Origin of the sequence: Rhodococcus sp. NCIMB 12038 (genome assembly GCF_002165735.1) — a bacterium.
Taxonomy (GTDB): Bacteria; Actinomycetota; Actinomycetes; order Mycobacteriales; family Mycobacteriaceae; genus Rhodococcus_F.
Genome location: NZ_NHML01000007.1, coordinates 1 through 230,686, shown reverse-complemented (window position 1 = coordinate 230,686; position 230,686 = coordinate 1). Strand labels below are relative to the sequence as shown.

The following is a 230,686-nucleotide window of genomic DNA, read 5'->3' as shown; positions in this document are numbered from 1 at the left end:
CTCCTCGCCGGCGGCCAGTACTGGGTTCACGACGTCCAACCCGAACGCCAGCGCCTCGCACTGACCCAGCCGCAGATCCACGAGGTGTACGACGCGCAGTCGCCCGCCGACCACGACACCGCCGTCGTCGACCTCGTCGGGCTGGGCAACAAGGACGCCACCGACACGGCCAGGACGCTGTCCTCGTACGACGGCATCGGGCGGGTCTGGGCGGTCCAGTACGACAACGGCGGCATCGACACCAAGGTGATCAGCGAACTGATCGCCGCCCGCGCCGCCGAGGAGGGGATCGACAACGTCGTCCTGTCCGGGCACAGCATGGGCGGCGTCGTCGCGCTGGAGGTGGCGCAACACATCTACGAGGACACCGACGCCAATCTCATCGGCGTCGTGCTCGACTGCACCCCGGTGGACCTGCACGCCGTCCGGGCCGGGAGCCGGGACAGCGGCGAGGACATGCTGCGGTGGATCGGCTGGCTCCCCGGCGCGCGGGAAAGCCGGACGATGCGCGTGCTGGTGGAGACCGCGGCCCGGCAGAGCAGGTTCCTCGACACGAAGTCGTACTGGTATCCGCACGTCGACGTCGACGAATTCCGCGAGGTCCTCGACGAGGTCCTCACCGAGAAGGTCCTGTCGGAGGACGTCGCGAGCAACGGGCTGATCGAATCGCAGTTCAAGACCATCGTCGCGTCCGGTGCCATCGACAACCTGAAGTCGCTGGCGGTGGAGTCGGACGACAAACCGCGACCGGGGATCGTCTTCGTGCGTCCCCGCGCGGGCTGGATGGACGGTGTGGTCGACGTCGACTACACGCAGAAGATTCTCGTCGAGCAGTCCGGCGGGACCGACGGCGCACTGCTGGTGGCCAAGCTCGACGGCACCGGCCACGCGAACCCGAATCAGCAACCGGTCGCGTACAACGAGGCGATCGTCAAGCGCATCCTGCCGTTCCTCCGCACCACGCTCGACGAGGTGTCGGTCACCAGCGACGCGGCGGGCGGACGGCGGTGACGTCCCGGCCGGGCGTCGTCGCCGTGCGGGACTCCCACGCCCGCGCCAAGAGGATCGCCAGTCCCAGGTACGCCCATCCCGCCAGCACGTCGACGACGTAGTGCTCGCCGCCGTAAACCAGCACGAACGCCATGGCGACCGGGTACGCGACCAGCAGCGCGCGCAACGACAGATTCCTCGCGAACGGCCACAACGCGACCGCGACCATCAGCGCGAACGCCGCGTGCAGCGACGGCAGCGCGGCGACCGGATTGCTCTGCGCCTCCAGCCACCGCGTGCTGACGTCCGTGGGGACGACACCGAATCCGAAACCCGCGACACGGCCCACGCTGCCGGAGATCACATCCCCCTCGGCGGCCAGCCACGGCGGGACCGACGGCAGCAGAATGTACGTGACGAGGCCGAGATACGACAGCAACAGCACCCGCCGCATGTACCCCGACCACACGTCGCGCGAGTATGCGTAGAAGACGGCCGCGACCACCCACGGCACGATGAAGTGGCTGGTGTAGACGATTCCGGTGAGCAGGGTCCACCACGGCAGCGCACCCGTCGGTGGCAGCAGATGCTGCTGCAACCAGACCGTGGGGACGGTGCCGCCGAAGAGCCAGCGCTCCACGGACACCAGTTCCTGCGCCCGCACCGGCATCCCGAGGTGGTGGGCGACCCCCCGGCTGAGGTCGTAGACGACGAGAGCGGCGATGAGCGGCAACCAATCCCACACGACACGCACATGGTCCCGCCACGGCCGGTCGATCGTGAACGCGATCAGTCCCACGACGATCCACGTCGCCTGGTAGATGCGGTCGGTGGGCAGCCCCAGCGTGAAGATCGTGACCACCAGCGCGAGCAGGTACGCGACCCAAACTGCTCGGCGACAACCCGTGAGCACTTGTCAACCGCCCGACGTTAACAAGTACTCACGGGGGCGGCATCACCGTGCCTGCCTGCCCCGGCGGCGAAGCGTGCGGCACCCTCGATCGTCCCGTTGGCCAGAGAGATTGCGCCGTGCCGGAATTCGTTGAGCAGCGCCTGATCTTCGGTGAGCCCGGACTGCTCGAGCAGCGACAACCGGTCCTGCCGCAGGCACACCTGGGGCAGGCCGGCGATCTCGGCGGCCAGTTGCCGGGCCGCGGTGAGAGCGTCGCCCGCCGCGACCTTCCGGTTGATCAGCCCGATGCTCAGGGCCTCGTCGGCGTCGACGGGCCGCCCGGTGAGGACGAGGTCCATCGCGCGACTCTCCCCGATGAGCCGCGGCAGGCGGACGGTTCCGCCGTCGATGAGCGGCACGCCCCAACGGCGGCAGAACACACCGAGGACGGCGTCCGCGCCTGCGACCCGCAGGTCGGCCCACAACGCGAGTTCGAGTCCGCCCGCCACCGCGTGCCCGTCGATCGCGGCGATCACCGGTTTCGACAACCGCATCCGGGAGATGCCCATCGGAGCGTCGCCGTCGGGCGCCACCCGATTCCCGGTTCCGGAACTGATGGCCTTGAGATCAGCTCCGGCGCAAAAGGTTCCGCCCTCGCCGTGCAGCACGGCGACGCACGCGTCCTCGTCCGCGTCGAAGGCACGGAAGGCGTCGGCAAGCGCCTCGGCGGTGGGCCGGTCGACAGCGTTGCGCACTTCGGGCCGGTTCAGGCTGATCGTCGTGACCGGGCCGTCCTTGCGGACGAATACCAAATCGGAAGTCATCGAGTGCGCCTTTCCTCGCTGGTGTGGCCGACGCTAGCACCCTTGACGGAAGAACGGAACGGGTGTTCACTTCTTTGTTATGGCCTATCGGCGCACCCCCGCGGTCCAGGAACGCCTGGACGCTCTCCGCACCACCCTCATCGACTCCGCGATCGGGCTGATCGCCCGCCACGGCTACGCCGGGTGCTCGATCTCCGCGGTCGCGGCCGGGGCCGGGGTCGGCACCGGCACCGTCTACCGGCACTTCTCGAACAAGGGCGAACTGTTCGCGGAGGTCTTCCGCATCGTCTGCAGCCGGGAGGTGAGCGCCGCCGTCGAATCCGGCAACGCGGCCCGGGCCGCCGAGGGCCGCTGCGTCGCCGCGGTGTCCGCCTCCGTCGGCACGTTCGCCGAACGCGCCCTGCGCGCACCCGTCCTGGCATACGCGCTGCTCGTCGAACCCGTCGACCCGCAGGTCGACACCGAACGTCTCCTGTTCCGTGAGTCGTTCCGGGACGCACTCGCCGTCGCGATCGCCGGCGCCGTCGAGGCCGGGGAAATCCCGGACCAGGACGCGTCGGTCACCGCCGCCTGCATCGTCGGAGCCATCGGCGAGGCACTGATCCTGCCCCTCGCCCGCGGCGCCGCCGACGCCGCGATCATCCCCGCCCTACTCACCTTCACCCTTCGATCCCTCGGGAGCCCGACATGAGTGCCACACACGAGGTCGTCAACCAGGTGCCGCCCCTGATCAACTTCGACGCCGCCGACTACGCACCGATTCTCGAAGCGCTGCAACGCGAAGGCGCACACGACGCGCTCGAGGAACTGCACGACGTCGGACGCCTCGCCGGGAGCGAGGAGGCGCAGCGCTGGGGCGACCTCGCCGAAGCGCACCCTCCCGTCCTGCGCACCCACGACCGCTACGGCAATCGCGTCGACGAGGTCGAGTACGACCCCGCCTACCACCAGCTGATGACCACCGCCGTCGAGATGGGCCTGCACGGCGCACCGTGGGCCGACCCGCACCCGCGGGCCCACCTGGTCCGGGCCGCGAAGATGGCGGTGTGGGGCCAGGTCGACGCCGGTCACGGCTGCCCGATCTCCATGACGTACGCCGTCGTTCCCGCCCTGCGACACGATCGGGCGCTCGCGGAACAGTACGAACCGTTGCTCACCGCACGGGTCTACGATCCCGCCCTGCACCCTCCCCTGACGAAGGCCGGCCTGATCGCCGGCATGTCGATGACGGAGAAGCAGGGCGGTTCCGACGTCCGCGCGGGCACTACCCGCGCCGTGCCGCAGTCCGACGGCAGCTATCTGCTGACCGGGCACAAGTGGTTCACGTCGGCGCCGATGTCCGACGTGTTCCTGGTGCTGGCCCAGGCGCCCGGCGGACTGTCGTGCTTCTTCCTGCCCAGGGTCCTGCCGGACGGCACCCGCAACCGAATGCACCTGCAGCGCCTCAAGGACAAGCTCGGCAACCACTCCAACGCCAGCAGCGAGGTCGAGTACGACGAGGCGGCGGCCTGGCTCGTCGGCGAGGAAGGTCGCGGGGTCCCGACGATCATCGAGATGGTCAACATGACCCGCCTCGACTGCACGATCGGCACGGCCACCGGCATGCGGGTCGGCACGGCGCAGGCCGCGCACCACGCCGTCCACCGCAGCGCGTTCGGCGCCCACCTGGTGGATCAGCCGCTGATGCGCAACGTGCTCGCCGACCTCGCCGTCGAGTCGGAGGCCGCCACGACCGTCGCGCTGTGGCTGGCCGCGCTCACCGACCGGGCGACCGCGGGCGACGAGCGCGCCAACACGCTCCGCCGCATCTCGCTGTCGGTCAGCAAGTATTTCGTCTGCAAGCGCGGGCCGATCCACGCCGCCGAGGCCCTGGAATGCCTGGGCGGCAACGGGTATGTGGAGGAATCCCGGATGCCGCGGCTGTACCGGGAGGCGCCGCTGCTGTCGGTGTGGGAGGGCTCCGGCAACGTCGCCGCCCTGGACACCCTGCGGGCGATGGCCAAACAGCCGGAGACCCTTCAGGTGTTCTTCGACGAACTCGACTCGACCGCGGGCGCCGACGCGCGACTCGACGCCGCCGTCGCGAAACTGAAGTCCAGTTTCGGCGACGTCGACACGCTCCAGCACCGGGCCCGCCGCGTCGTCGGCGACATGGCACTCGCCCTGCAGGGTTCGCTGCTCGTCCGGAACGGGCACCCCGCGGTCGCCGACGCGTTCTGTGTCAGCCGACTGTCCGGCGACTGGGGCACCGTGTTCGGGACGCTGCCGACGGGTGTCGACACCGCCTCCATCATCGATCGCGCCACCCCCAAGGTGGGAGCGTGACCGGGCACGACGATCACGCGGGCACCCGTCCGGCCGCCTGGCGCGACGGCTGGGACGAGGGCGCGGACTCCCTGTTCGCGGGTCGTGAACACGATCGAGTCGAGGACAGAACCGAGTACCGGACCCTCACCTACGAGGTGACCGGCCGCATCGCCCGGATCACGTTCGACCGGCCGGAGCACGGCAACGCGATCACCGCCGACACCCCGCTCGAACTCGCCGCGACCGTCGAACGGGCCGACCTCGATCCCCGCGTCCACGTGATCCTGCTGTCGGGCCGGGGGAAGGGATTCTGCGGCGGATACGACCTGGGCGTCTTCGCCGAGAACGGCGGCGGCAGCGACGACCCGGGCGTCACGACGGGCACCGTCCTCGATCCGATCGTGCAGGCGCGCAACCACAATCCGCTCGCCAACTGGGATCCGATGGCCGACTACGCCATGATGAGCCGGTTCAACCGCGGTTTCGCGAGCCTGCTGCACGCGAACAAGCCGACGGTCGCGAAGATCCACGGATTCTGCGTGGCGGGCGGCACCGACATCGCGCTGTACTGCGACCAGATCGTCGCCGCGGACGACACGAAGATCGGTTACCCGCCGACCCGGGTGTGGGGCGTGCCCGCCGCCGGCATGTGGGCGCACCGCCTCGGCGACCAGCGGGCGAAACGACTCCTCCTCACCGGCGACTGCATCACCGGACGGCAGGCCGCCGACTGGGGACTCGCCGTGGAGTCGGCGCCCGCGGACGAACTCGACCGCCGCACCGAGGACCTCGTCGAGCGGATCGCGCAGATGCCGATCAACCAGTTGATGATGGTCAAACTCGCGCTGAACAGCGCACTGCTCGCGCAGGGCGTCGCCAACTCGACGATGGTGAGCACCGTCTTCGACGGCGTGTCCCGGCACACCCGCGAGGGGTACGCGTTCCAATTGCGCTCGGCCACCGCCGGATTCCGGGAGGCCGTCCGCGAACGCGACGAGCCGTTCGGCGATCACAAGCAGTCCCGGCCGAGACCCTGATCTGCGACGCGTCTCACGGTTCGGTGCGCGCGGACGCGGCGGCGGCCCGTGCCATGAGCAGGTTGCGTTCACGCCGGGTGGGTGCGGTGGCCGCGGCGTCCTCGAGTGTCCGGGCTGCCTCCTCGTAGCGGCCGAGGCGTTCGAGAACTTCGCCTCGCACGGCGCCGTACAGATGGAGACGGGCCAGCCGGGGATCGTCCCCGACCGCGTCGAGGGCGGCCAGCGCCGCGTCCGGACCGTCCGAATGCAGCAGCGCCACCGCGCGATTGAGCTCCACCACGGGCGACGGCGCCACCTGCGCCAGCGCGTCGTACAGTGCGACGATCGCCTCCCAGTCGGTGTCCTCGAACCGAGACGCCCGGGCATGACACCCGGCGATCGCGGCCTGCAGCGAGTAGGGGCCGAGCGGGCGGCCCAGCGCGACGGCCCGCTCCAGCGCGGCGTTCCCGTGCTTCAGCAGGATACGGTCCCACCGCGACCGGTCCTGATCCTGCAACAGGATCGGCTCACCGCCCGGGCCAAGCCGGGCGGCGAACCGCGACGCCTGCAACTCGGTCAGCGCCACCAGTCCGTGCACCTCGGGCTCACCCGGCAGCAGTCCGGCGAGGACCCGGGCGAGCCGCATCGCCTCGGCGGCCAGATCACGTCGTATCCAGTTCTCACCCGACGTGGCCGAGTAGCCCTCGTTGAACACCAGATAGACCACCTCGAGCACCGCCGACAGTCGCGCCGGAAGTTCCTCGCGCGACGGCACCTCGAACGGCACCTTCGCCTCCGACAGCGTCCGCTTGGCCCTGCTGATCCGCTGCCCCATCGTCGCCGACGGCACCAGGAACGCCCGCGCGATCTCGTCCGTCCGCAGCCCGCCCACCAGCCGCAGTGTCAACGCCACCCGCGACTCCCGGGGAAGCACCGGATGACAGGCCACGAACACCAGCGCAAGCAGGTCGTCCTCCACACCCTCGACCGCGTCCGGCGCGGGCATCGCGCTCGGTTGCTGCGCCGACGGGTCGACGGCGATCTGCGTGTACTTCGACTGCTGCGACCGCTCACGGCGGATCCGATCGATCGCCTTGTGCTTGGCCGTCGCCGTCAGCCACGCACCCGGATTGTCCGGGACGCCGTCCCGCGGCCACTGCTCCAGCGCCAGCACGAACGCGTCCTGCGCGATCTCCTCGGCAGTGCCGACATCACGGACGAGACGGGTGAGGGACGCGATGAGCCGCGGCGACTCCATCCGCCACACCGCCTCGACCGTGCGCCGCGCGTCCATGTCAGCGGTCGGGGTGCTGCTCGCGGATCCGCGCCGCGAGCGCCTCTTCCCGCTCCCGCAATTCCGGCGTGAACTCGTCCCCGAAGTCGTCCGACTCGAAGATCGGCCGCACCTCGATCAGCTGTCGCATTCCGGTGCCGGGGTCGGCGGGGCACTTCTTCACCCACTCGATCGCCTCCTCGAGGGACCGCACCTCCCAGATCCAGAAGCCCGCGACGATCTCCTTCGACTCCGTGAACGGGCCGTCGACCACCGACGTCGTGCCGCCCTCGAACACCACTCGCGCCCCGGCGCTGGTCGGCTTCAGGCCCTGCCCGTCGAGCATGATCCCGGCGTTCACCAGGTCTTCGTTGTACGCGCTCATCGCGGCGAGCATCGCCTCCGTCGGGGCGATCTTGTCTTCGTCGGCTCCGGCACCCTCGATCATCACCATGACCCGCATGATTTCCTCCTCGATTGTGGTCGGTCCCGGCTTCTGCCTGGACTCACACGGTACGTCGAACGACGGGCTCCGATTTCGACATCAGCCGTGAGTACTTGTTAACCGCCGGCGGTTAACAAGTACTCACGGGGGCGATTGCAACACGATGCAACGCTTGCCGGTCAGCCTCGACCGGCGTGTGCTGTATGTCACATACCGAGCGAAGGAGAGGTACATGACACAGACGGTCCAGCCGGCCGAGGTGCAGACGACCCTGACCCCCCAGGAACGCGTCGACCTGTGGTTGGCGAGCTTCGAGTCCGCTCTCGCCGCGCGCGACGTCGATCGCGCCGCGGGCATGTTCGCCGTCGACAGTTTCTGGCGGGACCTGGTGGCGTTCACCTGGAACCTCAAGACCGTCGAGGGACGCGACGCCGTCGCCGCGATGCTGCACGCACGTCTCGACGACACCGACCCGACGAACTTCCGCACCACCGAGACCCCGGACGAGGCCGACGGCGTCACGTCTGCGTGGATCGAATTCGAGACGGCGACCGGACGGGGCAAGGGGCACCTGCGGCTGAAGGACGACGAGGCGTGGACGTTCCTCACCACCATGCAGGAGTTGAAGGGCCACGAGGAGCGCCGGGGACGGAACCGCGTCAAGGGGGCGGTCCACGGTTCCGGCGGTGACACCCAGAGTTGGGCGGAGAAGCGGGAGATCGAGGAGCGGGAACTCGGCTACACCCGGCAGCCGTACGTTCTCGTGATCGGCGGTGGCCAGGGCGGCATCGCGCTCGGCGCGCGGTTGCGCCAACTCGGCGTCCCCGCCATCGTCGTCGACAAGAACGAACGCCCCGGCGACCAGTGGCGCAATCGGTACAAGTCGCTGTGCCTGCACGACCCGGTCTGGTACGACCACCTGCCGTACATGCCGTTCCCGGACAACTGGCCGGTGTTCGCGCCGAAGGACAAGATCGGCGACTGGCTCGAGATGTACACGAAGGTGATGGAGATTCCGTACTGGGCGTCCACCACGTGCACGTCTGCGAAGTTCGACGAAGAGACGAAGGAGTGGACCGTCGTCCTCGACCGCGACGGCGAGGAGGTGGTGCTGCACCCGAAGCAGTTGGTGCTCGCCACCGGCATGTCGGGCAAACCGAACGTTCCGACGTTCCCCGGCCAGGACGTCTTCCGCGGCGAGCAGCACCATTCGAGCCGGCACCCCGGCCCGGACGCCTACGTGGGGAAGCGCGTCGTCGTCGTGGGAGCCAACAACTCGGCGCACGACATCTGCAAGGCGCTCTTCGAGACCGGCGCCGACGTGACGATGCTGCAACGGTCGTCCACGCACATCGTGAAGTCGGATTCGCTGATGGACCTCGGCCTCGGCGACCTCTACTCGGAGCGCGCGCTCGCGGCGGGCATGACGACGGAGAAGGCAGACCTCACGTTCGCGTCGCTGCCGTACAAGATCATGCACGAGTTCCAGATCCCGGTGTATCAGAAGATCGCCGAACGGGACAAAGACTTCTACGCGCGACTCGAAAAGGCCGGCTTCAAGCTCGATTTCGGTGACGACGGGTCCGGTCTGTTCATGAAGTACCTGCGCCGCGGTTCCGGCTACTACATCGACGTCGGCGCGTCCGAACTCGTCGCGGACGGCAGCATCCACCTGGTGTCCGGGCAGGTCGACCACCTCAGCGAGGACGCCGTGGTTCTCACCGACGGCACCGAGTTGCCTGCCGACCTCGTCGTCTACGCCACCGGCTACGGGTCGATGAACGGCTGGGCCGCCGACCTCATGGGCCAGGACGTGGCCGACAAGGTCGGAAAGTGCTGGGGTCTCGGCTCCGACACCACCAAGGATCCCGGGCCGTGGGAAGGCGAACAGCGCAACATGTGGAAGCCCACCCAGCAGGAAGCGCTGTGGTTCCACGGCGGCAACCTGCACCAGTCGCGGCACTACTCGCTGTACCTCGCCCTGCAACTCAAGGCGCGGCACGAGGAGATCCCAACACCGGTGTACGGGCTGCAGGAGGTGCATCACCTCAGCTGATCGGCGACGACGTATCGCGGGCGCCTCGCATCGTGCGGGGCGCCCGCATGCGCATTGTGTGCGCGACCAAAACCGGTGTGCGGCGGATCGTTACCTCGCCTCGAGAACCCCGGTCATCTGTTTGACGGTCTTGGCCGCGAGCACCTCGAACGCGAGGCGGGCGGCGGGGTCCGCGACGCGCGCCAGACCGGTGAATTCGAGATGCGCGCGGTAGGTGATCGACGTCGAGGCGTCGTCCACCTTCTCGAACGACAGGTCGTCCGACGTGATCGCGGTTCCGTTGCGACCCTCGAACACGACGTGATCGGGGTCGTCGCGGGTCATGCGGTAGGTGAGTTCGGTGGTGCGCCCGAAGAACGAGGACACGTTGTGCCATTCGGTGCCCACCGCCACCGGACCGGGGGTGGTCTGCTCGCACTTCTCGGTCCCGGGATCCCAGGCCGTGGTGTTCGCGAAGTCACGCAGGTACGCGACGACTTCCCCGAGCGGTGAGGCGACGGTGAACGTTCTGCTGACGTCGGCCACGCGGGCCTCCTATGCGCAGTCGCGGCAGATCAGCTGCCCGCCCTCTTCGGACGCGAGACGCGACCGATGATGGACGAGGAAGCAACTGCTGCAGGTGAATTCGTCGGCCCTCTTCGGGATGACGCGGACCGTGAGTTCCTCACCGGACAGGTCGGCGCCGGGCAGTTCGAAGGACTCCGCCGTGTCGGTCTCCTCGACGTCGACGACGGACGACTGCGAGTCGTTCCTCCGTGTCTTCAGTTCTTCGAGCGAGTCCGCGGCGAGTTCGTCGTCGACGGTAACCCGTGGTGCGTCGTAGTCGGTTGCCATGACTTCCTCCCTTTGGCTCATGTTCCCCGCGTCGTGAAATTCCACACTTGCGGGGCACGGTTGCTAGACAACGCACCGATCCCGCATTTTGTTCCCGGGCGGCCACAGCTAGCTCTGTGATTGCGGGATGCCCGTTCCGGGTACCACTCAATCAGCCGATCGGAAGGTGGTCTGTCGATGGCGAGTGCGCGCGACGAGCACGGCAATCCTGTGCCCGACCCGGAGCCGGTGCCGCCGTCACCGGGCCCACCTCCCGTGCCGCCGACGCCGACTCCGCCCCATCCGTTTCCGCCGGAGCCGGGTCCGGAACCCGCACCGCCCGAGCCGGGACCGCAGCCGGGTCCCCCGGGGCCGACGCCGCCTCCGGGGCCGCCGATTCCGGAGCCGACTCCCCCGTATCCGCCGCAGATGCACAGCCGCTGAGCAAGTCCCTGCAGGTCAGCGTGCTCGTCCGGCAGCGAAGACGGCGCCGAATGCTCGTCGAACCGGCCTGACCGTTCACTCCGACTCGTCTTCGAGGCGGGTGAGCGCGACCAGCGTCCGGACCCCGTGCACCATGGCGCGTTCGTCGAGGTTGAACCCCGGCTGGTGCAGCTCCTGGGGTGTGCCGGTGCCGTCCCACACGCCGAGCCTGGCCATCGCGCCCGGGACCTTCTCGAGGTACCAGGCGAAGTCCTCGCCGCCGCTGGACTGATGGGCCTCCCCCAGGTGGTCGAAGCCGACGACCGATTCGATCGCCTCCCGCAGGTCGGCGGTGCAGTCGGGATCGTTGACGACGGGCGGGACGCCTTGCCGGTAGGAGAGTTCGTACCGCACGTTGTACGGGGCGAGCAGGTGGCAGATCGCGTCCGTGACCAGCGGTTCGAGCAAGGCCCACGTCTCGCGGGACGCGCTGCGCAGAGTCCCGACCAGTTCACCCGACTCGGGCACGGAGTTCGCGACCTGCCCCGCGGCCACCTTGCCCCAGGTGAGGACCGTCGCGGTGCGGGCGTCGACGCGTCGGTCGAGCACGGACGCGAGCCCCGTCACCAGGACGGCGGCGGCGTGGATCAGATCCCCGGTCAGGTGCGGTCGCGCAGTGTGCCCACCCGCCGACCACAACCGCACGGTGACGGAGTCGTTGGACGACGTGATCGGCCCGGTCCGGGTGGCGAGCTTGCCGACTTCGAGATGCGGGTCGCAGTGCAGTGCGAAGATCTTCGCCACCCCGTCGAGTGCTCCCGCGGCGATCGTGTCGACGGAACCGCCGGGTGTCGTCTCCTCGGCGGGTTGGAAGATCAGCCGGACCCGGGTCGCCGGCGGGTGCCTGACGAGGACCGACGCCGCCCCCATCAGCATCGTGGTGTGTGCGTCGTGACCGCAGGCGTGCGACACCCCGGGGACCGTCGACTCGAACGGGAGACCCGTCGTCTCGGCGACCGGCAGTGCGTCGAGGTCGGCGCGCAGGGCGACGCATTCACCCGTCTCCGGCCCGAGGTCGCACCACAGGCCGGTGCCGCCGGGCAACATGACGGGTTCGAGTCCGAGACCGACGAGGTGGTTCCGCACGATTCCGGTGGTCCGGCGTTCCTCGAACGACAACTCCGGATGCGCGTGCAGATCCCGGCGCCACTCGATCAGCTTCTTCTCGTCGAGCTCCGTCGACTCCGTCCACGTCATGTCGGCGGTGTCGCCGCGATCCCAGAGCCTGGCGCTCCAATACCGTCGGGTCCGGCGAGCACCGATCGAGGTCGGGCCCGTCTGCGGCGGTGCGGGCGGGGCCTCTACCTCGGGGAGGTGCTCGGTGCGGCCCGCCGTCTCCGCGAGCAGCAGGTCGACGACGTCGGTGAGCCGGCCCCGGCGAGCGAGCGCGTGACGTTGCCTCGCGGCGGAACTCCCGTGCGCGGACGCCTCCGCGGACAGCTCCACCACGGTGTCCCAGTCGCCGGTCTGCTCGAGCTGCGGTCGCAGCGAGTTCACGAAGTCGCCGACGAGGTCCGACGCGGGACGCGCCTGCGGGAACCGCACGTCGACGAGGTCTCCCTCCAACCCCGACCGCGCCGCCCGCCACAGCGCAGCCCGCGTCAGGGTCGGGACCACCTCGACGCCCTTGGTCCCGGCGCGCAGACCCTCCACCTCGCGTTCGACGAGCGCCCGGAACAGGGCGGCGACGAGAATGACGGTGTCCAGCCGCGGGCAGCTGTCGCACACCCGCAATTCCAGCGTCGGAAGCTTCACCGACGGCCGGACGTCGAAATACGCCATGCCCGGGTCGCTGATCACCCCGCTCGCAACCAGGTCGTCGATCAGGGCGCTGTACTCGGCGGCCGAGGAGACGGGCGCGGCCGGACCGGTGCTGGGCCAGCGCAACCACAGAAGCGTCCGTGCGCTGGCATAGCCGGTGTCGGCACCGTCGGACCGGAACGGGGAACTCGCGCTGAGCGCCAGGAGGACGGGCATGTGCGGGGCGACGCGGTGCGCGACCTGCACGGCCTCGTCACGGTCGGGGAGGTCGACGTGAACCTGGGTGCCGCAGATCAGCTGCTCACGGGCGAGCATCTGGTAGTCCGCGAGCATCCGCCGGTAGCGCTGCGTCCCCGTCACGTGCATCTCGGCGGGCAGCGCCAACGGCATCGAACCCGCAGCCGCCACCCCGATCCCGAGTCCCTCGGCCGCGTCGATCAGCACCGTCCGGTGCCGCTCCAGATCGCTGCGCAGGCCGTCGAGGTCGGCATACACACCGCTGTTGACCTCGACGACGCACTGCTGGAGTTCGTCGACGTACACGTCGTCGGGAAGTCGTGCCAGCAATTCCGGCGCGCGGGTGGTCAGGCGCCGGGTCTTGCGATCGATGAGATGGAATTCCTCTTCGACCCCCACTTTCCGTGGGTCGCTGACGAGCACGATGGGCCTCTATTTCCCTGTGGCACCCTCGGAATGGTCGAAGAACGCCCAGGTGCCGTCCGGGGGATCGTTCACATCGTTGTTCGCCATGGTCGATGGGTTCCCCGCGGGTCGGGGTCTGAACCATCGGATCGATTATCCCGTCCCGTCACCCATCACCGCGCCCTCGCGCCGCGGGTCCGCGCCGCCGACCCACCCCGAGTCCTGACGCTGCAGCGCACTGAGCCCACTGGACTGCGGCGCGACCGACACCTGGTGACCCATCGCCCGCAGTTGCACGATCAACGGGTCGGCCGCGCCGTCGTTGACCGCGTCGATGTTCGGATGCTCTCCGCCGACACCGGTGACCGGTGTGTTGGCCGCCCCGAAGTCGACCGCCGACACGGCCTGCTGCGGGTTCAGGCCCCAATCCAGCATTCCCACGAGCGTTTTCACGACGAACTGGATGATCACCGAACCTCCCGGTGACCCGGTCGCGAACTGGACGTCGCCGCGTGAACCGTCGCTGCCGCGGTCGAAGACGAGCGTCGGCGCCATCGAACTCCGCGGCCGCTTACCCGGTTCGACGCGGTTGGCGAGGGGCGCGCCGTCGGGGCCGACCGGCTGGGTCGAGAAGTCGGTGAGCTGATTGTTGAGCACGAATCCGTCCGTCATGTGGAACGAGCCGAACGCCGATTCCACCGTCGTCGTCATCGATGCGACGTTGCCGTACTTGTCGGCGATCGAGATGTGGCTGGTGCCGTGTTCCTTGTCCTGCGGTTGCACGCCGAGCGGAACGGGCCCGAAGTTGCCGGGTTGCGCGGTGCCCATGCTCTTGCCCGGGTCGATGAGGCCGGCCCGCTGCTTCAGGTAGTCCTCGTTCAGCAGTGTGTCGAGGGAATTGCCGGGCAGCGGAACGAAATCGGAGTCCGCGACGTACTTGTCCCGGTCGGCGTACGCCAGTCGCTCGGCCTCGGAGATGAGGTGCACGGCCTCCGCAGTCGGCTTTCCGCCGTTGTCGTCGAGGTTCGTCGGCCCGTACTGCGACAGGTCGAAGTTCTCCAGGATGCCGAGCGTCGCCGCGACCGCGGTGCCACCGGACGAGGGGTTCGGCATGCCGCAGATCTCGTGGTCCCGGTACGGCGTGCACAGCGGTGTCCGCTTCTTCGCCTGATAGTTGGCGAGGTCGTCGAGAGTCATCTGGCCGGGGGTGCGGCCGCCCGACGCGGTCGCCGTCGCGTCGACGATGCCCTGCGCGATGGCCCCGGTGTAGAAGGCGTCCGCGCCGCCGGCGGCGATCGCTCCGAGCGTCTTGGCCATGGCCGGGTTCGTCAGCTTCGTCCCGGCCGGCTTCGGGCTGCCGTCGGGGTTCAGGAAATACGCCTTGGACGGCTCGTCGACGGCCAGGTCGGGCGCGGACTCGGCGATCTGCCCGGCCATCCGCGGGCTGATCTCGAGGCCCTGGTCGGCGAGGGAGATGGCCGGGTCGAACAGTTCCCGCCACGCGTCCCGCCCGTGGTCGCGGTGCGCCATCTCGAGCATCCGCACCACGCCGGGGACGCCGATGGACCGTCCGCTCGCGCGGGCGTCGGGCTTGGGCTCGGTGCGGTCGGTGTCGCTGATCCAGCGGAGGTAGTTCTCCGTCGCGGCCATCGGCGCGACCTCCCGCCCGTCGTACGCCTCGACACTGTTCTGCCCGGCGTCGTAATAGAGCAGGAACGCGCCGCCACCGATTCCGGAGGATTGCGGTTCGACGAGACCGAGAACGGTCTGGGCCACGATCAGCGCGTCGGCGGCCGTCCCGCCGTCCCGGAGTACCTCGCACGCGGCCTGCGTCGACACCGGATTGGCGGTGGAGACCGCGTACGACGCGGTGGTCACGGGCGTCATCCCGGAGCGGTACACGGTGGCGATCTCAGGGTTGGTCGCGAGATTCTGGGTGGTCGGCGCCGGGCCGGGAGGCGGCGGCGCCTTGGACACCGGGGTGCCGTTGGGGACGTCCGCGCACGTGGCCGCCGGATCGCTCTGCGGTTCCTCGTCAGACGAGCACGCAGCCAGCACCCCGACGCAGAGAGCCGCGGCCAACGAGGCCCGAAATACTGTTCCGATTCCCGTCACAGGACCCATCACCGAACCCTAACAGCGGAAATCCGGCGACAACCGGCTAAAGGCGAGGTCCGAAGCGCCGGGTGAGGATTCGGTAGCCGAGTTCGTGAAGGTGGTGGTGCTCGGGCCACCGGTCGCGGGTCCACGCCGGGTCGGTGTGGGCGGCGGTGATCGCGGCGGTCGTGGAGGCGTGCAGGTCGAACTCGAGGTCCCGGCGGAGTTCGGCGACGGCAGCCGGTTCCCGGGCGTCGCCGAGCCGGCCGATCGTCGCGGCCACCTGCTCGTCCGCGTCGCTCAGGATCCGCCGGTACGAACCGGGAAGCACGGTCCACAGCACCACCAGCGCCACCGCGACACCGAGCACGGTCTCGACGAGCCGGTCGCGGGAGACCGTCATCAGGTCCACGTGCGTGCCGCGACTGCCGAGAACCAGGGCGAGCGGGGTGATGAACACCATCGCCAGCCCGTAATTGCGGACGAGGAACGCCTCGATCCCCGCCATCAGGACTGCCACCACGAGCACCAGCACCGCCGCCGGCAGGTCGAGCGACGACAGCACGGCGAGCACGACCAGTCCGAGCACCGTTCCGAAGAACCGGTGCAGCCCGCGGTACGTCCCCAGCACCCGGTCCGGTCCCTGGTGCAGGATCATCGCCGCGGTGATCACCGCCCAGTCGGGCCTGCCGACACCGAACCCCAGCGCCAGGAGACCGGCCGCCGGGCACGCGACCAGCAGTCGCGCGACGATCGTCCAGGACCGGCCCCGCAGATGCGACGCCCGGCGGAGCCGGTAGCGGATCGACGGACGCGGCAGCGGAACCTGCGGCCGCAGGTCGTCGTCGTCCGAGGCATGGTCCGCGTCGACACCGTCCACGGTCGCCGCACACCGCAGATGCGCCGCACGCAACGTGCGGGTCAGCGGGTGATCACGGCCGACGAGGGCGGCGTCGTGGAGGCATTGCCAGGCGGTGTGCAGCGACCGCACCGCGTCCCGCCGGGAACCGGGCGACGACGGGTCGGAGAGTGCAGTGTCTACTGCGGCGACCGCGGTCGCGACCGCGGCACGCTCGGGGGTGCGGGGACGAAAAACCCGCCCCGACATCGACACGAGCAACGCCGACAACGCGCCGGCCGCCGCCCAGACGACCACCTCCGCCACGCCGACACCGAGCGCGGGCAGCGCGGACGCGATCTCCACGGTGAGCAGCGGAAGGAAGGCGCCCGGCGCGCCGAGTCGCAGTCCGTCCACGACGAAGGCGCAGACGGCGACGACCACGGTCATCGTGAGGACGAGCGCCATCCCCCACAGCGCGGACCCGCCCGACGCGGTCGCGTCGTGCACGAACCCGCCGACCGCCGCGCCCACCCCGGCCAGGAGCACCATCACGGCAGCGGCGATCGACACCACCCGCCACCGCACCCGGTATGCCCGGCCCTCGCCGTAGACGACGGCGAACGCCCCCAGGGTGGCGGTCGCCGCGACAGCCGAATGTCCGAGCGCGACCCCCGCCAGCGCGGGCAGGCCCACGGCCACGCCGGCGCGGACCACGCCCGGCCAGCGCCGGCCCAGCTTGGGCACTCCGAGAAGCAAAGACCGTGCCGGGGCCGGTGCAGGGATCGGCACACCGCTATCCCGCGATCCGGTTCCCTGATCCTGCGCACCTACCGACACGACCACTCACCCTACGAGCGGTCGTGTCACTCGAAACAGTCGATGAGGTGCATCTCACGTGCGGTGCGCGGCTCCGATCAGGTGTGTGGGCGGTGGAGCGGGCGTCCGTACTCGGCGGCGAGCAGGCCGAGGGCGGCGGCGCCGGCGAGCAATCCGAAGTCGCGCAGTGCGACGTCGTAGTAGCCGGACAGCGTGAGCAGGTTGACGATGATCCCGGCCAGCCAGGCGACGACGACCCAGGCGCCGATCCGCGGTGCCACGGCGACGAGGATTCCGGCGATCACTTCGATCACGCCGACGACGTACATGCCCTGTTGCGCGGTGCCCGGCAGGATGTCGTCGATCCACGGCGCCAGATATTGGGGCCAGTCGGTGAGCCAGTTCGTGAACTTGTCGAGCCCGAACAGGATCGGTGCCACCGTGAAGACCGTGCGCAGCACGAGAAAGGCCTGGTAGCCGGGTTCGGACAGGGTGTGCGAACCGTGGCTGACCTGGTGGGGTGTGTTGGTAGCCATGATGACTCCTTCTAAAAACTATGTTCTTTGACTATAGAATTCGGCGCGCAATTTAGTCAACGATTCTGAGTTTTACAATGGGCTCATGGATGCCACACCACGTTCGGACGTCTCGGCCGTCTCCGCCCTCGGCGAGCCGGTCCGCAGGCAGGTGTACGACCACGTGCGCACGCAGCCGTCCCCGGTCAGCCGCGACGACGTCGCCGAAGCGCTGGGTCTCGCCCGCTCGACGTCCGCGTTCCATCTCGAGAAACTGGCCGACGAGGGACTGCTGGCGGTCGAGTTCGCGCGGCGCGGCGGGCGCTCGGGACCGGGCGCGGGAAGGCCCGCCAAGCTGTACCGGCGGTCCGACCGCGAGTTCGCGGTGCACCTCCCCGAACGCACGTACGCGCTCGCCGGCGAGCTGTTCGCGCAGGCGATCGAAGACGCCGCCGCGACCGGCGCCTCTCCGCGCGACGCCCTGTCCGCGCGGGCGCACGACTTCGGTCGCGGCCTCGGCGCCGACCTCGGCTGCTCGGAGGACGACCTGGTTGCGGCGCTCGCGGACTGCGGTTACGAACCGCGGAGCAGCGACGGGACCATCGTGCTGGTCAACTGCCCGTTCCATGCGCTCGCCCGGCAGCACACCGACATGGTGTGCGGGATGAACCTCGCACTGCTGTCCGGGCTGCTCGACGGCGCGGGCTGCGAGGACCGCCACGCGACTCTGGCCCCGGCCGAGGGGTACTGCTGCGTGCGGATCGACTCCCCAGGTGAGTGACAAAGTGTCCCCCGGGACGCTTCGCCACTCACCTGGAGTGGTCGCTCACCTGGGATTGGTGCCGACGACGACGGTGGCGCCCACGTCTTCGGACGTCTCGATCCGGGTGGTGAGCCCGGCCTCCGCGAACGCCGCGGCGGTGAGCGGGGCCTGACTCGCGCTGGTCTCGATCAGCAGGTGACCGCCCGGCGCGAGCCAGTCGCGCGCCCCGGCGGTGACGCGCCGCTGGACGTCGAGTCCGTCGGCGCCGCCGTCGAGTGAGACCCGCGGTTCGTGGAACCGGGCCTCCGGCGGCATCAACCTGATCGCATCGGTCGGCACATAGGGGGCGTTGGCGACCAGTACGTCGATGCGTCCCCTCAGCGCGGTCGGCAACGGTGCGTACAGGTCGCCCTCGAACACCCGGGCCGGTTCGACGAGGTTGCGCCGCGCACACCGGACCGCGGCGGGGTCGATGTCGACCGCATACAACTCGATGCCGTCGAGAGTGTCGGAAAGCGCGGCGCCCACCGCCCCCGAACCGCAGCACAGGTCGACCACGACCGCGTGCGGGCACGCGAGGGCGGCGGCCTGCTCGACGAGGAACGCGGTGCGGCGCCGCGGCACGAACACCCGCGGATCGACCTCGATCCGGAGCCCGCAGAATTCGGCCCAGCCGAGGACGTGTTCGAGGGGGACGCCCGCGACGCGGCGGTCCAGCATCGAGGCGAGTTCGTCCGACGTGCGGGCGGCGGAGACGATCAGGCGCGCCTCGTCCTCGGCGAACACACAGCCGGCGGCGCGAAGCCTCGTGACGAGGACGAATTCGAGGGACGGGGAGAGAGACACTGGCATGGGAGAGCCTTTCGGAATGCCGATGGGCGCTCTCCCGGTCACCTTATGTCGGTACGACCGCGCGGTCGCGAAGTGAGAGCACCCGACCTGAACGAACGGACACGGTTCTCACCTCCTCGATACGGATCCTGCTGGGAGTCGCAACACTACCGACAGCGGTGGTCGCCGGGAAGCCGAACAGCCGGAATCGGCATACACCGGAGCGACGCTGGGTATCCCCTTGGCGTGCCGAGCTGACCAGGTAGATCGGTCGTCGGCGCGAAGCTCAGACCGCTCCATCCGCATCGTGTCGGCGGATACAATCGAGGTTTCCGCGCTACGTACGGCGGATCTCGGATAGGACCTCGTATGGCCGATCAGGCGAAGCTCCTCGACTATCTGAAACGAGTCACCGCGGACCTCTATCAGGCGCGGGAGAAGCTCCGTGAGGTCGAGGGCGTGAGCCGCGAACCGATCGCCGTCATCGGCATGGGCTGCCGGTTCCCCGGCGGTGTGCGTTCGCCGCGGGACCTGTGGCGGCTGGTCGAGTCGGGGTCCGACACCGTCGCCGGTTTCCCCGAGGACCGCGGCTGGGGCCTGGCGGATCTCTACGACCCGAAGGCCGAGCAGGCCGGCAAGACGTACACGGTGCAGGGCAGTTTCCTCGACGACCCCGCCGGGTTCGACCCCGAGGTCTTCGGCATCTCGCCGCGCGAGGCATTGGCGATGGACCCGCAGCAACGGCTTCTCCTGGAGACGAGCTGGGAGACGTTCGAGCACGCCGGCATCGACCCGCGGTCGGTGCACGGCCGGCAGGTCGGCGTCTTCACCGGGCTGTCCGGCATCGACTACGCGGCGCGGGCGGGCGGCATGCCGCCCGAGGATCTGGAGGGGTACTTCATCACCGGCAACGCGATGAGCGTCGCGTCCGGGCGGGTGGCCTACAGCTTCGGACTGAACGGTCCCGCGATCACGGTGGACACGGCGTGCTCGTCGTCGTTGGTGTCCATCCATCTCGCCATGCAGGCGCTACGCAGCGGCGAATGCGAACTGGCGCTGGCGGGCGGGGCTACGGTCATGGCGACCCCCGCGGTGTTCGTGGAGTTCAGCCGTCAGCGCGGACTGGCTCGCGACGGGCGGTGCAAGGCGTTCTCGGCCGCAGCGGACGGCACGGCGTGGGGTGAGGGCGCGGGGATGGTCGCGCTGGAACGGCTGTCCGACGCCGAACGCAAGGGTCGCCGGATCCTGGCCGTCATCCGGGGCAGCGCGGTGAACCAGGACGGCGCCAGCAACGGACTGACCGCGCCGAACCGGCAGGCGCAGGAGCGGGTGATCGCGCAGGCACTGGCGAATGCGGGGCTCGGACCCGGCGACGTCGACGTGGTCGAGGCGCACGGCACGGGCACGAAACTGGGTGACCCGATCGAGGCGTCCGCCCTCCTCGCCGGTTACGGCCGCGAGCGCCCCGCCGACCGGCCGTTGTGGCTCGGCTCGGTGAAGTCGAATCTCGGACACACCCAGGCTGCCGCGGGCGTCGCCGGGGTGATCAAGATGATCATGGCGATGCGGAACGGCGTCCTGCCGAAGACCCTGCACGTCGACCGGCCGACCCCGCACGTCGACTGGTCCGCCGGGGCGGTGTCGCTGCTCACCGAGAATCGGGAGTGGCCGGAATCCGACCGTCCCCGCCGGGCCGCGGTCTCGTCGTTCGGCATCAGCGGCACCAACGCCCACGTCGTGCTGGAGGAGGCGCCGCCGGTCGAGCCTTCGGACGCCGAACCGCCGCGTCCCCCTGACGAAGTCGTCGCCTGGTTCGTGTCGGGACACACCGAACCCGCACTGCGCGCCCAGGCCGAGCGGTTACGCGAATACGTCAGCGGCCACCCCGACCTGACACCCGCCGCGGTGGCCGGCGCCCTACTCGGTTCCCGCGCCACGTTCGACCACCGCGCCGCCGTGATCGGCGCACAACCCCACGCGCTGTTGAACGGCCTCGACGCCCTCAGCCGCGGCGCGCCCAGCGCCGACGTGGTCACCGGCGTGGCGCTGGAGGCCGGCGACCGGCCGGTGTTCGTCTTCCCCGGCCAGGGTTCGCAGTGGGTGGGCATGGCCACCGAACTGCTGGACACGTCACCGGTTTTCGCGGACACCGTGCGGGAATGCGCCGAAGCGCTGGCTCCGTACACGAACTTTTCACTGCTGGACGTGCTGCGCGACCGTGATCCCGCCGCGCTCGACCGGGTCGACGTGGTGCAACCGGCGCTGTTCGCGATGATGGTCGGGCTCACCGGGCTGTGGCGATCGCACGGCGTCGAACCCGCGGCGGTGGTCGGGCATTCACAGGGCGAGATCGCGGCCGCGTATGTCGCGGGGGCGCTGAGCCTGTCCGACGCGGCGCTCGTCGTGGCGGCCCGTAGCCGGGTGATCGGCGCGTCGGCCAAGCGGGGCGGCGGGATGGCGTCGGTGACGCTGCCCGCCGACCTCGTGCGGGAGAAGATTCAGCCCTGGGCCGGGGCCGTCGAGGTGGCGGCGATCAACGGTCCGTCCGCGACGGTGATATCAGGCCCCGTCGACGCCCTCGACCTGCTGATCGCACAGTTGCAGGGCGACGGTGTCCAAGCCAGGCGGATCGCGGTGGAATACGCGTCGCACTGTGCAGACGTGTCGGTGCTGCGGGAGCCGATTCTCGACGTCCTCGCGTCGATCACCCCACGCCGGTCGCGGATTCCGTTCTACTCGTCGGTGACCGGTGGCGTACTGGACGGCACCGCGCTGGACGCCGACTACTGGTACCGGAATCTGCGACGGACGGTCCGGTTCGAGCAGGCGACGAGATCGCTGGCCGCGGACGGGTACCGGTTGTTCGTCGAGTCGTGCAGCCACCCCGTCCTCACGGTGGCGTTGCAGGAAACCCTCGACGCGGCGGGCGTCGCCGGCCGCGCCGTCGGCACCATCCGCCGCGACCGCGCGGGGCTCCGGCAGTTCACCGCCGCGCTCGCCGAGGCGCAAGTCCACGGACTGCACGTCGAGTGGGACCGGGTTGGCTGGGCTCGGCACGACGACCGGCAGCAGTGGGTGGACCTCCCCACGTACGCCTTCCAGCATCGCCGCTACTGGCTGGAGAGCCCGGTCCCGCAGGGCGATTTCGCGTCCACCGGCATGGAGGCGGGCGGGCACCCGATGCTCGCCGCGTCGGTCGAACTCGGTGACGGTCGGGGCGCCGTGTTCACGGGACTGCTGTCGCCGCAACGCCTTCCCTGGCTGAGCGATCACGGCGTCGAGGGCACGGTCATCCTGCCGGGCACGGCTTTCGTGGAACTCGCCCTGCACGCGGGGAACCGCGTCGGGTGCGGGCGACTCGAGGAACTCGCCATCGAGGCGCCCCTGGTGATTCCCGCCGAGGGTGAGGTGGCGTTGCAGGTGAGCGTGCTCGCCGACGGCGAGGCGGGCCGTTCCACGGTGTCGGTGCACTCCCGGCCCGCGGATGCCGCGCCGGACACGCCGTGGACCCGGCACGCCACCGGCACGCTCACGGTGGCCGTGGACACCGCCGACGCCCTCGAACAGCAGTGGCCGCCCGCGGAGGCCACGCCGATCGACGTCCGCGGCCTGTACGACGTGCTCGACGACGCCGGCTACGAATACGGCCCGGCCTTCCGCGGTCTGAAGGCGGCGTGGCGCCGCGGCGACGACCTGTACGGCGAGGTGCGGCTGAGCGGGGAGGACCCGGCCGCCGCGGTCGCGGGGTACGGGATCCATCCGGCGGTGCTCGACGCGGCGCTGCACCTGATTGCGCTCGGAGCCGCGGACACCGGCATCCGGCTGCCGTTCGCCTGGGACAGGGTGCAACTGCACGCCGTGGGCGCCACCGCGCTGCGCGTACACGTCACCACGACCGGACCCGAGCGTTACCGGGTCTCCGCGTACGACGCGGCAGGCCGACCGGTGTTGACCGCCGAATCGCTGGCCCTGCGGCCGCTCGGTGAGGCGGGTGCGCCTGCCGCCCGGGTCCGCGACAGCCTCTACCGCGTGGAGTGGATGCCGGTGGGTGCGTCGAGCGCTTCTCCGGCGGATCTGATGCCGCTCGACGAGGCGCTCGCGGGCGGTGACCCCGACGGTCGCGTGCTGTGGCTCGACCGCGCACCGGGCGACGAGGCGGACGTACCGGCCCGGTCGCACGCCGCCGCGGAGTCGACGCTGCGGGCGGTCCGGGCCTGGCTCGGCGACGATCGGCTGGCCGAGACCCGCCTGCTGGTCACGACGCGCCTCGCGGTGGCGGTCCGCGACGACGAATCGGTCGACGACGTGTCCGCGGCGCCCGCGTGGGGGCTGATCGGCGCGGTGCAGAACGAGCATCCGGACCGCATCACCCTGGTGGATCTGGACGCGGCGGCCGGTGAACTCTCCGATCCCGCGCTGCTGTCGATGGCGCTGGCCTGCAACGAACCTCAACTGGCCGTCCGGGACGGGGTGCTGCTGGCGCCGATGCTCGCCGCGGTGACCCCCGCGACGGCCGCGCCCGACGAGGGTCCCGCCACGTTCGGCCCGGACGGCACCGTCCTGATCACCGGCGGCACCGGCACCATCGGCAGGCTGATCGCCCGGCACCTCGTCGCGCAGCACGGGGTGCGGCGGCTCGTGCTGACCGGCAGGCGCGTGCTCGACGCCGAGGCCGCGGACGAACTGCGGGCCGAGTTCGCCGAGTCGGGAACGGAGGTCGACGCTGTCGCCTGCGACGTGGCCGACCGCGACGCGGTGGCCGCGCTGCTCGCCGGCATTCCCGACCTGTCCGGCGTGATCCACGCAGCCGGCGTGCTCGAGGATGCCACCGCCGCCACCCTGAGCGCTGAGCAGTTGCACGCGGTTCTGCGCCCGAAGGTGGACGGCGGCTGGCATCTGCACGACCTCACGCGGGACCGCGACCTGTCCGCGTTCGTGCTGTTCTCCTCGGCGGCGGGCGTGCTCGGCGGCGCGGGACAGGCGAACTACGCAGCGGCGAACGTCTTCCTCGACGCGCTCGCACAGCACCGCCGTGCCCGCGGGCTGCCCGCGACGTCGATGGCCTGGGGGCTGTGGGACCGGCCCAGCGGGATGACGTCACATCTGAATGCGGCCGACCTGGACCGGTTGCAGCGCAACGGCATCGACACCATCAGCCCGGAGGCGGGGCTGGCGCTGTTCGACGCCGCACTCGCCGTGAACCGGCCGTTGATCGTGCCGGTCCGGCTGTCGACGCGAGCCTCCCGATCCGAGGGCGAGTCGCTGCCGCCGATACTGCGCCGAGTGCTCGGGGTCCGTCGTCGCCGCGCCGCTGCCGCCGATTCCCCGACCGGACTGGCCGAGGAGTTGCGGGCCCTGGACCCCGGGGAGCGCCACAGCCGCGTGCTCGACATCGTCACCACCCACGTGGCGGCCGTGCTGGGTCACGAAGGCAAGGAGGCGATCGACCCGGAACGTGCCTTCAAGCAACTCGGTTTCGACTCGCTGACCGCGGTGCAACTGCGCAATCAGCTGGCGACCGCCACCGGTGTGCGTCTGGCGGCGACGGTGGTGTTCGACCATCCCACCGCGGACGCGCTCACCCAGGAACTGGTGGCCCGCCTGCTCGGGGACGACACGGCTCCGCAGCCGGCAGGCCCGGCGCGGGCCCGGCGGGACGACGACCCGATCGTGATCGTCGGGATGGCGTGCCGCTACCCGGGCAAGGTGTACAGCCCGGAGGACCTGTGGCGACTCGTCCGCGACGGCCACAACGCGGTGGGCGAATATCCGCACAACCGGGGCTGGAATCTCGACGAGGTCTACGACCCCGACCCGAACCGGCCCGGCACCACGTACATGAGGGAGGGCGGGTTCCTCTACGACGCAGACGAATTCGACGCCGCGTTCTTCGGCATCAGCCCGCGCGAGGCGATCGCGATGGACCCGCAGCACCGGCTGCTCCTCGAAAGCGCGTGGGAAGCCCTGGAACAGGCCGGGATCCAGCCGACCGCGCCCGGGCTCACCGACACCGGTGTGTTCGTCGGGCTGATGGGCGGCGACTACGGCTTCCACCTGATGACCCAGCGCAACGTCGACGCCGAGGGTTATCTGATGACCGGCACCAGCAACAGCGTCGCGTCCGGCCGGATCTCCTACACGCTCGGCTTCACCGGCCCCGCGGTCACGGTGGACACGGCGTGCTCGTCGTCGCTGGTGGCCATGCATCTCGCGGCGCGCGCCCTGCGCGACGGTGAATGCACGCTGGCGCTCGCCGGCGGGGCGACGGTGATGGCCACACCCGGTGTGCTGGTGGAGTTCAGCCGCCAGCGCGGGCTCGCCTCGGACGGACGCTGCAAGCCGTTCTCCGACCGGGCCGACGGCACCGGCCTCAGCGAAGGCGCGGGAATGGTGGTGCTGGAACGGCTCAGCGACGCCCGCCGCAACGGGCACCGGGTGCTGGCGATCGTCCGTGGATCCGCGGTCAACCAGGACGGGGCGTCCAACGGATTGACCGCCCCGAACGGACCGTCCCAGGAACGCGTCATCCGCCAGGCGCTGGCCGACGCCGCGCTCGGCCCCACCGACATCGACGCCGTCGAGGCACACGGCACCGGCACCACGCTCGGCGACCCGATCGAGGCGCAGGCACTGCTCGCCGCGTACGGGCAGGGCCGGGAGGGCCGTCCGCTGTGGCTCGGTTCCGTCAAGTCGAACATCGGCCATTCGCAGGCGGCGGCGGGCGTCGCCGGCGTGATCAAGATGGTGATGGCGATGCGGCACGGGGTGCTGCCCCCGAGCCTGCACGGCGACGTCCCCACCCGGCATGTCGATTGGACCGCGGGCGAGGTGTCGCTGCTCGGTGAAGCGGTGGCCTGGCCGGAAACCGGGCGGCCCCGGCGGGCGGCCGTCTCGTCGTTCGGGATCAGCGGCACCAATTCGCACATGATCCTCGAACAGCCACCCGAGGACGCGGCACCGGAGGTCTCGCCGCCGTCGGCGTCGCCACTGGTGTGGGTGCTCTCCGGAAAGACCGGAGACGCTTTGCGCGCGCAGGCAACCCGGTTGGCGGAATTCCTCGACACGAACGAGACCGAACTCCCGGACCCGGCCGACCTCGCCTACTCGCTGGCCACCACCCGATCCGGTTTCACGCACCGCGCCGCGGTGATCGGGGAAACGCTGGACGACCTGCGCGACGGACTCGCCCGCATCGTCACGGAGCGTCCCGGCGGCAACGTCGTCACGGGGACGAGCGCCCGCGGCAAGACGGCGTTCATGTTCACCGGCCAGGGCGCGCAGCGCATCGGGATGGGCCGCGGCCTCTACGACGCCTACCCCGTGTTCGCGACGGCACTGGACGAGGTCTGCTCCGTCCTCGACGAGCATGTCGAAACCCCGGTACGGCAGGTGATCTGGGACGAGGACGACGGCGCGAAACTCGACAGCACCGAATACACCCAGCCGGCCCTGTTCGCGATCGAGGTCGCGCTGTACCGGCTGCTGCGGGAGTGGGGCATCACCCCCGACTACCTCATCGGCCATTCGATCGGCGAGATCACCGCGGCCCACGTCGCGGGCGTGTTCAGCCTGCCCGATGCGGCCGCCCTGGTCGGCGACCGCGGACGGTTGATGCAGTCCACCAAACCGGGTCGGATGATCGCCGTCCGGGCACGCGAGGAGGACATCCTGCCGCGGATCGATGGTCGTGTCGATCTCGCGGCCGTCAACGGCGCCGAATCCGTGGTTCTCGCCGGCGGCGAACGCGACGTGCACGCCGTCGCCGCCGAACTGTCCGCCGCCGGACTGAAGACCACGAGCCTGCGGGTGGAGCGGGCCTTCCACTCGACCCTGATGGATCCGATCCTCGACCAGTTCACCGCCGTCCTGTCGAAACTGTCGGCGCAGCAACCGAAGATCCCGGTCGTCTCCAACGTCACCGGACGCGTCGCCACCGCCGAGGAACTCGTGTCGCCGGACTACTGGACCCGGCACATCCGGCACACGGTGCGGTTCCACGACGGCGTGCGCGCCCTCGACGAACTCGGCGTCACCCGCCTCGTCGAGGTCGGTCCCGGCGCAACCCTGGCGGCACTCGCCGCCGAGGTCGTGCCGAACACGATCGCCACGCTTCCCGGGACCGACGACGAGGCGCACGGGATCATCGCGGCGGTCGCCGCCGCCTACGTGCAGGGCGCACCGGTCGACTGGGATCGGGTGCTGCCCGGCCGGCGCCGGGTAGCCTTGCCCACGTACGCATTCCAGCGCCGCTCCTACTGGCCGACGGCATCGGTCCGGAACACCGGCGATCCCACCGAACTGGGGCTGACCCCGTCCGATCATCCGCTGCTCGGTGCCGCGGTGACCCTCGACGACGACGCGACCCTGTTCACCGGACAACTGTCGCTACACCGGGACCCCTGGCTCGTGCCACCGTCGGTCGACGACGGCGACTCCCCGTCGGCGAGCGAGGCACAGACGGTGCTGCCCGCGGTGCCGGTCGAACTCGCGTTGCACGCGGCCCACCACGTCGGCCTCGACCACATCGACGAACTCACCCTGCACCACCCGCTCGTCCTCTCGACGTCGGGGCTGGCCTCGATCCGCGTCCTCGTGTCGCCGCCGGACACCACCGGGGCACGCACCGTCACCGTGTCGTCGAAGTCGGGCGACACCGACAGCCCGGACAGCTGGGTTCGGAACGCGTCGGCGGAAATCGACGACGTCGTCGGCTCGTCCGACGCAGTGCCGCAACAGGATCCGGGTGACACCGAAACCGAGGTGCGGCTCGGGGACGGTGTCGACGCGAGCGGGTTCGGCATCCACCCGGTGCTGCTGCAGGCCGCGATCGAACCCCTCCTCGGGTGGGACGGCTGGCCGCAGACCTGGTCGGGGATCCGTCTGCACAGCGTCGGTGCGGACGCGGTGACCGCCCGGTTCACACCCGGCGACGACGGATGGCATCGCATCACCGCCGTCGACCCCGCCGGTGAGCAGGTGCTGACCGTCGAGGCGCTGCGCGTGGCGCAGCGGACGGTCGACGGGGGCCGTCCGGCGCCGCTGCGACTGCACCGGACCGCCTGGATCCGAGTGGAGGCCGCGCCGTCCGGGCCGCGCGGACCGGTGGTCGTTCTCGGCTCCGACGGATTCGGCGACCCGGGTATCGGTTCGACGTTCCCGGGGTGTCCCGACCTGGAGTCGTTGCGGACCGCGATGGAATCCGGGCCGGACGAAGACGACCGGCGTCCGTGGACGGTGGTCGTCGGGTGCGCGACCGACGGCGACCACGGTCCGGACGCGACCCACGAACTGTGCGCGCGGGTGCTGCGACTGCTGCAGGACTGGCAGGACGACGAGACGTTCGCCGACAACCCGCTCGTGATCGTGACCCGCAACGCCATGGTCACCGACGACGGGCAGGACCACGACGCCCGTCCCGACCTCGCCGCCGCGGCGGTGTGGGGCCTGGTGGGCTCCGCGCAGAACGAGAACCCGGACCGGTTCGTGCTGATCGACCTCGACGACGCGTCGGACGCCGAGGCCGCGATCACGTCGGCACTGGCGAGCGGGGAACCGCAGGTGGCGGCCCGGAACGGCACGCTGTGCGCACCGCGGTTGCGGCGCATGCCCGCCGTCGACGAGCCGACGACGTTCGATCCCGGCGGCACCGTGCTCGTCACCGGCGGCACCGGGACGGTCGGGTCTCTGGTCGCCCACCACCTGGTGACCGAGCACGGAGCCCGGCATCTGTTGCTGACCAGCAGGCGCGGACCCGGCGCCGAGGGCAGCGACCGGTTGCGCCGCGAACTGAGCGATCTGGGTGCCGAGGTGAGCATCGTCGCCTGCGACGCCGCGGACGAGTCGGCGGTCGCCGGGTTGCTGGCGGGGATACCGTCCGAGCATCCCCTGACAGCGGTGATCCACGCGGCAGGCGTGATCGACGACGGCACCCTGGCGTCGCTGACACCCGAGCGACTCGACACGGTCCTGCGGCCGAAGGTCGACGCGGCCTGGAACCTGCACCGACTGACCGCGGACAGCGACCTGCGGGCGTTCGTCGTGTTCTCCTCGCTCGCCGGCGTCCTCGGCGCTCCCGGGCAGGCGAACTACGCGGCCGCGAACATGTTCCTCGACGCCCTCGCCCATCACCGGCACGCGCTCGGGCTGCCCGGGCTCTCCATCGCATGGGGTATGTGGGCGACCCCGAGCGCCATGACCGACAACCTCGGTGCCATCGACCTCGCCCGCGCCCGCCTCAGTGGGATGGTGCCGATGCCCGCAGCGGACGGCCTCGCCCTGTTCGACAGCGCGCTGGCCGCCGGTGCCCCCACCGTCGCCGCCGCGCGGTTCGACCACTCCGGTTCGGCCGCACCGTACGTTCCCCCGCCGCTGCGGGGCCTGATCCGGGAGTCGCGCCCGCACGCCGCCGGATCGGACTCGGTCGTGACCGGACCGAACGGGTCGGGGCCGTCGGACTGGTCGCAGCGACTCGCCGACCTGTCGATCCCCGAGCAGCGGCACCTGATGCTCGACCTGGTGCGGGGCGGGGCCGCCACCGTGCTCGGCTACGACGCGTCGGACTCGGTGGACCCCGACCAGGCGTTCAAGGAACTCGGCTTCGATTCACTCGCGGCCGTCGCGCTCCGCAACCATCTCGGTGCCGCCACGGGACTGCGGTTGCCGCCGACCATGGTGTTCGACCACCCGAGCCCGCGGGCCGTCGCCGAGTTCCTGCGCTCGGAACTCGTCCCGGATCCGATGTCGGTGGCGCTCGCCGACGTCGACCGGCTACGCGCCACCATCGCCGAACTCGGCGACGACGCCGAGGCGCGGTCGGCCATCGCGCAACGCCTCGGAAGCCTCCTCGCCGAGGTCGGAACGTCCGACGACGCGCATGCCGCCGCGGTCGACAAGATTCACGCCGCGACGAGTGAGGAGATCCTGGACCTGATCGACCGCGGTCTCTGACCGGGAACAGCGTGGGTGATCGCCGCCGGGAACACCGGCCCCGCAGGCGATACGATCGTCGCCGTCACAGGCCTCGAAAGGAATCACACGCCCCATGCGCCGCACCCTTGCTCTGACCGCCCTCACCGTCTGCTCCGCGGCACTCCTCACCGCCTGCGGTGGTGGCGACACCGACACCGCAGCATCCGAGACCACGTCCGCCTCGGCGTCCGTGGCGGCGCGGACGACCGCCGCCACAGCCCCCGGCAGCCGAGTCTTCGCGGTCGCCGACGACCCGCAGACGGCCGCCGACTATCTGGCCTACCTGCGCGCGAACAACCAGACCGTCACCGACGACGATCTGGCGGTCCATCAGGCCGGCGAGATCTGCACCGCCCTCGACGCGGGCAAGCCGCTCGACCAGGTGCGTGAGGAGTGGACGCCGATGCTCACCAACGACGGCGTCTACCCGTACATCATCGGCGCGATCACGCGGTACTGCCCGGACCACGAGAACGTCCTCAACTAGGCGCTTCGCGCCCGTGCGCCTTTCTGGTTGCTGCAGCTACCAGAAAGGCGCACGGGGAATTTATTTCCCCCGCGGGTGTTACACAGCATGAAGTAGTTGAACAATCAATTACCTGAGTACGAGGAGACACCCCATGCCAGCCGTGACGGTCGACAACATCCTTGCCCTGCCGCGTATCGACGCACCTGCTCCCGGCGCCGTCGACCGCCCGGTCCGTTCGCTCACCACCGCACCCGTCGGGTACGAGGGTGAAGGCTTCCCGGTGCGCCGCGCGTTCGCCGGCATCGACCTGTCGGCCCTCGACCCGTTCATCCACATGGACCAGATGGGCGAGGTCGACTACGCACCCGGTGAACCCAAGGGCACACCGTGGCATCCGCACCGCGGCTTCGAGACCGTCACCTACATGATCGACGGCATCATGGAGCACCAGGATTCCAACGGCGGCGGCGGCACCATCGGTGGCGGCGACACCCAGTGGATGACCGCGGGTGGCGGCATCTTGCACATCGAGACCCCGCCCGAGCACCTGGTGACGAGCGGCGGCCTGTTCCACGGCGTCCAGTTGTGGGTGAACCTGCCGCGCGACAACAAGATGGCCGCACCCCGCTACCAGGACATCACCGGAGCGAAGGTGGCCCTGCTGTCCTCGCCCGACGGCGGCGCCCTCGTTCGCGTCATCGCCGGTGACGTGGACGGTCACCACGGTCCCGGGTCCACCTACACGCCGATCAGCCTCGTCCACGCGACGGTCGCGCCGGGTGCGAGCCTGACGCTGCCGTGGAACCCCGAGTTCAACGCGCTCGCCTACGTCCTCGCGGGCGACGGACTCGTCGGCTCCGAGCGCCGGCCGATCCGCATGGGCCAGACCGCCGTCTTCGGGCGCGGTGACACCCTGACGATCGCCGCGGCGGACACGCAGGATTCGCGGACCAAGTCGTTCGAGGTGTTCATCCTCGGCGGCAAGCCGATCCGCGAGCCCGTCGCGATGGCCGGACCGTTCGTCATGAACACCAAGGCCGAGGTGCTGCAGGCGTTCGAGGACTTCCAGGCCGGCCGCCTGGGTTCCGTTCCCGCAGCGCACGAAACGCTCGCCTGACGGGTACGTGAGTGGCAAAGCGTGCGGGAGCACACTTTGCCACTCACGTGCCGGAAGTCCCAGCGCGACAGCCCGATCGGAAGCAACCGCTCAGGGGCGCCGGATCTTCGCGTCGATGCGGTGGATGCGCAGGTCGTGCGACGGGATCCGGAACGTCTCGACCACCCGGACCGTCGCGAGGGTGCGGCCGAGGAGTCCGGCGTCGAGGAGGTAGTCGACGGTGACGTCGTCGCCGTCGACCGTCCACACGCAGTCGCGGATCGACCGGATCACCCGGTACTGCGGACCGCCGGACAGGCTTCGGCGCAGGTGATTTCCGGAGAACGCCGTCTTCAGCCCCATCTCGTATCGCACGGCCCGGGGTTCGATGGGCACCGAGTTGCCGTCGTGGCTGAGCAACGCGTCCAGGTAGGCCCGGGCGACATCGACCTGTGTGTTCATCTCAGTAGTCGAACACTTCGGTCGCGGCGAGCACCAGCGTTTCCGCGTCGTCGCAGCTAGGTGCGGACGCCGCGACGGACGCCGTCAGCCGGTTGCCGATTTTGTCCCGTTCGCTCACCGGACTCGACGGCAGGTTCGTGTCGAACACGGACCCCGGATAGAAGTAGTAGTGGCATTCGATCGCGTCCCGGAAGTAGGTGAACGGCTTGCCGTCGAGTTCGACCGTTTCGGGGCCGCCGGCCTGCGACGGTTCCGGCGACAGCGCCAGTTGCACGGACGCCTCGGCACCGCCGCGAAGCGTCAGGTGGCATTCGAAGGGGCGGCTGCCGGGGGTGAACGTCTCGACCGACAGCTTCTCGACCACCCGGCACGGATCCTGTTGCGCAAGAGGAATATCCGACGGTCCAGACACCGGCGACCCCAGCCTGCCCACGACCGATCCGAGTACCGTCCGAGCCTCCGCGCAGTCGTCGCCGGCCGCGGAGTCGCCCGACCCGCCTGCCCCGTCGAGGTACGACACATGGCCCCAGCGGCCGGGGGCGGCGACGTCCGGGACCGGCGGCAGCGAGAAGTAGAGGGTGCACGTGCCCGGGAGTGCGCCGGCCGCGGGACGCACCTCGATTCCCGACGCCGCCTCCCCCGCGCCGGTGCGCTCCGTGGGTTCGCGTTCACCGACCGTCACCTCGACCCAGACGGGGTTGGCGGGGGTGCCGCGCGCAGGCACCAGTTCGGCGTGGCAGGTCGACAGGTCGCCGACGGGTCCGTACGCGGTGACCTGCCCGAACGCGGCGACCAGGTCTCGGTCGAGCAGTCCGCACGGTGCGAGGTCGCGGGCTGCGGCGGCGACGGCCAACTCCGCGCGGGTGTGCTCGCTGACCGGCACGCCGTAGATCGGCTCGCCTTCCCCCGCGACGCTCGGCGCCCCCGCGACGACGCCGGAACACGACACCAGCACCATCGCAAAAACGGCGGCCACCAGCGGTGATACCACCGTCGCGCTGCGGCCCACCGCTCTCTCCTCACTCGGACTTCGAACCCCGGCACGCGGACGACGGTGCCCGGAGTACAGTGCTGAGTATGCAGCGCGCACTCCTCCTTGGTTGCCGCGACGGGGTCTGATCCAGACTGGCTTCCCGTCGCGGGGTTTTTCGTGCGCCGGTCGACACAGCCGTTGGACTCCCGACAGTCCACATCGAACCTGGAGATCAATCCCATGTCCCCCGCTGACGCCTTTACCTCCGGATCGCGCACCATCACGCCGCCATCCAAGCCTGCTCCCTCCGATCAGCCGGAATGGAACACGCAGAAGAATTCGTCGATGCCGACGTTCCGCTACCGCTCCTTCTCCGAGGAAGTGGAGCCGGTGTCGCTGCCGGACCGCACGTGGCCCGACAAGATAATCGACCGCGCCCCGCAGTGGTGCGCCGTCGATCTCCGTGACGGCAACCAGGCACTGATCGACCCGATGAGCCCCGCCCGCAAGCGCCGCATGTTCGAACTGCTGGTGCGGATGGGGTACAAGGAGATCGAGGTCGGCTTCCCGTCGGCGAGCCAGACGGACTTCGACTTCGTCCGCGAGATCATCGAGGACGGCGCGATCCCGGACGACGTCACCATCCAGGTGCTCACGCAGTCCCGGCCGGAACTGATCAAGCGCACGTTCGAGGCCTGTGAGGGCGCGAACAAGGTGATCGTCCACTTCTACAACTCGACGTCCGTGCTGCAGCGCCGGGTGGTGTTCAAGGCCGACCGCGAGGTGATCAAGAAGATCGCGACCGACGCGGCGACCCTGGCCCTCGAAGAGGCGAAGAAGTACCCGGACACGCAGTGGCGCTGGGAGTACTCCCCCGAGTCGTACACCGGCACGGAACTGGCGTACGCCAAGGAGGTGTGCGATGCCGTCACCGAGGTGCTGCAGCCGACGCCGCAGAACCCGGTGATCCTGAACCTGCCCGCCACCGTCGAGATGGCGACGCCGAACGTGTACGCCGACTCCATCGAGTGGATGCACCGCAACCTGGCCCGCCGCGACTCGGTCATCCTGTCGCTGCACCCGCACAACGACCGCGGCACCGGTGTGGCCGCCGCCGAGCTGGGCTACCAGGCCGGGGCCGACCGCATCGAGGGCTGCCTGTTCGGTAACGGCGAGCGCACCGGCAACGTCTGCCTGGTCACGCTCGGGCTCAACATGTTCACCCGCGGCGTCGACCCGCAGATCGACTTCTCGAACATCGACGAGATCCGCCGCACCGTCGAGTACTGCAACCAGCTGCCCGTCCACGAGCGCCACCCGTACGGCGGCGACCTCGTGTACACCGCGTTCTCCGGCAGCCACCAGGACGCGATCAACAAGGGCCTCGACGCGATGAAGTTCGACGCCGATTCGCAGGACGCGGACGTCGACGACATCCTGTGGGCGGTCCCCTACCTGCCGATCGACCCGAAGGACGTGGGCCGCACGTACGAGGCCGTGATCCGCGTCAACTCGCAGTCCGGCAAGGGCGGCGTCGCGTACATCATGAAGGCCGATCACGGACTGGTGCTGCCGCGTCGCCTGCAGATCGAGTTCTCGCAGGCCGTCCAGCGGATCACCGACGGCGAGGGCGGCGAGGTGTCGCCCAAGGAGATGTGGGACGTCTTCCACGAGGAGTACCTGGCTCCGATCACGCCGCTCGAGCGGATGAAGCAGAAGGTCACCGCGGCCGAGGAGGACGGCGGCACCGACTCGATCACCGCGACGGTGAAGGTCAACGGCAAGGAGCACGAGATCTCGGGTTCGGGCAACGGCCCGCTCGCCGCGTTCGTCGACGCGCTCGCCACGATCGACTTCGACGTGCGGGTCCTCGACTACTCGGAGCACGCCATGTCGGCGGGCGACGACGCCCAGGCCGCCGCGTACGTCGAGTGCGCCGTGACCGCTCCCGACGGACGGAACACCGTGGTCTGGGGCGTCGGCATCGCGACGTCGATCACCACCGCGTCGCTGCGCGCCGTCGTCTCGGCGGTCAACCGGGCGCACTGACCGCTCCCGCACCACCGCTGCCGCAGGCGCGCATCACGCGCACCTGCGGCAGCGTCGTTTCCGGGCCTTGTTTCGGGGTGCGAAAGTGCCGCTCTCCGGGCACCGGGTGACTACCCTGGTAACGGAGTCCACACCGGACCCGAACCGCCTCGGACCCTTCGGGGGGCGTCGTGAATCTGGCATTTCAACAGCATCGTCCGGTCCGTCCGTATCCGGCCCGGCGTCGCCCCAAGGGCGCCTTCTTCTACAAGATGATCACCACGACGGACCCCAAGGACCTGGGGATTCTGTACCTGATCACGTCGTTCGCCTTTTTCATGGCCGGCGGTCTGATGGCGCTGCTGATCCGCGGCGAACTGGCCGTCCCGGGTCTGCAGTTCCTGTCGAACGAGCAGTACAACCAGTTGTTCACGATGCACGGCACGATCATGCTGCTGCTGTATGCGACGCCGATCGTGTTCGGGTTCGCCAACTACATCCTGCCGCTGCAGATCGGCGCGCCCGACGTGGCGTTCCCGCGTCTCAACGCGTTCAGTTACTGGGCGTTCCTGTTCGGCGGGACCATCGCGATCGCGGGGTTCGTCACCCCGGGCGGCGCCGCGGACTTCGGCTGGACGGCGTACTCGCCGCTGACGAGCACGCTGCACTCCCCGGGCGTCGGCGCCGACCTGTGGATCATGGGGCTGGCGCTGTCGGGCCTCGGCACCATCCTCGGTGGGGTCAACATGATCACCACCGTCATCTGCCTGCGGGCGCCGGGCATGATCATGTTCCGGATGCCGATCTTCACGTGGAACATCTTCGTCACCAGCATCCTCATCCTGGTGGCGTTCCCGATCCTCACCGCCGCGCTGATGGGCCTGTTCGTCGACCGGCATCTGGGCGGGCACCTGTACGACCCGGCGAACGGCGGCGTGCTGCTGTGGCAGCACCTGTTCTGGTTCTTCGGCCACCCCGAGGTGTACATCGTGGCGCTGCCGTTCTTCGGAATCGTCACGGAGGTCTTCCCGGTGTTCAGCCGCAAACCGGTGTTCGGGTACAGCGGGCTCGTCTACGCGACGATCGCCATCGGGGCGCTGTCGATCGCCGTGTGGGCGCATCACATGTACGCGACCGGCGCGGTGCTGCTGCCGTTCTTCTCGTTCATGACGTTCCTGATCGCGGTGCCCACCGGGGTGAAGATCTTCAACTGGGTCGGCACCATGTGGAAGGGTCAGCTGACGTTCGAGACCCCCATGCTGTTCTCGCTCGGCTTCCTCATCACGTTCATCTTCGGCGGCCTCACCGGCGTGATCCTCGCGAGCCCGCCCCTGGACTTCCACGTCACGGACAGCTACTTCGTGGTCGCCCACTTCCACTACGTGCTGTTCGGGACGATCGTGTTCGCCACGTACGCCGGCATCTACTTCTGGTTCCCGAAGATGACCGGGCGCATGCTCGACGAACGCCTCGGCAAGTGGCACTTCTGGACGACGTTCACCGGGTTCCACGGCACGTTCCTCGTCCAGCACTGGCTCGGAGCGGAGGGGATGCCGCGCCGCTACGCCGACTACCTGCCCTCGGACGGCTTCACCGTCCTCAACTCGGTGTCCACGGTGTTCGCGTTCGTCCTCGGCGCGTCGACGGTGCCGTTCGTCTGGAACGTCTTCAAGAGCTACCGGTACGGCGAGGTGGTGACGGTGGACGACCCGTGGGGTTTCGGCAACTCCCTGGAGTGGGCGACCAGCTGCCCGCCGCCGCGGCACAACTTCACCGAGTTGCCGCGCATCCGCTCCGAGCGGCCGGCGTTCGAACTGCACTATCCACACATGGTCGACCGGATGCACCGCGAGGCGCACGTGGGCCTGCGGGGCGCGGTGGCGCACGCGACCGAACCGGCCACCGTCGAACCGAAGGTGAACCCTCAGTAACTTCCGTGTGAAAGTTCCCGTCTGCGAGAACATCTCGAAAAACCGGACGAAACCGACTCCGTGACAACGGGTTGCAGATAGTTTGCCGAAGGACGCCCAGCTCGACGGAATTCCGGCCTTCTTACTCTCTCGTAGGGTCGACACGCAAGTCCTTGAAGACTTGACAAGCCGATCCGGGCCTCGCAGAAGTTACGCGCGGGTACATATTTTCGACGTTATGCTCGCATTCCCCGAGCATCGGCCCTGCAACGACGCAGGTTCGACGATCGCGTTCGGGGCGCCCCTGGAGGAAGTCAAGTGGGTTGTGCAGGGGTGCACGTGTCCGCGAAGGCGGCACCCAGTCCTCGGCGGACATGGCCTTGGCCATCGAAACACTCTGCGGATCAATGAGTTTTACGGAAACGGAGCGATAACAGATGTTCAAGCGAATAGCGATAGTGAACCGCGGCGAGGCGGCCGTCCGCCTGATTCGTGCGGTGCGCGAACTGAACGCCGAGCACAACTACGGCATCCGCACGATCGCCCTGCACACCGAGGCCGAGCGTCGCGCGATGTTCGTCCGGCAGGCCGACGAAGGTGTGTGCTTGCGCACAGTCAAGACCGGCACCGCCTACCTCGATCACGCCGAGCTGGCCCGCGCGCTGCGCGAGAGCAAGGCCGACGCCGTGTGGGTCGGCTGGGGCTTCGTCGCCGAGGATCCCGCGTTCGTCGAGGTCTGCGAGCAGCTCGGCATCACATTCATCGGCCCGCCCGCCGAAGCGATGCGCCTGCTGGGCGACAAGGTCGAGGCCAAGCTCCTCGCCGAGAAGGTAGAGGTCCCGGTCGCGCCGTGGAGCGGTGGCCCCGTCGCCACCCGCGCCGACGCCCGTCGTCACGCCCAGGCCATCGGCTACCCGCTCATCATCAAGGCCCGCTCCGGCGGCGGTGGCCGCGGTATCCGCAAGGTGTGGTCGGAAGACGAGCTCGAACTCGCGCTCGAACGCACCCAGGGTGAGGCCCAGCGGTCCTTCGGCGACCCCGTCGTGTTCATCGAACGGCTGGTCACCGACGCACGCCACGTAGAGGTACAGGTCATCGCCGACAACTTCGGCAACGTCTGGGCTCCCGGTGTGCGCGACTGCTCCATCCAGCGCAAGAACCAGAAGGTCATCGAGGAGTCCAGCTCCCCGCTCCTCACCGCCGAGCAGTCGAACCACCTGCGCACCGTCTCCGCCGAGCTCGTGCGCGCCGCCGGCTACCGCGGCGCCGGCACGGTCGAGTACCTGTACCAGCCCGAGCAGAAGACGTTCACGTTCCTCGAGGTCAACACCCGCCTGCAGGTGGAGCACCCCATCACCGAGGCCACCACGGGCATCGACCTGGTGAAGCTGCAGATCCTCGTCGCCAGCGGTGAGCCGCTCGTCGGCGACTGCCCGCCCGAATTCGGTCATGCCGTCGAGGCCCGCCTCAACGCGGAGGACGCCGCCAACGGCTTCGCTCCCGCACCCGGCGCCGTGCAGCTGCTCAAGTTCCCGCTCGGCAGCGGTCTCCGCGTCGACACCGGCATCGCCCAGGGCGACGTCATCCCGCCCGACTACGACTCGATGGTCGCCAAGGTCATCGCCTGGGGTCGCGACCGCTCCGAGGCCCTCGCGCGTCTGCGCACCGCGCTCCGCGAGACCACTGTCGTGCTGCAGGGCGGCACCACCACGAAGTCGTTCCTCCTCGAACTGCTCGACCGCGAAGAGGTCATCTCCGCGTCCGCGGACACCGGCTGGCTCGACCGCACCGGCGTCGGCAGCGTCACGACGCCCACCAAGGTGGCCGATGTCGCACTGATCGCCGCCGCCATCGACGTCTACGACGCCGAGGAGAAGCTCGAGCGCGAGGCGTTCCTCTCCTCCGCTCGCGGTGGACGCCCCCGCGCCGGTCACGCCATCGGCCGGAAGGTGGAGCTCAGCTACCAGGGTCAGGCCTACGGCCTCACCGTCACGCAGGTCGGCGCCCACAGCTACCGCGTCGACGGCGACAGCCCCGACGTCGAGGTCGAGGTCGACCGGCTCAGCGAATTCGAGAGCCGCCTCGTCGTCGGCACCCGCCGCCACCACGTGGTGTCGGTCGCCGGCCGCGCCCAGTACCTCGTCGAGGTCGACGGCATCAGCCACCAGATCAGCCAGGACGAGGCCGGCGTCGTCCGCGCACCCGCTCCCGCAGTCGTGGTCGCGGTGCCCGTGTCCGTCGGCGACGAGGTCGAGGTCGGCGACACGCTGGTCGTCCTCGAGAGCATGAAGATGGAGACCGCCGTCCGTGCGCCCGTCGCAGGCCGGGTCCGCGAAGTTCTCGCGATGGTCAACTCCCAGGTCGACGCCGGCACCGCACTGCTGCGCGTCGAGGAGACCGCGGAAGAGTCCACCGCTCCGAAGTCGCCGCGCGTCGAATTCGAGGTCGCCGTCCCCGCCTCGAAGGGCGACGTCCGCACCGACGCCCTCGAGCAGATCGACGCGCTCGCCGCGCTGCTCACCGGATACGACGTCAGCGCGAAGCGGGCAGGCGTGCTCCTCGCCGACTACGAGAAGCTGCGCTCCGAAATCGCGGGCGACGCGGATCTGGTGCAGGCGGAACTCGCCCTGCTGAACACGTTCGCGGACATCTGCGAGATCGGACGTAACCGTCCCACCGCAGCCGAGGAGGACGCTGACGAGCGCGTCCACAGCCCGCGCGAGCACTTCCACACCTACCTGCACACCCTCGACGTCGAACTCGAAGGCCTGCCGGAGTCGTTCACGACCCGGCTGTCGCGGGCGCTGCGTCACTACGACGTCACCGACCTCGAGCGCACCGGCGAGCTGGAGGAGGCGGTCTACCGCCTGTTCCTCGCGCAGCAGCGCATGGACAACCAGGTTCCCGTCATCGCCGCCCTGCTCGACCGGTGGCTGAACGAGGGCAACGCTCCCGGCCGCGCACCCAGCGGACTCGGCGAGGTCCTGGACCGGCTCATCACCGCCACCCAGGTCCGTTACCCGGTCATCGGCAACGTCGCCCGCAACGTGCGGTTCCGGTTCTTCGACGAGCCGCAGATCCGCAAGGCGCGCGAGCAGGTGTACGACGGTGTCCGCGGCAGCCTCGAGTACCTCGCCGAGAACCCCGCCGCCGGCGACTACCAGGAACGCCTCGAAGCCCTGGTCGCCACCCCGCAGTCGCTGACCGAGCTCCTCGGACAGCGGATCGCGCGCAAGAGCACGACCGTCGGCCCGCTGCTCGAGGTCGTCACCCGGCGTTACTACGACATCCGCACGCTCGAGGACGTCACGTCCTTCGAACGCAACGGACGCCGTTTCGTCACCGGCAACTTCGACCTGCTCGGCGAGCGCCTGAACCTGGTCTCCGCCGTCGCCGAGTACGCCGAACTGCCCGGTGCGCTCGACGAGATCGGTGCCGTCGCCTCGGAGAACCCCGAGAACCTCGTCCTCGACCTCTACCTGTCGTGGACCGCGCCGCCCGCCGACCCGGACACCATGTCCGAGGACCTGCGGAAGGCACTGACGGCGCTGCCGCTGGCCGCGACCTGCCGCCGCGTCACGGTGTCCGTCTTCGGCGGAACCGACGTCGACGTCCGCAAGTTCACCTACCGCCCGGACGCAGGCGTCCTCGCGGAGGAGAAGCTGATCCGGGACATGCACCCGCTCACCGGTCAGCGACTCGACCTCTGGCGCCTGAAGAACTTCGACGGCACCCGCCTCCCCGCGTCCGCCGAGACGTTCCTGTTCAACCTGGTCTCGCGCGACAACCCCACCGACGAACGCCTCATCGCGCTCGCCGAGGTCCGCGACATCACGCCCGTCCGCAACGAGGACGGCCAGGTCGTCGGTGTTCCCGCGGCCGAGCGTGTGCTGCAGTCGTGCCTCGACGGCATCCGCCGGGCGCAGGCCACGCGCGGCAGCAAGCGCAAGCTCGACGCCAACCGCGTCGTGCTGTACGTGTGGCCGAAGATCGACGTCCCCGTCGAGGATCTCGAGGCATTCGCCCGGGTCGCGGCACCGCTCACCGCGGGCGCAGGCCTCGAGGAGATCACCGTGATCGCCCGCCTCCAGGGCGAGCCCGGCACGGAGTCGCGGGAGAAGGCTCTGCGCTTCTCCTACCGCACCGGAGCAGGCGTGGTCGTCAAGGTCACCGAACCGCCGACCGAACCGCTGCAGCCGCTCGACGCGTACACGCAGAAGGTCCGCAGCTCCCGTGCCCGCGGCACCGTCTACCCGTACGAGCTGATCCCGCTGCTCACCGGCCGCGACGGCAGCTTCGTCGAGCACGACCTGGACGAGTCGGGCCAGTTGGTGCCCGTCGAGCGTCCGTACGGCCAGAACAAGGCCGGCCTCGTCGTCGGTCTGGTCACGGCCCGCACCGACCGGCACCCCGAGGGCATGACCCGCGTCGCGCTGTTCGGTGACCCGACGAAGGCTCTGGGCACCGTGGCGGAAGCCGAGTGCGCCCGCCTCGTCGCCGGTGTCGACCTGGCCGAGAAGCTGGGTGTTCCCGTCGAGTGGTTCGCGCTGTCGTCCGGCGCGACGATCTCCATGGACAGCGGCACGGAGAACATGGACTGGGTGTCGCGCGGTCTGCGTCGCCTCATCACGTTCACGCAGGACGGTGGCGAGGTCAACGTGATCGTGGCCGGCATCAACGTCGGTGCGCAGCCGTACTGGAACGCCGAAGCCACGATGCTGATGCACACCAAGGGCATTCTCGTCATGACGCCGGACAGCGCCATGGTGCTCACCGGCAAGAACTCGCTCGACTACTCGGGTGGCGTCTCGGCCGAGGACAACTTCGGTATCGGTGGTTACGACCGCGTGATGGGCCCCAACGGTGAGGCGCAGTACTGGGCGCCGAACCTGCCCGCCGCGTGCGAGATCCTGTTCGCGCACTACGACCACGCGTACGTCGTTGCCGGAGAACGCTTCCCGCGGCGGGCGCAGACCAGCGACCCGATCGGGCGCGACGTGCGGTCCTTCCCGCACATCCACCCGTCCAGCGACTTCACCACGGTCGGCGACATCTTCTCCGCGGAGACGAACCCGGAACGCAAAAAGCCGTTCGACATTCGCACGGTGATGCGTTCACTCGTCGACCAGGACCACACGGTGCTGGAGCGGTGGGCCGACATGGCCGACGCCGACACGTCCGTCGTGTTCGACGCCCACCTCGGCGGATACCCGGTGAGCGTCATCGGCATCGAGTCGCGCGCCATCGCCCGTAAGGGATGGTCGCCGGCCAACGGTCCCGACCAGTGGACCGCGGGCACGCTGTTCCCGCAGTCGTCGAAGAAGACGGCCCGGGCGATCAACGCCGCCAGCGGCAGCCGTCCGCTCGTGGTGCTGGCCAACCTGTCCGGATTCGACGGTTCCCCGGACTCGCTGCGACACATCCAGCTCGAGTACGGCGCCGAGATCGGCCGCGCCATCGTCAATTTCGACGGTCCGATCGTGTTCTGCGTCGTCTCCCGCTACCACGGTGGCGCGTTCGTGGTGTTCTCCGGAGCACTGAACGACAACATGGAGGTGCTGGCGGTCGAGGGCTCGTTCGCCTCGGTCCTCGGTGGTGCCCCCGCCGCGGCCGTCGTGTTCACCCGTGAGGTCAACTCGCGGGTGGCGGCGGACCCGTCGATCCGGGAGCTCGAGGCCAACCTGGCCGGCGCCCAGAACGACGCCCAGCAGGCTCACCTGCGGGTGGAACTGGCGGCCCAGCAGGCTGCGGTGCGCAACGAGAAGCTCGGTGAGGTCGCTGCCGAGTTCGAGGCCGTGCACAACATCCAGCGGGCACAGCGGGTCGGCTCCGTCGACGCCGTCATCCCCGCCGTGGAGCTGCGTCCGTACATCATCGGTGCGGTCGAGCGCGGCATGCGCCGGGCGGTCGAAGCCGGCAAGTAGTCCCCACCCGAACGGCCGCGGCAACCTACCGGTGTCGCGGCCGTTCGGCGTTTCGCGGGCGTGGCGTCAGGTCAGCCCGCATTTCACCTGTTTCGGATGACGCGGGCGCCCCGACCCGGTGCGATAGTCAGCGCAGAGTGAATTCGACTGTGAATGGAGCGCTGCTATGGACTCTTTCTGGGACTTTCTCTGGGTGATCATCGTCACCTTCGGCTTCGTGGCCTACCTGATCCTGTTGTTCTCCATCATCACCGACCTGTTCCGCGACCATAAGACGTCGGGCTGGGTGAAGGCGATCTGGATCGTCTTCCTGTTCTTCGTCCCACTGCTGACCGCGCTCGTGTACCTCATCACCCGGAGCAAGAGCATGGCCGAGCGCTCGATGGCGGCCGCGCAGGAGGCGAAGCAGGCGCAGGACAGCTACATCCGTTCCGTCGCGGGCAAATCCTCGGCCGAGCAGATCGCGGACGCGAAGGGCCTCCTCGATGCAGGCACCATCACGCAGGCGGAATACGAGACGCTGAAGGCGAAGGCGCTGAGCAGCTGAGTACTGGGCAGCTGAGCGCCCGCCCCGAAGAAGGCCCGCCTGCCCGGCGGGCCTTCTTCAGTTTCCGGCCCGCTGAGTCCCCGATCCGGCCCGTTCAGTCCGCGATCCGCTCCTTCACTCCACGATCCGGGCCGCGACGTCCCGGAACGCCTGCAGCACGGTGGCGACGGCGGGAACGTCGTCGGCCGCGGGTCTGCGCGCCAGTTCGTAGATGCGGGCCGCACGGACCCCGGCGAGGGGAAGCTGGACCACCGCGCGGCTGGTCACCGCGTGCCGGGCCAGCAGAGCCACGCCGTGACCGCCGGCGACGAGTTCCTCGATGACCCGGAAGTCGTTGATGCGCATCGCCACGTGCGGCTGCACACCGGTCGCGGCGGCCACCGACATCAGCACGTCGTCGACGGGAAACCCGCCGCGCACGCTGATCCACCTCTCGTCCGCCAACTGGTCCGGTCGGACCGCGTCCTGTCCGGCGAGTGGATGGCCGGGCGGCAGGATCAGGTCGATGGGCTCGCGCATCAGCGGCTCGGCCGTCACCCGCGGCGAAGACGTGTCGGGGGCCCGCTCGTCGCGATGGGTCAGCACCACGTCGTAATCGGCGAGCAGGGCGGGCACCGCGGCCGCCGGCAGGTCCTCGTCACGCGCCTGCACGTCCACCCCGCTGCCCGCGAGCGCGTCCAGCAGTCCGGGCAGCAGCAGTGCGGCACCGGACGGGAACAGCGCCACCCGTACCCGGCCGCGTGGCGAACCGCGGTAGGCGCTCATCTCGGCCGCCGCGCGGTCCAGGGCGGCCACGACGTCGTCGGCGCGGACGACGAGGGCCTGACCGGCATCGGTGAGCCGCAGCCGGCGGCCTGCCGGTTCGAGCAGCGTCACCCCGGCCTCCCGCGAGAGGATCTTGAGCTGCTGCGACACCGCCGACGGCGTCATCGACAACGCCTGCGCGGTCGCCGCCACCGTCCCGCGGTCCGCCAGCTCTCGGAGCACGCGCAACCGGGTCGCATCCATGTAGCAAAACTACATCGATGGTGCACTTTAATGCGCTTGTCCTGATTGTTTCCGTGCCCTCACGATGGAATGCATGACCTCCCGCGACCGGCTGCTCGGACTCACCGTCGTCGTCCTCTGGGGGCTCAACTTCCTCGCCATCCGCGCCGGCCTCGACCACTTCCCGCCGTTCTTCTTCGCGGCCCTGCGATTCTTCGTCATCGCGATCCCGGTGATCCTGTTCGTTCCCCGACCGCAGGTCCCGCTGAAGTGGCTGCTCGTGTACGGCGTCGGGTTCGGCGTCGGCCAGTTCGCGTTCCTGTTCTGGGCCATGCACGTCGGGATGCCGACCGGGCTCGCGTCGCTGGTGCTGCAGTCCTCCGCGCCGTTCACGGTGGTCCTCGGCGCGGCCGCGCTGCGGGAGCGGCTGCGGCCGGCGCAGGTGGGCGGACTGCTCGTCGCGATGGCCGGGATGACCGTCATCGGCTGGGACCGCACCCAGCACGCCGCGCTGCTGCCGGTGGCCCTGACCCTGCTCGCGGGACTGTCGTGGGCGCTGGGCAGCATCGGCAACCGCAAGGCCGCGTCGGACCAGCCGATGCGGCTGATGCTGTGGATGTGCGTCATTCCTCCGCTGCCGATGCTGGCGCTGTCGCTCGGGGTGGAGGGGCCGTCGGCCGGCTGGGACGCCCTGACGTCCTCGCTGCACGGCACCGGTCCGCTCGCGCTCGCGGGCCTCGCCTACATCGTGATCCTCGGCACGGTCGCGGGCTCCGGTCTGTGGACGGCACTGCTGAGCCGCTACCCCGCCGGAATGGTCGCGCCGTTCTCCCTTTTGGTCCCGATCGTCGGGATCGGGGCGTCCTGGCTGGTGCTGCGCGAGGAGCCGAGCGTCCTGTCGCTGATCGGCGGGGCCGTCGTCATCGCCGGTGCCGCCGCCACCCAGGTGAGCGCCAAAGCGCGTCCGAGCACACTTTCGCACTCACCTGCCCCCGCGCGAGTCGGCGTCTGACCGGACCCTGTGCAAAACTCGCGGAGTGAGTACTGGAACTGGGATCACCACGCGCGGGAAGGTCGCCCTGCGCGCAGCGGCCGCGGCCTCCTGGGCGTCGCAGAAGGCCGGGCGCGGCAAGGGCTCGATGATCGGCGGGCTGATCGCCCTCAAGATCGATCCGACCCTGATGGAACAGCTCGGCGCCCACCGGCGCACCGCGGTGATCACCGGCACCAACGGCAAGTCCACCACCACCCGGATGACCGCGGCGGCGCTCTCCACCCTCGGTGAGGTCGCGACGCAGGCGGACGGCGCCAACATGGACGCCGGCATCGTCGCCGCGCTCAGCACCCGCGTCCACGCGCCCCTCGCCGCCCTCGAGGTCGACGAACTGCACGTCCCGCACGTCAGCGACGCCGTCAACCCCGAAGCCCTCGTTCTGCTCAACCTCAGCCGCGACCAGCTCGACCGCGTCGGCGAGATCAACATGATCGAACGCAAACTTCGCGCCTGCGTCGCCGCGCACCCGGAGTCCGTCGTGATCGCCAACTGCGACGACGTCCTCGTCGCCTCCGTCGCCTACGACGCGAAGAACGTCGTCTGGGTCGCCGCGGGCGGCGGCTGGGCCAGCGACGCCGCCAGCTGTCCGCGCACCGGCGAACCCATCGTCTGGGAGGGCTCGCACTGGCGCAGCACCGGCTCCGACTTCGCGCGCCCGACGCCCGACTGGTGGCTGGACGACGAAAACCTGTACGGCCCCGACGGTCTGAAGATCCCGATGACGCTCGCCCTGCCCGGGCGCGCCAACCGCGGCAACGCCGCGCAGGCCGTCGCGGCAGCCGTCGCGATGGGTGCGAAGGCGGAGGACGCGGTCGCCGCCGCGGCCACCGTGCAGGAGGTCGCGGGCCGCTACAGCACCGTCGAGGTCGGATCGCACTCCGTGCACATGCTGCTCGCGAAGAACCCCGCCGGCTGGCAGGAAGCGCTGTCGATGATCGACCCCACCGTCGACGGACTCGTGATCGCCGTCAACGGGCAGGTTCCCGACGGCGAGGACCTGTCCTGGCTGTGGGACGTGCGGTTCGAGCACTTCGAGGGCGTCAAAGTGGTGGCAGCCGGCGAACGCGGCACCGACCTTGCCGTCCGCCTCACGTACGCCGGCGTCGAGCACACCCTCGACCCGAACCCGTTGCGGGCCATCGCGTCCTGCCCACCCGGACGCGTCGAGGTGCTCGCCAACTACACCGCGTTCCGCGACCTCAACACCGCCATCGCGAAGGAGGCGCGCAATGCCTGACTCGACCGTCCGCATCGGCCTGGTGCTGCCCGACGTGATGGGCACCTACGGCGACGGCGGCAACGCCCTGATCCTCCGGCAGCGGTTGCGGATGCGCGGCTACGACGCAGAGATCGTCGAGATCACGCTGAACGACCCGGTCCCGGAGTCGCTCGACGTGTACACGCTCGGCGGCGCCGAGGACTCGGCGCAACGCCTCGCCACCCGGCACCTCGCCAAGTACCCCGGCCTGCAGAAGGCCGCCGAACGCGGCGCCCCCGTCCTGGCGATCTGCGCCGCCATCCAGGTGCTCGGCAACTGGTACGAGACGTCGAGCGGCGAACGCGTCGACGGTGTGTCGATGCTCGACGTCACCACGTCCCCGCAGGCGACGCGGTCCATCGGCGAGGTGATCACCACCCCGCAGATCGACGGCTTGACGCAGCCGCTGACGGGCTTCGAAAACCACCGCGGCGGAACCACACTCGGCGCCGGCGCACGCGGGCTCGCCCGGGTCACGCACGGTGTCGGCAACGGCGTCGGAGACGGACTCGAAGGCGTCGTGCAGGGTTCCGTGATCGGCACGTACATGCACGGACCCGCGCTCGCCCGCAACCCCGAACTCGCCGACCTGCTGCTGAAGCGGGCACTGGGCGTCGACGAACTCGCCCCCCTCGACCTGCCCGAGGTCGACCAACTGCGCCGGGAGCGTCTGCGCGTCTAGGCACGTGAGTGACAAAGTGTGGTCCCGCACGCTTTCCCACTCACCTGGGCAGGTGAGTGGGAAAGAGTCCCCGGACACGCTTTTTCACTCACGTGGGCAGGCGGGACACCGGTGCGTCGTGTCGGCCCAGCCCTCCCGGACCAGCACGCGCCGCACCTCCTCGAACACCCCGCACGGGTCGCGGGTGGTCTCGTCCCAACCGTAGACCAACCGCGGACGGTCGGCGAGTTCCGCGGCATTGTCACGCCGGCGGTCACGGAAGCGGGACTGCTGCCCGCTGTGATATTGCTGCCCGTCGAGCCGGACGATCAACGGGACTCCGGTCGGGCTGTAGTCGACGTCTTCGTACAGAATCCGGCCGTCCACGACGTGCGGCATCTGACGCTTCCCGGCCGGCAGTCCGTGCGACCTCTCGACGTCGAGCGCGTACCGGTGCTCGAGGACGGATTGGACGCCGTCGCCGAGCAGCGTCACCGCATCGGCGATCTCCGTCGCGTGCCGGTACGGGCGCCGGAGCTCGAGTTTCCGGCGGAGCGCATCGACGTGAACCTTGCCGTTGGTGGCCGCTTCGATCAATCGCGCCGCCGCTTCCTTCGGGGTTTCTTCGGACACAGCGAGGTCGAACACCGTGTCGGCCTTCGATGTTCGGGGTTGGCGAAACGGGACGGCGATGTGCCCGAAGGCCCGGGACCGATGGACCACAACGCCGCCGTGCACGAGGGCGTTTCCGGCAGAGGTCGGGCGTGGACCGCCCGTTACGCGTACCGTCGAGCCCTGGTTCACCGCCGAGCACTTGTAGGGCACGGTGATGTGAACCGGAGCGGACGGGTCGTCGATGCGGAGCATCCCCCACTCCTCGGCCGCGGTCCGGTGGCTGAGGATCGCGCGACCGCCGCCGTAGAGAAGCGCGGCGGAGAGGGCCATCGGGCGCGTGAGCGGGCCGTTGGTCACCGCGATGACCCGGGGAAGCACCCTCAACCATTGGCCGGTGACCACCCGGTGCCGGAGTGCGGTGGCACTGACGCCGTGCGCCCGTAGCTGTGCCGTGGTGACGACGCCGTCCTGGGCGTCGAGAAGCGCTTGCCATGAGTCGTGTTCCATGCCCGAAACGGTGTCGGCCCTCCCCGACACGGATCGGTCCCGCGGGCCCGGTTATCCACAGGCTGTGCATAACCCAGGTGAGTGGCAAAGCGTCCCCGGCGACGCTTTGCCACTCACGTGTCAGTGCAACCCAGCAGTTGCACGAACCGGCAGACGTGTGCAACCATGGAGTTGCAGATCACCTCACGAGGAAGGTAGCCGTCATGGACGCATCGAGCAGCATCACCAGGACCGTTGTCGTGAACGCCCCGAGAGCGGCGGTATGGGCGGCGATCACGGATCCCGAGAAGATCAGCCAGTGGTTCGGGCAGCGCACGTCGCTCGACCTCAGTGTCGGCGGCGAGGCCGCCTTCACGTGGGACGAGCACGGCACGGCCCGCGCCGTCGTCACGGAGGTCGACGAACCGAACGCGTTCGGTTTCCGCTGGGCCGCCGACATCGACGCCGACCCAGTGGTCGGCAACTCGACCCTGGTGCGGTTCACGCTGTCCGAGCACGCCGCCGGCACCGAACTGACCGTCGTCGAAACCGGGTTCGACACCCTCGACCGCGAGGTCGCCGACCAGAAGCGGGCCCGCGAGGCCAACGTCCAGGGCTGGCACGCCGAACTCGACGAACTGGTCGCGTACCTGCACGGCGTGAAGGCATGACGGTGGGCACGTATGCCGAACTGGCCTCGGTGTTCGCGGCGCTGTCCGACGAGACTCGCTGGGAGATCCTGACCGAACTGGGGCGGTCGGACCAGTCGGCGTCGTCGCTGGCCACCCGGCTTCCGGTGTCGCGGCAGGCCATCGCGAAGCATCTGACCGCTCTGCAGGCGTGCGGGCTGGTGGAGTCGGTGAAGGTGGGCCGCGAGATCCGCTACCGCGCGCTGGGCGCCGAACTGAACAAGACGGCGCGGACGCTCGAACGGATCGGGGCCGAGTGGGACCGCCGCTTGGCGGCCATCAAGGAGATCGCGGAATCGATGGAGGAGTAAAGACCCCAGACAGGGGTTCGGCCGGGAATGCTTCTGCATTCTCGGCCGGATCTCTGCTTCTCGAGTTTTCTCTGCTCACAGGTACATTTCCTCGATCCGCACAACTGACGATACACGCGAGTGATCTACGTCACAAGAGGTTCCACCGGACTTTTCTTCGCCCGATCGTGCCCGGGCAGCGTCAGGGACACCGCGAACACCAGGACCGCCAGCACGGCGCACACCCCGTAGGCGGTCGAGAATCCGGCAGCCGAGGCGACGCCGCCCACCATGCTCGCGGCCAGGACGGTCGCGACGACTGCACTGCACATGGTCGTGCCCATCGTCCGCAGCAGCACGTTGACGCCGTTGGCCGCGGCCATCTGCGTGGACGGCACGGCCCGGACGATCAGCATCGGCAGCGTGCTGTACACCAGTGCCGTTCCGATCGCCGCGACCCCGAGCGCCGCGATCACCAGCCACAGCTCCTTGTGCGGCACGGTGTGCAGTGCGTAGCCGAGGACGAGGCAGATCGCGCCCGACAGGATCGTCACCTTGGACCCGTAGCGCTCGGACACCCGGGCGCCGACCTGCGCGAAGACGATCATCGACAGACTCGTCGGGAGCTGGCACACCGCGGCCTGGAGGATGGTCAGGCCGTAGCCGGCGTCGCCGCGGGGCGCCTGAAGCAGCTGGGTGGTGATGAGGGCGTTTCCGTAGAACGCGAAACCGACGAGCAGCGCCGTGACGTGCGGCAGCAGCACCGACCGTCGCCCCGACACCCGCAGATCCACGAGTGGGTTCCGGTTCCGCAACTGCTGATACCCCCACAGCGCGAACAGGAACACCGCGGACCCGAACATGCCGAGCACCGCAGGACTTCCCCAGCCCCACGAGCTGCCCTGGGTGATCGGGACGAGCAGGCAGACGAGTGCGGCGGTCAGACCGACGGCGCCGACCCCGTCGAACCGCCCGCCCGACCGCACCTCGGACTCGCGGATGAACAGCATCGCGGCCACGGTGACCGCGAGCCCGATGCCGGCGATGACCCAGAAGAGGACGTGCCAGTTGGAGTATTCGGCGACAGACGCCGCGAACGGCAGTCCGAGCGCGGTGCCGATACCGAGGGTCGAACTCATCATGGCGATGGCGCCGTGGACCTTCTCGCGCGGCAGTTCGTCGCGGAGGATCGAGATTCCGACCGGGATGACGGCAGCGCCCGCCCCCTGCAGCCCCCGCGCGAAGATGAGGAACGCGATGTCGGACGTCACGGCGCAGATCAACGCGCCGATCGTCATGAAGACGAACGCGACAATGAGCATGCGCTTCTTGCCGAACATGTCGGCGAGCCTGCCGAAGATCGGGGTGACGACCGCGCCGACCAGGAGGGTGGTGGTGATCAGCCAGGACACCGACGTCTGACTCGCACCGGTGAACGTCGGCATGCTGGGCAGGAGGGGCACCATGACCGTCTGCAGGACGGCCTGGAACACACCCGCGAACGCGAGAATCGGGAAGAGGTAACGCGATCCGTTGGCCGATGTTGGTTGCGCGCCCGGGTGATCCGCGAGCGCCGAGAGCGGGCGCGGCAACGAGATCGTCAAATTTCACCCCTCGCGCAGCTGGTAAATGGTTGTTCACCACATTAGGTGAACAACCATTTACCCCGCAAGCCGGACAATCCCCCCTCAGCCGTCGAGCAACTCCTGCACCAGCGGGGCGTATTGCGCCACCACCTCGTCCGGCGTGCCCGTCGCATGCTCCTGCATCATCTTGCGGCGCATGACAGCAAGCCCCGTCAGCATCGACATCACCAGTTCCGCGCGCAGCCGGCCACCCGGCCCGGGCAGTCGTTCGGCCAGCGTGTCGATCATCTGCGTCGAATAGTTGGCCCGGAGCTTCCGGCTGCTCTCCTCGCTCGGCCCGCTCATGAACAGGATGTTCAGCGACAATGGCTTGTACGGTTCGAGCGGCCGGGCGAATATCGACACCATCCGCTCACCCAGACCGTCCAGCGGACCGCTGAACAGCACCTCCGCGGCAGATCGGAAGTCGACGAGCGCATCGAACAACTGCTCCTTCGACCCGAAGTACTTGATGATCAGCGGTGCGCTGACCCCCGCGTCCTCGGCGATGTCCTTGAGCGTGATCTCCCGGTACGGACGCGTCGCGAACGCCCGTCCCGCAGCGTCGACGATCAGCGACCGCGTCTGCTCGGCCGTCCGCTTCACCGGCGCCGCCGTGCCCGGATCCGACGTCACAGCGTGCGCCTCCCCGACAACGCCCGGCCCAGGGTGAGCTCGTCGGCGAACTCCAGGTCGCCGCCCATCGGCAGACCCGACGCGAGCCGGCTGACCGTGAGACCGGGGAAGTCCCGCAGCATCCGCACCAGATACGTCGCGGTGGCCTCCCCCTCGGTGTTGGGATCGGTCGCGATGATCACCTCGGAGACGTCGACGCCGTCCTCCTGATTACCGATGCGCGCGAGCAACTCCCGGATACGCAGTTGGTCGGGGCCCACCCCGGACAGCGGATCCAGCGCGCCGCCCAGAACGTGATAGCGGCCCTTGAATTCACGGGTGCGCTCCACGGCCTGGACGTCCTTCGGCTCCTCGACCACACAGATCACCGTGCGGTCGCGACGCGGATCGGCGCAGATGCGGCAGTGTTCCTTGTCGGACACCGTGCCGCACACGACGCAGAACTGGACGCCGTCACGCACCCGCTGCAGGGCGTTCTTGAGCCGGTCGATTTCCGGCGGCTCGACACTGAGCAGGTGGAACGCGATGCGCTGCGCGCTCTTCGGCCCGACGCCGGGCAGCTTGCCCAGCTCGTCGATCAGATCCTGAACCGGACCTTCGTACACGCCGCGCCTCTAGAAACCGGGGAGGCCGGGCAGGCCGCCCCCACCGAATCCACCCGCGAGCGGACCGAGCTTCTGCGCCGCGATCTCCTGCGCCTTGCTCGACGCGTCCTCGATCGCACCGATCACGAGGTCCTGCAGAGTCTCCACGTCGTCGGGATCGACGACCTTCGGATCGATCTTCAGACCGACCACTTCACCTGTTCCCTTGACCGTCGCGGTCACGAGTCCGCCACCGGCCTGCCCGGTGACCTCGGCCTCGGCCATCTCCTGCTGCGCGGCCATCAGCTGCTGCTGCATCTGCTGCGCCTGCGCGAGGAGCTGCGACATGTCGGGTTGTCCACCTGGTTGCACTGACGTGGTCCTTTCTGCTGTTTCCCCTGCCAGCGTAGACCGTGACCGTCAGCGCGGTCCGCCGCCGATGCCGTCGTACGAATCCCGTCGACGGCGCCGGAGCGAACGGGACCCGGGTCAGCCGAGTTCGCGCTCGAGGTTCGCCAGCACCTGCCCCTGGATCTTCTTCAGACCCAGCGGGGCGAACGTCTTCTCGAAGAAGCCGCCGATGCCGCCCGCGCCCTTCCACTCGGTGGTCGTGGTGACCGTCGACCCGCTGCCGCTCGGCGCGACGACCCAGGTGGTGACGAGCGACGAGTTCGCGTCCGTCTCGGTGATCGTGTTGCCCGCCACGGTGACCGTGGCCTTGATGTCGCGGGACCGCTTCTCGGTGGCCTTCAGCGTCCACTGCGCGACGGTGCCGCCGCCCTGCCCGCCCTCGAGGACGCGGTAGTCCAGGTACTGCTCCGAGAGGATCCGCGGACGCACCGTCTCGTAGTCCGTCAAAGCCGCGAGCGCCTTCTCCGGTGTGGCTGCGACGGTGATCGAACTGCTCGCGCTGACCTGGCCCACTGTTCTGACTCCTCTTGTACGATTTGTACGAAACTGCTTCCTCCTCCCATCCTGCCTTCCAGCCGCGAGTCGGGGCGATGACGTGGCAATCTATTGTGAGGTAGCTCACTTCGGCATGGTCGCGACCCGCACATTGATGAGACATTTGTGTGAATCTTGGGTCGCGCGCGCCGATATGCGTGGCTTGAACCCTCGGAGAGGGATAGCGTCAAGGTGTGGCTGCCTCTTCGGTTGAACTACTGAAAAGCATGCGGGAGGGTGGACGCCCCTTCCGTGCGCATCGCACTCTGCCCGTCACGGGTATCGACGCTCACCGCGCCGGCGTCCGACGACTCCTCGCGTCCTACCGTGCGATCCCCACGGACGCCACGGTGCGGCTCGCGAAGAAGACGTCCAACCTGTTCCGGGCCCGGGCGCAGACCAGCGCACCCGGCCTCGACGTCTCCGGCCTCGGCGGAGTCATCTCCGTCGACCCGCAGGCCCGGACCGCGGACGTCGCCGGAATGTGCACCTACGAGGACCTGGTGGACGCCACCCTGCCGTATGGGCTGGCGCCGCTGGTGGTTCCGCAGCTCAAGACCATCACGCTCGGTGGCGCGGTCACCGGCCTCGGCATCGAGTCGACGTCGTTCCGCAGCGGGCTCCCCCACGAATCGGTCCTCGAGATCGACGTCCTCACCGGCAGCGGCGACATCGTCACCGCGACACCGGAAGGCGAGAATTCCGACCTGTTCTGGGGGTTCCCCAACTCGTACGGAACGCTCGGCTACTCGACGCGTCTGCGCATCCAGCTCGAGCCCGTCAAACGGTATGTGGCACTGCGGCATCTGCGTTTCGACTCGCTGGACGAGCTGCAGTCGGCGATGGATCGCATCGTCACCGACCGCGTCCACGACGGCATCCCCGTCGACTACCTGGACGGCGTCGTCTTCACCGAGTCCGAGAGTTACCTGACGCTGGGCCATCAGACCGACGAGGGCGGCCCCGTCAGCGACTACACCGGCCAGAACATCTTCTACCGATCCATCCAGCACAGTTCGGTGAACCACCCCAAAACGGACAAACTCACCATCCGAGACTATCTGTGGCGCTGGGACACCGACTGGTTCTGGTGCTCACGCGCCTTCGGCGCCCAGAACCCCACCGTCCGCAGGCTGTGGCCGAAGCGACTCCTCCGCAGCAGCTTCTACTGGAAGCTCATCGCCCTCGACCACAAGTACGACATCGGCGACCGGATCGAGAAGCGCAAGGGCAACCCGCCGCGGGAACGCGTCGTGCAGGACGTCGAAGTCCCCATCGACCGCACCGCGGATTTCGTCCGCTGGTTCCTCGACGAGATCCCCATCGAGCCGCTGTGGCTGTGCCCGTTGCGGTTGCGGGAACCCGCCCCCGCAGGCGCGTCCTCGCAACGCCCGTGGCCCCTGTACCCCCTCGAACCGAAACGCACGTACGTGAACATCGGCTTCTGGTCCTCGGTCCCCATCGTCCCGGGCCGGCCCGAGGGGGCGGCGAATCGACTGATCGAAGACAAGGTCAGCGACTTCGACGGACACAAGTCCCTCTACTCCGATTCGTACTATTCACGCGAAGACTTCGAACGCCTCTACTACGGCGGCGATCGATACACGGAACTGAAAAAACGCTACGACCCCAAAACACGATTACTGGACCTTTTCTCCAAGGCGGTGCAACGTCGATGACAACCCTGAAAGCTTCACGCTCGCAAGACCACAAGCTGACCATCGCAGAGATTCTCGAAACTCTGTCCGACGGCATGCTCCCCCTGCGGTTCTCCGCCTACGACGGCAGCGCCGCAGGCCCGGAGGACGCCCCCTACGGGCTCCACCTCAAGACGACGCGGGGCACCACGTACCTGGCGACCGCACCCGGCGACCTCGGCATGGCCCGGGCCTACGTGTCCGGCGACCTCGAGGCCCGCGGCGTCCACCCCGGCGACCCGTACGAGATCCTCCGCGTCATGGGCGACGAACTGCACTTCCGTCGCCCGTCCGCGCTCACACTCGCCGCCATCACCCGGTCGCTCGGCTGGGATCTGCTGCGCCCCATCGCCCCTCCCCCGCAGGAGCACCTCCCGCGGTGGCGCCGGGTCGCGGAAGGTTTGCGGCACTCCAAGTCCCGTGACGCCGAGGTCATCCACCACCACTACGACGTCTCGAACACGTTCTACGAGTACGTCCTCGGCCCGTCCATGACGTACACGTGCGCGTGTTACGAGAACGCCGAGCAGACCCTCGAAGAGGCGCAGGAAAACAAATACCGCCTCGTCTTCGAGAAGCTCGGCCTCCAACCCGGCGACCGCCTGCTCGACATCGGTTGCGGCTGGGGATCGATGGTCCGGTTCGCCGCACGCCGCGGCGTCAAGGTCATCGGCGTCACCCTGTCCCGCGAACAAGCCGAATGGGCGCAGAAGGCCATCGCCGAAGAGGGGTTGTCCGACCTCGCCGAGGTCCGGTTCTCCGACTACCGCGATGTCCCCGAGACCGGCTTCGACGCCATCTCCTCCATCGGCCTGACCGAGCACATCGGCGTCGGCAACTACCCCGCCTACTTCGGACTGCTGCAGAGCAAACTCCGCGAAGGCGGCCGGCTGCTGAACCACTGCATCACCCGGCCCGACAACCAGAGTCAGGCCCGCGCAGGCGGGTTCATCGACCGGTACGTGTTCCCCGACGGCGAACTCACCGGCTCCGGACGCATCATCTCCGAGATCCAGAACGTCGGACTCGAGGTGCGGCACGAGGAGAACCTGCGCGAACACTACGCACTCACCCTCGCCGGATGGTGCCAGAACCTGGTCGACAACTGGGATGCCTGCGTCGCAGAGGTCGGGGAAGGCACCGCCCGCGTGTGGGGCCTCTACATGGCCGGGTCGCGACTCGGCTTCGAACGCAACGTCGTTCAGCTGCACCAGGTCCTCGCCGTCAAGCTCGGGCCGAAGGGCGAGGCGCACGTCCCGCTCCGGCCGTGGTGGAAGTAGGCGGCTCCGCCGCTCGTGCGCCTTTTTGGTAGGGCGGGTTCAACCGGTCGTTGCAACATCCCTGATGATGGAGGGTGTTGCAGATGGTGATGATCGGTCGTCCGCCGGCGTCGGAGCNGNCGCGGTTGATGTTCTGGCAGTGTCGTACGCAGGGTGCCACGGTCGTGGAAGCGGCGTGCGCCGCGGAGGTGACCGCGTCCACCGCGCGCCGGTGGATCATCGACTCCGGTGGGGTTCGTCCCCGCCGGAGTCCACCCCGATCCGCCCGGTTCCTGTCCCTCGAGGATCGCGAACAGATCGACGTGATGGTCCGCGACCGGTGCAGCATCACCGCGATCGCGGCGGCGTTGGGGCGGCATCGCACCACGATCAGCCGGGAGATCGAGCGGGGCACCAACCGGCGCGGCTACTACGTCGCCTCCACCGCACACCGGGCCGCGCAGGCGAGGTCCCGGCGCCCGAAACCGGCGAAGCTCGCCGTCCACGACCGGCTGCGGGCGTTCGTGGAGAAACAGCTGACGAAGAAGTTCTCACCCGAGCAGATCTCCCGGACCCTGGTGCGCAGGTTCCCGAACGACCCGGAGATGCGTGTGTCCCACGAGACGATCTACCTCTCGCTCTACATTCAGGCCCGCGGCGGCCTCAAACGTGAGCTGACCAGCGCACTCCGGACCGGGCGGGCGTTGCGTAAGGGCCACCGCAAACCCGGCGAGCGGCGCGGCCGGATCCCGAACATGGTCAATGTGTCCGAGCGCCCNTCCGAGGCCGAGGACCGGAAGGTCCCCGGGCACTGGGAGGGCGATCTGATCATGGGCGAGGGCAACCGGTCGGCGATCGGCACCCTGGTCGAGCGCAGCTCCCGGTTCGTGATGCTGCTGCATCTGCCCGGCGGGCATTCCGCCCAGAACGTGCGGGAGGCGATGGCCGCGCAGATCGGGGAGCTGCCGGAGGCGTTGGCGCGGTCGNTCACCTGGGATCAGGGCACCGAGATGACCCAACACGCCCAGTTCACCGTCGACACGGGGGTGCAGATCTACTTCTGCGATCCGCACTCCCCGTGGCAACGGGGCACGAACGAGAACACCAACGGGCTGCTGCGCCAGTACTTCCCCAAGGGCACCGACCTGTCCGTGCATTCCGCCGAGCACCTACGGTTCGTCGCCGACGAACTCAACGACCGTCCCCGCAAAACCCACGACTGGCATACTCCAGCCGAGAAGCTCAACGAATTATTCGATGGTGCAACGACCGCATGAATTCGCCTAGCGGGAACAACCAGAAAGGCGCACGGGCGCGAAGCGCCTACAGCAGGTCGCGGATGGCCCGCTCGAAACCGGCGACATGCTCGAGGGTGAGCGCGGACGCGGTGTCCCCGTCGCCGTCGACGATGGCCCGCAGCAGGGCGACGTGCTCGCGGACGTGGGCGGCGACGTCCGGCAGCCGGTCGAGGAAGAGGCACCAGATGCGGGTGGCGTGGGCGTCGAGGCTGACGAGGATGTCTTCGAGGTGCGGATTGCCGGACGCCCGGTAGATCTCGCGGTGCACCCGCACGTCCTTGCGCAGGACGTCGCGCGGGTCTTCGCTGTCGTCGATCTCCGCGATCTCGTCGGCGAGGGCGGACAGCCGGGCCCGGGCGTCCTGCGACGCCGTGCGGGCGGCCCGGGCGGCGGCCGTGGGTTCGAGTTGCTTGCGGATCTCGGAGATGTCGGCGAGGTCGGTCATGTCGACGGCGGTGGCGAACGTGCCGCGACGGGGGTAGGCAATGACGAGACGCTCCCGTTCGAGGCGCTTGAGCGCTTCCCGCACGGGCGTCCGGCCGAAACCGAGTTCCTCGGCGAGGCGGTCGTCGTTGATCGGCTCGCCCGGCCGGATGTCGAGCATGACCAGGCGTTCGCGCACGATCTCGTACGCGCGGTCGGCGTTGGTGCCGCCGTTCGATGCCGTGTCCGCGACCGATGAATGCGCCAGGCTCATGTTCCGTCTCCCTGATTCTCCGGAGCTATTGACCTTTGTCCGGTACTGACCTTACGCTACTTTCCAGTTGATATATCAGTTCCAGTTCAACTGACCTTCCAGAAAGGCGAACCATGACCGTGGACACCGCAAACCTCACCGAGGTGGCAGCAGCGAACCCGACGCTGACTCATTCGCTCGCCGACCTCGATCCCGCCGTGCACCAGGCGATCGCGGCCGAGCTGGAGCGCCAGCAGGGCACCCTGGAGATGATCGCCAGTGAGAACTTCGCCCCGCTCGCGGTGATGCAGGCGCAGGGGTCGGTGCTGACCAACAAGTACGCCGAGGGCTACCCCGGCCGCCGCTACTACGGTGGTTGCGAGCACGTCGACGTCATCGAGCAGCTCGCCATCGACCGCCTGAAGACGCTGTTCGGCGCGGAGTTCGCGAACGTGCAGCCGCATTCCGGGGCGCAGGCCAACGCCGCGGCGATGGCGGCACTGCTGCAGCCCGGCGACGGCATCCTCGGACTCGACCTCGCGCACGGCGGTCACCTCACCCACGGGATGAAGCTGAACTTCTCCGGCAAGCTCTACGACGTCGCCGCCTACCACGTCCGCGAGGACGACCACCTCGTCGACATGGACGAGGTCGAGCGCCTCACCCGCGAGCACCGCCCCAAGCTGATCATGGCCGGCTGGTCCGCGTACCCCCGCCAACTCGACTTCGCCCGGTTCCGCGCGATCGCCGACGAAGTCGGCGCCTACCTGATGGTCGACATGGCGCACTTCGCCGGACTGGTCGCCGCCGGACTGCACCCCTCCCCCGTCCCGCACGCGCACGTGGTGACGTCGACGACGCACAAGACGTTGGGCGGTCCCCGCGGCGGCGTCATTCTCACCAACGACGCGGCGCTGGCGAAGAAGTTCAACTCCTCGGTGTTCCCCGGACAGCAGGGTGGCCCGCTCGAGCACGTGATCGCAGGCAAGGCCGTCTCGTTCAAGCTCGCCGCCGAACCCGAGTTCCGCGAACGCCAGGAGCGCACCCTCGCCGGTGCGAAGATCCTCGCCGACCGCCTCCTGCAAGCAGATTCGCGGGCCGCAGGCATCAACGTCGTCTCCGGCGGCACCGACGTCCACCTCGTCCTGGTGGACCTGCGCGAGTCCGAACTCGACGGCAAGCAGGCCGAGGACCGGCTGCACCGCGTGGGAATCACGGTGAACCGCAACGCCGTCCCGTTCGACCCCCGCCCGCCGATGGTCAGCTCCGGCGTGCGGATCGGCACCCCCGCTCTCGCCACCCGCGGTTTCGACGAGGCCGCGTTCACCGAGGTCGCCGACATCATCAGCCACGCGCTGCGCCCCGCCACCGACGAGGCCGGACTCGACGGCCTGCGCGCCCGGGTCGACTCCCTCGCCGCCGCGTTCCCGCTCTACCCCACCCTCACGGAGGCGAACTGATGAGTGCCACCCAGCCGCCCGGCGCGCACCTGCCCGACCACCCGGACTTCCTGTGGCGCAACCCGGAACCGAAGAAGTCCTACGACGTCGTGATCGTCGGCGGCGGCGGGCACGGTCTCGCGACCGCGCACTACCTCGCCAAGAACCACGGCATCACCAACGTCGCCGTCCTGGAGAAGGGCTGGCTCGCGGGCGGGAACATGGCCCGCAACACCACGCTGATCCGCTCGAACTACCTGTGGGACGAGAGCGCGAAGATCTACGAGCACGCGCTGAAGCTGTGGGAGGGCCTCGAGGACGACCTCGACTACCCGATCCTGTTCAGCCAGCGCGGCGTCCTCAACCTCGCGCACAGCCTCCAGGACGTCCGCGACAGTGTCCGCCGGGTCGAGGCCAACAAACTCAACGGCATCGACGCCGAATGGGTCGGACCCGACGAGGTCAAGAAGCTGTGTCCGCTGGTGAACATCTCGAACGACATCCGCTACCCGGTGCTCGGCGCCACGTATCAGCCGCGGGCCGGCATCGCGAAGCACGACTACGTGGCGTGGGGATTCGCCCGGCGCGCCGACGAGGCCGGCATCGACATCATCCAGAACTGTGAAGTCACCGGCTTCGTCACCGACGGCAACAAGGTCACCGGGGTCCGCACCACCCGCGGCGACATCGCCGCCGGGCAGGTCGCACTCTGCGCGGCCGGGCACACCTCCACCCTCACCGACATGCTCGGCATCCGTACCCCCGTGCAGTCCCACCCGCTGCAGGCCCTGGTCTCCGAACTGCTCGAACCCGTGCACCCGACGATCGTGATGTCCAACGCCATCCACGTGTACGTCTCCCAGGCGCACAAGGGCGAACTGGTGATGGGCGCCGGTGTCGACTCCTACAACGGCTACGGCCAGCGCGGGGCGTTCCACATCATCGAACGCCAGATGGCGGCCGCCGTGGAACTGTTCCCCGTGTTCGCCCGGGCGCACCTGCTGCGCACCTGGGGCGGCATCGTCGACACCTGCCCCGACGCCTCCCCCATCGTCGGCCGCACCCCCTACGACAACGTGTATCTCAACTGCGGTTGGGGCACCGGCGGATTCAAGGCCACCCCAGGGTTGGGCTGGTGTCTGGCGGACACCATCGCGAACGACGAACCGCACGAGTTCATCGCGCCGTTCAGCCTCGACCGGTTCGTCACCGGCGCCCTCGTCGACGAGCACGGCGCTGCTGCCGTCGCCCACTAACCAGGAGCCACAATGCAACTCATCGAATGCCCGTGGTGCGGGTCCCGGGAGGAAACCGAGTTCCACTACGGCGGCGAAGCCCACGTCGTGTACCCGGAAGACCCGCAGTCGCTGACCGACGAGCAATGGGCGCACTTCGTGTTCTTCCGCGCGAACCCGAAAGGCCTTTTCGCGGAACGGTGGAACCACAGCGCCGGCTGCCGGCGCTGGTTCAACGCCGTACGAGACACCGCCACCTACCGATTCCACAGCGTCTACCGCTTGGACGAGCAGAAGCCGACGATATCGTGAACGCACCCTTCCGCACCCGCCAGGGCGGTCGCCTCGACCGCGACACCTCCTACACCTTCACGTTCGACGGCCGGGAACTGACCGGTCACCCCGGTGACACGCTCGGCTCGGCCCTGCTCGCGAACGGCGTCCACCAGGTCACCACCAGCATCAAGCTCGGCAGGCCCCGCGGTATCACCGCCGCCTGGGCCGAGGACACCGGCGGCCTCGTGCAGATCGAGGAGCCGTTCCCCGAGCCGATGCTGCTCGCCACCACCATCGAGTTGTTCGAGGGCCTCGTCGCCCGCGGCATCCCCGGTCAGGGACGTCTCGCGACCATCGCCGATTCGGCGAAGTACGACGCCAAGCACGTCCACACCGACCTCCTGGTCGCCGGCGCCGGCCCGGCCGGTCTCGCCGCCGCGCTCACCGCGGCCCGGGCCGGTGCGCGGGTCGTTCTCGTCGACGAGCAGTGCGAAGCCGGCGGCGACCTGCTCGGCAGCACGGATCGGATCGACGGCGCTCCCGCTCTCGACTGGGTCGCGGCCGCGGTCGCCGAACTGGCGACCTACCCGGACGTGCTGCACCTGCAGCGCACCACCGCGTTCGGCAACTACGACGACGGCTTCGTCCTCGCCCTGGAGCGTCGTACCGATCATCTCGGTGTCGAGGCCCCGGCCGCTCTGAGCCGCCAACGTGTCTGGCGGATCCGCGCCCGGCACATCCTCGTCGCCGCCGGAGCGCACGAGCGTCCCGTCGTCTTCACCGACAACGACCGCCCCGGCATCATGCTCGCGCACGGCGCCCGCACCTTCCTGCACCGCTACGGCGTCAAGGTCGGCGAGCAGGCCGTCGTGTTCACCACCAACGACAGTGCGTACGAGGCGGCGATCGACCTGCACGACGCCGGTGTCCGCATCAACGCGATCGTCGAGGCCCGCGACACCGCCCCCGCCGGCCTGCTGGCCGAATGCGAGGCGCGCGGAATCCCCGTCCGCACCGGGTCCGTCGTATGCGGCACCCGTGGCAACGGCCGGGTCAGCCACGCCCTCGTCACCTCCCGCGGCGACGACACCGGCACCGCAATCCCACTCGCGTGCGACGCATTGCTCGTCAGCGGCGGCTGGAACCCGGCCGTGCACCTGTTCAGCCAGGCCCGCGGCAAACTGAAGTACGACGAGAATCTGGGTGCGTTCGTGCCCGGCGAGGACCTCGACGGCGTTACCGTCGCCGGCTCCGCCAACGGCATCTTCGACCTCGGCGGGTGTCTGCACGACGGCGAGCGCGCGGGCCGGGATATTGTGGGCGCGTTGGGCTTCGACCCCCCCGCTGCGGATACCGCACCGTCCGTCGCACCCGAGACGACGAAGCCCCTGGTGCTGTGGCGGGTGGCCGATGTAGCGGGGCAGGACACCCAGTTCGTCGACGTCCAGCGCGACGCGACGGTCGCCGACCTCGCCCGCGCGGTCGGCGCCGGGATGACGTCGATGGAGCACATCAAGCGCTACACGACCATCGGCACCGCGCACGACCAGGGCAAGACGTCGGGTGTGATCTCCTCCGGCATCACCGCCGAACTCCTCGGCCGCCCGATCGAGACGCTGGGCACCACCACGTTCCGGCCGCCGTACACCCCGGTCGCGTTCGCCGCCCTCGCCGGCCGCAGTCGCGGCGCCCTGTTCGACCCCGAGCGGGTGACGGCTCTGCACGACTGGCACGTCGGCCGCGGCGCGGTGTTCGAGGACGTCGGCCAGTGGAAGCGTCCCCGCTACTACCCGCTGCCCGGGGAGGACATGGACGCGGCGGTGCTGCGCGAATGCGCCGCCGTGCGCCGCAGCATCGGCATCCTCGACGGCTCGACCCTCGGCAAGATCGACGTTCAGGGACCCGACGCCGGGGTGCTGCTCGACATGCTCTACACGAACATGATGAGCACCCTGAAGGTCGGCATGGTCCGCTACGGCGTCATGTGCGGCGTCGACGGCATGGTCATCGACGACGGCACCGTGATGCGCCTGGCCGACGACCGGTACCAGGTGTTCACCACCACCGGCGGCGCCGCGAAGATCCTCGACTGGATGGAGGAATGGCTCCAGACCGAATGGCCCCACCTGCAGGTGCGGCTGACCTCCGTCACCGAGCAGTGGGCGACGTTCCCCGTCGTCGGACCGAAATCGCGTGACGTGATCGGTGAGGTCTTCCCCGACCTCGACGTCACCAACGACGCGTTCCCGTTCATGGCCTGGCGGGACACGGCCCTGGGCGACCTGCACGTGCGGGTGGCCCGGGTCAGCTTCTCCGGCGAACTCGCCTACGAGGTCAACGTCAACGGCTGGCACGCCCCCGCGGTCTGGGCGCGCCTGATCGCCGCCGGCGAGAAGTTCGACATCACCCCGTACGGCACCGAGACCATGCACGTCCTGCGCGCCGAAAAGGGATACCCGATCATCGGGCAGGACACCGACGGCACCGTCACCCCGCAGGACCTCGGAATGAGCTGGGCAGTGTCGAAGAAGAAGGTCGACTTCGTCGGCAAGCGCTCCTTCAGCCGGGAGGAGAACCAGAACCCGCTGCGCAAGCAGTTCGTCGGACTGCTGCCCCTCGACAAGCAGACCGTGCTGCCCGAGGGCGCGCAGATCATCGAGGAGGTACTGGACGGGAACCTGCCAACCGCGCCGGTCCCGATGCTCGGGCACGTCACCTCCAGCTACCTCAGCGCCGAACTCGGCCGCCCGTTCGGTCTCGCCCTCGTCAAGGGCGGCCGAGCCCGAGTCGGTGACACCCTGCACGTCCCGGTGGACGGCCGCCTGGTGGCCGTGGAGGTCACCGGTTCCGTTCTCGTCGATCCCGAAGGAGCACGTCGCGATGGCTGACACCCTCGTCCCGCTCAGCCCCCTGCACGGCTGGGACCAGAAGTTCTCGGCGCTCCCCGAGTCGGTGCGCATCACCGAGGAGCCGTTCGTCTCGATGGTCGACCTGTGGGTGGACCCGAGCGGCCCCGGTGGGGCGGCGGCGGGCACCGCGCTCGGTATCGACCTGCCCACGACACCGTCGACCCGGGTGGACAGCGGCGCGGTCACCGCGGTCTGGCTCGGCCCGGAGGAATGGCTGATCACCACGCGATCCCAGTCCCCCGAGGAACTCGAGGGAACGCTGCGGACCGCGGTGACCCCGCACGGCGGCGCGGCGATCGACGTCTCCGGGCAGCGCACGACGATCCGGCTCACGGGGGCACACGCCCGCGACATCCTGGCCAAGGGCTGCTCGATCGACCTGCACCCCACCGTGTTCCGTCCGGGATCGGCCGTGCAGACCATGCTCGGCCTCGCCGGTGTCGTGCTGATCGCACTCGACGACAGCGGCACCGACTACCGCATCCTGGTACGGGCCTCGTTCGCCCGGTACCTCGCGGCGTGGCTGATCGATGCCGGCGAGGAATTCGGCGTCGGTCCCGTGTAACGCGACAGTTCTCGGCCCGGGGGGCGACATGACGGCGCCCCCCGGGCCGATCCCTGCAAGGAGGTTCGCACCATGCCCCCACGTTCGATTCTGCACGCGCCCCCGACGGCCGGCGCCGAACGACTGCTCGGCGCGCTCGCCCGCGACATTCCCCTGGTCTGCGGAATCGTCAACGTGACCCCGGATTCGTTCTCGGACGGCGGCCGCTACCGCGATCCCGCACGGGCGGTCGATCACGGGTTGTCGCTCGTCGCCGAGAGCGCCGATCTCCTCGACGTCGGAGGGGAGTCGACCCGGCCCGGATCGACACCACCGTCGGTATCCGACGAGATCGACCGGGTGGTTCCCGTGGTCGAGGCGCTCGCGCGCCACACGTCGGTCCCGATCTCGGTCGACACCTCACGCCCCGAGGTGATGCGCGAGGCGGTCGCCGCCGGCGCGTCGATGATCAACGACGTTCGTGCCCTGCGGCTGCCCGGCGCGCTGCAGGCCGCCGCCGACCTGCAAGTCCCGGTCTGCCTGATGCACATGCTCGGGGATCCGGCGACGATGCAGGTCTCACCGCGATATCGGGACGTCGTGCACGAGGTCCGCCGGTTCCTCCTCACCCGGATCGACGCTTGCCACGCCGCCGGCATCCCGGCCGAGCACATCCTGCTCGATCCGGGCTTCGGATTCGGCAAGACCCTGGCACACAACCTCCGGCTGCTGTCCGAACTCCGGCAGATCACCGAGATCGGCGTTCCGGTCATGGCGGGCCTGTCGAGGAAGGGCATGCTCGGAGCCATCACCGGCCGCGATGTCGACCACCGGCAAGCCGCATCCGTCGCCGCAGCCCTGATCGCCGCCCAGAACGGCGCCGCCGTCCTCCGCGTCCACGACGTCGCCGCCACCGTCGACGCGGTATCGGTATACCGTGCGCTCGTATATCGTGGTCCCGCCACCTCCAGTCACGTGCCGAATCGAGACTCCGCCCTGTGAACGCTTCCATGTCCGCCGCAGTGGGGCTCGCGACGCTCGACTCAGCTGAGGTTCAGTTGATGGAGACCATGTATCACGATCCCCGCACGGGCTTGCGGCATCTCGATCGTCACCTGTCGCGTCTGGCACACTCGGCGGCGGTCCTCGGGTACGAGTTCGAGGAACGAGAGGTTCGGCGCCACCTCGCGCAACAGCTGCCGTGCGCCGGAGCGGCCCGGGTCCGGGTGCGACTGCACCGCGACGGCGGGGTGGACGTCGACGTCTTCGCTCCTCCGGTCGCGCCTGCCTGCGTATCGCTCGTCCTGGACGACGAGCCCGTCGATTCCCTCGACATCCTCCTCGGGCACAAGACGACGCTGCGCGAGCGGTACGACCGCAGGCGTCACCGCAATCCCGATGCCGACGACGTCGTGCTGGTCAACGAACTCGGACACGTCACCGAGACCACGATCGCGAACCTCGCCGCCCGGATCGACGGCGTCTGGTGGACGCCGCCGTTGTCGTCGGGATGCCTGCCGGGTGTCGAGCGGTCGTGGCAGCTCGACCGCGGGTTGATGCGCGAGCGGATTCTCACGCCGAGCGACCTCCTGGCCGCCGAGGCACTGGCCGTGACGAGTTCGCTCAAGGGCGTACTGCCCGCGACCCTCCGGCCGTAACCGCTCCGTTCCGAACGTTCTCCGGATCACCTCTTGACCCACCTCGCCACCTGACCTACCGTTATCACTAATACTGATATATCAATACCCGACCTGTTTGATCACCAGCGAGACTTCCGCGACCCCACCGCCCGACTGTCAAAGGAAAAGGCATGAGAGCTCGACAGATTCCCTCGGATCGACGGTTCACGGCCACGCACAGCTGGGTGGCCCTTGCACCGGGACAGAAGTTCTCCGACTTTCCGCTTCGCGCCGGCGTCACCGACACGGCCCTCGACGACGTCGAGGTGGTCCGGCTGGAACTTCCGGCAGTCCGCAGCACGATCGAGGCAGGCACCCCCTGCGCCCTGGTGTGGTCGTCCGCCCGGACCGCCGTCACGGTGTACGCGCCGATCAGCGGACTCGTCACGATGACGAACGCCGACGCCGCCGAGAATCCACAACTCGTCGCCGACGACCCGTTTCACAGTGGCTGGCTGTTCGCCGTCCTGCCCTCGCCGACCTCGTCCGCGTACGGACTCCTCACACCCGCGCAATACGCGACCGAACTCAGCGAGGCGGTGTAAACACATGACCATCAGCGTGTTCGACCTGTTCTCCGTCGGTGTCGGCCCCTCCAGTTCGCACACCGTCGGGCCCATGCGCGCGGCCGCGCGATTCGTGTCCGACCTGCACACGCTCGGCGCGTTCGACGACGTCACCGACGTCCGCGTCGACCTGTACGGCTCGCTCGCCGCGACCGGTGCCGGTCACGGGACGATGTCCGCGGTCCTGCTCGGCCTCGAGGGGTATCGGCCCGAGACGATCGAAACCGAGGAGATGGAGCAGCGACTCGAGGCGATGCGGACCACGCGGCGCATCGCGCTCGGCGGCTCGCACCACATCGCGCTGGCCGAGGACGAGATCGTCCTTCACCCGCTGACGATCCTGCCGTTCCACCCGAACGGGATGACGGTGACGGCCTATGGGGCCGGGAACGTGGAAATCCATCGGGAGACGTACTTCTCGATCGGTGGCGGATTCGTTGTCACCGAAGCCGAGAGCACGGAACACCGGCCGGCGCCGGTGAGCGGGTCGTCGTTCGGGTCCGCGAAGGAACTCCTCGACATCTGCGCGCGGCACGGATACCGCATCAGCCAGGTCATGCACGAGTTCGAGAGCGAAACCCGTTCGGCCGCGGAGATCCGTGACCGGCTGCTCCACATCCGCGACGTCATGGTCGAGTGCGAGCGGCGCGGCATCTCCCGCGACGGGCTCCTTCCCGGTGCGCTGCGCGTCCGGCGTCGCGCCCGGGACTGGTATCTGCGGCTCGATCAGGAAGACCCACAGCGTGATCCCGCGTTCGCGGAGGACTGGGTCAACCTCGTCGCGCTCGCGGTCAACGAGGAGAACGCGTCGGGTGGGCGCATCGTCACCGCCCCCACCAACGGCGCCGCGGGCATCATCCCCGCGGTCCTGCACTACGCCGTCCACTACACGCCCGCCGGACGGGCCGACCCGGACGAGACCGCTGTCCGGTTCCTCCTCGCGGCCGGCGCAGTCGGATCCCTCTACAAGGAGCGGGCGTCGATCTCCGGCGCCGAAGTCGGCTGCCAGGGCGAGGTGGGTTCGGCGGCCTCGATGGCCGCCGCAGGACTGGCCGAAATCCTCGGCGGCACACCGGAACAGGTGGAGAACGCCGCGGAGATCGCCATGGAACACAGCCTCGGCCTGACCTGCGACCCCATCGAGGGCCTCGTCCAGATTCCGTGCATCGAACGGAACGCGATCTCGGCAGGCAAGTCCATCAACGCCGCCCGGATGGCCCTGCGCGGCGACGGTACCCACCGCGTCAGCCTGGACCAGGTGATCGAGACGATGCGCTCGACCGGCGCCGACATGCTGTCGAAGTACAAGGAGACGTCCACCGGCGGTCTCGCCGTCAACGTCCCGGTCAACTACGTCGAGTGCTGACATGATCACCGACGAACTTCGACTTCTCCCCGCACAGGCCGCGCAGGTCATCCGCAGGCATCCCGTCCCCGACCGCGGCCCCTCGGTGCCGGACATGCGATTGTCCGTGCTCGCCGTCCTGCTGCATTGCGCACCACTGCGCGGCGAGGCGTTCGTCGCGTTCCAGGTGCTGCAACGGCGCGGGCTCCCCGGGGAGTACTTCCTCGACCCCGGGCACGTCGACGACGCGGTGGCGCTGCTCGACGAGATCGACGTCTCCGACGCCGAGTGCGCGGCGACGTTCGGGCCGAACTGGCGCAGCGTGGTCGGACATGCCGTCGACGCGGCATCGGTTCTGCACGAGGGATTCGCCGTGCCGACGTGGACGACGGGTGTCGTCGGCAGCCACCGCAGGCTCGGGGCTTGGGCCTGCGCGCGTGACGCCGCCTGTGAGGCCGGTCGACTCGAATCCTGGTATCGCGCACAGGATGCCGCGTGGGAGCGGCAGTACATGGACGACGCGACGGTGCGGGTGGACGAACGTGTCCGCTCGGACGTCGCGACCGCGGTCCGCGACGCGGCAGCCGCACTCGCCGTCGCCGACCTCGCCGGCACCGGCGACCTCACGTCCGCCCACCTCGACACACTGCTCGAACCCTGGCGAACGGGCGTGGGAAGACTGTCCGACCGGTACTGCGCGGCGACCGGCTAGGTCCGCGTCCGATCCGGCCCGGGGGCACCGAGCCGCGCGGACACCGTGCGGGCCGATTCGGCGACGGTGCGGCCGAGCGAGTCGAGCATGGTGTGGGGAACCCGGAACCGGGGTGCGGACAGCATCACCGCGCCGACGAGGACGCCGCGGTGGTCGTGGACCGGCGCCGAGATGCCGACCTCCTCGATCGACGTCCGGCCGTCGTTGACGGCGTACCCGCGATCGCGGATCTCGCCCAGTTCGTCGAGGTACTCGCTCACCGAGTCGGCGTCGTCGGGCCCCAGCAGCAGCCGCCGTTCGAACAGCCGCTGTACCTCGGCGCGCGGCATGTCGGACAGGAAGACCTGGACCGACGAACTCGCATACGTGTCGTAACGGGTGCCGACCGCGGCCGTGTGCTTGACCTGCTTGGGACTCGGAACCTGTTCGACGACGACGGATTCGTGGCCGTTCCACACCATCAGGGCACTCGTCTCCTCGGTCCGCCGCGTAAGGCCTTCGAGTTCGGGCAGCGCCACCCGCCGAACGTCGAGGTTCGCCAGCAGCGGCCCGGCCAGGCCGATCACGCCGAGACCGAGGCGGTACCGCCCGGTGCCCTCCTCCCGCTCGACGTATCCCGCTTTCTCGAGGGTCGCGAGCATCCGGGACACACTGCTCTTGTGCAGATCGACCTTCCGCGCGATCTCGGTGACGCCGAGCACCGGTTCGGTGATCGAGAACGCCTCCAGAACGCGCAGCCCGTTGAGCAGAACCGACGGCGACGGCTTCGTGTCACCGTTCTGATCGCCGAGCTGATCGACGTCGTCCACACTCATGTCCGCTGTGCTCCTTCGACTCGGCTGGTACTCCTGCCGACCCTGCCACACCTGCGGCAGGGTCGGCGTACCGGTCAGATGCCGAGAATGTTGTGTTCGGGCCCGAACGGGAACCGGGTGATGTTCTCCGCGTCGTTCTCGCCGACGACCAGAATGTCGTGTTCACGGTAGCCGCCGGCACCGGGCATTCCCTCGGGAACCATGATCATCGGTTCCATCGACACGACCATGCCGGGTTCGAGGACGGTGTCGATGTCCTCACGGAGCTCGAGGCCCGCCTCGCGCCCGTAGTAGTGCGAGAGCACGCCGAAGGAGTGCCCGTACCCGAACGTGCGGTTCGGCAGCAGACCCTCGGCCTCGTAGATCTCGTTCAGCTCGGCCGCAATGTCCTTGCAGACCGCGCCCGGCTTGATGAGTTCGAGGCCGCGGCGATGAACCTTGACGTTGACCTCCCACAGTCGCAGATGTTCCGGCGACGGCTCACCGTAGAACAGCGTGCGCTCCAGCGCCGTGTAGTAGCCGGCGATCATCGGGAAACAGTTCAGCGACAGGATGTCTCCGCGCTCGACGCGTCGGCTGGTGGCCCAGTTGTGGGCGCCGTCGGTGTTGATACCCGACTGGAACCACACCCACGTGTCGCGCAGTTCGGCGTGCGGGAAGGTGGCCGCGATCTCCCGGATCATCGCGTTCGACCCGGCAATCGCCACCTCGTACTCCGGGACGCCCTCCGTGATGGCGTCGCGGATGGCCTCGCCGCCGAGGTCGCCGATCCGGGCGCCGTGCTTGATCAGTTCGATCTCCTCGGGCGACTTCACCATGCGCTGCCGCATCGTGGCCTTGGCGACGTCGGTGAAGGTCATTCCCGGCAGGACCGCCGCGACGCGGGACCGCAGGTCGGGGGTGAGGTGGTCGTCCTCGACACCGAGCATGCCGCGCGAGATGCCCTGGTTCGCCAGCACCTGCTGCACTGCGTACTCGAAGTTGTCGCGGCGCCAGTCGGTGTAGACGACGTTCTCGCCGAACGTGCGCCGCCACGGCATGCCGGCGTCGATGTTGGCGGACACGGTGGTCGAACTGTCCTGGGTGACGACGAGGGCGTAGGGACGGCCGAACGCGGTGTAGAGGAAGTCGGAGTAGTAGTTGATGTTGTGGTAGCTGGTGAACAGCGCGGCGGCGACCCCGTTGTCCGCCACGTGCTTACGCAGTGCGACGAGCCTGCGGTCCATCTCCACCGGGGAGAACGTGGGAACGACCTTCTCGCCGTTGGGGATGCTCTTGATGCGCTCGAGGTTCATGGTGCTCCTTGTCGAGTTGCCGGCATCGGGTGATGCCGCACGTGGTGGGTGAACGGGTGGTCAGGTGTCGGCGAGTGGACGCCGAGAGGTTTCGCGGGCCATCATCATCGAGCCCATGGCGACGAGGGCTGCGGCGACGAGGTACCACGCGGGCGCCAGTGGGCTGCCGGTGATCTCGATCAGCAAGGTGGCGACGAACGGCGCGGTGCCGCCGAACAGGGCATTGGCAGTGTTGAAGCTGAAGGCGAACCCGCTGTAGCGGACCTGGGTGGGGAAGATCTCGGACAGGAAGGTCGGGAGCGTGCCGTCGTTCATGGTGAGGAACGCGCACAGCACGATCTGGATGACGACGACACCGACGATCCCGACAGCCCCGAGCACGCTGAACAACGGGACGGTGAACACGGCGAAGCAGATCGACGCGCCGATGAGAACTCGCTTGCGGCCGAATCGATCAGAGAGCGCACCCATCCCGAAGATGAAGACGATGTAGCAGGCGAGGGCGATCGACGCGGCGACGAACGAGGCTGTGTGCCCGACGTTCAACACCTCCGACAGGTAGGTCGGCATGTAGCTGAGGATCAGGTAGAAGCCGACCGCGTTGAGGCAGGTGACCCCGAAGGCGATGACGATCGCGCGTCGATGATGGGTGAACAGGATCGACAGCGGCGCGTTGGCCTCCACTTTCTGTTCCATTTCCTGGAATTTCGGGGTGTCCTCGAGCTTCAACCGGATGTAGCGGCCGATCAGACCCATAGGCGCCGCGAGCAGGAACGGCAACCGCCAGCCCCACCCGTTGAGCTGTTCCGTCGAGAGCACTGCGGTGAGCAGTGCCGCGATCAACGATCCGAACAGAAGTCCGGCGGCGGTGGACGCGGGCACCACACTGGTGAACAGGCCACGCTTGCGGTCGGGGGCGTATTCGGCGAGGAACGCCGACGCGCCCGCGTACTCGCCGGCTGCCGAGAATCCCTGCACCATGCGGACGAGCAGCAGCAGGACCGGCGCGAGGTACCCGATCTGATCGAAGCCGGGGATCAGGCCGATACAGAACGTCGACGCCGACATGATGAGGATCGACAGCGACAACGCGGTGCGGCGCCCGATCTTGTCCCCGAAGTGACCCCAGACCAGACCGCCGATCGGACGGATGACGAACGAGATGGCGAAGACGGCGAACGTGGCCAGCAGGCCAGTCGTGGGCGCGGCCTCGGGGAAGAAGACCACCGCGATAACCGTTGCGAGATAACCGTATACGGCGTAGTCGAACCACTCGACGAAGTTCCCGACGAAACTCGCCGCGACGACTCGCCGGAGAACTCGGGGCGAGGGGTCTATCGCGCCGGCCTCTTCCGATTGCGGCGCAGTTGAGGGGGAATTGAGGTTTTGGGCCATGCCCACTCCTTCTCGGGGCGTCGGCGCCTGCCGACTGCAACGAATAGCTTTTGTTGCTTTGAGTGCAACTGCGATTCGTTCAGTGAGAATATTGTGCGCACCGTCACATGTCAACGGGGAGCGTCGTCACCGCACTCGGATCCGGGTTGCAGGGAATGGACTGAGCCTGAAAGCGCAGTAAACACGTCGTATGGGAGATGCCGCCACCTCCGCGCGCGATTCCGGTGAAGTTCACGCGAATGCAACCCTGTTGCAACAGGCGATCCTCGCTCGGGTTCCGCGACCCCGGAGGATGTCAGTTGGCGTCGACCACACCACCGAGGTAGAGGCGCGTCGCGAGGTGCACGGCGGCAAGCCGCGGCGAACCCGTCGGATCCTCGCCGAGCAGTGCGAAGATCTGCTCGAGCCGCTGGTACAGCGTCTGGCGCTGCACGTGCAACCGGGCCGCCGCCTCGGTCTTGTTGCACCCGCACTGCAGGTAGACGTCCAACGTGTCGATCAAGCGGCGACCACGTTCCGCACCCAATGCAAGGAGCGGTCCGAGCATCTCCCGGACGAACCCGGCCGGCAACGCAGGATCGCCGATTCGCCGGACGAGGCGTTCGAGAACGAGTTCCGCGGCGACCACCACGGTGTCGGCGATGCCCAGATCGCCCGCGAGGTCGAGCACGAACCGCGCCTCCGCCAGCGTCCCGGGCAATCCGGTCAGGCCGGTGACCACCGGCCCCACCGCTACCCGGGCCTGCTCCGCCCGGGACGTCGTGCGCAGGGATTCGGCCAGCGCAGTGCACGACCCGGACCGGTCGTCGGCCCGGACAACGACGATCGCGTGCAACTCGTCACCGGCCACCGACGACACCGTTCCGGTCGAGTACCGATGCAGCGTCGCATCGACAGCGGCGAGAGCCACCGGACCGTCGACCGAACGGCCGACGACCCCGACGTACGACACTCCCTCGGCCAGCCCCGCCGCGCGGGCGGCCGCAACGAGACGCTCGGGCGCAGGATTCGGCCGGCTGACGATCCGCAGCAACGCCTGCGCGGCGCGGACCGCGGCCGACGGCGGAAAGGATCGCAGGAGCGAGATCGCCAGCGCTGCCGGCGCTCGCTCGACGATCGCCTCCGCGGTGACGTGATCGGCCGGGTCGTCCGGGGACACCACGAGCGTCGCGACGCCGACACCCTGCACCACCACCGGAACGGAGAGCAGCCCCGCATCGGCGGCAGGAGTCGCGATCTCGTTCCCGAGGGCCGCGATCACGTCGCCGGCCGCGTCGAGCAGGGTCACGTCGCCGGGCAGGAGTCGCGCGAGCACCGCGAGCAACTCGTCGGGACCGCCACCGCGCGCCAGTTCCTCCGACAACGCGTGCGCGACGGCGTCACCACGGCGCAGTCGCTGCACCGATTCGTTGACCAACAGGCCGTTGATCGCCTCGGCCACCTCGACGAACGGCACGACCCCCCGCAACTCCACCACCGGCAACCCCGCCGCCGACGCCTCCTCGATCAGTTCCGTGGGGATCCGCGGCAGTTGCGACCCGGTCTCGATGGCCACTCCGGCGACGCGGCGAGCCGACAATTCGCGCACGTACCGCCGCAGTCGGTCCGGATCGGCGGATGCGAGCGCGAACCCGGCGGTCAGCAGTAGTTCACCGCCGCGAAGAAGGTGCGCGATGTCGATGACCTCGCTCGAATGCACCCAGCGCACCGTTTGCGTCGACAGGTGGGCTCCGACACGAACGACGGGGCGTCCGGCAGCCAGGCTCGGGTGCGCGAGGACGTCGGCTAACGACAGCGACATGACATTCCGTTCGTTGACAACCCGATTTTATTGGCAAAGTGTAAATGGTGTGATGTGGGTCACGCACCGGAAGATGGGAAGCCCACAAGGCCTCACCAAGGGAGTCCGATGGTCAAGAACATTCCCACCGACAGTCCCCACATTCACGACGTCGAAGAAGTACTGCAACCCATCCCCGAGGAAGCGCGCACGACGCGTGTCTCCGGCCAATTCTGGATCTGGGCGGGGGCGAACATCGCGCCCATCAACTGGGTTCTCGGCGCTCTCGGCATCGGCCTCGGACTCGGTCTCCGAGACACGCTCATCGTTCTTGTCGCCGGAAACATCGTCGGCATGGCACTTTTCGGCGTTTTCGTTCTCATCGGCCAGCGTACCGGCGTCACCGGCATGGTGTTGTCGCGGGCGGCGTTCGGCCGGCGCGGCGCCTATCTGCCGGCCGCAATCCAGGCCTGCCTGGCCGTCGGGTGGTGCGCCGTCAACACCTGGATCGTCCTCGACCTGGTCATGGCACTGCTCGGCAAGTTGGACCTCGTCGACCCGCACGAGCGGAACCTGGCAGCGAAGGTCCTCATCGGAGCGGTCATCATGACGATTCAGGTGACCATCGCGTGGTTCGGGTACCGCGTCATCGCCGCATTCGAGCGCTGGACGGTTCCACCGACGCTGGCGGTACTGGTCCTGATGTCCGTCGTCGCCTGGTTCCACCTCGACATCGACTGGTCGTATGCCGGACCCACCGGTGAAGTCCTGCACGGCGGCGCCCGGATCGCAGCCATGTCGACGGTGATGACCGTGATCGGAATCGGCTGGGGAATCACGTGGTTCACCTACGCCTGCGACTACTCACGGTTCGTGAGCCGGACGGTGTCGCGGCGCAAACTGTACCTGACCAGCACGCTCGGCCAGTTCGTTCCCGTGGTGTGGCTCGGAGTGCTCGGCGCGAGCCTCGCCACGACCAACGGTTCGGTGGATCCGGGTGAGCTGATCGTGTCGAACTTCGGCGCGCTGGCGCTGCCGGTGTTGTTCCTCGTCATTCACGGGCCGATCGCCACCAACATCCTCAACATCTACACGTTCTCGGTCGCCGCGCAGGCCCTCGACATCAAGGTGCACCGCCGGAAGCTGAACCTGCTGGTCGGCGTGTTCGCCCTCGTCGTGGTCGTCTTCTTCATCTTCCAATCCAGCCTGGCCACCGTGCTCGAGACGTGGCTGGCGGCGATCGTGGCCTGGATCGCGAGCTGGGCAGGCATCATGCTCGTCCACTACTTCCGGGTCGAGAAACGACAGATCGACGCACGCCGGCTATTCGACCCCATCGGATCGCGCCGACTGCCCGACGTCAACTGGACCACGATGGGATGCTTCGTCGCCGGAATCGCCGCGACGTGGCTGTTCATGTACGGCGCCACGAGCCTCACGCAGGGCTTCGCGGCACGCGCGCTCGGCGGGCTCGACCTGTCCTGGCTGGCAGGTGGCGGAGTCGCCGCCGCCCTATACGCCATCCTCGGCCCCCGCGCGCACCGCCCCTACCGCATCACCGGCCAATCCCCGACACGATCGGCCGCGACCACCGACTCCCCCGACGTCCTCACCGGCAACTGACCCCCGACACACCAGGAGCACTCGTGAACAACGAATTCACGTGGCCGCAGGGCCACACCGCAGCCGCCGCCTTCACGTTCGACGTCGACGCCGAATCCTGCGTCCTCGCCCACGATCCCACCTCGGCGAACCGAATGTCGCTGATGAGCCACCAGTCCTACGGCCCCCGCGTCGGCGTCCCCCGCATTCTGCGACTGCTCGAGCGCCAGGGCGTGCACGCGACGTTCTTCGTGCCGGGATTCACCGCCGAGTGCTACCCCGACACGGTCCGCGCCATCATCGACGGCGGCCACGAGGTCGGGCACCACGGGTATCTGCACGAACCCATGAAGGGCCTCGACGCCGCCACCGAGGCACGCTACCTCGACCGGGGACTCGACGCGCTCGAAGAGGTCGCGGGCATCCGCCCCGTCGGCTACCGCGCACCCTGGTGGGAAATGAACTGGCACACACCCGAACTCCTCGCCGAACGAGGATTCGTCTACGACTCCAGCCTGCTCGACGGCGACGAACCGTACCTCATGGCGACCAGCCCGGAATCCGGGCGCACCCTGATCGAAATTCCCGTCGACTGGGCACTCGACGACTGGGAGCAATACGCGTTCTACCCGGGTGTCACCGGCAGCGGCGTCATCGAAAGTCCCGCCAAGGTCCTCGAGATGTGGACCCTGGAAGCGGAGGCCCAGCACACCGAGGGCGGGTGCTTCGTCCTCACGAACCACCCGTTCATCTCCGGACGGCCCTCCAAAGCAGCAGCACTGGAACGACTCGTCGAGAACGTCAAGGCAATGGACGGAATGTGGGTGACCACCCTCGGCGAGATCGCCGCACACGCCCAACGCGTCTGCACCGACCCCTTCACACACACCCGATTCGAGATCCCCACCTTCCCCGACGTGCAAATCCGACAGACTCCCCCGGCCCGCGCCACACTGAGGTCCGAACGGTGAGGGTATATTTCTCGGTAGTTTTTCGTTCAAGTACAGGTCGAGGGTTCTGTCATTCGACTGAATGACAGACAGGACTGTTGCGCCTCAACAGCTTTCGAATATCAGCACCACTGGCTACTATTCTCGTCACACCGAATGAATCGACGATGTGGCGTTCGTCGACCATTCCGTGGAAGTCCCACCACCCTGAACGAGGTACAAAATGAAGGCTCGACGGCTAGTTCTCGGCATCCTCGGCTGCGCCGCCATCTCGATGGCGGCCGCACCTTCCGCGCAGGCGGCGACGATCTTCGATTTCCTTCCCCCGGAGATCGCGTCCCTGATCCCGAGCGGCTCGGCCGACGCCGTGAACCCCCTCCTACCGCCCGCACCCGCCGCTCCGGCAGCACCGGCTCCCACACCGCAGGTCGCGCCGGCACCGCGAGCGGCCCCCGCACCGCAGGTCGCGCCGGCTCCGCAGGCCCCCGCACCGCAGGCGGGTTACAAGAACTGCACCGAAGCCCGCAACGCCGGCGTCACGCCGATCTACCGCGGCCAGGACGGCTACGCGTCGCACCTCGACCGCGATAACGACGGCATCGCCTGCGAATAGCCGATCACCGACCGCCCCACCCTCGGACGCACCCCTTATGCGCGGACGCACCCCTATTCCGTTTGTTGCCAGGGTGGTCGTGAGACACATCGTGGCAACGGGCGCGGGGAAGCGAGTGATGCATGATCGACATCGAGATCGGACGCACCCCGACCGGCGGGAGGCAATTCCCGATTGCCTTTCGGCTCGAGTTCATCCACCAATGGGATGCTGCGACCGCCCGGGGCGCCAGGACCAGGTTGCTGCGCGAGCACAACCTCACCCGGGCCACCGTGCGGCGTTGGCTGCGCAGCCGTGACGAGGGAGAATTCACGGGACTGACGTCGGTCACCCGAGAAGAGAGGTCGCTGCGCCGAATGGAGAACGCCGACCGTGCCGAACTGGCACGACTACGCAAGGAGAATGCGGCACTCAAACACAAGGTCGCCCAGGGTGAGGCCGTGCAGGAAATTCTGGGAAAAGCGTACGAGCTCTTGGAGGGGATTACCACGAGCTCGACGACCGACGACGAACCCGAGATCCCGCCGGCGCTGCTGAGCGCCACCGAGTACGCGAACTGGCTCGAACGCAACAAACTGTACTGATCGAGTTCGTCGACGAGCTCGCCGCAACCGGGATCGGGGTCCGCGCCGCGTGTGGGCTGGTCGGGCTGCCACGCTCGACGTACTACCGGCTCACCCGCAACTACCGGCACTACCGGCCGGTGACCGACCCGATACCGCAGAAGAAGCGACGGCAACCGGCCGCGCTGACCGCCGATGAACGCACCGCCATCATCGCTGTGCTCGAATCCGACGAGTACGCCGAACTGTCTGTGGTGCAGACGTATTGGCGGGCGTTCGACGCGGGAAGGGTCGGTTGCTCGGAGCGGACCTTCTACCGGGTCGCGACCGAACAGAACATGGTCGGCGATCGCCGACGCAGGAAATACGGTGGTGGCTCAACTCCTCGGCACAAGCCGATCGTGCACTGCGGGCGGGTCGGGGACTTGTGGTCCTGGGATGTCACCGAGCTACGCGGCCCCCGCACGCAGGACCGCTACAAGCTGTATCTGGTGATCGACGTGTTCTCTCGGTATCCGGTGGCCTGGCGGATCGAGTACACCGAGAACACCGACCTGGCGGTGCAGATGTTCGCTACCGCCATCGCCGAACACGGGGCGCCGGGGGTGGTGCACGCCGACAACGGATCGATCATGCGTGCCCACACCCTCGTCGATGCGCTTGCGGGCAACGGTGTGCTCGCCTCGTATGCCCGGCCGCGGGTCAGTGACGACAACCCGTTCTCGGAGTCGCTGTTCAAGACCATCAAATACGACCTGAGCTGCCCGCTCGTGTTCGACAGCATCGACCATGCCCGCCACTGGACCGCCGAGTTTCTCCACCGCTACGCCACCGAACACCGCCACAGCGGACTCGGCCGCCACACCCCGGCGGCCATCCATGCCGGCACCGCTGCCCTCGACCGGCAACGGCGCCAGCAAGCGCTCGACCGCTACTGGTCGCAGCATCCAGAACGGTTCCGGGCCAGACCGGTAGCACCAGCCCTTCCCGGACCGACGGGAATCAACACCAACGTGTCTCAGACAGGTTGACAACTTCCGATTCAGGCCCTAGAAGTGGTGCGTCTACCGCGAAGGGGTGCGTCTGTGCGTCACCCCCGCGACCACCCCGCGCTCACGCCTGCGAGACACCCCGCAGACGCACCCCTTCTGCGCAGACGCACCCATTCGGGCCCTAGAAGTGGTGCGCGTACCGAGAAGGGGTGCGTTTGCCCCGTCAACCCCGCCAGACCAGCCGGTGTCGCCGTTCCCGTGCGGGGCGGGGTGGTCGGCACTAAGTTCGGCGATGACGGTTTGAGGTTCTACGCGAGGGGGCGGTCCGGCATGGGCAGGACATATTTCAGGACGTTGGGCGCGGTCGCGCTGGCCGGTGGTGCCGCACTCGGTGCGGGCGCCGGCACGGCCGGGGCAGATGTTCTCACCGAGATCAACGGCTGCAGGATCGTGGCGAATCCGACCCCCGAGGACCGCACGACGTGCCCGGGCGCGGATCTGAGTTCCGCGAACCTGGCGGGCCTGAACCTGAGTTTCGCCGACCTGGCGGGCGCGAACATGAAGCGGGCGAACCTCACCGGCACGAACTTCGCCGCCGCGGATCTGTCGCACGCCGACCTGAGTGACGCGAACATCACCGGCACGAACTTCACGGACTCGCAGCGCAATGCGGTGATTCTGTACAGCACGGATATCGACATCCTCGGCACGATCGTCGGGGACCTCAACATCACGACCGACCCCGAATGGTCCACCGACGCCCACGAGCGCGCGCTTGCCTCGGTCGTGCCGGTGACACCGCAGGTCCCGCTGCCGTAATCCACCCCGCACCATCCACCCGGGCCGCGCACTGCGCGGCCCGGGTTTTGCGTGCCCGCACCCCTTGACATTGGATACTTTCACTATCCATTATTAGATAGTTCCAATATCCAATCTTGGAGGCGTCAGATGACGACGATCGAACCCACCCGTTCGACGCACCATTACGAAGGCGAACTGGTGGTCTTCCTGATCGGGATGACCATCAACCGGCCATGGCGGCCCGACCTGTGGCTGCCCACCCTTGCCGCGATGCCGAGGATGTTGCGCGAACTCTCGGAGGACCCCGATTCGGGTCTGCTGGGTTACCGCCTGACATTCGAGGGGCGCGGCCCGACGGTGATTCAGTACTGGAGCTCCGTCGACAAGTTGTACGCCTACGCCAGTGACAGCCAAGCGAAGCACCGCCCCGCCTGGGCCGCGTTCAACCGGCGGGCCCGCAAGGCGCCCGGCGCAGTCGGCGTCTGGCACGAGACGTATCCGGTGGACCGCGCCGAGTCGATCTACGTCGGCACACCGGCGATGGGCCTGGCCCGGGCCACGACGCGTGTGCCCGTCGCACGGAAGTTCAATGCTGCCCGCGACCGGTTGTCGCGCAGCGGTACCCACGAAGACTGATCGATTCAGGAGACTGACCATGGAACCCTTGATCGCCCTCGTCGCCGTCACTCTGGCACTGCTCGCCGCGGGCGCGGCCGGTGTGCGCCGGTTCCGGCCGTGGCCCGTCGCCCTGCGGGGTGGACTCGCGGCCATGTTCACACTGACCGGGATGGCCCACTTCGTCGGACTGCGTGCGGAACTCGTCGCCATGGTTCCACCGTCGCTACCGAACCCGAGTCTGTCGGCGACCCTCGCCGTCGTGATCTCGTCCGTGCGGGGCCGGGCTACGGAATCGCCCTCCGAAGCCCACTCGCTCGCAGCACCCGGCGTTGCACTCCCGCCCGCACCGCATCCTCGGTCCCGATGATCCGCACATGCTTTCGTGCGCGGGTGATCGCGGTGTACAGCAATTCGCGGGTCAACAGCGAGGATGCCGCACCGGGCAACACCACGGTCACGGTGTCGTACTGGCTGCCCTGACTGCGATGAATCGTCATCGCGTACACCGTCTGCACCGCGGACAGGTGCGTCGGATGCAACAGGAACGGTTCGCTGCCGCGCACGAACGCGGCGAACAGTTCGTCGTCGTCCCGACGCACGATCACGCCGGTGTCGCCGTTGTAGATCTTCGTTTCGTGATCATTGGCGGTCACCATCAGCGGCTGGCCCGGATACCAGCGATCCGGGTCCAGTCGCTGCCCCGTCGACTCCCCGATCCACTCCATCGCCTGCCGCGCCCACCGCTGCACCCCGTACGGACCTTCCCGATGCGCGCACAACAGCCGGTGCCTCTCCGAATGCTGCAGTGCAGCAGCGGCATCGCCGGATTCCGCAGACCCCGTGATTGCGGCAGCCGTCGTCACGACGTCTGCCCGCAGTGCGTCCAGATCTTCGGGTCCGTGGAAAGACACCTCGGGGGCACCGCGCGACAGGATCTCCACGACCTCGTCCGGCTCGCCTTCCCGCACCGCGACGGCCAACTCGGCGATGGCGCCGCCGAAGCGCCGCCCGCGGCTGAGCCGGACCACTCCGCCCCGCAATCTGTCCCGTTCGCCCGCACTCAACGCGGCTTCGAGTGGGTCGTCGGCGGCGTCGAGGTCGTCGCCGACGATCCTGGCGAGCACCGGATTCTCAATACCCGACACCGGCCGCGCGACGAGATCGGCCAGGACCGCGCCCGCGTCGACGGACGTCAGCTGATCCGGGTCCCCGACGAGCACCAACTGGGTGTCGGGGCGGACGGCCTCGAGGAGCCGGCACATCATCGTCAGCGACACCATCGACGTCTCGTCGACCACGATCACGTCGTAGGGCAGGTGGTTGTTCGCGTTGTAACGGAAGCGGCTGCCGCGTCCACGCTGCCAGCCCAGCAACCGATGCAGTGTCATCGCCGTCAGTTCGCGCGGCAACCCGAGTGCGTCGGCCTGCTCGCGCACCGACTCCTGCAACCGCGCCGCGGCCTTCCCGGTGGGTGCCGCCAGCGCGATACGCCGTCCCGGCCCGGGCTGCCTGATCAGCAACGCCAGCACCCGGGCGACGGTGTGGGTCTTGCCCGTTCCGGGTCCGCCGACCACCACCGACGTCCACTGGGTGGCCGCGACCGCGGCCGCGATCCGTTGTCGATCCGGCGACGGTGCCTGCGCCGTGTCGTCGTTCTGGTCGCGGAACAACGCGTCCAGCCCGTCCCGCAGCGACTGCTCGTCGACGACGGGATACCCGACGGCACGCTGGTCGAGAACCCGCCGGATGGTCGCCTCCTGCCGGAAGTACCGGTCGAGGTAGAGCAGCCCGCCCTCGGCCGTGTCGACGAGCCGCAAGGGTCGTAGCGGTCCCGCGGGACCACCCGTGACCAGCGGGCTCCGGCGCAGTGCCGCGACGACGGCGTCGTCGTCCGGCCACGGCAGGGCGTCGAGATCGACCTCGGATTCCTCGTCGACGGTGACCTCCCGGAACCGCGTCAGGTCCAGGCACACCGAGCCGGACCGGACCGCGCGCACCGCCAGCGCCGTCGCCAGCACGACGTCTTCCGAGGATTCGCCCCCGAGCGCCGACAACCGCAGCGCGACGTGCACGTCGGCGGCGGCCAGCACCCCGGCCTCGTTGAAGATCCGCAGCATCCCCTTGCCGCGCTGCGCCACCTCCACCCCGGTCATCGCGCCGCCTCCTGCGTGGAGGCCGATCCGGACAGCAGGTCTGACAGCGCGGTGATCAGCGCGGCGGGCGGCGCCCAGTCGAAGACTCCACAGCCCGGTGGCGTGCCGGGCCCGACCATCCCGCGGACGAACAGGTACTGCACACCACCGAGGTGCACGGCCGGATCGTAATCCGGCTGCCGCCAGCGCAGGTAGCGATGCAGCGCAACGGAATACAGCAGGGCCTGCAGTGGATAGTGCGCCCGCAGCATTTCCGCGGCCATCCTCTCGCGGGTGTAGTGCGCGGTGGTCAGGTCGCCTTGCGCGAGACGGTTGGTCTTGTAGTCGACCACGACGTACCGCGGTCCGGGCAGTCGCAGCACCGCGTCGATGCTGCCGGTGAGGTATCCGCGCAGCGGGGTCGGTTCGAGGGTCTGCACGGCGTCGGCGTACGACCGCAGCGGGTCGTCGTCGGGGAGGTGGGTGCGCAGCAGTCGGCCGATACCGTCGAGCATCACTGTGAGCGACGGCGTGTCGCCGCCGGCGAGGGGCAGTTCGAAGTCGAGTTCCGCCAGCAGGTCTGCGGGTGCCAGGTCCGCGAGTGCCCCCGCGCCGAGCGGAGTGCGCAGCACCGGTACCAGTGCTGTGGCGAGCTGGGCCGGATCGACGTCCGACAGGGTCGACGCGATCACGTCGCGGCAGCACCGCAGGACTTCGTCGTCCAGATCGGGTGCCGCGGTGTCGACGATCTCGAAGACGGCATGGACGAGCGTGCCGAACGTCGCGCCGCCCGGCAGTTCGTTCATCGTCGACGGCAATCCCGCGGTGACGTCGTCCGGCGCGTGCAGCGGCGGTTCGTCCGGCTCGTCCGTCTTCTCCTCGACCTCCGCTTCACTGCCGACGGCGGGCGCGTCGTGTGCGGACGCCGTCAACGCCGAATACGACGTGCGACGCCACCGCGTGTCCAACAGCCGACGGAACCTCGCCGCCTCCAGTTCGCCGCTGGGCTCTCGTTGGGGTGTCCAGTCGACCCGCGGGATGGGTTCGGAACCCACGGCCTCGACGGTCACCGTCTCGGGTGCCGCCGTGCCCCAGGCCGACAACCGTTCCGCGACAATCGGATCCTCGGGGACGGAGACCTTCTGAGGGACGTCCCGCTGCCCGGGTTGCCGGCCCAGGATCATCCGGTGCAGCGGCGCGCCTGCCGTCGTGAACGCCGGCGCCCACCACATCACGAGCCCGCACATCGCCCGGGTGACCGCGACGTAGAGCAGCCGCAACTCCTCCCCCGCCTCCTCCGCGTCGTGCCGGTTCCTGCGGTCCGCGTAGCCGGGGCTGCCGGGGCCGCCGACGTCGAGGACGCGTCGCCCGTCGTCGTCGTGCAGCAACAGTTTGGTCGGTTTCGAGATCGTGGCGGCGTCCCACGCGTACGGCAGGTAGACAAGCGGGAATTCAAGGCCCTTGCTGGCGTGGACGGTCGCGATCTGCACCGCCGCGGCGTCGCTGTCGAGCCGCCGGCTGCGGTCCACCCCGCCCGACGTCGGATCCTTCATACGTTCGGTGAGCCAGCGGATGACCGCCGTCAGGCCGAGCGACTGCTCGACGGCGGCACCGTTGAGCAACTGCGCCACGTGCCGGAGATCGGTCAGCGCCCGCTCGCCCGCCGCCACCCGGAGCAGTCTCGCCTCCAGCGCGCCGACCGCGGACAGTCGTTCGAACAGCGCCGCGAAACCGGACTGCGCGAACACCGAGCCGAGCTCCCTCAGCTGCCCGCCCACCTCCGCGACGATCTCGTCACCGCGGGCGTCGAGTTCCTCGGCCGTGTGTCCGAGCAGCGGGGTGAGCGCGGCCAGCCGCACCCGGTCGGCGCGGTGCGGCTGCTCGATGGCCTGCAGGATCCAGAGCCAGTGCTGCGCAGCGGGGGTGGTGAAGACGCTGGCCCCACCGGCGAGCACGGACGGCACCCCGGCCCGGTCGAGGGCGTCGTGGACCAGGGTGATCTGGGCGTTGGTGCGCACCAGGACCGCGATGTCGCCGGGCTCGACGAGTCGGACGGTTCCCCCGACGTCGAGTGTCGCGCCGCCGTCGAGGAGGGCGACGATGTCGGCGGCGAGGTCGGCGGCGATCCTCTTCCGGAGCGGCCCCACTCCCGGGTATCCCGACTTGTTGAGCGGCCCGGCGCCGGTGCGCGGCAGGTACCGCAGCCGCAGCGGCACGGCACCCGTGAGGCGCGACTTCGGCCGCGCACCGTCGACGCGGTGCACGACGATCTCGGGATGCCCGAGTGCGGCGCCGCCGTGCAGGTATTCGAGGCCGTCGAGGAGTTCCTGATCGCTGCGCCAGTTGGTGGTCAATTCCTGGTGCCGGTCGGCGGAGCGCACCGCGTCCAGGTAGCTGAGGACCTCGGCGCCGCGGAACGCGTAGATCGCCTGCTTCGGATCGCCGACGAGCACCAGTGTTCCGCTGTCGTGGAAGGTGCGGCGCAGGATGTCCCATTGCAGGGGGTCGGTGTCCTGGAACTCGTCGACGAGCACGACGCTGTAGCGTTCGCGGACCCGCCTGCAGGCCGCCGCACCGTGCTCGGGATCGCTGAGGACGCGGTGGAGGAGCATGGGGAGATCGTCGAAGTCACGCAGTCCCACCGCGCGTTTGCGGCGCTCGACTTCGGCGCGGACCGCCTCGGCGAACGCCACCCGCTCTCCGGCCGGGGTGCCCCGCGCATCTTCCGGGGCGAGCACGGCCTGCGGGTCGAAGATGGCGGCGCGGGCGGCGGCGGTGGCCTCGGCGGGTGTGAATGGAGCGGAGTCGGCGCGACTGTACGCCCGGAGGTACAGGTCGGCGATCACCTCCGTCGTGAGGTCGTCGGCGGCCTCGACGAGCACCGTGTCGGGGTCGCGTTCGCCCGCGATCCCGAGGCCGTCGAGCATGCGCTGGCAGAAGCTGTGGGTGGTGACGATGGTGGCGGCGTCGAAGTCCGACAGTGCCTGCAGCAGACGCCGGCGGCGCAGCGTCACCTCGTCGGCGTCGGCCTCGGCGAGGTGCCGGATCACGTTGTCCGCGCTCAGCCGCGCCGCCGCGGGATCGGCCAATGCGGCTGCGGCGGAACCGAATCGCTCACGGGTGCGTTCCCGCAGTTCCTGCGTCGCCGCGCGGCTGAACGTCACCAGCAACAACTGCGACAGGTCGACATCGCCCTCGGCGACGAAGCGGGCGGCCAGACCGACGATCGCGTACGTCTTCCCGGTACCGGCGCTCGCCTCGAGCACCGTCGTGCCCTCCGGCAGCGGACCGAGCAGGTCGAAACCCCGCGCGCCGGTCACGGCTGCGCCACCGTCTCGGCGGCGAGCAGCGGCGCCCACAGTTGCCGGGCGTAGTTCTCGATGGTCACCGCGTCGCCGAGGACGTCGATACCGGGTGAGGACCCGTACACGTACGTGATGTGGCGGTCGCGTGCGTCACCGAAATCACTGCTCCATTCCTTCCGGGCCGCCTCGATCGCGTCCTCCATGCTGCTGCCGCCGTGACGTCGCTCGGCGTAGGTCGCCGATGCGCCGGTCGCGATCGGCAACGGCGCATGCAACCCGAGATCGCGCAGTTCGACCAGTCGCACCAGTTCCTCCAGCGGGTTCTCCGGTGCCGTCAGGGTCGAGCGCCACGCCGGGCGGCTGTACGAGCCGCGGCCGGTGGTCACGGCTGTCCATTCGATGTCGCCGTTGCGGTCGGATGCCGCGACCGCCAGCAACTGGGCCCACGCGGTGAGGCGGTGTTTCGGCCCCAACCTCGAATACGTGGTGCTCGCGATCACCGATCCGTGTACACCCCCCACGGTCCCGGTGAGGCGCCGTCCGTTGCCGAGATCGACATCGACGTCGACCGTCTCCGCGCGCCCGACGTGCACGGACCCGCTGACCGCGACGAGCGACTCGACCGCGTGCTCGATGTCGCCGAGCACCGCCTCCCCCAACTTGTACGGGGGCAACGTGCCCCGGCGCCACTCGGCGGCACGGAAGTCGGCCGGTTCGGTTCCCGACAGTCGCGCGACGAGCATCCTCTGGCCGAGGTCCCAGCGGGCGAGCGGATCGGGCGCCACGTCCAGTGCGTCGGCAAGGTCCTCGTCCACATCGGGGACCCGCAACCCGAGCCGTTGGCGCAGGAACGCCTGCGTCGGGTGCACCAGGAACGCGACGAGTTCGGCGAGATCAACGGGGGCCGGCGGCGGCGGCACCAGCGGCGCCGGCAGGAACGCAGGTACCGGTTCGGGCGGGTGCTGCGCAGCGCGGGCACCGGCCAGCGCCGCCCGGTCGAAACTGAACGGGTGCTCGGGCCGGAAGTTGCGGGCGTCGAACGGCTGCAACGGATGCCGCGTCACGATGCCGGGGAGGGCATCGCTCCCCACGGTGGCCGCGACCGCGTCGAGCAGTTCGGACAGCGGGATCGCAGGAGGTCGCGACATGCCGGTGACGGGGTCGGCGCCCGTGTAGAACAGCAGGAGCTTCTCGCCGGCGGACATGACGGCGTCGAGCAGCAACTGCCGGTCCTCGCTGCGCGGATCGCGTTCGCCGAGCAGAGGATTGCGGGTCAGCACGTCGTCGCCGTCCACACTCACGCCCCGCGGGAACACTTCGTCGTCGAGGCCGAGGAGGACGACGACGCGGTGCGGCACCGAGCGCATCGGCACCATGGTGCACACCGTCAGCTCCCCGGTGCGGAAGTTCGCGCGGGTGGGACGTCCCGCGAGCCGGGTGGCGAGCATGGCGCGCACGTCGGACAGTCGCAGGACCGTGTCGCCGCCGTGCTCCGTCGCCGCCCCGAGTTCCCTTCTGGCCTGCGCCAATTGCCACGTGTCGGCGGCACCGACGTCGACGAGCAGGTCCAGCGCCCGGGTGAGCGCACTCGACCAGTCCGCGACCGACTGCGGCCCGGCCAGCCCGCGCAACGCGACGTCGAGGCGGTCGACGAACTCGGCCAGCCTCCCGGTGAGGTCGATGTCGTTGCTGTCGACGTCGTCGAGCGGAAGTGCGAGGGCGAGCCATTCGCCTTCGGACTCGTCGGCCGCGGCGCCGAGCAGGATGCGGTCGAGTGCGGTGGTGAACGTGTTCTGCGGGAAGTCGCCGAGGCCGAACGCCGCGCGCTGTCGCGGTCCTATCCCCCAGCGGGCGCCCGTCGCGGACGCCCACTCGCGGATTCGTTCGAGGTCGTCGTCGCCGAACCGGAATCGCCTGCGGACCGGCGCGGCCGCCGACAGGTCCAGAATCTGACTGGCCGTCACCCTCGCGTCGGCGAGTTCGAGGAGACTCGACACCACGGCGAGCACCGGATTGGTCTGATGCAGAGCCCGATCCGCGAGCCGGACCCGCAGACGGTGACCGGGATGCCCGAGCACGTCCTGCCCGAACGCGGCCCGGATCAGCGGCGCGTACGACTCGACGTCGGGGCACATGACGAGCACGTCGCGCGGTTCGAGAGTCGGATCGTCCTCGAAGAGATGCAGGAGGCATTCGCGCAGGACCTCCACCTGTCGCGCGGGCCCGTGGCACGCGTGGACCTGCACGGACGCGTCGGCGGTGCACGCGGCGAGTGCAGGCGCCCGGTCGTCCCGGACATCGGCCTGCAGGCACCCCAGCAGGGAGTCGGGCGGCGGGGGTCCCGCGTGGTGGAGGTCGTCGACGTCGAGGCGGGTCAGTCTCGATTCGAGTTCGCGCACGTCCCGCGCCAGGCTCGACAGCAGCGGGTGGGCGACGGACAGCGCGGTGTGGTCGTCGGCGCGCGCGAGGACGCCGTCCGTCGTCGACAACGACGACCACAGTGCGGGACTCGGATGCGGAAGCCACAGGTGCACATCGCGATTGACGGCCAATGCAGCGAGCACGGCGATCTGATCGGTCGCGAGGCGGGTCGGACCGAACAGCGACAGCCTGCCGGGGAGTTCGACGAGGGCCGGTTCCTCGCGCAGCCGCGCGCAGGCGGAGTCGAGGCGCTCGGCGGGCGCGGGACCGCCGATCCTCGCACGCAGCCGCCGCCACAGTTCGGCCTGCCACAGCAGGTCCTCGTCGAGCGGACCGCCGGCACCGTCGGAGTCCCGGCCCGCCGCCCAGTCGACCAGCATCGCGGGCCGCTGCGCGGAGTAACTGCGGAACAGTTCGGTTAGGTGCGATGCGGTGGCGTAGCGCCTGCCGGGCCGATGATTGTCGGTATCGGGGCTTCCGCGCCCGAGGTGTTTCGCGAGGACGGCGCACCAGGGTTCGCCGAGGCAGTCGTCGATCACACCGAGCAGCGCCCACAGCATCCGGGACGGGTGCCACGGGTCGTCGTCGGCGGACACGCCAGTGGCGGCGGCGAGGCACTCGTCCACGAGCCGGGTGGGTGACGGGAAGTCGATGTTCGCGGCCACCCCGTCGCCGACGCCGGGCCGGGCACCGAGCGCGGTCGAGAGTCGCTGGGTGAGCCAGCGCTCCACACCCTTCGCCGGGACGGCGACGACCTCACGGGCGAACGGATCGGGCAGCGGGGTCGCGAGCACGTCGCCGAGAGCCGACGCGAGGGTGGTGGAACGCTCGGCGCGATGCAGTACGAGCACGTGGCCTCCCTTCGCTCCCCAACTCCGGTCGGCTCAGACTTACCACACCCCACCGACTCGACAGGCCACTCCGCACGTGAGTGGCAAAGTGTGCCGGGGCACGCTTTGCCGCTCACGTCAGCGGCCGGGGCGGGCCTGGGTGAGGTGCGGGACCCAGCCGTGGGTGGGCCACTTCTTCAGGCCGACCTTGGCGGGGACGATCCGCTTGTTCACGAATTGGCTCTCCAGTTCGGTGTCGGACTCGCCCGTGAACCGCCACAGCGCCGCGTCGCCGGGTCGTGCCACCGACGACCAGGACCTGGCCCGGTACGCGGCCCGGACGATGTTGTCCGCGAACACGATCACCGGGATGTCGTCGGTGTTGCGGACTGCAGCGCCCGCTGCCCACGCACCGCGGGACAGTTCGTACACCTCTTCCGACGTCACGCCCCGCCGGGACGCGGCGGGCACCTCGAGGACGACGCAGGGGGTCGGCAGATTCGGCACAGGTTCTGCTGCGTATTGCAACACGAGGTCGTCGACGGGTACCGCGCGCTGCTCGGCCGCGCCGCCGGCGAGGTTGCCGAGCGCGGAACCCTCGACGAGCCCCAGCGCTCCCACCACCCCGTTGCGCACCGCGTCGGCGACGCCACCGGTGTCGGAAATGCGGTGCGCCACGATGTAGTGCTCGACCTCGTGGCCCGAGTCGTAGATCTCCCGGATGCGGGCGATCGTCGCGGCTTTCACCTCGGCGCCGTCTGTCTCCGGATCCTCGAGCGTCTGCCGATGCTCGTTCTCGGCCAGCGCCTCCCACACGTAGCCGTACACCCGGGTGCCTCGGCCGGCGCCGACGTAGAACACCAACCTGTTGCGGGGGTCGAGGAGCGCGTAGACGTAGGTGCCGAGTTCCTCACCCACCCGCTTCGGGAACGGCTGCGGCGCATGGCGGGTCTGATACACCTCTTTCAGGATCAGGCGCAGCGCCGCCAGTTTCAACGCGACGGGAGTACCGCCGTCGATGCCGTCGAACAGCGCGGTGGCGGCGCCCTGCACGGAGGAGAAGGTGTGCCCGATGTGCCGTTCCAGGGACTTCGTGACGTCCGCGAACTGCGCGAACCGCACTTTCGGGTCGGGGGACGCGTTGTCCAGGTCGTTGGACGCGAGGAAGGTCTGGACCTCGGCATTGTCGAGCCAGCGAGAAGTGATGTCGATCGGGATCGTCCAGACGGTAGCCATGCCCCTACCGTAAGGGAAAACCTCGGTGAAGAACTCGGACGACTAATACACCGGGCGATTCGAACTCTTCCGACGTCGTACCCGGTGCGGGAAGATGGAGTAGTACCCGTTCCGACGCAGGTTGGGAGAACATTCATGACGACGCCCACCTACTCCACCCGCACGGCGGTCGACATCGCTGTCGGCATCCTCATCGCGTTCCGCGGCTGCTCCGAGAACGACGCGTTCACCGAACTCGCGGAGACGTCCCGGCAGCACAAGGTCGCCCTCGCCCGCACCGCCCGCGCGTTGATCGCGTTCATCCAGACCCATCACGACGACCTCCCCACGTCCGACGTCACCGCTGCGGCTCTGCAGTGGAGCCACGCCACGCCGTACCGCGGCGCGTTCGGCACGGCGGCCTGATTTCGGCTGAAAGTCTGAGAATTCTCTGGCTTCGACGGCGCGACGCTCCGCAAACCTTCAGACTCGATGTGAGACCAACGACCTGCGCACCGAGATACGAAGAGGTAACTGAGTTGACGATCCGCAAGATCACGGTTGCCGCGGTAGCGATCGCCGCAGCCCTCACGATGTCCGCCTGTGGTTCCGACGAGTCGTCCGGCTCGGGCGGGACCACCACGTCCACCACCACCGCAGCGGCCGAGACGACGGATGACCTCGTGCTGCCGACGGCCGCCGACCTCAACGCCCTGCTGGCGAAGGGCCTCGACCCGGCCACTCCACTCGACCAGAAGATCGCCATGGTGGAGGGTTCGGAGCAGGATCCGAACCTGTTCAACCAGGTCGCCGCCGCCGCTCAGCAGGCGGGTGCGCAGGTTCAGGTGCTGGACCCGGTGATCGACAACGGCGACGGCAGCGCCAGCGCACAACTGCAGTTGACGATCAACGGCCAGGTGCAGCAGAACACCCTGCCCGCAATCTTCGTGCCCGGCGAGAACGGGACGTGGAAACTGTCGAAGGCGACGGCTTGCTCGATCGTGGCGATCGCGCAGCTGACGTCGCCCGCCTGCCCGCCGGCCTGATCCGGACCCGCGTCACACGCCTTCCAGCGCCTCCCCAATCTCCTGGACGGCCCGGTTGTGCTGGTCGGTGATCAGCACATGTCCTGCTGCGATGGTCAGCGCAACCGGCCATTCGATGATTTCGACGGCGGCGAGCAGGCCGATCGCCGCGAAGAATGCCAGCTGCTCGGGGCGAGGCAGCGGCACCCTGCCGAGGATCGGTAGCTGCACCGCGAAGCTGTGGGCCTCCTGCACCCGCTGCACGGCGTCGCCGTGCGACTGCGCCTCCGACGTTCGTTGGGCCATAGTTCGTCTCCCTTGTCCGTGCCGTTTCCCGGTCAGCCACCTTGACCGTGGACCGTGTCGGGTGTGCTGAGTGCCGTCGCCCAGACCGCTGCCGGTGTCTTCTCCGGCGCCGGGGACCCGTTGACCGGGGTGGTCACCCGGGTGCTCACCCCACCGCTCCGGGAGGTGTACGCCGTGCTGCTGCGGGCGGGCGTGATCGAGATCGTCGACTGATCGCCCGCAAGCTTTTCCAGCAGTGCCGGGGCGAACGCGGCTGCCGCGGTCGCCGCGCCCGCGCATCCCAGCGCCTGGGCCCACCCGACCGGTCCCAGCGGGGTGCATCCCAGGAGCTGACTGACTCCGGGCGTACTGACCATTACGCTGAGCGCGGCGAGTGACCCGCCCGCGGTGAGGACGACGAGCGGGCTGCGCGAATCGATGAGCGTCTGCCCCAGCTGCGTTCCGACCAGCGCGACCAGCCCGACCGTCGACGCCCGGCGTTGCCTGCCGGTCACGCTCGCCAGTGCCCACGCCGTCGTCGCTCCTGCTGCGGTGGCGGCGCCGCGGATCGCGACGGTCCGCCACAGCGCGGCACTGTCCGGTCCGCGGCCCTCTCCGCGGGTCTGTTCGTTTGGCGGGCTCACCGCGAGCGCGGCCGCCGGCAGGGCGTCCGTGAGCACGTTCACCAGCAGAAGCTGACGCGCGGTGAGCGGTGACCGTCCGGCGATCGCGCTGCCGATCAGGGCGAACGCCACCTCGCCGGCGTTCCCGCCGAGCAGAACCGACACTCCGGCCTGCACCCGCCGCCACAGCTGGCGGCCTTCGTCGAGGGCGTCACGCAGCGCGTCGACGCGGCCGTCGAGGAGCACCACGTCCGCGGCGCTGCGGGCGGGGTCGCTGCCGCGCGAGCTGACACCGATTCCCACACTGGCGGCCCGGATCGCAGCGGCGTCGTTGGCGCCGTCGCCGACCATCGCGCAGACGTGACCGACACGTTCGAGGGTCTGCACGATCTGCACCTTGTGTTCGGGCGTCATCCGGGCGAAGACGACGCACTTCTCGACGGCGTTCTCCTGCCCCCGGTGCGACAGGGTGTCCCAGTCGGTTCCGCTGATCACCTGCTCGGACGACACGGGCAGTCCCAGCTCCCTTGTGATGGCGGTGGCCGTGACGGGATGGTCGCCGGTGATCAGCCTGACCCCGACCTGCAGGCGTTCCAGGTCGGGAAGCAACCCGGCCGCCTCGGGGCGCGGGGTGTCGGCCAGCCCGAGCAGTCCGACGAGTTGCAGCCCGCCGCCACACAGGTCGTCGAGGACGTCGGCGTCGTCGGCCGCGCGTCGCGACTGGAATTTCTTGACGGTCCGGCGGGCGACGGCAATGACGCGCAGCCCGTCGGCGGCCATGCCGAGAACGGTGTCGTGGACCTCGTCGGCGTCGATTCCGGTGCAGGCGGCGATCACGACCTCCGGTGCACCCTTCACCGACAGGTGCGTCCCCGACAGCGAGGCGGAGTAGGGCCGTCCGGACCGGAACGGCAGATAGCTGCGGTGCTCATCCTCCGGTAGCAGCAGGTCCGCTGCCGCGTCGGCGATCGCGACATCGGTGGCGTGCGCAGCCGGACTGCCGTCGGGGGTGACGGCGCTGCGGCCCGCGCACCTGAGCACGTCGTCGCGGTCGAACCCCGGCTGCGGAACCGCGGAAACCACCCGCAGGCGGTTCTCGCTCAGCGTGCCCGTCTTGTCGAAGCACACCACGTCGACGCGGCCGAGCGCCTCGACGGACCGCGGCGCCCGCACCAGAGCGCCCGACCTCGTCAGCCTGCGTGCGGCGGCCTGCTGCGCCAGGGTCGCGACGAGCGGCAACCCCTCCGGAACGGCTGCCACCGCGACCGCGACGCCACTGGTGACCGCCTGCCGAAGTCCGGTGCCGCGGAGGAATCCGACGGCGGTCACGAGCGCGCCGCCCCCGACGCTGACGGGCAGCACCCGGTCGGTGAGGCTCCTGAGCTGCGCCTGCAGACCGACGTGCGACGCACTCGCCGGGGTGATCGCGCCGGCGCGTCCCGCTTCCGTGGCGTCACCGACCGCGGTGACGATCGCCGTCGCGGTGCCGGTGAGGATCGTGGTTCCCGCGAACACCATGCAGGCGCGTTCGCCGATGGGTGCGCCCGGGGTCGGCGACGTCTGCTTGCTCACCGGCAGCGATTCCCCGGTGAGTGAGGATTCGTCGACCTCGACGCCGGGTGCCTCGACGAGCCTGCCGTCGGCGGGCACCACCTCGCCGGGGCAGATCTCGATCACGTCGCCCGGCCGCAACCGCGACGCCTCCACCCGCTCGGTCACCCGGCTGTTCGGGGACCCGGCGACGCGGTGCGCGGGCGGATCGCCCGCCGCCAGCATCCTGGTCAGCAGTCGTTCTGCGTGCAGGCGTTGCACGGCCGACAGCGTGGCGTTCCCCGCGAGGACTGATCCCACGAGCACCGCGTCGATCGGCGACCCGAGCAGCGCGCTCGCCGCAGATCCGGTGGCGAGGACCGGGGTCAACGGATCCGACAGTTCCGTGCGCATCGCCCACCCGAAGTCCCAGGCTAGACCGACCGGCCACGCGGTGAACCGGCCGATCGCCTCGACCGGGGCCAGCACCAGACGCACCGAGCGGCGGCGGGGCGTCGCGGCGCCCTCGTCTTCGTGCACGGGCAGCAGACGGCGCACCTCCGTCGCCGGCATCTCGTGCCAGGCGTGAACCGGGGCGGCCGGCGGAATTTCGGCACGCAGCACACCGCGTGCGAGGGAATGTCCCGTCCACAGTCCTGCCGCCGCACCGACCGTGACGGGCCCGGGTCCGCGGCCGCGCACTCCCGGCAACATCACGAGCGCACCGAGCATCGACGCCGCCGTGGCGATCTCGACGCCGCGCCGGCTCGCAGTGCGGGCGTCGGGCAGCGACCGCAGCATGCGCCACACCCCGACGAGATCGTCGACCAGCAGGTCCGCACACCACGGCGGCGGGGCGTCGTCGACGAGGACACCGATCCCGACGTCGGCCGCCGACAGGGCGTGCGGCGCCCGGCCCGCCACCACCGCGACCGTCGCGCCGTTCGCCTGCAACTGCGCGACGGCGTCGCAAAGGTCCGCGTCCGCCGATCCGCTCGACGGGAGCAGGTCGTCGAAAGCCGACCGGAGTCCGCCGAGTCCGTCCACGTTCACCGAGATCACCTGGGCGCCGGACGTGCGGGCCTGCGCGAGGACGGCCGCCGCCCCCGCGTGGTGGGCTTGCGTTACGAGGACGGCGGAATCGTCGTCCACCGCGGCCGAGACGACGTCGCCCGGCAGGTCGGCGAGCGCGTGCCAGCCCACCCCGAGCGCGCCGGCCTCGACGGCGGACCGCGCGGCCTCCCACACCCTCGTCCGGTCTCCGTCCCGAACTGCACGGAGTCCGCTCACCCGCAACTCCGCCGTGTGCAGCACCGCCGGGTCCACGACCACCGCGTCGACCCGGTCCAGGCGACGCAGTGCGGCGGGTCGCAGGACCAGCACGGAGTGGCGGTCGGCGAGTCCGCGGCCCAGCGTCGCGGCGAAGGCCTCCCGAGCGGTGCGGGCCGCCTTCGGCGCGGCGACCAGGGCCGCGTCCGCCGCGCCCGCGACACTGCGGGTCGCGACCCCCACTGCCGTCGCCCCTGCGAACTGTGCGATCGCGGCCCGGTCGACGTCCCGCTCCACCGGTCCGGACGTGCCGCGCTCGCGGGGGCGGCTGTCCGATCCGTCCGCGGCGTCCCGGGCCAGGTCGGGTTCGCGGCGATGCCACACCCGCCGGCCGGACCACGCCTCCGCGGTGATCGCCGACCGCAGCGCCACGTCGACGGCGAGAGATGCGGGCGCGCGCCGCAGCACGTCGCCGACGGCCTGGGCGGTCGCGAGCAGCAGTTCGGCGGCGGCCGGCCCGAGCCGGTCCTCGACCATGCCGCGCAGGCGCGGCTGATAGTTGACGAACGTGACCGCGGCGGCGGGCAGCGCCGCCGGCAGGCTGGGCATCGGAAGCAGGCGGACGCCGGCGGCCGCGACGAGGCCCGTCGTCGCGGCGGCCAGTGCGAGAACCCGTTCGGCGAGTGCGACGTCGTCGCCGGGCAGTTCGCTGGGCCGGTCCCGGACGGCGCCGCGAGCGAGCGGTCGGGCGGCATCCTCCGCCTGCGCGATCACCGCGCACAGCGCTGCCACCGACGGTCCGTGGTCGCCGACCGTCACCACCAGCCGGGACAGCGCGCGGTTCAGTTCGGCCCCGTCCACACCGGCGGTCGCCCGGACCGCGCCGAGAACGGACGTGGCCACGTCGCCGCCGTGGGGTCCGTCGAGTCCGCGGACCTCGATCCAGGCGCGGCCGTGTCCGGAACTCGTGCGGCGGGCCGGGGTTCCGCCCAGCACCTCGGTGGTGATCTGTGTCGCGGTCCGTGCGGTGGTCGCCACCAGATCGGCTGCGACGGCGCCGCCGTAGGACGCCACCCCGAGGCCGATGCCGGCGCCGCGCACCGGCAGGAACGCGGCAGCGGAGAGGTATCGAACGAGTCCCACGGCAACTACTGCCTGGAGTCCGCGCCGAACTGCCGCAGCACGGGCGCCGCCCCGCGCACTACGTCGACGATTCGCATGATGAGCTCCCATCGGCCGTGGCCACTCCCGCCGGGGCACGGCGGATCACGTCTGCGATACCCACCTCAGCGTATTCTCAACCGCCGCACGCCGAACGAGTTTCGGGGAACTATCGAATACTGTTCTACCCCAAGGTAATTCGTTCGCCCTGTTCGGTGCGCCAGAATTCCCACCCGTCGCGGGTCTCGACGTCCCCGCTGATGTGACTGGCAACGGCAGTCGCCGCGGTCGTGGGGTCCGGGAACCGGCGGCCCTGCATCGGACCGCGGGTGATCTCCAACGTTCCCGTGCCGGGGTCGAACCGTCCGACCAACCGATATCCCTCGAAGTCGGCGACCACCTCGAGCCGGGTATCGACCAGTTCTTCCAGGGCCGCGGTCGCCTTTGCCGGCTTCTTCCTGGCGGACGCACGGGCGGCGGCGTCCGCACGCAACGTGGCCGCCGTCGTGGCGCGCTGCGCGTCGCTGTAGCGGCTGGGGTCCTTCTCACCGGCGAGGCCGAGCAGGTCCCAGCGCCCGCGGCCGTGCGCGACCCGGCTCAGTGGAATCGCGTGATGCCCCGTCCGGGTGCGACCGGGGGTGTCCATCATCCACAGGTCCACCTCTGCGCGGATGTCGTCGGCGACCTCGGACGAGGGCACGACGAAGAACTCTTCCGGGGAACTCGCGAGGTCCACGAATACCCAGAACTGTGAGCCGGTGTCGTCGTCGTCGAGCGACTCGTCCTGTTTGCGGGCCTGCCAGTCGCCGCTGAGTTTGGAACGCACCCGCACGATGCAACTCGTGCCGTCGTCGCCCCAGACCTGGACGGGGTTGCGCCGCGAGTGGGTGAGCCGGACTGCCTTGCCACCCCGCTCCACGACATCGGCGATGAAAGCCTGGATTCCCCGGCTGGCGGTGTCTTCCACTGTCTACTTGTCCGTCCGTGATTCTGCGTCCCGTACGCAGGTGGGGAGAGGTGTGGCGACGGGATTGCGCAGCACGACTCGACGTTCTCCTCCTCACCCTACGTGCCGTGCCCGGTACGCGGTGACTACCCGGCGCTGCGGGCGGCTTCCGCGGCCTCGGCGAAGAACCACGACAGCACGAGGGCGCCGGGGTCCACGACGCCTCGCGCCGCCTCGCCGATGTAGCTGGCCCGGCCGCGTCGCGCGGTGATGCCGGCGGTGTCCTCGGCACCGCGGGCGGCGGCGTCCGCGGCCTCGGCCAGCGCGTCGGCCGGATTCCTACCCTGTTCAACGGCCGATTCGAGGGTGGCGACGGCGGGGGCGATGGCGTCGATCATCGTCTTGTCCCCGGGTTGCGCCCCGCCGAGTTCCTGAATCGTGTCGAGGCCCGCCCGTGCGGCGGCGGCGATCGCCTTCGTGTCCAGACCCTGCGGCGCGTCGGCGGCAACCCGGTAGAACTGCCGGAACCAGACCCCGAACAGCGCGCCCGACGTGCCGCCCGCGTGACCGAGATAGGCGTCGGACAGCGACTCGAACACCGTCGCCGGGGAGTACCGGTCGCGGATCCCGGCGACGTCGACGTGGTCTAGTGCGGCCGCCATGTTGGTGCCGAAGTCGCCGTCGCCGGCGCGGCGGTCGAGGTCGGTGAGGTTCGGCTCCTCGGCGAGCACCTTTTCCACGAACGCGCCGATCCACGACCCCACCGCTGCCCGGCCGAGTGCGCCGGCGGTGCCGGCCACCTCCGGTTCGTCCTCGCGGGATGCGACGTTCGACCGGAACTGCACCGCGGATCGGTCTGCGATGCCGCGGAATTCACCGGCAGGCGCGTTCGGCCATCCCGGTGCGGCGGTCGGTGCGTCCCACAGGTCGAGGAGTTCGTCGTCGCAGCGCACCAGCGTGATGGACGCGCCGTCCATGTCGAGGGCGGTGACGAAGCTGCCGACCAGCGACCGCCGGATCACCACGCCGCGGTCCGCGAGATGGTCGGCGAGTTCACCGAACAGCAGTTGCAACTCCAGTGGATGGGCCGCGCCGAGTCCGTTGACGATCGCGATCACCTGCTCGCCCCTCTGCACGCCGAGCGAGGCGAGCACGGGGTCGGTGAGCCGGCGGACCAGTTCGGCGGCGGGCAGTGCGTCGACCCGTTCGGTTCCGCGTTCGCCGTGGATGCCGATCCCGAGTTCGATCTGCCCCTCCGGCAGGTCGAACGACGGCGAGTCCGACCCGGGCACGGTGCACGCTCGCAATGCCACCGCCATGCTGCGCGAGTTCCGGGCCGTGCGTCGCCCGAACTCCGCGACGGTGGCGAGGCCGTCTCCGCGTTCCGCCGAAGCGCCGCAGATCTTCTCGACCGCGATCGTGGCCGCGGTGCCGCGACGTCCGGGCCCGTCCTCCCGTTCGGACGCGACGTCGTCGTCGACGAGCACGTGTTCGACCGTGACGCCGTCCTCTGCCGCCAGGTCGCCGGCGATGCGGAAGTTGAGGACGTCGCCGGTGTAGTTCTTCACGATGTGCACGACTCCGCCGCCGGCGTCGACGGCCCGGGTGGCGGCCCGCACCTGCAGCGCGTTGGGCGAGGTGAAGATCAGGCCGGGGCAGGCTCCGGTGAGCATGCCCCGGCCGATGAACCCGGCGTGCAGCGGTTCGTGCCCGGACCCACCGCCCGACAGCAACGCGACCTGCCCGGACGGCAACGGCTCCCGGCGGGTGAGATAGCCCGGTTCCGGATGCCATTCGAGGTCGCCGGTGGTGGCGACGGCCCCGCGGAGGGCGTCGACGACGAAGGTCTTGGGTGAGTTCAGGAACTGTGCGTGCGCCATGCCCCCAGGCTAAGCGCCCACATGTGAGTGCCGTGGCGTGCCGGAGCACGCTTTGCCACTCACCTGGGAGGCGGCGGCGAGCGCTTCCTCGAACTCCCGCCTGCCCGACTGCGATCCGAGCAGCAACGCGAGCCGGGTCAAGAAGCCCTCCCGGTCCGACTCCTCCGCCTGGTCCAGCGCCTCCGACAGTCCCGTCCACACGTTCTCACGCAGCAGTTCCTCCGGCGTCGCAGCCGTCTCCGTGTGCGCGGGGACGACACCGAGCACGGGGGCGGTCGCCGCGCGCAGGTGCGCGGGCACGTCGCCGAGCAGCGACAGGTCCCTGATCCGGCACAGGACGAGCCCGTCCGGACGGATCACGAAGCACTCGCCCGCGGACGCGCCGAGGGCCTGCGCCAGCACACCGTCGGGATCGTCGAGAACCGTCAGGTCGTCCGCCGCGTCCACCGCCACACCCGGCGCCGGGACGACGACCGCGCGCACGGACTCCGGCGCCAGCGCCATCGACATCGCGGCGGCGTGGGCGGCGACGACGTCGGCACCGGCGGCGTCGACCCCGATGCCCAGCACCGCGAAACCCGTTCCGCGGACGCGGTTCAGCGAAGACTCCACCGCTCCCCCGGCGGTAACGACCCGAACGCGACGGTCCTCCATCGGGTCGCCGGGCAGCACACCGGTCGTCCCCTCGGCCACCGGCCAGGTGAGCGGCGACAGGTGCGCGTGTGTGGCACTCGACTGCCGCGGGTTGATGAGGTGACCGAACTCCGGGCGGGTCGTGGCCAGCGCCAGGACGGCGTCGCGGGTGGTGCGGTAGCCGTGGCCGCCGGGCGACATGATGAGCGTCGACTTGCCCGCGTTGTCCACGTTCTGCTGCCAGGCGTCGCGCCGTTCCGCCGAATATGCTTGCAGCAGTGCGCAGTCCGCCGTCCCGCTGACGACGGCGGCCAGGGTCCAGGCGAGGGTCTCGGCGTCCTCCATGCCGGAGTTCAGGCCGCGGACGCCGAAGATCGGAACCAGGTGGGCGGCGTCGCCGGCGAACAGGATCCGACCGTGCGTGAAGTCGTCCAGCGCGAGCGCGTGCGCGCGGTAGAAGCCGTGCCATTCGAGGGTCCACGGCACATCGTTCTCGAGCCAGTCGAGGTGCCGTGTGATCCGGTCGCGGATGCGGTCTTCCTGCGTCTCGAGTTCGGCGTCGTCGGCACTGTCGAGTTGGTAGTCGATTCGCCAGATGTCGCGGGGCTGCCGATGCATGATGATCGTCGAGCCCGGGTTGCTCGGCGGGTCGAACCACACCATCCGCTCGGCGGGCAGCGCCGATTCCCAGTGGATGTCGGCGATGACGTAGCTGCCCTCATAGCTGTTTCCCTGCAACCGGATTCCCGCCAGTTCGCGCATTCGGCTGCGACCGCCGTCGGCGGCGACGACCCAACGTGCGCGGAGCCGGCGCACACCGAACGCGGTGTCGACGTCGAGGGTCACGTCCTCGTCCGACCGCAGGACGCCGGCCACGCTCGACGACCAGTGGAACGTGATCAGCGGGTGCGCGAGCAGGGTGTCGGTCATGATCTGCTCGATCTCGGACTGCGACACGTTGACCATGGGTCCGCGGACGTCGTGCTCGCCGTGCGCCATCTCGAAGTGCAGCACCTCTTCGTCGCGGTAGAAGCTGCGCCCACCCACCCAGGGGAGCACGATCTTCTCGAGTTCCGGCCCGAACCCGAGCCGGGCCGCCACCTCGAGGCTGTGCCGGGAGATACAGATGGCGCGGCTGCCGAACGACACCTGGTCGGCGGCCTCGAGCACGGTGACGGGGATGCCGCGCTGCGCGAGGCCGAGCGCGACGCCCATGCCGACCGGGCCTGCGCCCACGACGACGACGGGCAGGGCCTCGCCGGTTGCGGTGGTCGATGCGAAGTCCGTCGCCGCGTATTTCCGGGGCTGGAAGTAGGTGGACATGTCAGGCGGCCTCCGCGTTTCGTGCGATCTTGTTCGTTTCGGGCAGCAGCAGGATCGAGCCCAGGCTGACGACGGCGATCACCACGAAGTACGCGCTGATCGCGACGGAGGTCCCGAAGGCCCCGAACAGCCATGTCGCCAGGAACGGTGCGAGCCCGCCGCCGAGGATGGCGCCGATCTGGTACCCGAGCGACGCACCGCTGTAGCGGATGTGGGCGGGGAAGAGTTCGGCGAACAGTGCCGACTGCGGCCCCGCGGTGGTACCGAGCACCGCGGCCATCACGATCATCGCGAGCAGCATGACGGGGATCGACGCCGTGTCGATCAGCGGGAAGAACACCGCCGCGACGATCACCAGTGCGACCGAACTCCACGTGTATACCCGCCGCCTGCCGAGCACGTCGGACTTCCAGGCCGACACCGCCATCCCCGCCATCCAGACCGGGCACGCGACGATCAGCAGAGTGAGCATCGTGGCACGGCTGTAGCCGAGTTGCTCGGTGCCGTACGTCAGGACGTACACCATGAACACGTAGGCGATGCCGTTCGTCGCGACGAACGTGCCCGCCGCGAGCAGGACCGTCCGCCAGTTCCTGGTCAGCACCTCGACGATCGGCATCTTCACGATCGTGTCGCTCTCCTTGGCCTCCGCGAAGGCGGGGGACTCGAAGACGCCGAGGCGGATCCACATCGCGACGCCGACGAGCACGGCGCTCATCAGGAACGGCACCCGCCAGCCCCAGGTCTGGAAGGCGTCGTCGGACAGCAACTGGGTGACGGCGAGGAACACGACGTTCGCCATGATCACTCCGGCCGGGACACCCATCTGCGGCGCCGCGCCGTACAGGCCGCGCTTGCCTTCGGGGGCGTGCTCGGTGGCCATGAGCACCGCGCCGCCCCATTCGCCGCCGACGCCGATTCCCTGCACGAACCGCAACGCGACCAGCAGGATGGGTGCGGCCACCCCGATGGCCTCGAAGTTCGGGAGCAGTCCGATGCCGACGGTCGCGGCGCCCATCATCGTCAACGACAGCACCAGCATCGACTTGCGTCCGATGCGGTCACCGAAGTGACCCATGACGACGCCGCCGATGGGGCGGGCGACGAAGCCGACCGCGAAGGTGGCGAAGGCAGCCAGGGTTCCGGCGAACGTCGACGCGCCCGGGAAGAACTGCGGTCCGATCACGAGGGCCGCGGCGGTGCCGTAGATGAAGAAGTCGTACCACTCGATCGCGGTACCGACGAAGCTCGACAGGACTGCCCTGCGCGCTTCCTTGTGGGACACCGTCGGTGTCGCCTCGGTGATTGCCGTCATCGTCTGCCTTCCCGGTTCTGCCGCGCATACTCATCGCGCTACCGGAATGACAATGACCCCACTCACATACGTCTGAAAAGCGGGACTATCCCCGCATGAATTGCGGAAGTTCCGTGGAAGGTGTGTCTTCGCAGTTCAGGCCGTGACGAATCGGATGAAGGCCCGCGCGACCCGGCTCAGCGTCGCGTCCCGGTGCCACGCCACGACCACGGCCACCGACGCCGGTTTCGGTTCGGCGATCGGTTTGACGACCACGGGCAGGCCCTCGTACGTGACGTCCACCCGCGGTCGTTGCAGCAGCAGCGTCCACCCGAGACCGCGCCCGACGAAGGCCCGCGCCGTCTCGAAGTTCGCGGTCCGGTACGCCACCCGGGGCGCGAAACCGGCCTCCCGGCAGACGTCCATCGCATGGTTGGTGCTCGGTGGCGCGTCGAGGAGCACCATCGGGTGCTCCGCCAGATCCGCGAGGCGCACCGGCCCGTCGATTCCGGCCAGTGGGTGTTCCGCCCCGAGCACCACCATCGGCTCGCGGGTCATCAGCGGCACGGTCTGCCAGTCCGGGGGCAGGTCGAGGTCGTAGACGATGGCGACGTCCAGTTCGCCGCCCTCGAGCTGGGTGCGCAGCCGGTTCTGCGTGTCTTCCCGGAACTCCACGGTCGCCCGCGGGTATTCGGCGGTGAACGCATACAGCATCGACGGCAGGATCGTCGGGCCCAGCGCCGGGTAGCAGCCGACGGCGATCGGACCGGTGACGGTACCGCCCTCTCCGCACGCGTCGGCCTGCAACTCACCCGCCTGCTGCAACAGTGCCCGCGCCCGCGACAGCACCGCCTCCCCCGTCGGGGTCAGCTGCACACCGCGGGCGCGCCTGCGCACACACAGTTGCGCCTTCAGCGCCTTCTCCAGGTCCGTCACCGCCGCGGACAGCGCCGACTGCGACAGGTGCATCCGCTCGGCCGCACCGCTGATCGTCCCGGTCTCGGCGACCGCCACGAACGCCGCCAGCTGGCGCATCGTGTACGCGGGGACGTTGTCGGAGCGGGGCATGGAAGAACGGTAGCGCGAACCTCGATCGCGAACTCAGGGTCCGGTGACCGCCGGGACCTGCGCGAGAACGTCCCGTGTGGCGGCGACGAGCCGTGCGAGCCACGCGTCCGTGCCGACGGCCCGCCGGAGCGGCTCGTTGGGGAGTTCGATGCTCACCGGCAGGCCCGCGGGCAGCGTCGACCAGATGCCGGCGAGCGGGATGCCGCCCGCGCCCGGGACGAGCCGCTCCTCGCGGGCCTGCCGGATCAGTTCGGCGTCGTCGGTGGGCGCCGGCACCGAGCCGTCGCACATCTGGGCGTAGTGCAGCCAGTCCCGCGGGATCGCCGCGAGGTCGGCGGCAGTGGTGCTCGACCGTCCGACGTGCAGCGCGTCCACCAGCACGCTGCGAGCGGGCCCGTCGGCCTGCGAGACGATCTCGACGGCGGCGGTCGCGTCGGGGACCGCCGTCCACGGCATGAACTCGAGGCTCGCGACGATGCCGTAGTTCGCGCACAGTGCCGCGAGCCGGGCGTACGAGTCGGTGAGCCGGGGACGGTCGCGGTCGTCGCCGCCGACGAGCACGGCCCTGGCGCCCAGCCGTGCGCCCGCCTCGAGGAGCGGGATGTAGTCCTTCTCGTCGAAATGGGCTCCCAGCCGGATGATTTCGAGGTCGAACACCTCGATCGGCGAATCCTCGAGCCGACGCGCCAGCGCGTCGAGGGCGGCCGGGTCCTCGTGCAGCGGGTAGGCGGTGGTGCCGGGTGCGGCGGGCAGCATCCGGATGCCGATGGTGTCGAAGCCGTGTTTCTCGGCGAGGTCCACCTGCTCGAGCGGCGCGGTATCGAGCACCGTGAGCGCGGCAAGGCCGAGTGGGGCGGTCATCGCAGTTCTCCTGTCGTCGAGGCGAGGCGGCGACCGGTGAGGTAGCCGAACGTCATGGCCGGGCCGAGGTTGATGCCGCCGGACGGGTAGTGACCGCCCATGACGCTGGACTGGTCGACGCCGACGGCGAACAGTCCGCGGATCGGCTGGTCGTCGCCGTTCAGCACCCGGGACGTCGAATCGGTGACCAGGCCCGCGAACGTGCCGAAGCTGCCGGGGACCACCTTGACCGCGTAGAACGGGCCCTCCGCGAGCGGCGCGAGCGCCGGGTTGGGCCAGGGGTTGTCGGCGTCTCCGGACGCGACGGTGAACGGCGTTGTGCCACGACCGAAGTCGGGGTCGACGCCGTCGCGGGCGCCCTCGTTGAACGCCGCGACCGTCTTCTCGAGACCGTCCGGGTCGACGCCGATCTTCTCGGCCAGTTCGCGTACCGTGCGCCCGCGGGTGAGGTAGACCGACTTCAGGTACGGCCAGGTGGGGATCGGCAGCGGCTTGGCCATGCCGAGCGGGAAGTACCGCAGGTACCGCTGGTCGGCGATCAGCCAGGAGCACACCTCCTCGCCGTCGGGCACCTGCTCGACCATCGCGAGTGTGTAGTCGTGGTAGCCGAGCCCCTCGTTGACGAAGCGGCGTCCGTCCGCGAGAACACCGATGGCGCCGGGCTTTCCGCGGTCGAGGATGTGCGGGAACACGCCCTCCTTGCCGTTGCGGTACCGGATGATCGACACCGGGCAGTACGCGACCGGGGAGGCGACCGAGTCGTCGAGTCGGCCGCCGACCGACTCGCCGAGGGTGATGCCGTCGCCGGTGGTCGTGGACGGAGTGAGGGTCCAGTGCTCGCGTCCGGTGGGCGTGCGGGGGAACAGTTCGCGCCGCCGGTCGAGGTCGTGGGAGAAGCCACCGGTCGCGAGCACGACACCGCGTCGTGCGTGCACGGTGTACGCGCCGTCCGGACCCGCCAGCCGCACTCCGGTGACACTGCCGGCGGCGTCGGTGGTCAGCGCGGTGGCCGCCGTGCTCACGCGGATCTCGACGCCGGCGTCGAGTGCCGACCGCAGCAGTCTGCCGACGAGCGCGGTGCCGTTGACGAGTTGCTGTCCGCGACGCTTGGTGGCGAGGTCGAACAGGTGCGTGGACACCCGGCGGGCGCAGTGCGCGAACGCCTTCGCCGACCGCGTCGAATGCAGGAACGCCTGCAGGTCCGGGCCGGCCATGATGCCCATGCCGAGGAACGACGTCTCGTAGAGTTGCCGCCGGAGCAGGGCCGCGACGTCGGGTCCGAGTGTCCGCAGGCTCACCGGCTTCGGCCCGACCGAGCGGTGCCCCGTTCCGGCACCCGGTGTGTCGCCGTGGATGTCGGCGATCTTCGCGCCCGGAACGAACTGCAGCGCCGTCTTCTTCTCGAAGAACTCCACCATCTCGGGTGCGCCGTCGAGCAGGGCGTCGACCTTGGCGGCGTCGAAGTTCTCGCCGAGACGGTGCTGAAGATAGGTGCGCGGCGCCGAGCGGTCCTCGTTCACACCGTCCGCGTGCGCGAACAAATTCCGCGGCGTCCACATCCACCCGCCCGACCACGCCGTGGCGCCACCGCACGTGTCCGCCTTCTCGACGACGAGGACGGACGCTCCCCCGTCGGCGGCGGCGACGGCGGCGGACAGCCCGCCCGCGCCGGAACCGATGACGACGACGTCGTAGGCCGGGGTGGAAGGATCGGGGGTCATGCGTTCTCCTTGGTGGTGACGGGGGCCGGGGCGGGCGTGAGGTCGACGACCCGGCCGGTGCGGGACGACTCGTAGACGGCGGCGACGATCGCGAGCGAGGCGCGGGCGTCGCGTCCGGTGACGGCAGGCACCCGGCCGGTGAGGACTGCGTCCGCGAAGTCCTGCACCTGGAGGGTGTGGAAGTCGGCGAGTCCGGCGTTGACTTCGGTGACGTCGAGGTTGGCGCGGACGTCGGAGGTGAAGGGCGCCCGGAACTCGGTTTCGCCTGGGACGGTCCAGATCTCGTTGACGCCTTCCCGTCCTTCCGGGAACTCGAGGACGCTCGCGATCGCACCGGTCTGCCCGATCACGGTGACCCGGTTGCCGAGGTTGTGGTTGGCGCCGGTGGTCGCAGTGACGGTGGCGGTGCCGCCCGACGCGAACGACACGACCGCCGACGCGCTGTCCTCGGTCTCGATGTGCTCGCCGTGCGTGTGGGTGCGGATGAAGCCGCTCACCTGGACGGCCTCGCCCATGAACCACTGCAACATGTCGACCTGGTGCACGGCCTGCGTCATGAGGACACCGCCGCCGTCGGTGTCCCACCGTCCGCGCCACGCGTCGGCGGAGTAGTAGGCCGACGGGCGGTGCAGGATCACCGACGCCTCGCCGAGCACCGGAACACCGATCCGGCCGTCGTCGATCGCATCCCGGATGCGGCGGGCGGCGGGCCAGAAGCGGCGCTGGAACAGCACCCCGAACGTGATGCCCGCGCGGTCCGCGGCCTCGATCATCCGGTCGGCGGCGGCGACGTCGACGGCGATCGGCTTCTCGCACAGGACGTGGATGCCAGCGCGTGCGGCCGCGACGACGACCTCTTCGTGGACGGGATGCGGCGTGCACACGGTGCAGGCGTCGAGTCCGAGGTCGAGCAGTTCCGCGACCGACCCGACGGCCCTCGTGATGCCGTGCGCCGCAGCGAACTGCCGGGCCCGTTCCAGGACGGGGTCGCAGCACCCGACGACCTCGACGCCGGGCACCTGCTGCAACGCCCGGGCGTGGTTGCCGGCGATCTTGCCGCAGCCGACGATGCCGATTCGTAGTGCCATCAGAAGTGCTCCTCGGTTTCGACGTCCCGGGCGGCGGACTCGCCGCGGTCGAGACGGGTCAGGGCGTCGACGTCCCCGGCGGTCAGCCGGACATCGAGGGCGGCCAGGTTCTCGATCTGACGGGCGGGATCGGCCGACCGGACGATCGGGACGGCACCCTGCACGCGGTGCCAGGCGAGGACCACCTGCGCGGGCGAGTGGCCGAGGCGTTCGGCGATCGCGGTGACCGCGGGTGCGCCGAGCACGGCGCCGCGGATGTCGCCGGACAGGTGATCGCTCCCCCGCAGTTTCGTGGTGACGAACAGTTCGTCGCGGGGCAGACCGCACTTCGCGAGCGCGGCGCCGACGGCGTCCTCGTTCCCATAGATGGCGGCCGTGTCGATCAGCCGGTAGCCGGCCTCGATGCCGGACAGCACGGCCCGGGTGGCCTCCGGACCGGTCAGCGGCCAGGTCCCGAGACCGAGGGGCGGGATCGTCATCATGCGCTGACCTCCTCGCGGGCGCCGGCGGCCGCGGTGATCTTGGCGGCAACGTCGGCGGCGGTTACCAGGGCGGCGTGGATGGACCCGCCGTCGCCGCTCGCGTCACCGACCGGGTGGACGCCGAGTCGCGGTGCCAGCCCTCGCAGTGCGGCGAGCAGGTCGGCGCGGGGCTCGACGCCGTGCGAGATCAGAAGTTCGCCGGGGGCGTCGACCACCCGCTCCTCGCCGCCGGTCGAGATCACCACCCGGTCTTCCTCGATCCGCGTCACGATCGACGACAGATGGGTGGTGAGGTTCTCGCTCGCCGCGAGCCGCGGCAGCAGCACGATCTTTCCGCGCCGGCCGACGTCGTGGGCGATCGTCGCCTGCGGGCCGATCATGACGACCTTCGTCCCCTGCTGGAGCAGGTCGTCGGCGACCGCGGCCGCTTCCCGGTCGGCGCCGAAGATCGTGATCGCCTCGGGTGCGGGGTCGCCGGATTCCAGGAACTCCCGGACGTCGCGGACCCGCCGGGTGCCGGCCCCGGGGAGGTCGACCGCGGGTCCGCGGCCGCCGGTGGCGAGCACGATGGCGTCGAAGTCCAGGGCGGCCAGTGCGGCGGCGTCGACCCGCGTGCCGGGGTGGCAGGCGACGTCGAGGTCGGCGAGTTCGGCAAGGTGCCAGTCGACGATCCGCGAATACTCGGGGTACTCGTGGAGCCTGGACGCCAACACGAAATCCCCACCGAGGCTGTCACGTTCGTCGTAGAGGTCCACCCGATGCCCGGCGACGGCGAGGTCGCGGGCGGCGGCCATGCCGGACGGTCCGGCCCCGATCACCGCGACGCGCACCCGCACGTCCGCCGGCGTCGACGGCTGCTCGAGTTCGCGGCCCACCCACGGGTTGACCGAGCACGGGACGGGTCCGGCGGCGAGGCTGTCGATGCAGTAGTTGCAGGCGATACACGGCCGGTACCGGCCGCCGTCCAGCGCGCGGTTCGGGAAGTCCGGGTCGGCGTGCAGGGCCCGGGCCATGCTGACGAAGTCGGCCTGCCCGGATTCGATGATCTGCGCGGCGATCTCGGGTGAGCTGATCCGGCCCGCCACGCCGACAGGGATGTCGAAATCCCGCGTGTACTGCCGCGAGTAGGGGGCGAGGAGGCCCCGCGGCCACTCACCGGGCTGGATGATCCACTGCCCCGATTCGTAGTTGCCTGCGGAGACGTCGAGGAAGTCGATGCGGTCGGTGTCGATCGCGTCGATGCGGGCGCGTGTCGTCTCCGCGTCGAGTCCGTCGTCGGTCGCCTCGAACGCCGAGAACCGCAGTCCGAGAGCGATACCCGGGGCCATTCTGCGCACGGCGTCGATGACGCGGTTGACGAACAGCGTCGGCTCGGCCCATTCGTCGTCGCGGTGGTTGTATGCAGGTGAGAGGAACTGGTGGATGAGGTAGCCGTGCCCGCCGTGCAACGAGATGACGTCGATTCCGGCCCGCTGACAGCGCGCGGCGGCCTCGCCGAAGCATTCGACGATGTGCTCGATGTCGTCGCCGTCGAGTTGCTCGGGCATGTCACCGCCGACCACCGCGCACGGGATCGGCGACGGTGCGACGGGGACGAATCCGCTGACGGCGCCCTGCGCGGTGCGGCCGCCGTGGTTGAGTTCCACGCCCACCAGCGCGCCCTGCGCGTGGATCGCCTCGGCAAGTTTCGCGATGCCCGGGATGCGTTCGTCGACGTCGACGCCCATCTGCCGGATGCGACCCTTGCCGTCGGCCCGCACATAGCTGGCCTCGGTGAACACGAGCGCCGCGCCGCCCGCCGCCCGGCGTTCGAGGTACGCGATGTACTCGTCGGTCATCGTGCCGTCGACCTCGCAGTAGTTGCGTTCCATCGGCGCCGACACGAAGCGGTTGCGCAGTCGCACGTTGCCCAGGTCGAGGGGCGCGGCGAACGGGTGCGCGGTCATCGGGACTCCTCCAGGATTGTCGGGGCGCACTGCTCGGCGAGCAGGTCGCCGAGGTGGCGACGCATGCGGTCGGGATCGGGGGTGACACCGGTGAGGAGGGCGAACGTGTCGGCGGCCTGCGCGACGAGCATCTGGCCGCCGTCGAGGACGGCGCAGCCGAGAGCGGTTGCCGCCACGACGAGTTCGGTGCGCAGCGGGCGGTAGACGATGTCGGCGACCCAGAGCCCGGGATGGAGCGCGCCGGTGTCGAACGGCGTTCCCGGATATCCGACCATGCCGATCGGGGACGCGTTGACGACGCCGTCACAGTGCGCCAGGTTCGCTTCGATCGCGTCGAGTCCGATCGCCGTGACCGTCGTCTGCGGGAAGGCGGACTCGAGGCGCGCGCAAACGTCCGCGGCACGGGACGGGTCGAGGTCGGCGATCCGCAGGTCCCGCACCCCGGCGGCGGCGAGCGCGTAGGCGACGGCCGAACCGGCACCACCGGCGCCGGCGAGAACGACGCGTCCGAGCGCGGCGTCGGGCAGTCCGCGGCGCAGCGCGGCGAGGAACCCGCTGTGGTCGGTGTTGTGCCCGATCAGCAGGCCGTCGCGGACGACGACGGTGTTGACGGCACCGAGAAGACGTGCGTTGCCGAACAATTCGTCGAGGGATTCGGCGACCGCCTGCTTGCAGGGGTGGGTGATGTTGAATCCGGTGCAGCCTGCCGCGACGGCGTGCCGCAGCGTGTCACCGGACCTGTCGACGGGGATGTCCTCCGCGGCGACGTCGATCAGGTCGTAGCGGTAGTCGGTGAGGCCGAGGGCGGCGGCCTCGTGTTCGTGCAGCGCCGGGGACAGGGACGTGGCGATCCCTGCCCCGACGAGACGGATCCGGTGCCGGGTGGATTCGGGGTGCATGAAAATCTCCTGCAGAAGTGTCGGTCAGGCGTCGTTGCGGACGAGCGCCTGCTGCCGCGCGCCGGCCGTCGTCGCGTCGGGTTCGCCCAACTGCTCGGTGGGGGTGCGGTAGGTCTCGGGGCCGGTGAGTGCGGCGGCCGAGGACAGCAGGGCGAAGCCCAGGCACATCCAGGCGACCGGGGTCCAGTTCGCGGTGTCGCCCGCCGACAGCCACTGCGCGATGGCCGGGGTGAAACCGGCGACCAGCAGTCCCAGCATGAGGCTCACGGCCATTCCGGTGTACCGGACCTTGGCGGGGAACTGCTCGGGGAAGTACGCGGGGTACACCCCGTTGGGCATCGCGTAGAACAGGCCGATCAGGACGATGCCGGCCGCGAACACCATGGGCGCGCTGCCGGTTCCGATGGCGTGGAAGAACACGAACACCATGCCTGCCGCACCGACGGCGCCCGTGACGAATACCGGCTTGCGGCCGATCCGGTCGGCGAGGATGCCGAACAGCGGCTGGGTGAGCACCGCGACGAAATTGGCCGTCGCGATGGCCCACAGCATCGTGGAGCGTTCGAGCCCGGCGACCTGCACGGCGTACGCCAACGCGAAGACGTTGACGATGGTGTTGATCATCGCGAACGTCGCGCTGAGGCTGATGCGGATCACGGTGCGCCAGTGCGAGCGGAACATCTCGACGACGGGGATGCCCGCCGTGTCGTCGTGTTCCTTCAGCTCCTCGAAGACTTCCGGCTCGTCGAGCTTGCGGCGCAACCAGACCGCGACACCCGTCACGAAGATGCTGAGCAGGAACGGAACCCGCCAGCCCCACGAGTACAGCGCGTCGTCCGGCAGGGCGGCGACGGGGATGAACACCAGACTCGAGATGACGATGCCGAACATGATGCCGCTCATGGTGAACGAGGTGAAGAACGCGCGGCGATCGTCCGGTGCGTGCTCGAGCGTCAGCGCGGAGGATCCCGGCGATTCGCCGCCGGCGGACAGCCCCTGCAGCAACCGCAGGAGCACCAGGATGATGGGCGCGGCCATCCCGATCTGCTCGTACGTGGGAAGGCAGCCGACGGCCACCGTCGCGATGCCCATGAGGAGCAGGCAGGCCAGGAGGGAATTCTTGCGACCGTACCGATCGCCGAGGTGACCCCACACCACCGCGCCGAGCGGACGTGCGATGTACGCGACGCCGAGTGTGCCGATCGACAGCAACGTCGCCGTCGCCCCTCCGCCCGGAAAGAAGATCTTCGGGAAGACGAGCGCCGCCGCGGACCCGTAGATGAAGAAGTCGTAGTACTCGAGCGTGCTGCCGAGGAATCCCGAGACGGCGGCCCGGCGGGCGTTCTCGTTCGGTTGTCCCCCGGTATCGCGTGTAGACGTGCTTGCCATGGTGTTCCTTTCGTCCCAGGATCCGGTGTCGCCGCAAGGCGTTCTTCGGAGGTGACTCACCTCACACGAAGTTCCGGACCGTGACGAGCGTGTCATGGCGGACTATGCGCAGTCCAGCGCAAAAAAAGTCTTAGATATAGATCGAAAATGTCCTAATCGGGGGTCGGGAGGATCTCCTCCGACACCGCGAGCGCCACCCGCAGCGCATCGGAGACGCGGCGGGGCGACCAGGCGAGGCCGTGGTTCATGTAGATGGGCTTTCCGGTGAGGGGAACGAACACCGTGCCCGGGGGCGTGATCGCGGCAATGCCCGACGTCATCAGCGCCACGCCGACACCCGTCGCCACCAGCATCAGGATCATGTACGGGTCGGTGATCTCCTGGACGACGCGGGGACGGAACCCCGCATCGACGCACGCCCGCATCGCCACCTCCTGCAACGCCGAACCGGCCGACAGCGGCGTCGTCACGAACCCGTCCTCGGCGAGGTCGCGCAGGTCGATCTGCGGCTCCGACGCGAGCGGGTGATCCGCGGGCAGCACGGCGCCGAACGGCTCCCGGCGGATCAGCCGCGTCGACACCGAGGCCGTCTCGACCGGAAGCCCGACGAACGCGAGATCGAGTGCACCACTGTCCAGTTGGGTGATGGCGTCGCGGGTCATGATCCGCCCGACGAGGGTGAGTTCGATGTCGGGATAACGCTGCCGGAGCGCGCGGGTGAGCGGCGGCAGCGACAGGTGGTTGAGCACGCCGGTGAAGCCGATCTTGATGCGGCCGTACACACCCCCGGCCGACGTGCGGGTGGCCTGCCGCGCAATGTCGACGCTCTCGAGAATGCGGTAGGCGTGCGGCAGGAACGTGTGGCCCGCCGACGTGAGCGCGACGCTTCGGGTGCTCCGCTCGAACAGCGGCACGCCGATGTCCTTCTCGAGTTTGCGCACCGTCTGACTCAGCGGCGACTGCGCCATCTGGAGTCGCGCGGCGGCCCTGCCGAAGTGCAGTTCTTCGGCGACGGCGACGAACGCTTGCAGCCAGCGAATCTCCATCGGATTCCCTTCGGCGAGTTTGACGAGTGTGGCTCAGCCCATATATTCCAATTCGTACACAGTGCGAAATAGATCATTCTGATTTCGCACATAGAACAAGACTAATGCGCACACAGTCGCGAGGAGAAACCACCATGGTCACGTATCCCGAAGGCGCGACCGCGCTCGTCACCGGCGGCGCGAGCGGGATCGGCGCGGCGTGCGCGAAACGCCTCGCCGACGCCGGGGTTCGCGTCGTCACCGCCGACGTCGCCGCCGGGGCCGACGAGCGCCTCGACGTCACCGATGCCGATGCCGTCGAGAACCTCGCCGCCCGCCTCGGCCGCGTCGACATCCTCGTCAACAGCGCCGGTGTCGTGGGACCGTCGGCGCCGCTGGTGGACGTCGAACTCGAGGACTGGCGCCGCACGTTCCGCATCAACGTCGAGGGGACGTTCCTCGTGTGCCGCGCGTTCGTGCCCGCCATGACCGGCGCCGGATGGGGACGGGTCGTGAACATGGCGAGCATCGCGGCCAAGGATGGTAATCCCGGGCAGAGCGCCTACTCGGCGTCCAAGGCGGCGGTGATCGCGCTGACGAAATCGCTCGGCAAGGAGGTCGCGAAGACCGGCGTCCTCGCCAATGTGGTCGCCCCGGCGGCGGTGGAGAGCCCGATGAACGCCGGCACCGACCCGGCGATCCTCGCGCGCTCGCAGAGCCTCACTCCGATGGCCCGGATGGGACGGCCCGAGGAGATCGCCGAACTCGTCGCGTGGCTGTCCTCCGAGGCGCTCAGTTTCTCGACCGGCGCCGTCTACGACGCCAGCGGTGGCCGGGCGTCGTACTAGCCCGGCGCCCGCTCACAGCCAGCGCGGAGGCTCGGGGGTCTCACCGCCCCCACCGAGTCCGACGGCGCCGCGCCCGGCGGCCCACCGCACCACCGCGGGCAGGGGTCCGGACACCTTCTCGGCGGGCGCGGAATCCGGTTGCACCGCAACGGGGTCACGCCCGTCGACGGTGAGCACCAGTCCGCCGCCGAGGTCCTTGCGTCGCCACATGCCGGTGATGTCGGTGAGCAGCGAACCCAGCACCACGTCCGGGAAGTCGCCGAACCGGCCCCCGTTCCCCAGGTCCACGGCATGGATCCACACCTCCCGGGTGCGCATCCACGCCGTCTCCGACACCGGCACCAGACGGCCCTGCGCCGTCCGGACCTGCGCCTCCCACGCCGCGGCCGGCAGGTTCCGCCACTTCTCGTCGAGGCGGGCGACGGTGTGGTCGAACAGGTTCCGCAGCGCCGCCGCCGACAGGGTGGCACCCTCGTCGATCTCGAGACCCCGCTGCTCCGCCGACGCGTACATCGGCGATTCCACCCCGGTCGTCGCCCAGTCCAGCAACCGGCACAGCGCGGCCGCGTTGTATCCGACGTGCGCGAGCAGATGCCGCCGCGACCACCCCGCCAAGAGGGTGTCGCCGTTCAGGTCGTCGTCGGTCAACTCCGCCAGGCGCTGCGCGAAATACGCCGTGCCGCGGCGGGCGATCAGCAACCGCTCGTCCAGGTCGAGATCGTGAAAACTCACGGCCACTACTTGACGATCGTCGTGTTACGCACCGAACCGAGCCCGTCGATGGTGACCTCGACGGTCTGCCCGTCCTGGATGTAGAGACCGGGCTTGCGGGCGTGCCCGACACCACCCGGGGTGCCGGTGATCACCACGTCACCGGGCTGCAGCGTCACGATGTGCGAGATGTACTCCACCAGCTTCGCCGGGGTGAACACCAGATCGTCGGTGGTGGTGGTCTGCACCACCTGCCCGTCGAGCGTGGTGACGAGGGCGCCGCCGAACGTGTAGGAGTCGGTGGTCGTCAGGAACGGTCCGAAACCGCTGGTCTTCTCGAACGTCTTGCCCTGATCCCACTGCAGCGTGCGGTACTGGTAGTCGCGCATCGTGTAATCGTTCATCACCGAGTACCCGGCGATGTAGGACTCCGCCTCGGCCTCGGGGACCTGGTACGCCTGTTTGCCGACGACGAACGCCAACTCCCCTTCCCAGTCCAGTTGGGCGGCGGCGTAGGCGGGGACGATCACGTCGTCGTACGGTCCGGTCAGTGCCTCCCGGAACTTCGCGAACAGGGTCGGGAACTCGGGCAGGTCCCGGCCCATCTCCTTGATGTGGTTGGCGTAGTTCAACCCGACGCAGATGATCTTCCCCGGGTTCGGCACCACCGGCGCGTAATCCGCGCCGTCGAGATTCACGGTGTCACCGGACGCGTTCTCCGCGATCGACTTCCAGTCCGGATCGGCCAGCAGGACCGACAGATCCGGGTAACCGTCGATGACGGTGGCGGTGGTGTCGGAATCGACACGGACGGCGACGGTGCCGCCGGCGCGGCGCAGGGTGGCAAGCTTCATGAGATTTCAGGCTCCTTCGGAAATGTACGTGCGGTGAAAGTGCAGGCGCTCGACGATCGGGGCGTCGGAGAACGCGAACAGGTCGAACTCGGTGTCGGCCTCGATCGACCACTCCGTCCAGGACGGGACCACGATCATGTCGCCCTTGCCGACGGTGCGGGTCTGCCCGCCGAGGACGAACCGGCCCGACCCCTCGAACACCTGATAGACGGTCGAGCCGACGTCCCGGCGCGGGCGGGTGTGGGCACCGGCCCGCAACCGGTGGAACTCGGCGCGGATCGTGGGCATCACGTCCCCGCCGGTGGTCGGGTTGGTGTAGCGGACCGCGGCATGACCGGGTTCGGTGGTCGCCGCGTACCCCTCGTCCTCGAGCGCCAACTGCTCCCGCAGCGCCGCGTCGGTGTGCTCCCACCGGTACGCCGCGATCGGCGAGGACGTCTTCGCGTCCAACCCCACCAGCGGCCGCAGTCCCGGATGCGCCCACAACCGTTCCGACCGGGACACGTCCGGGGTGGAATCGTCGGTGACGTTCTCGGACCCGAACTCGAAGAACCCGGTGTCGGTGTAGTGCACGAACGGAATGTCGAGGCCGTCGATCCACGCCATCGGCTGATCGGTCTCGTTGTGGTGGCCGTGGAAATGCCAGCCCGGGGTCAGCAGGAAATCGCCGCGGCGCATCGCGACCGGGTCGCCGTTGACGACCGTCCACACCCCCTCGCCCTCGACGACGAACCGGAACGCGTTCTGCGCGTGCCGGTGCTCCGGCGCCACCTCCTTCGGCCCCAGGTACTGGATCGCTGCCCACAGCGTCGGCGTCACATACGGCACACCCCCCAGACCCGGGTTCGCCAGGGCGATCGCCCGCCGCTCCCCGCCGCGACCGACCGGGACCAGATCCCCCGCCCGCTGCGCCAGCGGATACAGCGTCGACCACTTCCACACGAACGGCACCGCCCGCGACGTCGGCGTCATCGGCATCAAATCGCCGAGCTGAGTCCACAACGGATTCAGATGCTCGGCCTCGAAATCGGTGTACAGCTGCTTCAGCGCGGGGTCGTCGTCGACGTGCGGTTCGGTGGCGGTCATGGCATCGACGCTAGGAGTTCAGGCTTCCACGTCGATACAGAATTCTTGTGTGCAGAATCTTTGATCAGGGTTCGAGGTCCGCGATGTCCACCTCGAGTTCGCGGATCGCGTTCTTGATCTGCGACACCAGCGGTCCCTGCGAGTGCTGACGGAAGCGGGTGATCGGCACGGCCACGGTCAGCGCTCCGACGGCGGTCCGCGCCCGGTTCCGGATGGCGACGCCGAATGCGGCGACGCCCTCCTCGGTCTGCTGCACGTTGAGGGCGAATCCGACGGCGCGGGCGGCGGACAGGTCCCGATAGAACTGCTCGAACTCGTCGGCGGGCAGACGCCGGTCGCCCCACTCGCGGTCGTCGTCGGCCAGATCGTCCGGCCGCAGGTACAGCTGCGCGAGGGTGTCCCTCGGGAGCTCCGCCAGCAGAATCCGTCCTCCTGCAGTCAATTCCGCGTCGAGGACCTGCCCCTGACGGTCGCCGACCCGCAATATTCCCGCCGACTCGGCGGACGACAGGAAGCGCGCCTGGGTGCCGACGCGGATCACGAGGTTGACGGTCTCGCCGCACAGGATCGCGAGCGCCTCCATGTGGGGCCGGCAGAGGTCGTTGAACTCGCGTGTCCACCCCCGCTGCGCCGGGCCGGCCCCCATTGCCGCCCCGGGGTGGTACCGGCGTTTCTCGTCCTGAACGGCGAAACCCCGATACACCAGCATCGCCATCAGCCGATGCGCGGTCGACGGTGCGATCCCGAGTTCCTCGGCGGCGTCCTTGATCCGCAGCGCTCCAACGTCGCGCAACATCTGCAGCAGGCGCAGGGCGTTGTCGACGGACTCCAACATGTACGCCGGCTTCTCGATGGTTTTCTTCTTCTGCACAGCAGAACTTTATTGCACGGCCGCTGTGCGCCGCATCACCCTCGATACATGCCCCTCTGCCTCCCCACGTGAGTGCCGCCGTGTGCCCCGGCACGCTTTGCCACTCACCTGCCCCGAACGATCGAAACGAAGGAACTGTCATGTCGAACCTGCAGGACGCACGCATCATCATCGCCGGAGGCGGGATCGGCGGCGCGGCCAACGCCCTCGCCCTCGCCAGGAAGGGCGCGAACGTCACGCTGTTCGAACGGGCCACCGAATTCGGTGAGGTCGGCGCCGGACTGCAGGTCGGACCGCACGGCGCCCGCATCCTCGACTCCTGGGGTGTGCTCGACGACGTTCTCGCCAAGGGCTGCCTGCCCAAGAACATCGTGTTCCGCGACGCCGTGACCGCCGAGGAGCTCACGAAGATCGACCTCGGCGCCGAGTTCCGGGCCCGCTACGGCGGACCGTACTTCGTGACCCATCGCAGCGACCTGCACGCGGCGCTCGTCGACGCCGCACGTGCGGCGGGCGCCGAACTGCACACGGGCGTCACCGTCACCGACGTGGTCACCGACGGCGACCGGGTGCACGTCAGCACCGACGACGGCCGCACCCACGAGGCCGACATCGCCCTCGGCATGGACGGCCTCAAATCCCGGCTGCGGGCCAAGATCTCGGACGACGAGCCGGTGTCGTCCGGCTACGCCGCCTACCGCGGCACCACGCCGTACGACGAGGTCGACCTCGACGAGGACATCGAGGACGTGGTCGGGTACATCGGACCGGGATGCCACTTCATCCAGTACCCGCTGCGCGGCGGGCAGATGCTCAACCAGGTCGCGGTGTTCGAATCGCCCGGCTACAAGAACGGGGTCGAGAACTGGGGTGGCCCCGAGGAACTCGAGCAGGCCTACGCGCACTGCCACGAGAACGTCCGCCGCGGCATCGACTACCTGTGGAAGGACCGCTGGTGGCCGATGTACGACCGCGAGCCCATCGAGAACTGGGTGGACGGGCGGATGATCCTGCTCGGCGACGCGGCACACCCCCCTCTGCAGTACCTGGCGTCGGGGGCGGTGATGGCGATCGAGGACGCGAAGTGCCTGGCCGACTATGCCGCCGAGGACTTCTCCGCGGGCGGTGGCAACTCCGCGTGGCCGCAGATCCTGAAGGAGGTCAACACCGAACGCGCACCGCGCTGCAATCGCATCATCACCACCGGGCGCATGTGGGGCGAGTTGTGGCACCTCGACGGCACCGCCCGCATCGCGCGCAACGAACTGTTCCGCACCCGCGACACGTCGAGCTACAAGTACACCGACTGGCTGTGGGGTTACTCGTCCGATCGCGCGTCATAACCGCCTCCCCGGCCGGAGGGTTCGGCAGACTGGGTGAGTGACCCTCAACCTGGTGCGAACCCGTGTGTGGCGTGATGGGGAGTGCGTCGGCAAGGACTTTCCGCTCGCCGACGTGTCCGAGAAGGTGCGGGACGAGAACGCGCTCGTGTGGGTCGACCTGTGCGATCCCGACCACGAGTGCCTGACCGAGTTGGCGAACGAATTGTCGCTCGATCCGAACGCCATCGAGGATGCCGTCGCCCGCGGTGAGCGACCGAAGGCGACGCGTTACGCGGGCCACGCGTTCGTGACCGCGTACGCCACCTGGTTCGACGCCGAGGATGCCGTCACGCTCGGCGTCCTCGACTCACGGCTTCGGCTCAGCCGGGTGTCGGCGTTCGTGCTGTCGAACGGGATCATCACGGTGCGGCGGGACGACCGGTTCGACATGTCGCAGGTGGTGGAGCGCTGGGAGGAGGACCCCGCGCTGCTCACACCGGGTTCGGGCGCGCTTGCGCTCCTGCACGGCCTGCTCGATGCGATCGTGGACGGCCAGTTCGAGACGATCGAGACCATCGACGACGCGATCGAGGCGCTCGAGGAGGGACTGTTCCACGAGTCCGCGCGGACCAGGGAGATTCAGCAACGCACGTACCGGTTGCGGAAGGAACTGGTGCAACTGCGTCGCGTCGTGCTGCCGATGCGGGAGGTCGTGGGAGCCGTCGTCCGCGGGCGCGCCGAATCCGAACGCGAGCGGTCACCGGTTCTCGACAGCTTGTACACCGATCTCTACGACCACGTGACGCGCGCCGCCGAGTGGACGGAATCATTGCGCGACATGGTGGTGACCGTGTTCGAAACGAATCTGTCGCTGCAGGACGCCCGGCTCAATACCGTGATGAAGAAGCTCACCGGGTGGGCGGCCATCATCGCTGTCCCCACCGCGGTGACGGGGTGGTTCGGTCAGAACGTCCTGTTCCCCGGGGTCGGGCAGGTGTCGGGGACGATCGCCAGCACCGTCGTGATCGTGACGTCCGCGAGCCTGCTCTTCGTCCTGTTCCGCCGGCGCGACTGGCTGTAGCGGTCGGGACGGGCACGCAGTCAGGGTTCCGTCTTCGCTCCCGGTGACCCGGTTTCGCCCGCGGCTACGGCGGCGGCCTCTGTCATCAGGCGGGTGATCTCGGCACGGTCGGCGTCGCCGGGAAGTCCCCAGCCAGTCCGGTAGCCGTAGAGTTCGGCGAGCGTGATCGAGCGGCGGTTGCCGTCCGCGACCTCGACGTCCGACGCCGTGATCAGCCCGGGATGCGCGACACCACACGCCTCCGCCACCTTGAACACGTCGCGCCGTAACGCCCGCAGGTAGTTCGCTGCCCGAACCGACTTGATGTCTGCGTCGAGTCCGTGCGCAAGCCAGGGGCTTTGGGTCGCTACACCCGTCGGGCACCGATCGGTGTGGCACTTCTGCGCCTGAATGCACCCGACCGCGAGCATCGGCTCACGCGCCACGTTGATCAGATCGCAACCGAGAGACATCGCCGCCACGGCGTTGTCGGGCAGGCCAAGCTTCCCCGAGCCGATGAACGTGATCTCGTCGGCCAGACCGGCCTCCGCGAATTTGGCGTAGACGCGTGCAAAGCCACTACGGAAGGGCAGCGAGACAGCGTCGGTGAACACCAGCGGCGCAGCGCCGGTACCGCCCTCGCCGCCGTCGATGGTCACGAAGTCGACACCCCGCCGAGAATTGCTCATCGCCTCGACGAGCAGGTCCCAGAACGTCGGGTCGCCGACCGCGGACTTGATCCCGACGGGCAGCCCCGTCTCGGCGGCGAGGAGCTCCACCCAGTCGAGCATGCTGTCGACATCGTGGAAGGCCGTGTGCCGGGACGGGCTGATGCAGTCACGGCCCTCGGGTACACCTCTGATCTCGGCAATCTCCGGCGTCACTTTTGCTCCCGGCAACAGGCCCCCGAGGCCCGGTTTCGCTCCCTGACTGAGTTTGATCTCGATTGCCCGCACCGGCGCCGACTCGACCAGCGCCCGAAGCCTCGCCAGGTCGAACCGGCCGTCCTCGTCGCGGCAGCCGAAATACACGGTCCCGATCTGGAAGATCAGATCTGCCCCGTTCCGGTGGTACCGGGAGATGCCCCCCTCCCCGGTGTTGTGCAGGCAACCGGTGGCAGCGGCACCACGGTTGAGCGCGACCACGGCCGCGGACGACAGCGCCCCGAAACTCATGGCCGATATGTTCACGATGGAGCGCGGGCGGAAGGAGTGTGCCCGGCCGCGGGCGGCACCGAGCACCTTCGCGGACGGGATCGCGAGGTGTTCGTCGGCATGAGGAACCGCCGAGGGAGGAATCTCCGAGAACGTCCGGTGTTTGATGATGGTGTAGCCGTCGGTGAACTCGATGTCGTTGTCCGTTCCGAAACCGAACGTGTCGGTCACTCGCTTCGACGACGCATACACCCACCGGCGCTGGTCTCGGGTGAAGGGACGCTCCTCGTCGTTGCCGGTCGTAATGTACTGCCGGAGCTCCGGACCGAGCGATTCCAGCAGGTACCGGCCGTGCCCGAGCACGGGAAAATTCCGGAGCAGGGCGTGACGTCGCTGAATGAGGTCGTACGACGCGACTGCGGCCGCAGCGGCGGCCGGTAGTGCCAGGACGTTCCACCGCTTCATGAATTCACCGTACGCGCGGGCCGCCACTCAGATCGGCTCCTCGCGCCGATTTCATCCCGGCACGGACCCCGAAGGCGAAGCCGGCTGCGACACGGCCAGCAGCACCCGGAGATTGTCGGTGACCACACTGGCCGAGATGGTGGGATCGATGGCGCGCTGAATGCCCAGTCCGACACCGAGACTGAGGATGCTGCCGGCCGCATCCTGCACGGGCACGGGCAGGGCGACCCCCAGTGAGTCGGTGAACGATTGCAGCAACGTCACCGTGATCTCCCGCGCGGCACCGAGGGTGGCGGTGAGGGCGTCGCGGAGTTCGGGGTCGTGTCGGGACAGCACGATCAGTTCGAATTCGAGCATGGTCCATCCGACGTCGCCGAGCGTCCTCTCCGCCCAGGCCTGGAACGCCTCGAGTCGCTCCTCCATCGTCTCGCCGCCGCCGAGCGCCTCCGCGATCTCCTGCCCCTTGGTGGCGTGGATGAGCCCGAGCACCTCGAGGCACAGTTCCTTCTTGTTCTTGAAGTTGGAGTACACCGCCCCCTTGGAGTAGCCGGCCTCGTCGGCCACTTTCTCGAGTGAGGTGGCCGCGTACCCGTCGGCGAGGAAGAGGTCGCGTGCGGTCGCGACGAGATGCGCCCGCGTCCGCGCCTGACTCTCCGACCTGGTCAATCGCGCCATACTCACCCTTTCTCCGAAGCCCCTGCGAGAATATTCTACTTTTCATATACCGCCGGTATCTGGTTTCTGATAGCTTGCTAGATATGACTTCGAGTGACACACAACTCAGCCGCGGGCTGGTGATCGGTTGCGGCGGCACGCTCGGCGCAGCCTGGACGGTGGCGGCCCTGGTCGCCGTGAGCGACGCCCTGGGATGGGACCCGCGCGACGCCGACGTGCTCGTGGGCACGTCCGCGGGCGCCGAACTCGTCACCATGCTGGGCGGCGGGGCCGGCGTCGACGAACTGCTCGCGATGCAACTCGGCGGGGCCACCCATCCGGCGCTCGACGGACATCTCGCCGCGACGCCGGGACGGTTCCCGCCGCTCCCGGCGCCGGGCCTCGGTTCACCCGGTCTGCTGCGCCGCGGACTGCCGCCCGTCACCGCCGCGAGCGGACTGCTGCCCCGCGGCCGCGGCGACGCCGCCTGGCTCGACCGGCTCGCGCAGCGGTTCACGGGCGGGTCCGGCTGGGTTCGCCACCCCGCGACGTGGCTGGTGAGCATGGACTACGACACGGGTGAACGTGTCGCATTCGGCTCACCCGGTGCACCGGCCGCGACCCTGTCCGAAGCGCTGCGGGCGTCGTGGGCGATTCCAGGCTGGTATCCCCCGGTCCCCATCGGCGACCGCCGGTTCGTCGACGGCGGGGCGGCGTCCACGGCGTCCGCCGACCTCGTGCTGCCCCTCGAACTCGACGAGGTGATCGTGCTGGCACCGATGGCGTCCACGGGCCGCATCGCCGGCCGCGGGGCCGCCCGCGTCGAACGCCGGATGCTGCGGAACTGGATGAGTGCGGGCCTGGATGCCGAAGTCGCGAGGCTGGAGGCGGCAGGTACGCGGGTGATCCGGCTCGACGCGACCGCCGAAGACCTCGCCGTCATGGGCCCGAACTTCATGGACGGCCGGCGCCGGCTCGCCACCCTCGAACATTCCCTCGTCACCACCCGAGCCCAGCTCGCGAACGGAGTCCGCGCATGAACCACTACGACATCCTCATCGTCGGTGCCGGGATCTCCGGCATCGGGGCCGCCATCCGCCTGAAGCAGAGCGGGATCGACAACTTCGCCGTTCTCGAGAAGGGGGACGCACTGGGCGGGACCTGGCGCGACAACACCTACCCGGGCTGCGCGTGCGACGTCCCCTCGGCCCTGTACTCCTATTCGTTCGCGCCGAACCGGGAGTGGTCGCGGTTGTTCGCCGGGCAGGAGGAGATCCGCCGGTACATCGAGCGCACCGCCACCGAACACGGGGTTCCCGCCCACGTGAAGTTCGGAACCGAGATGCAGCGCGCCGAATGGAGCGAGCAGACACGGCGCTGGACGGTGGACACGTCCGCGGGCACGTTCACCGCGAACGCCGTCATCGCCGCCGCCGGGCCGTGGAACGAACCGCTCGTTCCCGCGATCCCCGGTCTCGACACGTTCACCGGCGAGGTCTTCCATTCCTCCCGCTGGAACCACGACTACGGCCTCGCAGGCAAACGCGTGGCCGTCGTCGGAACCGGTGCCTCCGCAGTGCAATTCGTCCCGGCCATCCAGCCGAAGGTCGGGGAACTCCATCTGTATCAGCGGACCGCGCAATGGGTGCTGCCGAAACCCGACCACACCCTGCCCGGCGTCGAGCGCACGATCCTGCGCCGCGTACCGGGTGCGATCCGCGCGCTGCGACGCCTCGAGTACGCGATCATGGAATCTCTCGGGCTCGGCTTCCGGCACCCGTGGATCCTGCGGGTCGTCCAGCAGATCGGCAAGGCGCAACTGCGCGCCCAGGTGCGGGATCCGAAGCTGCGCAAGGCGTTGACGCCCGACTACACGCTCGGCTGCAAGCGACTGCTGCTGTCCAACACGTACTACCCCGCGCTCACCCGCCCCAACGTCGAGGTGCACGCCAACGCCGTGCAGTCGGTGCGCGGCAACGTCGTCGTCGGCAGCGACGGCGCCGAACGCGAAGTGGACGCCATCATCTTCGGTACCGGATTCCACATCCTCGACATGCCGATCGGGTCCAAGGTGTTCGACGGCGATGGCCGCAGCCTCGACGACCACTGGAAGGGCAGCCCGCAGGCGTACCTCGGCACGACCGTCGCGGGCTTCCCCAACGCGTTCGTCCTCCTCGGACCCGCCCTGGGCACCGGACACACGTCGGCGTTCATGATCCTCGAGGCGCAACTCGACTACCTGATCCAGGCGGTCACCCAGGCCCGGAGCAACGGGTGGACCAGGATGGAACCGCGACGGGACGTGCAGGACGCATTCAACGCCCAGGTCCAGGAAGCCCTGGCCACCACCGTCTACAACGCCGGTGGCTGCCAGAGCTACTTCCTCGACGTCAACGGCCGCAACAGCTTCAACTGGCCGTGGTCGACCGACCGCATGCGGCAGCGACTCGGCCGGTTCGACGAGGCCGCATACGACGTGTCGCGTGAGCCTGCGCCGGTTACAGCGACTTCGCGATAATTCCCTTCATCACCTCGTTGGCGCCCGCGTAGATCTTCTGGACGCGGGCGTCCTCGTACATCCGGGCGATCAGGTACTCGCGCATGTACCCGTAGCCGCCGTGCAACTGCACACACCGGTCGATCACCGCGCACTGCTGCTCGGTGAGCCAGTACTTGACCATCGCCGCCTCGGACGGGTCGAGTTCACCACGCAGATGCGCCTCGATGCAATGGTCCAGGAACACCGCACACGTACGGGCAATCGTCTGACACTCGGCGAGCTCGAACGCCGTGTTCTGGAACTCGAACAGACTGTGCCCGAACGCCTGCCGCGACTTCGTGTACGCCACGGTGTCCTCGACCGCACGGGTCATCGCCCCGGACGCCTGCGCGCCGATGATCAACCGCTCCTGCACCAGTTGCGCCATCATCTGCCCGAAGCCCTGCCCCTCCTCGCCGAGCAGATTCGATACCGGCACCCGCACATCGGTGAACGACAACTCCGACGTGTCGGCGCCGTGCTGACCGACCTTGTCGAGAACCCTCCCGACGGCGAACCCGGGACAGTCCCGCAGATCGACGATCACCAGGGACACCCCCTTGGCGCCGGCCTTCGGGTCGGTCTTCACCGCCAGCACGATCACGTCCGCCGACGCACCGTTGGTGATGAACGTCTTCGAGCCGTTGATGACGTACTCGTCGCCGTCCCGGATGGCGGTGGTCTTGATCGCCTTGAGGTCCGAGCCGGCGCCGGGCTCGGTCATGCCGATGGCGCCGAGGATCTCCCCGGTCGCCATGCCCGGCAGCCACGCCTGCTTCTGCTCCTCGGTGCCGTACTCGAGGATGTAGTGCGGGACGATGCCGGAGTGCACGGAGATGCCGAGCGCGAGGTCGCCGGCGTAACCCTGGGCCTCGAACACGGCGAGGTCGTGGGCGAACGTGCCCCCGCCACCGCCGTACTCCTCCGGGATCGAGCAGCACAGCAACCCGAGCTTGCCCGCCGCCAGCCACACCTCACGGTCGATGCGGTGCTGGGCGTCCCACTTCTCGTGGTGCGCGACGACCTCGCGTTCGAAGAACCCCGCCGCGAGCTCGGACAGGGCCTTCACCTCGTCGTCGTGCCAGGAAGGTGTGTGCTTCTTCATCGTCCGCCCTGTGCCCTAGATGCGCTTGAAGAGGGCGGCGAGGGCCTGGCCGCCGCCGATGCACATGGTGACGATGCCGAGTTCGAGGTCGCGGCGCACCATGTCCTTCGCGATGCGCAGGCTCAGGATCGCCCCCGTCGCACCGACCGGGTGACCCANCGCGATCGCCCCGCCGTACGGGTTGGTCTTCTCCGGGCTGAGCTTCGCGTCCCGGATCACCGCGACCGCCTGCGACGCGAACGCCTCGTTCAGCTCGATCACNTCGATGTCNCCNGGGGTGGTCCCGGTCTGCTCGAACAAATTCTGCAACGCCAGCACCGGGGCGTANCCCATCAGCGCGGGATCCATCGCCGCCGTCGCGACCGCCTCGAGGGTCACCAGCCCGGTCAGNCCCTTGTCCCGCGCCGCGGACTCGGTGGCCAGCACCAGCGCCGCNGCGCCGTCGTTGATCCCNGACGCGTTNCCGGCGGTCACCGAGCCNCCCTCCTCGAACGCCGGCCGCAACTTCGCGAGGGNNTCGAGGGTGGTGTCGGGCTTGGGGTGCTCGTCGACGTCGACCGTCTTNGGTCGNCGGCCGCCGATCTCGACGGGGGTGATCTCCTCGGCGAACGCGGCCCTCGCCGCATCNGANGCNGCGCGGCGCTGGGATTCGACGGCGAACTCGTCCTGCTGCTNCCNGCTCACGTCGTACTTGCGGGCGACGGCCTCGGCGGTACGGCCCATGTGGACGCCACCGAACGGGTCGGTGAGGATCGCGACCGTGCCGTCCACCAGCTTGCGGTCACCGAGCTTGTACCCGGAGCGGGCCGAGAAATCGTAGAACGGCATCCGCGACATGCTCTCGTCGCCGCCGGCGAGGGCGAAGTTCACCCCACCCCAGCGCATCTGCTGNGCCGCCGACCACACCGCCTGCAGACCGGACCCGCACAGCCGGTTGACGGTGTACGCCGGGGTCTTCTCGGGAAGTCCCGCGGCCAGGGCCACGCGGCGGGCGTTGTAGGCGTCCGGCCCGACCTGACCGATGCAGCCCATNACCACCTCGTCGATGTCCGCGCCCGGCACCCCGGCNCGGTCCAGNGCGGCCTTCGCGGCGGTCGCACCCAGTTCNTGGGCGGGCACGTCCTTGAACGCGCCCCCGAAGCTGCCGATCGGGGTCCTCGCGCCGTCGACTACGACGATCGGTTCAGGAGAATTCATGACGTGCCCTTCCGTCTCTCTGCCAGTACGGGAAGATAGTAGGACTTCAAAGTACCTGGCGGTTCACGCAGGGCCTCAGGCACGTCACCGGGTCAGTGCCCGCGAATCAGATCGGCGCACTTCTCAGCCATGGTCATGACCGTGATGTTGGGGTTGACGTACGGCAGTTTCGGCATCGCGGACGCGTCCACCACTCGCAGATTGCGCACCCCCTTCACCCGCAACTCCGGGTCGAGGACGGCCGTCGGGTCGGTGGCCGCACCCATCCGGGCGGTCCCGGCGGGGTGATACACCGTGTTGTGGGTGCGGTGCGCGTAGTCGATCAGTTCGTCGTCGGTCTCCGCCTCCGGACCGGGAGCCAGTTCCCTCGTGATCCAGCCCCGGAGGGGTTCCTGCTCGGCGATGCGGCGCGCCAGCCGGAACCCGGCGAGCATCACGGCCTCGTCGTGGCCGTCGGGATCGGTGAAATACCGGGGGTCCACGCGCGGGCGATCCCGGAAGTCGCGGGAGCGGAGCCGCACCGTTCCGCGGGAGAGTCCCTGCGTGACGTTCGGGGTGAGGCAGAATCCGTTGTCCGTGGTGGGATACCCCCACCGGAGGGTGTTCATGTCGAACGGCACGCTGCCGTAATGCATCATCAGGTCGGGATGGTTCAGCCCCTCCTCGGTGGTGGCGAACAGGCCGATCTCCCACCACTGCGTCGACTCGGTGACCATCGGCCGGGACGCCTCCCAGAAGACGAGACCTTCGACGTGGTCGTCGAGGTTCTGCCCGACCCCGGGGGCATCCACCCGGACCTGCACGCCCATCTCACGCAAATGCACCGTGGGCCCGACGCCCGAGAGCATCAACAGTTTCGGGGTGTCGATGGCCCCGGCGGTGACGATCACCTCGCGGCGCGCCGAGACGGTGTCGTACCCGGTGAGGTCGGGGCGCTGGTAGCGCACGCCGGTCGCCGCCATCGCGTCGTCGATGACGATCTCGGCGACCCAGCAGTCGGTGCGCACGTCGAGGTTGGGCCGGGATCCGAGAATCGGGTGCAGGTAGGCGTGCGACGTCGACATGCGGGTGCCGTCCTCGGACGCGTTGATCTGGAACCACCCGGCCCCGTCGAGGACGCTCGTGCCGCGGTTGAACTGCACGGTCGGCAACCCGACCTTTGCCGCGGCCTCGAGCAGGGCGACGCCGCAGGGGTCGTTCGGCGGGACGTCGCGCAGCCGCACCGGACCGCTGCGGCCGTGCTGCTCGCCGGGGGCGTCGTTGTTCTCCACCCGCGCCACGAGCGGTAACACGTCCTTCGCGCCCCAGCCCGTCGCACCGGCCGCCGCCCAGTCGTCGAGTGTCTCGGCGGGTGGCCAGAACGCGATACACGAGTTGTGCGACGAGCAGCCGCCGAGCACCTTCGCCCGTGCGTGCCGCATGAAGCTGTTGCCCCGCTCCTGCGGCTCGATCGGGTAGTCCCAGTCGTATCCGGAGTCCAGCAGGTGCATCCACTGCGCCAACTCGAGGACGTTGCGGTCACCGACGTCGGACGGCCCGGCCTCCACGAGGCACACCGTCACCGACGGGTCCTCGCTGAGCCGGGCGGCGAGCACGCATCCGGCCGTTCCTCCGCCGGCGATCACATAGTCGAACACGGTGTCCGTCATGGCAGTTCACTCTCCGCCTCGTCCTTCGTCGTCGCCGCGTGCGAGGCGAGGCAGCCGATGTGGTTGCGGCCCTTCACCGCGTACCAGAGCAGGCCGAGCCCGAGGATGATGCCGATGTAGACGAACGCGCCCCACGTGTTGTACCAGGGGGTTCCGTACACCTCGGGGCGTGGCCACGCGAGATTGAGCGCCATTCCCACACCCCACAGCACGGCGAAGATGTTCACCGCCAGCCCCCACCGGCCCATCGTGAAGTAACCGCTCTCGGCGAGTTCCTTCGGCGGCCACTGCCCCTGCAGTCGTTTCTTCAGCAACGGACCGGTGACCATGAGGTACGCGAGGTAGATCATGATGATCGCGATCGACGTCAGCACCGTGAAGATCTGCGGCTGACCGATGTTGATGACGAGGATGAACGCCGCGAGCAGACCGATCACGATGGCGGGGACCACCGGCGTCTGATGCTTCGGGTTGACGTGCGCCAGCCGCTCCCCGAAGGGCAGGGCGTTGTCGCGGGCCATCGCGAACGTGAGCCGGATGGCCGCGGCGTGCACCGCGAGCGAACACACCGTCACCGCGATCACGATGCAGACCAGGAAGATCTTGCCGAGCGGTCCCCACATCACCTGCTCGACGATGTACTGCAGTCCGCCCTCACTGCTGCCGATCAGCGGATCGTCGAGGTCGGGGGCCGCCATGACGGCGAACACCAGGATCGCCCCGCCGATCACGAAGGACGCGAGGATCGCCCGCAGGATCGCCTTCGGCGCCGTCCGCCGCGGGTCGACGGTTTCCTCGCCGAGCGAACTCGCGGTGTCGAAGCCGTACATCACGTACCCGGACGCGAGGGACGCCACGAGGAAGACGCTCAGATAACCGCCGCTCTCCCCGGCGCCGTAACCGTGGGTGGAGAAGAACACCTCCGGGCCGCGGGTCATATTGGCGGCGAGGATGATCGCGATCAGCACCGCGGCGATCAGTTCGACGAACACACCCGTGCTGTTGATGAGGGCCATCAGCTTGACGCCGAACGCGTTGACCGCCGTGGTGAACGCGATCATGATCGTGCCGAGAATGACGGCGTTGGTCGCGAAGTCGTACTCACCGCTGCCGTCACCGATGATCTGGAAGCCGCTCCACAGCCGCGGCAGGTTGAGTTGCAGCGCGAGCACGACCGCGGAGAGCGTCACGATCGACGCGGTGAGCATCAGCCAGCCCGACGACCAGCCCACGATCCTGCTGCCGAGCAGCTTGGCCCAGTTGTAGACCGAGCCGGCGACGGGATACTTGGCCGCGAGTTCCATGAAGCACAGGGCGACGGCCATCTGCCCGACGAACACCATCGGCCAGGACCACAGATACGCAGGCCCCGCCGTGCCGAACCCGAAATAGAACAACTGGAACGTGCCGGTGAGAATCGAGATGTAGCTGACTCCCGCCGCGAAACTGGCGAACTTGCCCAGACTGCGGTCCAATTCCTGTTTGTACCCCAGTTCGCCGAGCCCACTGTCCCCCGGCTCACCTCCGTCACCCACTGCACCGTGCCGAGTAGCCATGGTTCTCTCGCCTCTCCGTGCGCCGGACTAGCCGTTGTCGAACCACCCCGCCGCCGTGGGCGAGGTGTTGTGCCAGATGTGTTTGGTCTCCTGGTATTCCGCCAGACCGGCGGGGCCGAGTTCGCGCCCGTTCCCCGACATCTTGAATCCGCCCCACTCGGCGGCCGCGGTGTAGTAGCCGAAGTCGTTGAGCCACACCGTTCCGTGGCGCAGACCGCGCACCATGCGTTCGCCCCGGGCGCTGTCGGCGGTCCGGACGCCCGCGGCGAGGCCGTACTCGGTGTCGTTGCCCAGTCGCAGCGCCTCCTCTTCCGTGGTGAAACGCTCGACGGTGAGGATCGGCCCGAACGTCTCCTCCTGCACGAGGCGCATGGTGCGGTCACAGTGATCGAAGATGGTGGGCAGGTAGAAACTCCCGTTCGCCAACGCGGGATCCGACGGCCGGGCACCCCCGGTCACCAGCCGGGCGCCCTCGGAGCGTCCGAGTTCCACGTACTTTTCGACCTTCTCCCGGTGGGCCTCGGATACCAGCGGGCCCGTTCGGCTCGCCGGATCGAGGCCGTTGCCCATCCGGATCTTCTCCGCCCGGGCGGCGAGCGCGGCGACGAACCGGTCGGCGATGGATTCCTCGATGATCAGGCGGGTTCCCGCCGAGCACACCTGACCGGAGTGCAGGAACACACCCGTGAGCACCTGGTCGACGGAGTCGTCTCCGTCCGCGTCGGCGAAGACGATGTGCGGATTCTTGCCGCCGAGTTCCACGGCCACCTTGGTGACGTTCTTCGCGGCGGTCTCGAGGATGACGCGTCCGGTGGCCAGCCCGCCGGTGAAGGAGACGAAGTCGACGTCGGGGGTTCCCGTGAGTGCGGCGCCCAGGACGGCGCCGCTGCCCTGCACGAGGTTCACCACCCCGGCCGGAACCCCGGCTTCGGCGATCAGCGCGGTGAACGCGATGGTGCTGAGCGGGGTCACCTCGCTCGGTTTGAGGACCATCGTGCACCCCGCCGCGAGCGCGGGCGCCACCTTCCACGAGATCTGCAGCAGCGGGTAGTTCCACGGTGCGATGAGCACGCACACGCCGATCGGCTCGCGCACCACCCGGCTGATCACATCGGGACGGCCGACGTCCACCAGACGATCCGCCTCGACCGCGGCGAGTTGCGCGTAGTACCGGAACACCGACACCACGTCGTCGATGTCGATCCTGCTCTCCTCCAAAGTCTTTCCGGTGTCGAGCGTCTCGATGCGGGCCAGGGACTCCTTGTCGCGTTCGAGCAGATCGGCGATCCGCGCGACGATCGCGGTGCGCTCGGCGACGGGCGTGTGCGGCCAGGTGCCCTCGTCGAACGCGGCGCGGGCCGCGGCGACAGCGCGGGCGGCGTCGTCCGGGGAGGCCTCGTCGACGGTGGCGACCACCGACCCGTCGGCCGGATTGATGCAGTCCCGGGTCTCGCCGGAGCTGGAGCGGATCCACCGCCCGTCGACGAACAGGCCCGTGTTCAGAAGGTCATCGATCGACTGGTCCCGCATCACTCAACTCCGTGTCTCGCCGGAACGAACGCACCCCCTCCACGGTATGCCGTCGGAGTCGCGGTGGGCGGGGTTCGCCCGACACATGTCCGATTCGCCTGGGAATCCGCGAACGGGCAGGGTGTGTCCGGTAGCCGGACGCGCGTGCGCCTAGCGGCTGCGATAGCGTCGTCAGGCGAACTCTTCGCACTTTCCCGGACAGGACACACCTAGAAACGGAGCACCCGTGGTCGCGATCGGCAACTCGGATCTGGACATCTTTCCCCTGGCCCTCGGTGGCAACACCTTCGGCTGGACCAGTGACGAACCGACGTCGTTCGACATCCTCGACGCGTTCGCCGCGGGCGGCGGCAACTTCGTCGACACGGCGGACTCGTACTCCGCGTTCGCCGACGGCAACTCCGGCGGCGAGTCCGAGACCGTCCTCGGCAACTGGATGGCGTCCCGCCACAACCGGGACCACATCGTGATCGCCACCAAGGTCAGCCAGCACCCGGAGTTCAAGGGACTGGCCCCCGCCAACGTCCGGGCAGCGGCGGAGGCGTCCCTGAAGCGGCTGCAGACCGATTACATCGACGTGTACTACGCGCACTTCGACGACGCCGACACTCCCCTCGCGGACACGCTCGGCGCGTTCGACAAACTGGTCCGCGACGGACTCGTCCGGCACGTCGCCATCTCCAACTACTCCCCCGGGCGCATCCGCGAGTGGCTGTCCCTGACGGCCGAGCACGGTTTCGCCGCCCCGATCGCGCTGCAGCCGCACTACAACCTGGTGCACCGCCACGACTACGAACCCGAGGTGGCCGCGCTCGCGACCGAGAACGGCCTGGGCGTCTTCCCGTACTACTCGCTCGCGGCGGGTTTCCTCGCGGGCAAGTACCGCACCCGGGCCGACCTCGAGGGCCGGGCCCGCCAGCGGATGGCGACCCGCTACTTCTCCGAGTCCGGTCTCGCCGTCGTCGACGCCCTCGCCGAGATCGCCGACGCGCACTCCGCGGAGATCTCGACCATTGCCCTCGCGTGGCTCCTGACCCGGCCCGGCATCACCGCGCCGATCGCGAGCGCGAGCCGCCTCGAACAGCTTCCCGCCCTGCTCGACGCCCCGACCGTGACACTGACCGCGTCCGAGATCAGCCGGCTCACGACCCTCTCGGACGCGATCGGCGCCTGACCTCAGCCCAGCAGCTTGCTCCGCAGCCGGTCCACCGTCGCCGAACTCAGACCCAGCCCGTCGGTGAGGTAACGGTCGACCGTGCCGTACTGCTCGGCGAGCCGGCCGAGCCCGGCCTCGAGGTAGCTGCGGTCCACACCCAGCAGCGGCTGGTAGATCTTCGCCACCGCCTCGCCGCGGCTGGCGGCGATCTGGTCGTACGTGACCTTCATCGACGCGGCAGTGTATTCGTTGGTGAGCAGATAGTCGTCGAAGATGGTGTCCTGCGGAACCCCGGCGATGGACAGCAGCAACGCGGACGCCCAGCCGGTGCGGTCCTTACCCGCCGTGCAGTGGAAGACCTGCGGTCCGTCGGTGTCGGCCAGTGACGTCAGAAGTTGCGCGAACCCGGCCCTGGTCGCCGCGTCGTCGACGAAGCTGCGGTTCATCTGCTGCATGAACGCGACGGCGTCGGCGGGCGACTTCAACTGCGCGACAGCGGCACCCAGATCACCCGACAGAATCGGGATGCCCTGGTACCGCGGTCCGGCAGGGAGCCGGTCGGGCTTCGCCGCCACCTCTTCGACGGTCCGCACGTCGTACACCGCGGTCAGCCCGAGTCCGGTGAGGACGGCGAGATCCTGATCGTTCGGAACCAGCGCGTTCGAACGGTAGAACAACCCACGCGTGACGTGTCCCCCGCGAGCCGTCGCATACCCCCGGCCCGATCCTCCGACGTCGCGGAAGTTGTCGACCGACGCCAGTCGCGGCGTCTCGACGACCGGGCCCGCGCTCCCGAAATCGGACGAACCGAAATCCGGGAGGCTGATTCCGGGCAGCGAGAACGGGTCCGCCGAAGCTAGCGCAGGCGCGCCGAGACCCGCGAACAGCACGCTGCCGGTGATCAGCACCGCGGCGGTGGAAGTGACACGTCGAGACATGGAAACCCTTTCGATGGTCTGTCGGGGAGATCCGCCCCTCCGGCATGTCCGGAACGTCAGCGGGTAATCCACATCACAGTGGTCCGGCGTTTCCCGTGGCTACGAGTTGTTCCGATCACCGGGAGAACCCGTTTCCCGCAGGGGCCGCCCACAGCAGACTCGGGCCGTCGGCAGCCGAGGTGCCGGGCGAACGTGACTTTTCGAGGACGAGGATGTGAGCTGAGATGACCGAGACCGCACAACAACTGGCGGGGAAGGTTGTGATCGTGACCGGGGCGGCGCGGGGGCTCGGCGCAGCCTTCGCCCAGCGCATCGTCGACGAGGGCGGCAGCGTCGTCGTCGGCGACGTTCTCGACGACGACGGCCGCGCGACGGTCGAGCAGCTCGGCGACCGGGCGCGCTACTGCCACCTCGACGTCACCGACCCCCAGCAGTGGCAGGCCGCGGTCGACGTGGCGACGAGCGACTTCGGTCGCGTCGACGGCCTCGTCAACAATGCGGGCATCTCCACCGGCCAGTACATCGAGCACGAACCGCTCGAACACTTCCGGACGGTCCTCGACATCAACCTGACCGGCGTGTTCAACGGCCTGCAGGCCGTGATCGGCCCGATGCGCGCCGCCCGCGGCGGATCGATCGTCAACATCTCCTCGGCCGCCGGGCTGATGGGACTCGCCCTGACCGCCGGCTATGGCGCGTCCAAGTGGGGCGTGCGCGGGCTCACGAAGATCGCCGCCGTCGAACTGGGCGCCGACCGGATCCGCGTCAACTCCGTCCACCCCGGCATGACGTACACCCCGATGACCGCGGGTCTCGGAATTCAGCAGGGCGAGGGCAACTACCCGAACACCCCCATGGCGCGGGTGGGGGTGCCCGAGGAGATCGCCGGCGCCGTCGGATTCCTGCTGTCCGACGCGTCCACATACGTCACGGGGGCGGAACTGGCCGTCGACGGCGGCTGGACCGCCGGACCGACCGTGAAATACGTCATGGGCCAATGACATCGAATTCGGAACCACACGAGGAGCACAGACGATGAATCGTTTCGACAACCGGCGGATCCTGGTGACCGGCGCGGCGTCGGGTATCGGCCAGGCCACCGCCCTCCGCCTGCTCGAGGAAGGCGGCACCGTCGTGGCAGCCGACGTCTCCGAGGACGGCCTCGCGCGGACCACGGAACTCGCCGAAGCGGCTGGCACGGCGGTCCGCCTCAGCGTCGCCGCCATCGACATCGGCGACGAGACGTCCGTCGTCGACGGCGTGAGCCGCAGCGTCGAGAACCTGGGCGGACTGGACGTGCTCGTGAACGCCGCGGGCATCCTGCGCGCCTCGCACACCCACGAAACGCCCTTGGACCTGTGGAATCAGGTGATCGGGATCAACCTCACCGGCACGTTCCTCATGGTTCGCGAGTGCCTGCCGGCACTGCTGTGCAACGAGCGCAGCGTGGTTGTGAACTTCAGTTCGACGTCCGCCGCGTTCGCGCATCCGTACATGGCGGCGTACGCCGCGAGCAAGGGCGGCATCCAGTCGTTCACCCACGCGCTGGCACTCGAATACGGCAAGCAGGGTCTGCGTGCCGTCGGTGTCGCCCCCGGCAGCATCAAGACCGGAATCACCGACGCCACGTCCGGATACGTTCCGTCCGATGCCGATTGGGGCCTGTTCGCCAAGCTGTCCCCTATCCTCCCCACCACCCTGGAATCGGGCGGCGCGGCCATGGGCGGACCCGAACAGGTCGCGGGAGTCGTCGCCATGCTCGCCTCCGACGACGGCGCGTTCGTCACCGGAACCGAGATCCGCATCGACGGCGGCACCCACGCCTGAACGGAGAACCCTTGCGCCGGCGACGACGGCACGTAGGTTGGACGCATGAGCCTCCCCACTCCTGCCGCCGATCGCACCGCGCTCGTCACCGGAGCGTCGTCCGGGATCGGTACGGCCCTCAGCCGTGAACTCAGCCGCCGCGGGCATCAGGTGGTGCTCGTCGCCCGCCGGGCCGAGAAGTTGGAGGAACTGGCCACCGAACTGCGGGCCGCGGGCGGCCGGGCGCACGTGCTGGGCGCCGATCTCTCCGACCGCTCGGCCCGGGCGACCCTGCTCGACCGGGTCGGCGAACTCGGACTGACCCTGGACATCCTCGTGAACAACGCCGGCCTGTCCACGCTCGGCCCGGTGGCCGCGTCCGATCCGGAGGCCGAGATGAACATGATCGAGGTCGACGTGACGGCCGTCGCCGACCTGTGCAGCCGCGCACTGCCGGGCATGGTGCAGCGGCGTCGCGGCGCGATCCTCAACGTCGCGTCCACCGGGGCGTTCCAGCCGCTGCCCGGGCAGGCGGGGTACGGCGCCTGCAAGGCATTCGTCCTCTCCTACACCGAAAGCCTGACCGGCGAACTGAAAGGCACGGGGGTCACCGCGACCGCACTCTGCCCCGGACCCGTCGACACCGGATTCGGCGAGACGGCCGGTTTCGCGAAGGAGGACGCGGAGGCCGCGCTGCCCAGCTTCATGTGGGAAAGCCCCGAATCCGTGGCCAAGACCGGCATCGACGGGCTCGACAAGGGACAGATGGTCGCCATCCCCGGTTTCGCGAACCGGGCGGCGTCCGTCTTCGCGCGCCTCGCGCCGAACAGGTTCCTCGTTCCCGTCCTGGCCAGCCGTCATCCCGGTTTGCGGACGTAGGCGCCGCCCGTCGGTTTCCGCCGATACCCACCGAGCCCAGTCCGCTCGCGCCGTTCGAGCACCAGAACTTCCTCACTCCGACCGATCTCGACTACTGGAATCCGTTCGTCAGCGCGAACCGGCTCACCTCGCCGTTCGGAATCACCAACCGCATCGTCTGCACCGGGTTCCACGGCTGCTGCTCGATTGCTGGCAGGCCGACCGGAACGGGCAACCCCACAAGCTCGTCAAGCTGTCGCTGGACTTCCCCGGGTCGCTCGGCGCCTCGCTCCTGGGCGGAGGTCCCGGGCACTTCGTCTACCCGGGTTTCGTTCCGGGCAGCTGAGACCGATTACAACGGGTCGCCCTCGACCCGTCCAGCCGGAAGCGTCCGGCCACAGATCGTGAGTGCGAGATCCTCGCCTGCTCCGCTCAATTCGGCACCCGACCCGTACGACCAGCCGAGGTCCGTGGCCCGCAACCTGCGGCCCTCGATGTCGACGCCGAAATTCGAGTGTCCACCGCCGGCCGTGAGGTCGTTGAGGACGATGCGGATCGTCGCCTCGGGTACACGGCGCGGCACCCCCAGCGGCACCGTGACGTCGAGGCCGTGGATCACCACATGGTTGAGCGCTCCGTGATAGCCGCCGCCCGGCGGAGTCCACCCGCGCATGGTGTCCGAGCGCAGGTCGGCGACGAGATCTGCCGTTGCCAATTCGGCGTCACTACGGGCGATCTCGTTGGACAGCCGGGTGAAATCGAACTCGCACTCACGCAGACGGGTCATGAACCGCTCCTCGGAGTACCGCGCCGCCATCGTGACATGTGCGACCACTTCACGAATCCGCCAGCCCTCGCACAGCGAAGGCGTGTCCCATTCCGCATCCGAGATCCCGTCGAGGAGATCGGCCAGGTCCGAGAACTCGGTCGCAACCGCACGCTGCAGGACGGCATCATCGGTCATCGCAGTCAGCTCCCATCGGATGTGTTCTCCACGATCACCGTAGACCGAAACCGCCGAGTATTGCGCCAGTCGAACATGATTGGTAGAGTCGAACATATATTCGAATGACCTTGGGGGAGGTTGGTCATGGGGGAAGTAGTGGCACCGGACCTGGAGGAGTTGCGGGCGTTCACGACGCGGTTGCGGTGCGTCGAGGCGTGTGGCGATGCGGGGTTGGGGATCGAGTGGCTCGACGCGGTCGAATCCTTGAAGTCGGTGGGGTGTGCGGTACAGGCGGTCGTGACCGATGACGTCGCCACCTGCATGCGGGAGGACCGGAAGGCCCGTCGGTTGCCGCGGGCGGAGTGGGATCGCGGCATCGCCTCACAAATCGCGTTGGCGCGCAGGGAATCCCCGAACCGCGGTGGCCGGCATCTGGGGTTCGCGCAGGCGGTGGTCCACGAGATGCCGCACACGTTGGCGTTGCTGCGGTCGGGTCGGTTGAACGAATGGCGTGCCACCCTGCTGGTGCGGGAAACAGCCTGCCTGTCGGCGGCGGATCGGAAGGTCGTCGACCATCGGTTGTGCTCGGACCCGGACATTCTCGACGGCGTCGGCGACCGCGGGTTGGTCGCGAAGGCGAAGGCCCTGGCGGTGGAACTCGACGCCGCCGCGGTGGTGGCCCGGTACCGCAAGGCCGTCTCCGAGCGNCGGGTGACGACGCGGCCGGCNCCGGATTCGATGGCGTATCTGAGTGTGCTGCTGCCGATGGAGCAAGCGGTGTGCCTACGGGCGACGCTCGGGCGGGACGCCGACAGTCTNATCGCCACCGGCGAGAGCGGTGGCCGCACCCGGAATCAGGTGATGGCGGATTTGTTGTTCGACCGCGGCACCGGAGCCTCGGTGGCGTCGGGGGTGCCGGTGGCGGTGAATCTGGTGATCTCCGACGAGGCCTTGTTGGCAGGGGAGAACGAGGCGGCGGATGTGGCGGGGTTCGGTCCGGTGCCGGCGGGGATCGCCCGGCAACTGGTGGCGAATGCCCTCGATGGTGATACCGCGGTGACCTTACGAAACGTGTACTCGTGCCCGTTGTCGGGGGCGTTGACGGCGATGGAATCGCAGTCGCGGGCGTTCCCGAAAGGCTTGCGGACGTTGATCGACCTGCGCGATCGGACGTGCCGCACCCCGTGGTGTGATGCGCCGATCCGCCATCACGACCACATCCTCTCCCGCCGCAACAAGGGCGCCACCACCGCGCACAACGGGGCCGGTTTGTGCGCNGCCTGCAACTACGCGAAGGAAGGCGACGGCTGGACCGCCCGCCCCGTCAGGCGGCACGGCCGCACGCATCTCTTCGACCTCGGCACCCCGACCGGTCACCACTACCGATCCGCGGCCCCACGCCTGCCGTCCGCGGCACGGAGGTCGGAAATCGAAGCGCTCCTTATCGCACACCTCCGAGCGTCATGAGGTGGTGGGGGTGACCCCTTCGGTCATGCCCGTCCCCCCGACCAGGAAGTGAGTTCGGCGATGTCTCCGTGCAGGGCCGACTGGTACGTGAGCATCAACTCCTCCACGCCGCCGAACTGGTCGCCGACGTTGTGGGTGTTCTCCGCCGACAGTTCGCGGTCGCCGGAGCGTGCGATGAGTTCGTCGATGCGGCTGTCGAGGCTCATCGCCCGGTTGACTGCCAGCACGGACCGCAGTTGCACCTCGGCCCGGGACAGCAGGTCGCCGATGCGCGCGAGTGCGGCGACGCGGTCGACCAGTTGATCCCACACCGGTTTCAGCGCGTTCTGCCGGGCCTCGATCTGCCTACGGGCGCCGTCGGAGTGGGTGGCGCGCAGCGCTTCGTCGAGTTCGATTCGGATTCCGCGCAGTGCGACGGTGTCGACGGCGATCTGCGTCAGTTCTTCGGCGAGGTCGAGTTGGTAACGCTGGACCGCGAAATGTTCCGAGTGCCACACTTCGGAACCGTCGATCCTGTCGAAGAGCATCCCCGCCAGGTAGAGGAGGGTGTCGTACGAGTCGGCGAATCTGTCGTTGTCGAGATCGGCGCCCTTGCCGATGGCGTCGGCGACGCGTTTTCCGACCGCGGCCATCGGGGTGTTCCCGGCCGCCTGGCCGATGCGTTCCGCTGCGGCGCCGCGGGCATAGTTGCCTGCACGTTCGAGAGCGGTGCCCGCGATCGGCGCCGGTGTGCATTGCAGCGCCCGGAACAGTGCCTCACGTTGTTCGAGATCCAGGTGCACGCCTTCGCGCCGATCCCGCCGCATGGCCCGGACACCGTTGCCGTAGTGCGCAGGCGACATCACCACCGCGGACCGATACGACTGCAGTTTGCGGCCCAGTTCGGTGGCACGGTACTTGAACAGCAGTTGCGCCGGACCGGGGCGCAGGCTGCCGGTGCGCCGCGCGACCTGGTTGTATTCGTCCGTCACCAGGCGCAGCGCCCCGAAGCCGCCGATCGACGGGATGGTGCGCCCCGCGCGACGCCGGTTGGTGAGTACCTCCCGGGTGGGAGCATCGAGATGCCCGGCGGCGATCAGCACGGCGGCGGCGTCCGACAGCGGGGCGTGGGTGCCCGCGATCGTGGACCGTTCACACCAGTCGCGGACCTGGAAGGAGATGCGGGCACGACGCTCTTCGTACTGGGCGCTTTCCGACATCGGACCTCCTGGCAGTTCGCTGACCACCCACTGTCCCAGAATTTCGTCGGACGCGCCGCGACCGCTCGGGACGGGTGCGGTTCTAAGCTCTCCCCCATGACTGACACGGTGCGTGCGGTACTTCTGTTCGCGGCGGCAGTGGTGGTGGTGGCCGGTTGCGCCCGCTCCGTGGACGGCTCCCCCGAGACCGGCGCCGTCGCAGGGCCCGCGACCACATCTGCGGTGACGAGCGCCCCGAAGACCACCACCACGACCGCCCCGAGGTCCACGACGAGCAGCAGCAGCACCACCACGTCTACGAGCGCAACCGCGACCGCCACCACCACGACCAGCACCCCGGCCCCGGCCGACCCGCAGGCGTTCGCAGGCACCGCGGCGGGGAGTTACTACTTCACCACGCCGAGCACCAAGTTCCACTGTGCGATCCTGACGGGCGGCGACCTCCCGACTGCCGGCTGTCACGGCCCGATGCCGGCGTCGGCGCCGAAGGTCCCGGGCGCCGGCGCGTCCGGCACCGCGGTCACGCCCAACGCGATCGAGGTCACCGGCGGCCGCCCGGGTCAGTTCGCCAGTGCCGGCGACCCGCGGTTCTACCCCCTCGACGGATCGGCCGCCCCCGCGCTGTCGTATGGACTGCCTTTGCAGGTGAACGACCTGACGTGCGTCGTCGACGAGGCCGCCGGGGTGTCGTGCCGCAGCGAGGCCGGTCACGGATTCACGCTCTCGGACAGCGCGTTCCGGGTGTGGTGAGCCGGCTCAGCCCAGTTCGTCCGAGCGCCGTTCCATCAGTGTGCGCAGCAGCGTGTTCTCCTTCGTGGTGAAGCCGATCGACTCGATCTCCCCGATGCCACGCCCGATGCCCTTGCGGACGCCGTCGAGCATTCTGGTGACCGCGCGTTCGGGAACACCGAGCCGGCCCCCGCATTCGACGAAGTGCCTGCGGTTGAGTTTGTTCGCCTTGCCGTAGAAGTCGAGGGCCATTGGGTCGCGCCACCCGAGGTACGGCTGGGTGCAGAGCAGGTCGTAGGCGGGTGTGACGCTCCACAACCCCGATTCTGCGAGCTGCACGGAGAAGTTCTTGCCGTGCAGGTCGCCGTTGCCGATCGCGTACGAATAGGCCACCAGCCGAAGCAGTTCCAGGGTGGCGACGCGCGCCGATCCGCCGCCGCGCTCGCACACGCCTGCGAGTGCGGTGATCACGTTCTCGGTCTTCAGCCGGTACTTGGCGGCGGGGAACATCCCCATCACCTGGCACGCATCCTCCTGGGGTGTGCGGATGACACGGCCGGACGCATCGACTCGACGGTCGAAACGCGCGACGAGCAGGCCGGCGTTGCCTTTGCCGTCGTGCACCAGTTGGTGGTCGGCGACGGGCAATCCGCACTGCGCGGCGAGTCCCATGAAGAAGTGCTCGTTCTCGACCAACTGCGGGTATCCCTGCGGTGGTGAGAGTTTGAGAATGGCGGGGCCCTTCTCGGTCGCGATCGGTGTCGAGTACATCTGGGCCGACACCTTCGCCTGCACCCCGGGCAGCGAGGTGGGGTCCAGTTTCACGGCCTCGTGCCCCGACATGTGCTCGAACAGCGCCCGCAGGTCCTGACGCTCGATCGCGTCGGGGTCGAACACGGGTGCGGTCTCGGGCGGCGGCACCCCTGTGGGCAGGACGCGCACGTCGCCGATCGTGTCGGCTCCGACCGCCATCAGGATCGTGAGGTGATCGTCCTCGGATGTCTTGGTGGCCGCGACCGCGCCCCGCAGCCGGATCCCCTCGGGGAGGAGACCCGCGAAGAACGGCGGGACGCTACCCCCGCTGGCACGCACCTCGGTCGACGAGGTGGGGATCGTCCACGCGACCTGCGGGGCGCCGGGGTCCTGCAGGTAGGCGGGGTCGTAACGGAAGACGACGTCCCCGCCCTCCCGCACGAGGCTGCCCGCGAGGCGGTCACCCTTGTAGACGTCGGCCCGGTCGACGCCGCTGAGGTTCTCGACCATCAGGCCTCCACCTCGACTCCCGAACGTGTGAGCAGCGCCAGACGGCATCCCATGGCGTCCGCGACGGCGTCGACGAGATCCAGTTGGACGGTCCCCCGGCCCGATTCGATCGACTGCACACTCGATCTCGACACCCCGGCCAGGTCGGCCAGTTCCGCCTGGGTCAGTCCGAGTTGGTGTCGCCGTGCCACGAATCCGTCGGAGATCCCGCCGGTGTCGGTTCGCTCGCGGCGGCGTGGGGTAGCCATGGCAGCCTCCTGGATCAGATCAAAGCTTGTGGACGGATGCTTAACGCCAGTGTGCGCCGATTCTGCGCCGAAGTCCATGCCTATGACTGCGAACGCAGGCTTAGAGGCCGAAGACGATGAAAACACGGGCGCACCCGCCTTTACGCCTGCGATCGCAAGCACAGGCATGGTTGCGGCACCCACCCCCTACCCTGGTTACATGCGCATAGGAGCACACGTCCGCCAGGACGAGGATCCGATCGGATACGGCGAACGGCTCGGCGCCGACGTCATTCAGATGTTCCTCACGGACCCGCAGAAATGGGAGAAGCCCCCGGCGCATCCGCGGACCGACGAGATCCGCGACAGCCCCATCGACGTCGTCGTGCACTCGTCGTACGTGATCAACGTGGCCAGCCTCAACAACCGGCTCCGGATGCCGTCCCGCAACGCCGTCGCGCAGCAGGCCCAGGCCGCCGCCGACATCGGCGCGTTCGGGCTGGTAGTCCACGGCGGACACGTCCGCGACGGCGAGGATGTCAACGCGGGGATCGTCAACTGGCGCAAACTGTTCGAACGCCAGGCCGACAAGGGCGGATTCCCCGTCCCCATCCTCATCGAGAACACGGCCGGCGGCGACTTCGCGATGGCGCGGCACTTCGACGCCATCGACCGACTGTGGCAGGAGGTCGGCGATTTCGGCGCCGGCTTCTGCCTCGACACCTGTCACGCCTGGGCGGGCGGCGAGGATCTGGTGGGGGTCGTCGAACGCATCAAGGCCATCACGGGCCGCATCGACCTGGTGCACCTCAACAACTCCCGCGACGAGTTCGATTCGGCCCGCGACCGGCACGCCAACCTCGCCGAGGGAACCATCGACCCCGAACTGCTCGCCGAGGTCGTGCGGACCGCCGGCGCACCCGTCGTCCTCGAGACGCCGGAGGATGGGCTGGCCGACGACCTCGCGTATCTGCGGGAGACCGTCGGTTAGTCGCCCAGCCTGCCGGTCAGCCTGCGGTACCGCTCCTCGCTGACCGGATTCAGGCCCTCCACGGTGACGTCGGTGCCGCGGGTCGCGTACTTCGTGGTGATGCCGTCGAGCGCGGCCACGGTGGAGGCGTCCCAGATGGTGGCGCCCGACAGATCGATGACCACGCGGCCGGGGTCGTCCGCGTAGTCGAACGAGAACACGAGATCGTTGGACGAGGCGAAGAACAGCTGACCGCTCACCCGGTACGTCTTCACGTCACCGTCGAGTTCGCCGCGCACGTCCACCATGTGGGCCACCCGGCGCGCGAACAGCACCATCGCGACGAGCACACCGACACCCACACCGATCGCGAGATTGTCCGTCGCGAGGGTGCCCGCGACGGTGCTGAGCATCACCAGGGTCTCGCTCAGTGGCATCCGCCGGAGCGTGCGGACGCTGTGCCAGTCGAAGGTCGTGGCGGCCACGAGCACCATCACGGCGACGAGCGCCGCCATCGGAATGGTTCCCACCACGTCGCCGAGACCGACTACGAGAATCAGCAGAAACGCACCCGACAGGAACGTCGACAACCGGGTTCGGGCCCCACCGGTCTTGACGTTGATGATGGTCTGCCCGATCAGCGCGCACCCGCCCATGCCGCCGAAGAGTCCGGTCACGATGTTCGCGACGCCCTGCCCCCACGACTCACGCGTCTTGTCCGAATGCGTGTCGGTGACCGAGTCCACGAGTTTGGCGCTCATCAACGATTCGAGGAGCCCGACGACGGCCATCGCCAGCGCGAACGGCGCGATGATGCGCAGGGTGTCGACCGTGAGCGGTACGTCCGGCAGCCCGATGAGAGTCGGCAGGCCGTCGGGCAGTTCGCCCTGATCGCCGACGGTGGGCACCGCGACACCGGCGAGGACGGTGAACGCGGTGAGCCCGACGATCACGAGTAGCGGCGCGGGCACCGCCGTGGTCAGCCGGGGAATCCACACGAGCAGAGCCAGACCGGCCGCGAGGAGCGCGTACACCGCCCACGGCACGTTCGTCAGATACGGGAACTGGTGCACGAAAATGAGGATTCCCAGCGCATTGCAGAATCCGACCATCACGCTGCGCGGCAGGAACCGCGTGAGCCGCGCCACCCCGAGGACGGCGAGGACGATCTGCATCGCACCGCCGAGGAACACCGCCGCAATGAGGTACTGCAATCCGTGCGACGCCATGAGCGGGGCCAGCACCAGCGACACCGAACCGGTGGCCGCGGAGATCATCGCGGGACGGCCGCCGGTGAACGCGATGGTCATCGCCATGATCGCGGCGGTGAACAAGCCCACCCGCGGATCGACACCCACGATGATGGAGAAAGACAACGCCTCCGGGATGAGGGCCATCGCCACGACGAGCGCGGACAACGACTCGATACGAAACACTGTCGGATGCAGCCACACCGGCCGTCGGAGAGCGAGAGAGGACACGGCGAGACAATCCTTCTTCCTGATGGGGACCCGAAGATCCTATCCGGGAAGCGTTCGACCAGTACGGTTAGCTGATCCGCCGACAGAGGAGGAACACCGTGCGACGCACACTTCCGGCCGCCCTGATCGCCGTCCTGACCGCACTGTCGCTGGCCGGGTGCGGAAGCTCCGATTCGGGTCCGGTCATCGACCAGGTTCGCGAATCGGGCGTCCTGAAGGTCGGCACCGAGGGCACGTACACACCGTTCAGCTACCAGGGTCCCGACGGTCAGCTCACCGGGTACGACGTCGACGTCATCCGTGCGGTCGGCGACAAACTCGGTGTCTCCGTCGAGTTCACGCAGACCCCGTGGGACTCCATCTTCGCGGGCCTCGAGGCGAAACGCTACGACCTCGTCGCCAACCAGGTGACCGTCAACGACGAGCGCACCCAGAAGTACGACCTGTCGACGCCGTACACCTACTCCGAGGGTGTGATCGTCACCCGCGCCGACGACAACGCGATCACCTCGCTCGCCGACCTGAAGGGCAAGACGACGGCGCAGTCCGCGACGAGCAACTGGGCGCAGGTGGCCAGGGACGCGGGCGCGAACGTCGAATCCGTCGAGGGTTTCGTGCAGGCCATCACGCTGCTCAAGGACGGCCGGGTCGATGCCACCGTCAACGACAATCTGGCCGTCGCCGAATACCAGAAGCAGACCGGGGACACCGGGGTGAAGGTCGCCGCCGAGACCGGTGACACGAGCGAGCAGGCGTTCGCGGCCCGCAAGGACAGCGGCCTGATGCCCGACATCGACAAGGCCCTGGACGAACTGCGCGCCGACGGAACGCTCGCGCAGATCTCGCAGAAGTACTTCGGCACCGACGTGTCGGCACCGACCAACTGAGAGCCTGCCCGTGGACGACGCAACGGTCCAGCTGATCCTGGACAACCTGTGGCCGATGCTGAAGGCCACGATCACGATGACGATTCCGCTGACGATCATCAGCTTCACGATCGGTCTGGCGATCGCGCTGCTGGTGGCGCTCGCCCGGATCTCGTCGATCAGACCGCTGTCGATGCTGGCCCGCTTCTACGTCTCCATCATCCGCGGCACCCCGCTGCTGGTGCAGTTGTTCATCGTGTTCTACGCGCTGCCGCAGTTCGGTGTGACGCTCGAACCGTTCCCGGCGGCGGTGATCGCGTTCAGCCTCAACGTCGGCGGTTACGCGGCCGAGGTGATCAGGGCGGCGATCCTGTCGATCCCCAAGGGGCAGTGGGAAGCCGCGCAGACCATCGGCATGGGCTACACCACCACCCTGCAGCGGATCGTGCTGCCGCAGGCCACGCGGGTGGCCGTCCCGCCGCTGTCCAATACGCTGATCTCGCTCGTGAAGGACACGTCGCTGGCATCGACGATCCTGGTGACCGAACTGCTGCGCGTCGCCCAGCTCGCGGCCGCACCGACGTTCGACTTCTTCGCCCTCTACGGCATCGCCGCGCTGTACTACTGGGTGATCTGCATCTTCCTGTCGGCCGTCCAGGTCCGGCTCGAAGCCCGACTCGACAGGTATGTGGCCCGATGACCGACACCCCTCCCCTCCTTCAGGTATCCGGCGTCGAGAAGTCGTTCGGCGACCATCACGTTCTGCGCGACATCAGCTTCGACGTCAGGGCCGGCACGGTGACCGTCATCATCGGACCCTCGGGCTCCGGCAAGACGACGGTGTTGCGGACCCTCAACGCCTTGGACGTGGCGGACCGCGGGGTGATCTCCATCGGTGACGAGTCGGTGGACTTCGGCGCCGAGGTGGGCCGGTCGGCGCTGGCCAGGTTCCGCGCGCAGAGCGGCATGGTGTTCCAGGCCCACAACCTGTTTCCGCACAAGACGGCGATCCAGAACGTCACCGAGGGCCCGATCGTGGTGCAGAAGCGGCCCAAGGCCGAGGCGCGCGCGGACGCGATGCGGTTGCTGACGCAGGTCGGTCTCGCGGAGAAGGCGGACCAGTACCCGTACGAATTGTCGGGCGGTCAGCAGCAACGGGTCGGAATCGCCCGGGCACTCGCCCTGAAGCCGAAACTGATGTTGTTCGACGAACCCACGTCCGCGCTGGACCCCGAACTGGTCGGCGAGGTGTTGCGAGTGATCCGGGACCTCGCGACCGAGGGCTGGACGATGGTGATCGTGACCCACGAGATCCGGTTCGCGCAGCAGGTGGCCGACCAGGTGCTGTTCGTCGACAACGGTGTCGTGCTCGAACGTGGCACCCCGAAGGACGTACTCGTCAATCCGACCGTGCCGCGACTACGACAGTTCCTGCACCGAATTCTCGACCCGCTGTGAACCGTCAGCGCAGCGTCTTCTCCATGAGCACGACGCTCGGCCACTCCACGTCGAAGTCCCGGCGACCCACCGGGAAGAATCCCTGCTCCTCGTAGTAGTCGCGGAGCCGGGAATTGGTCTCGACGCATTCGAGCCGCACGACGGACGCGTCCTCGGAGCGGGCGTGCTCGTCGACCCACCGCAGCAACTGGGCGCCCAGTCCGGCGCTGGCGTGCCTGCGGTCGGTCATGACCCGGGCCACGTACGCGGCCGGGATGTCGTCCTCGAGCCACACGTCCGGATCGGATCGCAGTACCCGAAGCGCCCCCACCACGATCCCCGCGAACCGCGCGACTCGCCATTCCCCGAATTCGATCTGCTCGCGCACGTCGGCGAGCGACACCTCACCGCGGGCGGGCGGATCGATTTCCCTGGCCAGGAGCCAATCCTCTGCGTCCCAGTGCATCTGAACGATGTCTTCAGCCTGCTCGAGTTCTGCCCGCTCCACGGTGACCGCCATGCACACACAGTAACCATCCCGCTTCGAAAACAAACCACCGCTGCAGCCGTGTCTATCTGCGACGATGTGACTGGAGTTACAGTTACATCCTGGGACAGTTACCTCAGGGCGGTGGTAGCGATGAACCTGTTTCGTGCGGTGGTCCTGATGACACTGTCCACCTGTGCGGCCGCGTATGTGTGCGCCCACCCTCCGCGGGCGGCCGCCCAGCCTCTCGGGCCCGAATCCATTCTCCCGTCCCCGATCGTGGACGACGACTTCTTCGTGTGGCCGCCGAACGTGGCGGACTTCGCGGCCGGCGAGATCATCCGCTCACGGGAAGTGACGCTTCGGGCGGTGCCGAACCAGCTGGTCCCGCATCGGGCGCACCAGATCATGGTGCGGTCCAACGATTCCAAGGACCGTCCCGTGCCGGTGACGGCGACCGTGCTGGTGCCGACGGCGGAGTGGACCGCGCCGGGTCCGAGACCGGTGGTCGACTACAACATGCCCATCGACTCGCTGGGCGCCCGGTGCACCCCGTCCTACAAGATGGTGCACGACTGGCAGACCCTCGACCTGGACATCCCCCCGGTGCTGTCGCTGTTCCTCGCGAAGAACTACGCGGTACTCGTGCCCGACCACCAGGGACCGCGGATGGCGTACAGCGCGGGACGGATGGCGGGTCATGCCGTGCTCGACAGCATCCGCGGCATGAGGCAGCTTCCCGGCCTCGGGCTCTCGGACAGCCCGGTTCTCGCTACGGGATACAGCGGTGGTGCGATCGCCACCGGCTGGGCGGCGCAACTGCAGCCGACGTACGCGCCGGACGTCGCTCTCGCCGGCGCCGCCGCGGGCGGGACCCCCGCCGATTTCGGGTTGCTCCGCCGGACGATGAACGGCCAACTCGGTTCGGGTCTGTACCTGTCCGCCGTCCTCGGGCTCGCCCGCGAATACCCGGAGATGCTGATGCTGGCGAATCCGCTCGGCGTGGCGCTGGCGACGTCGCCGCTGAAGGACCAGTGCATCCTGGCCCTCGCACCGGCCGGGGTCGCCGCGCTGCCCGTCGAACTGTTCGCCGCCGTCCCCGACCCGTTCGGCACTCCCACGGCCCGAACGGTGATCGCCGAGAACCGGATGGGCGCGCTCACCCCGACCGCACCGGTGCTGCTGTATCACGGGTCTTCGCGAGTGTTCCTCGGCGACGAGTGGATTCCGGAGGACGGGGTGATCACACTGCAGCAGGAGTGGTGCCGCGGCGGTGCCGACGTCACCTATGCCCCGCAGTTCGGCGAGCACCTCACCGCCGCCGTGTTCGCGCTGCCCGAGGTGGTGCAGTGGATCGACGACCGGCTGGCCGGAGTGCCTGCGCCCACGGGGTGCCGCTGACGGCTACCCGTGCGCGTGCGGCAGCAGCAGATCGGCCTGCCCGACCCCGGCGACGCGTGCCTCGTCGAGCCACGTCGCCGTCTGCTCCCGCGCCCGCGTGATCAGTTCGTCGGCGTCGCCGAAATCGGCGGGACTCGTGTCCAGCGGGCACAGCGGGGGCACCACCCGGATGTCCGCGACGCTCTCGTACCGCTCGATGTCGAGCGCGAGCCGCTGATTGATCGCGAGCGTCACGCCGAGCAACCCCATGCCCAGCGCACTTCCGGGAACCTTCGACAGGGTGCAGGCATATCCGGTGGGAAGTACCCACACGGTCGTCGCCCCCAGTTCGATCGCGTGTGAGATGGGCGTGTTGTTGACGACCCCGCCGTCCATCAGCGCCCGGCCGTCGATCACCACGGGCGGGAGGATGCCGGGCAGCGACGCGCTCGCGGTGACGGCGTCGACGGCAGGCCCCGTCGACAGCCGGACGTCCTTGCCGGTGAGCACGTCGACGGCGATGACGTGCAACGGGATCGGCGCGTCCTCCATCCGTTCGAACCGGAGATGCTGCGCCAGCAACTTCCTGATGGCGCGGTTGGAAACCAGATGGTTGCGGAGCCCGACGAAACCGGTGAATCCGGTGAGCAATCCGGCGGGAAACACCGCGCTGCGGGTGAGACCGCGCCACAGGTCGGCCAGTTCGCGCAGGTCCGCGTCGGAGGAACCCCCGGCGAGCCAGGCGCCGTTGAGCGCACCGACGGACGTGCCGACGATGAGGTCCGGCCGAATGCCCCTGCCGATCAGGGTCTGCAACATTCCGACCTCGATTGCCCCGAGGCTCGCCCCACCCGACAGAACGAAAGCTGTTGTCATGCGGCCACCGTAACCGGTCAGCCCCGGCGGTACAGGCCGGCAATGTCGTCCGCGAAGCGCTCGGTCACCACGGGACGCTTGATCTTCAGGGTGGCGGTCAGCTCCCCGCCTGCCTCCGTGAGGTCGCGGTCCAGGACGACGAACCGTTTGATCGACTCCGTGTGCGAGACGGTGGTGTTCGCGTCGTCCACGGCGTCCTGCAGGTCTCCGCGCAGTTCCTCGTCGTCGCGCAGGTCCGCCACCGTGGCTTCGGACGACTTGCCGTGCGCGGATTTCCACTTGCGGAATTCCTGCGGATCCACGGTCAGCAGGGCACCGATGAACGGGCGGCTGTCGCCCACCACCACCGCCTGCGAGACGAGGGGGTGTGAGCGGAGCCGGTCCTCGAGCGGGCCCGGCGACACGTTCTTGCCGCCGGCGGTGATCAGCAGATCCTTCTTGCGGCCGGTGATGGTGAGATAGCCGCTCTCGTCCAGGTCGCCGAGATCGCCGGTGCGAAACCAGCCGTCGTCCAGCACTTCCCGGGTGGCGTGTGCGTTGCGCCAGTAGCCGCCGAACACGACGCCGCCGCGCAGTTCGATCTCGCCGTCCTCGGCGATGCGCACACTGTTGCCGCCCAGCGGCTGACCGACCGTCCCGATCCGCTGGGCGCCGGGGACGTTGACGCAGTGCGCGGCCGTCGATTCGGTGAGGCCGTAGCCCTCGTAGACCGGAACCCCGATGCCGCGGAAGAAGTGGCCGAGCCTCGGCATCAGCGCCCCGCCGCCCGAGATCGCCCACCAGCACTCGCCGCCCAGGGCGGCACGGAGTTTCGCGTAGACGAGCTTGTCGGCGACCGCGTGCTCGAGGCGGAGCCGCAGCGGCGCACCGCCCGTGTCCTGGGCCTCGCTGTACGCCACCGCCGTGGCCTCGGCGAAGTCGAAGATCCGTTTCTGCAGGCCGCCACCGGACGCCGCCTTGCGGGCCGCACCGTCCCGCACCTTCTCGAACACGCGGGGAACACCGAGGATGGTGTTGGGCCGGAAACGTTCGAATTCACCGGTGACCGTGCCGAAGTCGGACCAGTGCGCCTGCGTCGCGCCGCCTTCGAACATCGCCAGCGACACCGCCCGCGCCAGCACGTGCGCCAGCGGAAGGAACGTCAGCACCCGGTTGCCCGGCCGGGCGACGTCGCCGATCGGCGCCGCGAGCAACGACCGCACCTCCGACAGGAAGTTCCGGTGGGTGAGGATGCAGCCCTTGGGACGGCCCGTGGTGCCGGACGTGTACACGAGTGAGGCGAGGTCGTTGGCGGTCAGCGCCACCACCCGCTTGAACACCTCGGAATCGTCGATCGACAACCCGTCCTTGATGAGCGTGCCCACCGCGTCCTCGTCGATGGTGAGGATGCGCTTCAGCGTGTAGGGGATGCCGCCACCCTCGAAACTCGACGCGTGGGCCGGGGTCTCCACGAGCGCCGCGACGGCCCCCGAATCCTCGATGATCCACCGGATCTGGTCGTGGGAGGAGGAGTCGTAGATGGGGACGGACGCCGCGCCCGCCGCCCAGATCGCGTAGTCGAGCAGCGACCATTCGAATCTGGTCGACGACAGCAGTGCCACCCGGTCGCCGGGGCGGACCCCGTTGGCGATCAGACCCTTCGCGACCCCGGTGACGAGTGCGCCGAAGTCCTTGGCCGTCACGTCGACCCACCCGCCGGACTCCGGACGCGTGTACATCACCCGATCCGGGTAGCTCTCGGCGTGCGCGAACACCCGGAGCACGGCGTTCTCGTGGTCCGACACGCTGAACGTCGGAGCGCTGGTGTATTCACGCACGGGTGCCGTCTCCGATGCTGTCGTCGGTGTCGCCGCCCTGGCGGAACTTGCGGAGGTGCCGGGCGAACGCGGCGATCTCGCCGTCCGACCAGGAGGCCACCCGGTCGCGGACTTCCTCCACCCGGCGGGCGTCGGCGCCGGCCAGCACCGCGACGCCGACGTCGGTGAGGCTCAACGGGTGACCGCTGCGCAGCGGTCCCGGTTCGGCGTGCACCCAGCCCTCGTCGATGCAGCCCCGGAGTTGACGCGACACGGTGGAGCGGTGCACGCCGAACGCGTCCGAGATCTGGGTGGCCCGGCATCCCGGATTGCGGGCGACGAACGAGAGCAGCGAATGTTGAGCGAACGTCGGGGATCCGACGGGAGGGCGGTCACCGGCGACCAGTTGGCGGACGAGGCGGACGAGTTCGTCATGGACGGCCACCACACCCGATGCGGGCGTTTCCTCCGGCTCGACCTCGTTGTGTTGCACACTGCAACTGTATCCGACCACCCTGGCGTCGACCACCCGCACCCCCGATTCCCGTTGTCCTTCGCTCGCCTCACGTTCTGCCCATACTGCTACCGATGCGCCGGAAATTCATTCGGCCGCAAAGGTCACACGGTCACAATTGGAGAACGCTTTTCGCGCACCGCTACCGGCTGGACAACGGGCGGCGCCGGAAAATCCGTTGCGGCCTGCGGCCCGGCCGATGCACTGTGTGCGCATGCTGATCAGACGCGAGAATGCGGGCGACGTCGACGCGGTGGCCGAGGTGCACCGGCAGGCCTTCGACGGCGACGCTCCCGTCGAGGTCGGCCTCGTCACCCTGTTGCGGTCGAGCGACGCGTGGATTCCGGAACTGGCCCTCGTCGCCGAGATCGACGGAGCCGTCGTCGGCCACGTCTGCCTGACCCGCGCGACTGTCGACGCCACGGACGTACTCGCACTCGGCCCGATCGGCGTCCTCCCCGGTCGCCAGCGCGCCGGTGTGGGTTCGGCGCTGATGCACGCCGTGCTCGGCGCCGCCGACGCCAGGGACGAACCGCTCGTCGCGCTGCTCGGTCACCTCGACTACTACCCGCGGTTCGGCTTCGTCTCCGGAACGTCGGCCGGGATCGAGCCGGACCAGCCGTCGTGGTCGTCCCACTTCCAGGTACGCCGGCTCGCATGCTGGGATCCGTCCATCACCGGCACGTTCCGGTACGCCGCGCCCTTCTACGACCTGTGACGTCGAATCCGCTGGTAGTTTGATGTGGAACATGTCACGGGGGTGAGCTGGAACCGAGGTAGGGAAACGATGGAGAACGCGGCCGACGGCGCCAGGGCAGGCGAGCCTGTGGATGCGTCCGTCACGACGACCATCGTCCGCCGGGTCCTCCGCGGCTGCGACGAGGAGTTCGCCGACTGGATTCAGACCGGGCTCGGCCTCGCCCGGCTGTTCCCCGGGTTCCTCGGCGGCGGGTGGCTCAAGGAGAGCAGCACCTCCGATGTCTGCGTGATCGTGCTGAAGTTCGAAACCCAAGCCGCACTCGACAACTGGTTGACGTCCTCGCTGCGCAACGGGTGGCTCAGGACCGGCGGCAACATCGCGGTCGAGGCACCGAACGAGCCGGCGTCGAACGTGGAGAGCCTGTTCGAGCGTCCCCGGCTCTGACGAACCGCCGTCAGGCGGACTCCCCCGGGATCGGCGCGCCCGACGGCATCCCCTCCCCCAGGTAGGTCTGATAGAACGGCCGCCAGTCCGCGGACGCATCGCGGCGATGACCGGGAGTGTCCGCCCCGTCGAGGTGCCGGTCGAGGTCGGCGAGACACACACTCCACCCGGCCGCGTTCCTCGCCGCCGTGTTGCGGACCTCGAGAACGTTCACGAGCGTCAGTGCGCACCCTTCCGCGGTCGGCTCGACCTCGAAGTGGATCTCGTCCCCGCCCCAGGTGAACGCCAGGGTGCACGGCGCGCCGTAGACGAGGACCGTCCCCGTCTCGGGGTCGCTGTGCGGTTCCGGGAAGAATTCGATGTCGCCGCCGGCGTAGGTGTCGAGCCGGACCCGTGACGGAAACCAGCGCTCGAGTTCGTCCGGCTCGGACACGGCCTCCCACAGCCTCTGAACGTCGAACGGGTACGTGCACCGGAACCGCACGGCGGGACGACCCTTGAACTCGAAATACCTTCCGTGGATCACCGGCCCACTCCTCGCTGTCGCACCTGACGACAGCTTGACACGGGAGGCCGCCGTCCACACCGAAGTTGGCGGACAATTCCGCGCCCCTCCTCCCTTCCTGTCGGACAACTCCCCTACGGTGACGGAGTGACGTCGCCTTGGTCGGAGGGACAGGTCGCATCGGTGGCCCCCGATGCCGGCTCCCTCGCTGCCGCCACAAAGCTGTCGGCCTCGTGGTCGCAGACGGGCGGCAACGGCGACGCACTGTGGGGACTGTGCCAAGGCAGCGGCAAGAGCCCCTACCGATCGGTGGTCGACCTCACCGGTCCGGCGTACCACTGCTCGTGCCCGAGCCGGAAGTTTCCGTGCAAGCACGCGCTCGGACTACTGCTGATCTGGTCGCAGGGCAGCGTTCCGGAGCAGTCCGAACCGCCCGAATTCGCGAACGACTGGCTGAGCCGGCGGGCCGGGCGGGCCGCCGCGGTGCGCACCGCGGCGGCACCGGTCACCACGGCGTCGGGTGCCAAATCCGCGGAACGCCGGGCCGAGCGGGTGGCGGCGGGCCTCGACGAACTCGACCTGTGGCTCACCGACCAGATCCGGGGCGGCCTCGGCGCGGCCGACATCTCGGCTTCCGCGTTCGACGCCATCGCGGCCCGCATGGTCGACGCCCAGGCGCCCGGGATCGCGTCCACCCTGCGCCGCCTTCCGATCGTCGTCGCCACCCGGGCCGACTGGCCGGACCGGTTGCTCCGCGAATACGCCAGGTTGCACCTTCTCGTCGTCGCCCATCGCCGACTGAGCGAACTGCCGGAACCGTTGCAGGCGTCGGTGCGTTCGCACGTCGGATACCCGGTGGCCACCGACAGCGTGCGCGGCGAGCCGGGAGTCCGCGACCGGTGGATGGTGCTGGGCATGCAGACCACCGAGGAGAAGCGCCTCTTCACCCGCAAGGTGTGGTTGCTCGGCCGCGACCACGGTCGCCGCGCGATCCTCCTGGACTTCGCGCACGGCTCCGCCCACTTCTCGACGGTGATCCCGCCGCTCGGGTCGCTCGTCGACGCCACCCTGCACTTCTACCCCGGCGCCGCGCCGCTGCGCGCCCAGTTCGGCGACACCCACCAGACGCCCGAACCGTTCACCACGGTCGCACCGAGCGACATCGACACCGCACTCGACGACTTCGCCGCCGCGGTCGGGGCCGACCCGTGGATCCGCTCGTGGCCCGCCCTGCTCATCGGTGTCACCCCGTCATACGACGGCGGAAGCTGGTTCGTCGTCGACGGGCAGGGACGCGCGCTGCCGCTGTCCGGCGAGGATCCGGTCCTGTGGCGGCTGCTCGGAATGTCCGGCGGCAGTCCCGTCACCGTGTTCGGGGAATGGACCAGCGACTCCCTCGTTCCCGTGTCGGTGTTCGACCGCGGCGACGTGTACCCGCTCGTGGCCGGCCCGCCGTCGACCGCGAGGAGTCGGCGATGAGCGAACTCCTGTCCGCCGCCCTGCTCGGCACGGCACGATCCGCCCCCTCGTTCGAGGGTCTGGCCACCGGCGAACTGGCGCAGTCGGTCGGCGGCGACCCGGCGGAGACCCTGCTGGGCGCGGCCGCACTCGAAAACGCATACCGCGACGGCGGAGTCGCCGCCGCCACCCGCGTGCTGCCCGCGCCCGCCGAGGACGATCCGCGGCTGCAGTTGCCGCCCGCGTCCGCCGCGCACCTGATGCAGTTGCTCGCCGCCAAGTCGTGGACGCTCACCGAGTGGTTCGCGGTGGTCGCCGAGCGGGGATACCGCGCGCCCGATCATCTCGTCGCCGACCTGATGGCGGTGGCGCGCACGAACGACACCCACCGCGAGAGCATCCTGCGATTGGCAGGCCCCCGCGGTCAGTGGCTCGCGGCGCAGAACCCGGACTGGTCGATGCTGGTCCGGCGGTCCGATCGCACCGACGTGTGGACGCACGGCGCGCACCAGGAACGGCTGCTGTGGCTCACGACGATGCGGGCGGTGAACCCGGCGATCGCGATGGCCGAATTGCGCCGCACCTGGGATACCGAACGGGGCGAGCACCGGGCGGCGTTCATCGCGGTCCTGGGCACCGGGCTCGGCGACGCCGACGCCGCCCTGCTCGAGCACGCACTCGACGACCGGCGGAAAGAGGTGCGTCAGCAGGCGGTCCAGTTGCTGCGCCAGCTGCCCAACTCCGCGTACGCCGAGCGGATGGGCGCCCGCGCCCGCGCATGGGTGCGGGTGGAGAAGAAGCCGCTGCGCACCCGTCTCGTGGTGAACATGCCCGGTTCCCTGGACGATTCGGCCCGTCGCGACGGAATCGAGGACGTCCACTTCAAGAACAAGGGAATCCGCAGCTGGTGGTTGCGGATGGTGGTCACCGCCGCCCCCCTGTCGGTGTGGGAAGGCATGATCGGCTCGGCCGCCGGCGCGTTGGAGATCCGGATCGAAGACCAATGGCGGGAGGTGATGATGGAGGCGTGGACCAACGCCACCGTGCTCCAGCGCAATCCGCGCTGGGCGTCCGCCCTGCTGCACCGCGAGGGGCGCAAGACCGAGCGTCGCGTGGTGCCGATCGTTCCCGCCCGCGAACGGCTCGCCTACATTCTGTCGGGCCACGCCGACAGCTACCTGCTGGGCGTCGACGGCGCCGCGCTGTTCGAGGGGCTGCCCCACCCGTGGCCGCTCGACCTCGCCGAGCGGGTGATCGCCCGCCTCGAGGACGTGGCCGGGCGGCACGCCGAGACCGGCAAGGACCTCGGGCAGTTCTCCAGGCACAGCCACTACTCGACCCTCCGCAGCGCGGAAACGCACTTCCCGTTCGCTGCGGCGCCGCTGCTCCGGACGGCCGCCGAACGCACCCGTGACCCGGGCTGGCAGCAGGCGTTCGCCACCGTCGCCGCCAACATCGACCATCGCAATACAGTCCTGAAGGAGCTCGAGTGACCGAGATCGCGGCCGTCCCGGCCGACCTGCTACGACCCCACGCCGAGCAGGCCTACGCCGACGAACTCGCCGCCCTCGCCGCGCAGGACACCCGGCCCCGGCCACCGTCGTGGAAGTTGTCGCCGTGGGCGGTCGTGACGTACCTGCTCGGCGGCGAACTCGACGACGGCACGGTCATCACCCCCAAGTACGTCGGTCCCCGGCGGCTGATCGAGGTAGCGGTCGCGACACTCGCCACCGACCGCGCCCTGCTTCTGCTCGGCGTGCCCGGGACGGCCAAGACGTGGGTGTCCGAACACCTGTCGGCGGCGGTGTCCGGCGAGTCGACCCTGCTCGTCCAGGGAACGTCGGGCACACCCGAGGAGGCCATCCGGTACGGCTGGAACTACGCGAGGCTCCTCGCCGAGGGACCCACCGCGGGCGCACTCGTTCCGTCCCCGGTCATGACGGCGATGCAGGGCGGGCGGATCGCGCGGGTCGAGGAGCTGACCCGCATTCCCGCCGACGTGCAGGACGCGCTCATCACCGTGCTCTCGGAGAAGACACTGCCGATCCCCGAACTGGGCACCGAGGTTCAGGCCACCCGGGGTTTCAACCTGATCGCCACCGCCAACGACCGCGACCGCGGCGTCAACGACCTGTCGTCCGCGCTGCGCAGGCGTTTCAACACGGTCGTCCTGCCCCTGCCCGCCAGCGAGGAGGACGAGGTCGCCATCGTCGCGCGGCGGGTCGAGCAACTCGGGTCCTCGCTGGAACTGCCGGAGGTCCCGGCGACGGACGACGAGATCCGGCGGGTGGTCACCGTGTTCCGGGAACTGCGGTCCGGCGCCACCGGCGACGGCCGCACCAAGCTGAAGTCCCCGTCGGGAACGCTGTCGACTGCGGAGGCGATCTCCGTGGTGACCAACGGACTCGCGCTCGCCGCGCATTTCGGTGACGGGGTGCTCCGTCCCTCCGACGTCGCCGCGGGAATCCTCGGATCCGTGGTGAAGGACCCGGTGGCCGACCGGGTGGTGTGGACCGAATACCTCGAGGCCGTGGTCCGCGAGCGGGAGGGCTGGGCCGACTTCTACCGGGCGTGCCGCGAGGTCACCGGGTGACCACCAGGGCGATGAGCCCGCCGGCGGGCGACGTCCGTGTTTTCGGCATCCGCCACCACGGGCCCGGTTCCGCACGATCGGTGCGTCGCGCGCTCGACGAGTTCGTTCCCGACGCCGTCCTGATCGAAGGGCCCGCGGACGCCGATCCGCTGGTCGCGTTGACCGCGTCCGACACCATGGAACCCCCGGTGGCGCTGCTCGCATATGCCACCGGCGAACCCCGGACGGCGGCGTTCTGGCCGTTCGCGGTGTTCTCCCCGGAGTGGCAGGCGCTGTCGTGGGCGGCCGGGCGCGGCGTCGAGGTGCGCTTCTGCGACCTTCCGGCCGCCAACACCCTCGCCGCCGACCTCGCCGAGTCCCGTTCCGAGGATCCGCTGGCGGCGCTGGCCGCGGCGGCCGGCTACGACGACACCGAACGCTGGTGGGACGCCGTCATCGAATCCGGTTCGGGGACCGACTCGTTCGACGCGATCACCGACGCCATGACCGCGCTGCGGGACACCGTCGAACTCGACGAACCGACCAGCAGGCGCGAGGCGTACATGCGCCAGACCCTGCGGAAGGTGATCAAGGGCGGTGCCTCGCGGATCGCGGTGGTGTGCGGCGCCTGGCACGCCCCGGCACTCGCCGGCCCACTCGGACCGGCCACAGCGGATGCACGAATCCTCAAGGGAATACCCAAGATCAAGACGTCGCTGACGTGGGTGCCGTGGACGCATTCGCGGCTGTCCACGGCGTCCGGATACGGCGCGGGCATCACCTCCCCCGGCTGGTACCACCACCTGTTCACCGCCCCGGACCGCACGATCACCCGATGGCTCACGAAGGTCGCGCGGGTGCTGCGGGACGAGGACCTTCCGGTGTCGAGTGCGCACGTCATCGAATCCGTCCGTCTCGCAGACACGTTGGCCGCGTTACGGGCGCGGCCGCTGGCCGGTCTCTCCGAGGTCACCGAGGCGACCCGCGCCGTGATGTGCGACGGGGACGACGTTCTGCTCGACCTGATCACGCGTCGTCTCGTCGTCGGCGAGGCCCTCGGCGCCGTCCCGGACGACACCCCGACGGTTCCCCTCGACGCCGACCTCCGTGCCCGGGCGAAGACGCTGCGGCTCAAGCAGCAGGCCACCGAGAAGACCATCGACCTCGATCTCCGCCGGGACAACGACGTCGCGCGGTCCCGGCTGCTGCACCGACTGCAGATCCTCGGTGTCGACTGGGGCACCCCGTCCGAGAGTGAAGTCCGCGGCACCGGCACGTTCCGTGAGACGTGGTCGCTCACCTGGCAACCCGAACTGGCGGTGTCGATCATCGAGGCGTCGCTGTGGGGCACCACCGTCGAGGCCGCAGCCACGGCGAAGGTGCGTGAGGAAGCGGCGGCCCGCGACGTCTCCCTCGCCCGGCTCACCGGACTGCTCGAGCAGGCGCTGCTGTCGGATCTCGGCGACGCCCTGGCCGAACTGTTGCGCGCGCTGGAGACCGCGGCCACGCTCGACCACGACGTCATGCACCTGATGGACGCGCTGCCCGCGCTCACCCGCACCCTGCGGTACGGCGACGTCCGCGGCACCGACGTCTCGTCGCTCACCCGCGTCACCGACAGCCTGCTCGTCCGCATCTGCGCGGGACTGCCGTCGGCGCTGTCCGGCCTGGACGACGACAGCGCCCTCGACCTGCGCCGCGCTGTCGACGACGTCCACGCGGCGGTGATGCTGCGGGACGACGACCGTGCGTCGGCGCGGTGGCTCGGCACGCTCACCGGCCTCGTCGACCGCAGCGACGTGAACGGCCTCGTGATCGGGCGCATGGTCCGGCTGCTCCGCGACGCGGGCGCCGTCAGCGAAACGGAGGCCGCCACCCGGCTGTCGCGGGCGCTGTCCGTCGGCGCCGAACCGGCCGCCAAGGCCGGGTGGGTCGACGGCTTCCTCGGCGGCGGAGGCCTGCTGCTGGTCCACGACCGGCAGCTGCTGCGCCTGCTCGACGGGTGGGTGTCGGGGCTGCGCGAGCAGGATTTCGTCGACGTGCTGCCGCTGCTGCGGCGCACATTCGGCAGCTTCGAGACCGGGGAACGCCGGGCCATCGGACAGTCCGTGGAGGGCGGCTCCACGGCCGATGCTCCCGCCGAGGTCGATGCCCGGCGCGGCACCGTCGCGATCCGCACCGTCGCCGACATCCTGGGGGCGACGTCGTGACCGAAGACGCGGAACGGCTACGACGGTGGCGGCTGCTGCTCGGCAATGCCGCCGAGGAATCCACCGGCGGACTGGCGTCGAAAACGGACGCGGCGATGGACGGCGCACTGGCCGCGCTCTACGACACCAGCAGTGAGGGGTCGAAGAGCCGCCGCCGCACTGCGGGTCTCGGCGGATCGGCGCCGAAGGTCGCGCGCTGGCTCGGCGACATCCGCACCTACTTCCCGAGCAGCGTCGTGCAGGTGATGCAGAAGGACGCCATCGACCGGCTCGGCCTCACCCAACTGCTCCTCGAACCCGAACTGCTCGACGCTGTCGAACCGGACGTCCACCTCGTCGGCACCCTGCTGAGCCTGAACCGGGTGATGCCCGAGACCAGCAAGGCCACCGCCCGGATGGTCGTCGAGAAAGTGGTCCGGGAGGTCGAGGACCGGATCGCGCAGAAGACCAGAACCGCCGTCACGGGTGCACTGAACCGCTCGGCCCGCATCACCAATCCCCGGTACCGCGATATCGACTGGAATCGCACGATCCGCGCCAACCTCGCGCACTACCTGCCCGAGCACAAGACGGTGGTGCCGGAGCGGTTGATCGGCTACGGCCGCCGCTCGCAGGCCGTGCACCGCGACGTCGTCCTCGCCATCGACCAGTCCGGCTCGATGGCGTCGAGCGTCGTGTACGCGTCCGTGTTCGGCGCGGTGCTCGCGTCGATGCGCGCGCTGAAGACGTCGCTGGTCGTGTTCGACACGGCGGTCGTCGACCTCACCGACAAGCTGTCCGATCCCGTCGACGTGCTGTTCGGCACGCAACTCGGCGGCGGCACCGACATCAACCGGGCAATCGCCTACAGCCAGTCACTGATCGACAGGCCGGCGGAATCGTTGTTCGTGCTGATCTCGGACCTGTACGAGGGCGGGATACGCGCGGAGATGCTGCGCAGGATGGCGGCGATGAAGAACGCCGGCGTCCAGGTGGTGGTGCTGCTCGCGCTGTCCGACGACGGCGCCCCGTCGTTCGATCACGACAACGCGGCGGCCCTCGGCGCGCTCGGCATTCCCGCGTTCGCCTGCACGCCGGACAAGTTCCCGGAACTGCTGGCGCTCGCACTCGAACGCGGCGACATCGGCAGGTGGGCGGACGGTCTCCAGCAGGGGTGACGGCGGGGTCAGCCGGCAGCCATCCTGCGCTCGCTGTGCAGTTCGGGATGCGCGTCGGCGCGGATCCTGAGCAGGACCAGCCCGGACACCGACGCGACGATCAACGACGCGACCGTCCACGGGACGTGCAGTTCGGAGATCCCGACTCCCGCACCGACGAGTCCCACGACGAGCAGGCTCCACATGATCGCTTTGACTGGACCGGACCCCATGACAACGCTCCTTCACCGAGATATGTACATCCCCCGTGAGTTCTGATGTGCGCGCAGAACGTTAGCTGCGTCACACGGGGGTCCTCGTGCGACACGTCGAAAACGCTCTTTCCGATACCAATCCGAGACCTGCACCCGTGAGTACTTGTTAACCGCGGGCGGTTAACAAGTACTCACGGGCGCAGCTAGATGATGCTGACGGTGCCCTGGGTCGTCGCCGCCGCGAGCACCCGCAGGTGGTCGTCGGAGCCGCCGAGGGTGTGCTCGATCGCGGTCAGCCGGCTCACGTAATGCCCGACCGGGTACTCGGCGGTCATGCCGATGCCGCCGTGCATCTGGATCGCTTCCTGCCCGATCGTGCGGGCCGACCGGCCGATCTGCAGCTTGGCACGGGACGCGACCACCGGGTCCACTGTTCCGTCGGCCAGCGACATCGTCGCGTACAAACTCATGCTGCGGGCCAGTTCCAGCAGCACGTACATGTCGGCCGCACGGTGGGTGAGCGTCTGGAACTTCGCGATCGGGACGCCGAACTGCTTGCGCGTCTTCAGGTACTCGGTCGTCAGCCGCAACGCCTCCTCCATCGCGCCGACGGCCTCCGCGCACAGTGCCGCCTGCGCCCGGATGTGCGCGCCGTCGATCGCCGAAGACGCGTCGCCGCCCTCACCGAGCGGCTCGGCCGGGGTGCCGGACAGTTCCACCTGTGCGGCCCGCAGTCCGTCGTGGGTCGCATAGGCGGTGCGGGTCAGACCGGTGGCGTCGCCGTCGACGAGGAACAGTCCGACCCCGCCGTCCGGGAGAGCAGCACTGACGACCAAGGTGTTCGCGCTGCCGCCGTGCGGAACCGGGTTCTTCGTACCCGTCAGGGTCCACGCGTCGCCGTCCTTCGTCGCCGTCGTGGACACCCGGCCCGACGGCCAGCGCACGCCCGGTTCCCGATCGGCGAAGGCCAGCAGGAGGTTGCCCTCGGAGACGTCCGGGAGAATCCGGCGACGCTGCTCGGTGCTGCCGGCCGCAGCGATCAGGCCGCCGGGCACGAGCACGGCGTCGAGGACGGGTTCAGGCGCGAGACGACGGCCGATCTCGGTCATCACCGATGCCACCTCGACAGGTCCGGCGCCCATTCCGCCGTCTTCTTCGTCGAAGCTCAGACCCAGCAGACCCACCTCGGCGAGTTGCTTCCACACCTGCGGGCTCCACCCCTGCTCGGTGTCGGTGACGGCGTTGCGCTTCTCCGCGTCGTAGCTGCGGCCGAGCAGTTCACGGGTGGTGTCGCGCAGCAGTTTCTGTTCGTCGGTCAGTTCGAAGTCCATGTCACGCCCTCACAATCCGAGGATCGAGGAGGCGATGATGCTGCGCTGCACTTCGCTCGATCCGCTGTAGATGGAAACCTTGCGGTAGTTCAGATACGTCGGTGCCGTCCGCTGCGCCCAGAGCGGTGAGGAGATGCCGTCACCAGCGGCGAAGGGAAGGGAGTCGGGGCCCGCCACGTCGGTCAGCAGCTCGAGGGTCGCCTGCTGCAGTTCGGACCCGCGCAGCTTCAGCAGCGACGACGCCGGATTCGGCTTGCCGTCGGCCGAACTGGCGACCACCCGCAGCTGGGTGAGCTCGAGCGCGATGATCTCGTTCTCCAGTTCCGCGATGCGGGCGGCGAACAGCGGGTCGACGAGCAGCGTCCCCTCGCCGACGGAAATCTCCGCGGCGCGCTTCTTCGCCTGCGCGAGCCGAACCTTGGAGAATCCCAGGCGGGTGACGCCGGCGCGCTCGTTGCCGAGCAGGAACTTGGCGTAGCTCCAGCCCTGGTTCTCCTCACCCACGAGATTCTCGGCGGGCACACGCACGTCCTCGAAGAAGACCTCGTTGACCTCGTAGCCGCCGTCGATCAGCTTGATCGGGCGCACCGTGACGCCGGGCGTCTTCAGGTCGACGAGGATGAATGAGATGCCGGCCTGCTTCTTGGGGGCGTCCGGGTTGGTGCGGGCGAGGACGAAGATCCAGTCGGCATGCTGCGCGAGAGTGGTCCACGTCTTCTGGCCGTTGATCACGTAGTCGCCGCCGTCGCGGACGGCGCGGGTCTTCAGCGACGCGAGGTCGGAACCGGCCTCGGGTTCGGAGAATCCCTGGCACCACCAGATGTCGAGGTTGGCGGTCGCGGGAAGGAACTTCTCCTTCTGCTCCTGCGAACCGAAAGCCGCGATGACGGGGCCCACCATGCTGGTGTTGAACGCGAGCGGTTCGGGCACCGACGCGAGCTGCAGCTCGTCGAGCCAGATGTGCTTCTGCACCGCAGTCCAGTCGCGGCCGCCCCACTCGACCGGCCAGTGCGGCGTCGCGAGTCCGTTGGCGTTCAGAATCCGCTGAGACTCGATGAAGCCTTCTTTCCCCACTTCTTCGCCACGTGCGTACCGCTCGCGGATCTCCGCCGGAATCTGCGTGGTGAAGAACGTTCGCATCTCGTCGCGGAACGCCAGCTCCTCGTCGGTCAAGGCCAGATTCATCGGAATTCCTTCGCACTCGAGGTCGGATTCATGTTGTGGTCCCGACGGTACCCCCACCTCCCGCGGGACACCACGACCTCCCTAGTTGTAGTCATATTGACCACGTCAGTGATACGGTTTCGTAGTCACTACGACTACAAGGAGTTCCCGTGATCGCACTACTCGTCGACTGGCTGAATTCGGCCGCGGTGACGTCGTTCGGGACGACGACGAGCTGGGCCGAAGTGCTCGGTTTCGCGTCGGGCGCGGTGTGCGTTTGGCTCGTCGCCCGGCAGTCCGCCTGGAACTGGCCGATCGGAATCGCGAACAACCTGGTCTGGATCCTGCTGTTCTACGCAGCCGGACTCTTCGCCGACTCGGCCCTCCAACTGGTCTACATCGCGCTCGCCGCGGCCGGGTGGATCCGGTGGATCCGCGGTCGCGCCGGCAACCCGTTGCCCGTCACCGGGACGTCGCGGGAAGAGTGGCGGTGGCTCGCCGTGGCCGGCATCGTCGGCACCGCCGCCCTGACCGTGCTCCTGCACACGGCGACGTCGTCCACGATCCCGTTCTGGGACGCCGTCACCACGGCCCTCTCGCTGCTGGCCACCTGGGGGCAGGTGAACAAACGCTGGGAATCGTGGCTGCTGTGGATTGCGGCCGATCTCGTCTACGTCCCGCTCTACCTGCACAAGGGTCTGACGCTGACGGCCCTGCTGTACGTCGGCTTCCTCGTGCTCTGCGTCCGCGGTCTCCTCGAGTGGCGCCAGTCTTCGAGACTGCCCGCCCTCGCGACCACCGCGGGCCGGTGACCGAAATGCACGACCACGCACTCGTGATCGGAAAGTTCTATCCCCCGCACGCCGGGCACCACCTGCTGATCCAGGAGGCGGCGCGGGTCGCCGCCCGGGTCACGGTGGTGGTGATGGCGTCCCGGGTCGAGTCGATTCCCTTGGCGGACAGAGTGTCCTGCCTCGCTGAGTCTCATGCACGGGACCGCACGGTGACCGTGACCGGAATCGCGTGCGACGCCCCGATGGACCTCGCGTCGCGACCGGTCTGGGCCGCGCAGGTGGCGTGCATGCGCGCCGCGGTGCGACAGGTCACCGGCATCGCCGTCGACATGGTCGTGTCGAGTGAGAAGTACGGCGACGAACTCGCCCGCTGGTTCGGCGCCGTCCACGTCCCCGTCGACCCCGAGCGGGTCCGGTTCCCGATTTCGGGGACCGCCTGTCGAGGCGACCTCGCCGGCAACTGGGAACACCTCGACGCGCCCGCGCAGGCGCTGCTGACCACCCGGATCGTGGTGCTCGGCGCGGAATCCACCGGCACCACCACCGTCAGTCACGCACTGGCGCAGCGCTTCCGCGCCCGCGGCGGGATCTGGCGACGCACGCACTGGGTGCCCGAATACGGTCGTACGGCAACCGCCGACAAGCTGGCGACAGCCCGCGCCACCGACGCGTCCGCCGGCGTCGACGACCTCGTCTGGACCGGGCAGGATTTCGCCGACATCGCCCGCATCCAGAACGAGTGGGAAGAAGCGGCTGCGCGGTCGGGGTCACCCCTGACGATCTGCGACACCGACGCAGAAGCGACCACAGTGTGGGAGCGGCGCTACCTCGGCCCCGGCAGCACCCGCGCGCTCGACCACCGGCCGGGGCGCCACGCCCTGTACCTCATTACCGACCACGTCGGTGTCCCCTTCGTGCAGGATGGGTTGCGGGACGGAGAGTCGATCCGGGAGGAGATGACAGAGTGGTTCGTCGACGCACTCACCGCCGCCGGACGGTCGTGGGTGATGCTGACCGGGAGCCGGGCAGAGCGCCTCGACCTCGCGACGCAGGTCACTGAACAGGCACTCGCCCACCGATCGACGTTCGCCGCACCACTGGGAGGCTGACAGGTGTACGACGCAACCGACTACCCACCGTTCGCCGTGACCGTCGATCTCGCGATGTTCACGCTGCGCGCCTCCTCGCTGTCGGTCCTGCTGGTCCGCCGGGGCGAGGAACCGTTCCGGGGGATGCCCGCGCTGCCCGGCGGTTTCGTCCACGCCGACGAATCGGCGGAGGTCGCGGCGCGACGCGAACTGGCGGAGGAGACCGGACTCGACAGCTTCCCCGGTCACCTCGAACAGTTGGCGACGTACAGCGAGCCTGACCGCGACCCGCGCATGCGGGTCGTGTCGGTGGTGTTCGTGGCGTTCGCGCCGAATCTGCCGGAGCCGTCTGCCGGTTCCGACGCCGCCGACGCCTACTGGTTGCCGGTCGAGGACGCGTCCCACGAGTCGCTGGCGTTCGACCACGCGCATATCCTCGCCGACGCCCTCGAGCGGGTGCGGTCGAAACTCGAATACACCACGTTGGCAACTCATTTCGTCGAGTCCCCGTTCTCGATCCGGGACCTCCAGACGGTGTACGAGGCCGTGTGGGACATGACGTGGGACCGCGCGAACTTCCGCCGCAAAGTCCTGGGGACGCGGGGATTCGTCGAACCCGTCGAGGGCGTGGCCGACGCCGCGTCCACGGGCGGCAGGCGCGCCCAGCTGTACCGGCCCGGCGACGCCACCACCCTGCACCCGCCGATCCCCCGCCCGTGAGTACTTGTTAACCGCCGGCGGTTAACAAGTACTCACGGGTGGCGGAGCCGCACAACGAGCAGGAACGCTCCCCCGGCCTCGTCGATCTGCGTTTCGACGTCCAGTTCCGGTGCGAGACGGGACAACCGGTCGAGCAACCACTCCGACGCGTCCTCGGCGTCCGATTTGCCCGGGCACCGCGCGACCGCGACCCGTCCACCCTTGCGGCCGAGTTGTTCGACGACACCGATGATCGGGGCGGGATCGACGACGAACAACCGGTCCGGCCACGGCACCATCGGCTTGACGGCGCCCTTCTTGGTGTTGCACGCGCGGTGGGCGAGGCGTTCGACGCCGCCCTTCGCCTTGGCCTTCTTCGCGGTGACGACACTGTCGATGCTGGGGCCGCGCGGGTCGTTGACCGACATGTCGGGGTCCACCGGTTCGTCACACAACCAACAGCGCCACGACTCACGGTCGCCGACCTCTCGAAGAGTGCTCATGGGCGCCAACGCTACCCGCGGGGCTGGACGGGATCGAAGCCGGAGATCAGCCAGTCGTCACCGGACTTGGTCAGCGCGACGGTGATGCTCGTCGCCGTCACCGCCGGTTCGGGTTTCGCGGCACTGGTGGTGCTCTGGTTGACGAACAGCAGCACGGTGGCCGTGTCGGCCGCCACCTCGACCGGACCGGACGCGGCCACCGTCGCCTGCGTGGCGACCCGACTCTCCTTCGCCGCGGGGACGACGACGTCCGTCGTGAACTGGGTGTAATAGTCGAGGAACTCCCCCGTCAGGCGTTCCTTCGCGGCCCCGACATCGTTCTCCACCGTGTCCGGCCCATACGACAGCAGGGCGATCGCGCCCTGCGACGCGGTGTCGGTGACGGCGGCGCGGGCGGTGTCGTCGACGCGCTGGTCGGGCCGGTACAGCGTGAAGTACAGAACCCCGGCCAGTACGGCCGTGACCACGGTGAGCGCACCCAGGATCAGGAGGAGCCTGCGCGACTTCGGCGATGCGTCGGTACTCACTGCACGAACCCCGCCTTCACAATCTTGTACGTGCCGTCCTCGAGTTGCATCGTGACCCGCATTCTCTGACCGCGAGGCTCCTCTGCGGCCCCACCCGCATTCGACACCTTCTGCGCGACCGCGACGAGCACGTCGGCGGAGTCGCCGTCCTGCCTCTCGATCGCGGCCTGGCGCACCTCCCCCACCGATTTGACCTGGGCCTCCTGCATGACCGCAATGAGATCCTTGGATCGGGCTTCGAATTCGTCGCGGAATTCTCCGGCCGAGCCGTCGAGTACCTTCTGCACGTCGTCGTCAGCCTTCTCGAAGTCCATCGTCGTCAGATTCACGACGCCCTCGCTCGCCGCGTCCAGAATCTCGGACCGCTGCTGCGCCGCCTGCTCCGCCTGCCAGTGCGCGTAGCCGAAGTAGCCGCTCACCGCGAGGAACGCGAGCGCGAGCACGGACAGAGCCGCCACACCCGCGGTGACGGCCGGTGTCCGGGACTTGGGGGCAGTGTCCTCAACGGAAACAGTGCCCTCAGCGGAAGCAGTGTCCTCACTGGAAGCGGCCTCCTCACTGGGGGCAGCGTCCTGGTCGGGAGCCACTTCCGCCATGGGGTTCCTTTCGTCGTGCCGTACCTTCTGTTACCTGGATCACGTCATGGTACCGGTTAGTCATATCAAATATTTTTCACATCGACATCCGGGCAGATCCGCGGGCGGAAAGGCGCGTGGGAGACCCCGCGTACCGTCGGCGATCATTACTGTTGAGGAGAAGGCAGGCGACTCGAAGGGGATCCACGATGACCAGCGATTCAGGCGCACGCAGCCGCGTGCAGTTCGGTGCCGGGGCGACTCCGGAACTCGTCAGTTCCGAGGGACGGACCATCATCGCGGACGCCGTCGTCGCCAAGATCGCCGGCATCGCCACCCGTGAGATCAACGGCGTCTACGACGTGGGCGGCGGCACCGCGCGCGCCGTCGGCGCCCTCCGGGACCGGATTCCCGGCGCCCGCGTCAACCACGCCCAGGGCGTCGCCGTCGAAGTCGGGGAGAAACAGGCCGCCATCGACATCGGCATCGTCGCCGAATACGGCGTCGCACTGCACGAACTCGCGGTCGGCATCCGGCGCAACGTCATCGCGGCCGTCGAGCGCATGACCGGACTCGAAGTGACCGAAGTGAACATCACCGTCTTCGACGTCATGCTGTTCGACGAATCCGAGGCCGCGTCCGAGCTCGACGGCAAACCGAGGGTGCAGTGACCGGACCGCTCACACCGGACACCCACGCGGAGGACATCTCCGAACGCATCGTCGCCGCCGTCCTCGCGACCCCCGGAGTGGCAGCGATGCACGGCGGCGCATTCGGCGAAGTCGCGACGTACCTACCCGGACGCCGGGTGACCGGGGTGACCGTGGGCCCCACGTCCTGTGCCGTCCACCTCGCGGCCCGCTACCCCGCCAACGTCGTCGACACCGCCGAAAGAGTGCGCGCCGCAGTGGAATCGCTGGTGGACGTCCCCGTCGACGTGATCATCGAAGATCTCCTGACAGAGACAGGACAAGCTCAATGAACAGCACCATCACAGGCCTGATCGTCGGATTACTCCTCGCCATCGCCGGCATCCTCGGCGGTTTCAGCGGATTCGTCTTCGCCGTCCTGCTCGGCGCGCTGGGCATGGCCGTCGGCGCGCACCGCGACGGACACCTCGACCTCGGCGCCATCCTCCGAAGCCGCGGCCGTGGCTGAACCGTCCACCGCACCCCCCGCAGGCCCCCGGGACGACGCGGCGCTCGATGACACCGCCCAGCGCGGCGAGTTGGTCATCAAGGAACGCGCCGTCGTGAAGATCGCCGTCGCCGCAGCGCTCCAGGTGCCCGGCGTCGTGAAGCAGTCCGGCGGACTGTCCCGGCTGACGGGCCGGGACCTCCCCCGCGCCGACGTCTCGACGGGAGCGGACGCCGTCGCGATCAACCTGTACATCGCGGTGCAGTGGCCGTGCCGCCTCGATCTCCTCAACCGCAGGCTCCGCGCACAGGTGCACCGCCAGGTCGCGCAGATGACCGGCATGCCGGTCATCGAACTCAACATCGTGGTCGTCGGAACCGAATCCGCGGGGCCCGACGACAGCGCGGCCGACAGTCTCTACTCCGAACAGGGCGACCCCACCGCGCCGCCCACCCCGGTGGCACCGATCCGGCCACGTACACCGCGCGCGACCCCCGCCGCCGTGCCCGCCGCGATCATCGTCGCCGTCGGCGCCCTCGGTCTCGCGGTCGTCGCCGCGCGTGAACTACTGATCATGCGCGGCACGTTTGCCAACGCGCCCTGGATCCGCAACACCGCGCAATGGCTGGGCAGGCTGCACTGGTCCGACTGGATCGTCCCCGTCGCCGTCGGCGCGATCGTGCTGGGAGTCGTGTTCATCGTCGCCGCCGTGAAACCGCGGCCGCGCACCCATCTGCCCCTCGCGGTGGGCGACACCCCGATCGTCTGGCTACGCCCCACCGATCTGGCCCGCAATTCCAGTAGTCACGCCAACACCGTCCCCGGGGTGGTGTCGGCGCACACGACAGTCGACCGCAAGCACGTCACCGTCCGCGTGATGCGCACCGAGTCGACACCCACCGCAGACGTGGCCATCTCCGTCCGCGAAGCCGTGGAACCGACGCTGTCGCTGCTCGGCACGTCCCCGGAACTCCGAGTGCAGGTGAAGCCATGACCCATCGGACCGCCGCCGTCAACCGGCTGATCGTCCTGATCGTGGGACTTCTGCTCCTCGGATTCGGCGCCTACGCCATCGCCTGGGACCTGCAGGTTCCGATCGTCCGGGAATGGGTGTCGCGGTACGACCGCGCACGCGTCACCGCGCTTCCCGACCAGGACTGGTGGGGCTGGGCCCTCGCCGCGACGGTCGTCGTGGGACTGGTCTTCGGGATCGTGCTCCTCGCCCTCGACCTCACCCGGCGACGCACGTCCGCCGTCGCCGTCCCGGATCGCGAATCGGGCACCTACGTCACCGTCGACCTGGGCTCCCTCGCGGGCGGGGTCGCCAGCGAACTCGCCGAGTACCCCGGGGTCCGGCAGACGCGGGCCCGCGCCGTCGTCGAACGCGGACTCCCAACCCTGTCGATCGTCGTGACCGCCGACCCCACCCTCGACATTTACGACTTCACCCGCAAGTCCGAGGACGTCGCATCGTGGGTCGCGTCGACCCTCGGCGGTGAACAGGTCGCCACCCAGGTGCTGCTCCACCTCGACCGCGCCGACCACCCGGTCCACGTCGAAAGCTGACACCGTTCGTCCTCGAAGGGATCGCCCATCCCAGCGACATCCGGGAGTGGGACGCGCTGACCTACCGCTGAGGCAGAACCCCGAAAACGCCGATGGCGCCCACCCCGGAGGGTGAGCGCCATCGGCGTTGGTGGAGCTAGATCACTTGTTGATCTTCGTGACCTTGCCGGCGCCGACCGTACGGCCGCCTTCGCGGATCGCGAAGCGCAGGCCCTCGTCCATGGCGACGGGCTGGATCAGCTTGACGGACATCTCGGTGTTGTCACCAGGCATGACCATCTCGGTGCCCTCGGGCAGCGTCACAACGCCCGTCACGTCCGTGGTACGGAAGTAGAACTGCGGACGGTAGTTGTTGAAGAACGGCGTGTGGCGGCCGCCCTCGTCCTTGGACAGGATGTACGCCTGGCCCTCGAACTCGGTGTGCGGGGTGGTGGTGCCGGGCTTGACGACAACCTGTCCACGCTCGACATCTTCGCGCTTGATACCACGAACGAGCAGACCGACGTTGTCACCGGCCTGGCCCGAGTCGAGGAGCTTGCGGAACATCTCGATACCCGTGACCGTGGTCTTGGTGGAGGTCTCCTTGATGCCAACGATCTCCACCTCCTCGTTCACGTTGATGACGCCACGCTCGATACGACCGGTGACGACGGTGCCACGACCGGTGATCGTGAAGACGTCCTCGACGGGCATGAGGAAGGGCTTCTCGGTCTCGCGAACCGGGTCCGGGATGGACTCGTCGACCGCAGCCATGAGCTCGAGGATGTTCTTGGTCCACTCCGGGTCGCCCTCGAGCGCCTTGAGTGCGGAGACCTTGACAACCGGAGCGTCCTCGTCGAACTCCTGCGCAGCGAGGAGCTCACGGACCTCCATCTCGACGAGCTCGATGATCTCGTCGTCGTCCACCATGTCGGCCTTGTTCAGGGCAACGAGGATGTACGGCACGCCGACCTGGCGGGCGAGCAGCACGTGCTCACGCGTCTGGGGCATCGGGCCGTCGGTGGCCGCGACCACGAGGATGGCGCCGTCCATCTGCGCCGCACCGGTGATCATGTTCTTGATGTAGTCGGCGTGACCGGGAGCATCGACGTGCGCGTAGTGGCGCTTCTCGGTCTGGTACTCAACATGCGAGATGTTGATCGTGATACCGCGAGCCTTCTCCTCAGGAGCCTTGTCGATCTCGTCGAAGGCCGAGGCCTCGTTGAGATCCGGGTACGCGTCATGCAGAACCTTGGTGATGGCCGCGGTCAGCGTGGTCTTGCCGTGGTCGACGTGACCGATGGTGCCGATGTTCACGTGCGGCTTCGTCCGCTCGAACTTCGCCTTCGCCACTGTGTGTCCTCCTGGACTGATTGATGCTTGCGGTATGCAGCAGTGCGGTTGTTATTACTGGGTCGTGCTTCGGCCGGCTGGAACCGAGGTTACTCGCCGGTCGCCTTGGCGATGATTTCCTTCGAGACGTTCGCGGGAACCTCTGCGTAGGAATCGAACACCATGGAGAAGTTCGCCCGGCCCTGGGTCTTCGACCGCAGATCACCGATGTAACCAAACATCTCCGAGAGCGGAACCAGCGCCTTCACGACACGGGCACCACTGCGTTCCTCCATGGCCTGGATCTGGCCACGGCGGGAGTTCAGGTCGCCGATCACGTCACCCATGTACTCCTCGGGTGTGGTGACCTCGACAGCCATGAGCGGCTCGAGAATGACCGGGCCGGCCTTGCGGGCGGCTTCCTTCAGCGCCTGCGAGCCGGCGACCTTGAAGGCCATTTCCGACGAGTCGACGTCGTGGTACGCACCGTCGAGCAGCGACAGCTTCAGGTTGACCAGCGGGTAGCCGGCGAGAACGCCGTACTGCATCGCGTCCTGCGCGCCTGCATCCACGGAGGGGATGTACTCGCGAGGGATGCGGCCACCGGAGACCTTGTTCTCGAACTCGTAGGAGGCACCGTCTTCGCCGACGAACGGCTCCAGCGCGATGATCACCTTGGCGAACTGGCCCGATCCACCCGTCTGCTTCTTGTGGGTGTAGTCGTGCTTCTCGACCTTCTTGGTGATGGTCTCGCGGTAGGCGACCTGCGGCTTGCCGACGTTGGCCTCGACCTTGAACTCGCGACGCATACGGTCGACGAGGATGTCGAGGTGGAGCTCGCCCATGCCGCCGATGACGGTCTGGCCGGTCTCTTCGTCGAGTTCGACGGAGAACGTCGGGTCCTCTTCGGCGAGCTTCTGGATCGCGGTGCCCAGCTTCTCCTGGTCGGACTTCGTCTTGGGCTCGATCGAGACCTGAATGACCGGGTCCGGGAAGCTCATCGACTCGAGCACGATCGGGGCATCCTGTGCACACAGGGTGTCACCGGTCGTGGTGTCCTTCAGGCCGATCATCGCGTAGATGTGGCCGGCCACGGCCTCGTCGACCGGGTTCTCCTTGTTGGCGTGCATCTGGAAGAGCTTTCCGATGCGCTCCTTCTTGCCCTTGGTCGCGTTCATGACCTGGGCGCCCGGATCGATCCGGCCGGAGTACACGCGGACGAACGTCAGCTTGCCGAAGAACGGGTGCGAAGCGATCTTGAAGGCCAGAGCCGAGAACGGCTCTTCCTTGCTCGGCTTACGCGTGAGGATCTCTTCCTCGTTGCCGAGGGCGTGACCCTGGACCTCGCCGATGTCCAGCGGGTTCGGCAGGTAGTCGATGACCGCGTCGAGCATGGGCTGAACACCCTTGTTCTTGAACGCGGAACCACACAGCACCGGGTACAGCTCGGAGTTGACCGTCATCTTGCGGATGGCGCCCTTGATCTCCTCGACGCTGAGTTCCTCGCCGGCGAAGTACTTCTCCATGAGCTTCTCATCGGACTCGGCAACCGTCTCGAGCAGCTTCTCGCGGTACTCGGCAGCCTTGTCGGCGAGATCGGCCGGGATCTCCTCGATGGTGGGCTCGGCGCCGATGGCGACCGTGCCACGCCAGGTGACAGCCTTCATCTCGACCAGGTCGACGACACCGTCGAAGTCGTCCTCCGCGCCGATCGGCAGCTGCAGGACGAGCGGCTTCGCGCCGAGGCGGTCGATGATGGTCTGGACCGTGAAGTAGAAGTCCGCGCCCATCTTGTCCATCTTGTTGACGAAACAGATGCGCGGAACGTCGTACTTGGCGGCCTGACGCCACACCTGCTCCGACTGGGGCTCGACGCCCTCTTTGCCGTCGAACACTGCGACGGCGCCGTCGAGCACGCGGAGCGAACGCTCCACCTCGACGGTGAAGTCGACGTGGCCCGGCGTGTCGATGATGTTGATCTGGTTGTTGTTCCAGAAGCAGGTCACCGCGGCAGAGGTGATCGTGATGCCGCGTTCCTTCTCCTGCTCCATCCAGTCCGTGGTCGAGGCACCGTCGTGCGTCTCACCGATCTTGTAGTTGACACCGGTGTAGAACAGGATGCGCTCGGTGGTCGTGGTCTTGCCGGCATCGATGTGCGCCATGATGCCGATGTTGCGGACCTTGTTCAGGTCGGTCAGCACTTCCTGTGCCACAGGATTCTTCCCCGCTCGTAGCTCGTGTATCGGGTGTCGGCCTCCCCGGTGTTCCACCAGCGGGGCCATTGTCTCGAGTTGTAGATCAGCCGGTCCCCGGTAGGGGCCCGACGTGCGACGACGCCGGAGCAGTCACGGTAGGTGACTGCTCCGACGTGACGTCACCAGCGGTAGTGGGCGAATGCCTTGTTGGCTTCGGCCATCTTGTGAGTGTCCTCGCGACGCTTCACAGCGGCACCCAGGCCGTTGCTGGCATCGAGGAGCTCGTTGGCGAGACGCTCGACCATCGTCTTCTCACGACGCTGCCGGGAGAAGGTCACGAGCCAGCGGAGCGCGAGGGTGGTGGAGCGGCCCGGACGGACCTCGACCGGCACCTGGTAGGTGGCGCCACCGACACGGCGGCTGCGAACCTCGAGTGCAGGCTTGACGTTGTCCAGTGCGCGCTTGAGGGTGACGACCGGATCGGTGCCGGTCTTCTCGCGCGCCTGCTCGAGTGCTTCGTACACGATGCGCTCGGCGGTGGACTTCTTGCCGTCCAGGAGAATCTTGTTGACGAGCTGCGTCACCAGGGGCGAACCGTAGACCGGGTCGTTGATGAGCGGACGCTTCGGAGCGGGGCCCTTACGTGGCATTAGCTCTTCTCCTTCTTGGCGCCGTAGCGGCTGCGGGCCTGCTTGCGGCCCTTGACACCCTGGGTGTCGAGGGAGCCGCGGATGATCTTGTAGCGCACACCGGGGAGGTCCTTCACACGACCACCGCGGACGAGCACCATCGAGTGCTCCTGCAGGTTGTGGCCTTCGCCCGGGATGTAAGCGGTGACCTCGACGGAGCTGGTCAAGCGCACACGCGCGACCTTACGGAGCGCCGAGTTCGGCTTCTTCGGGGTGGTGGTGTACACGCGGGTGCACACGCCACGACGCTGCGGGCTGCCCTTGAGGGCTGCCGTCTTGACCTTCGCGGTCTTGTCGCGGCGGCCCTTGCGGACCAGCTGGTTGATGGTTGGCATTTACCGGCTTTCTTCGTGTTGAACAGACTGCTCTGGACAAGCAACCTTGGCTGTTCTGAAATTAGGGATCTAGCAGTTGGGGCAAGAGAGCTGCTGCCCCTCACCCGCACCTCGAGCTGCACCCGAGGTCGGGTGTGTCGCATACCCCCACACAGGCAGCCGGATGCTCGTTCCATGCAGAAATCTGCACGAACGCGCGCACGGCAATACCTCGCTAGGCACACAGATCGGCCCGGGCATGCCGGACACGACCCACAACGATACCCGGCGGCGCGCCGGAAGGTCAAAGTGGGCGGGCAATGGTAAGGGCTGACCTGCGATAGGCGGTACTGCTTGGAGCCGTCGGTACGGACACGGGCACATCAACTACTCAGATTGAGCGTCAGATCCGCAAGCGTCGATGCCGCCTGGCACGGGTCTGCCGCCCCCGTCTGGAACTGTACCCACCAGCCGACGACGCCCGAAGAGGGCGACCCGACCGTCACTCCGCACGCCCCCGGATCACCGGGGGGACGCATCACGACGGCCCTGCGCCCCTGGATGGTGGACGCTTCCACCGCGAAGCCGAGCTTCTCCGCGGTCGACTTCTCCGTGTCGAGCGAACCCGTCTCGAACCAGTTGAACGTCACCTTCACGGGACCGTTGGCGCCGACGGCGTCCCAGCGGCAGATCGCGCCGAAGAAGCCCCGTTGGATGGCGTCGGCGCCGACGGTCTGCGCGATCTGTTCGTCGGCGACCGCGTTGCACTCCTCGAGCAGGGCCGTGAACTGTTCGGTGTCCCCAGAAGAAGAAGCACCCTCCACCGTCGGTGAACCCTCGATCGTCGACCCGCACCCCGCGATCAGCCCGACCGCCGTAGCCGCGGTCAGCACCCGCACTGCGCGCCACGTCCGCCTGCCCATCACTCCCCCGCTCACTTGGCCCTCGACACGCTGAGTTCGGCGAGGTCGCGCGCCACCTTGCACGGATCGGCCGCGGGTTGCGCGTCCGCGTACATCACCGACCAGTGCACGAAGTCACCGCCGAACTCCACACCGAGTTCACACAGAATTCCTTCGGACGACGCGATGAAGCCGGGATGTCCCTGGACGTCGATGTCGGTGGCCGGCCTGCCGATCAGCTCCGAACCCGCCCGCTCGCGGCCGATCGGGCTGCCGCGGTACCAGGAGAACGTGACGCTGGGACCGCCTATTCCTGCGGTTTCCCACTCGCAGCCGACGGAATTGCGCGTCACCCCGGTGAAGGGCGGCATGCCGAACGCCTTCGCGACCTCGTCGTCGGTGACCGAGCCGCACTGGCCGAAGAACGGGCCCGGATCGGTCACCTGTGGGAGGTTCTGCGCGGCGGGTGCGGTACCGGAATCGTCGCCGTCTCCCCCACAGCCGGCCAGACCGGCCGCGACGGTGATCAGGACGAGCGCTCCCCATTTCCGGCCCATGGTCGGTGACTCTACCGATCGCCGCGATCTTTGCCCGGTCAGTCGAGAACGGCCACGTCGAGGCGCCTCGGCTCTGCCGATTTACCGCACCGCGGCTCTGCCGATTTACCGCACCGCGGCTCTGCCGATTCACCGCACCGCGGTAGTGCTGCGTCCAACTGCGCGGCCCACTGCCGCACGATCTCTGCGCGCCTCTTGGAGTCGTCCGTGAGAACGTCGGCCAGGCCGAGTCCGCGGGCGAGATCGAGGGTGGCCTGGACGAGCCGGTGCGCCACCGGATCGGCGTCGTCGAACCCGAAGTGTTCGACGGCCGTGCGGTGCGCGACCCGGCCGAACCGTTCCTCGAGCGGCACGATCCGGGCCCGGAGTTCGGGGTCGGCGGCGGCCGCCGTCCACACCTGCAGCGCCGCCTTGAACAAGGTGCCGGTGTAGTAGTCGACGAGCCGCGACACCACCGCCTCGGTGCGTCCCTCCCCGGTCGGCAGGTCGGTGGCCTCGCGCCGGGCCTGCTCCATCCGGGCGTCGAACATGACCTCGAGCGCCGCGGTGATGAGGTCTTCGCGGGTGGGGAAATGGTGCTGGGTCGCGCCGCGGGACACGCCTGCTCGCTGGGCGACGAGGCTCACCGTCGTCGCACCCCAGCCCAGTTCCGCGAGGCAGTCGATGGTGACCTCGAGGAGATGCCCACGGGTGACCCGGCTACGGTCCTGCTTCGGTTCGCGGGTCATGTGTCACTTCCTCTCGTGGCGTGGCGCTGCGCGCCCGTGCGTGACTGTCGAGTCCTGAGACTCGTCAACCACGCACGGGGCCGGAGGCCCATCTCGGCGGCCGCTTCTGCAGAAACGCCATCATGCCTTCCCGCGCCTCCTCGGATTCGAACAGCCTCGCCGACTGGGCGGTCAGCTCGTCGGTGTAACGGTCGAAGTCGGCGAGCACACCGCGGGTCGTCAGCGTCTTCGATTCGGCCAGACCCTGCGGCGACGCCTGCCGCAACTGGTCCAGCAATTCCTCGACGGTGTCCGCGGGGTCCTCGGCGGACTCACTGATCAGCCCGATCGCCTCCGCCTCGTGGGCGCCGAACTTCTCGCCCGTGAGCAGGTAGCGGCTCGCGGCGCGCGAATCGATGCGGGGCAGCACCGTCAACGAGATGATCGACGCGGCAAGCCCGAGCCGGACCTCGGTCAGCGCGAACGTGCTGCGCGGCCCGGCGACGGCGAGGTCGCACGCCCCGACCAGCCCCATGCCCCCGGCCCGGACGTGACCGTCGATCCGGGCGATCACCGGTTTCGGCAGCTCGACGATGGCGCGCAGCAGTTCGGCCATCTGCCGGGTGCGCGAGCCGACGTCGCCGGACGTCTCGCTCAGATCCGCCCCGGCGCAGAACGTGCCGCCGGTGTGGGTGAGGACGACGCCGCGGACGTCGTTGTCCGCGGCGGCGTCCCGCAATCCCTGGAGCAGTTCGTCCACGAGCCTGCCGGAGATCGCGTTCCTGTTGTGGGGCGAATCGAGGGTGAGGGTGGCAAACCCTCGATCCACCTCGTACCGGACGTACCGGTCGGCTTCCACGTCGGTCATGTGCTGTCCGTTCGACATCAGTACGACTTCGGCAATCCCAGCGAGTGCTGGGAGACGAAGTTCAGGATCATTTCCCGGCTCACCGGGGCGACACGGGCGATGCGTGCCGCGCCGAGCATCGCCGCGAGACCGTATTCCTTGGTCAGGCCGGCGCCGCCGTGAGTCTGGACGGCCTGGTCGAGCGCCTTGATGCTGGCCTCCGCCGCGGCGTACTTGGCCATGTTCGCGGCCTCGGCCGCGCCGAAGTCGTCGCCGCTGTCGTAGAGGACCGCGGCCTTCTGCATCATCAGCTTGGCCAGTTCGAGTTCGATCTTGATCTGCGCCAGCGGATGCGAGATGCCCTGATGCGCGCCGATCGGCTCCTTCCACACCGTGCGCTCCTTCGCGAACCGCACCGCGGCGTCCAGCGCGTAGCGGCCCATGCCGATCGCCATCGACGCGCCGAGGATGCGTTCGGGGTTGAGTCCCGCGAACAGCTGCATCAGGGCCGCGTCGGCCTCGCCGACGAGCGCGTCGGCGGGCAGCCGGACGTCGTCGAGGAACAGCATGAACTGGTGATCGGGCTCGACGATGTCCATCTCCATCGGCGTCTTCACGAAATTCTCGGCGTCGGTGGGGACGATGAACAGCGCGGGCTTCAGCTTGCCGGTCTTGGAGTCCTCGGTGCGCGCGACGATCAGCACGGCGCCGGCCTGGTCGACACCGGAGATGTAAATCTTGTTCCCCGACAGCAGCCAGTCCTCACCGTCTCGCCTCGCGGTGGTCGAGATCTGATGCGAGTTGGACCCCGCGTCGGCCTCCGTGATGCCGAACGCCATGATCTTCGAGCCGTCGGCGAGACCGGGGAGCCATTTCTGCTTCTGGTCCGCCGTGCCGTACTTGCCGATGATGGTGCCGCAGATGGCAGGCGAGACGACCACCAGCAGGAGTCCCGCGCCGTGGGCGGCGAGTTCCTCCTGGACGAGCGCCAATTCGTAGATGCCCGCGCCGCCGCCCCCGAATTCCTCGGGGAGGTTGACGCCGAGGAAGCCGAGTTTGCCCGCCTCGTTCCACAATTCGGTGAGCGGTTCGCCGCGCCGCGCCCGCGGCAGCACGTAGTCGACGTAGTTGAAGCGCTCCCCGAGCCTCGACACGGACGCGCGGAGTTCCTTCTGTTCTTCTGTCTCGATGAAGCTCATGATTCTCCCTCTGCCTGCGCTGATTCGACGACTGCCAGGACCGTTCCCACGTCGACCTGCGTGCCGACGGTCACGGAAAGTCCGGTGAGGACACCGGACGCCGGCGCCTTGATCGTGTGTTCCATCTTCATCGCCTCGAGCCAGACGATCGGTTGACCGGCGGTCACCGCATCACCGACCGCGCCGCCGACGCGGATGACGGAACCCGGCATCGGCGCGAGCAGCGACCCCTCGGCGACAACGGCACTCGGATCGGTGAATCGCGGTGCGGCATGCAGGCTCACCGGCCCCAGGGCGGAGTCGACGAAGACGTCGTCCCCGTAGCGGGACACCTCGAACGATCGGCGCAGCCCCGCCACATCCAGTGCGACGTGCCGTGCCGTCGCCGACACGAGCGAGACGTCGTCGAACCCCTCCGCCTTCAGCCCGTACCGGGTGAGCAGGTACCGGATCTCGACGTCGCCGCCGGTACCGGTGAACGTCTTGCACTGCGGCGCGGACGCCAGGTTCCGCCACCCGCTGGGGAGCGTCGCATCGACCGTCGCGACGTCACGGTTGTGCGCGGCCTCGGCGAGGGCGGCGGCCAGCGCCGACAGTCGCTCGGTCTCCGCCGACGCCAGCGGCTGCGCGAGCACGTCCAGCCCGTGGGTGTCGAAGAAGGCGGTATCCGTGTCGCCCGCGAGGAACGCCGGGTGGCGGAGCACGTTGACCAGGAGGTCGCGGTTGGTGCGCAGACCGTGGATCTGCGCGCGGCCCAGCGCGGTCGCCAGCCTGGTCGCCGCCTGGGTCCGGGTGGGCGCGAACGAGATGACCTTCGCCAGCATCGGGTCGTAGTGCACGCCGACGGTGGACCCGTCGACCACCCCGGAGTCGAGGCGGATGCCCGGTGTGCGGAGAACGTCGAATTCGACCGCACTGCCCGGCAACGCCAGGCGGTGGACCGGTCCGCTCTGCGGCTGCCAGTTCTGCGCGGGATCCTCGGCGTACAACCGGACCTCGATGGAATGACCGGACACGGCGGGCGAGTCCGCGTCGAGTGCCAGACCCGACGCCACCTGCAGTTGCAGGTCCACGAGGTCGAGGCCGGTGGTGCATTCGGTGACCGGGTGCTCCACCTGCAGGCGGGTGTTCATCTCCAGAAAGAAGAAGTCCCCGCGATCTCCTCCGGTGTCGTCTTCCCCTCGCTCCGCTCGACCGGTCGCCAGGAACTCGACCGTCCCCGCCCCCTCGTAGTCGATGGCCTTCGCCGCGAGCCGGGCGGCCTCGAACAGCCGCTCTCGCATTCCGGGGACGGCCTCGACCAGCGGCGACGGCGCCTCCTCCACCACCTTCTGGTGCCGGCGCTGGATGGAGCACTCACGCTCCCCGACCGCCCACACCGTTCCGTGCCGGTCGGCCATCACCTGGACCTCGATGTGCCTGCCCGTCTCGAGGTAACGCTCGCAGAACACGGTCGGGTCACCGAACGCCGATTGCGCTTCGCGCCGCGCGCCTTCCAGCTGTTCCGGAAGGTCCGCGAGTTCACGCACCACGCGCATGCCGCGTCCGCCGCCGCCCGCGGATGCCTTGACGAGCACCGGCAGATCGGCTGCGGTGACGGCGTCCGGATCGAGTTCGGCGAGCACCGGGACCCCGGCGGCGGCCATCAACTTCTTGGACTCGACCTTGGAACCCATCATCTCGATGGCAGGCGCGGGCGGTCCGATCCACGTCAGGCCCGCAGCGTGGACGGCGCGCGCGAATTCCGCGTTCTCGGACAGGAACCCGTAGCCCGGGTGGATGGCGTCGGCACCGGCGAGAAGCGCCGCCTCGATGACGAGGTCACCGCGCAGGTAGGTGTCGGCGGGACTGTTGCCCGGCAACCGGACCGCGGCGTCGGCCTCGGTGACGTGCGGACTGAGTGCGTCGGCGTCCGAGAACACCGCAACGGTCCCGATGCCTGAGCGTCGGCAGGTGGCGAAGATGCGGCGGGCGATCTCGCCGCGGTTGGCGACCAGTACGGACTGGATCATGTTCGTGCCTCACATCCGGAAGACGCCGAAGTTCTCGGCGCCTTCGATCGGGGCGTTGGCAATGGCCGACAGGCACATTCCCACCACGGTGCGGGTGTCGCGCGGGTCGATGACGCCGTCGTCGTAGAGGCGACCGGACAGGAACATCGGCACCGATTCGGCCTCGATCTGGTTTTCGATCATCGCGCGCATCCCGGCGTCGGCTTCTTCGTCGAACGCCTGCCCCCGCGCCTCGGCGGAGGCCCGGCTGACAATGGAGATGACCCCGGCCAGTTGCGCGCCGCCCATGACGGCGGATTTGGAACTCGGCCAGGCGAACAGGAATCGGGGGTCGAACGCGCGTCCGCACATGCCGTAGTGGCCGGCGCCGTACGACGCGCCGAGCAGGATCGAGATGTGCGGGACGGTGGAGTTGGAGACGGCGTTGATCATCATCGACCCGTGCTTGATCATCCCGCCTTCCTCGTACTCCTTGCCGACCATGTAGCCGGTCGTGTTGTGCAGGAACAGCAGTGGGGTGTTCGAACGGTTGGCCAGCTGGATGAACTGGGTGGCCTTCTGCGATTCCTCGCTGAACAGCACGCCGCGCGCATTGGCGAGGATGCCCACCGGGTATCCGTGCAGTTCGGCCCAGCCGGTGACGAGGGACGATCCGTACATCGGCTTGAACTCGTCGAAGTCGGAGCCGTCGACGATGCGGGCGATGACCTCGCGGGGGTCGAACGGGATCTTGAGGTCGGCGGGGACGATGCCCAACAGTTCCTCGGGATCCTCGAGCGGTTCGATGACCTCCACGCGGGGCGCCGGACCCTGCTTCTTCCAGTTCAGGCGTTTGACGATGCTGCGCCCGATCCGGATGGCGTCCTGCTCGTCGACGGCGAAGTAGTCGGCGAGACCGGACTTGCGGGCGTGCATCTCGGCGCCGCCCAGGGTTTCGTCGTCGGATTCCTCCCCGGTGGCCATCTTGACCAGCGGCGGCCCGGCGAGGAACACCTTGGACCGTTCCTTGATCATGACGACGTGATCGGACATGCCGGGGATGTAGGCGCCGCCGGCCGTGGAATTGCCGAAAACGAGGGCGATGGTCGGGATGCCCGCCGCGGACAGTTGGGTGAGGTCGCGGAACATGCGGCCGCCGGGAATGAAGACTTCCTTCTGTGTGGGAAGGTCGGCGCCGCCGGATTCCACGAGGGAGATGACGGGGAGCCGGTTCTGCCGGGCGATGTCGTTGGCGCGGAACCCTTTCCGCAGCGTCCACGGGTTGCTGGTGCCGCCGCGGACCGTCGGGTCGTTGGCGACGATCAGGCATTCGACGCCTTCCACGACGCCGATGCCCACCACGGTGCTGGCGCCGACCGGGAAGTCGCTGCCCCACGCCGCGAGCGGGCACAGTTCGAGGAACGGCGAGTCCGGGTCGAGGAGCAGTTCGATGCGCTCCCTGGCGAGGAGTTTGCCGCGCTTCTTGTGCCGCTCGGTGTACTTCTCGCCGCCGCCCGCGAGCGCCTTGGCGTGCTCGGTCTCGATCTCGGCGAGCTTCTCCGTCATGGTCCGGGCCGCCGCGGCGTACTCCTCCGAACCGGTGTCCAGGGCGGATTTCAACGTGGTCATGACTGATACCCCAATCGCTTGGCCGCGAGCCCCGTCAGGATCTCGGTGGTGCCGCCGCCGATCCCGAGGATGCGCATGTCGCGGTACTGCCGTTCCACTTCGCTCTCGCGCATGTAGCCGAGTCCGCCGAACAGCTGGACGGCCTGGTTGGCCACCCATTCGCCCGCCTCGACGGCGGTGTTCTTCGCGAAACAGACCTCGGCGATGAAGTCCTCGTTCGACACGAGCGACCGCTCCACCAGCGCCCTCGTGTAGACGCGGGCCACGTCCGTTCTGCGGGCCATCTCGGTGACCGTGTTCTGCACCGACTGCCTGCTGATCAGCGGGCGGCCGAACGTCTCCCGGTCGCGCACCCACGCCAGCGTGAGGTCGAGGCACCGCTGCGCGCTCGCATAGGCCTGCGCGGCGAGGGCGATGCGCTCGGTGAGGAAGGCCTGCGCGATCTGCGCGAACCCGCTGTTCTCCACGCCGACCAGGTTGGCCGCGGGCACCCGTGCGTCGGCGAACGACAGTTCGGCCGTGTCCGACGCGCGCCAGCCCATCTTGTCGAGTTTGCGTGCCACCTCGAATCCGGGTGTGCCCTTTTCGATCACGAGCAGGGAGACCCCGGCCGCGCCGGGGCCGCCGGTGCGCACGGCGGTGACCACGAAGTCGGCGCGGACGGCGGACGTGATGAACGTCTTGGACCCGTTGACGACGAAGTGGTCGCCGTCGCGGACCGCGGTGGTCCGCAGGTGCCCGACATCGGAACCGCCGCCGGGTTCGGTGATGGCGAGCGAGCCGATGAGTTCGCCGCGCAGGGTGGGCCGAACCCACTTCTCGATCTGCTCGGGATCGCCCGCGGCGGCGAGGTGCGGCAACGCGATTCCCGACGTGAACAGCGACGCGAACACGCCACCCGACGCACCCGCCTGGTGGAATTCCTCGCAGATCAGGACCGCGTCGACGAGGTCGCCGCCCTCGCCGCCGACGGATTCGGGGAAGCCCGCGCCGAGCAGTCCCAGTTCGGCGGCCTCACGGTGGAGAGTGCGGGGCAGTTCGCCGTCGCGTTCCCACTCGTCCAGGTTGGGCAATATCTGCCGTTCGACGAAGCTGCGCACCGTCTTGCGCAGCTCCTGCCGCTCCGGTGTGTCCCACACGCTCACAACGTTGTCCCTTCGGGGAGGAGTGCTTTCGGTATGTCGAGGTGCCGGGATCTGAGCCATTCGCCGAGTCCCTTGGCCTGCGGGTCGAACCGGGCCTGGGACGCGACGCCCTGCCCGAGGATTCCCTCGATCACGAAGTTGACGGCGCGCAGTTGCGGCAGCACGTACCTCGTGACGGTGAGATCGGCGGCCTCGGGGAGCAGGCGCTTCACTTCGTCGACGGTCAGCGCATGGACCAGCCATCGCCACTGCTCGTCGGTGCGCACCCACACGCCGACGTTCGCGTTACCGCCCTTGTCGCCGCTGCGCGCCCCGGCGATGCTGCCGAGCGCGACCCGGACCGTGGGTTCCGCCGCCCGCGGCTCCGGGAGCGCGGGCTCGTCCAGATCCGCGAGTTCCCGGACGTCGGTGGCGGGTTCGATGTCGACGCGGGTGCCGTCGGGTAGCACCGCGACGTGCGGCACCTCCTTGGCGTACACGTAGCCGGGGGTGAACACGCCGTAGGGCTGCCCCTGCCCGGGTGGCGCCGTCAGCGTGAATCCGGGATAGCTGGCGAGCGCCATTTCGACTGCGACCGAGGAGAATCCGCGACCGACCGCGTTCGCGTCGGGGTCCCGGACCACGCAGCGCAGCAGCGCGCTGGCCCCCTCCTCGGTGTCGGCGTCCGGGTGATCGGTGCGGGCGAGCGACCAGTCGAGCTCGGCGGGCCGGGTGGGCAGCCAGCCTTCGAGTTGCCGCTTCACCAGTGCCGCCTTGGCCTCGATGTCGAGACCGGTGAGCACGAACACGGCCTCGTTGCGGAAACCGGCGAGAGTGTTCAGCGACACCTTGAGCTGGGGCGGCGGCGCCTCCCCGGTGACGCCGCTGATCCGCACCCGGTCCGGGCCGTCCTGCGACAACGCTGCGGTGTCGATCCGCGCGGTCACGTCGGGTCCGGCGTACCGGCCGCCGGTGATCTCGTACAGCAACTGCGCTGTGACGGTGCCGACGGTCACGGCGCCGCCCGTGCCGGGATGCTTGGTGATGACGGACGATCCGTCCGAGTCGATCTCGGCGATCGGGAACCCGGGACGGTCGAGGTCGTCGATCTCGGTGAAGAACGCGTAGTTGCCGCCCGTCGCCTGGGTGCCGCACTCGATGACGTGTCCCGCGACCACGGCGCCGGCGAGCTGATCGACATCGTCTCGCTGCCAGCCGAAGTGCGCGGCCGCCGGGCCCACGATCACGGACGCGTCGGTGACGCGTCCGGTGACGACCACGTCGGCGCCTGCGTCCAGGCAGCGGACGATGCCCCACGCGCCGAGGTAGGCGTTGGCGGTGAGCGGGCTGCCCAGCCCCAGTTCGGCTGCCCTGCCGATCAGGTCGTCGCCTTCGACGTGGGCGATCTTCGCCTGCAGCCCCAGCTTGTCGTTCACCTCCCGCAACGCGTCCGCGAGACCGGCCGGGTTGAGCCCGCCCGCGTTCGCGACGATGCGCACACCACGGTCCAGGGCGAGCCCGAGGCAGTCCTCCGCCTGACGGAGGAATGTCTTGGCGTAACCGCGGTTCGGGTCCTTCATGCGATCGCGGCCGAGGATCAGCATGGTCAGTTCGGCGAGGTAGTCGCCGGTCAGGTAGTCGAGTTCGCCGCCCTCGAGCATCTCGCGCATCGCCGACAGGCGGTCGCCGTAGAAGCCGGAGCAGTTGCCGATCCGCACGGTCATCGGGTTCCCGCCTCGCGGCCGCCGCCCGCCGGGCCCGCGAAGGCCTGCGCGATGTTCAGCCACGCGTCGGCGTCCGCGCCGGTGGCTTCGAGGGCGAGGTCGGCACGGTTCGCGCGCTGGGTGACGAGGAGGCAGAAGTCTTCCGCGGGTCCGGTGACCTTCTGCGCGGCGTCCTCGGGACCCCACGTCCAGACGGACACTCCGTCGGGGGCGGTGAGTTCGACGCGGAATTCCTCGGCGGGCGGGGCGAGTTCGTTGACGGCGTAGGCGAAGTCGCGGGTGCGTACGCCGAGGTGGGCGATGCTCTTCAACCGTTCGGTGGGTTTGCGGGGCACTCCGAGTGCGTCGGCGACGTCCTGGCCGTGCGCCCAGGTTTCCATCAGCCGGGCGGTGGCCATCGACGCCGCCTTCATCGGCGGGCCGTACCAGAGGATCTTCTGCCCGGGCGGCACCGCCAGGAGTGCCTCCGCGAGCCGAGTCCGCGCCGACCGCCACGCCGCCAGGAGTTCCGCGGGCGAACGCCGGGCGTGTTCGGCGGCGCCGGCATCGACGAATCCACCGGGGTTCGCGGCGGCGACGGTCAGTTGTGCGGTGAAGCCGTCGGGGTCGGTGATCGCGAGGAGGGCGGCCTCGTCGGTCCACAGCAGATGCCCGATCTGGTGGGCGATGGTCCAGCCCTCGGCCGGTGTCGGATCGGCCCAGCGGGTGTCGGGGAGGTCGGCGACGAGTGCGTCCAGGGAGTCGCTCTCGGCGCACAGATCATCGATGAACCTCTGCAGTTCAGCCATGCGACCAGCATCACACCGACCCGATAAAAAAGCAAGCACGATTGATTGTTATTCGGCTGCGGTTCGCTCGGCGAGCTGACATCCTGGTCACGTGATCCGACAGATGCTCACCCAGGCCGCGCTCAACCCACTCCCCACCCCGCGCACCCTGGCAGCCCGACTGGTCCCGGGAACCGGCCACACCGTCGCCGGGAAGCGGATCCTCGTCACCGGCGGTTCCTCGGGGGTCGGCGAGGCCGCGGCCCGCAGGCTCGCGACCCTCGGCGCGGAGGTCGTCCTCGTCGCCCGCGGCTCCGACGCCCTGGAGTCCGTGCGCGACGACATCCTGCGATCGGGTTGCGACGCCCACGCCGTCCCGTGCGACCTCACGGACCCGGAGTCCGTCGACGCCCTCGTCGCACGGGTACTCGGGGAGATCGGACCGGTCGACGTTCTGGTCAACAACGCGGGACGGTCGATCCGGCGGACCGTGGAGGACTCGCTGGACCGATTCCACGACTTCGAACGCACCATGGCCGTCAACTACTTCGGCTCGACGCGGCTGACCCTGAAGTTGCTCCCGTCGATGCTCGAGCGCGGCGAGGGGCACGTCATCAACGTCGCGACGTGGGGTGTGCCGGCCGGGGTCATGCCCAAGTTCTCCGCCTACCACGCGTCCAAGGCGGCCGTCGGCGCGTTCGGCCGGAGCCTCGGCGCCGAACTGCGCGACCGCGGGATCTCGGTGACCACCCTCGACTTCCCGTTGGTCCGGACGCCGATGATCGTGCCCACCACGGACTACGACGCGATGGCGGCACTGACTCCCGAGCAGGCCGCGGAATGGTTCGTCACCGCTGTGCGCACCCGGCCGATCGAACTGGTCCCCGGTTACGCCGAACTGTTCCGGCTGCTCGGCACGTTCGCGCCGTCCGCCACCGACGCACTGGTGCGGCGCACCGGCATCTGAGCGCAATGACAGACTGGGACGGTCTCGAATCCGCGCTCACACCCGAGGGAGTCGTCCATGACCGACGCCGTGCTCACCACCCGCGAAGGCGACATCGTCACCTGGACGCTCAACCGCCCGGAGGCCCGCAATCCCATCTCCGAGCCGGACGTGATCGAGGCGCTCGAGAATGCGGTGGCCGACGTCAACGGTGATCCCAGTGTGCGCGCCGCGATCGTCACCGGTGCCGGCTCGGCGTTCTCCTCCGGCGGCAACGTCAAGCACATGCGCGACCGCGCGGGAATGTTCGGCGGCTCCCCCGCCGACCTGCGTCAGGGCTACCGGCACGGCATCCAGCGGATCCCGCTGGCTCTCTACCACTGCGAGGTGCCGACCATCGCCGCCGTCAACGGGTCCGCGATCGGCGCCGGCTGCGACCTGACGCTGATGTGCGACATGCGGATAGCCTCGACGGCCGCCGTGTTCGCCGAGAGCTTCGTCAAGGTCGGACTGGTTCCCGGCGACGGCGGCGCCTGGTTCCTGCCGCAGGCCGTCGGGATGGCGCGGGCCAGTGAGATGGCCTTCACCGGCGACGCGATCGACGCGGCGAAAGCCCTCGAATGGGGACTCGTCTCGCAGGTCGTCGAACCCGGGGAACTCCTCGACGCGGCGCGGGCGCTCGCCGACCGGGTGGCGGTCAACCCGCCGCAGGTGCTGCGGATGACCAAGAAACTGCTGCGCGAGGGCCGTCACCAGAGTCTCGAGAGCCTCCTCGAACTGTCGGCGGCCATGCAGTCGCTCGCCCACCACACCGCGGACCATCACGAGGCCGTCGGCGCGATGCTCGACCGCCGCACTCCGAACTTCACCGGCCGGTGACCCCGGGCAGCGCACACCCGTGACAGCCGAGCCGCGCAGTCAACTCCTGCCCGTCGTCTCGGTCCTCGGGTCGGTGCTGTCCGTCCAGTTCGGTGCCGCGTTCGCGAGCACCCTGTTCGACGCGGTGGGCGCAGGCGGCGCCGTGTCCCTGCGCCTGACGATCGCGGCGATCATCCTCGGGGTGATCGTGCGACCACGGTGGCGACGGTGGACACCCTCGCAGCGGCAGGGCGTTCTCGCACTCGGACTGGCACTCGCCGTGATGAACTCGGCGTTCTACGAGGCCCTCGCGCGGCTCCCGCTCGGCACCGCGGTCACCATCGAATTCCTGGGTCCGCTCACCCTCGCCGCCGTGCTGTCGCGGCGACTGCAGGACGGCGTGTGGGTGCTCGCGGCGCTGATCGGCGTGGTTCTGCTCGGTCTGCGCGAGAACTCGGGCGCCGAGTCTCTCGACCTCGTGGGGGTGGGGTTCGCACTCGTCGCCGGTACGGCCTGGGCCGGCTACATCGTCGCCGGCTCCCACCTCGCCGCGAGGGTACCCAGCGCGGACGGCCTGGCCGGGGCGAGCATCGTCGCAGCGGTGCTGACGATTCCGCTCGGCGCGGTATCGGGCGGCACCGCACTGTTCGACCCCCGGATCCTGGCCGTCGGCGCGGCGGTGGCCCTGCTGTCCTCGGTGATTCCCTACTCGCTCGAACTGCGGGCGCTGCAGGTGATGAGCAAGAAGGTGTTCGCCGTTCTCATCGCGCTGGAACCCGCGGCCGCGACCCTCGCCGGGGTGATCGTGCTCGGGCAGGTCCTCGGACTGCAGTCGCTCGCCGCGATCGCGCTCGTCGTCGCGGCGGGCGTCGGATCCGTGCTGAGCAACCGGTAGCGGCACGGACGACGGGCCCGGCTGGCAGGATCGACCCGTGAGCACCGCGAACCTGACCCGAGTCGAAACCGCCGAACGTTCCCGCGCGATCGAGGTTCTCGGCTATCGAGTGGAACTGGACATCCTCGGCGCCGTCGATCCGGAGGTCGCGACGTTCGCGACCACGACCACGGTCGAGTTCACCGCGAGCAGGTCCACGACCTGGCTCGACTTCCTCGGGGCCGGCGTGGAGTCGGTGACCGTCAACGGCGCGAGCGTCCCCGTCGACTACGACGGCGCCCGCATCGCGTTGACCGGGCTGCGGGAGTCGAACGTCGTGACCGTCGCCGCCCGGGGCGAGTACAGCCGTTCCGGTGAGGGACTGCACCGGTTCCTCGACCCCGCCGACGACCGGACGTACCTCTACACACAGTACGAACCGGCGGACGCGCGGCGGGTGTTCCCGTGCTTCGAGCAGCCGGACCTGAAGGCGCCGTTCACGTTCGTCGTCACCGCGCCGCAGGAGTGGGAGGTGATCTCCAACCAGCAGGTCGCCGAGCGGGATGACACCGCTGGCGGGCAGGTCGTCACGTTCGCGCCGACCCTGCCGATCTCCACGTACATCACCGCGGTCGTGGCCGGGCCGTACCACCGGGTGGACTCGGAGTGGAGCGGCGGCGACCTCACGATCCCGCTGGGCGTCCTCTGCCGGGCGTCGCTCGCGCAGTATCTCGACGCCGACACGATCTTCGAGATCACCCGGCAGGGGCTGGGGTTCTTCGCCGAGGGCTTCGACTACCCGTATCCGTTCGGCAAGTACGACCAGGTGTTCGTCCCCGAGTACAACCTCGGGGCCATGGAGAACCCGGGCTGCGTGACGTTCACCGAGGCGTACGTGTTCCGCGGGGCCGCCACCGATTCCCAGTACGAGGGCCGGGCGAACACGATCCTGCACGAGATGGCCCACATGTGGTTCGGCGACCTCGTCACGATGGTGTGGTGGGACGACCTGTGGCTCAAGGAATCGTTCGCCGACTACATGGGCGCACTGGCGAACGCGGAGGCCACCCGGTGGACCGACGCGTGGGTGGCGTTCGCCAACCGCCGCAAGGCGTGGGCGTACCTGCAGGACCAGTTGCCGACGACGCATCCGATCGTCGCGGACATCGTCGACCTCGAGGCCGCGAAACTGAACTTCGACGGCATCACGTACGCGAAGGGCGCCAGCGTCCTCAAGCAACTCGTCGCGTACGCCGGGCGGGACGCGTTCTTCGAGGGAGCACGCCGCTACTTCCGTGCCCACGCGTTCGGGAACACCACCCTCACGGATCTGCTGACGGAACTGTCGGCGACGTCGGGCCGGGATCTGACGAGCTGGGCGCGCGCCTGGTTGCAGACCACCGGGGTGTCCGCGCTGAGCCTGGAACGGGACGCCGACGGCGGAGCCACGATCGTGCAGACCGATCCGCGCCCACATCGGCTCGGCGTGGGCCGCTACGACTTCGACGCGGCCGGCGATCTGGTGTGCGTGCAGCGGGTCGAGGTCGACCTCGCGGACGTCCGCACCCCGATCGACGTCGACGACGCACCGCTGGTGGTGCTCAACGACGCCGACCTGACGTACGCCAAGGTGCGGCTGGACGAAAGATCACTGAGCACCGTCGAGCAGTCCCTCGACCGGGTGCGGGACCCGCTGACGCGCGGCCTGATCTGGTCGTCGCTGTGGAACACGACCCGCGACAGTGAACTCGGCGCGCAGCGGTACCTGTCGATGGCCCAGCGGTTCTCCCCGGCGGAATCGCACCTGACCCTGCTCACCTCCGTGCTGGCCAACGCCCCGTACGCGATCGAGCACTACCTGCCCGAGGCCGCGCGCGGCGCCGCTCGCCGCGGGTGGCTCGACCACACGTGGCGTGCGTTGTGGGACGCCCCGCCTGCGTCGGGGAGCCAACTCGCCTGGGCACGCGCGGTCGCGGCCGCCGCCGAGGTGGACGACAGTCGCGCGGACGACATCCGGTCGCTGCTCGACACCGACGGGAAGGCGCCGGCCGGGTTGTCGCTCGACCCGGACCTGCGGTGGGCGTTCCGGGGTGCGCTCGCCACCACCGGGCACGCCGACATGGCGGACCTCGACGGTGAACTGCGCCGCGACGACACCGGTTCCGGCCGCACCGCGTACCTGCGGGCGACGTACTCGCGACCGGACCCGGACGTGAAGGCGAAGGCCTGGGACGCGATCTTCCACGACCGCACCCTGTCCAACGACCACCTCGGCGCGATCATCGCCGGGTTCCGCGCAGGCGCCCGGCACGACCTCGTCGCGGGATACGCCGCCGACTACTTCGCGTCGATCCGCTCGGTGTGGGAGACGCGCAGCATCGAGATCGCGCGGCGGATCGTGGTCGGGCTGTTCCCCGCCGACACGAGCCTCGACGCGGCCGACGGATGGCGGGACGCCAACGCCGATGCGCCCGCCGCGCTGCACCGGTTGGTGCTCGAGCAGCGGGACCATCTCGCGCGGGACCTGCGGGCGCAGGCGTTCAACAGCCGGCCGGACGTCACGGGCTGACCGGCCCGGCCCCGACCGCGGTGCGGGCGGTCCACCGTTCCAGGGCGCCGCGCCACAGTCCCGACCTACTGTCGCCCGCCCACGCGATGTAGCCGTCGGGACGGACGAGCAGTGCCGGTCCGTCCGCGGTCCGGGTCACCGCGTGAATGCCGTCGGGAACGGGCGCCCCCGGCTCGGTGACCAGGACGAACCCGCCCGAGCGCAGCACCTCGTAGAGTCGGCCGGCGTCGGTGGGCAGGTCTTCGGCGCGCCGGCCCACCAGGGCGCTCTCGCCGGCGTCATGGTCGTAGCCGATTCCGATGCCCGAGAACATCCGCGCCACCGTGTCGCCGATCGGCGGGAATCCGAGAAGCGCTGCCACCGCGCCGTTCCGGAGCTTCCGCAGAATCCATGGCCGCACGGTCATCATGCGCATCGTGGCACCGCTCGACCGCAGCACCAGCCGCCCCACCGGGTGCCGCTCGGAGTGGTAGGTGTCGAGCACGGTGTCGTCCGCGCCGCCCAGGACGGCCGCGAGTTTCCAGCCGAGATTCATCGCGTCCTGAATGCCGGTGTTCATTCCCTGGCCGCCCGCCGGTGAATGCACGTGGGCGGCATCGCCTGCGAGGAACACCCGGCCCGTCCGGTACAGCGGGACCTGTCGTTCGTCGCTGTGGAATCGCGACTGCCACCGCACGGCGCCGAGTCCGTAGTCCGTGCCCATCGCGATCCGGATGGTGCTGCGCAGTTCCTCCCGGTCCACGGGGGCGCTGTCGTCCACCTGATGCCTGCGGTTCCAGGCGATCACGCGAAACAGGTTGTCGCCGTACGGTGCGATGAAGGCGAATCCGTCGCGGACGGCATTGACGGTCACGAGGTTGTCCGGTGGGTTCTCGAGTTCGACGTCGGCGAGCATGATCGACCGCAGCACGGCCTTGCCTGGGAACGGCTGCCCGATCAACGTCCGCACGACGCTGTGCGCGCCGTCCGCACCGACCGCATATGCCGCGTGGAACGTGCCGTCGCGTCCCGATCCGTCGTGGCCGTGCACGCGGACGCCGTCCCCGTCCTGCTCCACCCCGGTGACCGTGAATCCCCGGACGAAGTCGGCGCCGCGCTCCCGGGCGTGCGCCTCGAGGAGGGCGTCGACGTTCTGCTGCGGCGTGACGAGGACGTACGGAAAGCGGGAGCGCAGGCGCCCGAGGTTCAGCGCCGCGCCGCGCCACAGCTTCAGACCGGGCGAGGGGGCGCCGGTGGCCACGAGACGGTCGGCGAGTCCGCGGGAGTCGAGCAGTTCGAGGGTGCGGGCGTGGACGCCGAATGCGCGGCTGAGGGTCGACTGCGCGGCGCGTTTGTCGAGCACCGTCACGGATCGGCCAGCCGTCGCCAACTCGGCCGCGAGCATGCATCCGGTGGGTCCCGCGCCGATCACCACCACGTCGATGTGCTTCATGACGCCCGCCTCCGCTCGAGGGATTCCCATCAAGTCAACAACTGTTGACTTCGACGGTAGACGCATCCCTGCGCCAGGTCAACAGTTGTTGACTACACTTCGGGAATGCCCGAACGCCGCGCCCGCTCCGCCGTCGCCACCCGCGCCGCGATCCTCGACGCGGCCCGCGCCCGATTCGGCACGAACGGCTACGAACGCACGACGATGCGCGCCGTCGCGTCGGACGTCGGCGTCGACCCCGCACTCGTGGTCCGGTACTTCACCAACAAGGAATCACTGTTCGCCGAGGCCGCCGAATTCGACCTGCACCTCCCCGATCTCCACGACGTTCCGGTGCAGGAACTCGCGACCGTGCTGATGCCGCGCTTCTTCGCGGTGTGGGAGAACGACGGCGCGTTCCTCCCCCTGCTCCGCGCGGCGGCCAGCAGCCCGCGGGCCGCCGAGGCGATGTTGCAGGTCTTCGCCCGCCAGGTGGCGCCCGCGCTCGCAGCCGTCGCGGCCGATCACGCCGACGAGCGCGCGGCCCTCGTCGGGTCGCAGGTCCTCGGACTCGCCTTCTCCCGCTACGTACTTCGGGTGCCGCCTCTCGCGGACATGACGCACGAACAGCTGATGCGGTGGGTGGGGCCCGTGCTCGAGTACTACCTCACCACGGAACCGCAGTAGCCCCTACCGGTGATGCCTGCCGCCGTTCAGCATCCAGCGGGCGTCGAGTTCACTCGTGCTGCGGCGGTGCCGCCGGATGGTGAACGACGTGATCGGCAACCGCTCGACCACGCTCGCGTCGGCCCGCGGATCGCCCGCAATCCCCTGTTCGAGAACCGAATACGCGGTGTGGTTGACCGAATGGACGGCCAGGCGGAGGGCGTCGAGCGCCGTCGGCCTCGGCCCGAACGCGGCGAGCGTGTGACCGCCGTCCACCGCGGTCTCCACCACCGCGTAGAAATTCCAGTCTGCGCCCGAATCGCCAGTCATGTTGCGCCTCGCTCGATGTGCTTCTGTGAGCTGTGCCATGACCGTATCGCGGGGGTACGACACGTTTTCCGGCGGCGCGCCGGTCAGGCCACGGACCGGCGGCCGATCCCGAAAAGCTTCTGGGGTGCGTCGATTCCCTCGAGCCGGTGACTGCCCGCCGGTTCGCCCCAGAACTCGTCGCTGTCCAGTTCGTCGTAGAACTCCCCCGTCACGACGACCTCCTGGGACGGCGCCACCGTGACGACGCGACCGGCCATGGCGACGGGCCTGCCGAACCAGTCGCCTGCACTCGGTACCGCCGTGCCCCAGGCGATCCCGGCCCGCAACTGCGGAAGCCCCTCGGCGCGCGCGGCCTGCACGAGGTCGAGCGCGACGTGGGCCAGCGCGTTGGGATCGGGCGAGACCATCATGACGGCGTCCCCGATCGTCTTCACCAGACGCACCGGGGGCGACACCAGATCGGTGGCCACCCGGTCGAGGCGCTCGGCCACCCGGCCCAGATCGGCGGGCTCAGCCTGCTCCCCGAGCAGCGTGAATCCGGCGAGGTCCGCGAAACAGACCCCGACCTCCTGCGCTCCCCGCACCTGGAGGTTCGAGTCGCCCGCGATCCCCACCGCATCGGACCGCAGTTGATGGCGCAGAGCGGTGGCGATGAGATGAGCCAGGATCTGCGCCTCGAAATCCACGATGCGGCGCATCTCCACCGCATACCGCAGGGCCACCTCGGGGTGCTCGCGCGTCGCCTCGAGTCGCTCCTGCAGGAGAGAGTCCGCGGCGCCGGCGACCGTCCAGAGGTTGCGGCCGAGGACCCGGGCCGCCGCGAAGATGGCGCTCTCGTCGAGCCCCAGATCCCGGTACTGCTCGAGTCCGCGCGCCAGGTCGAGGTCGCCGTCGTCGTAGAACGTGCCGTCCGCTGACGCACCCCGGCCGATGGCCCGGAACCACCGGCGGGCGTCGTCGACGGTCACGCCCACCTTCCGGGCGATGTCGTCGATGCTGTACCGGCCTTTCGGCGACAGCGCGTGATCGAGCAGCAGGTGCGCGAGGCGATCGCCCCGCGCGGCGCCGCGAAGGTCGTCGATCGAGGCCCCGTCCTCGATGAGCGTGTTCAGCACCCCCATGCGCGCGGAGCGGTCCGGCCCGCTGAGCCCATCGAGGAGGCCGGCGCGCTCGAACTCGTGGAGCAGCGACGGCGGCGGACCGGGACGTCGCAGCGGGCGGGTCGGTGGGGACACCAGACGTCCCGTCCGGGGCGTGATCCGTCGGGGCTGTCGCGGAGTGCGCACGTCCTCATCGTCCCAGGAACGACGTCGCCCTTCGCCGGAATCCTCCGAACTCACTGTCCCCGCGACCCGGACCGAACTATATTCGGTATGTGCCGATTCAAAGTCTGTTGCTGGATGTGGCGGAGGGCCATTTCGCCCGCCGCGGCGTCCTCGGCACCCGGTTGGCGGACATCCGGCAGGAGGCCGGGGTCAGCGTGGGAGCCGTCTACCACCACTTCCCGAACAAGGAAGAGCTGTACCTGCAGGTCTGGTTGCGCGCGCTCGCCGACTACCAGGGCGGATTCCGGGCCGCACTCGCGGAATGCGCCGATGCCCGGTCCGGGGTGGAAGGTGCCGTCGTCCGCCACCTGCACTGGGTCTCCGGCAACCCACAGCGGGCCACCATCCTCGCCGCGCCCCGCCCCCCGGGCCTCGACGAGCGGGCCGACACCACCAATGCGGCGTTCTTCCGCGACGTCACCCACTGGTGGCGGGTCCACGAACACTACGGAACGGTCCGCCGGTTCGACTTCGACGTGCTCTATGCGTTGTGGCTCGGCCCGGCTCAGGAGTACTCGCGCCAATGGCTCGCGGGCGCCATGACCACCGATCCCACCGCGGTCGCGCCCGAACTGGCACGCGCCGCGTGGGACTCGCTACGGAATCAGGAGTAGAGGGATGACAGTCGACGTCGCACTCACCGCCGACACCGCGCAGGCCGTGCTGGAGGCCCAGCCGTTCAGCGTGCTCGTCGGCGCACGGATGACGCAGTTCGGCGAGGGCGGCACCACCCTCGAGATCCCCGTCCGGGACGAACTGCGGCAACAGAACGGCTTCGTGCACGGCGGTGTCCTGTCGTACGCCGCCGACAACGCCCTGACGTTCGCCGCGGGCACGGTCCTCGGCGCGAACATCATGACCGCGGGCTTCACGATCACCTACCTCCGGCCCGCCCAGGGCGTGCTGCTCCGGGCGGACGCCCGCACCGACGCATCCACTCGCCGCCAGGCGCTGTGCCGGTGCGACATCTACGCGGTGCAGGAGGACGGCTCGGAGGTACTGTGCGCCGCCGCCCAGGGCACGGCAACCGTCAAGCAGCCGCGGTAGCCGCGGCCGCACGGGATGAAACGATGGCACCATGGCTGACTCCGTCGATCGCGCATCCGTGGACAGGGCGCGTGAGCGCATCACCGGCCTGATCCGCAGAACACCGACGTTCCGCACCACCGTGCCCACCGTCCACGGCGCCGTGCCGGTGATCTTCAAACTCGAATTCCTGCAGTACGGCGGCTCGTTCAAGGTGCGCGGCAGTCTCAACGCGCTGCTGCATGCCGAGGAGGACGGACGCCTCGACGACGCAGGCGTCGTCATCGCGTCCGGCGGGAACGCCGCCATCGGCGCGGCCTGGGCGTCGCGGCTCCGGGGTGTGAAGTGCACCGTCGTCGTCCCGGTCACGGCACCCGACGTCAAGATCGACAAGCTGATCGCACTGGGCGCGGACGTGCGCAAGGTCGGCGACCGGTACGCCGAGGCGGCCGAGTACGCGAAGGAACTCGCGTCGTCCGCGAATGCCCTTGCCCTGCACGCCTACGATCTCCCCGACATCGTCGCCGGGGCGGGCACCATCGCACTCGAGATCCAGGACGACGTCGCCGAGCCGCTGTCCTACGTGATCGCCGTCGGCGGCGGCGGACTGCTGTCCGGTGTCATCACCGGCAGCGGCGAGGACGACCTCATCTTCGGCGTGGAACCGAGCGGAGCGGCGACGCTGCACTCCGCGGTCGCCGCCCGGCAACCCGCGGACATCGACATCGACAGCATCGCCGGCGACTCCCTCGGCGCCACCCGGATCGGGTCCATCGCCTGGGAAACGGTCCGGTCGCGGCCCGTCTCCAGCCTGATCGTCGACGACGACGCCCTGATCGACGCGAGAACGCTGCTGTGGGAGGAGTTCCGGATCGTCGTCGAGCACGGCACCGCAGCGGCGCTCGCCGCGATCGTCACCGGACAGCTCCGCCCCACCGGCGACAAGCCGCTCTGTGTGGTGCTGTGCGGCGCCAACACGTCGCTGACCAGCTACTGATCCGGCCGGGGCCTCTCAGCCGCGCGGTTTCAGGCGGCTGTTCGGCAGTTCCGGGGCGGGCAGCGGATCGCCGTCGTAGCCCTCGACCGTGCCGAATCGGGGGTCGGCGGGCGCCGCGCCCCGGAGTTCGGACTGCCACTCGCGGCGGTAGCCGACGATGTCCTCGTGGCTGCGGCCGAGGAAGTTCCACCACATGATCACCTGCTCGCCGAGCGGCTCGCCGCCGAGCACCAGCAGCCGCGCCCGGGTTCCGCCCGTGTTGCGCAGCACCACCAGCGCCTCGCCGGGCGGCTGATAGCCGAGTTCCGCCCACTTCAGCGTGGTCCCGCGCAGCTGCACCTCGCCCTCGTCCACGAGCACCCCCACCTCGAAGCCGCGCTCGATGTCGAGGGTGATGTCGGCACCCGGCTCCAGCAGGATTTCCGCACCGAGCAGCGGCGTGAACGTGCGCACCGGCGACGTGGAGCCCACCGTGCTTCCGAGGAACACCCGCACGGTTGCCCCGCCCCGGACGACCGGGTCGGGCGCGTACGTCTCGAAGGCCGGCTCCGCATCTTGCGCCGACGCCGGCAACGCCACCCACAGTTGCGCGCCGTGCAGGATCCGCGTCTGCGGTGTCGAGACCTCGGAGTGCGCGATCCCCCGGCCCGCAGTCATCAGGTTGACCTCACCGGGACGCACCATCGCGTGCGAGCCGATGCTGTCGCGGTGTTCGATCTCGCCGGTGAACAGCCAGCTCACCGTCTGCAGTCCGGTGTGCGGGTGCGGCGGCACGTTCATCCCGCCCGTCTTAGCGACGTCGTCCGGACCGTAGTGGTCGGCGAAGCACCAGGCTCCGATCAGCGAACGGTCCCGCTGCGGGAGGGTGCGCCGGACCGGCATCGCGCGGGGGCCGCCGAGCGGGACCTCGCGCGCGCCGAGCACCTGGATGCCGCCGCCGTCGGGGTGCGACTCGCACCGCTCTTCCACCGTGTTCGTCTCCAGATTGCTCACTGCTCCATCGTGCCTTTCGTCAGTCCTGTGCGCCGCGCAGTTTCGCGCAGAGTTCGGTGAGCGTGTCGAGTTCGTCCTCGGACAGTGCCGGGCCGACGTGCCGCCGAATGCTCGCCGCATGCCTGCGTCCGACGGACTTCTGCACCCGCGCACCCTCCGCGGTCAGTGCGACGACGGTCCCGCGGCGGTCGCCGGGATCGCCCTCCCTGGTGACGTACCCGGAGCCGGCCAGCCGCTCGACGAGCCTGCTCAGCGACGGCTGACTGAGCAGGATCTCCCGATTGAGGTCGTGCAGGCGCAGTCGGCGTCCGGGCGCCCGGCCGAGCGTGAACAGCACGTCGTATTCGCGCATGCTCAGCTCGTCCCACACGTCGTCGGCGGCGAGGTTCCGCATCACCGCGACCTGTGCGCGGAACAGCGCCTCCCAAGCCTCGGCCGCCCGCTCGGTCCTACTGACGGGCGGCATCGACCGGCTCACGATCGGACTTCAACGACGCGTGCGTCGGCGGGTTGTCCGGCACCCCGGCAGGCCGCCGGGCGGCGAACTCCTTGCGCAGCACGGGCACGACCTCGCCGCCGAGCAGGTCCAGCTGCTCGAGCACCGTCTTCAGGGGAAGTCCCGCGTGGTCGACGAGGAACAACTGCCGCTGGTAGTCGCCGAAGAAGTCGGCGAACGTCAGGGTCTTCTCGATCACCTGCTCCGGGGTGCCGACGGTCAACGGGGTCTGGTCGGTGAAGTCCTCGAGGCTCGGCCCGTGGCCGTAGACCGGGGCGTTGTCGAAGTAGGGCCGGAACTCGTCGACGGCGTCCTTGGCGTTGCGGCGCATGAACACCTGCCCGCCCAATCCGACGATCGCCTGGTCCGCGCGGCCGTGGCCGTAGTGCTCGTACCGCTCGCGGTAGAGGTTGATCAGGGCGATGTAGTGCTCCTTGGGCCAGAAGATGTTGTTGGCGAAGAAGCCGTCGCCGTGAAATGCCGCGATCTCGGCGATCTCCGGGCTGCGGATCGACCCGTGCCAGACGAACGGCGGGATGCCGTCGAGCGGGCGCGGCGTGGACGTGAATCCCTGCAGCGGGGTGCGGAACTGCCCCTGCCAGTCCACGACGTCCTCGTCCCACAGCCGGCGCAGCAACCGGTAGTGCTCGAGCGCCAGCGGGATGCCCTGCCGGATGTCCTGGCCGAACCACGGGTAGACGGGCGCCGTGTTTCCGCGGCCCATCATCAGATCCACCCGGCCGTCCGCGAGGTGCTGCAGCATCGCGTAGTCCTCGGCGATCTTCACCGGGTCGTTGGTGGTGATCAGCGTCGTGGACGTGGACAGGATGATCTTCTCGGTCTGCGCGGCGAGGTAGCCCAGCATGGTGGTGGGTGACGACGGCACGAACGGCGGGTTGTGGTGCTCGCCGGTGGCGAACACGTCGAGCCCGACGTCCTCGGCGTGCTTGGCGATGGTCGTCATCGCCTTGATGCGTTCGTGCTCGGTGGGGGTGCGGCCGGTGGTGGGATCGGCCGTGACGTCGCCGACGGTGAAGATTCCGAACTGCATAGCTGTTCCTCTCGCGTCAGAACTCCATGCATTTGCATGAACCTATTGCAACATTCAACCACTTCTGCCTATTCCGGAAACGGCCGAGGGCGGCAAGCGCAGTGCGCTTGCCGCCCTCGGCGACGTTCGGACCGGACGAATCCGATCAGTGCATCATGACCGTCGGAGCACCCTCGGCCTCGAGATGCGGGTTGACCGACTTCTTCCGCGGCAGCATGAACGCCGGGATGAGCGTCAACGCGATCAGCACGGTGGCGACCAGGAACGTGTTGCCGAACGCGTCGGCGGCCTGGCTCAGGACCTGGTCCACCATTCCGGGAGGCTCCTGCGCGGCGACCTCCGGCACGTGCTGCATCGCGACCGTCTGGCTGTCGAGACCGCGATCGAGCAACTGGTTGGTGAGGACCACCGACATGACGGCGGTACCGATCGAACCCGAGGTCTGCTGGACGATGTTCATCAGCGTGGAACCACGCGCTACCTGATCGTTGGACAGCGTCACGATCGCCGCGGTCATCAGCGGCATCATGGTGCAGCCCATGCCCATGCCCATCACGAACAGCGCACCCATCAGCAGCCACGTCGGCGAATCCGACGCCACCTGCGTGAAGACGCCCAGGCCGATGAGGATCAGCGGCAGACCCGTCAGCACGATCTTGCCGGGGCCCATCTTGTCGACGAGACGTCCGGCCACCGGCATCGTCAGCATCGCGCCGATACCCTGCGGAGCCATCAGCAGACCGGCCGCGAGCGTGGTGTGCCCGCCGACCTGGATGAAGTAGCTCGGGAACAGCAGACCGGCACCCATGAACGCGACGATGAACAACGACGTCGTGATGACCGCGACCGACAACTGCCGGTTCTTGAACAGGTGCAGGTCGATCAGTGGGTGGTCCTTGCGCAGCGCGTGGAAGATGAACGCGACGATCAGGATCAGGCCGACCACACCGGGCACGAGCACGCGGGCCGAGGCGACGGTGCCCACCTCCGGGATGGACGACACACCGAACAGGAACAGCGCCAGACCCGGCGAGAGCAGCAGCATGCCGAGGAAGTCGAAGGACTCGGACGGCGAGGCCTTGTCGGTCGGCAGGATGATGAACGCAGCGGCCAGGGCGACGATGCCGATGGGCACGTTGATCAGGAAGATCCAGTGCCAGCTCGCCGCCTCGATCAGCCAGCCACCGAGGATCGGGCCACCGATGGGCCCGAGCAGCATGGGGATACCGAGAACCGCCATGACCCGGCCGACGCGGTCGGGGCCTGCCGCCTTCGTCATGATCGTCATGCCGAGCGGCATCAACATGCCGCCGCCGAGCCCCTGCAGGACGCGGAAGCCGATCAGCGACGTGATGTCCCACGCGAAACTACACAACACCGAGCCGAGCACGAACAGCACGAGGGCCGTCATGTAGAGGCGTTTGGTGCCGAAGCGGTCGGCCGCCCACCCGGTGACGGGGATGACGGTCGCCAGGGCGAGGGTGTACGCGGTCATCGTCCATGCGACCGTGGCGTACGTGGTGTCGAACTCGGTGGCGAACGTCGGCAGCGCGACGCTGACGACGGTCACGTCGAGGATCGACATGATGGCACCGAGCACCACCACGGACGCGATCTTGAGGACCGTGCCGTCGAGCTTGTCGGGCGCCGCGTTCGCGGCGGTCGGCGATGTCATCCGAATATCTCCTGGTTGAGTTCTCGCAGGGACTCCCCCGCGAGGATCGGTTGTAGTGCCTCGATCAGTCGAGTCCGCTCGCTCTCCGGAACCCGCCATGCGAACCGTCGCAACTGATCACGCTTGCAATCGATGTGCTGGTTGGTGACCTTATGTCCAGCCTCCGACAGAGAGACCCGTTTGACCCGCCGGTCGCGCTCGTCCTCCCGGCGGACGACCAGACCCAGCTTCACGAGTTGATCGACATTTCGACCCGCCGCGGCAACCGAGAGCCGCAACCGCTCGGCCACTTCGTTGATCGGAAGTGGCTCACCGTGCTGGCCCAGCGCGAAGAGCATGCGCACCTGCGAAAACGTGAGGTCCAGCTCGATGAGGTTGTCCATCGACTCCGACTCCCCCGCACTCAACAGTTGGGTGAAGAAATCGTTGAGTAGTTCGAAGAGAAGATCAGGAGAATTGTCGGGCACCCTGCAATGCTAACGCTCATGCAACTATTGCCCAAGAGCAACTAAGGCGCAACCGAATAAATGGTGTCAGGTATCACATTCCCCAGCAGAGCTCACTACCTGCGGGTTCAGTCCTGGACGAGCACCGCCTTGCCCTGCACGAGACCGGCGTCGAGATCGCGCAGCGCATCCGCGGCCTGCTCCAGCGGGTACCGGGACGTGACCACCGGGCGCAGTCCGCGCTGCACGTGCCGGATCAGCGCGGCGTGCACCTCTTCCAGCGCATTCACCTCGGGAATCGCACCGCCGGCGGAACCGATCACCAGGCGCCCTTCCGGGGGCCAGCACCCGGACGGCCTCGTCGAATGCGTCGCCGCCGGCTCGAACCATTGGACGCACGGGGTGGCGGGAGGCGTCAACGAGCGAACAGCCGCTTCCGCCTGCGGGCGACGGTCACCATCTCGGCCTTGTCGGTCATCTTCACGCGCGGCCGTGCCGATCCCGCGGCGCGGGACGTCTCCGCCTTGTCGATGGCGCGCCAGCCGGCGAAGCCGATCTGCTCCGGTTGGCGCCGCTCGACGAGCTTTTTCACGTCCTTGCGGGTGCCGACAGTGCCGAGGAGTTTGCCGGCCTCGAAATCCGCGAGCAGCGAGGAGACTGTTTCCTTGGCACACGCCTTGTTGGTGCCGATGACCCCGCTGGGACCGCGCTTGATCCACCCCGTGACGTACACCCGGTCGGTGACCCGGCCGTGCTCGTTGGGGATCACGCCGCGCTTGTCGTCGAAGGCGACGCCGCCGACGGGATTGCCGCGGTACCCGATGGAGCGCAGCACGAGCGAAGTGTCCAGCGAGCCCTCGTCGCCGCGGGCCCGGGCGGACAGCGCGCCGGATTCGTCGACCACCAGTTCGTTGCGCCCGTAGCGCAGGGCCTCGGCCTTGCCGGTGCCGGTGACCTCGATCGGCGACGTCAGGTAGCGGAACACGATGCGCTTGTGACCGGGGCGGGGCGCGCGCTGCGCGAACTCCCGCGCAAGCCGGACCTTCATCGCGGTCGCCGGATCGTCGAGCAGCGTCGCGCTGGCCGGGTCGAGAGCCAGGTCGGCGTCGTCGATGACGAGGTCCACGTTCTCGAGGTCGCCGAGCGCCAGGAACTCCGGATTGCTGTACGCGGCCTGTGCCGGCCCACGACGGCCGAGGAGCACGACCTCCTCGATGTTGCTGCGCCGCAGCGCGGCGAGGGCGTGATCGGCGATGTCCGTCCGCTCGAGCTCCTCGACGTTCATCGTGAGGATGCGGGCCACGTCGAGCGCGACGTTGCCGTTGCCGACGATCACCGCGCGCTTCGCGGACAGGTCGAACGTGCGCTCCGCGTAGTCCGGGTGGCCGTTGTACCAGGCCACGAACTCCGTGGCGGCGTGCACGCCGGGGAGATCCTCACCCGGGATTCCCAGCCGCCGGTCGCTCGACGCCCCGACTGCGTAGATGACGGCGTGGTGGTTCTCGAGCAGTTCGTCGTGGGTGACGTGCTTGCCGACCTCGACGTTGAGGTGGAACTCGAAGTTCGGCCGGTCGAGGCTCCATTCGAACATCCGGGTCACCTCCTTGGTGCCGGGATGGTCGGGCGCGACACCGGCGCGAACGAGTCCCCACGGCGTCGGCAGCTTCTCGAACATCTCGACCTCGACGTCCGAACGCTCGAGCAGTTCACCCGCGGCGTAGCAGGCGGCCGGGCCGGCGCCGACGACGGCGACCCGGAGCGTGCCCAGGTCGCGCCGCGGCGGGGTCGCGGGTGTGAGCGGGATCCACCCGGTCGGCATGGGGTTGGTCGTGTAGTACTCGGCGTTGATGTCCCTGTAGCGGGTGAGTGAGCCGAGGAGCTTGTCTTCGGGGAAGATCGCGTCGACCGGACAGGCATCGACGCAGGCCCCGCAGTCGATGCACGTTTCCGGGTCGATGTGCAGCATCTCGGTCTGCGCGAATTCCCGCTCCTCCGGCGTCGGGTGGATGCAGTTCACGGGGCATGCGGAGACGCAGCTCGCGTCGTTGCAGCACGCCTGGGTGATGACATATGCCATTGCGGTTTCCTCACACCTGTCCGGACCGTCGAACTCATTTGTGTTACACGTAGTAACAGTTATATGAACTGTACTGAGAATCGCGTCCGCAAACAAGCACCGGCGCCGGATGGGAGAATCAGGGCCCCCGTCCACGAGCGAAGGAACCGCATCTTGGCACTCGACCGACCCCTCGCCGCTCCGCCCTCACGCGGCCGCTTCTTCGAGACCTCCTGGCCGGTCCGCACCGGCGACATCGACGCCGCCAAACGACTCCGCCTCGACGGCATCGCGCGCTACCTGCAAGACGCCGGTCTGGACAACCTCGACGCGGTCGACGCCGCCGACAGCCACCCGCTGTGGATCGTCCGGCGCACCGTCATCGACGTCCTGCGGCCCGCCGTGTGGCCCGAACGCGTCCACCTCCGACGCTGGTGTTCGGCTCTCTCGACGCGCTGGACGAACATGCGCGTGCAGATCCAGGGCGAAGGGGGTGCGCTGATCGAGACCGAAGGGTTCTGGATCCACATCAGCGGCGAAACGGGCATGCCCACCCGCATCGACGACGGGTTCATCGAACGCCTCGGGGAATCGGCGGACGAACACCGGCTGAAGTGGAAACGGTGGCTCGTCGAGAACGCGCCTGCCGCCGACGAGGACGGGATCGAGGACAGCGAATTCGTCCTGCGCCGCACCGACATCGACCCCTTCGACCACGTCAACAACGCCGTCTACTGGCAGGCGGTCGAAGAGCTGCTCGCCGACCACGAGCATCCCGGCGGCGGCCGCCTCGTCGACAACCCGCACCGCGCGGTGCTCGAATACCTTGCCCCCATCGTGTCGACCGACAAGATCACCCTGCGCAGGCGCCGGGACGACACGTCGCTGACCGTGTGGTTCCTGGTCGACGACGCGCTCCGGGCGGTGGCCCACGTCGGGCCGCTCACCACCTGATCACACCATCTGCTGGGTGCCGATCACCCGCAGCAGGTCGAGCTTGGCCCGCGCATCCGAGCCCGGCTGCGGCATGTACACGAGCAGGTGCTGATAGGCGCCCTGCGTCAGCAACGTCTCGCACACGAGGTCGATGCGCCCGACCTCGCCGTGGAGCACGCTCTTGGTGTCGGATCGGCGGACGGCCACGTCGTGCCGGTCCCAGAGCGCCGCGAACTCGGTGCTCGTCTCGTACAGCCGGGCGACGAGTTCGGCGACGTCGGCGTCGCCCGCGCGCCGGGCGGCAGTCGCCCGCAGGTCCGCGACGTGCTGTCCGGCGAGGCGATCGTGATCGTCAGCCGGGAACATTCCGCGCTCGGCGGGGTGCGCGAACCACCGCCACGTGATGTACCGGTCGAGTCCCGCATACCGGGTCGCGTCGCCGAACAGAATCACGTGCATCCGGTTCTGGATCAGCACTTCCCCGAGGTCCGAGATGACGCAGCCGGGGGTGTCGTCGAGTTTGTCGAGCAGGTGCAGCAGACCCGGCCCGACGTGCTTGTTGCCCGCGGCCCGCATGGGCGGCACCTGCCCAGACAGCAGATACAGGTGATCGCGCTGATCGTCGGTGAGCCGCAGAGCCCGCGCCATCGACGCCAGGACCTGCGTCGACGGGTGCGGACCGCGCGCCTGCTCGAGCCGCGTGTAGTAGTCGGTGGACATTCCCGCGAGCAGCGCCACCTCGTCACGCCGCAGTCCCGGCGTCCGCCGCCGCACTCCCGGCGCCAGGCCGACGTCCGCAGGCACCAGCTGTTCCCTGCGGCGGCGGAGGAAGTCGGCCAGCTCGGAGCGGTCCATGAATCAACTGTGCCGGACCGGCCGGGTCGCTGCCAGGGATCGCCGGTCCCCCGATGAACGGTCTCTGGTTGCCGGGCCCGCCGACGGTGACGCTGGTGTCGGTCAGGAACACACAGCGATCATCGGAGCAGAACATGATCAGCACCACCGCACTCGGAACCACCGGTCCGGCCGTCGGCCGGCTCGGCCTCGGCGCCATGGGAATGTCCGGGACGTACGGCAGGTCGGACGACGCGGAGTCCGTCGCCACGATCCACGCGGCCCTCGACGCCGGGATCGACCTCGTCGACACCGGCGACTTCTACGGTTCGGGACACAACGAGTCCCTGATCGGCAGGGCCCTGCACGGCCGTCGACGGGAGGACGTGATCCTCAGCGTCAAGTTCGGCGGGCTGCGCGGGCCCGGCGGCACGTGGGCGGGTGTCGACACGCGACCCGAGTCGATCCGGAATTTCCTCGCGTACTCACTGCAGCGGCTCGGCGTCGACTACATCGATATCTATCGCCCCGCCCGCCTCGACCCCGACGTGCCGATCGAGGACACCGTCGGCACGATCGGCGAACTCGTCGAGGCCGGGTACGTGCGTCACATCGGCCTGTCCGAGGTGGGTCCCGAGACCCTGCGCCGAGCGGCGGCGGTGCACCCGATCACGGACCTGCAGATCGAGTACTCGCTCGTCTCCAGGGGAATCGAGGCCGAGATCCTGCCGGTCTGCCGGGAACTCGGGATCGGCGTCACGGCCTACGGCGTGCTCTCCCGCGGTCTGCTCAGCGATTCGCTGCGCACCGGTCAGGCCCTCGCGGCCGACGACTTCCGGGCGCACAGTCCCAGGTTCCAGGGTGAGAACCTCCGGCAGAATCTCACCCTCGCCGACTCACTCGCCGCCGTCGCCGCGCAGCACGAGGTGAGCGCCGCGCAGCTGGCGATCGCGTGGGTTCTCGCCCAGAACGACGACATCGTGCCCGTGATCGGAGCGCGTACCGTGGCCCGGCTCGCGGAGACACTCGGCGCGCTCGACGTCCGTCTCGGTGCCGGCGACCTCGCGGGGATCGCCGCGGCGGTCCCCGACACCGCTGTCGCCGGGGAGCGCTACGCGCCCGTTCAGATGGCCCAGCTCGACAGTGAACGCGCCGGCGTGGGGAGCTAACGTCTAGGCCATGGCCTCGCACCGCCCGTCGCGGACTCGCACGCTGATCCTCATGCGCCACGGTAAGTCGGCGTACCCGGAGGGGGTCGCGGATCACGAGCGGCCACTGGCGCCGCGCGGGCGCACGCAGGCGGTCCTGGCCGGCGAGTGGCTGCGGTCCACGCAGCCGCCGATCGACGCGGTGCTGTGCTCGACGTCGCGGCGGACCCGGGAAACGCTGGAGGCGACCCGGGTCGGTGCTCCCGCCCGGTTCGCCGAGGAACTCTACGGCGCGTACCCGTCGGAGGTGCTGACGGAGATCGTGCGGATCGAGCCGTCGGTGCGCACCCTGCTGGTGGTCGGGCACGCCCCCGGCATGCCGTCCACGGCGCTGGATCTGTCGGGCAACCCCGACACCGGGGACGCCAACCGGATGCGGGAGAAGTTCCCGACGTCGGCGCTCGCCGTCCTCACGGTGCCGTGCGACTGGGACAAACTCACGTCGAGCGCGGCGTCACTCGCCGCGTTCCACGTTCCACGGTAGCGGCCTCAGAACAGCTTGCGGCCGACGACGGCGACGACACCGAGGATCAGGACCAGCACCAGCGCGGACCAGAATCCGAACAGCCACCAGACCACGCCGAAGACGACCAGTGCCGGCGCGACGGTGATGAGTGCGATCGTCGGGCTCTCCCGCACGACTTCGAGTGCCGACTCGGCCTTGACGCGATCGATCTTCTTCTCGGACATCTCGTCTCCGTTCAGCGAACCACGCATATCGGACAGGTGCTGTCGAGGATAGCCGTCACCGGAGAGTGCCGGTTCGTGCTCGAGCGCGGACTTTTCGGCTAGCTGCCGGGGAACGTCACGACGTCGAGGTACAGCGGCATCTCGTCGGAACGCGATCCGGTCTGCGTCCCCGCCTCGTCGACGACCGGGGCGCCTGCGGTCGCTGCGGCCTCGAGGCTCTCCCCCGTCACCCGACTGTCGAGGTCGAAGTTCTCGAACTCGAACGGAATGCCGTTCGACGCCAGGAAGTCCGGCCCGTCCATCACATGGAAATGCAGGTGCGGCGCGTCGGTGTTTCCGCTGTTGCCGAGTAAACCGATCTGCTCGCCCGCGCGCAGGTTCTGGCCGACGCTGATGTTGTCCACGCTGCCGGGCTGCAGGTGCGCGTAGAACGCGAACCGCCCGTCCCCGATCGCCTGGACGACGTGGTTTCCGCCGTACTGGTCGAGCGGCAGTCCCTGCGGACTGGCCCCCGGAACCTGTTCGGACAGATTGCCGACGACGGCGATGATCTCGCCGTCCGACACGGCGCGGACCGGTGCGCCGTAGTACTCGTAGCTCGACAGCTGCTTTTGGTCGCCGGTGTAGATGCGCCCCTGCTCGTCGAGCTGGACGAAATCGATCGCGAAACGCTCGGCGGACAGCATCCGGCCGTTGATCGGCAGCACGGCGGCGCGGTGGGAGGTGACCGTGCAGCAACCGGTGCCGTCGAGCCAACGCGGACCGTCGAGGGGTGAGCGGATCCGGACGGCGTCGCGGGTGTCGACGTTCGTGTCCGCCACGTTCTCGGCGAGTTGCTTCGGCACGAGTGATGTCGCCTGCGGGAAGTCGACGTTCACGACGTGGTCGAGGCTGCGCGGAACGTCGTCGGGACTGTCGAGGGTCGCGTCGATCCACACCAGCCCCTGCTGTCCCGGGGCGAGGACGTTGCCGGCCTTCGGACCGCCGCCGAGGGCCTGGAACCACGGGGTCAGCGCATCGCCGCTCAGATCCACCAGTGTGCGGCCGTCACCCTTCACCTGCAGCGACGTGATCGTGGCCGGCTGCGATCCGGTGTTCGTCAGCCGCAGTTCGTAGGCCAGGTGCACACGGCCGTCGCTGCCCGTCACCGGGATCGGAGGGGCCACCACGTCCGCGACCACCGGGGTGATCACCGCGGGGGTACTGGACGAAGCCGGCGCCGCAGACGACGTCGCCTCACTCTGCTGTGTGTCCGAGGCCGTGCAGGAGGTCGCGACTCCCACGACGGCGGCGAGTGCGAGCGCGACGGCGAACCTCGACCGGGCCATCATTCGACGCTAGCAACGGCGAACATCCGGCGACAAGGCTCGACACCGGTGGATGCACCGAAAACAGATGAAGGCCCCACCCCCGAAGAGAGAGGGGTGGGGCCTTCGTCCGTTGGTGAGTGCTCGGCGAGTCCGGAGACTCGTCAATCACTCACAGGCGCGGAGCGCCTACCGGTAATCGTTGCTGAAACCGTAATCGTCCAGCGGCACGGCGGCACCGGTGTTCTGGCCGAAGCCGTCCGGGCTGTAGTACTGGTCGTCGTACGACGGAACCGCGTACGCAGCAGCGCGGGCCTCTTCGGTCGGCTGAACCTGGATGTTGCGGTAACGGTTGATACCGGTACCGGCAGGGATCAGCTTTCCGATGATCACGTTTTCCTTCAGACCGATCAGCTTGTCGCTGCGGCAGTTGATCGCCGCATCGGTCAGCACGCGAGTGGTCTCCTGGAACGACGCCGCGGACAGCCACGAGTCGGTCGCCAGCGATGCCTTGGTGATACCCATCAGCACCGGACGTCCAGCTGCCGGCTCGCGACCCTCGGCGACGACCCGGCGGTTGGCCGCCTCGAAGTCGGCACGCTCGGTCAGCGAACCGGGCAGGAACTCCGTCGCACCCGAGTCGATGATCGTGACGCGACGCAGCATCTGGCGCACGATGACCTCGATGTGCTTGTCGTGGATCGACACACCCTGGCTCCGGTACACCTCCTGGACCTCGTTGACGAGGTGGATCTGCACCTGGCGGGGGCCCATGACACGCAGCACCTCGTGCGGATCGGCAGCACCTTCCATGAGCTGCTGACCGACCTCGACGTGGTCACCGTCGGCCAGAAGGCGTTCGGAGCCGTCGTCGTGCTTGAAGACACGCAGACGCTGACGCTTCGAGAGCTTGTCGTAGACAACCTCTTCGCCACCGTCGTCCGGGACGATGGTGATCTTGTAGAAGCGGTCGCCGTCCTCGAGCTGCACACGGCCGCTGACGTCGGCGATCGGGGCCTTGCCCTTGGGGACGCGGGCCTCGAACAGCTCCTGAACACGCGGCAGACCACCGGTGATGTCGTCTCCGGCGACACCACCCTGGTGGAACGTACGCATGGTCAGCTGGGTACCGGGCTCACCGATGGACTGCGCGGCGACGATACCGACGGCCTCACCGATATCGACGAGCTTGCCGGTGGCCATGGAACGGCCGTAGCAGGTGGCGCAGACGCCGGTGCCGGTGGTGCAGGTGAGCACCGAACGGACCTTGACCTGCGTGATGCCTGCTTCGAGCAGCGCGTCGATGGCCGGGTCGCCCAGGTCGTGTCCACGCTCGACGATGACGTTGCCGTTCTCGTCGACCGCGTCGGCGGCCAGGGTGCGGGCGTACGTGCTCGTCTCCACGTGGGCGTCGCGGATCATCGATCCGTCGGCCTGCTTCTCGGCGATCGTGGTGACGATGCCGCGCTCGGTTCCACAGTCGACCTCGCGGACGATGACGTCCTGCGAGACGTCCACCAGACGACGGGTCAGGTAACCCGAGTCGGCGGTGCGGAGCGCGGTGTCGGCCAGACCCTTACGGGCACCGTGCGTGTTGATGAAGTACTCGAGAACGGTCAGGCCCTCCTTGAAGGAAGACTTGATCGGACGCGGGATGAACTCACCCTTCGGGTTGGTCACCAGACCCTTCATGCCGGCGAGCGACCGAACCTGAGTCATGTTGCCGGCGGCGCCGGACTTCACGATCATCGGGATCGGGTTGTCGTCGGGGAAGTGGGCCTCCATGGCCTTACCGACCTCGTCGGTGGCCTCGGACCAGATCTTGACCAGGGCGCTGTTCCGCTCGGTCTTGTTCAGAGCACCACGCTGGTACTTCTTCTCGATCTGATCGGCCTGAGCCTCGAAGGACTCCATGATCTGAGCCTTCTCCGGCGGCACGAGGACGTCGGAGATCGAGACCGTGACACCCGAACGCGTGGCCCAGTAGAAGCCTGCGTCCTTCAGCTTGTCGACGGTCTGTGCGACCACGATCATGGGGTAACGCTCGGCGAGATCGTTGATGATCGTCGCCTGACGCTTCTTCGGCATCTGCTCGTTGACGAACGGGTAGTCCGCGGGGAGCAGCTCGTTGAAGAGCACGCGGCCCAGCGTCGTCTCCGCCGTCCAGCCGTCACCGTAGTTCCAGCCCTCGGGGAACAGGTCCGCCTCGATGTCACGGGGCGGGCGCTGCTGCGTGAGCCGCACCTTGATCTTCGCCTGCACGACGAGCGCGCCACGATCGACGGCCATCTGAGCCTCGGCAGGCGAGGAGTACACGCCCTGCTCCGCCTCGTCGTTCGTCGACGCTGCGAGCTCGCCGGTGGCACCCGCGTCCAACCGAGTCAGGTGGTACAGACCGGTGACCATGTCCAGACGGGGCATGGCGAGCGGTCGACCCGACGCGGGCGACAGGATGTTGTTCGACGACAGCATCAGGATGCGTGCTTCGGCCTGCGCCTCCGCGGACAGCGGAAGGTGCACGGCCATCTGGTCACCGTCGAAGTCGGCGTTGAAGGCCTCACATACCAGCGGGTGGAGCTGAATGGCCTTACCCTCGACCAGCTGCGGCTCGAAGGCCTGGATGCCCAGGCGGTGCAGCGTCGGTGCACGGTTCAACAGCACGGGGTGCTCGGCGATGACCTCTTCGAGGACGTCCCACACCTGTGCGCGCTGACGTTCCACCATGCGCTTGGCGGACTTGATGTTCTGCGCGTGGTTCAGGTCGACCAGACGCTTCATCACGAACGGCTTGAACAGCTCGAGAGCCATCAGCTTCGGCAGACCGCACTGGTGCAGCTTGAGCTGCGGGCCGACGACGATGACGGAACGACCCGAGTAGTCGACGCGCTTACCGAGCAGGTTCTGACGGAAACGACCCTGCTTGCCCTTGAGCAGGTCGCTCAGGGACTTCAGCGGGCGGTTACCGGGACCCGTGACGGGACGGCCGCGACGGCCGTTGTCGAACAGCGCGTCCACGGACTCCTGCAGCATCCGCTTCTCGTTGTTGACGATGATCTCGGGGGCACCGAGGTCGATCAGTCGCTTGAGGCGGTTGTTGCGGTTGATGACGCGGCGGTACAGGTCGTTCAGGTCGGAGGTGGCGAAGCGGCCACCGTCGAGCTGAACCATCGGACGCAGCTCCGGCGGGATCACCGGGACGGCGTTCAGAACCATGCCCATGGGCGAGTTCTGGTTGACCTGGAAGGCGGCGACGACCTTGAGACGCTTCAGCGCGCGGAGCTTCTTCTGCCCCTTGCCGCTGCGGATGGTCTCGCGGAGGTTCTCGGCCTCGGCGTCGATGTCGAAGCTCTCCATGAGCTTCTGGATCGACTCGGCACCCATCGCGCCCGTGAAGTACTCGCCGTAGCGGTCGACGAGCTCGCGGTACAGCAGTTCGTCGACGATGAGCTGCTTGACGCTGAGCTTGGTGAACGTGGTCCAGATCTCGTCGAGACGATCCAGCTCACGCTGCGCGCGGTCACGGAGCTGACGCATCTCGCGCTCGCCGCCGTCCTTGACCTTGCGGCGGACGTCGGACTTGGCGCCCTCCGCCTCCAGCTCGGCGATGTCGGCTTCGAGCTTCTGAGCGCGGGCCTCGAGGTCGGCGTCGCGCTGATCGGCGACGGTCTTCTTCTCGACCTGCATCTCGGCTTCGAGCGTGGACAGCTCGTTGTGACGCAGTTCCTCGTCGACACCGACGATGACGTACGCGGCGAAGTAGATGATCTTCTCGAGATCCTTCGGCGCCAGGTCGAGCAGGTAGCCGAGACGGCTGGGCACACCCTTGAAGTACCAGATGTGGGTGACCGGAGCAGCCAGTTCGATGTGGCCCATGCGCTCACGGCGAACCTTGGCGCGGGTCACCTCGACGCCGCAGCGTTCACAGATGATGCCCTTGAAGCGGACACGCTTGTACTTGCCGCAGTAGCACTCCCAGTCCCGGGTGGGGCCGAAGATCTTCTCGCAGAAGAGGCCGTCCTTCTCGGGCTTCAGCGTGCGGTAGTTGATGGTCTCCGGCTTCTTGACCTCGCCGTAGGACCAATTGCGGATGTCCTCTGCACTGGCGAGGCCAATGCGGAGTTCATCGAAGAAGTTGACGTCGAGCACGTAACTTCCTTTCCCCAGAGGGATTGTGGATCAACGGTCACCCGCCGATTCCTGACTGCCAATTCAAATGTGAACTACGCCCCCGGGTCACGGATTTCCGCGACCCGGGGACCGAAAACTAGTTCGCGAGGTCGTCGACCGTCGCCGCCTCGTTCCGGGACAAGTTGATGCCCAGGTTCGCTGCGGCCCGCTCCAGGTCCTCGTCGTCGCCGTCCGCCATCGCGATGGCCGCGCCGTCCGAGGACAGCACCTCCACGTTGAGGCAGAGCGACTGGAGCTCCTTCAGGAGCACCTTGAACGACTCGGGGATACCCGGCTCGGGGATGTTCTCGCCCTTGACGATGGCCTCGTACACCTTGACTCGACCCACCACGTCGTCCGACTTGATGGTGAGCAGTTCCTGCAGCGTGTATGCCGCGCCGTAGGCCTGCATCGCCCAGCACTCCATCTCACCGAAGCGCTGGCCACCGAACTGGGCCTTACCGCCGAGCGGCTGCTGGGTGATCATCGAGTACGGACCGGTCGAACGAGCGTGGATCTTGTCGTCGACCAGGTGGTGCAGCTTGATGATGTACATGTAGCCGACCGAGACCGGGTACGGGAACGGCTCGCCGGAACGGCCGTCGAACAACGTGGCCTTTCCGTCGGACGCGACCATGACCTCGCCGTCGCGGTTCGGCAGCGTCGAACCGAGGAGACCGGTGAGCTCGTCTTCCTTGGCGCCGTCGAACACGGGGGTGGCGATGTTGGAGTCGGCAGGCGCCGACAGCATCTCCTCCGGCAGCGACTCCGCCCAATCGGGACGGGAGCCGTCGCCGGCGACCTGAACGTTCCAGCCGGTCTTGCCGATCCACCCGAGGTGGGTCTCCAAGATCTGACCGATGTTCATACGACGCGGAACACCGTGGGTGTTCAGGATGATGTCGACCGGGGTGCCGTCGGGCAGGAACGGCATGTCCTCCTGCGGGAGGATCTTGCCGATGACACCCTTGTTGCCGTGGCGGCCGGCGAGCTTGTCGCCGTCCTGGATCTTGCGCTTCTGTGCCACGTACACGCGGACCAGCTCGTTGACACCGGGGGGCAGATCGTCGTCGTCATCACGCGAGAACACGCGGATGCCGATGACCTTGCCGGTCTCACCGTGGGGAACCTTCAGCGACGTGTCGCGAACCTCGCGCGCCTTCTCACCGAAGATGGCGCGCAGCAGGCGCTCCTCGGGGGTCAGCTCGGTCTCGCCCTTCGGCGTGACCTTTCCGACCAGCACGTCGCCGTCACGAACCTCGGCACCGATACGGATGATGCCGCGCTCGTCGAGGTCGGCGAGGACCTCGTCGGAGACGTTCGGAATGTCGCGAGTGATCTCCTCGGCACCGAGCTTGGTGTCGCGGGCATCGATCTCGTGCTCCTCGATGTGGATCGAGGTGAGGACGTCCTCTTCCACGAGGCGCTGCGACAGGATGATCGCGTCCTCGTAGTTGTGGCCTTCCCACGGCATGATCGCGACGAGCAGGTTCTTGCCGAGCGCCATCTCACCGTTCTCGGTGCAGGGGCCGTCGGCGAGGACCTGTCCGGACTCGACACGCTGTCCCTCGTCCACGATCGGACGCTGGTTGGCGCAGGTGCCCTGGTTGGAACGCGCGAACTTGCGCATCCGGTAGGTCTTGCGGCTGCCGTCGTCGGCCATGACCGTGACGTAGTCGGCGGAGACCTCTTCGACGACACCGGTCTTCTCGGTGACGATGACGTCGCCCGCGTCGACGGCGGCACGCAACTCCATGCCGGTACCGACGAGCGGGGCCTCGCTGCGAACGAGCGGCACCGCCTGACGCTGCATGTTCGCGCCCATCAGGGCACGGTTGGCGTCGTCGTGCTCGAGGAACGGGATCATCGCGGTCGCGACGGACACCATCTGCCGCGGCGAGACGTCCATGTAGTCGATCTCGGCGGACGAGACGAACTCGACCTCGCCGCCCTTACGACGGACCAGAATGCGATCGTCGGTGAAGTGACCGTTGGCGTCGACGGCCGAGTTGGCCTGTGCGACGACGTGGCGGTCCTCTTCGTCCGCGGTCAGGTAGTCGACCTGGTCGGTGACCTGGCCGCCCTCGACCTTGCGGTACGGCGTCTCGATGAAACCGAACGGGTTGACCCGTGCGTACACCGACAGCGAACCGATCAGACCGATGTTCGGACCTTCGGGGGTCTCGATCGGGCACATGCGGCCGTAGTGCGACGGGTGAACGTCTCGCACCTCGAGGCCGGCACGCTCACGGGACAGACCACCCGGGCCGAGGGCGGACAGACGACGCTTGTGCGTCAGCCCCGACAGCGGGTTGTTCTGGTCCATGAACTGCGACAGCTGGGACGTTCCGAAGAACTCCTTGATCGCAGCCACGACGGGCCGGATGTTGATCAGCGTCTGCGGCGTGATCGCCTCGACGTCCTGGGTGGTCATGCGCTCACGAACCACGCGCTCCATGCGGGACAGGCCCACGCGGATCTGGTTCTGGATGAGCTCACCGACCGTGCGCAGGCGACGGTTACCGAAGTGGTCGATGTCGTCGACCTCGACGGGCACCGCGACGCCGCCGGGGGCGGTCATCTCGGTGTCGCCGGCGTGCAGGCGCACCAGGTACTCGATGGTCGCGACGATGTCTTCCTCGGTGAGGGTCGACGCGACGATCGGCTGCCCGGTGTTCAGGCCCAGCTTCTTGTTGATCTTGTAGCGGCCCACGCGAGCCAGGTCGTAGCGCTTGTCCTTGAAGAACAGGTTCTCCAGGAGCGTCTGCGCGCTCTCCTTGGTCGGCGGCTCGCCCGGACGCAGCTTGCGGTAGATGTCGAGCAGCGCCTCGTCGGTGCCTGCGGTGTTGTCCTTCTCGAGGGTCGCCATGAGGATCTCCGAGAAGCCGAAGCGCTCGGCGATCTGCTCGGTGGTCCAGCCGAGGGCCTTCAGCAGCACGGTGACGGGCTGGCGGCGCTTGCGGTCGATGCGGACGCCGACCGTGTCGCGCTTGTCCACGTCGAACTCGAGCCATGCACCACGGCCCGGGATGACCTTGACGCTGTGCAGGTCCTTCTCGGTGCCCTTGTCGACGGAGTGGTCGAAGTAGACGCCGGGGGAACGCACCAGCTGCGAGACCACGACACGCTCGGTGCCGTTGATGATGAACGTGCCCTTGTCGGTCATCATCGGGAAGTCGCCCATGAAGACCGTCTGGCTCTTGATCTCACCGGTGTTGTTGTTGATGAACTCCGCGGTGACGAACAAAGGCGCCGCGTAGGTCATGTCCTTGTCTTTGCACTCGTCCGTCGAGGCCTTCACCTCGTCGAAGCGCGGGTCCGAGAAGGACAGAGACATCGAGCCCGAGAAATCCTCGATCGGGGAAAGCTCTGCGAGAATGTCCTCGAGACCGCCGGAGATTGCGCTGTCGCCACGAGCGGCGGCGCGTTCGCGCCAGCTCTGCGCACCGATCAACCACTCGAACGAATCGGTTTGTAGATCAAGAAGCCCGGGAACTTCGAGGGGTTCGCGAATCTTTGCGAACGAAACCCTCTTCGGGGCTCCGGGGATTCCGGAAACTGCCTTGGTCTGGCTAGAGACTGCCAAGATGCGTCCTTCCAGCACCTCACGCGGGCCGCTCTTGCTGTTGCGACCGCCGCTGTATCTGCTTCGAATTTCGCTGGTCACAACCCGAACGAAACTCGTCACAGTTGCTGAAGAGTGAATCACTTCGCAGCGGTACGGACGAGAGGTGGACAGGAGGCAGCCAGCGCAACGTCCAAAAGTACACCCAAACTCAGTAGATGTCGAGTCGGGCACCCGAAACAGCACCCAGCCGGGCGCTCGGCCACGCGTCACTGCGCATGTTCACGCATCAGAGTGACGCGTGATCATCGCGGCGTCAAGAGTCTGAGGGCGTGTCGTGTCGTTTCGCGAGGCCCGCGCCCCCTTCCCGGCGCCCCTTCCCAGCTGCGCACGGGCGGTGAACAATATGCCCACGCGATCGCCGTCGATTTCTCGAGGGAAGCAGAGCCGTGACGCGCTGGAGTTCGTTCGTCGTCGCCCGACCGAAGCTGGTTCTCGCCGCCACGGTGCTGCTGGTGCTGCTCGGCGGGGCGTGGGGTTCGGGGGTGTTCGACCGGCTCAGCCTCGGCGGGTACACCGACCCGGGCAGCGAGTCCGCGCGTGTCGAGCGCCTGATCGAGGGGGCGTTCGGCAGGCAGACCCCCGATCTGGCGGTGACCTACCACGCGCGCCCGGGTTCGACGATCGACGATCTCGGGCCCGAAGTGGCCGCCCACCTCGCGCGCATCGACCCCGGCGTGCTCGCCGTCACTCCCCTGTCGTACTGGTCCGCGCCGCCGCAGGCGAAGGAGTTCCTGCGGTCCACCGACGGCACCGAGGGACTTGTGGTGATGTCGCTGAGCGGCGACGAGAACAGTCGAATCTCCGCGTACCACGACCTCCGGCCGCTGCTCGTCATCGACGGCACGGACGCGGAGTTCAGCGGTTTCAGCGCGGCCGCCAACGCCTTCAACGAGGTGTCCGAGAGCGACCTGCTGCGGGCCGAGGCGGTGTCGTTCCCGATCCTGCTGCTCCTGCTCCTCGTCATCTTCGGCGGCCTCGTCGGCGCGGCCGTACCGCTGTGCGTCGGCGGTCTCGCGATCCTCGGCGCTCTCGGTGCCCTGCGGGTGATCTCGTACTTCACCGAGGTCAGCGCATTCTCGGTGAACATCGCGAGTCTCGTCGGACTGGGCATGTCGATCGACTACGGACTGTTCGTGGTGACCCGGTTCCGTGAGGAGCTGCGGTCCGGCGCCGCCACCGACGACGCCGTCCGCCGGACGCTCGCCACCGCCGGCCGGACCGTGGGGTTCTCCGCGCTCCTCCTGGTGTGCGGTTTCGTGGGCATGCTCGTGTTTCCCCAGGCCATCGTCCGGTCCTTCGCCTACGGCGGGATGGCGGCCATCGCGATCGCAGCGGTGCTGACGCTGTCGGCACTGCCCGCCGCCCTCGCCCTGCTCGGGCCGCGCATCAACTCGCTGACCTGGAGACGGGGAGTGGTCGAACGCGGCGAGGACCGGGCACACCGGTTCTGGGGCGGTGTCGCCGAACGGGTGATGCGGCGGCCCGTCCCGATCGCGACCGGGATCGTCGCGGGACTGCTCGTGCTCGCCGCACCCCTGGCCGGCGCGTCGCTGGGCGATCTCGATCACACGGGCCTGCCGGTGGGGCACCCACTCCGGGTCGCCGTCGACGATCTCGCCGCCGATTTTCCGCTCGCCAACAACGGGGCGACGCTGGTGCTGCAGGGCAGCGACGGCAAGGCGCCGCCGCCGGCGGCCACGGCAGAGTTCTTCGCCGCGACGGCTGCGGTCGACGGCGTCCAGCGGGTGGTCCCGGTCGGCGCCACCGACACGTTCGTCGCCATCCGGGCGGTCTTCGACGACGCGGACCGGACGGCGGGGGCGATGGCGACGGCCGCCACCCTGCGCAACCTCCCCACCCCGGAAGGTACCGAGAAGATGCTGGGCGGGTTGAACGCCCTGACCGCCGACGGACTGGACGCGATGGGCGCCCGGTTGCCGTGGATGATCGGGATCATGGTGGCCGTCACCTTCGTGCTGATGCTGCTCGCGTTCCGGTCCGTGGTGCTCCCCCTGAAGGCGATCGCCATGGCCACCCTCAGCCTCGCCGCCTCGTTCGGTGTGCTCACGTGGATCTTCGAGGACGGTCACGGCGCGGATTTTCTCGGCGTGACGCCGGGGCCCCTGCCGGCGACGATGGTGGTCCTCATCATCGCGGTGGTGTTCGGGCTCTCCACCGACTACGAGATCTTCCTCATGTCCCGGATGGTCGAGGCCCACGACGCGGGCGCGTCGACCGAGGACGCCGTGCGGATCGGCACGGCGCACACGGGGCGCATCGTGACGGCCGCCGCCGCGCTGCTGATCGTCGTCACCGGAGCGTTCACGCTCTCGGAACTGACGATGATGCGGTTCATCGGTCTCGGCATGATCGTCGCGCTGATCATCGACGCCACCGTCATCCGCATGATGCTGGTGCCCGCACTGGTGAAGTTGATGGGCGAGGCCAACTGGTGGGCGCCGGGATTCCTCGCACGGAAGCCGGCCGGCCCCGGACCGTCGGACAGTTCGAAACCGTCACCACAGCAAGAGATTCCCATTCAAACGTGAAAACGATCCCTTTTCAGGGATCGATTCACTCTGCCGGAGAACTCAATTCAGGCGTGCCGCCGACCGGCCGCTCGAATCTCGTTCCGCTTCACTCTTTTCCGGGAGCCGATCAGCCTTCGCTGTCGGAGATGTCGGACAGCACCCATTTGCCGTCGATCTTCTCCATCTTGATCGACAGCGGCGTGGCGGCGCTGCCCTGAGCGACGGCGTCACCCGTCGCACTGACGTTCATGTGCGCGAGGAGTTCTGCGCGGTCGCCGTCGAGCACCGTGACCCCGATGTCGGTGACGGACGCCTGGGTGGCCGTCTTGGTCTGGATGGCAGCCTGCTTGGTGGTGTCGGCGGTCGAGTCGAACTCTTGCCGCTTGGCGTCATTGAGGTAGCCGCGCGCCTTGTCGAAGTCCTGATCGATCGTCTCGTAGCTGTAGGTGTACAGCGTCTCGATCGCCTCGGTGCCCGCCTTTGTCACCTCGGCGGTTGCTCCCGCGTCGACCCACGCGGTGTTCGTGATGTCCGCTCCGGGCTTGAATGCCGCGACCACCGCGAACACACCGAGCACCACCGCGACGGCTCCGAGGATCCCGACGAGCTTCCAGGTGATGCGACCGGTCCCGCTGCCGGCGGCGGGCGCAGCCTCGGCGACAGCGGGCGCCTGTTGCTTGCTGATGCGCGGTTGAAGGTTCGGGACCTTCGCCTTCCCTGCCGACGCAGCCTTCCCTGCCGACGCAGCCTTCCCCGCCGACGCAGCCTTCCCCGCCGACGCAGCCTTCCCCGTCGACACGCTCTTGGCCATGGACACGGTCGTGTCCGTGTCGGCAGCCTTGGTCGTCTCGGGAGCCTTCGCGGCGTCTGTGGAGACCGCGGCGGCCGCGGTCGCCACCGCGGTCGTCTCGGCCTTCTCGACCGGTTCCACCTTCTTCGCGAGATCCGGCGTTTTCGCCGTGTCCGGCTTCTTCACCGGTTCCGCCTTCTTCACCGTGTCCGGCTTGTCGACCGGGGTGTCCGATCGGGGAGGCTTCGGCGTTGCCTGACGGGTCCCCGCCACGCGCGGACGCCTGCCCTTTGCAGCGCTGTCCGGCACGTTGTTTCGGCGCTTGGGGGGCATAGTTCACCACTTTCTCATTGCACGACGAACTGTCGTCGACGTGGACACCGCAGCAGCACGCCGCCGCGGCACATCAGGACTACTGTCCGCCGCTGTCGCCCTCGGGGGCGGGCGCCTGCTCGGCCGGCGCCGGTTCGGCGGGGGCCGGGGCGGGGGCCGCGCCGTCGGCGGGCACCGGACCGCTCTCGAGCGGAATACGTCCGCCCACCGGTTCGACCGACGAGGCCTTCCAGACCCCGTCCACATCCTGGACATCCATCCGCATCGTCACCTTGGCCTTGTCGAAGCGGTCCGGCCACGTGGTGGTGACGGCCACGACGACCAGCGCCTTCGCGGTGCCGTCGTCCGTGTTCAGTTCCGTGAGCGTGCCCTGGATCAGTTCGGCCTTGCTCGCCGCACCCGATTGGCGCATCTGGTCGGTGAACCCGTCCATCGTCGCCTGGAGGTCCTGGTTCATCTTGTCGCCCGTGATCGACGACTTCATGTTCTCGAAGGATCCGTCGAGGTCCGCGGAATCGACCGAGTTGAGGTTGATCGCGGCCTGCTGGGCGCCCGTCAACGCGGAATCGCGTGCGTCGGCGATCGGCTTGTCCACGAAGAGCGCTCGCGCCCACCCGAAGCCGAACCATCCGGCTGCGACAACCGCGATCACCACCAGTGCGGTCACCGCAGCAAACGAGGCCTTCAGAGTTCTGTCCTTCCCCGGAGCCGATTGTCCCGACTCCGGGGGCGTGGTAATTCGCGTCACACCAATACCCTACTGATTGTTTTCTTCAACTCGCCCTCGGCCGGAACCGAATGCTACTTGGGAGTAACCCCGAGGAGCGGCGCGAGCTGCGTTGCGATGGGATTCAAGTTGAGAGTGTCAGGCATGACCTTCGGCTTGAAATCCCACGGCTGGATCGTGTCCGGATCGGCGAACACGATGCGGTCTGCACTTCGCACACCCGTCACGCTTCCCTGGAGAGCGTCGCAATTGGCCTTCGTGTTGAACGGGAAGTCCTGCTGGGTGTCGTCGAAGTTCGGGTCCTGCCGCTTCATCTCGGCCAGGATCTCCTGCGTCCCTTCGTAACCGAGTGTGCACGACGGCGGATTGTTGGTTTCCAGGACGATGCCCTGATGCACCGTGCCGTCGCCGGGGGCCACGGTCGACGCGGACGCCGCGATGGCGGGCAGGAACATCAGGATCGGCCGCAGCGCGATCGCCTGCGGAGCCAGCTTGTCACCGACCGCGGCGAGATTCGTCAGGTCGGTGGTGAGACTCGGGCCGATCTGGTTCACCAGCAGACCGACCTCGTCGCTCGCCGGAATTCCCTTGTCGATGATCGCCCGGAGATCGGGGTCGCTGGTCCGCAGCTGTGCCGCGACCGCGTCGAGGTCCGAACTGAACTGGACGATCGCGGACGACTGATCGGACTGCGTCGCGAGCACCGTCTGACTGTCCCGGACGAGCGCCAGCGTCTGGGGCAGAACGTCGAGTCCGTCCTTTGTCAGCGTCGACAGCGAATCCGCGAGTGTCTGCAGATCCTCACCCTTGCCGTTGAACGCGGTTCCCAGCTGGGTCACGACGGTGCGCAGCGAATCGACCGGAACCGACCGGACCAGACCGTCGGTGGCCATCAGCACCTGCTCCACCGGAACGGGTGTCGACGTGTCGGCCTCGACGATCACCGAGCCGTTTTCGAGGTACGGTCCCTGGTCGCTGTCTGGCTGAAGGTCCACGTACTGCTCACCGATCGCGGACCGGTTGGCGACGACGGCCTTGGCCGACGCCGGGATGTCCGGCCCGCCCGAGGAGATCTTCAACTGGACGTTGATGCCGTCCGCGGTCAGCGAGAGGTCGCCGACGCGGCCGACGGGAACTCCGCGGTACGTGACCTCGGCGTTGGTGAAGATGCCGCCGGAGTCCTTGAACTGCGCGTTTACGTCGAACTCACCGAACCCGAGCAGATTGTCGAGGCGGACGTACTTGGCGCCGACGTAGACCAGCCCGAGCATCGCCACGATGGCGAACGCGACGAGCTGGATCCTGACCAGTCGTGACCTCACTGTCCACCCCCGATTCCGAACTGCTCCAGCAGTCCCCCGAGCGGGTTCTGCGGCGGCGGTGCCGCGCCGTTCCCTGCGCCACCGTTGCCGGCGGGCGCGGTGCCGGGGAGCCCCGGGATCCGCAGGCCGGTCGGGGCGGGGACGATCGGCGGAATCGGCAGCAGGGACACCGTCGGCCACCCCGGCTTCGGACCGTTGCCGTTGTAGTACGGGTTCGACGGATCGACGATCGGCTTGGGCTCACCGAACTTCGGCGGCACGTACACGGGGTCGCCTTGTCCGACGCCGAGTGCGCTCAGCGCATCGCCGATCTGCAGGTCGACCGAGAGGAACAGGTTGACCGATCCGCCGAGCGCGATCTTCTCGACGCCGTCCGGGAACGGGACGGTGGGAATGAACGCGAGCGAATTGGGCAGGTTGTCGCCCGAATCGGCGAGTGCCTTCAGGGTCGGCCGCAGCGCGAGGAGATCCGCGATCAGGTTGTCCTTCGACCGGTTGATCACGTCGGTGCCGACGGTGCCGAGCCGGTCCAGTTGGGTGAGCATCTGGGTGAGCTGCGGGCGCTGCTCGTTGAGCACTTCCGCCGCGATCGGCAACTCGTCGAGGATCAGTCCGATCTTCTCGTTCTGTTCGTCCACGCGCGTCGTCAGCGCGTCGAGACCGTCCAGGGCGCGGGTGATGTCGTCGCGCTGCTGGTTGAGACCGTCGATGAGCGTATTCGTCTGCTCCAGAAGACTCCGGACCCGATCCTCACGCCCATCGAGGGCGGTTGTCAGTTCGTGCACGATCGGCTGCAACTGGCCGACGCCGCCGCCGTTGAGCAGCAGCGACAGCGCGCCGAGAACCTGCTCGATCTCCGTGGCGTGACGGGTGCGATCCAGGGGGATCGTGTCGCCGTCCTCGAGCCGCGCGGGATCCTTGTCCTCCGGCGGCTGGGACAGCTGGACGAACTTCTCACCGAGCAGGTTCGTCTGCTCGATGGCGGCGACCGCGTTGGCAGCGAGATCGACCGACGAGTCGAGAACGACCTCCACGTCCGCCGTCCAGCCGTCCGGTGCCACCTTGATCGTTTCGACCCGGCCCACCGGGACACCGTCGACCTTGACCGCGGACTGCGGGACGAGGTCGAGGACGTCGTCGAACTGGATCGTCAGATGCATGGGGTGGTCGCCGACATCGGGACCGCCAGGCAGCGGAACCCCGTAGATCCCCTCCGACGAGCAGGACGTCACTGCGATGGCGACGGCGCACGCACCGGCGCCGAGGATTACCGACCGCTTCATTCGCCCCCACCTCCCGTTGCGCCTTCGAATCGCGGCGACACGACACCGGGCACCGTGCCGGGTGTGACCGTCCGCTGAATGTTGTCTGCACTCATGATTCCGAACGGAAGCACGAGCGACGGAGACTTCGCCGATTGCGTGATCTGCGACGTGATATTGGAGCAGTTGTCGATCAGCGGCTGCATCTGACGTCCGAGCTGCTCGAATCGCGGATCGCCGGGAACCAGCTTGCCGAGGTCGATCAACTTGCAGGCGACGCCGGCCGGGTCCTGCAGGTCCGGGAACGCCAGGCGCGAGGCCAGGTTTCCGGATTCCGCGTCGTAGGAATTGGCCAGGTTGCTGATCGCCAGGGGCAGAAGGGTCAGCGAGTTGACCAGGGACTCCCGGTTGTCCGCAAGGGTCTGCGTCACCGGAACCAGATTGTCCACGTTCTCGGCGAGGATCTCGCGGTTGTCGGCCACGAACTTCGAGACGTCGCCGAGGGCGATCGCCAGCTGGTTCAGGGCGGCACCGAGGTTCTCCCGCTCCCCCGCCAGGAATCCGGACAGGTCGGAGAGTTGCGAGTTGAAGTCGCGGACCTGCTGATCGTTGGCCGCCAGCGCGCCCACGAAGACCTGGAGGTTCTTGACGGTGTCGAAGAGGTCGCCGCGACTCTCGTTGAGAGTGCGGGCAGCGTCGGACAGCTGGGTGATGCTCTGCCCCAGCGCTTCACCGTTGCCGTCGAGGTTGGCGGCGCCGGTCTCGACGAACTGCGACAGCGCGCCGTCCTTGTTCGCCCCGTTCGGGCCGAGCGCGGTGGAGAGTTCCTCGATGCTCGCGTACAACTGGTCGACCTCGACGGGGGTCGCGGTGCGGTCCCGGGAGATCACCGCGCCGCTCGCCATCCTCTCGCCGCCCGTATAGGCGGGCGCGAGCTGGATGTAGCGGTCGGACACCACGGACGGCGTGACCTGCGCGGCTTTCGCGTCGGCGGGAATGTCGACGCCGCGATCGACGCGCATGTCGACCTTCACCTGATCGCCCAGCGGCTCGACGCCGTCGACCGATCCGACCTTCACACCGAGGACCCGCACATCCGAGCCTTCGTAGATACCCACCGACTTGTCGAAGTACGCGGTGATCTTGGTGGTGCCCGCGCGGGTGAACACCCACCACAGGGCGCCGGCGATCACCAGCGCGACGATGACGATTCCCGCGATGAGGGCGACCCCGCCGCGTCCTCCGCGGTCGGCTCCGTTGTCGACGTCCGCCATCAGTTACCCCCCAAGGTGCGGACGGGTTCGCGCGGACCTGGAATGTCGGGCAGCCCCGGCGGCAAGAGGTTCACCACGACCTGGTCGAACCAGCGACCGTTGCCGACCACGTTCGTGTACAGGCGGACGAACGGCTCGTACAGTTTCATCGCCTTGTCCAGGTTCTCGTTGTTGGCCTCGAGGATCTCGACGACACCGTTGAGCTGTTCGAGCGCGGGACCGATGGCGGCCTCGTTGTCGCGCACGAGTCCGGTCAGTTGCTGCGACAGCCGCTGAGTTCCGGTGAGCAGCTGGGAAATCGACTGCTGACGGCTGTTGAGCTCACCGAGCAGCAGCCCGGCATCGCTGATCAACCGGTTGAATTCGGCGTTGCGGTCGGCGAGGACCTTGGTGGTCTTGCCGGTCGCGTCGAACAGTTTCTGCAGTTCCTGATCGCGGCTGGCGATGGTCTGCGACAGCCTGCTGACACCGTCCAGGGACGCGCGGATCTCCGTGGGTGTCCCCTCGAACGCCTGCGAGAGCGTCACCATGCTCTGTGCGAGCTGATCGGAGTCGATGTCACCCACCGTCTGCGCGGCGGCCGAGAACGCCTCGATCACGTCGTACGGAGACGTGGTGCGGTCCAACGGGATCGTGTCACTCGGGTTCAACGTGTCCGAGCCGCGGGGGTCGAGGGCCAGGTACTTCTGGCCCAGGATCGTCTTGATCTGGATGGACGCGGACGTCTCGTTGCCGACCCACGCATCCGACACCTTGAAGGCGACGTCCACGTGGTCGCCGTCGAGTTCGACGGACGTGACCTTGCCGACTTTCACGCCCGCGATCCGCACCTCGTTGGAGGGCTTGAGACCGGCCGCCTCCGTGAACTGGGCGTGGTAGGTCGACCCGGCGCCGATGAACGGCAGCGAATCGAGGAAGAAGGCCGACAGGGTGGCCAGCAGCACCACGAGGATGCCGAGGGCACCGGCCACTGCCGGGCTGCGACGTCTGCTCATCGTGTCTGCAACTCCTGTAGGCCGTCCTGCGTGCACCGTTTCGCCGAGTTCGTATAGATCGGCTGGTTGACGGTGGGCAAGCCCGTGGGCAGGTTCAGTTGGGGCGCGGTACCTGGTCCTGCGACGATGTCGACTCCACAGAGGTAGAACTGGAACCAGGATCCGTAACTGGCTGCCCGGCCGAGCTTCTCGAGCTTCACCGGGAGCGTCTGGAGAACGCTGTTGACCGTGTCGGAGTTTCGGTTCAGCGTCGTCGCCAGCGTGTTCAGCGACGTGATGGATTCCTGGATGGACGGTCGGGTGGGTTCGAGCAGATCGGCTGTCGCGTCGGTGAGTCCCGCGAGGGACGTCACCGCCGAACCGACGGTTCCTCGCTCGTTCGCCAAGCCCGTGACGAGTTGCTGGGTGTTGACGATCAGCGAATCGAGTTGATCGTCACGCTGATTCACCGTGGCCAGCACGGAGTTGAGGTTGTTGATCACCGCACCGATCACGCGATCCTTGTCGGCGACGGTGTTGGTGAGGCTTGCCGTGTTCTTGACGAGTTCCGTGATGGTTCCCGACTCACCCTGGAACACCTGGATGATCTGGTACGACAGCTTGTTGACGTCCTCGGCGCTGAGGGTCTGGAACAGCGGGCGGAAGCCGTCGAACAGGGTGGTGAGGTTGACGGCAGGCTTGGTCCGTTCCATCGGAATGGTGTCGCCGCCGTTCATCTTCATGCCCTGCTGGCCCTCGCCCTGTTCGAGCGCGATGTAGCGCTGCCCCACGAGGTTCCGGAAGCGGATGGTCGCGGTGGTGCTGGCGGGCAGCCAGTCCCGTTCCGCCACGGTGAACTGGACTTCCGCCTCACGGTCGTCGTGGATCGCGATCTTTTCGACCTGCCCCACGCGCACACCGGCGATGCGGACCTCGTCGCCCTCGTTGAGCGAGGTGACGTCCGAGAAGATCGCGTTGTACTTGGTGCCACCGCCGCCACCGAGGTTGGCGATGGTGGCGGCCAGCAGACCGGTCGCCAGGATGGTGACCACGGCGAACACGATCAGCTTGACCAATGGTGCGGTCAGGCCCCTCACTTGAAGCTCACCTCAGTCCCCCTCATGGTCGGCGCGCCGACGAGTGTCGTCCAACTCGGCACGTCCTCCGGTGCCATTCCCCCGGCCTCGCCGTAGACGACGTCCAACGTGTCCTGTTCCATCTTCGAACCCGCGTAACTTGCGGGCGTGACCTGGGCTCCGTACCCGGGGACCTGGTCGGGGACGCCGGCGGGCGCCGGGAAGAAGTCGATGGTCGACGGTCCGGGATTCCTCGAAGGCACCTGGTAGGCACCGTCGTTGTAGGACGAGCCGCCCGGGTACTGCGGGAACTTCCCACCGGGTGCGGTGACGTTGTCGTAGCAAGCCGGTCCGCGGTTGTCGAGCAGGCGCGGCTCGTCCTGGTTGGGCACGTAGCGGCCCTTCGGGTTGACGAACTGCACGCTGGCACGCACGCCCGGGTACGGATCGTCCGGCGCCAGTAGTTCACGGGCAACGGGAGCGGACTTCGCGAAGCCCGCGAACGTGCACTCGAAGCTCGGCGAGTAGCGGCCGAGAATCTGCAGCGCCTCACGTGAATCGGCGGCGATGCTGACGATCGACTCGGCGTTGGTCTGCAGGAGATCCGCGGTGCTCGACGCGGTTGCGGTCAGCGACACGAGCAGCGTGGAGATCTCATTCTGCTTCTCCACCACGGTGTTTCCGGTGGTCCGCAGGTTGTCGAGGGCGTTGACCAGATCGGGCGCCGCCTCGGAGTACGTCTGCGAGAAGTCCGCCAGGCCGCGCAGATCCTCCTGGATGGCGGGAAGTTCGGTGTTCAGCCCACCGAAGATCTCCTCGAGACGGTCGAGCGTCAGCCCGAGTTCGGCGCCGCGGCCGCTCAGACCCTGGGACAGCGCGCCGAGCGTGTTCGCCAGGTCCTGCGGCGGAATGGCCTGCAGGAGCGGCAGCAGACCGTCCAGCACCTCGCCGACCTCGACGGCGTTGCCGCTCTTGTCCTGGCGCAGCGTGTCACCGGCCTGGATCGGCGGAGCCGTGTCGCCCTCCGGGACGATCAGCGACACATAGCGTTCACCGAACAGCGTCTTGGGCAGCAGCCGTGCCGTCGCGTTGGACGGGATCAGCGGTGCCTTGTCGGGCTGGATCGCGAGAGCGAGCGTGACCTCACCTTCCTGGGAGGATGCCGAGCGCACCTCGCCGACGATGAGGCCACGGACCTTCACGTCAGCATTGGGCGGCAGGGCGTTTCCTGCGGTATCGGTGAGGAGATCGATCTTGACGACCTTGGTGAAGGTCTTGTTGAACATGCCGATGGTAAAGGCCAGGAACAGCGCGAGGACGAGGAAGAACACCAACCCCAGCACCCGTCGTCCCACAACAGATGTCGTGTTGCTCATCCGGCCACCCTCACTGTGGTCGTCGTGCCCCAGATGGCGAGGCTCAGGAAGAAGTCGAGAACGGCGATGGTAACGATCGCGGTGCGGACCGCCCGGCCCACGGCCACACCCACACCGGCGGGACCACCCGACGCGTGATAGCCGTAGTAGCAATGGATCAGGATCAGCACGAACGCGAAGATCAGCACTTTCGCGAACGAGTAGAGGACGTCCTGCGGTGGCAGGAACAGGTTGAAGTAGTGGTCGTAAGACCCGGTCGACTGGCCGTTGAACACGGTGCTGATGATGCGGGAGGCGAGATAGGCCGCGAGCAGACCGACGATGTACAGCGGGATGACGGCGACGAATCCCGCGATCATGCGGGTGGTGACGAGGAACGGCACACTCGGCACCGCCATGACCTCGAGCGCGTCGATCTCCTCCGAGATCCGCATGGCGCCGAGCTGCGCGGTGAAACCACAGCCGACGGTGGCCGAGAGTGCGAGTGCCGCAACGATCGGCGCGATCTCACGGGTGTTGACGTAGGCGGACAGGAAGCCGGTGAGGACCGAGCTGCCCAGCTGCTCGAGTGCGGCGAAACCCTGCAGTCCGACGACGACGCCGGTGAAGCCGGACATCATCGCGATGACGCCGATGGTGCCACCGATGACGGCGAGCGCGCCGCTGCCGAAGGTGACCTCGGCCAGCAGCCGGAGCACCTCCTTGCGGTAGTGCACGAGAGTGTGGGGTGACCAGGCGATTGCCCTGGCGTAGAACGACATCTGCTCGCCGGCCCGGTCGAGCACGTTGAGCGGCGCACGACCGACCCGGCGTGCTGCCATCAGCGTCCGGTCACCGCGTCCCTTGGCGATTGTCATCGGATCACGATCCCTTCGCCGGAACGATCTGGAGGTACACCATGGTCAGGATCAGGTTCGCGAAGAACAACAGCAGGAACGTGATCACCACCGACTGGTTCACCGCGTCACCGACGCCCTTGGGTCCGCCCTTCGGATGGAGCCCCTTGTATGCGGCGATGACACCGGCGATGACACCGAAGACGGCCGCCTTGAGCTCGCCGACCCAGATGTCGGGAAGCTGCGCGAAGGCCGAGAACGATGCCAGGTACGCACCGGGATTACCCCCTTGGAGAATGACGTTGAAGAAGTAGCCACCCGCGATGCCGACGACGGACACCAGGCCGTTGAGCAGGATCGCGACGAGCACCATGGCGAGCACCCGGGGCACGACGAGTCGCTGAATCGGGTTGATGCCCAGCACTTCCATGGCGTCGATCTCTTCGCGGATCGTCCGCGCACCGAGATCCGCCGTAACAGCCGAGCCCGCAGCTCCGGCCACCAATAGTGCCGTCACCAGCGGGGAACCCTGCTGGATGACGGCGAGCACGCTGGCCGCTCCCGTGAACGACTCTGCACCGAGCTGTTTGATGAGCGATCCGGTCTGCAGTGACACCACTGCGCCGAACGGAATCGCGACCATGGCCGTGGGCAGGATCGTGACGCTGGCGATGAACCAGGCCTGTTCGATGAACTCGCGGAATTGGAACGGCCGTTTGAACGTGTTTCGAGCGACGTCGACGAAGAGCTCGACGATGTTTCCGGCCTGCGTCAGCGCACCGTTCACCGGCCGCAAGACCGAGCTGCGGGTAACCCCCATCCGATATGCCTACCCTTGCCCGTGAGTGGTGTTTTCGTATCCTTCGCCCCGGTATGCGGGGATGACCTGTGTGTCTTCCTGGCTGTATGCGTAGTCGTAACCGCCGCCGCCGTTTCCGCCGGAGGTCTCGTCGAGGCTTTCCTGGATCGCGATCTGGGCGTTCTCCGGCAACGTGTGCATGATGTGCCGGACCCGTTCCTGACGGCGGGCCACGGCCTGCCGGAACGGCATCCCCGGCGTCGCCTTCATCTGCGGAACGATGCCTTCGACGTCGTCGANACCACCGGCATGGTGCCCGGCGTCGANCATCGCCTGCT

Annotated in this window: 195 protein-coding genes and 3 pseudogenes (1 of these 198 cut by a window edge); 86 read left to right on the top strand and 112 right to left on the bottom strand. The window is 68.7% G+C overall.

Going from position 1 to position 230,686, the window contains the following annotated elements; genetic code table 11:
- Window positions 1-1,011: the 3' portion of an alpha/beta fold hydrolase gene (locus CA951_RS12900; RefSeq protein ID WP_087557216.1), read on the top strand. Its footprint begins 159 nt before the window's first position; only the last 1,011 of its 1,170 coding nucleotides appear in the window; the start codon falls outside the window, past its left edge; it ends in the stop codon at window positions 1,009-1,011.
- Here the strand turns inward: CA951_RS12900 and CA951_RS12895 are convergent.
- Both CA951_RS12895 and CA951_RS12890 read right to left on the bottom strand, forming a co-directional pair.
- A complete protein-coding gene (locus CA951_RS12895; protein WP_087557215.1) occupies window positions 980-1,903 on the bottom strand; it encodes a phosphatase PAP2 family protein in 924 nt (307 codons plus the stop codon). The genes CA951_RS12900 and CA951_RS12895 overlap by 32 nt on opposite strands.
- 17 nt (window positions 1,904-1,920) lie before the next feature.
- Complete coding sequence (locus tag CA951_RS12890) at window positions 1,921-2,706, bottom strand: crotonase/enoyl-CoA hydratase family protein (RefSeq protein ID WP_087557214.1); 786 nt, start codon at window positions 2,704-2,706, stop codon at window positions 1,921-1,923.
- A 79-nt stretch (window positions 2,707-2,785) separates the two neighbouring features.
- On the opposite strand from CA951_RS12890, the gene CA951_RS12885 reads away from it, so the two are divergent.
- From CA951_RS12885 to CA951_RS12875, 3 genes are read left to right on the top strand one after another with little or no spacing between them, the layout of a single operon-like run.
- Window positions 2,786-3,397 carry a TetR/AcrR family transcriptional regulator gene (locus CA951_RS12885; protein ID WP_087557213.1) on the top strand — a complete coding sequence of 204 codons (612 nt, stop codon included), beginning with the start codon at window positions 2,786-2,788 and terminating at the stop codon, window positions 3,395-3,397.
- Entirely contained in the window at window positions 3,394-5,031 is a 1,638-nt protein-coding gene (locus CA951_RS12880; protein ID WP_087557212.1) for an acyl-CoA dehydrogenase family protein, read from the top strand. Before CA951_RS12885 ends, CA951_RS12880 begins: the two co-directional genes overlap by 4 nt.
- Window positions 5,028-6,050, top strand: a complete 1,023-nt coding sequence (locus CA951_RS12875) for a crotonase/enoyl-CoA hydratase family protein (protein WP_087557211.1) — start codon at window positions 5,028-5,030, stop codon at window positions 6,048-6,050. Before CA951_RS12880 ends, CA951_RS12875 begins: the two co-directional genes overlap by 4 nt.
- A gap of 13 nt (window positions 6,051-6,063) precedes the next feature.
- On the opposite strand, the gene CA951_RS12870 is transcribed toward CA951_RS12875, so the two are convergent.
- Window positions 6,064-7,323 (bottom strand): RNA polymerase sigma factor, encoded by a 1,260-nt coding sequence (locus CA951_RS12870; protein WP_087557210.1) that lies wholly within the window; start codon window positions 7,321-7,323, stop codon window positions 6,064-6,066.
- Between the two features lies 1 nt (window position 7,324).
- Window positions 7,325-7,765: a YciI family protein gene (locus CA951_RS12865; RefSeq protein ID WP_087557209.1), complete on the bottom strand. Its 441-nt coding sequence runs from the start codon at window positions 7,763-7,765 to the stop codon at window positions 7,325-7,327.
- A 214-nt stretch (window positions 7,766-7,979) separates the two neighbouring features.
- On the opposite strand from CA951_RS12865, the gene CA951_RS12860 reads away from it, so the two are divergent.
- Complete coding sequence (locus CA951_RS12860; protein ID WP_087557208.1) at window positions 7,980-9,803, top strand: NAD(P)/FAD-dependent oxidoreductase; 1,824 nt, start codon at window positions 7,980-7,982, stop codon at window positions 9,801-9,803.
- Window positions 9,804-9,893: 90 nt separating this feature from the next.
- Here CA951_RS12860 and CA951_RS12855 read toward each other — a convergent pair whose 3' ends face one another.
- The 6 genes from CA951_RS12855 to CA951_RS12825 form a co-directional block, all read right to left on the bottom strand.
- Complete coding sequence (locus tag CA951_RS12855) at window positions 9,894-10,328, bottom strand: SRPBCC family protein (protein ID WP_087557207.1); 435 nt, start codon at window positions 10,326-10,328, stop codon at window positions 9,894-9,896.
- A gap of 9 nt (window positions 10,329-10,337) precedes the next feature.
- The gene (locus CA951_RS12850; RefSeq protein WP_073359047.1) at window positions 10,338-10,637 is read right to left on the bottom strand and encodes a DUF4193 domain-containing protein; all 300 of its coding nucleotides are present in this window, start codon (window positions 10,635-10,637) and stop codon (window positions 10,338-10,340) included.
- 498 nt (window positions 10,638-11,135) lie between these two features.
- On the bottom strand, window positions 11,136-13,520 hold the full coding sequence (locus tag CA951_RS12840) for a glutamate--cysteine ligase (protein ID WP_087557205.1): 2,385 nt from the start codon (window positions 13,518-13,520) through the stop codon (window positions 11,136-11,138).
- Between the two features lie 135 nt (window positions 13,521-13,655).
- Window positions 13,656-15,626, bottom strand: coding sequence for a gamma-glutamyltransferase (gene ggt, locus CA951_RS12835; protein WP_087557204.1), 1,971 nt, complete (start codon window positions 15,624-15,626; stop codon window positions 13,656-13,658).
- A gap of 37 nt (window positions 15,627-15,663) precedes the next feature.
- Entirely contained in the window at window positions 15,664-17,184 is a 1,521-nt protein-coding gene (locus tag CA951_RS12830; RefSeq protein ID WP_256973533.1) for an FUSC family protein, read from the bottom strand.
- Window positions 17,185-17,354: 170 nt separating this feature from the next.
- On the bottom strand, window positions 17,355-17,792 hold the full coding sequence (locus tag CA951_RS12825) for a DoxX family membrane protein (RefSeq protein ID WP_087557202.1): 438 nt from the start codon (window positions 17,790-17,792) through the stop codon (window positions 17,355-17,357).
- A gap of 85 nt (window positions 17,793-17,877) precedes the next feature.
- On the opposite strand from CA951_RS12825, the gene CA951_RS12820 reads away from it, so the two are divergent.
- Window positions 17,878-18,552 carry a metalloregulator ArsR/SmtB family transcription factor gene (locus CA951_RS12820; RefSeq protein ID WP_087557201.1) on the top strand — a complete coding sequence of 225 codons (675 nt, stop codon included), beginning with the start codon at window positions 17,878-17,880 and terminating at the stop codon, window positions 18,550-18,552.
- 45 nt (window positions 18,553-18,597) lie between these two features.
- Here the strand turns inward: CA951_RS12820 and CA951_RS12815 are convergent, their stop codons facing one another.
- Window positions 18,598-19,386, bottom strand: a complete 789-nt coding sequence (locus CA951_RS12815; protein WP_087557200.1) for a putative protein N(5)-glutamine methyltransferase — start codon at window positions 19,384-19,386, stop codon at window positions 18,598-18,600.
- A 348-nt stretch (window positions 19,387-19,734) separates the two neighbouring features.
- Between CA951_RS12815 and CA951_RS12810 the strand changes: the two genes are divergently transcribed.
- The 3 genes from CA951_RS12810 (at window position 19,735) to CA951_RS12800 (ending at window position 31,919) form a co-directional block, all read left to right on the top strand.
- On the top strand, window positions 19,735-30,312 hold the full coding sequence (locus CA951_RS12810; RefSeq protein ID WP_087557199.1) for a type I polyketide synthase: 10,578 nt from the start codon (window positions 19,735-19,737) through the stop codon (window positions 30,310-30,312).
- Window positions 30,313-30,406: 94 nt separating this feature from the next.
- Complete coding sequence (locus CA951_RS12805) at window positions 30,407-30,820, top strand: DUF732 domain-containing protein (RefSeq protein ID WP_072938179.1); 414 nt, start codon at window positions 30,407-30,409, stop codon at window positions 30,818-30,820.
- Window positions 30,821-30,953: 133 nt separating this feature from the next.
- Window positions 30,954-31,919: a pirin family protein gene (locus CA951_RS12800; RefSeq protein ID WP_087557198.1), complete on the top strand. Its 966-nt coding sequence runs from the start codon at window positions 30,954-30,956 to the stop codon at window positions 31,917-31,919.
- Between the two features lie 90 nt (window positions 31,920-32,009).
- Here CA951_RS12800 and CA951_RS12795 read toward each other — a convergent pair whose 3' ends face one another.
- Together CA951_RS12795 and CA951_RS12790 are read right to left on the bottom strand one after the other, a co-directional pair.
- Window positions 32,010-32,360, bottom strand: coding sequence for a hypothetical protein (locus tag CA951_RS12795; RefSeq protein WP_087557197.1), 351 nt, complete (start codon window positions 32,358-32,360; stop codon window positions 32,010-32,012).
- Window position 32,361: 1 nt separating this feature from the next.
- Window positions 32,362-33,369, bottom strand: a complete 1,008-nt coding sequence (locus tag CA951_RS12790; RefSeq protein WP_087557196.1) for a hypothetical protein — start codon at window positions 33,367-33,369, stop codon at window positions 32,362-32,364.
- A gap of 204 nt (window positions 33,370-33,573) precedes the next feature.
- On the opposite strand from CA951_RS12790, the gene leuA reads away from it, so the two are divergent.
- From leuA to CA951_RS12765, 4 genes are all read left to right on the top strand, one after another.
- The gene (gene leuA / locus CA951_RS12785) at window positions 33,574-35,382 is read left to right on the top strand and encodes a 2-isopropylmalate synthase (protein WP_087557195.1); all 1,809 of its coding nucleotides are present in this window, start codon (window positions 33,574-33,576) and stop codon (window positions 35,380-35,382) included.
- Between the two features lie 170 nt (window positions 35,383-35,552).
- The gene (gene ctaD, locus CA951_RS12780) at window positions 35,553-37,292 is read left to right on the top strand and encodes a cytochrome c oxidase subunit I (RefSeq protein ID WP_087557194.1); all 1,740 of its coding nucleotides are present in this window, start codon (window positions 35,553-35,555) and stop codon (window positions 37,290-37,292) included.
- Window positions 37,293-37,708: 416 nt separating this feature from the next.
- Window positions 37,709-43,195, top strand: coding sequence for a biotin carboxylase N-terminal domain-containing protein (locus tag CA951_RS12770; protein WP_087557192.1), 5,487 nt, complete (start codon window positions 37,709-37,711; stop codon window positions 43,193-43,195).
- 166 nt (window positions 43,196-43,361) lie between these two features.
- On the top strand, window positions 43,362-43,742 hold the full coding sequence (locus CA951_RS12765) for an SHOCT domain-containing protein (RefSeq protein ID WP_087557191.1): 381 nt from the start codon (window positions 43,362-43,364) through the stop codon (window positions 43,740-43,742).
- A 114-nt stretch (window positions 43,743-43,856) separates the two neighbouring features.
- Here CA951_RS12765 and CA951_RS12760 read toward each other — a convergent pair whose 3' ends face one another.
- Window positions 43,857-44,750 carry a LysR family transcriptional regulator gene (locus CA951_RS12760; protein WP_087557190.1) on the bottom strand — a complete coding sequence of 298 codons (894 nt, stop codon included), beginning with the start codon at window positions 44,748-44,750 and terminating at the stop codon, window positions 43,857-43,859.
- A gap of 73 nt (window positions 44,751-44,823) precedes the next feature.
- Between CA951_RS12760 and CA951_RS12755 the strand changes: the two genes are divergently transcribed.
- From CA951_RS12755 to CA951_RS12745, 3 genes are read left to right on the top strand one after another with little or no spacing between them, the layout of a single operon-like run.
- Window positions 44,824-45,741 (top strand): EamA family transporter, encoded by a 918-nt coding sequence (locus CA951_RS12755; RefSeq protein ID WP_087557189.1) that lies wholly within the window; start codon window positions 44,824-44,826, stop codon window positions 45,739-45,741.
- A 25-nt stretch (window positions 45,742-45,766) separates the two neighbouring features.
- The gene (locus CA951_RS12750; protein WP_087557188.1) at window positions 45,767-47,020 is read left to right on the top strand and encodes a MurT ligase domain-containing protein; all 1,254 of its coding nucleotides are present in this window, start codon (window positions 45,767-45,769) and stop codon (window positions 47,018-47,020) included.
- Complete coding sequence (locus tag CA951_RS12745; RefSeq protein ID WP_087557187.1) at window positions 47,013-47,723, top strand: type 1 glutamine amidotransferase; 711 nt, start codon at window positions 47,013-47,015, stop codon at window positions 47,721-47,723. The genes CA951_RS12750 and CA951_RS12745 overlap by 8 nt, the downstream gene beginning before the upstream one ends.
- Before the next feature lie 84 nt (window positions 47,724-47,807).
- Here the strand turns inward: CA951_RS12745 and CA951_RS12740 are convergent, their stop codons facing one another.
- The gene (locus CA951_RS12740; RefSeq protein ID WP_087557186.1) at window positions 47,808-48,824 is read right to left on the bottom strand and encodes a type IV toxin-antitoxin system AbiEi family antitoxin domain-containing protein; all 1,017 of its coding nucleotides are present in this window, start codon (window positions 48,822-48,824) and stop codon (window positions 47,808-47,810) included.
- Window positions 48,825-49,027: 203 nt separating this feature from the next.
- Between CA951_RS12740 and CA951_RS12735 the strand changes: the two genes are divergently transcribed.
- Both CA951_RS12735 and CA951_RS12730 read left to right on the top strand, forming a co-directional pair.
- Window positions 49,028-49,474: an SRPBCC family protein gene (locus CA951_RS12735; protein WP_087557185.1), complete on the top strand. Its 447-nt coding sequence runs from the start codon at window positions 49,028-49,030 to the stop codon at window positions 49,472-49,474.
- Window positions 49,471-49,803, top strand: a complete 333-nt coding sequence (locus CA951_RS12730; RefSeq protein ID WP_072938215.1) for a helix-turn-helix transcriptional regulator — start codon at window positions 49,471-49,473, stop codon at window positions 49,801-49,803. The genes CA951_RS12735 and CA951_RS12730 overlap by 4 nt, the downstream gene beginning before the upstream one ends.
- Before the next feature lie 125 nt (window positions 49,804-49,928).
- Here the strand turns inward: CA951_RS12730 and CA951_RS12725 are convergent, their stop codons facing one another.
- The 5 genes from CA951_RS12725 to CA951_RS12705 all read right to left on the bottom strand — a co-directional run bounded on the left by CA951_RS12725 (window position 49,929) and on the right by CA951_RS12705 (window position 53,551).
- Window positions 49,929-51,386, bottom strand: coding sequence for an MFS transporter (locus tag CA951_RS12725; protein WP_087557184.1), 1,458 nt, complete (start codon window positions 51,384-51,386; stop codon window positions 49,929-49,931).
- 84 nt (window positions 51,387-51,470) lie between these two features.
- Entirely contained in the window at window positions 51,471-52,043 is a 573-nt protein-coding gene (locus CA951_RS12720) for a TetR/AcrR family transcriptional regulator (protein ID WP_087557183.1), read from the bottom strand.
- Window positions 52,040-52,648 carry a recombination mediator RecR gene (gene recR, locus CA951_RS12715; protein WP_005248644.1) on the bottom strand — a complete coding sequence of 203 codons (609 nt, stop codon included), beginning with the start codon at window positions 52,646-52,648 and terminating at the stop codon, window positions 52,040-52,042. Before recR ends, CA951_RS12720 begins: the two co-directional genes overlap by 4 nt.
- A gap of 9 nt (window positions 52,649-52,657) precedes the next feature.
- Window positions 52,658-52,975, bottom strand: coding sequence for a YbaB/EbfC family nucleoid-associated protein (locus tag CA951_RS12710; RefSeq protein ID WP_218028832.1), 318 nt, complete (start codon window positions 52,973-52,975; stop codon window positions 52,658-52,660).
- Window positions 52,976-53,116: 141 nt separating this feature from the next.
- Complete coding sequence (locus CA951_RS12705) at window positions 53,117-53,551, bottom strand: SRPBCC family protein (protein ID WP_087557182.1); 435 nt, start codon at window positions 53,549-53,551, stop codon at window positions 53,117-53,119.
- A gap of 248 nt (window positions 53,552-53,799) precedes the next feature.
- On the opposite strand from CA951_RS12705, the gene CA951_RS12700 reads away from it, so the two are divergent.
- The 3 genes from CA951_RS12700 (at window position 53,800) to CA951_RS12690 (ending at window position 57,805) form a co-directional block, all read left to right on the top strand.
- Entirely contained in the window at window positions 53,800-55,251 is a 1,452-nt protein-coding gene (locus CA951_RS12700) for an FAD-binding oxidoreductase (RefSeq protein WP_087557181.1), read from the top strand.
- A complete protein-coding gene (locus tag CA951_RS12695; RefSeq protein ID WP_087557180.1) occupies window positions 55,248-56,549 on the top strand; it encodes a class I SAM-dependent methyltransferase in 1,302 nt (433 codons plus the stop codon). Before CA951_RS12700 ends, CA951_RS12695 begins: the two co-directional genes overlap by 4 nt.
- Window positions 56,550-56,632: 83 nt before the next feature.
- Entirely contained in the window at window positions 56,633-57,805 is a 1,173-nt protein-coding gene (locus CA951_RS12690) for an IS30 family transposase (protein WP_087557179.1), read from the top strand.
- Between the two features lie 46 nt (window positions 57,806-57,851).
- On the opposite strand, the gene CA951_RS12685 is transcribed toward CA951_RS12690, so the two are convergent.
- Window positions 57,852-58,523 (bottom strand): GntR family transcriptional regulator, encoded by a 672-nt coding sequence (locus CA951_RS12685; RefSeq protein ID WP_087557178.1) that lies wholly within the window; start codon window positions 58,521-58,523, stop codon window positions 57,852-57,854.
- Window positions 58,524-58,636: 113 nt separating this feature from the next.
- Here CA951_RS12685 and glyA point away from each other — a divergent pair, with 113 nt between their 5' ends.
- From glyA to CA951_RS12635, 10 genes are all read left to right on the top strand, one after another.
- Window positions 58,637-59,962: a serine hydroxymethyltransferase gene (gene glyA / locus CA951_RS12680; RefSeq protein WP_087557177.1), complete on the top strand. Its 1,326-nt coding sequence runs from the start codon at window positions 58,637-58,639 to the stop codon at window positions 59,960-59,962.
- Window positions 59,962-61,197, top strand: coding sequence for a sarcosine oxidase subunit beta family protein (locus CA951_RS12675; protein ID WP_087557176.1), 1,236 nt, complete (start codon window positions 59,962-59,964; stop codon window positions 61,195-61,197). Before glyA ends, CA951_RS12675 begins: the two co-directional genes overlap by 1 nt.
- Before the next feature lie 12 nt (window positions 61,198-61,209).
- Window positions 61,210-61,488 carry a sarcosine oxidase subunit delta gene (locus CA951_RS12670; protein WP_087557175.1) on the top strand — a complete coding sequence of 93 codons (279 nt, stop codon included), beginning with the start codon at window positions 61,210-61,212 and terminating at the stop codon, window positions 61,486-61,488.
- Window positions 61,485-64,340 carry a 2Fe-2S iron-sulfur cluster-binding protein gene (locus CA951_RS12665; RefSeq protein ID WP_087557174.1) on the top strand — a complete coding sequence of 952 codons (2,856 nt, stop codon included), beginning with the start codon at window positions 61,485-61,487 and terminating at the stop codon, window positions 64,338-64,340. The genes CA951_RS12670 and CA951_RS12665 overlap by 4 nt, the downstream gene beginning before the upstream one ends.
- Window positions 64,333-64,926 (top strand): sarcosine oxidase subunit gamma, encoded by a 594-nt coding sequence (locus tag CA951_RS12660; RefSeq protein ID WP_087557173.1) that lies wholly within the window; start codon window positions 64,333-64,335, stop codon window positions 64,924-64,926. Before CA951_RS12665 ends, CA951_RS12660 begins: the two co-directional genes overlap by 8 nt.
- Before the next feature lie 72 nt (window positions 64,927-64,998).
- Window positions 64,999-65,907 carry a dihydropteroate synthase gene (gene folP / locus CA951_RS12655; protein ID WP_087557172.1) on the top strand — a complete coding sequence of 303 codons (909 nt, stop codon included), beginning with the start codon at window positions 64,999-65,001 and terminating at the stop codon, window positions 65,905-65,907.
- The gene (locus CA951_RS12650; RefSeq protein WP_087557171.1) at window positions 65,904-66,563 is read left to right on the top strand and encodes an aminotransferase class IV; all 660 of its coding nucleotides are present in this window, start codon (window positions 65,904-65,906) and stop codon (window positions 66,561-66,563) included. The genes folP and CA951_RS12650 overlap by 4 nt, the downstream gene beginning before the upstream one ends.
- 152 nt (window positions 66,564-66,715) lie before the next feature.
- Window positions 66,716-67,129: a glycine cleavage system protein H gene (locus CA951_RS12645; protein ID WP_087557170.1), complete on the top strand. Its 414-nt coding sequence runs from the start codon at window positions 66,716-66,718 to the stop codon at window positions 67,127-67,129.
- Window positions 67,130-67,133: 4 nt separating this feature from the next.
- The gene (locus CA951_RS12640; protein ID WP_087557169.1) at window positions 67,134-68,516 is read left to right on the top strand and encodes an L-serine ammonia-lyase; all 1,383 of its coding nucleotides are present in this window, start codon (window positions 67,134-67,136) and stop codon (window positions 68,514-68,516) included.
- 1 nt (window position 68,517) lies between these two features.
- Window positions 68,518-69,207: a hypothetical protein gene (locus CA951_RS12635; protein ID WP_087557168.1), complete on the top strand. Its 690-nt coding sequence runs from the start codon at window positions 68,518-68,520 to the stop codon at window positions 69,205-69,207.
- On the opposite strand, the gene CA951_RS12630 is transcribed toward CA951_RS12635, so the two are convergent.
- The 4 genes from CA951_RS12630 to CA951_RS12615 all read right to left on the bottom strand — a co-directional run bounded on the left by CA951_RS12630 (window position 69,204) and on the right by CA951_RS12615 (window position 74,513).
- Window positions 69,204-70,022 (bottom strand): IclR family transcriptional regulator, encoded by an 819-nt coding sequence (locus CA951_RS12630; protein WP_087557167.1) that lies wholly within the window; start codon window positions 70,020-70,022, stop codon window positions 69,204-69,206. The genes CA951_RS12635 and CA951_RS12630 overlap by 4 nt on opposite strands.
- Before the next feature lie 74 nt (window positions 70,023-70,096).
- Entirely contained in the window at window positions 70,097-71,317 is a 1,221-nt protein-coding gene (locus CA951_RS12625) for a M24 family metallopeptidase (RefSeq protein ID WP_087557166.1), read from the bottom strand.
- Between the two features lie 60 nt (window positions 71,318-71,377).
- On the bottom strand, window positions 71,378-72,712 hold the full coding sequence (locus CA951_RS12620; protein WP_087557165.1) for an MFS transporter: 1,335 nt from the start codon (window positions 72,710-72,712) through the stop codon (window positions 71,378-71,380).
- A 295-nt stretch (window positions 72,713-73,007) separates the two neighbouring features.
- Complete coding sequence (locus CA951_RS12615) at window positions 73,008-74,513, bottom strand: PucR family transcriptional regulator (protein ID WP_087557164.1); 1,506 nt, start codon at window positions 74,511-74,513, stop codon at window positions 73,008-73,010.
- Between the two features lie 108 nt (window positions 74,514-74,621).
- Between CA951_RS12615 and CA951_RS12610 the strand changes: the two genes are divergently transcribed.
- The 8 genes from CA951_RS12610 (at window position 74,622) to CA951_RS12575 (ending at window position 80,998) form a co-directional block, all read left to right on the top strand.
- Entirely contained in the window at window positions 74,622-76,115 is a 1,494-nt protein-coding gene (locus CA951_RS12610; RefSeq protein WP_087557163.1) for a cytosine permease, read from the top strand.
- 23 nt (window positions 76,116-76,138) lie between these two features.
- The gene (locus tag CA951_RS12605) at window positions 76,139-77,065 is read left to right on the top strand and encodes a polysaccharide deacetylase (protein ID WP_087557162.1); all 927 of its coding nucleotides are present in this window, start codon (window positions 76,139-76,141) and stop codon (window positions 77,063-77,065) included.
- Between the two features lie 202 nt (window positions 77,066-77,267).
- The gene (locus CA951_RS12600; RefSeq protein WP_087557161.1) at window positions 77,268-77,657 is read left to right on the top strand and encodes an excalibur calcium-binding domain-containing protein; all 390 of its coding nucleotides are present in this window, start codon (window positions 77,268-77,270) and stop codon (window positions 77,655-77,657) included.
- 122 nt (window positions 77,658-77,779) lie between these two features.
- The gene (locus CA951_RS44135; RefSeq protein WP_256973529.1) at window positions 77,780-78,241 is read left to right on the top strand and encodes a hypothetical protein; all 462 of its coding nucleotides are present in this window, start codon (window positions 77,780-77,782) and stop codon (window positions 78,239-78,241) included.
- Window positions 78,214-79,251 (top strand): IS3 family transposase, encoded by a 1,038-nt coding sequence (locus tag CA951_RS12590; RefSeq protein WP_143543041.1) that lies wholly within the window; start codon window positions 78,214-78,216, stop codon window positions 79,249-79,251. Before CA951_RS44135 ends, CA951_RS12590 begins: the two co-directional genes overlap by 28 nt.
- 291 nt (window positions 79,252-79,542) lie before the next feature.
- Window positions 79,543-80,031 carry a pentapeptide repeat-containing protein gene (locus tag CA951_RS12585; protein ID WP_087557159.1) on the top strand — a complete coding sequence of 163 codons (489 nt, stop codon included), beginning with the start codon at window positions 79,543-79,545 and terminating at the stop codon, window positions 80,029-80,031.
- Window positions 80,032-80,160: 129 nt separating this feature from the next.
- Window positions 80,161-80,649, top strand: a complete 489-nt coding sequence (locus CA951_RS12580; protein ID WP_087557158.1) for a DUF4188 domain-containing protein — start codon at window positions 80,161-80,163, stop codon at window positions 80,647-80,649.
- A gap of 19 nt (window positions 80,650-80,668) precedes the next feature.
- Complete coding sequence (locus tag CA951_RS12575; RefSeq protein WP_087557157.1) at window positions 80,669-80,998, top strand: hypothetical protein; 330 nt, start codon at window positions 80,669-80,671, stop codon at window positions 80,996-80,998.
- On the opposite strand, the gene recD is transcribed toward CA951_RS12575, so the two are convergent.
- The 4 genes from recD to CA951_RS12555 form a co-directional block, all read right to left on the bottom strand.
- Window positions 80,916-82,784 (bottom strand): exodeoxyribonuclease V subunit alpha, encoded by a 1,869-nt coding sequence (gene recD / locus CA951_RS12570; RefSeq protein ID WP_087557156.1) that lies wholly within the window; start codon window positions 82,782-82,784, stop codon window positions 80,916-80,918. The genes CA951_RS12575 and recD overlap by 83 nt on opposite strands.
- A complete protein-coding gene (locus CA951_RS12565) occupies window positions 82,781-86,122 on the bottom strand; it encodes a UvrD-helicase domain-containing protein (RefSeq protein WP_087557155.1) in 3,342 nt (1,113 codons plus the stop codon). The genes recD and CA951_RS12565 overlap by 4 nt, the downstream gene beginning before the upstream one ends.
- The gene (gene recC / locus CA951_RS12560) at window positions 86,080-89,340 is read right to left on the bottom strand and encodes an exodeoxyribonuclease V subunit gamma (RefSeq protein WP_087557154.1); all 3,261 of its coding nucleotides are present in this window, start codon (window positions 89,338-89,340) and stop codon (window positions 86,080-86,082) included. Before recC ends, CA951_RS12565 begins: the two co-directional genes overlap by 43 nt.
- Window positions 89,341-89,457: 117 nt before the next feature.
- Window positions 89,458-90,555 carry a GIY-YIG nuclease family protein gene (locus CA951_RS12555; RefSeq protein ID WP_087557153.1) on the bottom strand — a complete coding sequence of 366 codons (1,098 nt, stop codon included), beginning with the start codon at window positions 90,553-90,555 and terminating at the stop codon, window positions 89,458-89,460.
- Window positions 90,556-90,690: 135 nt separating this feature from the next.
- On the opposite strand from CA951_RS12555, the gene CA951_RS12550 reads away from it, so the two are divergent.
- Window positions 90,691-90,960, top strand: a complete 270-nt coding sequence (locus CA951_RS12550; RefSeq protein WP_087557152.1) for an ANTAR domain-containing protein — start codon at window positions 90,691-90,693, stop codon at window positions 90,958-90,960.
- A gap of 113 nt (window positions 90,961-91,073) precedes the next feature.
- Window positions 91,074-91,580, top strand: a complete 507-nt coding sequence (locus CA951_RS12545) for a hypothetical protein (protein ID WP_087557151.1) — start codon at window positions 91,074-91,076, stop codon at window positions 91,578-91,580.
- Between the two features lie 12 nt (window positions 91,581-91,592).
- On the opposite strand, the gene CA951_RS12540 is transcribed toward CA951_RS12545, so the two are convergent.
- Complete coding sequence (locus CA951_RS12540; protein WP_087557150.1) at window positions 91,593-91,865, bottom strand: hypothetical protein; 273 nt, start codon at window positions 91,863-91,865, stop codon at window positions 91,593-91,595.
- 54 nt (window positions 91,866-91,919) lie between these two features.
- Between CA951_RS12540 and CA951_RS45085 the strand changes: the two genes are divergently transcribed.
- Window positions 91,920-92,078: an Rv1535 domain-containing protein gene (locus CA951_RS45085; protein WP_373413778.1), complete on the top strand. Its 159-nt coding sequence runs from the start codon at window positions 91,920-91,922 to the stop codon at window positions 92,076-92,078.
- A 101-nt stretch (window positions 92,079-92,179) separates the two neighbouring features.
- Here the strand turns inward: CA951_RS45085 and CA951_RS45080 are convergent.
- From CA951_RS45080 to CA951_RS12470, 14 genes and pseudogenes are all read right to left on the bottom strand, one after another.
- A pseudogene (locus CA951_RS45080) lies at window positions 92,180-94,243 on the bottom strand (cation-translocating P-type ATPase); the annotation flags it as partial.
- Window positions 94,244-96,611: 2,368 nt separating this feature from the next.
- The gene (locus tag CA951_RS12530; protein WP_087557148.1) at window positions 96,612-97,394 is read right to left on the bottom strand and encodes a hypothetical protein; all 783 of its coding nucleotides are present in this window, start codon (window positions 97,392-97,394) and stop codon (window positions 96,612-96,614) included.
- Window positions 97,395-97,519: 125 nt separating this feature from the next.
- Window positions 97,520-99,253: a dihydroxyacetone kinase subunit DhaL gene (gene dhaL, locus CA951_RS12525; RefSeq protein WP_087557147.1), complete on the bottom strand. Its 1,734-nt coding sequence runs from the start codon at window positions 99,251-99,253 to the stop codon at window positions 97,520-97,522.
- Window positions 99,254-99,262: 9 nt separating this feature from the next.
- Window positions 99,263-101,209, bottom strand: coding sequence for an FAD-dependent monooxygenase (locus tag CA951_RS12520; RefSeq protein WP_087557146.1), 1,947 nt, complete (start codon window positions 101,207-101,209; stop codon window positions 99,263-99,265).
- A gap of 1 nt (window position 101,210) precedes the next feature.
- Window positions 101,211-102,524 (bottom strand): MFS transporter, encoded by a 1,314-nt coding sequence (locus tag CA951_RS12515; protein ID WP_087557145.1) that lies wholly within the window; start codon window positions 102,522-102,524, stop codon window positions 101,211-101,213.
- A gap of 135 nt (window positions 102,525-102,659) precedes the next feature.
- Window positions 102,660-103,571: a LysR substrate-binding domain-containing protein gene (locus CA951_RS12510; protein WP_087557144.1), complete on the bottom strand. Its 912-nt coding sequence runs from the start codon at window positions 103,569-103,571 to the stop codon at window positions 102,660-102,662.
- Window positions 103,572-103,604: 33 nt separating this feature from the next.
- Window positions 103,605-104,432, bottom strand: a complete 828-nt coding sequence (locus CA951_RS12505; protein ID WP_087557143.1) for a sugar phosphate isomerase/epimerase — start codon at window positions 104,430-104,432, stop codon at window positions 103,605-103,607.
- Complete coding sequence (locus tag CA951_RS12500) at window positions 104,429-106,153, bottom strand: FAD-dependent oxidoreductase (RefSeq protein WP_087557142.1); 1,725 nt, start codon at window positions 106,151-106,153, stop codon at window positions 104,429-104,431. The genes CA951_RS12505 and CA951_RS12500 overlap by 4 nt, the downstream gene beginning before the upstream one ends.
- Window positions 106,150-107,241: a Gfo/Idh/MocA family protein gene (locus CA951_RS12495; RefSeq protein ID WP_087557141.1), complete on the bottom strand. Its 1,092-nt coding sequence runs from the start codon at window positions 107,239-107,241 to the stop codon at window positions 106,150-106,152. Before CA951_RS12495 ends, CA951_RS12500 begins: the two co-directional genes overlap by 4 nt.
- Window positions 107,241-107,723, bottom strand: a complete 483-nt coding sequence (locus CA951_RS12490) for an aldo/keto reductase (protein ID WP_087557140.1) — start codon at window positions 107,721-107,723, stop codon at window positions 107,241-107,243. The genes CA951_RS12495 and CA951_RS12490 overlap by 1 nt, the downstream gene beginning before the upstream one ends.
- Window positions 107,720-109,669, bottom strand: a complete 1,950-nt coding sequence (locus tag CA951_RS12485; RefSeq protein WP_087557139.1) for an FAD-dependent oxidoreductase — start codon at window positions 109,667-109,669, stop codon at window positions 107,720-107,722. Before CA951_RS12485 ends, CA951_RS12490 begins: the two co-directional genes overlap by 4 nt.
- Window positions 109,666-110,568, bottom strand: a complete 903-nt coding sequence (locus CA951_RS12480; RefSeq protein WP_087557138.1) for a shikimate dehydrogenase — start codon at window positions 110,566-110,568, stop codon at window positions 109,666-109,668. The genes CA951_RS12485 and CA951_RS12480 overlap by 4 nt, the downstream gene beginning before the upstream one ends.
- 24 nt (window positions 110,569-110,592) lie before the next feature.
- A complete protein-coding gene (locus tag CA951_RS12475; RefSeq protein ID WP_087557137.1) occupies window positions 110,593-111,957 on the bottom strand; it encodes an MFS transporter in 1,365 nt (454 codons plus the stop codon).
- Window positions 111,958-112,109: 152 nt separating this feature from the next.
- Window positions 112,110-113,003, bottom strand: coding sequence for a LysR family transcriptional regulator (locus CA951_RS12470; RefSeq protein ID WP_087557136.1), 894 nt, complete (start codon window positions 113,001-113,003; stop codon window positions 112,110-112,112).
- 134 nt (window positions 113,004-113,137) lie between these two features.
- On the opposite strand from CA951_RS12470, the gene CA951_RS12465 reads away from it, so the two are divergent.
- A complete protein-coding gene (locus tag CA951_RS12465) occupies window positions 113,138-113,830 on the top strand; it encodes an SDR family NAD(P)-dependent oxidoreductase (protein WP_087557135.1) in 693 nt (230 codons plus the stop codon).
- A 12-nt stretch (window positions 113,831-113,842) separates the two neighbouring features.
- Here the strand turns inward: CA951_RS12465 and CA951_RS12460 are convergent, their stop codons facing one another.
- From CA951_RS12460 to CA951_RS12445, 4 genes are all read right to left on the bottom strand, one after another.
- Window positions 113,843-114,562: a maleylpyruvate isomerase family mycothiol-dependent enzyme gene (locus CA951_RS12460; protein WP_087557298.1), complete on the bottom strand. Its 720-nt coding sequence runs from the start codon at window positions 114,560-114,562 to the stop codon at window positions 113,843-113,845.
- A gap of 5 nt (window positions 114,563-114,567) precedes the next feature.
- Window positions 114,568-115,395 (bottom strand): fumarylacetoacetate hydrolase family protein, encoded by an 828-nt coding sequence (locus CA951_RS12455; protein WP_087557134.1) that lies wholly within the window; start codon window positions 115,393-115,395, stop codon window positions 114,568-114,570.
- 6 nt (window positions 115,396-115,401) lie between these two features.
- Window positions 115,402-116,481, bottom strand: coding sequence for a cupin domain-containing protein (locus CA951_RS12450; protein WP_087557133.1), 1,080 nt, complete (start codon window positions 116,479-116,481; stop codon window positions 115,402-115,404).
- 64 nt (window positions 116,482-116,545) lie between these two features.
- The gene (locus CA951_RS12445) at window positions 116,546-117,352 is read right to left on the bottom strand and encodes an IclR family transcriptional regulator (RefSeq protein ID WP_087557132.1); all 807 of its coding nucleotides are present in this window, start codon (window positions 117,350-117,352) and stop codon (window positions 116,546-116,548) included.
- Between the two features lie 140 nt (window positions 117,353-117,492).
- Here CA951_RS12445 and CA951_RS12440 point away from each other — a divergent pair, with 140 nt between their 5' ends.
- Together CA951_RS12440 and CA951_RS12435 are read left to right on the top strand one after the other, a co-directional pair.
- Window positions 117,493-118,695 carry an FAD-dependent monooxygenase gene (locus CA951_RS12440; protein WP_087557131.1) on the top strand — a complete coding sequence of 401 codons (1,203 nt, stop codon included), beginning with the start codon at window positions 117,493-117,495 and terminating at the stop codon, window positions 118,693-118,695.
- Window positions 118,696-118,732: 37 nt separating this feature from the next.
- Entirely contained in the window at window positions 118,733-119,755 is a 1,023-nt protein-coding gene (locus CA951_RS12435) for a magnesium transporter CorA family protein (protein WP_087557130.1), read from the top strand.
- Between the two features lie 20 nt (window positions 119,756-119,775).
- Here CA951_RS12435 and CA951_RS12430 read toward each other — a convergent pair whose 3' ends face one another.
- Window positions 119,776-121,353: an FMN-binding glutamate synthase family protein gene (locus CA951_RS12430; RefSeq protein ID WP_256973524.1), complete on the bottom strand. Its 1,578-nt coding sequence runs from the start codon at window positions 121,351-121,353 to the stop codon at window positions 119,776-119,778.
- 51 nt (window positions 121,354-121,404) lie between these two features.
- On the bottom strand, window positions 121,405-122,028 hold the full coding sequence (locus CA951_RS12425; protein ID WP_087557128.1) for a TetR/AcrR family transcriptional regulator: 624 nt from the start codon (window positions 122,026-122,028) through the stop codon (window positions 121,405-121,407).
- A gap of 83 nt (window positions 122,029-122,111) precedes the next feature.
- On the opposite strand from CA951_RS12425, the gene CA951_RS12420 reads away from it, so the two are divergent.
- Both CA951_RS12420 and CA951_RS12415 read left to right on the top strand, forming a co-directional pair.
- Window positions 122,112-123,047 carry a patatin-like phospholipase family protein gene (locus CA951_RS12420; protein WP_087557127.1) on the top strand — a complete coding sequence of 312 codons (936 nt, stop codon included), beginning with the start codon at window positions 122,112-122,114 and terminating at the stop codon, window positions 123,045-123,047.
- Window positions 123,044-124,525 (top strand): NAD(P)/FAD-dependent oxidoreductase, encoded by a 1,482-nt coding sequence (locus tag CA951_RS12415; protein ID WP_087557126.1) that lies wholly within the window; start codon window positions 123,044-123,046, stop codon window positions 124,523-124,525. The genes CA951_RS12420 and CA951_RS12415 overlap by 4 nt, the downstream gene beginning before the upstream one ends.
- On the opposite strand, the gene CA951_RS12410 is transcribed toward CA951_RS12415, so the two are convergent.
- The 5 genes from CA951_RS12410 to CA951_RS12390 all read right to left on the bottom strand — a co-directional run bounded on the left by CA951_RS12410 (window position 124,506) and on the right by CA951_RS12390 (window position 131,583).
- On the bottom strand, window positions 124,506-125,651 hold the full coding sequence (locus CA951_RS12410) for an acyl-CoA dehydrogenase family protein (RefSeq protein ID WP_087557125.1): 1,146 nt from the start codon (window positions 125,649-125,651) through the stop codon (window positions 124,506-124,508). The genes CA951_RS12415 and CA951_RS12410 overlap by 20 nt on opposite strands.
- 15 nt (window positions 125,652-125,666) lie before the next feature.
- On the bottom strand, window positions 125,667-126,848 hold the full coding sequence (locus CA951_RS12405) for a thiolase family protein (protein WP_087557124.1): 1,182 nt from the start codon (window positions 126,846-126,848) through the stop codon (window positions 125,667-125,669).
- A 92-nt stretch (window positions 126,849-126,940) separates the two neighbouring features.
- On the bottom strand, window positions 126,941-128,497 hold the full coding sequence (locus CA951_RS12400) for a GMC family oxidoreductase (RefSeq protein ID WP_087557123.1): 1,557 nt from the start codon (window positions 128,495-128,497) through the stop codon (window positions 126,941-126,943).
- Window positions 128,494-130,053 (bottom strand): APC family permease, encoded by a 1,560-nt coding sequence (locus CA951_RS12395; RefSeq protein WP_087557122.1) that lies wholly within the window; start codon window positions 130,051-130,053, stop codon window positions 128,494-128,496. Before CA951_RS12395 ends, CA951_RS12400 begins: the two co-directional genes overlap by 4 nt.
- A 27-nt stretch (window positions 130,054-130,080) precedes the next feature.
- Complete coding sequence (locus CA951_RS12390; RefSeq protein ID WP_087557121.1) at window positions 130,081-131,583, bottom strand: aldehyde dehydrogenase family protein; 1,503 nt, start codon at window positions 131,581-131,583, stop codon at window positions 130,081-130,083.
- A 226-nt stretch (window positions 131,584-131,809) separates the two neighbouring features.
- Here CA951_RS12390 and CA951_RS12385 point away from each other — a divergent pair, with 226 nt between their 5' ends.
- A complete protein-coding gene (locus tag CA951_RS12385; RefSeq protein ID WP_087557120.1) occupies window positions 131,810-132,757 on the top strand; it encodes an aldo/keto reductase in 948 nt (315 codons plus the stop codon).
- A 2-nt stretch (window positions 132,758-132,759) separates the two neighbouring features.
- Here CA951_RS12385 and CA951_RS12380 read toward each other — a convergent pair whose 3' ends face one another.
- Window positions 132,760-133,677 (bottom strand): tyrosine-protein phosphatase, encoded by a 918-nt coding sequence (locus CA951_RS12380; RefSeq protein ID WP_087557119.1) that lies wholly within the window; start codon window positions 133,675-133,677, stop codon window positions 132,760-132,762.
- 224 nt (window positions 133,678-133,901) lie between these two features.
- Here CA951_RS12380 and CA951_RS12375 point away from each other — a divergent pair, with 224 nt between their 5' ends.
- The 4 genes and pseudogenes from CA951_RS12375 to CA951_RS44130 form a co-directional block, all read left to right on the top strand.
- Window positions 133,902-134,678 carry an SDR family oxidoreductase gene (locus CA951_RS12375; protein ID WP_087557118.1) on the top strand — a complete coding sequence of 259 codons (777 nt, stop codon included), beginning with the start codon at window positions 133,902-133,904 and terminating at the stop codon, window positions 134,676-134,678.
- A 34-nt stretch (window positions 134,679-134,712) separates the two neighbouring features.
- Complete coding sequence (locus CA951_RS12370) at window positions 134,713-135,504, top strand: SDR family NAD(P)-dependent oxidoreductase (protein WP_087557117.1); 792 nt, start codon at window positions 134,713-134,715, stop codon at window positions 135,502-135,504.
- A gap of 45 nt (window positions 135,505-135,549) precedes the next feature.
- Window positions 135,550-136,362, top strand: coding sequence for an SDR family oxidoreductase (locus CA951_RS12365; protein ID WP_087557116.1), 813 nt, complete (start codon window positions 135,550-135,552; stop codon window positions 136,360-136,362).
- Window positions 136,353-136,687: pseudogene (locus tag CA951_RS44130) on the top strand (hypothetical protein); the annotation flags it as partial. The gene CA951_RS12365 and the pseudogene CA951_RS44130, both read left to right, overlap by 10 nt.
- A gap of 6 nt (window positions 136,688-136,693) precedes the next feature.
- On the opposite strand, the gene CA951_RS12355 reads toward CA951_RS44130, so the two are convergent.
- On the bottom strand, window positions 136,694-137,305 hold the full coding sequence (locus tag CA951_RS12355; RefSeq protein ID WP_179220179.1) for a maleylpyruvate isomerase family mycothiol-dependent enzyme: 612 nt from the start codon (window positions 137,303-137,305) through the stop codon (window positions 136,694-136,696).
- Between the two features lie 126 nt (window positions 137,306-137,431).
- Here CA951_RS12355 and CA951_RS12350 point away from each other — a divergent pair, with 126 nt between their 5' ends.
- On the top strand, window positions 137,432-138,754 hold the full coding sequence (locus CA951_RS12350; protein ID WP_087557114.1) for an HNH endonuclease signature motif containing protein: 1,323 nt from the start codon (window positions 137,432-137,434) through the stop codon (window positions 138,752-138,754).
- Between the two features lie 23 nt (window positions 138,755-138,777).
- Here the strand turns inward: CA951_RS12350 and CA951_RS12345 are convergent, their stop codons facing one another.
- Window positions 138,778-139,953, bottom strand: coding sequence for a hypothetical protein (locus tag CA951_RS12345; RefSeq protein ID WP_087557113.1), 1,176 nt, complete (start codon window positions 139,951-139,953; stop codon window positions 138,778-138,780).
- 96 nt (window positions 139,954-140,049) lie between these two features.
- Here CA951_RS12345 and CA951_RS43415 point away from each other — a divergent pair, with 96 nt between their 5' ends.
- Window positions 140,050-140,703 carry a hypothetical protein gene (locus tag CA951_RS43415; protein ID WP_179220178.1) on the top strand — a complete coding sequence of 218 codons (654 nt, stop codon included), beginning with the start codon at window positions 140,050-140,052 and terminating at the stop codon, window positions 140,701-140,703.
- A 6-nt stretch (window positions 140,704-140,709) separates the two neighbouring features.
- On the opposite strand, the gene CA951_RS12335 is transcribed toward CA951_RS43415, so the two are convergent.
- Both CA951_RS12335 and CA951_RS12330 read right to left on the bottom strand, forming a co-directional pair.
- Window positions 140,710-141,945 carry a type II toxin-antitoxin system HipA family toxin gene (locus CA951_RS12335; RefSeq protein WP_087557112.1) on the bottom strand — a complete coding sequence of 412 codons (1,236 nt, stop codon included), beginning with the start codon at window positions 141,943-141,945 and terminating at the stop codon, window positions 140,710-140,712.
- On the bottom strand, window positions 141,945-142,193 hold the full coding sequence (locus CA951_RS12330) for a helix-turn-helix transcriptional regulator (RefSeq protein WP_087557111.1): 249 nt from the start codon (window positions 142,191-142,193) through the stop codon (window positions 141,945-141,947). Before CA951_RS12330 ends, CA951_RS12335 begins: the two co-directional genes overlap by 1 nt.
- Window positions 142,194-142,392: 199 nt before the next feature.
- Between CA951_RS12330 and CA951_RS12325 the strand changes: the two genes are divergently transcribed.
- A complete protein-coding gene (locus CA951_RS12325) occupies window positions 142,393-143,163 on the top strand; it encodes a deoxyribonuclease IV (protein WP_087557110.1) in 771 nt (256 codons plus the stop codon).
- On the opposite strand, the gene CA951_RS12320 is transcribed toward CA951_RS12325, so the two are convergent.
- Window positions 143,160-144,623, bottom strand: a complete 1,464-nt coding sequence (locus tag CA951_RS12320; RefSeq protein WP_087557109.1) for a SulP family inorganic anion transporter — start codon at window positions 144,621-144,623, stop codon at window positions 143,160-143,162. The two genes, CA951_RS12325 and CA951_RS12320, sit on opposite strands and share 4 nt — an antisense overlap.
- Window positions 144,624-144,721: 98 nt before the next feature.
- On the opposite strand from CA951_RS12320, the gene CA951_RS12315 reads away from it, so the two are divergent.
- The 3 genes from CA951_RS12315 to CA951_RS12305 are packed head-to-tail and all read left to right on the top strand — an operon-like array spanning window position 144,722 to window position 146,947.
- Window positions 144,722-145,510, top strand: a complete 789-nt coding sequence (locus tag CA951_RS12315; protein WP_087557108.1) for an amino acid ABC transporter substrate-binding protein — start codon at window positions 144,722-144,724, stop codon at window positions 145,508-145,510.
- 10 nt (window positions 145,511-145,520) lie between these two features.
- The gene (locus CA951_RS12310) at window positions 145,521-146,189 is read left to right on the top strand and encodes an amino acid ABC transporter permease (RefSeq protein ID WP_087557107.1); all 669 of its coding nucleotides are present in this window, start codon (window positions 145,521-145,523) and stop codon (window positions 146,187-146,189) included.
- On the top strand, window positions 146,186-146,947 hold the full coding sequence (locus CA951_RS12305) for an amino acid ABC transporter ATP-binding protein (RefSeq protein WP_087557106.1): 762 nt from the start codon (window positions 146,186-146,188) through the stop codon (window positions 146,945-146,947). The genes CA951_RS12310 and CA951_RS12305 overlap by 4 nt, the downstream gene beginning before the upstream one ends.
- 4 nt (window positions 146,948-146,951) lie before the next feature.
- On the opposite strand, the gene CA951_RS12300 is transcribed toward CA951_RS12305, so the two are convergent.
- Window positions 146,952-147,446: a GNAT family N-acetyltransferase gene (locus CA951_RS12300; RefSeq protein WP_087557105.1), complete on the bottom strand. Its 495-nt coding sequence runs from the start codon at window positions 147,444-147,446 to the stop codon at window positions 146,952-146,954.
- A gap of 120 nt (window positions 147,447-147,566) precedes the next feature.
- Between CA951_RS12300 and CA951_RS12295 the strand changes: the two genes are divergently transcribed.
- Window positions 147,567-148,814, top strand: coding sequence for a lipase family protein (locus CA951_RS12295; protein ID WP_087557104.1), 1,248 nt, complete (start codon window positions 147,567-147,569; stop codon window positions 148,812-148,814).
- Between the two features lie 3 nt (window positions 148,815-148,817).
- Here the strand turns inward: CA951_RS12295 and CA951_RS12290 are convergent, their stop codons facing one another.
- The 3 genes from CA951_RS12290 to CA951_RS12280 are packed head-to-tail and all read right to left on the bottom strand — an operon-like array spanning window position 148,818 to window position 152,000.
- Complete coding sequence (locus CA951_RS12290) at window positions 148,818-149,669, bottom strand: patatin-like phospholipase family protein (protein ID WP_087557103.1); 852 nt, start codon at window positions 149,667-149,669, stop codon at window positions 148,818-148,820.
- A gap of 17 nt (window positions 149,670-149,686) precedes the next feature.
- Complete coding sequence (locus CA951_RS12285; RefSeq protein ID WP_087557102.1) at window positions 149,687-151,486, bottom strand: long-chain fatty acid--CoA ligase; 1,800 nt, start codon at window positions 151,484-151,486, stop codon at window positions 149,687-149,689.
- Window positions 151,479-152,000, bottom strand: a complete 522-nt coding sequence (locus tag CA951_RS12280; RefSeq protein WP_087557101.1) for a MarR family winged helix-turn-helix transcriptional regulator — start codon at window positions 151,998-152,000, stop codon at window positions 151,479-151,481. The genes CA951_RS12285 and CA951_RS12280 overlap by 8 nt, the downstream gene beginning before the upstream one ends.
- A 193-nt stretch (window positions 152,001-152,193) precedes the next feature.
- Between CA951_RS12280 and CA951_RS12275 the strand changes: the two genes are divergently transcribed.
- Both CA951_RS12275 and CA951_RS12270 read left to right on the top strand, forming a co-directional pair.
- Window positions 152,194-152,697, top strand: coding sequence for a GNAT family N-acetyltransferase (locus CA951_RS12275; RefSeq protein WP_087557296.1), 504 nt, complete (start codon window positions 152,194-152,196; stop codon window positions 152,695-152,697).
- Window positions 152,698-152,766: 69 nt separating this feature from the next.
- Window positions 152,767-153,123, top strand: coding sequence for an antibiotic biosynthesis monooxygenase (locus CA951_RS12270; RefSeq protein WP_072940196.1), 357 nt, complete (start codon window positions 152,767-152,769; stop codon window positions 153,121-153,123).
- 10 nt (window positions 153,124-153,133) lie between these two features.
- On the opposite strand, the gene CA951_RS12265 is transcribed toward CA951_RS12270, so the two are convergent.
- Window positions 153,134-153,649: an SRPBCC family protein gene (locus CA951_RS12265; protein WP_087557100.1), complete on the bottom strand. Its 516-nt coding sequence runs from the start codon at window positions 153,647-153,649 to the stop codon at window positions 153,134-153,136.
- A 126-nt stretch (window positions 153,650-153,775) separates the two neighbouring features.
- On the opposite strand from CA951_RS12265, the gene CA951_RS12260 reads away from it, so the two are divergent.
- Genes CA951_RS12260 through CA951_RS12240 form a run of 5 tightly spaced genes read left to right on the top strand, consistent with a single transcriptional unit; the run spans window position 153,776 to window position 161,025 of the window.
- Entirely contained in the window at window positions 153,776-155,107 is a 1,332-nt protein-coding gene (locus CA951_RS12260) for an SWIM zinc finger family protein (RefSeq protein ID WP_087557099.1), read from the top strand.
- Window positions 155,104-156,579 carry a DUF5691 domain-containing protein gene (locus CA951_RS12255; protein ID WP_087557098.1) on the top strand — a complete coding sequence of 492 codons (1,476 nt, stop codon included), beginning with the start codon at window positions 155,104-155,106 and terminating at the stop codon, window positions 156,577-156,579. Before CA951_RS12260 ends, CA951_RS12255 begins: the two co-directional genes overlap by 4 nt.
- Window positions 156,576-157,679, top strand: coding sequence for an AAA family ATPase (locus tag CA951_RS12250; RefSeq protein ID WP_087557097.1), 1,104 nt, complete (start codon window positions 156,576-156,578; stop codon window positions 157,677-157,679). Before CA951_RS12255 ends, CA951_RS12250 begins: the two co-directional genes overlap by 4 nt.
- A gap of 11 nt (window positions 157,680-157,690) precedes the next feature.
- Window positions 157,691-159,868, top strand: a complete 2,178-nt coding sequence (locus CA951_RS12245; protein WP_087557295.1) for a DUF5682 family protein — start codon at window positions 157,691-157,693, stop codon at window positions 159,866-159,868.
- Window positions 159,865-161,025 carry a VWA domain-containing protein gene (locus tag CA951_RS12240; protein ID WP_087557096.1) on the top strand — a complete coding sequence of 387 codons (1,161 nt, stop codon included), beginning with the start codon at window positions 159,865-159,867 and terminating at the stop codon, window positions 161,023-161,025. Before CA951_RS12245 ends, CA951_RS12240 begins: the two co-directional genes overlap by 4 nt.
- A gap of 8 nt (window positions 161,026-161,033) precedes the next feature.
- Here the strand turns inward: CA951_RS12240 and CA951_RS12235 are convergent, their stop codons facing one another.
- From CA951_RS12235 to CA951_RS12225, 3 genes are all read right to left on the bottom strand, one after another.
- Window positions 161,034-161,237, bottom strand: coding sequence for a hypothetical protein (locus tag CA951_RS12235; RefSeq protein WP_012688808.1), 204 nt, complete (start codon window positions 161,235-161,237; stop codon window positions 161,034-161,036).
- Window positions 161,238-161,422: 185 nt separating this feature from the next.
- Window positions 161,423-162,550 carry an acyl-CoA dehydrogenase family protein gene (locus tag CA951_RS12230; RefSeq protein WP_087557095.1) on the bottom strand — a complete coding sequence of 376 codons (1,128 nt, stop codon included), beginning with the start codon at window positions 162,548-162,550 and terminating at the stop codon, window positions 161,423-161,425.
- Between the two features lie 9 nt (window positions 162,551-162,559).
- On the bottom strand, window positions 162,560-163,735 hold the full coding sequence (locus CA951_RS12225; protein ID WP_087557094.1) for an acyl-CoA dehydrogenase family protein: 1,176 nt from the start codon (window positions 163,733-163,735) through the stop codon (window positions 162,560-162,562).
- A gap of 149 nt (window positions 163,736-163,884) precedes the next feature.
- Here CA951_RS12225 and pnuC point away from each other — a divergent pair, with 149 nt between their 5' ends.
- Genes pnuC through CA951_RS12210 form a run of 3 tightly spaced genes read left to right on the top strand, consistent with a single transcriptional unit; the run spans window position 163,885 to window position 166,316 of the window.
- Window positions 163,885-164,526, top strand: coding sequence for a nicotinamide riboside transporter PnuC (gene pnuC / locus CA951_RS12220; protein WP_087557093.1), 642 nt, complete (start codon window positions 163,885-163,887; stop codon window positions 164,524-164,526).
- Window positions 164,527-164,531: 5 nt separating this feature from the next.
- Entirely contained in the window at window positions 164,532-165,617 is a 1,086-nt protein-coding gene (locus CA951_RS12215) for an AAA family ATPase (protein ID WP_087557293.1), read from the top strand.
- A 3-nt stretch (window positions 165,618-165,620) separates the two neighbouring features.
- Window positions 165,621-166,316, top strand: coding sequence for an NUDIX domain-containing protein (locus tag CA951_RS12210; RefSeq protein WP_179220177.1), 696 nt, complete (start codon window positions 165,621-165,623; stop codon window positions 166,314-166,316).
- A 32-nt stretch (window positions 166,317-166,348) separates the two neighbouring features.
- Here CA951_RS12210 and CA951_RS12205 read toward each other — a convergent pair whose 3' ends face one another.
- From CA951_RS12205 to CA951_RS12195, 3 genes are read right to left on the bottom strand one after another with little or no spacing between them, the layout of a single operon-like run.
- A complete protein-coding gene (locus tag CA951_RS12205; protein ID WP_179220176.1) occupies window positions 166,349-166,798 on the bottom strand; it encodes a hypothetical protein in 450 nt (149 codons plus the stop codon).
- A gap of 11 nt (window positions 166,799-166,809) precedes the next feature.
- Window positions 166,810-167,325, bottom strand: coding sequence for a twin-arginine translocation pathway signal (locus CA951_RS12200; protein ID WP_087557091.1), 516 nt, complete (start codon window positions 167,323-167,325; stop codon window positions 166,810-166,812).
- On the bottom strand, window positions 167,322-167,921 hold the full coding sequence (locus CA951_RS12195; RefSeq protein ID WP_256973520.1) for a hypothetical protein: 600 nt from the start codon (window positions 167,919-167,921) through the stop codon (window positions 167,322-167,324). Before CA951_RS12195 ends, CA951_RS12200 begins: the two co-directional genes overlap by 4 nt.
- Window positions 167,922-168,109: 188 nt before the next feature.
- Here CA951_RS12195 and CA951_RS12190 point away from each other — a divergent pair, with 188 nt between their 5' ends.
- The 5 genes from CA951_RS12190 to CA951_RS12170 are packed head-to-tail and all read left to right on the top strand — an operon-like array spanning window position 168,110 to window position 170,603.
- Entirely contained in the window at window positions 168,110-168,571 is a 462-nt protein-coding gene (locus CA951_RS12190) for an Asp23/Gls24 family envelope stress response protein (protein ID WP_005252221.1), read from the top strand.
- The gene (locus CA951_RS12185; protein ID WP_087557090.1) at window positions 168,568-168,882 is read left to right on the top strand and encodes an Asp23/Gls24 family envelope stress response protein; all 315 of its coding nucleotides are present in this window, start codon (window positions 168,568-168,570) and stop codon (window positions 168,880-168,882) included. The genes CA951_RS12190 and CA951_RS12185 overlap by 4 nt, the downstream gene beginning before the upstream one ends.
- Complete coding sequence (locus CA951_RS12180) at window positions 168,879-169,058, top strand: hypothetical protein (protein WP_005252219.1); 180 nt, start codon at window positions 168,879-168,881, stop codon at window positions 169,056-169,058. Before CA951_RS12185 ends, CA951_RS12180 begins: the two co-directional genes overlap by 4 nt.
- The gene (locus CA951_RS12175; protein WP_087557089.1) at window positions 169,051-170,031 is read left to right on the top strand and encodes a DUF6286 domain-containing Asp23/Gls24 family envelope stress response protein; all 981 of its coding nucleotides are present in this window, start codon (window positions 169,051-169,053) and stop codon (window positions 170,029-170,031) included. The genes CA951_RS12180 and CA951_RS12175 overlap by 8 nt, the downstream gene beginning before the upstream one ends.
- On the top strand, window positions 170,028-170,603 hold the full coding sequence (locus tag CA951_RS12170; protein WP_087557088.1) for a hypothetical protein: 576 nt from the start codon (window positions 170,028-170,030) through the stop codon (window positions 170,601-170,603). The genes CA951_RS12175 and CA951_RS12170 overlap by 4 nt, the downstream gene beginning before the upstream one ends.
- Window positions 170,604-170,744: 141 nt before the next feature.
- Here CA951_RS12170 and tuf read toward each other — a convergent pair whose 3' ends face one another.
- The 14 genes from tuf to CA951_RS12100 form a co-directional block, all read right to left on the bottom strand.
- Window positions 170,745-171,935: an elongation factor Tu gene (tuf, locus tag CA951_RS12165; protein WP_087557087.1), complete on the bottom strand. Its 1,191-nt coding sequence runs from the start codon at window positions 171,933-171,935 to the stop codon at window positions 170,745-170,747.
- Between the two features lie 89 nt (window positions 171,936-172,024).
- The gene (gene fusA / locus CA951_RS12160) at window positions 172,025-174,127 is read right to left on the bottom strand and encodes an elongation factor G (RefSeq protein WP_087557086.1); all 2,103 of its coding nucleotides are present in this window, start codon (window positions 174,125-174,127) and stop codon (window positions 172,025-172,027) included.
- Window positions 174,128-174,288: 161 nt separating this feature from the next.
- Window positions 174,289-174,759: a 30S ribosomal protein S7 gene (gene rpsG, locus CA951_RS12155; RefSeq protein WP_005252199.1), complete on the bottom strand. Its 471-nt coding sequence runs from the start codon at window positions 174,757-174,759 to the stop codon at window positions 174,289-174,291.
- Window positions 174,759-175,133: a 30S ribosomal protein S12 gene (gene rpsL, locus CA951_RS12150; RefSeq protein ID WP_005252198.1), complete on the bottom strand. Its 375-nt coding sequence runs from the start codon at window positions 175,131-175,133 to the stop codon at window positions 174,759-174,761. The genes rpsG and rpsL overlap by 1 nt, the downstream gene beginning before the upstream one ends.
- A gap of 362 nt (window positions 175,134-175,495) precedes the next feature.
- Window positions 175,496-176,035 carry a DUF3558 domain-containing protein gene (locus tag CA951_RS12145; protein ID WP_087557085.1) on the bottom strand — a complete coding sequence of 180 codons (540 nt, stop codon included), beginning with the start codon at window positions 176,033-176,035 and terminating at the stop codon, window positions 175,496-175,498.
- A gap of 11 nt (window positions 176,036-176,046) precedes the next feature.
- The gene (locus CA951_RS12140) at window positions 176,047-176,571 is read right to left on the bottom strand and encodes a DUF3558 domain-containing protein (protein WP_087557084.1); all 525 of its coding nucleotides are present in this window, start codon (window positions 176,569-176,571) and stop codon (window positions 176,047-176,049) included.
- 38 nt (window positions 176,572-176,609) lie between these two features.
- The gene (locus CA951_RS12135) at window positions 176,610-177,299 is read right to left on the bottom strand and encodes a TetR/AcrR family transcriptional regulator (RefSeq protein ID WP_087557083.1); all 690 of its coding nucleotides are present in this window, start codon (window positions 177,297-177,299) and stop codon (window positions 176,610-176,612) included.
- A gap of 64 nt (window positions 177,300-177,363) precedes the next feature.
- The gene (locus CA951_RS12130; RefSeq protein WP_087557082.1) at window positions 177,364-178,164 is read right to left on the bottom strand and encodes an enoyl-CoA hydratase family protein; all 801 of its coding nucleotides are present in this window, start codon (window positions 178,162-178,164) and stop codon (window positions 177,364-177,366) included.
- Window positions 178,164-179,324: an acyl-CoA dehydrogenase family protein gene (locus CA951_RS12125; protein WP_087557081.1), complete on the bottom strand. Its 1,161-nt coding sequence runs from the start codon at window positions 179,322-179,324 to the stop codon at window positions 178,164-178,166. The genes CA951_RS12130 and CA951_RS12125 overlap by 1 nt, the downstream gene beginning before the upstream one ends.
- Window positions 179,321-181,336 carry a biotin carboxylase N-terminal domain-containing protein gene (locus CA951_RS12120; RefSeq protein WP_087557080.1) on the bottom strand — a complete coding sequence of 672 codons (2,016 nt, stop codon included), beginning with the start codon at window positions 181,334-181,336 and terminating at the stop codon, window positions 179,321-179,323. Before CA951_RS12120 ends, CA951_RS12125 begins: the two co-directional genes overlap by 4 nt.
- A gap of 9 nt (window positions 181,337-181,345) precedes the next feature.
- Window positions 181,346-182,944 carry an acyl-CoA carboxylase subunit beta gene (locus CA951_RS12115; RefSeq protein ID WP_087557079.1) on the bottom strand — a complete coding sequence of 533 codons (1,599 nt, stop codon included), beginning with the start codon at window positions 182,942-182,944 and terminating at the stop codon, window positions 181,346-181,348.
- Window positions 182,941-184,089 carry an acyl-CoA dehydrogenase family protein gene (locus CA951_RS12110; RefSeq protein ID WP_087557078.1) on the bottom strand — a complete coding sequence of 383 codons (1,149 nt, stop codon included), beginning with the start codon at window positions 184,087-184,089 and terminating at the stop codon, window positions 182,941-182,943. The genes CA951_RS12115 and CA951_RS12110 overlap by 4 nt, the downstream gene beginning before the upstream one ends.
- On the bottom strand, window positions 184,086-185,792 hold the full coding sequence (locus CA951_RS12105) for an acyclic terpene utilization AtuA family protein (protein WP_087557077.1): 1,707 nt from the start codon (window positions 185,790-185,792) through the stop codon (window positions 184,086-184,088). Before CA951_RS12105 ends, CA951_RS12110 begins: the two co-directional genes overlap by 4 nt.
- Entirely contained in the window at window positions 185,789-186,580 is a 792-nt protein-coding gene (locus tag CA951_RS12100; RefSeq protein ID WP_087557076.1) for a TIGR03084 family metal-binding protein, read from the bottom strand. Before CA951_RS12100 ends, CA951_RS12105 begins: the two co-directional genes overlap by 4 nt.
- A gap of 91 nt (window positions 186,581-186,671) precedes the next feature.
- Here CA951_RS12100 and CA951_RS12095 point away from each other — a divergent pair, with 91 nt between their 5' ends.
- Genes CA951_RS12095 through pepN form a run of 4 tightly spaced genes read left to right on the top strand, consistent with a single transcriptional unit; the run spans window position 186,672 to window position 191,806 of the window.
- Complete coding sequence (locus CA951_RS12095) at window positions 186,672-187,526, top strand: SDR family oxidoreductase (RefSeq protein ID WP_256973516.1); 855 nt, start codon at window positions 186,672-186,674, stop codon at window positions 187,524-187,526.
- A 57-nt stretch (window positions 187,527-187,583) separates the two neighbouring features.
- Window positions 187,584-188,384, top strand: a complete 801-nt coding sequence (locus CA951_RS12090) for a crotonase/enoyl-CoA hydratase family protein (RefSeq protein WP_087557074.1) — start codon at window positions 187,584-187,586, stop codon at window positions 188,382-188,384.
- Window positions 188,385-188,403: 19 nt separating this feature from the next.
- Window positions 188,404-189,258, top strand: a complete 855-nt coding sequence (locus CA951_RS12085; protein WP_087557073.1) for a DMT family transporter — start codon at window positions 188,404-188,406, stop codon at window positions 189,256-189,258.
- A 37-nt stretch (window positions 189,259-189,295) separates the two neighbouring features.
- Window positions 189,296-191,806: an aminopeptidase N gene (pepN, locus tag CA951_RS12080; RefSeq protein ID WP_087557072.1), complete on the top strand. Its 2,511-nt coding sequence runs from the start codon at window positions 189,296-189,298 to the stop codon at window positions 191,804-191,806.
- Here the strand turns inward: pepN and CA951_RS12075 are convergent.
- Window positions 191,796-193,238 (bottom strand): FAD-dependent oxidoreductase, encoded by a 1,443-nt coding sequence (locus CA951_RS12075; protein ID WP_087557071.1) that lies wholly within the window; start codon window positions 193,236-193,238, stop codon window positions 191,796-191,798. The two genes, pepN and CA951_RS12075, sit on opposite strands and share 11 nt — an antisense overlap.
- A 105-nt stretch (window positions 193,239-193,343) precedes the next feature.
- On the opposite strand from CA951_RS12075, the gene CA951_RS12070 reads away from it, so the two are divergent.
- A complete protein-coding gene (locus tag CA951_RS12070; protein WP_087557070.1) occupies window positions 193,344-193,904 on the top strand; it encodes a TetR/AcrR family transcriptional regulator in 561 nt (186 codons plus the stop codon).
- Window positions 193,905-193,907: 3 nt separating this feature from the next.
- On the opposite strand, the gene CA951_RS12065 is transcribed toward CA951_RS12070, so the two are convergent.
- Together CA951_RS12065 and CA951_RS12060 are read right to left on the bottom strand one after the other, a co-directional pair.
- Window positions 193,908-194,213, bottom strand: coding sequence for a hypothetical protein (locus CA951_RS12065; protein ID WP_087557069.1), 306 nt, complete (start codon window positions 194,211-194,213; stop codon window positions 193,908-193,910).
- A gap of 83 nt (window positions 194,214-194,296) precedes the next feature.
- Window positions 194,297-195,499 (bottom strand): adenylate/guanylate cyclase domain-containing protein, encoded by a 1,203-nt coding sequence (locus CA951_RS12060; RefSeq protein ID WP_087557068.1) that lies wholly within the window; start codon window positions 195,497-195,499, stop codon window positions 194,297-194,299.
- Between the two features lie 89 nt (window positions 195,500-195,588).
- On the opposite strand from CA951_RS12060, the gene CA951_RS12055 reads away from it, so the two are divergent.
- Genes CA951_RS12055 through CA951_RS12045 form a run of 3 tightly spaced genes read left to right on the top strand, consistent with a single transcriptional unit; the run spans window position 195,589 to window position 197,561 of the window.
- Window positions 195,589-196,152, top strand: a complete 564-nt coding sequence (locus CA951_RS12055) for a TetR/AcrR family transcriptional regulator (protein WP_087557067.1) — start codon at window positions 195,589-195,591, stop codon at window positions 196,150-196,152.
- Window positions 196,153-196,156: 4 nt separating this feature from the next.
- Entirely contained in the window at window positions 196,157-196,585 is a 429-nt protein-coding gene (locus CA951_RS12050) for a PaaI family thioesterase (protein WP_087557066.1), read from the top strand.
- A gap of 31 nt (window positions 196,586-196,616) precedes the next feature.
- A complete protein-coding gene (locus tag CA951_RS12045) occupies window positions 196,617-197,561 on the top strand; it encodes a serine/threonine dehydratase (protein WP_087557065.1) in 945 nt (314 codons plus the stop codon).
- A gap of 15 nt (window positions 197,562-197,576) precedes the next feature.
- On the opposite strand, the gene CA951_RS12040 is transcribed toward CA951_RS12045, so the two are convergent.
- The 7 genes from CA951_RS12040 to CA951_RS12010 form a co-directional block, all read right to left on the bottom strand.
- Window positions 197,577-198,554, bottom strand: coding sequence for a pirin family protein (locus CA951_RS12040; protein ID WP_087557064.1), 978 nt, complete (start codon window positions 198,552-198,554; stop codon window positions 197,577-197,579).
- A 19-nt stretch (window positions 198,555-198,573) separates the two neighbouring features.
- Window positions 198,574-199,020, bottom strand: coding sequence for a MarR family winged helix-turn-helix transcriptional regulator (locus CA951_RS12035; RefSeq protein WP_087557063.1), 447 nt, complete (start codon window positions 199,018-199,020; stop codon window positions 198,574-198,576).
- Window positions 199,004-200,101: an LLM class flavin-dependent oxidoreductase gene (locus tag CA951_RS12030; protein WP_087557062.1), complete on the bottom strand. Its 1,098-nt coding sequence runs from the start codon at window positions 200,099-200,101 to the stop codon at window positions 199,004-199,006. The genes CA951_RS12035 and CA951_RS12030 overlap by 17 nt, the downstream gene beginning before the upstream one ends.
- A 145-nt stretch (window positions 200,102-200,246) precedes the next feature.
- Window positions 200,247-201,776 carry a DHA2 family efflux MFS transporter permease subunit gene (locus tag CA951_RS12025; protein ID WP_087557061.1) on the bottom strand — a complete coding sequence of 510 codons (1,530 nt, stop codon included), beginning with the start codon at window positions 201,774-201,776 and terminating at the stop codon, window positions 200,247-200,249.
- Entirely contained in the window at window positions 201,773-202,243 is a 471-nt protein-coding gene (locus CA951_RS12020) for a MarR family winged helix-turn-helix transcriptional regulator (RefSeq protein ID WP_087557060.1), read from the bottom strand. Before CA951_RS12020 ends, CA951_RS12025 begins: the two co-directional genes overlap by 4 nt.
- A gap of 107 nt (window positions 202,244-202,350) precedes the next feature.
- Window positions 202,351-202,545, bottom strand: coding sequence for a zinc-binding dehydrogenase (locus CA951_RS12015; protein WP_256973515.1), 195 nt, complete (start codon window positions 202,543-202,545; stop codon window positions 202,351-202,353).
- A gap of 92 nt (window positions 202,546-202,637) precedes the next feature.
- Window positions 202,638-204,299 carry an FAD-dependent oxidoreductase gene (locus tag CA951_RS12010; RefSeq protein WP_087557059.1) on the bottom strand — a complete coding sequence of 554 codons (1,662 nt, stop codon included), beginning with the start codon at window positions 204,297-204,299 and terminating at the stop codon, window positions 202,638-202,640.
- A 153-nt stretch (window positions 204,300-204,452) separates the two neighbouring features.
- Here CA951_RS12010 and CA951_RS12005 point away from each other — a divergent pair, with 153 nt between their 5' ends.
- A complete protein-coding gene (locus tag CA951_RS12005; RefSeq protein WP_087557058.1) occupies window positions 204,453-205,232 on the top strand; it encodes an acyl-[acyl-carrier-protein] thioesterase in 780 nt (259 codons plus the stop codon).
- On the opposite strand, the gene CA951_RS12000 is transcribed toward CA951_RS12005, so the two are convergent.
- A complete protein-coding gene (locus tag CA951_RS12000) occupies window positions 205,233-206,069 on the bottom strand; it encodes a helix-turn-helix transcriptional regulator (protein ID WP_087557057.1) in 837 nt (278 codons plus the stop codon).
- 134 nt (window positions 206,070-206,203) lie between these two features.
- Here CA951_RS12000 and CA951_RS11995 point away from each other — a divergent pair, with 134 nt between their 5' ends.
- Together CA951_RS11995 and CA951_RS11990 are read left to right on the top strand one after the other, a co-directional pair.
- A complete protein-coding gene (locus CA951_RS11995) occupies window positions 206,204-207,217 on the top strand; it encodes an aldo/keto reductase (protein ID WP_087557292.1) in 1,014 nt (337 codons plus the stop codon).
- 10 nt (window positions 207,218-207,227) lie between these two features.
- A complete protein-coding gene (locus CA951_RS11990) occupies window positions 207,228-207,740 on the top strand; it encodes a histidine phosphatase family protein (protein ID WP_087557056.1) in 513 nt (170 codons plus the stop codon).
- 5 nt (window positions 207,741-207,745) lie between these two features.
- On the opposite strand, the gene CA951_RS11985 is transcribed toward CA951_RS11990, so the two are convergent.
- The 4 genes from CA951_RS11985 to CA951_RS11970 all read right to left on the bottom strand — a co-directional run bounded on the left by CA951_RS11985 (window position 207,746) and on the right by CA951_RS11970 (window position 217,024).
- Complete coding sequence (locus tag CA951_RS11985; protein ID WP_043826362.1) at window positions 207,746-207,946, bottom strand: hypothetical protein; 201 nt, start codon at window positions 207,944-207,946, stop codon at window positions 207,746-207,748.
- Between the two features lie 98 nt (window positions 207,947-208,044).
- Window positions 208,045-209,277 carry a M23 family metallopeptidase gene (locus tag CA951_RS11980; RefSeq protein WP_087557055.1) on the bottom strand — a complete coding sequence of 411 codons (1,233 nt, stop codon included), beginning with the start codon at window positions 209,275-209,277 and terminating at the stop codon, window positions 208,045-208,047.
- Window positions 209,278-209,442: 165 nt separating this feature from the next.
- The gene (locus tag CA951_RS11975; RefSeq protein ID WP_087557054.1) at window positions 209,443-213,399 is read right to left on the bottom strand and encodes a DNA-directed RNA polymerase subunit beta'; all 3,957 of its coding nucleotides are present in this window, start codon (window positions 213,397-213,399) and stop codon (window positions 209,443-209,445) included.
- Window positions 213,400-213,517: 118 nt separating this feature from the next.
- Window positions 213,518-217,024: a DNA-directed RNA polymerase subunit beta gene (locus CA951_RS11970; RefSeq protein WP_087557291.1), complete on the bottom strand. Its 3,507-nt coding sequence runs from the start codon at window positions 217,022-217,024 to the stop codon at window positions 213,518-213,520.
- A 410-nt stretch (window positions 217,025-217,434) separates the two neighbouring features.
- On the opposite strand from CA951_RS11970, the gene CA951_RS11965 reads away from it, so the two are divergent.
- Window positions 217,435-219,597 carry an MMPL family transporter gene (locus CA951_RS11965; protein ID WP_087557053.1) on the top strand — a complete coding sequence of 721 codons (2,163 nt, stop codon included), beginning with the start codon at window positions 217,435-217,437 and terminating at the stop codon, window positions 219,595-219,597.
- A gap of 109 nt (window positions 219,598-219,706) precedes the next feature.
- On the opposite strand, the gene CA951_RS11960 is transcribed toward CA951_RS11965, so the two are convergent.
- The 11 genes and pseudogenes from CA951_RS11960 to CA951_RS11910 form a co-directional block, all read right to left on the bottom strand.
- The gene (locus CA951_RS11960) at window positions 219,707-220,702 is read right to left on the bottom strand and encodes a hypothetical protein (protein ID WP_087557052.1); all 996 of its coding nucleotides are present in this window, start codon (window positions 220,700-220,702) and stop codon (window positions 219,707-219,709) included.
- Between the two features lie 79 nt (window positions 220,703-220,781).
- Entirely contained in the window at window positions 220,782-221,369 is a 588-nt protein-coding gene (locus CA951_RS11955; protein WP_087557051.1) for a hypothetical protein, read from the bottom strand.
- Between the two features lie 134 nt (window positions 221,370-221,503).
- Window positions 221,504-222,751, bottom strand: coding sequence for an MCE family protein (locus tag CA951_RS11950; RefSeq protein WP_087557050.1), 1,248 nt, complete (start codon window positions 222,749-222,751; stop codon window positions 221,504-221,506).
- The gene (locus CA951_RS11945) at window positions 222,748-224,034 is read right to left on the bottom strand and encodes an MCE family protein (protein WP_087557049.1); all 1,287 of its coding nucleotides are present in this window, start codon (window positions 224,032-224,034) and stop codon (window positions 222,748-222,750) included. Before CA951_RS11945 ends, CA951_RS11950 begins: the two co-directional genes overlap by 4 nt.
- Window positions 224,031-225,287 carry an MCE family protein gene (locus CA951_RS11940; RefSeq protein WP_087557048.1) on the bottom strand — a complete coding sequence of 419 codons (1,257 nt, stop codon included), beginning with the start codon at window positions 225,285-225,287 and terminating at the stop codon, window positions 224,031-224,033. The genes CA951_RS11945 and CA951_RS11940 overlap by 4 nt, the downstream gene beginning before the upstream one ends.
- Window positions 225,287-226,282, bottom strand: coding sequence for an MCE family protein (locus CA951_RS11935; RefSeq protein ID WP_087557047.1), 996 nt, complete (start codon window positions 226,280-226,282; stop codon window positions 225,287-225,289). Before CA951_RS11935 ends, CA951_RS11940 begins: the two co-directional genes overlap by 1 nt.
- Entirely contained in the window at window positions 226,279-227,358 is a 1,080-nt protein-coding gene (locus CA951_RS11930; RefSeq protein ID WP_087557046.1) for an MCE family protein, read from the bottom strand. Before CA951_RS11930 ends, CA951_RS11935 begins: the two co-directional genes overlap by 4 nt.
- A complete protein-coding gene (locus CA951_RS11925) occupies window positions 227,355-228,713 on the bottom strand; it encodes an MCE family protein (protein WP_087557045.1) in 1,359 nt (452 codons plus the stop codon). Before CA951_RS11925 ends, CA951_RS11930 begins: the two co-directional genes overlap by 4 nt.
- Entirely contained in the window at window positions 228,710-229,570 is an 861-nt protein-coding gene (locus tag CA951_RS11920; RefSeq protein ID WP_025433123.1) for an ABC transporter permease, read from the bottom strand. Before CA951_RS11920 ends, CA951_RS11925 begins: the two co-directional genes overlap by 4 nt.
- A 4-nt stretch (window positions 229,571-229,574) precedes the next feature.
- Window positions 229,575-230,369: an ABC transporter permease gene (locus CA951_RS11915; RefSeq protein ID WP_005252107.1), complete on the bottom strand. Its 795-nt coding sequence runs from the start codon at window positions 230,367-230,369 to the stop codon at window positions 229,575-229,577.
- A 9-nt stretch (window positions 230,370-230,378) separates the two neighbouring features.
- Window positions 230,379-230,686: pseudogene (locus CA951_RS11910) on the bottom strand (ABC transporter ATP-binding protein); the annotation flags it as partial.

Excerpts from the sequence above, each read along its gene's own strand:
- CA951_RS12550 (WP_087557152.1), top strand. The coding sequence starts at position 90,691 with ATGACGACGCCCACCTACTCCACCCGCACGGCGGTCGACATCGCTGTC.
- CA951_RS43415 (WP_179220178.1), top strand. The coding sequence starts at position 140,050 with ATGACTGACACGGTGCGTGCGGTACTTCTGTTCGCGGCGGCAGTGGTG.
- CA951_RS12205 (WP_179220176.1), bottom strand. The coding sequence starts at position 166,798 with ATGAGCACTCTTCGAGAGGTCGGCGACCGTGAGTCGTGGCGCTGTTGG.
- CA951_RS12295 (WP_087557104.1), top strand. The coding sequence starts at position 147,567 with ATGAACCTGTTTCGTGCGGTGGTCCTGATGACACTGTCCACCTGTGCG.
- glyA (WP_087557177.1), top strand. The coding sequence starts at position 58,637 with ATGACCGTGGACACCGCAAACCTCACCGAGGTGGCAGCAGCGAACCCG.
- CA951_RS12485 (WP_087557139.1), bottom strand. The coding sequence starts at position 109,669 with ATGACCGCGCACCCGTTCGCCGCGCCCCTCGACCTGGGCAACGTGCGA.
- CA951_RS12275 (WP_087557296.1), top strand. The coding sequence starts at position 152,194 with ATGCTGATCAGACGCGAGAATGCGGGCGACGTCGACGCGGTGGCCGAG.
- CA951_RS12695 (WP_087557180.1), top strand. The coding sequence starts at position 55,248 with ATGACAACCCTGAAAGCTTCACGCTCGCAAGACCACAAGCTGACCATC.
- CA951_RS12815 (WP_087557200.1), bottom strand. The coding sequence starts at position 19,386 with ATGCCAGTGTCTCTCTCCCCGTCCCTCGAATTCGTCCTCGTCACGAGG.
- CA951_RS12510 (WP_087557144.1), bottom strand. The coding sequence starts at position 103,571 with ATGCCCCGCTCCGACAACGTCCCCGCGTACACGATGCGCCAGCTGGCG.
- CA951_RS12130 (WP_087557082.1), bottom strand. The coding sequence starts at position 178,164 with ATGTCGAACGGACAGCACATGACCGACGTGGAAGCCGACCGGTACGTC.
- CA951_RS12000 (WP_087557057.1), bottom strand. The coding sequence starts at position 206,069 with ATGGACCGCTCCGAGCTGGCCGACTTCCTCCGCCGCCGCAGGGAACAG.
- CA951_RS12820 (WP_087557201.1), top strand. The coding sequence starts at position 17,878 with ATGGATGCCACACCACGTTCGGACGTCTCGGCCGTCTCCGCCCTCGGC.
- CA951_RS12290 (WP_087557103.1), bottom strand. The coding sequence starts at position 149,669 with ATGACAACAGCTTTCGTTCTGTCGGGTGGGGCGAGCCTCGGGGCAATC.
- CA951_RS12475 (WP_087557137.1), bottom strand. The coding sequence starts at position 111,957 with ATGGCAAGCACGTCTACACGCGATACCGGGGGACAACCGAACGAGAAC.
- CA951_RS12395 (WP_087557122.1), bottom strand. The coding sequence starts at position 130,053 with ATGGCTACTCGGCACGGTGCAGTGGGTGACGGAGGTGAGCCGGGGGAC.
- CA951_RS12050 (WP_087557066.1), top strand. The coding sequence starts at position 196,157 with ATGACAGTCGACGTCGCACTCACCGCCGACACCGCGCAGGCCGTGCTG.
- leuA (WP_087557195.1), top strand. The coding sequence starts at position 33,574 with ATGTCCCCCGCTGACGCCTTTACCTCCGGATCGCGCACCATCACGCCG.
- CA951_RS12090 (WP_087557074.1), top strand. The coding sequence starts at position 187,584 with ATGACCGACGCCGTGCTCACCACCCGCGAAGGCGACATCGTCACCTGG.
- CA951_RS12795 (WP_087557197.1), bottom strand. The coding sequence starts at position 32,360 with ATGAACACACAGGTCGATGTCGCCCGGGCCTACCTGGACGCGTTGCTC.
- CA951_RS11920 (WP_025433123.1), bottom strand. The coding sequence starts at position 229,570 with ATGACAATCGCCAAGGGACGCGGTGACCGGACGCTGATGGCAGCACGC.
- CA951_RS12870 (WP_087557210.1), bottom strand. The coding sequence starts at position 7,323 with ATGGACGCGCGGCGCACGGTCGAGGCGGTGTGGCGGATGGAGTCGCCG.
- CA951_RS12335 (WP_087557112.1), bottom strand. The coding sequence starts at position 141,945 with ATGGTCGAGAACCTCAGCGGCGTCGACCGGGCCGACGTCTACAAGGGT.
- CA951_RS12075 (WP_087557071.1), bottom strand. The coding sequence starts at position 193,238 with ATGAAGCACATCGACGTGGTGGTGATCGGCGCGGGACCCACCGGATGC.
- CA951_RS12675 (WP_087557176.1), top strand. The coding sequence starts at position 59,962 with ATGAGTGCCACCCAGCCGCCCGGCGCGCACCTGCCCGACCACCCGGAC.
- CA951_RS12065 (WP_087557069.1), bottom strand. The coding sequence starts at position 194,213 with ATGACTGGCGATTCGGGCGCAGACTGGAATTTCTACGCGGTGGTGGAG.
- CA951_RS11995 (WP_087557292.1), top strand. The coding sequence starts at position 206,204 with ATGATCAGCACCACCGCACTCGGAACCACCGGTCCGGCCGTCGGCCGG.
- CA951_RS12540 (WP_087557150.1), bottom strand. The coding sequence starts at position 91,865 with ATGGCCCAACGAACGTCGGAGGCGCAGTCGCACGGCGACGCCGTGCAG.
- CA951_RS12805 (WP_072938179.1), top strand. The coding sequence starts at position 30,407 with ATGCGCCGCACCCTTGCTCTGACCGCCCTCACCGTCTGCTCCGCGGCA.
- CA951_RS12365 (WP_087557116.1), top strand. The coding sequence starts at position 135,550 with ATGAGCCTCCCCACTCCTGCCGCCGATCGCACCGCGCTCGTCACCGGA.
- ggt (WP_087557204.1), bottom strand. The coding sequence starts at position 15,626 with ATGGGTCCTGTGACGGGAATCGGAACAGTATTTCGGGCCTCGTTGGCC.
- CA951_RS12585 (WP_087557159.1), top strand. The coding sequence starts at position 79,543 with ATGGGCAGGACATATTTCAGGACGTTGGGCGCGGTCGCGCTGGCCGGT.
- CA951_RS12745 (WP_087557187.1), top strand. The coding sequence starts at position 47,013 with ATGCCTGACTCGACCGTCCGCATCGGCCTGGTGCTGCCCGACGTGATG.
- CA951_RS12180 (WP_005252219.1), top strand. The coding sequence starts at position 168,879 with ATGAACAGCACCATCACAGGCCTGATCGTCGGATTACTCCTCGCCATC.
- CA951_RS12115 (WP_087557079.1), bottom strand. The coding sequence starts at position 182,944 with ATGACCACGTTGAAATCCGCCCTGGACACCGGTTCGGAGGAGTACGCC.
- CA951_RS12430 (WP_256973524.1), bottom strand. The coding sequence starts at position 121,353 with ATGAAGCGGTGGAACGTCCTGGCACTACCGGCCGCCGCTGCGGCCGCA.
- CA951_RS12625 (WP_087557166.1), bottom strand. The coding sequence starts at position 71,317 with ATGAACCTCGAGCGCATCAAGAGCATCCCCAACGGCGAGAAGGTCGTT.
- CA951_RS12730 (WP_072938215.1), top strand. The coding sequence starts at position 49,471 with ATGACGGTGGGCACGTATGCCGAACTGGCCTCGGTGTTCGCGGCGCTG.
- CA951_RS12645 (WP_087557170.1), top strand. The coding sequence starts at position 66,716 with ATGAGAGCTCGACAGATTCCCTCGGATCGACGGTTCACGGCCACGCAC.
- recD (WP_087557156.1), bottom strand. The coding sequence starts at position 82,784 with ATGACCGGGGTGGAGGTGGCGCAGCGCGGCAAGGGGATGCTGCGGATC.
- folP (WP_087557172.1), top strand. The coding sequence starts at position 64,999 with ATGCCCCCACGTTCGATTCTGCACGCGCCCCCGACGGCCGGCGCCGAA.
- CA951_RS12135 (WP_087557083.1), bottom strand. The coding sequence starts at position 177,299 with ATGACCCGCGAACCGAAGCAGGACCGTAGCCGGGTCACCCGTGGGCAT.
- CA951_RS12425 (WP_087557128.1), bottom strand. The coding sequence starts at position 122,028 with ATGGCGCGATTGACCAGGTCGGAGAGTCAGGCGCGGACGCGGGCGCAT.
- CA951_RS12825 (WP_087557202.1), bottom strand. The coding sequence starts at position 17,792 with ATGGCTACCAACACACCCCACCAGGTCAGCCACGGTTCGCACACCCTG.
- CA951_RS12735 (WP_087557185.1), top strand. The coding sequence starts at position 49,028 with ATGGACGCATCGAGCAGCATCACCAGGACCGTTGTCGTGAACGCCCCG.
- CA951_RS12195 (WP_256973520.1), bottom strand. The coding sequence starts at position 167,921 with ATGGCGGAAGTGGCTCCCGACCAGGACGCTGCCCCCAGTGAGGAGGCC.
- CA951_RS12330 (WP_087557111.1), bottom strand. The coding sequence starts at position 142,193 with ATGGCTACCCCACGCCGCCGCGAGCGAACCGACACCGGCGGGATCTCC.
- CA951_RS12030 (WP_087557062.1), bottom strand. The coding sequence starts at position 200,101 with ATGCAGTTCGGAATCTTCACCGTCGGCGACGTCACGGCCGATCCCACC.
- CA951_RS11925 (WP_087557045.1), bottom strand. The coding sequence starts at position 228,713 with ATGAGCAACACGACATCTGTTGTGGGACGACGGGTGCTGGGGTTGGTG.
- CA951_RS12440 (WP_087557131.1), top strand. The coding sequence starts at position 117,493 with ATGTCGAACCTGCAGGACGCACGCATCATCATCGCCGGAGGCGGGATC.
- CA951_RS12145 (WP_087557085.1), bottom strand. The coding sequence starts at position 176,035 with ATGGGCAGGCGGACGTGGCGCGCAGTGCGGGTGCTGACCGCGGCTACG.
- CA951_RS12190 (WP_005252221.1), top strand. The coding sequence starts at position 168,110 with ATGACCAGCGATTCAGGCGCACGCAGCCGCGTGCAGTTCGGTGCCGGG.
- CA951_RS12455 (WP_087557134.1), bottom strand. The coding sequence starts at position 115,395 with ATGAAGCTTGCCACCCTGCGCCGCGCCGGCGGCACCGTCGCCGTCCGT.
- CA951_RS12325 (WP_087557110.1), top strand. The coding sequence starts at position 142,393 with ATGCGCATAGGAGCACACGTCCGCCAGGACGAGGATCCGATCGGATAC.
- CA951_RS12490 (WP_087557140.1), bottom strand. The coding sequence starts at position 107,723 with ATGATGACGATCCCGCCCCTCGGTCTCGGGACCTGGCCGCTGACCGGT.
- CA951_RS12470 (WP_087557136.1), bottom strand. The coding sequence starts at position 113,003 with ATGGAGATTCGCTGGCTGCAAGCGTTCGTCGCCGTCGCCGAAGAACTG.
- CA951_RS12300 (WP_087557105.1), bottom strand. The coding sequence starts at position 147,446 with ATGGCGGTCACCGTGGAGCGGGCAGAACTCGAGCAGGCTGAAGACATC.
- CA951_RS11945 (WP_087557049.1), bottom strand. The coding sequence starts at position 224,034 with ATGAAGCGGTCGGTAATCCTCGGCGCCGGTGCGTGCGCCGTCGCCATC.
- CA951_RS12630 (WP_087557167.1), bottom strand. The coding sequence starts at position 70,022 with ATGAGTGTGGACGACGTCGATCAGCTCGGCGATCAGAACGGTGACACG.
- CA951_RS12035 (WP_087557063.1), bottom strand. The coding sequence starts at position 199,020 with ATGCCGCCCGTCAGTAGGACCGAGCGGGCGGCCGAGGCTTGGGAGGCG.
- CA951_RS12415 (WP_087557126.1), top strand. The coding sequence starts at position 123,044 with ATGAACCACTACGACATCCTCATCGTCGGTGCCGGGATCTCCGGCATC.
- rpsG (WP_005252199.1), bottom strand. The coding sequence starts at position 174,759 with ATGCCACGTAAGGGCCCCGCTCCGAAGCGTCCGCTCATCAACGACCCG.
- CA951_RS11990 (WP_087557056.1), top strand. The coding sequence starts at position 207,228 with ATGGCCTCGCACCGCCCGTCGCGGACTCGCACGCTGATCCTCATGCGC.
- CA951_RS12045 (WP_087557065.1), top strand. The coding sequence starts at position 196,617 with ATGGCTGACTCCGTCGATCGCGCATCCGTGGACAGGGCGCGTGAGCGC.
- CA951_RS12860 (WP_087557208.1), top strand. The coding sequence starts at position 7,980 with ATGACACAGACGGTCCAGCCGGCCGAGGTGCAGACGACCCTGACCCCC.
- CA951_RS12760 (WP_087557190.1), bottom strand. The coding sequence starts at position 44,750 with ATGGATGCGACCCGGTTGCGCGTGCTCCGAGAGCTGGCGGACCGCGGG.
- CA951_RS12755 (WP_087557189.1), top strand. The coding sequence starts at position 44,824 with ATGACCTCCCGCGACCGGCTGCTCGGACTCACCGTCGTCGTCCTCTGG.
- CA951_RS12810 (WP_087557199.1), top strand. The coding sequence starts at position 19,735 with ATGGCCGATCAGGCGAAGCTCCTCGACTATCTGAAACGAGTCACCGCG.
- CA951_RS12410 (WP_087557125.1), bottom strand. The coding sequence starts at position 125,651 with ATGAAGAAGCACACACCTTCCTGGCACGACGACGAGGTGAAGGCCCTG.
- CA951_RS12140 (WP_087557084.1), bottom strand. The coding sequence starts at position 176,571 with ATGGGCCGGAAATGGGGAGCGCTCGTCCTGATCACCGTCGCGGCCGGT.
- CA951_RS11985 (WP_043826362.1), bottom strand. The coding sequence starts at position 207,946 with ATGTCCGAGAAGAAGATCGATCGCGTCAAGGCCGAGTCGGCACTCGAA.
- CA951_RS12400 (WP_087557123.1), bottom strand. The coding sequence starts at position 128,497 with ATGACGGACACCGTGTTCGACTATGTGATCGCCGGCGGAGGAACGGCC.
- CA951_RS12500 (WP_087557142.1), bottom strand. The coding sequence starts at position 106,153 with ATGACCCCCGATCCTTCCACCCCGGCCTACGACGTCGTCGTCATCGGT.
- CA951_RS11940 (WP_087557048.1), bottom strand. The coding sequence starts at position 225,287 with ATGGCGGACGTCGACAACGGAGCCGACCGCGGAGGACGCGGCGGGGTC.
- CA951_RS12520 (WP_087557146.1), bottom strand. The coding sequence starts at position 101,209 with ATGTCCACCTACTTCCAGCCCCGGAAATACGCGGCGACGGACTTCGCA.
- CA951_RS12610 (WP_087557163.1), top strand. The coding sequence starts at position 74,622 with ATGGTCAAGAACATTCCCACCGACAGTCCCCACATTCACGACGTCGAA.
- CA951_RS12370 (WP_087557117.1), top strand. The coding sequence starts at position 134,713 with ATGAATCGTTTCGACAACCGGCGGATCCTGGTGACCGGCGCGGCGTCG.
- CA951_RS12480 (WP_087557138.1), bottom strand. The coding sequence starts at position 110,568 with ATGCACCCCGAATCCACCCGGCACCGGATCCGTCTCGTCGGGGCAGGG.
- CA951_RS12125 (WP_087557081.1), bottom strand. The coding sequence starts at position 179,324 with ATGAGCTTCATCGAGACAGAAGAACAGAAGGAACTCCGCGCGTCCGTG.
- CA951_RS12850 (WP_073359047.1), bottom strand. The coding sequence starts at position 10,637 with ATGGCAACCGACTACGACGCACCACGGGTTACCGTCGACGACGAACTC.
- CA951_RS12885 (WP_087557213.1), top strand. The coding sequence starts at position 2,786 with ATGGCCTATCGGCGCACCCCCGCGGTCCAGGAACGCCTGGACGCTCTC.
- CA951_RS12100 (WP_087557076.1), bottom strand. The coding sequence starts at position 186,580 with ATGGCTGAACTGCAGAGGTTCATCGATGATCTGTGCGCCGAGAGCGAC.
- CA951_RS12120 (WP_087557080.1), bottom strand. The coding sequence starts at position 181,336 with ATGATCCAGTCCGTACTGGTCGCCAACCGCGGCGAGATCGCCCGCCGC.
- CA951_RS11960 (WP_087557052.1), bottom strand. The coding sequence starts at position 220,702 with ATGCCCCCCAAGCGCCGAAACAACGTGCCGGACAGCGCTGCAAAGGGC.
- CA951_RS12375 (WP_087557118.1), top strand. The coding sequence starts at position 133,902 with ATGACCGAGACCGCACAACAACTGGCGGGGAAGGTTGTGATCGTGACC.
- CA951_RS12515 (WP_087557145.1), bottom strand. The coding sequence starts at position 102,524 with ATGACGGCAATCACCGAGGCGACACCGACGGTGTCCCACAAGGAAGCG.
- CA951_RS12255 (WP_087557098.1), top strand. The coding sequence starts at position 155,104 with ATGAGCGAACTCCTGTCCGCCGCCCTGCTCGGCACGGCACGATCCGCC.
- CA951_RS12670 (WP_087557175.1), top strand. The coding sequence starts at position 61,210 with ATGCAACTCATCGAATGCCCGTGGTGCGGGTCCCGGGAGGAAACCGAG.
- CA951_RS12710 (WP_218028832.1), bottom strand. The coding sequence starts at position 52,975 with ATGTCGCAGCTCCTCGCGCAGGCGCAGCAGATGCAGCAGCAGCTGATG.
- CA951_RS12355 (WP_179220179.1), bottom strand. The coding sequence starts at position 137,305 with ATGACCGATGATGCCGTCCTGCAGCGTGCGGTTGCGACCGAGTTCTCG.
- rpsL (WP_005252198.1), bottom strand. The coding sequence starts at position 175,133 with ATGCCAACCATCAACCAGCTGGTCCGCAAGGGCCGCCGCGACAAGACC.
- CA951_RS12225 (WP_087557094.1), bottom strand. The coding sequence starts at position 163,735 with ATGAATCTGGCCTTGACCGACGAGGAGCTGGCGTTCCGCGACGAGATG.
- CA951_RS12685 (WP_087557178.1), bottom strand. The coding sequence starts at position 58,523 with ATGAGCCTGGCGCATTCATCGGTCGCGGACACGGCATCGAACGGCGGC.
- CA951_RS12635 (WP_087557168.1), top strand. The coding sequence starts at position 68,518 with ATGATCACCGACGAACTTCGACTTCTCCCCGCACAGGCCGCGCAGGTC.
- CA951_RS12465 (WP_087557135.1), top strand. The coding sequence starts at position 113,138 with ATGGTCACGTATCCCGAAGGCGCGACCGCGCTCGTCACCGGCGGCGCG.
- CA951_RS12380 (WP_087557119.1), bottom strand. The coding sequence starts at position 133,677 with ATGTCTCGACGTGTCACTTCCACCGCCGCGGTGCTGATCACCGGCAGC.
- CA951_RS12580 (WP_087557158.1), top strand. The coding sequence starts at position 80,161 with ATGACGACGATCGAACCCACCCGTTCGACGCACCATTACGAAGGCGAA.
- CA951_RS12555 (WP_087557153.1), bottom strand. The coding sequence starts at position 90,555 with ATGGCTACCGTCTGGACGATCCCGATCGACATCACTTCTCGCTGGCTC.
- CA951_RS12660 (WP_087557173.1), top strand. The coding sequence starts at position 64,333 with ATGGCTGACACCCTCGTCCCGCTCAGCCCCCTGCACGGCTGGGACCAG.
- CA951_RS12800 (WP_087557198.1), top strand. The coding sequence starts at position 30,954 with ATGCCAGCCGTGACGGTCGACAACATCCTTGCCCTGCCGCGTATCGAC.
- CA951_RS12025 (WP_087557061.1), bottom strand. The coding sequence starts at position 201,776 with ATGACATCGCCGACCGCCGCGAACGCGGCGCCCGACAAGCTCGACGGC.
- CA951_RS12105 (WP_087557077.1), bottom strand. The coding sequence starts at position 185,792 with ATGACCGTGCGGATCGGCAACTGCTCCGGCTTCTACGGCGACCGCCTG.
- CA951_RS12305 (WP_087557106.1), top strand. The coding sequence starts at position 146,186 with ATGACCGACACCCCTCCCCTCCTTCAGGTATCCGGCGTCGAGAAGTCG.
- CA951_RS12420 (WP_087557127.1), top strand. The coding sequence starts at position 122,112 with ATGACTTCGAGTGACACACAACTCAGCCGCGGGCTGGTGATCGGTTGC.
- CA951_RS12620 (WP_087557165.1), bottom strand. The coding sequence starts at position 72,712 with ATGGCCCAAAACCTCAATTCCCCCTCAACTGCGCCGCAATCGGAAGAG.
- CA951_RS12235 (WP_012688808.1), bottom strand. The coding sequence starts at position 161,237 with ATGGGGTCCGGTCCAGTCAAAGCGATCATGTGGAGCCTGCTCGTCGTG.
- CA951_RS12865 (WP_087557209.1), bottom strand. The coding sequence starts at position 7,765 with ATGCGGGTCATGGTGATGATCGAGGGTGCCGGAGCCGACGAAGACAAG.
- CA951_RS12070 (WP_087557070.1), top strand. The coding sequence starts at position 193,344 with ATGCCCGAACGCCGCGCCCGCTCCGCCGTCGCCACCCGCGCCGCGATC.
- CA951_RS12700 (WP_087557181.1), top strand. The coding sequence starts at position 53,800 with ATGCGGGAGGGTGGACGCCCCTTCCGTGCGCATCGCACTCTGCCCGTC.
- CA951_RS12215 (WP_087557293.1), top strand. The coding sequence starts at position 164,532 with ATGCACGACCACGCACTCGTGATCGGAAAGTTCTATCCCCCGCACGCC.
- CA951_RS12345 (WP_087557113.1), bottom strand. The coding sequence starts at position 139,953 with ATGTCGGAAAGCGCCCAGTACGAAGAGCGTCGTGCCCGCATCTCCTTC.
- CA951_RS12390 (WP_087557121.1), bottom strand. The coding sequence starts at position 131,583 with ATGCGGGACCAGTCGATCGATGACCTTCTGAACACGGGCCTGTTCGTC.
- CA951_RS12765 (WP_087557191.1), top strand. The coding sequence starts at position 43,362 with ATGGACTCTTTCTGGGACTTTCTCTGGGTGATCATCGTCACCTTCGGC.
- CA951_RS11935 (WP_087557047.1), bottom strand. The coding sequence starts at position 226,282 with ATGAGCAGACGTCGCAGCCCGGCAGTGGCCGGTGCCCTCGGCATCCTC.
- CA951_RS12495 (WP_087557141.1), bottom strand. The coding sequence starts at position 107,241 with ATGGCACTACGAATCGGCATCGTCGGCTGCGGCAAGATCGCCGGCAAC.
- CA951_RS12010 (WP_087557059.1), bottom strand. The coding sequence starts at position 204,299 with ATGGCATATGTCATCACCCAGGCGTGCTGCAACGACGCGAGCTGCGTC.
- CA951_RS12740 (WP_087557186.1), bottom strand. The coding sequence starts at position 48,824 with ATGGAACACGACTCATGGCAAGCGCTTCTCGACGCCCAGGACGGCGTC.
- CA951_RS12505 (WP_087557143.1), bottom strand. The coding sequence starts at position 104,432 with ATGACCGCCCCACTCGGCCTTGCCGCGCTCACGGTGCTCGATACCGCG.
- CA951_RS12615 (WP_087557164.1), bottom strand. The coding sequence starts at position 74,513 with ATGTCGCTGTCGTTAGCCGACGTCCTCGCGCACCCGAGCCTGGCTGCC.
- CA951_RS11980 (WP_087557055.1), bottom strand. The coding sequence starts at position 209,277 with ATGATGGCCCGGTCGAGGTTCGCCGTCGCGCTCGCACTCGCCGCCGTC.
- CA951_RS11915 (WP_005252107.1), bottom strand. The coding sequence starts at position 230,369 with ATGGGGGTTACCCGCAGCTCGGTCTTGCGGCCGGTGAACGGTGCGCTG.
- CA951_RS12890 (WP_087557214.1), bottom strand. The coding sequence starts at position 2,706 with ATGACTTCCGATTTGGTATTCGTCCGCAAGGACGGCCCGGTCACGACG.
- CA951_RS12230 (WP_087557095.1), bottom strand. The coding sequence starts at position 162,550 with ATGGACTTCGAACTGACCGACGAACAGAAACTGCTGCGCGACACCACC.
- CA951_RS12770 (WP_087557192.1), top strand. The coding sequence starts at position 37,709 with ATGTTCAAGCGAATAGCGATAGTGAACCGCGGCGAGGCGGCCGTCCGC.
- CA951_RS12575 (WP_087557157.1), top strand. The coding sequence starts at position 80,669 with ATGGAACCCTTGATCGCCCTCGTCGCCGTCACTCTGGCACTGCTCGCC.
- dhaL (WP_087557147.1), bottom strand. The coding sequence starts at position 99,253 with ATGGCGCACGCACAGTTCCTGAACTCACCCAAGACCTTCGTCGTCGAC.
- CA951_RS44135 (WP_256973529.1), top strand. The coding sequence starts at position 77,780 with ATGATCGACATCGAGATCGGACGCACCCCGACCGGCGGGAGGCAATTC.
- CA951_RS12640 (WP_087557169.1), top strand. The coding sequence starts at position 67,134 with ATGACCATCAGCGTGTTCGACCTGTTCTCCGTCGGTGTCGGCCCCTCC.
- CA951_RS12600 (WP_087557161.1), top strand. The coding sequence starts at position 77,268 with ATGAAGGCTCGACGGCTAGTTCTCGGCATCCTCGGCTGCGCCGCCATC.
- CA951_RS12245 (WP_087557295.1), top strand. The coding sequence starts at position 157,691 with ATGAGCCCGCCGGCGGGCGACGTCCGTGTTTTCGGCATCCGCCACCAC.
- CA951_RS12450 (WP_087557133.1), bottom strand. The coding sequence starts at position 116,481 with ATGACCGCCACCGAACCGCACGTCGACGACGACCCCGCGCTGAAGCAG.
- CA951_RS12170 (WP_087557088.1), top strand. The coding sequence starts at position 170,028 with ATGACCCATCGGACCGCCGCCGTCAACCGGCTGATCGTCCTGATCGTG.
- CA951_RS12270 (WP_072940196.1), top strand. The coding sequence starts at position 152,767 with ATGGAGAACGCGGCCGACGGCGCCAGGGCAGGCGAGCCTGTGGATGCG.
- CA951_RS12880 (WP_087557212.1), top strand. The coding sequence starts at position 3,394 with ATGAGTGCCACACACGAGGTCGTCAACCAGGTGCCGCCCCTGATCAAC.